The organism is Streptomyces sp. NPDC044106 (assembly GCF_056433985.1).
This window is the reverse complement of record NZ_JBWKFZ010000013.1, coordinates 55,459-282,254: the sequence shown is the minus strand read 5'-3', so window position 1 is coordinate 282,254 and position 226,796 is coordinate 55,459. Positions and strand designations below refer to the sequence as shown.

The window sequence follows — 226,796 nt, the reverse complement described above, 5'->3', positions numbered from 1 at the left end:
GAGTACACCGGCCTCGCCACCGCCTTCTGTACGTCCGAGTTCACCCTCGGCGAGCTGCGCCAGGTCTACGAGGCCGTGTGGGGCGCCGAGCTCGACCCCGCGAACTTCCGGCGCAAGGTGGTCGGCACGGCGGGCCTCGTCGAGGCGGTGCCCGGCGCCGCCCGGCTGACCGGCGGCCGCGGCAAGCCCGCCGCCCTCTTCCGGGCCGGCACCGCCACCGCCCTGCACCCGCCCCTGCTCCGCCCCGCGCCGGAAGGACAGCCCTCATGACGGCCCTCGTGAAACGCGCCGCCACCGGAGCCCTCATGGGCCTCGCTCTCGGCGACGCGCTCGGCTTCCCGACCGAGTTCAACGACGTCCCCTCGATCCTCGCCAAGTGCGGGCCCTGGCGCGGGATGGAGCTGCCGACGCCCGCGATCGTCACCGACGACACCCAGATGACGCTGGCGCTCGCCCGCGGCCTGCGCACCGCCATGGAGCGGGGGAGCCTCGGGCCGAAGCGCATGGAGCGGCCGGTGCGCGAGGAGTTCGTGGAGTGGTACCGGTCGCCGGAGAACAACCGCGCGCCCGGCAACACCTGCCTGAAGGCCTGCTACCTCCTGGGGACCGGCAAGCCGTGGGAGGAGGCCACCCAGGCGCACTCCAAGGGCTGCGGCGCCAACATGCGCGTCGCCCCCCTCGGCCTCGTGCCCGGCCTGAGCGCAGAACAGCGCGCGGGCGCCGCCCAGTTGCAGTCCGCGCTCACCCACGGCCATCCGACGGCGCTCGCCGCGTCCGACCTCACCGCGCACGCTGTGCGGCTGCTCGCCGAGGGCGCCGAGCCGACGGGGCTCGTCGGACTCCTTCGCTCCTACGCGTACGAGAACCGGGAGACCTACCACGCCCGCTGGCTCGGGGAGCTGTGGAGGAGGGGCGGGGCGCCGACGCCGCGCGTGTTCATCGCCCGCGGCTGGGACGAGTGCCTGGCCGTCCTCGAACGCCTCGATGCCGCGCTGAAGCACGCCAACGCGGAGACCGACCCCTGCCTCGCCACCGGCGAGGGCTGGATCGCCGAAGAGGCGCTCGCCACCGCGCTGCTGTGCTTCCTGCAGTTCGTCGACGAGCCCGTCACCGCGCTGCGCAGGGCGGCCTGTACGGCCGGTGACTCCGACTCGATCGCCTGCCTGGCCGGGGCCTTCGCGGGCGCCCACCTCGGCGCGGACGCCTGGCCCGCCGACTGGACCGCGCGGATCGAGTACCGGGCCGAGCTCCTGGAGTTCGGGGCGCTCTGGGACGCCTGAGGGCCTGTCTTCGCACGCGGCGGGCGGACTCAGCTCCCCGCGGCGCCCTGCCGCAGGGCCGAAGCCCGGCGCGTGCGGAACAGGAAGTCCTCGATCCGCTTCCGGTCGGGGCCGGCCGGGAGCGGGCTGCGCGGCGCCGCCTCCTCGGTCTCGGCCGCCAGGCGGTTCATCCGCGCCTCGATCTCGGGCCAGGAGACCTCGCCGCGCCTGACGGCGAGCAGCGAATCGCGATGGTCGCCGACGTCGATCGTCAGCTCGCCGGTGCGCAGCAGGTCGCGGCAGGAGATCAGCAGCCGCAGCAGGTGCATGGCGTGCTTCCAGCGCGGGGCGCCGTGGATGCGGACGTCCGACTCCAGTTTCCTGCGCTGGCCGAGGGCGTAGCGGGCGAAGGTGCCGTGGGCCTCGCGGGAGAGGAACGAGTCGCGCAGACGGAGCAGTTCGCGGCCGGTGTCCGTGAGGTGCTCCACGAGCGGTGAGTGCAGGCACTCAAGGACGTTGGGGTTGGCGCGCAGGGCGAGCTCGCAGAAGCGCTCCAGCTCCCAGCTGAACTGTTCCTCGGCGGGACCGTCCAGATGCGTCGGCGGCTTCTCGAACCGCCAGAACAGCGGGGTGGGAGCCAGGAAGACGCCCCTGCGGTCGGTGTCGCTGCCCTCCGTGGCGAGCCCGAAGGCGCGCGAGCCCATCACGCAGGAGTAGACCGTGTGGTCGCGTACGAGGGGCAGGTCCTGGGGGCGCATGGGGGCGAGCGTACGGGCCGTGACCGGCCGGGAGTGAGGGAATTTCCGGCGGCTGTGATCTTCGTCGCGGGCGGCCGTACGTCCGGGATCCGCCGTCCTCGTCTCGGCTGACGGGCGCCGCGCGCCCCCGTGCGGGCCGCTGGATAGGCTTGGGCCCCAGCAACGGCGTACGTATACGGCCAGCTGTGGCGTACGCAACCGCCGACACCGACCGGCCCCGCCCCGAGGCCCCGCATCCGCACCTCGGCGCCGCGGCCGCACTCCGCAAGGACATCGCCCAGTGAGAACCGCCCTCGTCATCGGCACCGGCCTGATCGGCACCTCCGCCGCCCTTGCCCTCGCCTCCCGCGGCGTCGCCGTCCACCTCGCCGACCACGATCCGGCGCAGGCCCGCACCGCCGCCGCGCTCGGCGCGGGCACCGACGAGGAGCCCGCGGGGCCCGTCGACCTCTGCGTCGTCTCCGTGCCGCCCTCGCACGTCGCCGCCACGCTGGCCGACGTCATGCGGCGCGGGGTGGCCCGCGGCTACCTCGACGTGGCGAGCGTCAAGGGCGGCCCGCGCCGCGAGCTGGAGGAGCTGGGCCTCGACCTGACCCCGTACATCGGCACGCACCCCATGGCGGGGCGCGAGCGCAGCGGCCCGCTGGCCGCCACCGCCGACCTCTTCGAGGGGCGGCCCTGGGTGCTGACCCCGGACCGGGACACCGACACCGAGGTGCTCAACCTCGCCCTGGAGCTGGTCGCGCTCTGCCGCGCGGTGCCCGTCGTCATGGAGGCCGACGCCCACGACCGCGCGGTCGCCCTCGTCTCGCACATGCCGCACCTGGTCTCCAGCATGGTCGCGGCCCGCCTCGAGCACGCCGAGGAGACGGCGGTACGGCTGTGCGGCCAGGGCATCCGCGACGTCACGCGGATCGCCGCGTCCGACCCGCGGATGTGGATCGACATCCTCTCGGCCAACCCGGGACCCGTCGCCGACCTGCTCGCCGCGGTTGCCTCCGACCTGGACGAGACCGTGACGGCGCTGCGCGCGCTGCAGTCGGACGACGCGTCGCGGCGCTCCGCGGGCGCGGCCGGGGTCGAGCACGTGCTCCGGCGCGGCAACGCGGGCCGGACCAGGGTGCCCGGCAAGCACGGGGCGGCCCCGGCGGCGTACGAGGTCGTCGCGGTGCTCATCGACGACAAGGCGGGCCAGCTGGCCCGGATCTTCGCCGACGCGGACCAGGCGGGCGTCAACATCGAGGACGTGCGCATCGAGCACGCCACCGGGCAGCAGGCGGGTCTGGTGCAGCTGATGGTCGAGCCGACGGCCGCGCCCGTGCTCGGCGCGGCGCTGCGGGAGCGCGGCTGGTCGATCCGCCAGTAGCCGTGTGCGGGCCTCGCGCGAGGCCTTCGGAGGCGGCCTTCGCAGGGGCTGTCGGGGCAGGGTGTGCGAGCCAGTAACCTTGTGCGGGGCGTGTTCGCGCCCCGCACCCCTGGCCCGCGTACAGCGAAAGGTGTTTTCCGCCCCGTGGAAACAGCCGAAACCGCCGCCCCGGCAGCCGTGATCGTCGCCATCGACGGTCCCTCCGGCACGGGCAAGTCGAGCACCTCGAAGGCCGTCGCCGCCCAGCTCGGCCTCAGCTACCTGGACACCGGCGCCCAGTACCGGGCGATCACCTGGTGGATGGTGCACAACGGCATCGACCTCACCGACCCGACCGCCATCGCCGCCGTCGCGGGCAAGCCCGAGATCGTCTCCGGCACCGACCCGCTCGGCCCGACCATCACGGTCGACGGCACGGACGTGGCGGGGCCGATCCGCACCGCCGAGGTCACCTCCAAGGTCAGCGCCGTCAGCGCCGTCCCCGAGGTGCGCACCCGGATCACCGAGCTGCAGCGCTGGATCGCGGATTCGGCCGAGAAGGGCATCGTCGTCGAGGGCCGTGACATCGGTACGACCGTGCTGCCCGGCGCCGACCTGAAGATCTTCCTCACCGCGTCGCCCGAGGCGCGCGCCGCCCGCCGCTCCGGCGAGCTGAAGGGCGCCGACGTCAAGGCGACCCAGGAGGCCCTGGTCAAGCGGGACGCGGCCGACTCGAGCCGCAAGACGTCCCCGCTGGCCAAGGCCGACGACGCGGTCGAGGTCGACACCACCGAACTCACGCTCCAGCAGGTCATCGAGTGCGTGGTCACCCTCGTCGAGGAGAAGCGGGCCGCGAAGTGAGCGAGGCTCCCGCCGCGCGGGGCGCCGGCGAGCGCGGGGCCGAGGTCGGCCGCCGCATCGGCGTCGGCCTCATGTACGGCCTGTTCAAGCCGCGGGTGCTCGGCTCCTGGCGGGTGCCCGCCACCGGCCCCGTGATCCTGGCCGTCAACCACTCGCACAACGTCGACGGACCGATGGTCATGGGCGTCGCGCCCCGGCCCACGCACTTCCTGATCAAGAAGGAAGCGTTCATCGGCCCGCTCGGCTCCTTCCTGCACGCGATCGGCCAGGTCGAGGTGGACCGCTCGGTCGCCGACCGGACGGCCATCACCCGGGCCCTCGGCGTCCTGGAGCAGGGCGGCGTCCTGGGGATCTTCCCCGAGGGCACCCGGGGGGAGGGCGACTTCGCGTCGCTGCGGTCCGGGCTCGCGTACTTCGCGGTGCGCTCCGGCGCCCCGATCGTCCCGGTCGCGGTGCTGGGAAGCACCGAGCGCGCCGGACGGTTGATAAAGCAGCTGCCCCCGCTGCGCAGCAGGGTCGACGTCGTCTTCGGCGACCCGTTCGAGGCGGGCGACGGCAGCGGGCGGCGTACGCGCAAGGCGCTGGACGAGGCGACCGTGCGCATCCAGGAGCGGCTCGCCGCCCACCTGGAAAACGCCAGGCGCCTGACCGGGCGCTGAGCGAGACTTATCCAGTAGTGCCCCGGTCCGACACACGGGCCGCTGCACCGATCACCACGATGAACGACGAGGTACGGACTTCATGAGCGACCAGATCCAGCCCGAGGGCGACGGTTTCGCCGACCACGACCACGGGGCGCTCGGCGACGCCGAGTACGCGCAGTTCATGGAGCTCGCCGCCGAAGAGGGCTTCGACGTCGAGGACGTCGAGGGCGCCATCGAGGAGGCGGGCCAGGGCCCGCTGCCCGTCCTCGCCGTCATCGGCCGCCCCAATGTCGGCAAGTCGACCCTGGTGAACCGCATCATCGGCCGCCGCGAGGCCGTCGTGGAGGACCGCCCCGGCGTGACCCGCGACCGCGTCACCTATGAGGCCGAGTGGGCGGGCCGCCGTTTCAAGCTCGTCGACACCGGCGGCTGGGAGCAGGACGTGCTCGGCATCGACGCCTCCGTCGCCGCCCAGGCGGAGTACGCCATCGAGGCCGCCGACGCCGTGGTCTTCGTCGTGGACGCCACCGTCGGCGCCACCGACACCGACGAGGCCGTCGTACGCCTGCTCCGCAAGGCGGGCAAGCCCGTCGTGCTCTGCGCCAACAAGGTCGACGGCCCCTCCGGCGAGGCCGACGCCACCGCGCTGTGGTCCCTCGGCCTCGGCGAGCCGCACCCCATCTCCGCGCTGCACGGCCGCGGCACCGGCGACATGCTGGACGCCGTCCTCGAGGCGCTGCCCGAGGCGCCCGCGCAGACCTTCGGCACGGCCATCGGCGGCCCCCGCCGCATCGCGCTCATCGGCCGCCCGAACGTCGGCAAGTCCTCGCTGCTCAACAAGGTGGCGAACGACGACCGCGTGGTCGTCAACGAACTGGCGGGCACCACCCGCGACCCCGTCGACGAGCTGATCGAGCTCGGCGGCGTGACGTGGAAGTTCGTCGACACGGCGGGCATCCGCAAGCGCGTCCACCTCCAGCAGGGCGCCGACTACTACGCCTCGCTGCGCACCGCCGCCGCCGTCGAGAAGGCGGAGGTCGCGGTGATCCTCATCGACGCCTCCGAGACCATCTCGGTCCAGGACCAGCGCATCGTGACGATGGCCGTCGAGGCGGGCCGCGCGATCGTCGTCGCGTACAACAAGTGGGACACCCTCGACGAGGAGCGCCGCTACTACCTGGAGCGGGAGATCGAGACCGAGCTCGCCCAGGTCGCCTGGGCGCCGCGCGTCAACGTCTCGGCGGCCACCGGACGCCACATGGAGAAGCTCGTCCCGGCGATCGAGGCGGCGCTCGACGGCTGGGAGACGCGCGTGCCGACCGGGCGTCTGAACGCCTTCCTCGGCGAGATCGTCGCCTCCCACCCGCACCCCGTGCGCGGCGGCAAGCAGCCCCGCATCCTCTTCGGCACGCAGGCGGGCACCAAGCCGCCGCGGTTCGTCTTCTTCGCCTCCGGCTTCATCGAGGCGGGCTACCGCCGCTTCCTGGAGCGCCGTCTTCGCGAGGAGTTCGGCTTCGAGGGCACGCCGATCCATATCTCGGTGCGGGTGCGCGAGAAGCGGGGCCGCAAGAAGTAGCAGGCAGCACCAGCACGGACCAATGCCCGGCCCCCTTCGTGGGAGGCCGGGCATTGGTCCGTGCGGCGTACCCGCTCAGTGCTCGCGGCGCGGGCCCGGCGGCAGGGCCGCGGGGAACTGGTGGTGGCCCGTGGGGTGGTACTCGTGCTGGCCGTAGCGGGCCACCTGGAAGTGGCCGTAGGAGCCGTAGCGCTGGTCGTGACGGGAGTCGTACCGCCCGTCGCCCCGGTGCTGGAAGCCGTACGACCCCGTACCGAAGGCGATGAACCCCATATCCTCCTCGCCGCTCCGGTCGCCCGGCAGCGCCCGGAAGGCCCTGCGGTACTCCGAGTAGAGCGTGTCGTAGATGGGGGTGGCCGAGTGGCTGTCCGTCGACTCCTGCGCCGTGCGCATGGAGGGGATGGGGCTCTGGTACGCCGGCCGGGGGCGGGAGGGGTCGTATGTGTGCACGTCTGTGCCAACGAAACCGGCGCCCCGCGGATGCGGGGGCCGCGCCGCTTTCCCGCTCCCGCACCAGTGTGACCGGCGCGTTCGGCCCCCGGCGGCCACCGTCGGCGCCGACCGACGCTCAGGTTCCGGCGAGCGGCATCGAGGCCGCGACGAGCCGGCCGTGGGTCGCCGCCCTGTCGAGCGCGTCCCGCAGCATGTCCTCGCGCGGCTGCCGGCCGATGGAGCCCGCGGGCGCCGCGAAGAGCAGCACGGTCTGCGTCTTGTTGGCCGCGGTCCGCCAGTCCTCGGTGACCTGGAGCGGGTGGTGCGCCTGCCACCAGGCGACGGGGGAGCCGCCGCCGGTACCGGGCTGGAGGATGGCGTGCAGCTGGCCCATCGCGAGCAGCACCGACCAGCCGGGCAGCGGGGGCGGTACGGAGTCGAGCGAGGCGGCCGGCATGAAGCCCTGCTCGACCAGGAGCGTCAGGAAGTCGTCCCCGCCGCCCGGCGCGGCGCCGGGGCGGGCGATGGCACCGGCCGGTTCGACGACGAGCGCGGGGCGCAGCTCGCCGTCGATCAGGACGAGACCGCTGGTCACGCCGAGCACGGCCTGGTTCGGCGCCGCGCCGCCCGGTGCCCCGCCGTCGTCGCCGGTGATCGACCGCACGGCGCCCTGCAACTGCTCCTCGGTCACCGTGACGATCTGGGAAGGCAGGCAGGTGGCGTGGGCGAAGGCGAGCACGGCCGTCTCGTCACCGACGAACAGGACCGTGCTGGTGCGCTCCTGTTCGGCGTCGCCCGGGGTGCGGCAGGACGTGCAGTCGTAGCTGCCCGGGGTGTTGTCTCCGGCGAGCAGCCGGTCGGCTTCTTCGTCGCCGATCTCGGCGCGTACGTCGTCGCTGACGTCGAGCATGCGCGGCACGGGTGGCTCCTCGGGATCGTCATCTGGGGTGCATGGGGAGGGTGTGGCGAGCCGGACCGTGCCCGGCTCATAAGGAGACAACGGTGGATCAGTGGCGCAGGTCACGCGCGAAGGGGAACGGAATCGAACCATCCGCAACGGAGGGTCAACGGAGCGGCGGAATCCGTCACTCCGCGCCAACAGGTGCCGGGGGCACGGAAGTTGGTGCGGTGACCTGAGTCACAGGGTGAGCGTCCGGCTGACGGCTAAATGACGATATTGGCCGATGAAGTGGGTGTCCGGAACTGGTTGCTACCTCGGGTAACACTCAACTGGCCTGGAACGACAAGGGCTTGGTTGATGGCGGGTCGAGAAGGCTCCTACATTCCACGGCCGTGTGCAGCGAGCACCGCTCGGGTACGCCACCGGTCGCGTCGGACGGCACCATCACCGACACCGGAGGCGGGACCGCCGGGACCCCGGACGCCGGATGCGCGAGGGGGCCCGTACGGCCAGGGGGAGCCCGGGTCCTTCGAGAGGGATATTCATGTCCGCACGTCCCAGGAACACGCGCACCATGGCAGTGATCGGAGGGGCCGCACTCCTGGCTCCGCTGGGCCTGCTTGCCGCGACCGGCCAGGCCGGTGCGGCGGACAGCGGAGTGTGGGACCGCATCGCACGGTGCGAGAGCGGCGGAAACTGGCAGATCAACACGGGCAACGGCTACTACGGCGGGCTGCAGTTCTCCGCCGGTACGTGGCGTGCGTACGGCGGCGGGGCCTACGCGCCGACCGCCGACAGAGCGTCGAAGGCGCAGCAGATCGCCGTCGCCGCCAGGGTCCAGCGCGCCCAGGGCTGGGGCGCCTGGCCCACCTGCGCGGCCCGGGCAGGCGCCTACGGCGGCGCCCCGTCCGCCGCGACGCCGGTGCCGAAGGCCGCCAAACCGGCGCCCAGGGCCGTCGGGCAGCGGCCCGGCACGGCCCCGTACCGCTCCGACCGGGGGGCCTCGCGCGGCACCCCCGGGAACTACACCGTCCGGCAGGGCGACACCCTCAGCCGCATCGCGGCCCGGCACGGAACCGGCTGGCAGCAGCTGTACGCCGCCAACCGGCAGGTCATCGGCGGCGACCCGGACGTGATTGTGCCGGGTCAGCGGCTCACGGTCTGACCTGCTGATAGTCCGACCGGGTGGGTCGGCTCCGCGGCGCGGCGCGGCACGACCGGGGCCCGTCGCGGAGCTGCCTAGCGTGACCCGATGCATCCGAAGCTGACCAAGCGTCTCCGGCCCCTGTCCCTGGTCGTCGGCGCGGCCCTGGCGGCGATGGCACTGCCGCCCGCCGCCGCGTCCGCCGCCCCACCGTCGACGCCGGGCGCCGCCTCCGCGGTGTCCGACTGCTCGGCGGACAAGGGGCCGTGGCACTGCCTCGCCGAGTGCGAGAGCAACGGCCGGTGGGACACCAACACCGGCAACGGCTACTACGGCGGGCTGCAGTTCTACCAGCCCACCTGGGAGGCGTACGGCGGGCTCAAATACGCGCCGCGCGCCGATCTCGCCACCAGGGAGGAGCAGATCAAGGTGGCCAAGAAGGTCGTGCAGGCCCAGGGCTGGGGGGCCTGGCCCGCCTGCTCCAAGAAGCTCAGGACAGAGCGGTCCGCCCGCCCCGCCCACCAGGTGAAGGCGGGCGAGACCCTGAGCTCGATCGCCCACGGGTACGCCCTGCCGGGCGGCTGGCAGACCTTGTACGAGGCCAACCGCGACGTGGTCGGGGGCCGCCCCGACCTGCTCGCCGTGGGCACCGCCCTGGTCATCCCGGGTGGTACCGCGACCGGGCGGGGCTGAGAGCCTGTCTTTGAATCCCCGTCGTCCGCGCGAAGCGCGGGCGCAGCGGTGTTCGGTGCGTGCGATCGGTGTGCGGAGTCACAGGTCATGTGGCGGAGCCACCTGTCCTGGGGCTCCGTGCGCCGAGGGCGCGTGCCGGGCGCCGCTGCGCAGGCGGGGGTTCAAAGACAGGCTCTGAGAGCCTGTGTCATGTCCCCGGCCGGGTGGGCGCCCCCTGGCACGCACTCCCCCACGCCTGAACGGCGCGGGGGGACCCCCATCGGCGTTGCCGAAAAGCCCTGGTAGCTCCGCTACGAGGACTTCCCGGCGCCTTGCGATCGCACGCACCGGACGACGCCCACTGACCCGACCGGGGACATGACACAGGCTCTGAGCTCTTCCGGCTCCCCGCTGAACACCACCGCGCCCCGCCGCAGTTCGTGCACGACTGCCGTCCGGCCCGCGCCCGCGCGAAGGGTCGGCGGCAGCCGCTGCTCGGCCAGGACCACACAGGCCGCCGAGCCCGCCAGAAGCGCGTACGTCCTGCTCGCGACGGCGGGCGACATGCCTTGCGTCGGTTCGTCGGCGAGGATCACCCCGGCGTCCGAGAGCAGGGCGCGGGACAGCGCGAGCATGCGCTGCTCACCGCCCGAGAGCGTGCCCGCACGGCGGGACAGCAGCGGGCGCAGCTCGGGATAGGCGTCCAGCGCCCGGGCGAAGCCTCCCGCCGGGCGCGCGAGTGAGAGGTTCTCGGCGACGGTGAGGGAGGCGAACACCGCCTGGCGGTCCGGCACGAAGCACAGTCCCCGCGCGGCCCGCTCGTGCGCCGCCTGGCGCGTGATGTCCCGGCCGTCGCGGAGGACCGCGCCCGCGGTCAGGGCGACCGTGCCCGCCAGGGCGCGCAGGGCCGTGGTGCGGCCGGCGCCGTTGCGGCCGAGGAGGACGGTGACGGCGCCGGCGGGGGCGGCGAGGGTGACGCCGTGCAGGGCTTCCAGGGGGCCGTAGCGGACGCGGGCGCCGCGCAGTTCGACGCCGCGCATGTCAGCGCGCCTCCTTCAGGACCCGGTCCGCCGGGCCCGAGGCGACGATGCGTCCCGCGGCCATCACGTGCACGGTGTCGGCGAGGCCCGCCACCAGGTCGAGGTCGTGCTCGACCACCAGGAGCGCCATGCCGTCGGCCGCGAGGGCCCGCAACAGGACGGCGAGCGCCCGCACCTCGGACTCGTCGAGGCCCGCGGCCGGCTCGTCGAGGAGCAGGGTGTGCGGATCGCCCGCGAGGGCCCTGGCCAGCTCGGTGCGGCGCAGGGCGCCGGTGGGGAGGCCTGCCGCCGGGTGCGCGCGCAGGCCGGTCAGGTCGAGCAGACGCAGGGCGCGGGCGGTCGAGTGCGGGGTGCGCCGGGGCGTCTGCTCCGCGCCGACCTGGACGTTCTCCGCGACCGTCAGCGAGGGGAACACGGCCAGCTGCTGAAAGGTGCGGGCCGTGCCGGTCCGGGTGCGGGCGTGCGCGGACAGCGCGGTGAGGTCGCGGGCTCCGAGGGTGATGCGGCCGGACGCGGGGCGCAGGGTGCCGGCCAGACAGTGGAAGAGAGTGCTCTTGCCCGCGCCGTTGGGGCCGACCACGGCGGTGATCCGGCCGGGCGGGACGGCGAGGGTCACGTCGTCGAGGGCGGTGAAGCCGTCGTAGGCGACGGTGAGGTGGTGGGCCGTCAGGGCGGCGCTGGGGCGGGCGTGCCCGGGTTGGGTGGGGCGGGGGGCTGGAGTGGTGCCGGGGCGGGGACGCTCCGGGTGGGCGGGGCGAGAGGGCGGCACGGTGTCCGGAGCACTGCTGTCGGGGGCGGGCGGGCATCCGCCCCCGGCAGGGGCACTCGCGAGGACCGCCCGCGCCCTCCTGCCCGCACGCGTCAGACGCGGGGTGCGGCGGAATCGCCGGGCGGCCGCACGCAGCGCCTCGTACGGGCCGCCCGGGAAGCGGCCGACGAGGACCGCGAGGAGGCCGATCAGGGCCGCCGCCACGCCGCCGCGCGTCCCCGCGTCCAGGCCGACGAGCAGGGCCGCCGCCGCCAGGGCCCCGATGAGGCTGTCCGAGCCGAGGACCACCACGGCGGCGAACCAGAGGAGTCCGCGTACCGGGTCGTACGCCCCGGCGTCGAACGCGCGCTGGCCGAGCGCGAGCATGCCGCCGCCGAGTGCCGCGAGCGCCGCCCCGGTGACGAACGCGGCGAGTTTCAGGGCCGGGACCCGCACCCCGGCGGCCGCCGCGCCCGCCTCGTGGTCCCGCATCGCTGCGAGGGCGCGCCCCGTACGGCCCCGGCGCAACGCGGAGGCCGTGAGCAACGCCCCGGCCAGCAGGACGAGTTCGAGCAGGTAGTACGCGCGGTCGTCCGCGAAGCCCGCGGGACGGCCGAGGGTCAGGCCCGACGTGGCGTACGGCTGGGTGAAGACGAAGCGGCTGACCCCCACACCGACCGCGAACGTCGCGAGGGCGAGGGCGAGGCCGTGCCTGCTGATCGCGGGCCACCCGGTGAGCAGTCCCAGAGGCGCCACCAGGAGGACCGCCACCGCCAGGGCCGGGAGGTGCGGAAGAGCGGGCAGGCCGGGGAAGCGGCCCGCCGCGAGCAGGGCGGTGAAGAGCGCCCCGAGGCCCGCGTACGCCGCCTGGCCCAGGGAGATCTGTCCTCCTCTGCCGGTGACGACCACGAGCGAGAGGAGGATCACCGCCAGCGCCGGGACCTGGACGGCGGTCGTCAGGTCCGGGCCCGCGAAGCCGAACGGGAGGAGGAAGAGCACCGCCGCCACGATCCACACGCCCGGCGGCGTCGGGACGCGGTCCTCCGCGGTGCGGGGGAGCGCGTCCTTGGCGCCGATGCCCGGCAGGGCCAACGCCGCGACCAGCAGGGCGATCACGAAGAGGTTCGCGCCCGCCGTCTGCAGGAGCTGCTCCTGAAGGCCGCCGGGGTGCAGGCGGGTCAGCTGGCTCTGCGCCACGCCGAGGCCGAGGGCGACCGCCACGGCGACGGGCAGGCTGCGCATGCCGGCCGCCACCGCGACGGCCACCACCTCCATGACGAGGAGAGGCATCCCGTACGGGTCGAGACGTACGTAGGGGGCGAGCAGGACGCCGGTGAGGCCCGCCGTGAAGGAGCCGAAGGCCCAGCCCGCCGCGGCCACCCGGTCCGCGTCGATGCCGCAGAGCACGGCGAGGCCGCGGTGGTCGACCACGGCCCGCAGTTCACCGCCGAAGCGGGTGAAGCGCGTCGCCGCCCCCACCGCCGCGGCGAGGGCGACGGCGGTGCCCAGCTGCGCCCAGGGTTCGGCGGAGAGGAGGACGGGCGCGTCGTCCCGGGCGCCGGTACCCCACAGGAGGGCCGCCGCGCCGACGAGCAGGACGAAGACGCCGATGGAGGCGACCAGCGTCCGCGCCGGGTCGCCCCCGGGGGACCCTTGCTCCTGGACCGCGAGCGGGCGGAAGACCACGCGTTCCAGGAGCAGGCCGGTCCCCGGCGCGACGAGCAGCAGTGTGCACGCGGCGGCCAGCGGGAGCGGCCAGTGCCAGCCGACGGCCAGCTGGCGCAGGACGAAGGCGCAGAGCATCGCGATCGCGCCGTGCGCGAAGTTGAGGACGCCGGTCGCGCGGTACGTGACGATCAGGCCGGTGCCGGTGAGGGCGGCGGCGCTGCCGACCGAGAGCCCGGCCAGCGTGAGGTCGTAGCTCAGGGACGCCACCGGGTCAGGGCTCCGGGGCGGGCTCGGGGGTGTCGGGCGGGGCGTGCGGCGGGGCGTCCGGTTCCGGGGGGCGCGGGGGTTCGCAGATCGGGCAGGGGGCCAGGGCGTCCGCCGCGAGGACCGTGGCGTCGGCAGGGGCCGCCGTCGGCTTCCCCGCGACCAGGGGGCAGTCCGCGCGGTGCCAGAGCGTTCCGCCGGGGACCGTGAGGAGCGTGCCGCCGGTCGCCGCGGGGGCCTTCGCCCGCTCGCCGGGGGCCGCGGGTTCCACCGTGACCAGCAGGCCGTACAACTCCTCCACGCGCGCGGCCGCCAAGACGCTCCTGCCGTGGGTGAGCAGCACCGCGCCCGCGACGATCAGCGCGGCGCCCGGCACCGTGCAGGACGCGAGGTAGGGCAACTGCCGCTCGGCGAAGCGCTCCCCGGAGACGCCGTACCAGCCGATCACGCAGAGCACCGCGCCGGTGGCGAGCGCCGCGCAGGCCGTCCACACCACGGGGTGCGCGCCGCGCGGGCGGGCCGGGCCCGGCGCACCGTCCGTCCGAGCTGTCCGAGCCGCCCGCATCGAGCCCCCCTGGGACACGTCGTCGGTCACATCAGTCACGTCGGTGGGCTGTCCATGTCAGCCGATGGCTTGCACTATGCCCTCTACAAGCCGACCCTGAAAGCTCCGGGCCGAGAAGGCCTGGACCGACACCCGGTGGTGAGCCAGATGGTTCTCGGGAGCAGCCCAAGGCAGGGGACACCCCGCGGGCGGGGGAGGGTGCGGAGCGCGGCGCTGGCTGCCGCCTCGGTCCTGCTGATCGTCCCGGCCGCCGTGGCCTGCGGTGACGACAGCGGGGGCGGCGGCGATGCCACACCACCCGAGCCGTCCGTACAGAAGTCGTCCGCGCGCAAGTCGCAGGAACCGGCCGGGGACACCGCGTCCGCGCCCGCCGATCCGAAAGCCGCCGAGGACGAGATCCGCGCGAACTGGGAGAAGTTCTTCGACCCCGAGGTGTCCATGAAGGACAAGGAGGCCGTCCTGGAGAACGGCGCCGCGATGCGCCCGGTCCTCAAGAGCTTCAGTGGCGACAAGCGGGGCGGGCAGGTCGCCGCGAAGGTGGGCAAGGTCGAGTTCGGCTCGGCCACCGAGGCGGAGGTGACGTACGCGCTGACGCTGAAGGGCGCCACCGCGCTGCCCGACGCCTCCGGCACGGCCGTCGACGAGGACGGCACCTGGAAGGTCTCCGTCAAGACCCTCTGCGCCCTGGTGAAGCTGAGCGGCAATGCGTCGCCCGCCCCGGGCTGCTGAGGCGCTGCTCGCCCTCGTACTCCTGATGGCGGGCGCGGCCTGCGGGAGCCGGCTGCCCGAGAGCGACTTCGAGGGGCGCGGCACGGTGCCCGCCCCCGCCGCCGGGGGAGCGCCGGTCAGGGTCGGCGTCATCACCAGCGCGACCAGCCCGGTCGGCGGCGCCGCGTTCACCGGGCCGCGGGACGGCGCCAAGGCCTACTTCGACCGGCTGAACGCGCGCGGCGGCCTCGCGGGCCGCCGGGTCGAGGTGCGCACCTGCGACGACGGCGGCAGCGGGGTCGGCAACAACGACTGCGTGCACCGGCTGGTCGAGGAGCAGCGGGTCGTCGCCCTGGTGGCCACGGCCTCCCTGGACTACGCGGGCGCGGCCCGGGTCTCCCGCGCGGGCGTGCCCGACATCGGCGGGCAGCCGATCGGAGCGGCGTACGAGACGTATCCGCATCTGTACGGGATCTACGGCAGCCTCGCCCCGCGCCGCGGGAAACCGGGCTGGGACGGCAGGCTGTACGGCGGGACCGAGGTCTACCGCTACTTCAAGCGCGAGCAGGGCGCCAGGACCGCCGCCGTCGTCTCCTACAACCAGGCCGCCTCCGCCGCGTACGCCCGGCTCGTCACCCGGGGCCTGAAGGCCGAGGGGTACAAGGTGGTCACGGAACAGCTCGACTTCGCGCTGCCCAACTTCCGCGCCGCCGCGGCCGACCTCAAGGAGCAGGGCGCCGACCTCGTCTTCGACGCGATGGACACGCACGGCAACGCCCGGCTGTGCGCGGCGATGGACGACGTCGGCGCGAAGGTCACCGCCAAGGTCACCAACGTGCAGAACTGGACCTCGTCCGTCGGCGACGACTACAAGGACGCGCCCCGCTGCCGCAACGCGCTGTGGGCCACCGCTTCGAGCAGGAACTACGAGGACACCGGCCACCCGGCCGTGCGCGAGTTCCGCGCGGCCACGAAGGGCCGGGCGCTCTCCCAGTGGCAGCTGGAGGGCTGGGCCGCCGCCATGTGGTTCACCGACGCCGCGCGGTCCTGCCTGAGCGCGGGCGCTGACGTGACGCGCGGGTGCGTGGACCGCTTCATGGAACGGAACGAGCCGTACTCCGCGCGGGGGCTCCTTGTGCCGGTGGTCTTCGCCCACCGATCGGAGCCGCCCAGGTCGCGTCGGACGTGCATGTCGGTGGTCCGCTGGCAAGATGGGCACGGCTGGGTCACCCAAGGCGGCGAAATGACCACCAACTGCTTTGACGTCCCCCAGCTCTCCTACCAGCCTTGATGCGTCGTTTCGCTAAAAGGTTCCCATCCCTGGCTACCGATCAGGCATCTGTTCGGGAACAGGATGGTGAGGAAACCCAACCCTTGGCCAGGAATCCCCGTCTAACCCTGTGGTAGGCGGACGAGGGGGACTGTCCGCATGGAAGCGCGGAATACGGGGACGCATGCACATCTCTTTCCTGATTCACAACGCGTACGGGATCGGAGGGACGATCCGGACGACGTACAACTTGGCGAACACGCTGGCCCAGCAGCATGACGTCGAGATCGTGTCCGTCTTCCGGCACCGCGACGTGCCCGTCTTCGCGCCTGACCAGCGCGTGCGGCTCAGCCACCTCGTCGACCTGCGCAAGGACACACCGGGCTACGAGGGCGAGGACCCCGAGCACCTGAGCCCCGCCCGGACCTTCCCCAGCGCCGAGGGCCGCTACCAGCAGTACAGCGCCCTGACCGACCGGCGGATCGCCGGCCACCTCGCGGCCCTCGACGCGGACGTCGTCGTCGGCACCCGGCCCGGCATCAACGTGCACATCGCCCGCCAGACCGCGCGCGGCCCGCTGCGGGTGGGCCAGGAGCACCTCACGCTCGACAGCCACTCCAAGGAGCTCCGCCGCCAACTGCGCAGCGTCTACCCGCGCCTGGACGTCCTGACCACGACGACCGAGGCCGACGCCCGCGCGTACACCCGCAAGATGCGGCTGCCCGGCGTGCACGTCCAGGCGGTGCCGAACCCGGTGCCCGCGCCCGGCATCGAGCCCGCCGACGGCACCCACAAGTGGGTCGTCGCGGCAGGCCGGCTCGCCCCCGTCAAGCGGTACGACCTGCTGATCAGGGCCTTCGACAAGGTGCGCCGCGAGCGCCCCGACTGGCGGCTGCGGATCTACGGCGGCGGTAAGCAGAAGGACAAGCTGCGGGCCCTGATCGACGAACTCGGCCTGTACAACCACGTGTTCCTCATGGGCCCCGCCCACCCCATAGAGCCCGAGTGGGCCAAGGGCTCCATCGCCGCGGTCACCTCCAGCCTGGAGTCCTTCGGCATGACGATCGTCGAGGCCATGCGCTGCGGTCTGCCGGTGGTCGCCACCGACTGCCCGCACGGTCCCGGCGAGATCATCGACAACGGCGTCGACGGACGGCTCGTCGAGACGGGCAACGCCGACGCCATCGCGGGCGGACTGCTCGAACTGATCAACAACGACTCGCTGCGGCGGCAGATGGCGGGCGCGGCGCTCCAGGACTCCGAGCGCTTCGACCCCCAGCGCATCGCCGACCGCTACGACGCGATGTTCTCCGGGATGCTCGCCCGCGGGGGCTCGCTCGGGGGCCGGATGCGCGGCTCCCTGCACCGTACGCGCGGCGCGCTGCTCGGGGGCGCGTACGCGGTGCGGGATCTCGGCCGGGTACAGACGAAGGGATCGACCGCATGACGGCCTTGACCGCCTCGCAGGCGGCATCGCACGCCGGGGACGACGGCCAGGCGCCCGACGCGCCGCGCGCCGACTGCATCGCCGACTCCGCAGGAGGCCTGACCTTCGACGTCACGGACCCCGGCGGGTCCGGCGCGGACGAGGCGCACCTGCTGCTCCGCCGCCGCGACGCCGACTCCGCCGAGGACTACGTGCGCCTGCCGCTCTCCCCTTCGGCCGACGGTCGGCTGCGGGCCGCGCTGCCCAGCAGCGTCGAGCTCGCCGAGGGCCGCTGGAACGCGTACGCGCAGGTCGCCGGTGGTGAGCTGCGCCGTCTGATGCCGGGCGTGAACGACCTGCGCTCGCTGGTCGACCGCGCGCCCAGCGGCAGCCGGGGCCATGTCGCGGTGCGCATCCCGTACGCGACGAAGCAGGGCAACCTCTCGGTGCGCAGCTGGCTGCGCGCGCCGCACGCCGAGGCCGGCGAGATCGAGATCTCCAGTACCGCCCTGACCGTGCACGGCCGGGTCTACGGCACCGAGCTCTCCGACACCGCGTACGTCGAGGCCGTCCGGCGCGAGCAGCCGGACACCGTCCACCGGGCCGACACCGCCACCAAGGAGGCGGAGTTCACCGTCACCCTGCCGTACGGCCCGCTCGCCGGAAGCGGATCCGGGCCCTGGGACCTGTGGCTGCTCCCGGCCGGCGAGGGCGGCCCCCGGGTGCGCCTGGCCCGGATCCTCGACGACGTCCCGGACAAGAAGGCGATCTTCACCTACCCCGTGGTGAGCGTCGCGACGGCGGACGGCGCGGTCGAGGCGGGCCCGTACTACACGACCGACAACGACCTGTCGGTACTGGTCCGCGGGGCGCGCGGCGCATCGGAGGCCGGGCCGGAGCGCTGACACCGCGGACCGGGGCTGTCCTCGGCCTGAGCCTGTGTCGTATCCCCGGCACAATCACCTCCATGTTGGAGACCTCCGCACGACTGCTCCGCCTGCTCTCCCTGCTGCAGGCGCACCGCGAATGGTCCGGCGCGGCCCTCGCCGACCGGCTCGGCGTCACCCCGCGCACGATCCGGCGTGACGTGGACCGGCTGCGTGAGCTCGGCTACCCGGTCAACGCCAGCCCCGGCACCGGCGGCGGCTACCAGCTCGGCGCGGGGGCCGAGCTGCCGCCGCTGCTCCTGGACGACGACGAGGCGGTCGCGGTCGCCGTCGGCCTGCGCACCGCCGCGGGGCAGGGCGTCGAGGGCATCGGCGAGAGTTCGGTCCGCGCGCTCTCCAAGCTCGAACAGGTGCTGCCGAACCGGCTGCGCCGCCGCGTGGGCGCCCTGAACGCGTTCACCGTGCCCATGCTGCGCGCCCCGCAGCCGCAGGGCGTCGACCCGGCGGTGCTCACCGAACTCGCCGACCTGTGCCGGGACTCGGAGCGGCTGCGCTTCGACTACCGGGACCACTCGGGCAGTGCGACGCGCAGGACCGTCGAGCCCTACCGCCTGGTGTGCACCGAGCGCCGCTGGTACCTCGTGGCCTGGGACCTGGACCGCGACGACTGGCGTACGTTCCGCGCGGACCGCATCGAACCGAGGCCGCCGCACGGGCCGCGCTTCGCCCAGCGCACCCCGCCGGCCGACGACCTCGCCGCGTACGTCGCCAAGGGCGTCTCCACGCGGGCGTACGCCGCACGGGCGGTGGTCCGCCTCCTCGTTCCGATGGAGGAGGCGGCGCAGCGGATCGGGCCGGCCGACGGCGTCCTCGAGGCCGAGACCGAGGGGAGCTGCCTGCTGCGCACGGGGGCGGCGAGCCTGGACGTGATGGTCTTCCACGTGCTGTTCATGGGCATCGAATTCGAGATCGTCGAGCCCGCGGAGCTCGCCGACCGGGTCAGGTCGTCGAGGGACCTCCTGAGCCGGGCCCTGGACCGGGGTGCTCCGTCTGCGGATCCGCGGGCACCCGGTCCACGCCCGGCGCCGCGTACGCCGCGTACTCGGGATGGTGCAGGTCGAACGCCGGGGACTCCGAGCGGATCCGGGGCAGCGTGACGAAGTTGTGGCGCGGGGGCGGGCAGGACGTCGCCCACTCGAGGGAGCGGCCGAAGCCCCACGGGTCGTCGACCTCGACCTTCCTGCCGTACTTGGCCGTCTTCCAGATGTTGTAGAGGAACGGCAGGGTGGACATGCCGAGCAGGAACGCGCCGATGGACGAGATGGTGTTGAGCACCGTGAAGCCGTCCGCCGCCAGGTAGTCGGCGTAGCGGCGCGGCATGCCCTCGGCGCCCAGCCAGTGCTGGACAAGGAACGTCGTGTGGAAGCCCACGAAGAGCGTCCAGAAGTGGATCTTCCCGAGCCGTTCGTCGAGCATCTTGCCCGTCAGCTTCGGCCACCAGAAGTAGAAGCCGCCGAAGGTGGCGAAGACGACGGTGCCGAAGACGACGTAGTGGAAGTGCGCGACGACGAAGTACGTGTCGGTGACGTGGAAGTCCAGCGGCGGCGAGGCGAGGATGACCCCGGTGAGGCCGCCGAAGAGGAAGCTCACGAGGAAGCCGACCGCCCACAGCATGGGTGTCTCGAAGGACAGCGAGCCCTTGAGCATCGTGCCCGTCCAGTTGAAGAACTTCACGCCCGTCGGGACCGCGATGAGGAAGGACACGAAGGAGAAGAAGGGCAGCAGGACCGCGCCGGTGGCGAACATGTGGTGCGCCCACACGACGACGGACAGGCCGGTGATGGCCATCGTCGCGCCGATCAGCGGCAGATAGCCGAAGATCGGCTTCCGGCTGAAGACCGGGATGATCTCGGAGATGATGCCGAAGAACGGCAGCGCGATGATGTAGACCTCGGGATGCCCGAAGAACCAGAAGAGGTGCTGCCACAGCAGCGCACCGCCGTTCTCCGGCGCGAAGACCAGCGAGTGGAAGCGCCGGTCGGCCTCCAGGACGAGCAGCGCGGCGGCGAGCACGGGGAACGCGATGAGCACCAGGATCGAGGTGAACAGCACGTTCCAGGTGAAGACGGGCATCCGGAACATCGTCATGCCCGGCGCCCGCATCCCGATGATGGTGGTCAGGAAGTTGACCGAGCCGAGGATCGTGCCGAAGCCGGAGAGCGCGAGTCCCATGATCCACAGGTCGGCGCCGATGCCCGGTGACCGCTCCAGGCTGTTGAGCGGGGCGTACGCGAACCAGCCGAACCCGGCGGGCCCGCTCGGCACGAACAGCGAGCCGATCACCATCAGGCCGCCGAAGAGGAACAGCCAGTAGGACAGCATGTTGAGCCGCGGGAAGGCGACGTCGGGCGAGCCGATCTGCAGCGGCATGATCTCGTTGGCGAACCCCGCGAACGTGGGCGTCGCGAAGAGCAGCAGCATGATCGTGCCGTGCATGGTGAAGGCCTGGTTGAACTCCTGGTTGGTCATCAGCTGCAGCCCCGGCCGGGCCAGTTCGGCCCGCATCAGCAGGGCGAGCACGCCGGCGAGCAGGAAGAAGCCGAACGAGGTGATCAGGTAGAGGTGGCCGATCTTCTTGTGGTCCGTGGTGGTCAGCCAGTCCACGATGATCCGGCCGGGACGCCGGTCCCGCACCGGTCGTTCGGTCACGCTCGCCGTCTCGGTCCCCATCGGTCGCCCCTTCGCCATCGCGTACTGGGCCTGCCCGGAGCCTCTCCGGGCCCACGCCATGATGCTCGTGTCGTCCCGGCTCCGACAGGGGGCGTACGCGCCGACTCCAGGCGCCCCGCATGCGGCCGAACAAGCCGGAATCGGGAATTCCATCACGCCTCGTCACATCCCGTACGGCGTCCGGTATTCGGAATTGCGGAGGGCCCGTAAAGGGTCCGTGGTGTTATTCGGCGAGGGTTTATCCGTAGCTGTCGAAGTCTGCTCCCGAGTGACTCGAAGACATCGCTGAATTACGCCGGTACAAGTACGGAACCGCCCATACGTGTGACGGAGTTCGACCGAAACGCGCGTGCTGATCCTGTGACAAAAGCGTGACCGGAGAGGTACCGGTGACGCATGGTGTCCGCCGCCCGGCCTTCCCCGCCGGTGCCGCGCCGCCTAACGTGGGCCGCATGGCACCTATCCCGACCCCTCCCGCAGAGCCCGAGGACAGCCCCGACCGGTACGTGGGCCTCCCGGCCGACGACGCCGAGCGCCAGGCGCGCGAGCAGGGCTGGTCCACTGTCAGATCGCTGCCGCCGGGCACGGTCATCACCATGGAGTACCTGGCGGGGCGGCTCAACTTCGAGGTCGAGGAAGGCGTCGTGACCCGCTCCTGGAAGGGCTGAGCGGGCCCGCGCGGCCCACGACGAAGGCCCCGGTTCCGATGAGGAACCGGGGCCTTCGCGGTGCGGGGGATGGGCTGTGCGTACCGCCCCCGCTGTCCGTGGGGTCAGCCGCCCGCCACCGGGCGGGCCGACGGAGTGGCGCGGGAGGCGCGGTCGGAGCCCGGCGGGCGGCGGCTGCCGGCCGGGGTGACCGGGGTCCGCTCGGAGCGGGCGGTGTGCGGGCCGGGCGCCAGATAGGCCGCGGGCCGCGCGGCGCGGGCGGCGCCGACGGGCTCACGCACGGGCGCGTCGTCGGTCCCCGTGCGCTGCGGGACCATCGCGGGGGCACCGACGGGGGTGGGCTGCGGTCCGGGCACCGTGATGACGCCGGTGCGGCGGGCGCGCCAGGCGTCGCGGAGGCTGAAGATCGTGGCCTCGACGCGGGCGATCGTGGTTTCGCACCAGGGCAGCGCGAGCAGGATGAGCAGACCGGCCGCCCAGCCGAGGAAGACATCGCTCAGCCAGTGCGTACCGAGGTAGACGGTGGTGAGGCCGACGCTCAGGGAGACCACCGCGGAGAGGGCCGACAGATAGCGGCGGGTGCGTGGGGTGGAGGCGAGGTAGGCCAGGATTCCCCAGGTCACCACGGCGTTGGCGGTGTGGCCCGAGGGGAATATATCGCCGCCGAGCCACATCTCGTTCGAGCCGATCACGGTGGCGTAGTGCGGGCCGAGGCGGCCCATGCCGAGCTTGGCGGCGCCGACGGTGACGTTGAGCAGGAGCAGTGCGGCACCGAACATCAGGAGCGGGCGCAGCGTGTGCTGCCGCCAGGAGCGCCAGCCGAGCCAGGCCGCGACCATGACGGCGGTCGGACCGCGCTGGCCGAGGACGACCCAGTAGTCGAGGAAGGCGTGGATCTCCGGCCACTGCTGGTAGGGCCGGAAGAACATGACCTGCCAGTCGAACCGCACCAGCCACGAGGTGGCGAGCACGGCGACGACGATGGCGAGGTAGAAGGCCAGGGTCGCGCTGAAGAGCACGACCCTGTGCCGGCTCATCCTCGGCACATCGAGGTGGGTCGGTCGTTCCGGCTCACGGTCAAGCCGGGCGAAGACCCGGTCAAGACGGGTGAGGTTTCGTTCGGTACGCACCCAATCGACGTTACAGCGGGTGAGTGCGGCACTAGGCCGAATCAGTGTCTTTGTGATGACGATGTGATGTGGGATTGATCTCAGGACGTGGCTTATTCCCGGGGTTTCTTTAATCCCCGCCGACGCCCTTACCCAATTCGTTGATCATTTCCGATGCTGTTTTATGGGCCTTATGAATTCGTTCACCGGGGCCTGGTGTGGAATTTCCCGTCCGATCACCGGAGGGCCGCGGAAATGATCATGACGTGATCAGGGCGGCCCCGAGCCGTGCAGCCAGAACGCCCCGTAGACCGCGCTCGCCACGGCGACGCAGCCGAGGATCAGCGCCGACCTGGACGTACGCAGCCGGGCCAGCGCCACCGCTACGGGCAGCAGCAGCGGGAAGGCGGGCATCAGGAGCCGTGGCTTCGAGCCGAAGTATCCGGCCGCGCAGAGCGCGAGCGCGACGACGGTCCCGCAGTAGACGAGCAGCGGCAGCGGCTGCTTCCCCCGCACGCCGAGGACGTAGAGCCAGACCACCAGGGCGACACCGGCGATGAGGCCGAGACCGGCGAGGGCGCCGGGGACGGAGGTGAACTTCTCCCCGATGAAGCGTGCGAAGGCGTAGCCGAAGTCGAAGCCGTTGCCCCAGCCCGCCTGGACGTCGAGGTAGCCGAACAGGCCGCCGCCGGTGCGGTGGCCGACCCACAGCACATAGGCCGCGGCGCCGAGCGGGGCCAGGACCACGCCTAGGACCAGGCGCGGACCGGCCCGCCGCTCGCGGTGGATCCGTACGGCCGCCGCCACCCAGATCGCGGCCACCACCGCGGCGCCCACCGGCCGCGTCAGACCGGCGAGGGAGGCGAGCGCACCCGCCGTCACCCACCGGTCCCTGAGCACCGCGTACAGCGACCAGGCGGCGAGGGCCGTGAACAGCGACTCGCTGTACGCCATCGACTGCACGATGCCGACCGGCAGCACCGCCCAGAGCGCGACCGCGCAGATCCCGGCCCGGCGCCCGTGGACGCGCTCGGCGACCGCGAAGATCCCCGCGGCCGCGAAGAGCGAGGCGAGCCAGCTCACCACGAGACCCGCGTCGGCGTACGACAGAGGGCCGATCGCGGAGACGAGCCGTTCGAGCCAGGGCAGCAGCGGGAAGAACGCGAGGTTCGAGTGGACGTCGCCGTTCGGCAGCGTCACCTGCCAGCCGTAGCCGTGCTCGGCGACGCGGGTGTACCAGAGCGAGTCCCAGCGGCCGGCGAGCAGCGTGTGCGGACTCCTGCCCGCCGCCGCGCCCCACACCGCGAGCACCGCGAGACCCAGCGCGCGCACCCCGGCGTACACGAGGAGCGCGGGCACCGCACGGCGCAGCACGTGGCCCGCCGGGGGCGGCGAGGGGCGTAGCTCAAGATCGGTCACGGGCTCGATTATCGGCCGTCGGGGGAGCCGGCCACTCCGGCGGGGCACGGCGGCGGGCCGCGGCGTGGCGCATGCCACAGCACATCCGTACAACCATGAGAGGTCCACCACGCGCCCCTCGCGTGGACTCGCGTACTCTGACGGCTCACTCGCCGATGTCTGCGCCGCCGGAGCAGGGAGTACGCAATCCCGCCCGCCGCCGACGCGAGGGACCACTGGGAGGTACGCACATGTCCGGGACGACCACGGCCGCGGCACCGCGGAGCCGCCGGGGACCCGGGTCCTGCGCGGGGACCAACCGCTGGGTCGTGCTCGTCGTCCTCTGCGTCAGCCTGCTGCTCGTCGCCGTCGACGCCACCGTGCTGCACGTCGCGGTGCCCGCGGTCACCGAGGACCTCAAGCCCGGCGCCATCGAACTCCTGTGGATCGTCGACATCTATCCACTGGTCTGCGCCGCGCTCCTCATCCTCTTCGGCACGCTCGGCGACCGCGTCGGCCGCAGACGCGTCCTCCTCCTCGGATACGCCCTCTTCGGCGTCGCCTCGGCGATCGCCGCCCTCGCGGACAACGCGCAGGTCCTCATCGCGGCCCGGGCGCTGCTCGGCGTCGGCGGCGCGATGATCATGCCCGCCACCCTGTCGATCCTGCGCCAGGTCTTCCCCGACCGGCGCGAGCGGGCCGTCGCCATCGGGCTCTGGAGCGCGGTGGCCGCGGTCGGCGCGGCCGTCGGCCCGCTGCTCGGCGGGTTCCTCCTCGAACACTTCTGGTGGGGCTCGGTCTTCCTCATAAACATCCCGCTGATGCTGGTCAGCCTGCCCGTCGGGCGCTGGCTGCTGCCCGAGTCGACCGGCGAAAGGAACGGGCCCTGGGACGTGGTCGGCGCGCTGATGGCCGCGGGCGGACTCTTCGGCATCGTCCTCGGCGTCAAGCGGCTCGGCGGCGGCGAGTCGCCGCTCGGCCCCACCACCCTCACTTCCCTCGCCGTGGGCGGCGCGCTCCTCGCGGGCTTCGTCCGCAGGCAGCGCAGGCGCCGGTACCCCCTGGTCGACCTGTCGATGTTCGCGCGGCCCGCGTTCAGCACGTCGGTCGGCTGCATCGTCCTCGCCATGCTCGCCCTCGTCGGCCTCGAACTGATCGCCGCGCAGTATCTGCAGCTGGTCCTCGGCCTCACCCCGCTGGAGACCGGGCTGCGTCTCCTCCCTCTCACCATCGCCGCGATGACCGCGGGCCTCGCCGGATCCAAGCTGCTCGGCGGTCTCGGCCCGCGCACGATGGTCTGCGCAGGCTTCTGCCTCACCGCCTTCGCCGTGGTGCTGCTCACCGGCATGGGCGCCCACGCCAACGACGCGCTGCTCCTCGGCGGCTTCGTGCTGCTCGGCTTCGGCCTGGAGACCACGCTCTTCGGCGCGTACGAGTCGATGCTGAGCGAGGCCCCGCAGGACCAGGCGGGCGGCGCCGCGGCGATTGGCGAGACCTCATACCAGCTCGGCGCGGGCATCGGCATCGCGCTGCTCGGCAGCGTCATGAACGCGGCGTACGCGCCGGGGCTCTCCTCGGTGAACGGGGTGCCGGCGGCGGACAGCGCCGCGGCGAGCCACTCGCTCGGCGAGGCGTACGAGGTCGCCTCGCGGCTCGGCGGCGGGGCGGGGGACGCGCTGCGGAGCGCGGCGCGGGACTCCTTCGTGCACGGGCTGCATGTGACGTTGCTGGTCAGCGCGGGGCTGTTGCTGCTCGGCGCGGTGGCGGCGCTGAGGCTGCCGCGGGGGATGGAGTGCGGGGGGCCGGCCCCTGCGGGGCGGCCTGAGCGGGGGGCGCAGCGGGGGGTGCCTTCGCCTCGTGACCCGGCGCGGGTCGGGGCGGGGTCGTCGTCTGTGGATGCGTGAACCTTTCGGCGGGGTCTTTGGGTGCGGGTGATTCGTGGCTGGGTGCGCGGTTCCTCGCGCCCCTGGGCGGGCTCGGCTTCTTTTCCGGCTGCGGGTGATTCGTGGCTGGGTGCACAGTTCCTCGCGCCCCTGGGAGCCGTCGGCGCGCCGGTCACCGCGCCCCTGACGGCGGGCCGGGAAGCTCTGGACGTGCGGGAGACTGCGTCGTAACGTCGGCGCGAGCCGTAGTTGACTATCACCGCTAGTTTTGTGTCGCCGGAGGCCCGCATGTCCGCAAGTGCCCGTGCCCGCACCCCTCTGCCGCCCCTCGACCCCGCCGACCTCCTCGGCATCGACGACCTCCTCGACCCCGAGGACCTCGCGATCCGGGACACCGTCCGGACCTGGGCGACCGACCGGGTCCTGCCGCACATCGCCGACTGGTACGAGCGGGGCGAGCTGCCCGGCATCCGGGAACTGGCGCGGGAGCTCGGCTCCATCGGGGCCCTCGGCATGTCCCTTGAGGGGTACGGCTGCGCGGGCGCCACCGCCGTGCAGTACGGGCTGGCCTGCCTGGAGCTTGAGGCCGCCGACTCCGGCATCCGCTCCCTCGTCTCCGTGCAGGGCTCCCTCGCCATGTACGCCATCCACCGCTTCGGCTCAGAGGAGCAGAAGCAGCGCTGGCTGCCGGGCATGGCCGCCGGCGAGATCATCGGCTGCTTCGGCCTGACCGAGCCGGACCACGGCTCCGACCCGGCGTCCATGCGGACGCACGCCAAGAAGGACGGGACGGACTGGATCCTCACCGGGCGCAAGATGTGGATCACCAACGGGTCGGTGGCCGGGGTCGCCGTGGTGTGGGCCCGGACCGACGACGGCATCAGGGGATTCGTCGTCCCGACCGACGTACGGGGCTTCTCGGCGCCCGAGATCAAGCACAAGTGGTCGCTGCGCGCGAGCGTCACCAGTGAGCTGGTCCTTGACGAGGTGCGGCTGCCCGCGGACGCCGTGCTGCCCGAGGTCACCGGGCTCAGGGGGCCGCTGAGCTGTCTCTCCCACGCCCGCTACGGCATCGTCTGGGGAGCCATGGGCGCGGCCCGCTCCTCCTTCGAGGCGGCCGTGGAGTACGCGAAGAGCCGCGAGCAGTTCGGCCGGCCGATCGGCGGCTTCCAGCTGACCCAGGCCAAGCTCGCCGACATGGCGGTCGAACTGCACAAGGGCATCCTGCTCGCCCACCACCTCGGGCGGCGGCTGGACGCGGGCCGGCTCCGTCCCGAACAGATCAGCTTCGGCAAGCTCAACAACGCGCGGGAGGCGATCGAGATCTGCCGCACGGCCAGGACGATCCTGGGCGCCAACGGGATCTCGCTCGAATACCCCGTCATGCGGCACGCGACGAACCTCGAGTCGGTGCTCACCTACGAGGGCACCGCCGAGATGCATCAACTGGTACTGGGCAAGGCGCTCACCGGTCTCGATGCCTTCCGGTGAGCCGGTTCGTTCCTTCGTGCCTCCGGTGAGCGGCCCTGCCTCTAGCTCTGGTTGAAGAAGCCGTCGGAGAGGCGGCTCTTGGCCTCGCCGACGATCTGCGTGTCGGCGGGGGTGAGCAGGAAGACCCGCGTCGCCACCCGCTCGATCGAACCGCGCAGGCCGAAGGTGAGGCCCGCGGCGAAGTCGACGACACGCTTGGCATCGGTGGGCTCCATGGACGTGAGGTTCATGATGACCGGGACGCCGTCCCGGAAGAGCTCGCCGATGGCGCGCGCGTCCCGGAAGCTGTCCGGCGTCACGGTCCCGATCCGGCGGTCCTCCTCAGCCGCCGCCTCGGTCGCCACCCGCGCCCGCGGGTCGGTGACCCAGGCCTCCGGCTGGTCGGGCCCCTCAGCCCGGTCGTCTTCGTAGCCGTCGTCGTAGTAACGCTCGTTGTTGTCGTCGTCGACGAGGCCAAGCCAAGCACTCGCCTTGCGCACCGATCCCATGGACGCCTCCTCTCACAGCGGTTTCCCTGGATTCCGCATCCCTATCGTCGTCCATGATGCGGATGATGCGCCAAGTGGATAGTCGCCGCGCGGGGTTTTCGTGACGGTACTGGTGCAGAGTCAACACGCCGATGTGCGGTGCGCTCCAAGGGCCGTCCTGTGTACGGCTGCTGACTGTGAGTGAAATATGATTCTTCACGGCGTATGGGTGACGGCCCGTGCGTACGGGTGAACGGGGCCGTCGCTACGATGCGCGGAGTTGATCGCTTCGGGCCACTCGGGGGAGTCGTCTTGTTCGGAATCGTCAGGCCCTGCAGCCATCGCCTCGGGGAGGGGCTCAAGACGCAGTGGATGGCGCATCTGTGCGGCCTCTGCCTCGCGCTGCGCAGCGACCACGGTCAGTTCGCCCGTGTCGTCACCAACTACGACGGCCTCATCATCTCGGTCCTGACGGAGGCTCAGGCCGAGCGGTCCACCGGGTGGCGGCGCACCGCGGGGCCCTGTCCGCTGCGGGGCATGCGGACCGCGTCCGTCGCCCGGGGCGAGGGGGCGCGGCTCGCCGCCGCCGTCTCGCTGGTGCTCGCGTCGGCGAAGGTCAGGGACCACGTCGTCGACGGGGACGGGGTCCTGGCGCGCAGGCCGGTGGCCGTCGCCGCCCGGCGGGTGGCCCGGGGCTGGGACCGCGCCGGCGCGCGGACCGGCGCCGATGTGGGGTTCGACACCGCGGTCCTGGTCGACGCCGTCGAACGGCAGGCCGGCATCGAGGCCTTGGCGGGGCCCGGCACCTCGCTGCTCACCGTCACCGAGCCGACCGAGACCGCGACCGCCGCGGCCTTCGCGCACACCGCCGTGCTCGCCGGGCGGCCCGGCAACGCGGCGCCGCTCGCCGAGGCGGGCCGGCTCTTCGGGCGCCTCGCCCACCTCCTCGACGCCGTGGAGGACAGGGAAGCTGACGCCGCGTCGGGCGCCTGGAACCCGCTCACCGCGACCGGTACGCCCCTGACCGAGGCGCGGCGCCTGGCCGACGACGCGCTGCACGGCATCCGGCTCGCACTGCGCGACGCCGAGTTCACCGACGGCAAGCTGGCGCACATGCTCCTCGCGCACGAGCTGTCCAGGTCGGTCGACCGGGCCTTCGGCACCGAAGCGTGCGGACACACACATCAGGTGACGGCGCATCAGGGGGGTGCGTACGGGTCACCGCAGCAGGGCGGCGCGTACGGGCCTCCCGCCGATGGGCCGTACGGGTCGCAGAACCCCTACGGGGGCGGCAACCCCTACGGGGACGGCAACCCTTACGGGGACGGCAACCCTTACGGGGGCGGGAACCCTTACGGGGGCGGCGCACCCGGTGGGCCCGGTGGTCCCGGGCAGGGCGGTCCTGGTGGCCCCGGTGGCCCTGGTGGCTTCGGTGGCGGGCCCGCCTTCGACCCGCAGCCGCCGAAGCCCGGCAAGCGCGGCTTCTGGGCGGGCTGCGCCGTCGCCATCGGACTCTGCTGCACCTGCAAGGTGTGCTGCGCCGACCACTACGAGGGCCCCTGGTCGCGCAAGCGGCGCGAGGGCTGCTGCAACGACTGCGACTGCAACTGCGACGGCGGTTGCTGTGAATGCTGCGAGTGCTGCTCCTGCTGCGACTGCGGACTCTGACCGGTCCCGCCTGAGCCGGGCCACGCCGACGGATGTGGAAAGGTTGACCGGCATGAGCACCGAGCACACCGGCAACGCCTTCGACGACGGGGCCGCGGCCGCCGCGCAGGAGTGGAAGCACTGGCACGAGCAGCGGACGGAGACGGTGTCGGCCCCCTACGGGCCGCTCTCCCTCACCGGCACGCACTGGCTCGCGGACCATCCCGACGGGCACCTGCCGGGCATCCCAGGGCGCTGGACCGGGACACCCGACGCCCTCGTCCTGACGGCGGGCCCCGACGCCGGCCTCACCGTCGACGGCCGGCCCCTGACCGGCGAGGTCCGGCTGGACGTCGAGAGCGGTCCGGTCCCCGGGGCCCGCGTCGCGCACGGCAGGCGCCGCCTCGTCGTCATGCGGCGCGAAGGCCTCTGGGCGGTGCGCGACTTCGACCCGGACGCCACCGCGCGCCAGGTCTTCCGGGGCATCGAGGTCACCGCGTACGACGCCCGCTGGGCGGTGCCCGGGCGCTTCACCCCGTACGGCGAGGACCGCACCGTCATGGTCGGCAACGCGGACGGCAAGGAGCGCGGCCTCGGCCTCGACGGCGAACTCTCCTTCCGCCTCGGGGGCGTCGAGCACACCCTCCAGGTGAGCGTGGAGGCCGGCGGCTCGCTCTGGGCCGTCTTCGCGGACGCCACGAGCGGAACGTCCAGCTACCGCTTCCGCTTCCTGCGGCCCGCCGCGCCCGACGCGGACGGCCGCACCACGGTCGACTTCAACCGCGCGCTGCTGCCCCCGTGCGCCTTCGCCGACCACTTCATCTGCCCCTTCCCGCCGCCGGGCAACACCCTGGTCACCGAGGTCGCGGCGGGGGAGCGGAACCTCCGCGACCGCTGAGGCGCCGGAGCTGGAGGGCGCAGCACGCAGCCGGACAAGGGCGGTGCCCCGGTGACGTACGACAGGTACGGGAGCACCGGGGCCGTTCGGCGTGTACTGATCGGTCGGCGGCCGAAAGGCGCCCTTGTGCGGGTCGTGCCCGCCGCCAATACTCCCGAGCAGCGCTTGTCAGGAGCACGGCGTATCCGGAATCCGGGCTTGCTCTTTGGCTGCGCCTCACGGGTCTTCAACCCGCAAAGACCCACTGACTTCCCTCGGGAGGAACAACGTGAGGATCAAGCGCACCACCCCCCACAGCGGCATAGCGAGACACGCCCGCCTGCTCGCCGTGGCCACCGGACTCGTGGCCGCCGGAGCGCTCGCCGTCCCCGCGGCCAACGCGCAGGACGGCACGGAGACCTTCAGCGCGTCACAGCTGGAACAGGCCAGTGACGCCGTGCTCGGCGCCGATGTCGCGGGCACCGCCTGGGGCGTCGACGCGAAGACGAAGCAGGTCGTCGTCACCGCCGACAGCACGGTCTCCCGCGCCGAGATCGCCAGGCTGAAGGCCGCGGCCGGGAGCAACGCCGGCGCCCTGAAGATCGAGCGCACCGCGGGCACGCTCCAGAAGTACATCTCCGGCGGCGACCCCATCTACGCGACCAGCTGGCGCTGCTCGCTCGGCTTCAACGTGCGCAACAGCGCGGGCGCCTACTACTTCCTGACCGCCGGGCACTGCACCGACGGCGCGACCACCTGGTGGTCGAACTCGGCGAAGACCACCGTGCTCGGCACCACGTCGGGCTCCAGCTTCCCGACCAACGACTACGGCATCGTCCGCTACACCAACAACTCGATCACCAAGTCCGGCACCGTGGGCAGCCAGGACATCACCGGCGCAGCCGACCCCACCGTCGGGCAGAACGTCACCCGGCGCGGCTCCACGACCGGCATCCACAGCGGTCGGGTCACCGCGCTGAACCAGACCGTCAACTACGGCGGCGGTGACATCGTCTACGGCCTGATCAAGACCACGGTCTGCGCCGAGCCCGGCGACAGCGGCGGTCCGCTGTACGCGGGCTCCACGGCGCTCGGTCTGACCTCCGGCGGCAGCGGCAACTGCTCCTCGGGCGGCACGACCTTCTTCCAGCCGGTCACCGAGGCGCTGCGCGCGTACAACGTCAGCGTCTACTGAGTTCCGCGGCCGTCAGTGGATGAGCCCCCGTCCGGACACCGGGCGGGGGCTCACCCCTGCCCGGCCGGAAGCCACCACCGCCTCTCACCGCCCCCTCCCTTTGTGCCCGTCGCGGGGTTACCTTCGAAGCGGACACCCAACACGCCCAATTCGGACCCTGGGAGCCGGCATGGTCGAGGAGCTGGTGGCGGTGGGAGCGGCCCTCGGGTCGGTCGGGGTGGTCTACGTGATGGCGGCGGCGCGCGTCGTCAAACAGTACGAGCGAGGCGTGGTGCTCCGCCTCGGCAAGCTCCAGCACTCCGTGCGCGGCCCGGGTCTCACCCTGGTCGTGCCTCTCGTGGACCGGCTCCGCAAGGTCAATATGCAGATCGTGACGATGCCGGTGCCCGCGCAGGACGGCATCACGCGCGACAACGTCACGGTCCGGGTGGACGCGGTCATCTACTTCAGGGTGGTCGACGCGGCCGAGGCGGTCGTGCAGGTGGAGGACTACCGCTTCGCGGTCTCGCAGATGGCGCAGACGTCGCTGCGCTCGATCATCGGCAAGAGCGATCTGGACGATCTGCTGTCCAACCGCGAGAAGCTCAACCAGGGCCTTGAGCTGATGATCGACTCCCCGGCCATCGGCTGGGGCGTGCAGATCGACCGCGTCGAGATCAAGGACGTCTCGCTGCCCGAGACGATGAAGCGCTCGATGGCCCGCCAGGCCGAGGCCGACCGCGAGCGGCGCGCCCGGGTCATCAACGCCGACGCCGAACTCCAGGCCTCCAAGAAGCTCGCCGAGGCCGCCCACGAGATGTCCGAGGAGCCGGCCGCGCTCCAACTGCGGCTGCTGCAGACCGTGGTGGCCGTCGCCGCCGAGAAGAACTCCACCCTCGTCCTGCCCTTCCCGGTGGAACTGCTCCGCTTCCTGGAGCGGGCCCAGCAGGCCCTACCGCAGCAGCAGCAGCAACCGCAACCGCAACCGCAGGCTCAGCCTCCACAGCCGCAGGCCCAGCCCCAACAGCCGCCGTACGCGGAGTCCGTGAAGCTGCCGGAATCCGGAGTGCGGGAGGCGGAAGCCGGAGAGCCGAAGCTCTCCTGAGGGGCGAGAACCGGACAGGACTAGTCCTCACAGGCTGACGACCGCTCCTCGCGCGCAGTGTTTGCAACGGGAACCGACGTGGCGGTACGACCCCGTGGGGTGGGCCGGGGGGCGTGCGGCCGTGTCGCGCGCGCGTCCTGAAGTAGACCTTGTGTGCTACCGGACGGCGTCGGGATAGTGGGCCGGGCCAGTTGACATGGACGCGGCTTCTTTGGCTCGGCAGCGCCATGTCGCACCAGCCTTCCCGACCCGTCAGGCCCCCACGCCGGGCGGGTCGTTCCCCCCACAGGAGGTCGTGAGCTTTGAAGCACCGACGCATACCCAAGCGGCGTGCCGTCGTGACAGGCGCGGGCATCGCCGCGCTGGTCGCCGCGGGCATCACCTTCCAGACTGCGAACGCGAGCGAGCACGACCCGGCCCCCACGCCGGACACCCTCTCGGTGGCGAAGGCCGGAAAGCTCGCCTCGTCCCTGGGCAAGGACCTCGGCGCGGACGCCGCGGGAACGTACTACGACGCCAAGGCCAAGGCCCTCGTCGTGAACGTACTGGACAAGAGCGCGGCGGACGCCGTCGAGTCGGCGGGCGGCAAGGCCAGAATCGTCGAGAACTCCCTGGCCGAGCTGAAGAGCGCCCGCGCGACGCTCGACGACGAGGCGGCCGTGCCCGGCACCTCCTGGGTGATGGACCCGGCGGCCAACAAGGTGGTCGTCACGGCGGACCGCACCGTCAAGGGCGCCGCGCTCGACAAGGTCGGCGCGATCGTGGAGAAGCTCGGCGGCAAGGCCGAACTCAAGCGGAGCAAGGGCGAGTACAAGGCCTTCATCGCCGGCGGCGACGCGATCTGGGGGAGCGGCGCGCGCTGCTCGCTCGGCTTCAACGTCGTCAAGGGCGGCGAGCCCTACTTCCTGACGGCGGGCCACTGCGGCAACGCGGTCAAGAGCTGGTCCGACTCGCAGGGCGGCGCGGAGATCGGTGCCACGCAGGAGTCGAGCTTCCCCGGCAACGACTACGCCCTCGTGAAGTACACGGCGGACACCCCGCACCCGAGCGAGGTGAACCTCTACGGCGGCACCCAGGCGATCAGCAAGGCCGGTGACGCCACGGTCGGCCAGAAGGTGACGCGCAGCGGCAGCACCACCCAGGTCCACGACGGCGAGGTCACCGCGCTCGACGCCACGGTGAACTACCAGGAGGGCCAGGTCGACGGGCTGATCCAGACCACCGTCTGCGCCGAGCCCGGTGACAGCGGCGGCGCGCTCTTCGCCGGTGACACCGCGCTGGGCCTCACCTCGGGCGGCAGCGGCGACTGCTCATCGGGCGGGGAGACGTTCTTCCAGCCGGTGCCGGAGGCGCTGAGCGCCTATGGAGCGGAGATCGGCTGACCTCGGCCGGAGGGCCTGAGCCCCGTTCGAGTCCCGTCCCGGAAACCGGGGCGGGACTCTTTCGCGCACCTCTTGTGAAAGTTTTCACAAGAGGGCAAGGGGTCAAAGTCCTTTGGTGTTCCCGCAGTTCACGACGGGTTCGGGCGGTCGCAGGCGATGCTCCGCAGGGACCTTGTGCCCGGCGGCCCAGGACCTTTTCGGGGCGGGGGCGGATGTCCGCGGGTGTGGAATCGGATTCGTGGAGAAGAGGCTCCACGGACTCGGAGAAGGAGTAACCGCCATGCAGGCCATGGAGATGGTGGGCGGACTGGTCGAGAGGGCGCTCACCGCGCTCGGCCGGTTCGGGACGTACGACCAGGAACAGGTCGATCACATCGTCAAGAAGGCTTCTCTCGCCGCGCTGAGCCGGCACGGGGAACTGGCGCGGCAGGCGGTCGAGGAGACCGGCCGGGGCCTCTTCGAGGACAAGGCGGTCAAGAACCTCTTCGCCTGCGAGCACGTCGTCAATTCGATGCGCGGCCTGAAGACCGCGGGCGTCGTCTCCCGCGACGAGCTGAACGGCGTCACCGAGATCGCCGAACCGGTCGGCGTCGTCTGCGCGATGACCCCGGTGACCAACCCGACTTCGACGACCGTCTTCAAGGCGCTCATCGCCCTGAAGACCCGCAACCCGATCATCTTCGCCTTCCACCCGAGCGCCCAGCGCTGCTCCGCCGAGGCCGCCCGCATCGTGCGGGACGCCGCGGTCGAGGCGGGCGCCCCCGAGGACTGCGTGCAGTGGGTCGAGGAGCCCTCGATGGAGGCCACCGGGCTGCTGATGCACCACGAGGGCGTCTCCACGATCCTCGCCACCGGCGGCAACGCGATGGTCAGGGCCGCCTGCTCCTGCGGCAAGCCCGCGCTCGGCGTCGGCGCGGGCAACGTACCCGCGTACGTCACCCGAAGCGGCAGGCCGCGGCGGGCCGTTCACGACATCGTGCTCTCCAAGGCCTTCGACCACGGCATGATCTGCGCCTCGGAGCAGGCCGTCATCCTCGACGCGGAGATCTACGCCGAGGGGCTCGCGGAGTTCGAGCGGCTCGGCGCGTACGTCGTCACGGCGGCCGAGAAGAGCAAGCTGGAGGAGTTCCTCTTCGGTACGACGGCCTACGCCGAGAACTGCTCGGGTGCGAAGCTCAACGCGGACGTCGTCGGCAGGTCCCCCCGGTGGATCGCCGAACAGGCCGGGTTCGCCGTGCCCGAGGGCACCTCCGTCATCATCGCCGAGTGCGCGGAGGTCGGCGAGGGCGAGCCGCTCACCCGCGAGAAGCTCTCCCCGGTCCTGGCCGCCCTGAAGGCCGACACCACCGAGCACGGCCTCGAACTGTCGGCTCGGATGGTCGAGTTCCACGGGCTCGGGCACAGCGCCGCCATCCACACCGAGGACGAGGAACTCGCCGAGGAGTTCGGCAAGCGCGTCAAGGCGGTCCGCGTCATCGTCAACGCGCCCTCCACCTTCGGCGGCATCGGTGACGTCTACAACTCCTTCCTGCCCTCGCTCACCCTCGGCTGCGGCAGCTACGGACACAACTCCGTGTCCGACAACGTCTCCGCGGTCAACCTGCTCAACATCAAGCGGATCGGACGGCGCAACAACAACATGCAGTGGTTCAAGGTCCCGCAGAAGATCTACTTCGAGCGCAACTCCCTGCGGTACCTCGGGGAGATGGAGGGCATCAGGCGCGTCTCGATCGTGACGGACCGGACGATGTCGGAGCTCGGCTTCGTGAGAAGTTCTTCGACATCCGCAAGCGCGCCCTCAGGTTCCCCGGTCTCGGCGCGAAGGCGCGGATGGTGGCCGTCCCGACCACCTCGGGCACGGGCAGCGAGGCCACCCCCTTCGCGGTCATCTCCGACCCGGCGGCCGCCCAGAAGTACCCCCTCGCCGACTACGCGCTTACCCCGGACGTCGCGATCGTCGACCCGGTCCTGCCGATGAGGCTCCCGCCGGACGTCACCGCCGACTCCGGCTTCGACGCGCTGACCCACGCCACCGAGGCGTACGTCTCGGTGTACGCGAACGACTACACCGACGGGCTCTGCCTCCAGGCGGTCAGGCTCATCTTCGAGAACCTGGAGCGGTGCGTCGTGAACGGGGCCGCGGACCCCGAGGCGCGCGAGAAGATGCACAACGCCTCGACGGTCGCGGGCATGGCCTTCGCCAACGCCTTCCTCGGCCTGGTGCACGCCATGGCCCACACCCTCGGCAACACCTTCCACATCCCCCACGGCCGCACCAACGCGCTGCTCCTGCCGCACGTCATCCGGCACAACGGCACGCTGTCCGGCAAGGCGACGCCGTGGCCGAAGGCGGAGGTCTACCGGGCACCGGAGCGGTTCCAGGAGATCGCCCGGATGCTGGGGCTGCCGGCGGCGTCCGGCGGAGGGGGTCCAGTCCTACGCCCGTGCGGTCGAGGAGCTGCGGGCCAGGTGCGGCATCCCCGCGTCCTTCCAGGAGGCGGGCGTCGACGAGGCCGCCTTCATCGAGGCCCTGCCGCAGCAGGCGATGAACGCGTACGCGGATCAGTGCGCGCCCGCCAACCCCCGTATGCCGATGATCGACGAGATGCGGGAGCTCATGCGGCTGGCGTACTACGGCAGCGGGGGAGGTGCCTGACCGCGGTGGGCGCCCAGGTCACCCGATGCCGCTGCCGTAGCGCGTGCCGCTGAGGTCGATCGAGCTGCTGGGGAGCTTCCGGCGGGCGGACAGGACGAGGGTGACGACGACGCCGACGACCGCCCAGGCGGAGAGGACGAGAAGTTCCCGGGTGACCGAGTTCCCCTCGAAGTACGCGATGGAGCGGGCCACCCAGGTCCCGGCCCCCGGCGGCAGCCAGGGGCCGATCGCCTGCCAGAAGGGCGGCAGCATCGGCAGCGGGAAGGCGCCGCCCGCGCTCGGGTTGCCCCCGATGACGATGAGCAGGACGGCGAGTCCGATGCCCACGATCCCGGTGAGCGCCTGCAGGGCGAGCGTGATCGCGCCGACCCCGAAGATCACCAGGGCGCCGAGGCCCCACAGCCCGAGGACGCTGCCGGGCAGGGCGCCGAGGATCGGTCCGATGATGACCGCGCCGCCGAGTCCGCCGACGACCGAGTAGAGCGCCATGGTGCCGAGCCTGATGACCGCGCGCGAGAGGTTGGCGGCCCGGGAGCCCGCGCTGATCGCGAGGATCGACGCGCACAGATAGCCGCCGACGCACCAGCCGACGACCAGGTAGAAGGACGAGAGGCCGTTGAAGTCCTGGCCCGATGCGGGGGCCACGTCGTCGGCCGTCACCGTGCGCTTCTCGGCCGCGTCGGCCTTGGTGACGATCTCGGTGAGGGTCCTGGAGAGCGCGGTGCCGCCGCCGGACGCGACCAGGAGGGTGTCCTTCGTGCTCTGCGGGTCGACGATCAGGGCACCGTCGATGTCGCGGTCCATGATCTGGCGGCGGGCCGTGGCCTCGTCCTTGAGGACGCGGGGGTCGAGGGGCTTGCCGGAGAGCTTCTTCAGCCGGTCCGCGGTCCGGTCGGCCGCGGGCCCCGGGGCGACGACTCCGAAGGAGACATCCTTGGGTTTCGGATGGTGCAGCGCCCCCACGTAGGAGGCGATGAACAGCAGCTGCAGGGCGAGTACGCCGATGACGAGCAGGGCTGCTCGCGGGGTGACGGCGCTCTTGAATTCGTCGGCGAAGCTCATGCCTCAACGCTCGGGGGCCGCGGTCGTTCTCGCAGGTGGGATGGGCCGAACGGGCGATATGGAGGCGGTGCGGGACGGCCTCGCTCGTGAATCGAACATACGTGTCGTACGTAAGTTCGAAACTGGTCTATGGTGGAGAGACGGGGATGTGAGATCGGATCGGTTCAGGGTTTCAGGAGGTGCGTGTGCCGGGGTTCACGCATCTGCACACCGTCTCCGGGTTCTCCCCGCGCTACGGCGCCTCGCACCCGGAGCGGCTCGCCGAGCGCGCCGCCGAACGGGGCATGGACGCCCTCGCCCTCACCGACCGGGACACCCTCGCGGGCGCCGTCCGCTTCGCCAAGGCCTGCGCCAGGGCGGGCGTGCGGCCGTTGTTCGGGGCCGGGCTCGCCGTGGGCACCTCCGCCCCGGACACGGGCGAGCGACGGCGGGCACCCGTGCGTGGCGGCGCCTTCATCGACGAGTCGGCCCCGCGCGTGACCTACCTCGCCAGGGACGGCGCCACCGGCTGGGCCGCGCTCTGCCGGCTGATCACCGCCGCGCACCGCTCCGGCGAAGGACCGCCCGTCCTGCCGTGGGGGGAGAATCATGGCGAGGGCCTGACCGTGCTGCTCGGCCCCGCCTCCGACGTGGGCCGCGCGCTGGCCGCCGGACGCCCCGACCGCGCCGCCCGCCTCCTCGCCCCCTGGCGCGAGCGGTACGGCGACGCGCTGCGCCTTGAGTCCGTCTGGCACGGCCGCGAGGGCACCGGGCCCGGTTCGCTGCGCCTGGCCGCGCGCACCGTCGGCTTCGCCGCGGAGCAGGGCGTACTCCCCGTCCTGAGCAACGCCGTGCGCTACGCCGACCCGGGCCAGGGGCCCGTCGCCGACGTCCTCGACGCCGCCCGCCGCCTCGTCCCCGTCGACCCGACCAAGGAACTCGACGGCGGCGAACGGTGGCTGAAGGGCGCGGACGACATGCTGCGCGTCGCCGAGCGCGTCGTCGAGGCGGCGGGGTTCCGCCGCGACACCGCCCACCGGCTGCTCGACCGGACCCGGGCGACCGCCGCCGAGTGCCTCGTCGACCCCGAGGACGACATCGGCATCGGCTCCGTGCGCTTCCCCGAGCCGGGCCTGGTCGGCGCCGGGCGCCGCACCGCGCAGCGCGTCCTCGCCTCGCGGGCGGCGGCGGGCATGGTCAGGCTCGGCCTCGACTCCCGCCGCGCGTACTGGGAGCGGATGCACCACGAGCTGGACATCATCGACCACCACGGCTACGCCTCGTACTTCCTGACCGTCGCCCAGGTCGTCGACGACGTGCGCGGCCTGGGCATCCGGGTCGCGGCGCGCGGCTCCGGCGCGGGTTCCCTGGTCAACCACCTCATCGGCATCGCGCACGCCGACCCCGTCGAGCACGGGCTGCTCATGGAGCGGTTCCTGTCCAAGCGGCGGCACGTCCTGCCGGACATCGACATCGACGTCGAGTCGGCCCGCCGCCTGGAGGTCTACCGCGCGATCATCGGCCGCTTCGGCACCGAGCGGGTCGCGACGGTCGCCATGCCCGAGACCTACCGCGTACGCCATGCCGTACGCGATGTGGGCGCCGCCCTCTCCATGGACCCGGCCGAGATCGACAGGATCGCCAAGGCCTTCCCGCACATCCGCGCGCGCGATGCCCGCGCCGCGCTGGAGGAACTGCCCGAACTGCGGAAGGTCGCCGAGGAACTGGGGGGCAGGGACCGGCTGTGGGAGCTGGTCGAGGCGCTCGACGCGCTGCCGCGCGGCGTCGCCATGCACCCGTGCGGGGTGCTGCTCTCCGACGCCTCGCTGCTCGCCCGCACCCCCGTGGTGCCGACCAGCGGTGAGAGCCTGCCCATGTCGCAGTTCGACAAGGAGGACGTCGAGGACCTCGGCCTGCTCAAGCTGGACGTGCTCGGCGTGCGGATGCAGTCGGCGATGGCGCACGCGGCGGCGGAGGTCGAGCGGGCCACCGGTGTCCCCGTGGATCTCGACGACCCGCGCCAGGTCCCGCCCGGGGACCCGGCCACGTACCGGCTCATCAAGTCCACCGAGACGCTCGGCTGCTTCCAGATCGAGTCGCCGGGCCAGCGGGACCTGGTCGGGCGCCTCCAGCCCGAGACCTTCCACGACCTGGTGGTCGACATCTCACTGTTCCGGCCAGGACCTGTCGCCGCCGACATGGTGCGGCCCTTCATCGAGGCCAGACACGGCCGCGCGCCCGTCCGCCACCCCCACCCCGACCTCACCGAACCGTTGAAGGAGACGTACGGCGTCGTCGTCTTCCACGAGCAGGTCATCGAGATCGTGAACATCATGACCGGCTGCGGACGCGACGAGGCGGACCGGGTGCGGCGCGGGCTCTCCGACCCCGAGTCGCAGGGCCGGATCCGCCTCTGGTTCGCGCAGCACGCGGCGGCGAGGGGGTACGACGCGGAGACGATCGGCCGCACCTGGGAGATCGTCGAGGCCTTCGGTTCGTACGGCTTCTGCAAGGCGCACGCGGTGGCCTTCGCCGTGCCCACCTACCAGTCGGCCTGGCTGAAGGCCCATCACCCGGCGGCGTTCTACGCGGGGTTGCTCACGCACGATCCCGGCATGTACCCGAAGCGGCTGCTGCTCGCGGACGCGCGGCGAAGAGGGGTGCCGATCCTTCCGCTGGACGTGAACCGGTCCGCGGTCGCCCACCGTATCGAACTGGTGTCCGGTTCGGAGTCGGCTCCGGACCGGTGGGGCCTGCGCCTCGCGCTCAGCGACGTCCACGGCATCAGCGAGGCCGAGGCCGCGCGGATCGCGGAGGGGCAGCCCTACGCCTCACTCGTCGACTTCTGGGAGCGGGCCAGGCCCTCGAAGCCGGTCGCGCAACGGCTCGCACAGGTCGGCGCGCTTGACGCGTTCGGCGCCAACCGTCGCGATCTGCAACTGCACCTGGCCGAGCTGCGGCGCGGCGCACGCGGTGCGGCCGGGGCCCAGCTCCCGCTGGCCGGCGGGCGGAGGACGGCGCCCGCCGGCCTGCCCGACCTGGACGACGCCGAGCGGCTCAGCGCCGAACTGGGCGTCCTCGGCATGGACTCCTCGCGCCACCTCATGACGGACCACCGCGGCTTCCTCGACGAACTCGGCGTGTACAGCGCCCGGCGCCTGCGCGAGGCCGAACACGGTGCGACCGTCCTGGTCGCGGGCGCCAAGGCCGCCACCCAGACCCCGCCGATCCGCTCCGGCAAGCGCGTCATCTTCACCACCCTCGACGACGGCACGGGCCTGGTCGACCTGGCCTTCTTCGACGACGCCCACGAGCGGTGCGCGCACACCGTCTTCCACTCCTGGCTGCTGCTCGTACGCGGCGTGGTGCAGCGCCGCGGACCGCGCAGCCTCAGTGTGGTGGGCGCCGCGGCGTGGAACCTCGCGGACCTGGTGGAGGTGCGGAAGGAGGGCGGCCTCGACGCGGTGGCCGCGCGCCTGGCGGATCCGGAGCCGGGACCCGCACCCGACGAGGGCCGGGGCCCGGCGGACGGGCGCCGCATCCGGATGGCCAACGGGTACGAGATGCACCCCTGGGCCGATCTGCGCCCGGCGGGTGAAGGCGCCGCGGGCGTCGGCAGGAAGTTGTGGCACCAGAGTCAGGGGAGCGCGGGATGAACGACGGGACCACCACCCTCTACGCACGCTTCCTGCTGCCGCCCATGTACGAGGCCGCGCTGCCTCAGCTCATCGCGCTGCTCGGCGAGTTCACCCCGCAGGTCGAGGCGCTGCCGCCGGACGCCGCGCTCGTCGACGTGCGCGGCGCGCGACGGTACTTCCGGCGGGGCGCCGTCGATCTTGCCGCGCTGATCCGGGTGCGGGCGCTCGCGCTGTACGGGGTGGAGTGCGCGATCGGCGCGGGCCCCGGGCCGATGCTGGCGCGGATGGCCGCGCGGGGCGCCGCTCCGGGGGTCACCCGCGCGGTGCCCGAAGGCGCGGACGGCGTACGGGAGTTCCTCACGGGCCGGCCGGTCGGTGAGCTGCCCGGCATCGGCCGCGCCACCGCCCGCACCCTCTGCGAGTACGGCCTCGACACCCTGGAGAAGGTCGGCGCCGCGCCCCTGTCCACCCTGCAGCGGCTCGTCGGCGCCCGCGCGGGCCGCGAGCTGCGCGAGAAGGCGCGGGGCGTCGACCGCACCCGGGTCGTGCCGAACGCCGCCGCGCGCTCGACGGCCGTCGAACGGTCCTTCCCCCGTGACGAGCTGGACCCCTTCCGGCACCGCCGTGCCCTGCTCTGTGGCGCCGAGGAACTGGGCGTCAGGATGCGCGGGGAGGCCCAGGTGTGCCGCACGCTGACCCTCACCGTGCGGTACGCGGACCGCACCGGCTACGCGACGATCACCCGGAGCCGGACCCTGCCCGAGCCGACCGCCCACTCCGCCGCGCTGACCGCGGCCGCCTACCGGATGTACGAGACGCTCGGCCTGCAGCGCGCCCGGGTGCGGGCGGTGTCCCTGCGGGCGGAGGGGATCTGCCCCGCCGAACGCGCCACCCACCAGCTGACGTTCGACCCGGCGGACGACAAGGCCCGCCGGATCGAGGAGGTGGCCGACCGGGCGCGGGAGAAGTTCGGGCCCGGCGCGATCGTGCCGGGGACGCTGGCGGCGTGAGGCGGACCGTGACCGGGCCTCAGCCCCGCGCCGGACCCGGCCGCGACACGAACGAGTGATTTCACTTCCGGAAGGGGCCACTGGCAACGCCGTTCGTCGCGCCACCACCTACTCTCGGGGGCGCCCCGGACCGGAGCCCGGCGGCCCGGTGACCGTGCCAGTGTTCACTGGAAACTTTTGCTGTCGCGCCGCTTCACTCTTCATCTACCGGCGCGTAATTTGACGTGAGCACGGCATCCTGTCGATCCGGGTCACAGGTCGTACCCCCTCGCAACTCATCCGAGCCGCAAGGAGATCACACGATGCTGCCCTGGAGACGCGCGCTGCGCGCGCTCGCCGCCGCCCTGCTCCTCACGGGCGCGGCCACCCTCACCCCCGCGGCCGCGGCGGCCGCCGACAGCGCGGCGCCGGCGGCCGTCTCGCGCGGCTGGAACGACTACGACTGCAAGCCGTCCGCCGCGCACCCCCGCCCGGTCGTCCTCGTGCACGGCACCTTCGGGAACTCCGTCGACAACTGGCTCGTCCTCGCGCCCTACCTGGTCAACCGCGGCTACTGCGTCTACTCCCTGGACTACGGCCAGCTGCGGGGCGTACCGCTCTTCAACGGGCTCGGCCCCATCGACAAGTCGGCCGAGCAGCTCGACGGCTTCGTCGACAAGGTGCTCGCCGCGACGGGCGCGAGGAAGGCGGACCTGGTCGGCCACTCGCAGGGCGGCATGATGCCCCGCTACTACCTCAAGTTCCTCGGCGGCGCCGAGAAGGTGAACGCCCTGATCGGCCTCGCCCCCGACAACCACGGCACCACCCTGCTCGGCCTCACCAAGCTGCTGCCGTACTTCCCCGGCGTCGAGGACCTGCTGACCACCAACACCCCGGCCCTCGCCGACCAGGTCGCCGGATCACCCTTCCTGACCAAGCTCAACGAGGGCGGGGACACGGTGCCCGGCGTGCGCTACACCGTCATCGCCACCAGGTACGACGAGGTGGTCACCCCGTACCGCACCCAGTTCCTGGACGGCCCCGACGTGCGCAACGTGACCCTTCAGGACCTGTGCCCCGTCGCTCTGTCGGAGCACGTGGCGATCGGCATCCTGGACCGCGTCGCCCACCACGAGGTGGCGAACGCGCTCGACCCGCAGCACGCGACGCCGAGCACCTGCCTCTCCTAGATCATTCAGCGGCCGTGCCGGCCGGCCGCGCGGCGGCGGGTCGTGGCGAACATCGCCGCGGCGCCCACGGCGAGGGCGGCGGCGCCACCGACCGCGATGTACGGGGTGGTGCTGTCGCCGCCGGTCTCGGCGAGGTTGCCGTCCGCCGCGACGGCCGGCTTGTCGGCGCCGCCGTTCACCTCGGGCCGGTTGTCGCCCGCCGCCTCGTCCGCGGCGGGAGCGGCGTCGGGCGCCCCGGTGGCCCCGGCGCCCGTGTGGGCGTCGGCGTCCCCGTGGCCGTGGCCGTGGTGCTCGACGGTGGACTTGTCGGCGCCCGCCGCGATCTCCTGCTCGGAGGGGGCGGAGGCGGCCGGGGCGGGAGCGGCGCCGGAGCCGCCGGTGCCCTTGCCGAACACGACGTCGGAGCAGGTGTAGAACGCCTCGGGGGAATCCGAGCGCTGCCAGATGGAGTAGATCAGGTGGCGGCCGGAGCGGGCGGGGACCTGGCCGTCGAAGACGTAGTCGCCGTTCTCCATCTTCGGGTCGGTGACCTTGACGAAGGGCTTCTTCTCCAGGTCCGACCACTTCAGGGGCTTGCGCGGGTCGTACGAGGCCTTCGTGACGTACAGCTCGAAGGAGCCCTTGTGCGGGGCGGTGCCCTTGTAGCGGAACGTGTGGTGGCCCGCTGCGAGCTTGCTGGCCGGCCAGTCGGCGCGCGGCAGATCGAGGCCCTTGTACTTGTCGTTGCCCGCGCTGCACAGCTTGCCGTCGGGGATGATCTGCTTCGACTTGCCGGCGGCGTTGGCGATGTTCACCGCGTTCCAGTCGTAGAACGCCTGCGCGCCACTGGCCCCGACAGCGGCCTTGCAGGCAGCCGACCTCGGGGACTCCGGACCCTCCTGGAAACACGCGGAGACCCGGCTGACCGGGTCCGTCATCGAGCCGTGCGCGGCGGCGGGCGCGACCGAGAGGGCGGTCAGGGCGAGCGGGGCGACACCGACGGCGGCGATCGCGGCGGCCTTGCGGCGGGTGGTCATGGGGTTCTCCTCGGGCAGCGGTTCAGGGGCTGGTTCTCTGCTCGCCGGGCAAGGCGGGGCGAGCAGAAAGCTAGCCCCTGAAAACCGCGAAATCCCCTGCTGGGAGCGGGGAACGGTGATCCTTATGGTGCGGTTAAGGAAGCCTTCGGACTCCGCTCAGGTCGTGCCCGAATTGCCCTCGCCCAGCCACCGGTACCGCCGCTCGGGCCGCCCCGTCCCGCCGTACCGGAGCGTCACCTCCGCGCGCCCGGTGGCCACGAAGAACTCCAGATAGCGGCGGGCGCTCACCCGGGACAACGAGCCCGCCCGCGCGCACTCCGACGCCGAGAGACCGCCCGGGTGACCGCGCAGCGTCTGCTCCACCAGTTCCGCCGTGTGCGCGGCCAGGCCCTTCGGCAGTTCGCGGGAGCCGGGCGGGCGCGTGCCGAAGAGCTGGTCGACGTCCTCCTGGCGGGCCTCCCGCAAGCCGTCGAGCCGGGCCCTGAGCGCCGCCACATGTCTCAACTGCGCATGCAGCGCCGCCTGGTTGAACGGTTTGATCAGGTAGTGCAGGGCGCCCGCCCGCAGCGCGGCCCGGACGACCCCGGCCTCCCGCGCGGCCGTGATGAACAGGGCGTCCACCGGCCTGCGCCCGGGATCGCGCTCCTCGGCGGCCCGCAGCTCGCGCAGCACGGCGATGCCGTCCATGTCAGGCAGGTACACGTCCAGGAGGACGAGGTCGGGGCGCAGGCGCGCCGCCGCGTCGACCGCCTCGGCGCCGCTGTGGGCGACGCCGGCCACGGTGAAGCCCTCCACCGACGCGACGTAGCGGCTGTGCAGCTTGGCGACCATGAAGTCGTCGTCCACGACCAGCACCCTTGTCATCGCCGCAGGCTATGGGCGCGACCACAACGACCACAACGTCCGTTGATTCCGGAAGAGAGACAGGTTGTCAACGCGCGGGCAACATGTGGGCCACCTCACACCCGACTACCGACCGACAGGTGGTGGCACACGTGCGCCTGCGCACACCCCTCGCCCTGCTCGGGGCCGCTCTCCTCGTCCTCGTGGCGCCGCCGCTGCTCACGCCGGGCAGCGGCGCGGACACCGGCACCCAGATCCCCGGCCTGCGCCTCATGGTCCCCAACACGCCCGGTGGCGGTTACGACATCACCGCCCGCACCGCGGCGAAGAACGCCGAGGACGCCGGACTCACCCACAACATCGAGGTCTTCAACCTGCCGGGCGCGGGCGGCACCGTCGGCCTGACCCGGCTCGTCGGCGAACACGGCAACGGCAAGCTCGCCATGTCCATGGGCCTCGGCGTCGTGGGCGCCGCCCGCTCCAACCACTCCCCGAAGACCCTGGCCGACACCACCCCCATCGCCCGGCTCACCGAGGAGCAGGACGTCGTCGTGGTCGCCAGAAACTCCCCGTACGAAACCATCGGCCAGCTCGTCGACGCCTGGAGGAGGAACCCGGGCAAGGTACCCGTGGGCGGCGGCTCGTCGCCCGGCGGGCCCGACCACCTCGCCCCGATGCTGATGGCGCGTGCCGCCGGGATCGAGCCGCGGAAGGTCAACTACGTTCCGTTCGACGGCGGCGGCGAACTGCTCGCCTCCATCCTCGGCAGCAAGGTCGCCTTCGGGGTCTCCGGAGTCGGCGAATACCTCGACCAGATCAAGTCGGGGGAGCTGCGGCTGCTCGCCGTCACCGGGCCGAAGCGGGTGAAGGGCCTCGACGGGCCGACGCTCAAGGAGTCCGGCTACGACGTGGACTTCACCAACTGGCGCGGCATCGTCGCCCCGCCCGGCCTCAGCGACGCCGAGCGCGAGAAGCTCACCGTGCTCGTCGAGAAGCTGCACGCCTCCAAGGAGTGGCGCGAGTCCCTGACGAAGAACGGCTGGGACGACGCCTTCCTCACCAAAGAGAAGTTCGGCGACTTCCTGGACGCCCAGGACCAGCGCGTCGTCTCGGTACTGAAGGAGCTGGGACTGTGACCACCGCCGACCTCCCCCGCGATCCGCGAAACCGCAGGGCCTGGCTGCGCGAGCACTCCGAACTCGGCGTCTGCGTCCTGCTCCTCGCCCTCGGCGCGCTCGTCCTCACCGACGCGCTCACCATGGACGTCGACATCACCCAGCGCGGCCCGATCGGCCCGAAGACCGTGCCGGTCGTCGTCGGCACCGGACTGCTCGTCGTCGCCGTCCTGCTCGCCGTCGACGTGCTGCGCGGCGGGCGCGGCGAGGCCGAGGGCGGCGAGGACATCGACCTGTCCGAACCCGCCGACCGGCGCACCGTGCTGCTGCTCGCGGGCGTCTTCCTCATGACCGCCGTCCTCATCGAACCGGCCGGCTTCCCGGTCGCCGGGGCGCTGCTCTTCTGGGGCGCCGCCCACGCGCTCGGCAGCCGCCACCTCGACCGCGACCCGCTCATCGCCGCCGCACTCTCCGTCGTCACCTACGAAGTCTTCAACAACCTGCTCGGCGTGCCTCTGCCGGGCGGCCCCCTGATGGGAGTGCTGTGACATGAACGCCTTCAACTCCCTGATGGACGGCTTCGGCACCGCTCTCACCCCCGTCAACCTCCTGTGGGCCGCGGTCGGCGTCCTGCTCGGCACGGCGATCGGCGTGCTGCCCGGCATCGGCCCCGCGATGGCGGTGGCGCTGCTGCTCCCGGTGACGTACGGCCTCGAACCGACCGGCGCCTTCATCATGTTCGCGGGCATCTACTACGGCGCGATGTTCGGCGGCTCGACGACGTCGATCCTGCTCAACACGCCGGGGGAGAGCGCGGCCGTCGTCGCCGCCATGGAGGGCCACCCGATGGCCAGGTCGGGGCGCGGTGCACAGGCCCTCGCGGCCGCCGCCATCGGGCACTTCGCGGGCGGCATGATCGGCACGACGCTCCTGGTGGTCCTCGCGCCGACGGTCGCCGACCTCGCCGTCGACATCGGCGCGCCCGACTACTTCGCCATCATGGTGCTCGCCTTCATCGCGGTCACCTCCGTGCTCGGCTCGTCCCGTATCCGCGGACTCGCCTCACTCCTGATCGGCCTGACCATCGGCCTCGTCGGCCTGGACCAGATGACGGGCCAGCAGCGGCTGACCTTCGGCTCGCTCCAACTCGCCGACGGCATCGACGTGGTGATCGTCGCGGTGGGGCTCTTCGCGATCGGCGAGGCTCTGTGGGTCGCCGCCCACCTGCGCCGCACCAGTACACAGGCGATCCCGGTGGGCCGCCCCTGGCTCGACAGGAACGACGTCGGGCGCACCTGGAAGTCATGGCTGCGCGGCCCCCTCATCGGCTTCCCGTTCGGCGCGATCCCGGCCGGCGGCGCGGAGATCCCGACCTTCCTCTCCTACGTCACCGAGAAGCGCCTTTCCAAGCACAAGGAGGAGTGGGGCAAGGGCGCCATCGAGGGCGTCGCGGGCCCCGAGTCGGCCTCGTCCGCCTCGGCCGCAGGCACCCTCGTCTCCATGCTGACGCTCGGCCTGCCCACGACCGCCGTCGCCGCCGTGATGCTCGCCGCCTTCCAGCAGTACGGCATCCAGCCCGGACCCCTCCTCTTCGAACGCGAGGCGGACCTCGTCTGGGGCCTCATCGCCTCGCTCTTCGTCGGCATGGTGCTGCTCCTCGCCCTGAACCTGCCGCTGGCGCCGCTCTGGGCGAAGCTCCTGCGCATCCCGCGCCCCTACCTCTACGCGGGCATCCTCTTCTTCGCGGCCGTGGGCGCCTACGCGGTCGGTGGCGAGCCGCTCGACCTGGTCATTCTGCTCGTCATCGGCCTGATCGGCTTCGGCATGCGACGGTACGGACTGCCGATCCTGCCCGCCGTCATCGGTGTCATCCTCGGCCCGAACGCCGAGCAACAGCTGCGCCGCGCCCTGCAGATCAGCGACGGCAGCGTGTCCGGCCTCGTCGACACACCGTTCTCCGTGACGGTCTATGGCCTCATCGTCCTGATCGTGGCATGGCCCTTGTTGCGCAAGGTGGTGGTGCGGGCGCGCCGGCGTGACGTAGACGTAGGGGCATGACCACACCGAAGGCCCCTGCGGACATCCGCCCCGCCACCGCCGCCGACGTGCCCGCCGTGCGGGCGGTCACGGACGCGGCGTACCACCGCTACATCGAACGCATCGGGCTCGTCCCCGTCCCGATGGAGGCCGACCACGCGGCCGATGTGGCGGCCGGGTTCGTGTACGTCACCGGGGACCCCGTGGTGGGTCTCCTGGTGCTCGTCCCGCGCCCGTACGAAGGGACGCTCCTGCTGGAGTCGATCGCGGTCCACCCCGATGCCGCCGGGCAGGGGGTGGGCCGTCGTCTTCTCGCCTTCGTGGACGCGCACGCGCGTGCGCTGGGACTTCCCGAGATCCGCCTCTACACCAACGCGCTGATGTGGGAGAACCAGAAGATCTATCCCCGCTACGGGTACGAGGTCGTCGAGCGGCGCGTGGACGGGCCCTACGACCGCATCCACTACCGCAAGCGGCTCGCGGACCACTGACGAGGGCTCGTCCACGGCTCAGCCGTGCTTCATCCCCGGCTCAGCCGTCCGGCCACCAGGTCCGCTGGATGTCCTTGCGGACCTCGGGCCTTTCGCGCGGCCGGATCTCCGCCTCCTGCCGCTCCCGCACCCGGCGGCTGACCGGCTTGCCCACGGGTTTGTGCGTGGTCACTCGACGCATGGCGGCCTCCCGGCATTCCGACGCCCTGCCTTACCGATGTCCATTCACGGCGCCCGGTAGACCTCTTCCGGCCCGCTTTCTGATCGAGGCCCGGTCACGAGTGCGCCGCTACGGGCCATCGACTCGAGATCGTCAAGGGCCCGGAGCGCCGCCGCGGCCGCCGCCGGGTCCGTGCCGGACAGGCCGCTCGCGGCGAACTCGTCCTCGTCCAGGCGCAGTACGTCGGAGCCGTCCGCCGAGCACCAGAGGTCCAGGTCGAGGTCCTCGACCGTGAGGACGGCGCCGTCGCGGACCGCGGGGCGAGTCACGTCGCAGTACCAGCCCTTGAGGGTGCCGTCCGCGGCGTACACCTCCTTGACCGCGTACCAGCGGTCGCGCCAGTAGTGCTCGGTGAAGACGTCGCCCGGCTCGAAGCGCACGAAGCCGAAGTCGCGGACGTGCGGGGCGGCCCAGGGCGCCCGGACGGTGATGTGGCTGCCGTCGTCGTGGAGGAGCCGTGCCGGGTAGCGGATCTTGGTCCGGCCCGCCTTCACGAGGGCGATCTCCACGGTCATCGCCGACCCGGTCGCGTCAGCCGAGGGTGCGGACATGACGTACCTCCGTGTCACAGATCTCGTAGCCGAACCACTTGTTGATCGCCAGCATCGGCTCGTTCCCGGCGTCGTTGCCCGTGAAGGCCTGTGTGCAGCCTGCCGCGCGGGCCCGGTGCAGGGAGTCGTTCTTGGCGAGCTTGGCCAGGCCGCGGCCGCGACGGTCGCGCGCGGTGCCCGTCATGCCGGAGGCGTACCGTCCCGCGCCGTCCGTACGGGCCAGCGTGAACGCCGCGGGGACACCGTCCACCAGAGCCACGGTGGTGAGCTCCTGGCTGACCAGCGGGTGGCGCCAGGTCTCGGTGAGCCAGTGCTCGTAGTCCGTGAACTCGGCTGCCACATCCGTCGGTTCGTCCGCCGCGGTCTCCGCGTCCAGCGCGAACAGCGGCCGCGCGTCGTCCGCGAACACCGATCCGCTGACCAGCTCGACCCCGGCGGGCGGCTCCTGGCGGGGCGGCAGGGCGCCGTGCGCCAGATCGAGGCGGAGGAAGTGCGCGGTGCGCCGCGCCGCATAGCCGCGGCTCGCGGCGAAGGCGAGGTTCTCGGGGCTGTCGAGCACCCACGAGTACAGGGTGTGCGCGCCGGCGTCCGCCAGATACTCCTCCGCGGTGCGCAGGAGCAGCGTCCCCGCGCCTCTGCCGAGCCGCTCCGGACGGACGTAGATGTTGGCGAAGCCCTGGCCCGGCTCGGGACTGTCGTGGGCGAGCCCCACCTGCGCCGTGCCGATGATCTCGCCGTCCACCTCGGCGACCAACTGCCGGTAGGCGGAGTCCGGGTGGGCGTGCGCGCGGTCGAAGGCGACCGAGTCGGCGGTGGCGAGCATGGCGGGTACACAGGCCCGCCGTACGGCGGCGAAACCCGCGTCGTCCGCGGCGGCGGCTGCCGCCGGGGCGTTGTGGGCGAGGGCTCGAACGATCACTGTCATGGACCGGCACGGTACGCGCGGGGCGCGCCGAGGTGCCTCCCATTTTCCGCGGGTGCGCGGTCCGGGGAGCGCGGGTGTGCCGCCGGGGCCGGGTCGTGCGGGACAATCGCCCCGTGACGTTGAAGATCGACATCGATGAGGGCGCGGGCGTCGCGCCGTACGAGCAGGTGCGGGCGGAGATCGCCGGGCAGGCGCGGTCGGGGGCGCTGCCGGTCGGCTACAAGCTGCCCACGGTGCGGGGGCTCGCCGAATCGCTCGGGCTCGCGGCCAACACGGTGGCCAAGGCCTATCGGGCACTTGAGGCCGACGGGGTCGTCGAGACGCGGGGGCGCAACGGCACGTTCGTCGCCGCGGCGGGCGACGCGGCGGCTCGGGCGGCGTCGGCCGAGGCGCAGGCGTACGCGGAGCGGGTGCGGCGGCTCGGACTCTCGGAGGAGGACGCGGCGGCGGCTGTGCGGGACGCGTTGCGCGCGGCGTACGGGGACGTCGGCTAGGGCGTCCGCCTGTGCCTGTGCCTGTGCCTGTGCCCGGGGCCGGGGGCCCGGGTCCGGGACGGTGCCGAACGATTCTCCCTGAACGCGCCCCTACAGGTACAACCCCGCGTCCGCGCCCTCCCGTTGGCCCGGGACCGACGTCGGCGTCGTGCCACGGCGCAGGGCGAAGAGTTCCGCCAGGGTCGCGCCCTCGCGGCTCACGCCGTCCTCCGTGCCGAGCCACTCCACGGCCTCGCGGCGGGTCAGCGCGCCGACCTCGATGCGGGCCAGGCAGCGGCCGGGGCGGACCACCGCGGGGTGCAGGCGCTCCAGGTCCTCGTTGGTCGTGACGCCCACCAGGACGTTCCTGCCCTGGCCGAGCAGGCCGTCGGTGAGGTTGAGCAGGCGCGAGAGCGCCTGGCCCGCCGTGTGCTTCGCCTCGCCGCGGATCAGCTCGTCGCAGTCCTCCAGGAGCAGCAGCCGCCAGCGGCCCTTGGCCGTGCCGTCGTCCTCGCCGATCGCGATGTCCATGAGGTAGCCGACGTCGCTGAACAGCCGCTCCGGGTCGAGGACGCAGTCCACCTGGCACCAGTCGCGCCAGGAGCGGGCCAGCGTCCGCAGCGCCGACGTCTTGCCCGTGCCCGGCGGGCCGTGCAGCAGCAGGAGCCGTCCCGAGATGTCCTCGGGCGTGGTCTTCATCAGCGAGTCCATGGCGCCGGCGACCGGCGCCGTGTAGTTGGACCGCACCTCCTCCCACGTACCGGCCGAGATCTGCCGGGTGGTGCGGTGCGGGCCGCGCCGCGGGGAGACGTACCAGAAGCCCATGGTCACGTTCTCCGGCTGGGGCTCCGGCTCGTCCTGCGCGTCGTCCGTGGCCTGCTTCAGGACCTTCTCGGCGAGCTCGGCGGTGGTCGCCGTCACTGTGACGTCGGCGCCGCGGTTCCAGCGGGAGACGAGTACCGTCCATCCCTCGCCCTCGGCGAGCGTCGCGCTGCGGTCGTCGTCGCGGGCCGCGCGCAGCACCGTCGCGCCGGGCGGCACCAGGGTGGAACCGGACTTGACGCGGTCGATGTTGGCGCTGTGCGAGAAGGGCTGCTCGCCCGTCGCGAAACGGCCGAGGAAGAGCGCGTCCACGACATCCGCCGGGGAGTCGCTGTCGTCGACGTTGAGCCGCATCGGCAGGGCGTCCTGTGGGTTCGCAGACATGCCGACATGATCCGGCACGTACACGCCGTTGTGCATCAGGTTTCCGCAGTGCGTCCCTTGTGTCCCGTTCCGGGAGGGGGTGCGGGTGTTCCCCGTCGCTGCCCGTTGTTCCCCTGTTGGTTCCCGCCGTCCCCGTCGGCTTGGCGAACTTCCAGAACGGGCAAGGGAATTGTTGAGGAACTCATTGTCATGAACACTATCGGCGGCCGGGGGTGCGTGCTACCACGGTCGAGGCAGAAATCCTGCTAAGGGAGGTTCCATGAAATTGTCCGGAATCACGGCATACATGTCCTCGCTCCTCCTCGCGGCCGCCTTCGCCCTCACCGGCGCGGCAGCGGCCCACGCGGACCAGTCGGCCGACTCGCGGGCCGCTGCCGGCGGTTATGTGGCCCTCGGGGACTCCTACTCCTCGGGCGTCGGGGCCGGCAACTACGACGGCGCCAGCGGGGACTGCAAGCGCAGCACCCGCGCCTACCCCGCCCTGTGGGCCGCCGCCCATTCACCCGCAAGCTTTAATTTCGTCGCCTGCTCGGGCGCTCGTACGGGTGATGTTCTCTCGGGCCAGCTGGGTCCCCTGGGCAGCGGCACGGGTCTCGTCTCGATCTCCATCGGCGGCAACGACGCCGGGTTCGCCGACGTCATGACGACCTGTGTGCTGCAGTCCGAGAGCACCTGCCTGGCACGCATCGACACCGCCCGCAAGTACGTCGACTCCACGCTCCCCGGCAACCTCGACAGGGTCTACGACGCGATCCGGGCGAAGGCCCCCGCCGCCCACGTCGTCGTCCTCGGCTACCCCCGCTTCTACAAGCTGGGCGGCAGCTGCCTCGCGGGCCTCTCCGAGCGCGAGCGGACCGCCATCAACTCCGCGTCCGACTACCTCAACGCGGCCACCGAGAAGCGCGCCGCCGACCACGGCTTCACGTTCGGCAGCGTCACGTCCGCCTTCACCGGGCACGAGATCTGTTCGTCGAGCTCCTGGCTGCACAGCGTGAACTGGCTCAACATCGGCGAGTCCTACCACCCCACCGCCGCCGGACAGTCCGGTGGCTACCTCCCCGTGTTCACCGCGGCGGCCTGACCCCACAAGGCCCGTCACGGCGTGTAGGAGGCCTCGCCCGTCGGGGTCTCCTGCACGCAGGTCACCTTGTACGCGACGGAGTTCGAGGCCGTCGTCACCGGCGCACGCACCTGGACGCCGACCGCGTTCTCGTACGTCCCGCCGCCCGGGTCGTACGCGGTCTCGACGTGACTGGCCTGCCGGACCTTGCCACCGCCCGAAGCGAACGACAGCGTCTTCCAGCCGGGATCGCCCGACGTGCCGGACCTCGTGACCCAGCGGTACTCGACGGTGGCGGGGACGCGCCCCACCGTGAACGTCGCGGTGAACGACGGCGCCCGGCCGGCCGCGGGCGGACACGCTCCCTCGTACTGCGTGCGGCTGCCGGAGACGTACACCTTCACGCTCTGGACGGGCGTCGGGGCGGTACCGCCGTGGCCGCCGCTCCCGCCACTGCCTCCGTTCGTGCCGCCACCGCCGGTCGTGGTGCCGCCACCGTCGCCGTTCCCGTCCGCCGAGCCGGTCGTCCCGCCTCCGCCGGAGCCCCCGTCCGAGCCGTTCGCCCCGTTCGAGGCGCCGCTGTCGCCGCCCTGGCCGTCGGCGGTCCCGGCACTGCCGTCGGCGCCCGCCGAACTCCCGCCGTCCCCGTCGCCGTTGTCGCGGTTGATCAGGGCGTACGCGATGCCGCCGATCGCGAGCGCCAGGACGACGAGCCCCGCCACCAAGGCTGCTACCGCGCGCCGGGACCGGCCCTGCTGCCCGGTCGCCGTGGTGTCCGTGGTCGTGGTGGACGGCGGCGGGGGGAGGGGGAGCGGCACCGGCGGGGCCGGACCGTACTGCTGCCGCTCGGTGGTGGCCGTCGGCTGGTGGGAGAGCGAGGTCTCCGCGTGCGGGGTGCCGCCCGCGGCCACGGTCCGCAGGTCGCGCTCGGCGTCGGCGGCGGACATCCGTTCGTCCGGGTCCTTGCGCAGCAGCCCCTCGATCACCGGGGCGAGCGGCCCTGCCCCGCGTGCGGGCGGCAGCGGCTCGTCGACGACCGCGCGCAGCGTGCTCAGCGGGGTGTCCTGGCGGAACGGCGAGCTGCCCTCCACCGCCGCGTACAGCAGGACGCCGAGCGACCACAGGTCGGAAGCGGGCCCGGGACGCTGCCCCAACGCCCGCTCCGGGGCGAGGAATTCGGGCGAACCGATGACCTCGCCGGTCATCGTCAGCGCCGAGCTGCCCTCGACCAGGGCGATGCCGAAGTCGGTGAGGACGACGCGGCCGTCGTTGGCGATCAGGACGTTGCCCGGCTTGACGTCGCGGTGCAGGACCCCGGCGCCGTGGGCGGCGCGCAGCGCGGCGAGGACCTCTGCGCCGATGTGGGCGGCCCGCCGCGGGGGCAGCGCTCCCTCGGCGTCGAGCACGTCGGACAGGGAGAGGCCGCGCACCATCTCCATGACGATCCACGGACGGCCGCCCTCGCTCGCCACGTCGTAGACCGTGACCACGTTCCGGTGCGGGATGCGGGCGGCGGCCCAGGCCTCGCGTTCGAGGCGGGCGTACAGCCGGTCGACCTCGACGGCGGGGAGCCCGGCGGGGGCGCGCACTTCCTTGACGGCCACCTCGCGCCCGAGCACCTCGTCGCGGGCCTGCCACACGGTGCCCATGCCGCCTTCGCCCAAGGGGGCGAGGAGACGGTAGCGCCCGGCGATCACGCGCTCTGGCCGACTCACGGGTGCCCCCATTCGCAGCAGTGCGATGCTCCCCAAAAGTAGCTCAAGCGAGCGCTGTTGCGGCCCCTTCCACACCAATCCGCCCGCGACGCACGTCAGTTCTGGGTGAGGGCCCTGACCACGGCGCCGACGACGCGGGCGGTGCGCTCCTCGGTCCAGTGCGCGGGATCCTCCACGCTGGAGACGAAGTAGCCGCGGGTCAGCAGGGAGAGGATGTCGGCGGCGAGCGGGGCGTCGGGCGCGCCGGCCGCGGCGGCGGCCTCGGCGAACTCCTGGCGGGACTCACGCGTCTCCGTGAGGTCGACGCCGTTCGGGTCGGTGCCCGCGGACGTCAGCATCTCCAGCCAGAGCGACCGCAGCAGCAGGTCGTCCGCGTCGGTGCTGAGGTTCCACTCGACCACGGCGCGCAGGCGTTCGGGGCCGGTCAGCTCCCCGGTGCGGGCCGCCAGTTCGGAGCGCCAGCGCGACTCGGCGGCGCGGACGGCGTTGGTGATCAGGGCGGTGCGGGTGGGCACGTAGTTCGTGACCATGGCCGTGGAGCCGCCGAGCTCCTTCGCGACGGCGCGAATGGTGATCGCCCGCGCCCCGTCGCGAGCGGCCACGGCGAGCGTGGCCTCCGCGATCTCCTTGCGGCGCTGGACTTCGTCGACGTCGATCGGCATGGAGGAAACCTAGCTCAGAGAGGGGGGTGACGGTGTCGGCAGTTAAATGCAACGTTGTTATATCACATTGTTTTTCTCAATGTTTCCTCTGCGTGGAGGGCCGTCATGAGCCTTGCCTTCGAGCGTGTCACGCCCCAGCCCCTGTCCGACCGGGCCCGCCAGCACCACGTGCGCACGCGCGACGGGATCCTGCTGGCGACCGATGTGTACGGCGCTGGCGAGGAACCGGCCCCCGCCGTGCTCGTCCGGCTGCCCTACGACAAGAACAGCCGGTACGTCTTCTTCGAGAAGGTCGCCGAGCGGTTCACCGCACGCGGATACGACCGCCTCGCGCTGTGGGCGCACCCCAAGGAGAAGGCGGTCGCCTTCGCCGACGGCGGCTGGAGCGCCGAGGCGATCGGCGAGGAGTGGCACCGTGGCGTCGGCGCCGAGCCCGAGACGTACGGCATCCCCGCACCCCGGACACCGGAGGCCTGACATGAACGCCCCGGCCATCGACGTCGCCGCGCTGACCGCCATCGACGTCCACACCCACGCCGAGATCTCCAAGGACGGCCACGGAGCCCTGAGCCCCGAGCTGTTCGGCGCCTCCGAGAAGTACTTCAAGGCCCACGGGCACCGGCAGCCGACCATCGACGAGACGGCCGCGTACTACCGGGAGCTGCACCGGCGCGTGCTGCGCCTGGCCCACGGGCTGCGCTCCCTCGGCACCGGCCGCGGCGACCGGGTCGCCCACCTCGGCCCCAACCACCCGTCCTTCGTCGAGGCCCTGTTCGCGGCCGGCGTGCTCGGCGCCGTCTTCGTACACCTCAACACCCGGCTGACCGCAGCGGAGTTGGCGTACAACCTCTCCGACGCGGGCGCCACCGTCCTCGTGCACGGGACCGAGCAGGGCGCCACGGCCGCCGAGGCCGCCACAGAGGCCGGCGTACGCCACCGCGTCGCCCTCGGCGCGTCCGGTGCGTCCGGTACGTCCGGTGCGTCCGGTACGGCCGCCGTCGGCTACGACGAGCTGCTCGACGGCGCCGCGACCGAGCCCCTGGACGAGGCCGTCGCCCCCGACGACCCCTGCATGATCATGTACACCTCGAGGACGACAGGCCGTCCCAAGGGCGCCGTCCTCTCGCACGCCAACGTCACCTGGAACAGCGTCAACGTCCTGGTCGACAGCGATCTCGCGGGCGACGAGGTCACCCTGGCCGTCGCCCCGCTGTTCCACACCGCCGCCCTCAACATGACGTGTCTGCCGACCCTCCTCAAGGGCGGTCGCGTGGTGCTGCTCGGCTCCTTCGACGCCGACACCGTCATCGACGCCATCGAACACCACCGCGTGACCACCATGTTCGGCGCTCCCACGATGTACGACGCGATGGTCGCCCGGCCCCGGTGGGCGAGCGCGGACCTGTCGAGCCTGCGCACCCTCAACTGCGGCGGGGCGCCGGTGCCCGCCCGCACCATCGAGACCTACCTCGCGCGCGGACTGGCGTTCGGCCAGGGCTACGGCATGACCGAGGCGTCCCCCGGCATCCTCCTGCTGGACCGGGAGCAGAGTGCGGCGAAGGCGGGTTCCGCGGGCCTGCCGCACTTCTTCACCGACACCCGCGTGGTCCTGCCGGACGGCGGCGAGGCGCCGCCGGGCCGAAGCGGCGAGATCCACGTCAGCGGCCCGAACGTCATGACCGGCTACTGGGGCCGCCCCGCGGACACGGCGGCCGCGCTCACCGACGACGGCTGGCTGCGCACCGGTGACATCGCCCGGACGGATGACGGCGGATACGCCTACATCGTCGACCGGGTGAAGGACATGTACGTCTCCGGCGGCGAGAACGTCTACCCGGCCGAGGTCGAGCGGGCGCTGCTCGCGCACCCCGCCGTCCGCGAGTGCGCCGTCGTCGGCGTGCCCGACGACACCTGGGGCGAGAGCGGCCACGCCGTCGTCGTCCTCGAAACCGGCGCCCGTACGAGCGCTGCCGAACTCCTCGCCCACCTGCGGGACCGCCTCGCCAAGTACAAGGTGCCCCGATCCGTCGCCTTCGCCGGGAGCCTGCCGCGCACGGCCTCCGGAAAGGTCGTCAAGGCCGCGGTGCGCGCGTCCCACCCGAATGTGTAGGCCCCCGTCACCGTGACCGGCGCCCGTCCGGTCGCCCTCCTCGAAAGGCACTCCCATGCCCGCTGTCGCCCATGGCCTCGCCGGCCTCACGGCCCTCGCCGGTACGGATCTCGGCCGCACCGACTGGCTGGAGATCACCCAGGACCGCGTCGACACCTTCGCGACCGCCACCGACGACCACCAGTGGATCCACACCGACCCGGAGCGGGCGAAGGACGGCCCCTTCGGCGGCCCCATCGCCCACGGCTACCTCACCCTCTCCCTGATCATCCCTCTCTTCGGTGAACTCCTCGAACTCACCGGGGTGTCCATGAGCGTCAACTACGGCCTGGACAAGGTCCGTTTTCCCCGCCCGGTACCGGTCGGCGCGAAGATCCGCCTGCACGGCGCCGTCGACTCCGTGACGGCGGTCAAGGGAGACGGCGTGCAGCTGGAACTGATGTTCACCGTGGAGGTCGAGGGCGGCGGGAAGCCCGCGTGCGTCGCCCGTGCCGTCTACCGGTACTACGCCTGACCACCGCACCGGTTCCCGGCGACGGCACGTGAGATACCCCACGTCACATCCGCTCGGCGCCAGGGGGCGCGCGTCTGCCGTGAGCGCCGCGGGGCCCGGCGGAGGCGCTTCCCGCCCCGACGTGGGGGCGTATGTCCAACTCGCCCTGGAATCACTCGGATTCGGAGAGTAATCGTCAACCTCCTTGCAGGGTAGGTGAATCCTGTGACCGGGATACACGAGTGTCGTGGCAGGGCGATAGGGTTAACCTGCCCTGGGCCGGGTGCCCTCGTACGGGTGGGGAGTGACATGGAACAGATAACGGTGCGCAGCAGGGCGCGTGTCCCTGCGATCACCTGTGGCAGCAGCGCGAGCAGTTCGCGTCTCGATCGTCATCTCTCGGTGCTGGGCGGCCCCGCCGTCCCGCAGCGCGAGTCGTACGAGGCGACGCTGCTGATGCGTGAGCTGACCTCACGTGACGCCGCGCACGCCCGGAGCAGCAGGGGTGCCCGAGTGAGGCGAGTCTCGCTCTTCGCGCCACTGCGCAGGCTGCGGCGCTCGCTGTTCGGCGGACGCTGACCGCGGGTGGTCCCGGGACGGAACCGCCGCTCCGCGGCGGATCTTTCCCACCCACCCCGCTCACCCCGTCACCTGTCACCACCTGTCCCGGCCGCCCCGTGCCCCGAGCCCGTCTCCGAGCACCTTCCGCGGCCGTCGAATCCCAGCCGGGCCGTCAACGACCGCCGGGCCGCCACGCCCCAACTCCCCGGGTGGCGGCCCAGTGGCTGTTCCAGGCCTGCGCCGGACGTTCCTAGCGTCCTTCGCCGCGCGCGTACCGGCGTACGGCGAGCGGCGCGCACAGCGCGAGCAGCACCAGCGACCACAGCACCGAGCCCGCCACGGGGTGCGCCACCGGCCAGGCCGCGCCCGCCGGGACGGGGGCGTTGCCGAACAGGTCGCGTACCGCCGTCGCCACCGCGCTGATCGGATTCCACTCGGCGACCAGGCGCAGCCAGGAGGGCAGCCCGTCGGCCGGGATGTACGCGTTCGACAGCAGCGGCAGCATGAACGTGGCGCTGCCAAGCTGCCCCGCCGCCTCCTCGCTCCGCGAGGCGAGTCCGAGCAGGATCCCGACCCAGGTGGTCGCGAACCGGAAGAGCAGCAGCAGCCCGAACGCGCCGACCGCCGCGAGCGGCCCGCCCTCGATCCGCCACGCCATGGCGAGCCCGACGAGCGACAGCGGCATCGCCGACGCGGACGGCCTCGACGCGGTGTCCATGCGGCGCGTGGCGGGTGAGCTGGGCTGCGGCACCATGTCGCTGTACAACTACGTGCCGCGCAAGGAGGACCTCTACGAGCTCATGATCGACGCGGCCGGCGGCGAGTACGAGCTGTCCGAGGACGCCGTGGGCGGCGACTGGTACGCGGGCATGCTCGCCATCGGACGGCAGACCCGGACGATCCTGCACCGGCACCCGTGGATGGTGCGCGTCATGTCCGTGCCCGCGACGGGGTACGGCTTCAGCCCGAACGTGCTGCGGTACCTGGAGCACTGCCTCGGCATCCTGGAGGGACTGGACGCGCCGCACGGCACCAAGATGGAGCTCATCGCCATGGTCAACGGCACAGTGCTGACGTCCGTGGCCAACGAGATCGCCGTCGCCGAGCGCGCCAGGAGCCTGCCGTGGTCGCCGGAGCAGGAGCAGGAGGTGCGTTCCGCCTACCTCGCCGCGCAGCTGGCGGCCGGAGCCTACCCGCGGCTCGCGGCGGTGCTGGCGCAGGCACCGGCCCCCGGCGACGCCGAAGAGAGCTTCGAGCGTGCGCTTCGGCGGCTTCTCGACTCGTTCCGGTCCCGTTCGGACGTGCCGGGAGCGGGGTAGCCGACGCTCAGAGCCTGTGTCATATCAGGGCGAACTGCCCGTCGGGGCCCTCTTCGCGGTGGTCGAGGACCGAAGCGGGGCGCCGCGCCGTGTCGGGGACGGGCAGGACGCCCGCCCGGCGCAGCTCGCTCTCGGTGAGCGGTGTGCCGAGCGTGGCCGTCAAATCCTCCTGGCGCGGGGCCAGTTCCGCGGTCAGCGCGAGTACCGTGATCAGTTCGAGGAGCTCGGACGTCCAGGGCTGGGGCCAGGCCGCGGGCCGGATCGCCTCCAGCGTCCCCGCCTCCGCGTCCTGCGTACGCACCGCGAACCACCGCTCGACGACCCGCACACCGCTCACCTCGTACTCCCAAGCCTCCCGCGGCACCGGCGAGACGACGCCCTCCTCGCCGATCCGCAGGACCTCCTGCTCGGCGTCGTAGGACAGGGCGCGGGGCCACGCGGGCAGTGGCGCCCTGACGTACGGCCTGCGACCGCCGGGCAGCTTCGGGCGCTCGCCGTCGCCCCGCATCCGCAACCGGAGCAGGCGCTGTCCGAGCTCCACGCCCCGCGCCCAGACGTCGGCGTCGCGGGTGAGAGGGACCCGGCAGCCCGCCGGTGACGCGGTGCCCGCCGCGAGCACCCAGGCGAGCAGGGCGCGCGCCGTGACGTCCTGGCCGAGCACGCCCGAGAGCTCGGCGAGCAGTCCCGGCGCCACATTGGGCTCCAGGCCCCCGGGGCGGCGGAACAGCGGCCTGATGCGGCCCGGACGCCCGGCCGGCGAGCGCCCGTCCGGCAGCACCGCCGAGGCGAGGACGGCGGGCCCGGGGGCGCCGGGGACGTATCCCTGCTCGACGGCGAAGAGCTGCCCCTCGCCCGCGACCCGCCACAGCTCGGGGCGGGCGACGTCGAGGAGGCGGTGGTCGGGGATCAGCCACTGCTCGTCGAAGGGGCCGTGCAGGACGCGCACGGGCTCGGGGCAGGGACCGCTCTCCCTGGCGATGCGGCCCGTGCCCGCGGGGTGGCCGGGCAGCTGCGCCACCGCGGTGTGCGGGGTGCGGGCGCGCGTGGGGCAGAAGAGTGCCTCGCGCTCGGGGCCCTCGGCGCGGACGAGGGCCGCCCAACGGGCTTTGAGGGATGCGGCGTCCGGGCCCATCGGCCACCCGCGGCCCGGCCGGAGCGGTGCGACGGACCACGGCATGAGGTCCGCGAGCAGCGGCGCTTCGTCGTGCGTCACGCCGGGCATCGTACGACGTGCCCGCCCGCGCCCGTCACGTCGCGTCGAGCGTGACCGAGAAGGAGAAGCGGTCGCCCCGGTAGTGGATGCGGGCGACGTCGAGGGTCCGCCCCTCCTCGTCGTAGGTGACGCCCGTGTAGTGCAGGATCGGGCTGAGCAGCGGCACTTCGAGGAGCCGGGCGGTCTCCGGGTCGGCGAGCGTGGCCTCGACGGTGTCGGTGATGCGGCTGATGCGGATGCCCACCACGTCGCGCAGGACCTTCGTCATGGGCCAGCGCACCAGATCGTCCGGCTCGATGCGGGCGGCCAGTTCGGGGCGTACGTAGTTGCGGGCGTGGTTGGTCGGCTCGCCGGTCTTCTCGTCGCAGCGCAGCCGGTGGTACGCCGCCACCTCGGCCGAGCCCGGGAAGTACCCGGCCAGTTCGGCGGGGAGCGGGACCGTGCCGTGGTCGAGGAGCCGGGTCCTCATGCCCGACTGCTGGGCCACGATCGCGTCGACCGAGCCGAGCAGCCGGACGGGGGAGCCGCGCTGCGCGCTCGGCTCGATGAAGGTGCCGCGCCGCCGGTGGCGGGTGATCAGCCCCTCGTCCTCCAGCTCCTTGAGCGCCTGCCGCATGGTCAGCACGCTCACCCCGTAGTGCCCCGCCAGCTGCTCCTCGGTGGGCAGCCGGAGCGGGGCGTCGGGGGAGCGGCCCAGTATCGAGGCGCGCAGGGACTGCGACACCTGGTACCAGAGCGGCAATTTCCGATTCAGGACGATCGAGTCCGGGGCGAAAGCGGTCACGGTCTCTCCGAATCAGAGGTGGTTTTGCGTCAGTTGCGGAAGTGGCGCTCCAGACCCTGCCATACGTCGTCGTAACCGCGCTGCAGGTGGGACGCGGTCGCCGCCTGCTCCGTCGCCGTCACGGGCCAGCGCGTCTCGAACATGAAGGCGAGGCCGTCGTCGATCTTCTGCGGCTTCAGTTCGGCCGCCGACGCCTTCTCGAAGGTCTCCCGGTCGGGGCCGTGCGCGGACATCATGTTGTGCAGCGAGCCGCCGCCCGGCACGAATCCCCCTTCTCCGGCAGCCTTCGCGTCGTACGCGCCCTCGATCAGGCCCATGTACTCGCTCATCACGTTCCGGTGGAAGTACGGCGGCCGGAAGGTGTCCTCGCCCACCAGCCAGCGCGGCGCGAACACCACGAAGTCGACGCCCGCGAGGCCCGGGGTGTCGGACGGCGAGGTCAGCACGGTGAAGATCGACGGGTCCGGGTGGTCGTAGCTGATCGAGCCGAGCACATTGAAGCGGTGCAGGTCGTAGACGTACGGGACGTGGTTGCCGTGCCAGGCGACGACATCGAGCGGCGAGTGGTCGTACGTCGCACGCCACAGATTGCCGCAGAACTTGTTGATCACCTCCACCGGCCCCTCGACGTCCTCGTACGCCGCGACGGGCGCCCGGAAGTCCCGGGCGTTGGCCAGCCCGTTGGCACCGATGGGCCCGAGGTCGGGGAGCTGGAAGGGCGCGCCGTAGTTCTCGCACACGTACCCGCGGGCGCTCGCGTCGAGGAGCTCCACGCGAAAGCGCACCCCGCGCGGGATCAGCGCGACCTCGCCGGGCTCGGCGTGCAGCAGCCCGAACTCGGTGCGAAGGAGCAGCCCGCCGTGTTCCGGCACGATGAGCAGCTCGCCGTCCGCGTCGCTGAACACCCGGTCCCGCATCGAGGTGTCGGCGTGGTAGAGGTGGATGCCCATGCCGGTGCGCTGCGTCGCGTCGCCGTTGCCGCCGAGCGTCCACAGGCCCGCGAGGAAGTCGGTGCCGGGGGCGGGCTCGGGCAGGGGGTTCCAGCGCAGCCGGTTCGGGTCGGGCACCGAATCGGCGAAGGGGGCCGTGCGCAGCGCGCCGTTGTCGGCGCGCGTGAACCGCGGGTGCGCGGCCGAGGGGCGGATGCGGTACAGCCACGAACGGCGGTTGTGCGCCCGGGGCTCGGTGAACGCGCTGCCGCTCAGTTGCTCGGCGTAGAGGCCGAGGGGCGCGCGCTGGGGGGAGTTGCGGCCGTGCGGCAGGGCGCCCGGCACCGCCTCGGAGCTGTGTTCGTTGCCGAAGCCGGAGAGGTAGGCCAGCCCTTCGGCGGCCTTCCGTGCGTCGTGCGCGCCCGCCCGGTCCGCGCCCGTCCGGTTCACGTTGCCTGCCTGGTGCCCGCTCATCACCGCTCCCTCGTCAATGATTCCTATGGGACACCGTAGGATTCACGTTTTCCTTCCGCAAGGGGGAGCGGGGAATGTGAGCGATGCTCTACTCTCCCGGAATGCCCCACCCGAACCGGCCGGAAGAACCGCGCCCCCCGGCCTCCATGCGCCGCGTACCCGTCCAGGAGCGCAGCGCCGAACGGCTGACCCGGATCCTGGACGCCTGCGCCGCCGTCCTCGACGAGGCAGGCTACGAGGGCCTCACGACCCGCGCCGTCGCCCAGCGCGCCGGCGTCCCGATCGGCTCGGTCTACCGCTTCTTCGGCAACAAGCGGGCCCTCGCCGACGCCCTCGCCCACCGCAACCTCGACGCGTACGCCCGGCGCGTGGCCGAGCGCGTCACCGGCGTCGGGCGCGGCGACTGGCGCGGCGCCGTCGACGCGGCCTTCGACGAGTACCTGGCGATGATGCGCACGGTCCCCGGCTTCGGCCTCGTCGACTTCGGTGTCCCCTCCGCGCCCGACGCGATGCCCGACGCCAACCTCCGGGTCGCCGAGCGGGTGGCCGCCCTGCTCGCGGACCACCTGGGCCGCCCGCTCGACGCCGTCCTGCGCCGCACGACGCTGGTCGGTGTCGAGGCCGTCGACGCGGTCCTCCAGCTGGCGTTCCGGGCCGATCCGGAAGGGGACGCGGAGCTGATCGAGGAGGCCCGCACCTTGCTGCACGCCTACTTCGCACGGTCGCTGGGCTGAGCGGCGGATCCCCGGATTCTGCTGCAACAGCGCCCGGAATGCGGCCCGTTGCTAAGGTGATCGCACGCGGTGACGGGCCGAGGGGGAACATGGCACGGGTGGTGTGCGTCCACGGGATCGGACAACAGCACGTGGGCGAGGCCCAGTTGCACGCCACCTGGCACCCGGCGCTCGCCGACGGCCTGCTCCGCGCCGCCACCGGGCCGCTCGCTGCGTCGGACGTGGCCTGCGTCTTCTACGGCAACCTGTTCCGGCCCGCGGGCCGCACCCTGTCCGTGCAGGACCCGCCGCTCGACGCCGCCGACGTCGCCGACGAGCTGGAGAGCGAACTGCTCCAGCGATGGTGGGAGGAGGCGGCCCGCACCGATCCCGCCGTCGTCCCGCCCGACGCCCGCACCCTCGCCCGTACCCCGCACACCGTGCAGCGCGCCCTCAACGCGCTGAGCCGCTCCCGGTTCTTCGCCGGCGTGGCGCTGCGCTCCCTGGTCCTCGACCTCAAGCAGGTCGCCGCCTACCTCACCGACCCCGACATCAGCGCCGAGGTGCAGCGCCGGGTCGCGGCTGCCGTCACCGACGACACCCGTGTCGTCGTGGGCCACTCCCTGGGCGGCGTCGTCGCCTACGAAGCCCTCTGCGCACACCCCGAATGGCCCGTACGGTCGCTGCTGACGCTCGGCTCCCCGCTGGGCATCCGCCACCTCGTCTTCGACCGCCTGCGGACCGGCGACCACGGCAGTCCTGGCCAGTGGCCGGGCTCCGTACGGCACTGGACCAACATCGCCGACGAAGGCGACGTGGTCGCCCTCGTCAAGGACCTGCGTCCGCTGTTCGGCGAGCGGGTGCGCTGCCACCTCGTGCACAACGGCGCACAGGCGCACGACGTGACCCGCTACCTGTGCACCGGGGAGGCGGGCAGAGCGGTGGGCGAGGGCCTCGGTGCCGGCTGACGCCCCCGCCGCCCCGCCCGCGCCGCGGCGCCACTTCCTGCTGTCGACCGCGGTCGCGCACGTGCACGCGCACCCCGAGGCCGCGCTGCCCGAACTCGCCGACGACGTGGCCCGCATCGACCGGCTCTTCCTCGGCGAACTCGGCTACCACCGCGGCGCCGACCTGGGCCTCGACCCGACCCGCGAACAACTCACCAAAGCCCTGCGGAAGTTCGCCACCGACCCGGACCGCGGACCCGCCGACCACGTGGCCCTCTACCTCGCCTGCCACGGCGTCACCGCCGAACGCAGCGGCCGCCACTACCTCCTCCTCGCCGACAGCGACGCGGCCGACCTGCGGGGGACCGCCCTGCCCACCGAGGACCTCGTGGCCCTGCTGTGGGAGGACACCCCCGTCGAACGGCTCCTCGTCCTGCTCGACGCCTGCTACGCCGAGGAAGGCACCGACCGCGCGCTGCGCGCCGCCCTCGAAGCGCGCAGGTTCCAGACCTCCCTCACCGACCACGACAGCACGGGACTGGTGCTCGTCGCCGCGTCCCGGCGCAAGGAGGAGGCCAGGGCCGGAGCCCTCTCGGCGGCCTTCGACCGGGCCGTGCGCAGCCGGGCCACCGCCGGGAACGCCCCCGCCCACATCGGCATCGGCCAGGTCATGCGCGCCGTCAAGGCCGACCCGCAAGTGCCGCGCACCCAGCGCACCAGCTGGTCCCTGACCCACGCCGTCGCCGACATCCCCGACTTCCTCCCCAACCCCCGCCACGTCCCGGGCGCCTCGGGTCTCAAGCTGGAGGAGATCGACCGCATCGTCGAGCTTGCCGGACGTGAACGCCGCGCGAGGCAGGCCGAGTTGACCGGGTTCTTCCTGCCCAGGGCGCGCGGCACCGACGTACCCACCGAAGAGGTCTGGGACTTCACCGGCCGGCACACCGCGCTGACCGACGTCACCGGCTGGCTCGCGCCGCGGCGCGCCGCCGACCGGCTCTGCGTGGTCACCGGCGGCCCCGGCTCCGGCAAGTCCTCGCTGCTCGGCATGGTCGCCGTGCTCACCGACGCGGCCCACGGCGCGGCGGTGCCCCGCGCGGGGCTGCCCGCCACGCTCCCGGGGCCCGGCGACGTGGACGCGGCCGTCAACGCGGGCCACAAGACGAAGCAGCAGCTCCTCGACGCGCTCTCCGCGGCCGCCGGCTGCGCCGCCACCTCCCTCGGTGCGCTGGCGGCCCACCTCCAGGCCAGGACCGACCCGCTCGTCGTCCTCATCGACTCCCTCGACGAGGCGCTCGATCCGCAGGTGGCCGTCGAGGAACTCATCGCCCCGCTCACCGACCCGAGGCGCCGGCTCCCCGTGCGCCTCCTCATCGGCGCCCGCCCCCACATCGCCCGGCTGCTGCCCGCCGCCGCGAGCCGCGTCGACCTCGACGACGAGCGCTACGGCGACCCGGAGGCCGTCTGCGCCTACGCCCGCAAACTCCTCACCCCGCCGGGCTCCGTGCTGTGCACCGCACCACCCGCCCAGGTGGACGCCATCGCCCGGGCCATCGCCGATGCGGCCGGACGCTCCTTCCTGGTCGCCCGGATCACCGCGCGCACCACGGCCCGCGAGACCCACGCCGCCGACCCGTACGACCAGCGCTGGCGCGACGAGCTGCCCCGCCTGCCCGGCGAGGCCATGGAGCGGGACCTGGAGCAGCGCCTCGGCCCGCTCGCCGACCGCGCCCGCGACCTGCTGCGCCCGCTGGCCTTCGCCCAGGGCGCCGGGCTGCCCTGGGCCGGGATGTGGCCGCGCCTGGCGGCGGCGCTCAGCGGCGGTTCCTACGGCGACGAGGACATCGTCTGGCTGCGGGGGGCCGCCGGTTCGTACGTCGTCGAGGACGTCGAGGACGGCGACTCCGTCTACCGCGTCTACCACCTCGCCCTCATCGAGTACCTGAGAGAGGGCCAGGACACCGAACGGGTGCAGCGGGTGGTCACGCGCGTGCTCGGCGGCGTCGACCACCCCTATGTACGCAAGTACCTGGCGCTGCACGCGGCGGCGGGTGGGGTCCTCGACCCACTGGTGGCGGACGCGGACTTCGTGCTCACCGCCGACCCCGACCAGCTGCTCGCCGTGCTGCCCCGGCTGCGTACGGCCGAGGGGCGGCGGACCGGGCGTGCCGTGCGGGACGTGGAGGAGCTGCTGCGTGGCCGCCGGGCGCGCGTCGCCGACCCGGAGAGCCGGGCGCGGCTGCGGCTCGCCGCGGTCTGCCGCAAGGCGACCGGACTCGCCGCGTCGTGCGACCGGGGGGACCTGCCGTGGCGGGCCCGGTGGGCCGCCTGGAACCCGCACGGCGGCGCGCGCCGCTACGAGGGCATGGACGCCCTGCTCGCGAGCGGCATCGTGGTGCCGACGGAAACCGGGGCGTACTTCATCGAGCAGCGGCGCTCCGCGTCCGGGGCCGCGCTGTGGGACCTGGACACCGGGGATCGCGTGGAGCTGCCGGGCACCGACGAGCCGCTGTACGCGGGCAGCTGGACCGTGACGCCCCGACTGCCGGGCTGCGCCGCGGCGTTGTCGCACTTCACCGGCGTGCGATGGGTGCAGGGGGAGACGCGCTACGAGGTGTGGCGGCTGCTGCACGTCTTCGACGCCTCCCGGCGGCGCTACACCTGCTGGCGGCTGCCGCCGCACCCGGTGGCCGACGCCGGACACCAGCGTCACGGACTGCGCGCGGCGCAGCAGGTGCAGGTCTGGGGCGGATCGGACGGCCTGGGCCCCACCGGGGCGGTGCTCCGCTTCGCCGACGGCTCCTGCCTGGAGTACACGTTGTCCACGAAGCGCCCGGCGACGCGCCCGTCCCGGCGTGAACGGCGCGCACTGGCCACCTACACGAGCGGGGACCGGCAGCGGCTGGAGCGGCATCTCACGGCGGTCCCCGTACGCCATGTCACGCGGGATGGTGAGCGGCCGGGGACGGCGGGGCGGATCACCGCCCTGGCGGCGCTGCCCGCCGAGTACGGCCGTCGCGTGCTCGCGGGGTACTCCGACGCCACCGTGCGCGTCACCGACCTCGACAAGCCCGGCGAGGCCGTGCCCACCGGGCACGACGGCGCGGTGCTCGACCTCGTGTACGTGGCCGGTCACGCGCGGGGCGAACTCGTCGTCACGGCGGGCGCGGACGGCACGGTCCGGCTGACCTCGCTGACCGACCGGGCGCCCGTGCGCACGCTCCTTGAGGACGCCGTGCCGCCCCGGGCGCTCGCCGTGCACCGGCTGGGCCGGCAGTGGGTCGTGGCCGTCGCCACCAGGGACGGGCAACTGCACCGCGTCGACCTGGACAGCGGTCGCCCGGTCGGTCTGCCGCTGCGCACCGGACGGGGGGCCCGGGTGCGCCTCGCGACGTTCCGGCTGGGCTCCGCGGAGTGCGTGAGCGTGCAGGCGGACGGGCGTGGACTGCAGCTGTACGACCTGGTCACCGGCGACCGCGTCGGTGGACAGGTGGGATGGAACGATGCCTCGGCGCTCTGCGCGGCGGGTGCCACCACGGTGATCGGCAGCCGCGACGGAGTGATCCGGCTCTGGGCGGGCCCGCACGCCGCCGACTCGACGCAGATCACCGCTCACGAGGCGCCGGTGATCGCGGTGGGCCCGGTGGGCGCCGTGCGCGGCGCCGGACCCGCCGTCGTGAGCGTCGGACAGGACTACCTCATCCGCTGCTGGGACGTCGAAGGGCACCGGGAGCTGTGGCGGCGGGCGCTGCCGGGCACGGGTTCGTGGACGAGACCGCTGGTCTCCTGCGCCGCCGTGGGCGCCACCCTCAAGGGTGAGGGCCTGGTGGCGGCGGGGGAGGTCGGCGGCCGGGTGACGGTCCTGACGCTGCCCGCCCAAGTGCCCCTGAGGGAGGAGCGGTTCACCGTCCCCGGCATCGTCACCGCGCTGGTGACGGGCCGGGTGCGGGGCCGTGACGTCGTCGTGGCCGCCACCGACAGCGGGCGCGTCGCCTGCTGGGACGTCACGAACGGCCGCTGGTACGCGCTCGGCCCCGTGCCCGGACCCCCGGCCTGGACCACGGCGCTGGCCCTCGACCCCGACGGCTCGGGACGGCTGCTCGTGGGCGCCGACGACGGCACCGTCCGCGCCTGGGACCTGCCCGCCTGCCGGCCCATCGGCCCGCCGCGCCGGGTGCACGGCGCGCCCGTGCACGCCCTCGCCTTCGCGCGGGGGAGCGCGCCGGGCGTACGGGCCTTCAGCGCGGGCGGCGACCGCCGTCTCGTCGCGCTGTCCGTCGGGGACTGGGAACGCCGGCTCCCGCTGCCGGTGAGGGCGTTGGCCGAGGCGGACGGGGGTGGCCTGCTGTGCGCCGACGAGCGGGGAACGGTCTGGCACCTGGCGGAGGGCGCGGGCGGCTGGGAGGTGACGGAGGCTCTCGACGCCGTGCCCGGTGCCACGGCTGTCGCGGTGTTCACCGCGGACGGTGCCACCGCCGTGGCGGTCGGCGGGTCCGACGGCACGGTCCAGGTGCGGGACGGGGCCGACGGCGCGCTGCGCCACCAGCTGCGGCCGGTGTGCGAGAGCGGTGTCGCGGAACTCCTCGCGGCCCCCTGCCCCCGGCCCTCCGGCCCGCCCCGGCCCGCGCTGTTCGCACGCAGCGAGCTCGGGGTGGTGGAGTACTGGGACCTCGACCTCACGGTGTCCGGGCGCCCGGCGAGGACGGTGCTGCGCGACGTCGTCCTGCCCACGTCCGCGCCGGACTCCAGCCTTGCCGGGGTACCCGACGGGGCGCTGGCGCTGAGCCTCGGCCCGTTCGGCCCCGACAGCTCGTACGGCTCGGTGTACGCCATCGGCCGCGGACCGCTCCACGAGGGCGCGGTCCTCCACGGCCGCTCGGAGCTCACGCCCGGCGGCGCGACCGTGCTGCGCTGCGCCGACCGGCTGCTGCTCGGCGTGCCGATGACCCGCGGCCTGTACGTGATCGACCTCGCCACCGGGCACCGCACCCGGCTGCCCCACCTGACATCGGTGCGGGCCCTGGCCGTCGTCCCGGCCCGGCCGGGCTCCGAGCCCGCGGGCCCGCAGCTGGTGGTCGTCGGCGCCCGCGTCACCCGGACGCTGCCCCTCGCCCCCGTCGTCGCGGACCTTCGCGCCGGGGCCGGGAGGGCCACGTATGCCGAGGTGAGCCCGGCGCGCAGGCACCCGACGCCGCTGGACGGGGCCCGCTACGCCGTGATCCTGCCCGGGGCCGAGGAGTACGCGGTGGCGGGCCGCCGGACGCTGCTGGTCGCCGGGGTCCGGGACGGGGCCGTACGACGGGGCGTCGAGCTCCCTTCGGTGTGCACGGGACTGGCGGCCGGGCCCGGTGGCGAGCTGGCCGTGGCCACCCGCAACGGCGTGATCCTGCTGGACACACCTGCCGTGAGTGCGCCCGAGACGCGGCCGTGACCAGGAGTTTTGCGCTTATTGCTCGCGGGTCAACATCTTGTTAACGCTTCATGGCGGGTCCTAACGTCATCCGGACCGCCAGACCTGGTGGGAGTTCGATGGTGAACGTGAGGTAGCCCCCCCATGCTGACAATCCTCGGATTCGTCATGATCGCCACCTTCCTGGTGCTGATCATGATGAAGAAGATGTCGCCGATCGCGGCGCTGGTGCTGATCCCCGCGCTGTTCTGCGTGTTCGTCGGGAAGGCCGCCCACCTCGGGGACTACGTCCTCGACGGCGTCGGCAACCTCGCGCCCACGGCGGCCATGCTCATGTTCGCCATCGTGTACTTCGGCGTCATGATCGACGTCGGCCTCTTCGACCCGGTCGTCCGGGGCATCCTGCGCTTCTGCAAGGCCGACCCGGTGCGCATCGTCATCGGCACCGCCGTGCTCGCGGCGATCGTCTCGCTCGACGGCGACGGCTCGACCACCTTCATGATCACGGTCTCGGCGATGTATCCGCTGTACAAGCGCCTCAAGATGAGCCTTGTCGTGATGACCGGCGTGGCCGCCACCGCCAACGGCGTGATGAACACACTGCCCTGGGGCGGTCCGACGGCCCGCGCCGCGACCGCGCTGAAGGTCGATGCCAGCGACATCTTCGTGCCCATGATCCCGGCGCTCGCCGTGGGCCTGGTCGCCGTCTTCCTCCTCTCGTACGCCCTGGGCCTGCGCGAGCGCAAGCGGCTCGGCGTGCTCTCGCTCGACGAGGTCCTGGTCAAGGAGACGGCCGGCGGGACCGTCCTGGTGGGCGCGGGCGGCGGTGACGGCGACGCCTCGCTCACGAAGAACACGACGGCGCCCGCGAAGAAGAGCACCGGCGCCGACACCGCCGCGGCGGACACCGGTGCCGGGTCGGGAACCGAGTCCGACGACGACGGGTTCCAGGGACTCGACCCGCACCGCGCCACCCTGCGCCCCAAGCTCTACTGGTTCAACGCGGCCCTCACCGTCCTGCTGCTCACCGCCATGATCATGGAGTGGCTGCCGATCCCGGTCCTCTTCCTGCTCGGCGCCGCGCTCGCCCTCACCGTCAACTTCCCGCACATGCCCGATCAGAAGGCCCGTATCGCCGCCCACGCGGAGAACGTCCTCAACGTCGCGGGCATGGTCTTCGCCGCCGCCGTCTTCACCGGCGTCCTCACCGGCACCGGCATGGTCGACCACATGGCCGACTGGCTCGTCGACGCCATCCCCGAGGGCATGGGTCCGCACATGGGCCTGGTGACCGGCCTGCTCTCCCTCCCGCTCACCTACTTCATGTCCAACGACGGCTTCTACTTCGGCGTCCTGCCGGTCCTCGCCGAGGCGGGCCAGGCGCACGGCGTCTCCACCCTGGAGATCGCCCGCGCCTCCATCGCGGGCCAGGCGCTGCACATGTCGAGCCCGCTGGTGCCCGCCGTGTACGTCCTCGTCGGCATGGCCAAGGTCGAGTTCGGCGACCACACCAAGTTCACCGTCAAGTGGGCCGTGCTCACCTCGCTGGTGGTGCTCGGCGCCGGAATCCTCTTCGGCATCATCTGATGCCTGACCGACCTGTGCCCGGCGGATCGTCCGGGCCCGGTGGGCGGGGTTGGCTGCTGCGTCTCGTCATCGCCTTCGGCTTCGCGCAGGGGGCGGTGTCGATGGCGCGGCCCGCCGTCTCCTACCGGGCCCTCGCGCTGGGTGCCGACGAGCGGGCCGTCGGCGTCATCGCGGGCGTCTACGCCCTGCTGCCGCTCTTCGCCGCCGTCCCCCTCGGACGCAGGACGGACCACGGCAGGTGCGCGCCCCTGCTGCCCCTCGGCGTCGTCCTGATCGCCGGGGGCTGCGCGCTGAGCGGCACGGCGGACTCGCTCGCCGCGATGGCCACCTGGAGCGGCGTGATGGGGCTCGGCCACCTCTGCTTCGTGATCGGCGCCCAGTCGATCGTCGCCCGGCAGTCCGCGCCCGCCGAACAGGACCGCAACTTCGGCCACTTCACCATCGGTGCCTCGCTCGGCCAGCTGGCGGGGCCGCTCGCGGCGGGTGCCCTGATCGGCGCCGACATCGACCGCACCAGCACGCTCGCCCTGCTCGTCTCGGCGGCGGTCGCCGCCCTCTCGCTGACCTCGCTGTGGCGCATCGAGCACGTCCGTGCCGCGGCCGGACCCGCGAGGCGGACCGCGAAGGTGCCGGTCACCACGATCCTGCGCAGCCGGGGCGTGCCCGCCGGCATCTTCATCAGCCTCGCCGTGCTCTCCGCGACGGACGTCCTCACCGCCTACCTGCCGGTGGTCGGCGAACACCGGGGCATCGCGCCCGCCACGGTCGGGCTGCTCCTCTCGCTGCGCGCCGCGGCGACCATCGCCTGCCGCCTGGTGATGACACCGCTGATCGGCCTGCTCGGCCGCGCGGCCCTGACCGTCCTCACCTGCGCGCTCGGCGCGCTGCTCTGCGCGGGGATCGCGCTGCCCGTGCCGGTGTGGGGTCTCGGGGCGATGCTGGTCCTGCTCGGCTTCTGTCTGGGCGTCGGCCAGCCGCTCTCGATGACGACGGTCGTCCAGGCGGCCCCGGACGGCGCCCGCTCGACGGCGCTCGCGCTGCGCCTGACCGGCAACCGCCTCGGCCAGGTCGCCGCGCCCGCCTCCGCGGGCCTGATCGCCGGAGTGGCGGGGGTGGCCGCGCCGTTCGTGATGCTGGGCGGGCTGCTGCTCGTCGCGGCGGGGCTCGGCGTACGAAGGCGCCCCGCAGGCGCGGACGGCCTGCGGGACGCGACAGCGCGTACGCGGCGGGGAGCTGCGCCGCGATGAGGTGAGCGGTGATGAGTCAGGCCTTGCCAATCGGGCAACTCTCTTTGCCGTTACAGCTTCGGAAAGCGCAGGCTGTGTCCGGAAGGCGGATCAGAGGGAAGCGGAGAAAACCTGATGACGCAGCAGCTGGACTGTCGCCGACATGTCGTGATCATTCCGATCGAGATCGACGAGGACAAGGAAGGCGCGTATCTGGAAGCCTGGGAGGGCGCCGCGGAAGTGATGGCCGCTCAACCCGGCTTCATCAGGACGTACATGTTCCGCACGATCGTTGCGGGGAGCACCTTCTCTCTCGTCAACGTGGCGGAATGGGAGTCCACCGCCCACTGGGAAGCGGCCATGAACGTCTGCCCCATGATGGGGCAACAGATCGCCGTCGCCCATGCCTCGAACTACGAGGTGATCCGGACGGTCCTGCCCGCCCCGGACCGGAACCCGGGCCCCGGCGACGCGTACGCACCCGTCGCCGGGTACGCCACCCCCGAGAAGGGGACGTGAGGCGACCCGCCACGGCACGACGGCGGCTCGGACCGGTGCGGCGCGTGGCCCGGTCCCCGCTGCCCCTGGTGCCAGAAAACTATCAGCGCTAGTTTGGGGCGCGGACGACAACCTGGAGGAATGCGATGAAGGCCCATGACGGGATGTACATCGACGGCGACTGGCGCCCGGCTGCGGGCACCGACACCATCACGGTCCTGAACCCGGCCGACGAGCAGCCCATCGGCGAGGTCCCCGCGGGCACCGCGCAGGACATCGACGCCGCGGTGCGCGCGGCCCGTGCCGCCCTGCCCGGCTGGGCCGCCACCCCGCCCGCCGGGCGCGCCGCAGTGATCGGCGCCCTCCGCGACCGCCTCGTCGCCCGCAAGGACGAGGTCGCCGCGACCGTCACCGCCGAGCTTGGCTCGCCGCTGCCGTTCTCGCAGGCCGTGCACGCCGGAGTGCCGATCCTGGTGGCCGGTTCGTACGCCGAGCTCGCCGCGACGCACCCCTTCGAGGAGCGGGTGGGCAACTCCACCGTCTATCTGGAGCCGGTCGGCGTGGTCGGCGCCATCACGCCCTGGAACTACCCGCTCCACCAGATCGTCAACAAGGTGGCGCCCGCGCTCGCCGCGGGCTGCACGGTCGTGCTCAAGCCCGCCGAGGACACCCCGCTCACCGCCCAGCTCTTCGCCGAGGCCGCGCACGAGGCGGGCGTACCCGCGGGCGTGTTCAACCTGGTCACAGGGCTCGGCCCGGTCGCGGGCCAGGCGCTCGCCGAGCACGAGGACGTCGACCTCGTCTCCTTCACGGGATCGACCGCGGTCGGCAGGCGGATCGGCGCCACCGCGGGCGCGGCCGTCAAGCGCGTCGCCCTGGAGCTCGGCGGCAAGTCCGCCAACGTCATCCTGCCGGGCGCCGACCTCACCAAGGCCGTCAACGTCGGCGTCGCCAACGTCATGTCCAACTCCGGCCAGACGTGCAGCGCCTGGACCCGCATGCTGGTGCACACCGACCACTACGACGAGGCGGTGGAGCTCGCCGCGGCCGCGGCCGCCAAGTACGGGCCGCGCATCGGCCCCGTCGTCAACGCCAAGCAGCAGGCGCGCGTGCGCGACTACATCGAGAAGGGCGTCGAGGAAGGCGCCCGCATCGTGGCGGGCGGCCCCGAATCGCCCCAGGACAAGGGCTACTTCGTCCAGCCGACCGTCTTCGCCGACGTCACGCCCGAGATGACCATCGCCCAGGAGGAGATCTTCGGACCGGTGGTCTCGATCATCCGGTACGAGGACGAGGACGACGCCCTGCGCATCGCCAACGGCACCGTGTACGGGCTGGCGGGCGCGGTGTGGGCCGCCGACGACGCGCAGGCGACGGCGTTCGCCCGCCGCATGGAGACCGGACAGGTCGACATCAACGGCGGCAGCTTCAACCCCCTCGCCCCGTTCGGTGGTTACAAGCAGTCGGGCGTCGGCCGCGAGCTGGGCGCGCACGGCCTGACCGAGTACCTCCAGACCAAGTCCCTGCAGTTCTGACCCTTCTGACCCTTCTGGGCTTCTGACCCTTCCGATCCCGAGGAGTACGTGAACGTGGTCCGCGCCGCCATCCTGCCCGCCGTCGGCTCTCCGCTGGAGATCGCCGAGATCGACCTGCCGGAGCCGGGCCCCGGCCAGGTCCGGGTGCGCCTCGCCGCAGCGGGGGTCTGTCACTCCGACCTGTCCCTGACCAACGGCACGATGCGGGTCCCCGTGCCCGCCGTGCTCGGCCACGAGGGCGCGGGCACCGTGGTGTCCGTGGGGGAGGGCGTCACCCACCTCGCTCCCGGTGACGGCGTCGTCCTGAACTGGGCGCCGTCCTGCGGGACGTGCCACGCCTGCTCGCTCGGCGAGGTGTGGCTCTGCGGCAACGCCCTCGCGGGCGCCGCGGACGTCTACGCGAAGCGACCGGACGGGACGGAGCTCCACCCGGGCCTGAACGTCGCCGCGTTCGCCGAGGAGACGGTGGTCGCCGCGGGCTGCGTCCTGCCGGCGCCGGACGGCGTGCCGCTCACCGACGCGGCGCTGCTCGGCTGCGCCGTCCTGACCGGGTACGGGGCCGTGCACCACTCGGCGCGGGTCCGCGAGGGCGAGAGCGTCGCGGTGTTCGGCGTCGGCGGGGTGGGCCTCGCCACGCTGCAGGCGGCCAGGATCGCGGGCGCGGGACGGATCGTCGCGGTCGACGTGTCCCCGGCGAAGGAGGAGCTGGCCCGCTCGGCCGGTGCCACGGACTACGTGGTGGCCTCGGAGACGACGGCCAAGGACATCCGCGGGCTCACCGGCGGCCAAGGCGTCGACGTGGCCGTGGAGTGCGTGGGCCGCGCCGTGACGATCCGCACGGCCTGGGAGTCGACGCGGCGTGGCGGGCGCACCACGGTGGTCGGCATTGGCGGCAAGGACCAGCAGGTGACCTTCAACGCCCTGGAACTCTTCCACTGGGGCAGGACGCTCTCCGGCTGCGTCTACGGCAACTGCGACCCGGCCGTCGACCTGCCGGTCCTGGCCGGTCACATCCGCGCGGGCCGCCTCGACCTGGGCGCCCTGGTGACCGACCGGATCGGGCTCGACGGCATCCCGGCGGCCTTCGAGAACATGATGGCGGGCAGGGGCGGCCGGGCGCTGGTCGTCTTCTGACCGGTCCCCGGCGGCGCGGCGGTCAGCTCTTCGCCGCCGGGGCCGTGAGCCTGGGGAAGGACGTGGCCGCCGCCAGGAACACGAACGTCGTCAGGACGAACGGCCACGTGAACGCGTGCCCGCCGGACGGCGCGGCGAGTGCCGCCACCGCCGGGCCGAGCGCCGTGGCGGTGGCGGCGCCCACGAGTGCGTACGCGAGGGTCGCGCCCCGCGCGGGCAGGAAGACGCCGCACAGGGCGAGGGAGACGAGGACCGCGTTGTACCCGCTCGTGCCGTCGGCGATCCGCGCGGCGGGAGCGCCCAGCGCCCAGGCGGTGGCGATGCCGGTGGCGCTGCCCAGGCACGCCACGCCCGCCGCGCGGGGACCGGCGACGAGGAAGCCGAGCAGCAGCAGGGCGCCCACGTACCACTGGGGCATGAAGAAGATCTGGCCGAAACCGGCGAAGAACCCCCGGGCGAGGTCGACGGGTCGGAGCGCGGTCGGGCCGGTCGCGGACGCGGTGAGCGCCGCGAGGCCCTCGCCGTGGTGCCAGACGTGCCGGAAGCCGGGTGCCGCGACGGTCGTCGCGGAGGCGACCAGGCAGAACGGCAGGGTCAGCGTGGGCAGCCCCCAGGCGCCGGCCAGCCTGACCACGGCCGCCGTCACGACCGTGACGACCACGCTGCCCGCGACGGCGACCAGCGCGGTCGACAGGTGCTCCGTGCCGAGGAAGACCGCACAACCCAGCGCCGTCAGGCAGGCGTTGAAGCCTTCGAGCCCGACCGACACGCGGTCGTCGGCCACGCCGAGGAGTCGGGCCGTGGCCGTGCCGACCGCGGTGCCCGCCAGGCCGTAGAGCCCGTACTCCCACCCCGCCGCGAAGAGCGCGGCGCAGAAGAGGACGCCCGCGGCGGCGCTTGGCATGAAGGTGACCTGCGCGTGCCCGCGCAGCACCTGCGCGGCGAAGACGCGGGCGCGCGGCGACCCGATCGCCCGCCTTGTCCCCCCGGTCGAGCCACCGGCGTCCAGCGCGTCCCTCGCGTACCCCACGGCCACTCCCCGCCTCATGCCCCTGTTGCGTCCGACAGAACGGATGCAGAGTACATCTACCCGGCCGGAGTGGGGGCTTCCGGTGCGGCGGCCGCTTCGAACCACGTCATCAGGACGTCGTTGGCGAAGGTCTCCCGCGCGGCCACCCGGAACCGCGTCGGGTCGAACTCCCCGGCGAAGACGGGGACCCCGGCCCCCGCGACCACCGGGTAGCTCTTGACGATCAGCTCATCGAGCTCCGGCAGCAGCGCCGCCGCGACGCGTCCGCCCCCGCACAGCCAGATGTCCTTCCCCTGCTGCCGCTTGAGGACGCGGACCAGGGTGAGCGGGTCGTCCGCGGTCACGGTCACGGCCGGATCGGGCGCGGCGCCCAGGGTGCTCGACAGGACGTACTGGCGCAGGTGCGCGTACGGGCTCGGGGTGCCGTGGGCCAGTGCCTGGCGGTAGGTTCCGTGGCCCATCACCACCGTGTCGAAGCGCAGGTCGGGGGCGTCCGCGAGGCCGACGAGCGGGCGCAAGGCGGTCGGGACCGTCTCGGGGTAGCGGGCGTTGACCGACGCGGCGTAGGCGGCGGTCTGCTCCTCGTCGCCCGTGGGGTAGAAGTCGACCTCGCCGCCGGGGCCCGCGATGTACCCGTCGATGGAGGCGCCGATGTAGTAGACGAGCTTGCGCATGCGATGACTCCCCCTGTAGTACTCTCTCTGTAGTGGTGAAAACGTAGTACTGTGAATGGAGTGGTGTCAATGGTGCGCAGGAACGACGGGCGGCGAGCGGCCCTGGTCGACGCCGCCATCGAGGTCCTTGCCAGGGAAGGAGCCCGCGGGCTGACCTTCCGGGCGGTGGACACCGAGGCGGCCGTGCCGACCGGCACCGCGTCCAACTACTTCAGCAACCGCGACGACCTGCTGACCCAGGCGGGTGCCCGGGTCTACGAACGGCTCACGCCCGACGAGGCGGTCATCGAGCGGCAGCGGACGGCCGAGCGGGACAAGGGGACCTACGTCGAGCTGATGCGCGAGGTCGTCGGCCGGGTCAGCGGCTTCCGTACGGGCTACCTCGCCCTGCTCGAACTGCGCCTGGAGGCGACCCGGCGCCCCGAACTGCGCGCGGTCCTCACCGAGCGGGTCAAGACCGACCTCGAAGCCAACCTCTCCTACCACGAGGCCTCCGGACTGCCCGGCGACGCGACGGCGGTCAAGCTGCTCTATCTGGCGCTCAACTGGCTCATCCTCGAACAGCTCACGCTGCCGGACGTCCTCACGGAGGCCGAGCGCGACGAGCTGGTCGCGGCGGCGGTGGAGCGCGTCATCACGGGCTGAGCGGGCTGAGCGGATGGGGGCCTGCTGAGCGGACGGGGCGGGCCGGTCGGTGACTGCCTACAGGCCCTCGATGCCGAGGTGCGTGGCGAACGCCCGCGCCCCGGCCGCCGTCACCCGCACGGCGCGCTCCGTACCGATCCGCTCGCACCAGCCCGCGGCCAGCGCGTGGCCGCACAGCGCCGCCCCCGCGACCCCGGCGAGGTGCGGCTTGCGCTCCGTCCAGTCCAGGCAGGACCGGGCCAGCGGCCGCCGCCCCGGCCGGGCCAGCCCGATCCCCAACTCCCCGAACCACTCCACCCCTTGGTCGGTCAGGGCGAACCCGGTGTCCTGCCGCAGCAGCCCCCGCTCCGTCATCGCCCCGGTGATCGTGATGCCGAGCCGCCCCGCCAGATGGTCGTAACACGTACGGCCGCGCGCCATCGCCCCCGCGGCACCCGCCTCCCGCAGCGACCGGGGCCTCGCCCGCGCCCCGGGCGCCGCGTGGGCGGCGAGATCCTCGACGAGCTGGGCGGCCCGCGCGTCGGCGAGCCGCACGTAGCGGTGCCTGCCCTGCCGGTACTCGGTGAGCAGGCCGCCCGCGACCAGCCGCCCCAGGTGCTCGCTGAGCGTCGACGCCGCGACTCCGGCGTGCCGGGCCAGCTCGCCGGCCGTCCACGCCCGCCCGTCGAGCAGCGCGAGCAGGCAGACCGCCCGCGTCTCGTCCGCGAAGAGTGCGGCGAGCGAGGCGAGGGCGGGGGCGGTCGCGGCGATGGTGTTCGGGTGGCCCGGCTTCATGCGTCCAGGATGCGGCAGGAACCCTTCGGCCTGCGCCGAACCGTGCACCGAGCCGTGCGCCGAGCCGTGCACCGAACGGTGCACCGAGCCGTGCACCGAACCGTGTGCGGAGCGCGTCGCGTCAGGCGCGCGCCGCCACCTGCTCGTACTGCAGCGCGAGCCCGTCGAGGAGCGCCTGGAGGCCCGCCTCGAAGGCCCGCTCGTCGATGACCTGCTGCCGCTCCGCGAGCAGATGGGCCTGGCCCAGGTGCGGATAGTCGGCCGGGTCGTACGCCGCCTCGTCGTCCACGAAGCCCCCGGCGAACGAGCCGAGCGCGGAGCCCATGATGAAGTACCGCATCAGCGCGCCGATGGACGTGGCCTGCGCGGCCGGCCAACCCGCGTCGACCATCGCGCCGAACACCGCGTCGGCGAGCCGCAGTCCGGCCGGGCGGCGGCCGGGACCGCTCGCCAGGACCGGGACGATGTTCGGGTGCAGCGTGAGGGCGGCCCGGTAGGAGACCGCCCAGTCGTGCAGCGCCGTGCGCCAGTCCCGCGCGTCGGCCGCGTCGAACATCGACAGGTCGACCTGCGCGCTCACCGAGTCCGCGACCGCCTCGAGGATCTGGTCCTTGGTGCGGAAGTGGTTGTAGAGGGATGGGCCGCTGACGCCGAGTTCGGCGGCGAGGCGGCGCGTGGAGACGGCCGCGAGTCCCTCGGAGTCCACGAGCGCACGCGCCGTCTCGACGATGCGTTCTCGGCTGAGCAGGGGCTTGCGCGGTCGGGCCATGCGGCACATAGTAGGGCTGCCACAACAAACTAGCAGTGCTAATTTAAAACGCGACGTAGTCCGGGCGGCCGGTTCGTGGCCCGGCGTGAAGAGACGTGACGAGACATGAAGAGGTGTCCATGAACCTGGAGCTCAGCGACGAGCAGGCAGCCGTCCAGCGACTGGCCAAGGACTTCGTCGCGCGTGAGATCGCCCCGCACGTCGTCGAGTGGGACCGCGCCGAGAGCGTCGACCGGAATCTCGTGAAGAAGCTCGGCGAGGTCGGCTTCCTGGGGCTCACCATCGACGAGGAGTACGGCGGCTCGGGCGGTGACCACCTCGCGTACTGCCTGGTGACCGAGGAGCTGGGGCGCGGGGACTCCTCCGTGCGCGGCATCGTCTCGGTCTCGCTCGGCCTGGTCGCCAAGACCATCGCGTACTGGGGCAGCGAGGAGCAGAAGCGGCAGTGGCTGCCGGGGCTCACCTCCGGGGAGTACGTCGGGTGCTTCGGGCTCACCGAGCCGGGCACCGGGTCCGACGCGGGCAGCCTGACGACCAGCGCCGTGCGCGACGGTGACGCGTACGTCGTCAACGGCACCAAGATGTTCATCACCAACGGCACCTGGGCCGACGTCGTGCTCCTCTTCGCCCGCACCGGCGACGCCCCCGGGCACAAGGGCGTCTCCGCCTTCCTGGTCCCTGCGGACACCCCGGGCCTGACCCGCCGCACCCTGCACGGCAAGCTCGGCCTGCGCGGCCAGGCCACCGCCGAACTCGTCCTCGAGGACGTCCGCGTCCCTGCGTCGGCCATGCTGGCGCCCGAGGGCAAGGGGTTCTCCGTCGCCATGTCGGCCCTCGCCAAGGGGCGCATGTCGGTGGCCGCGGGCTGCGTCGGCATCGCGCAGGCCGCCCTCGACGCCGCGGTGCGCTACGCCGGCGAGCGCGAGCAGTTCGGCAGGAGCATCGCCCACCATCAGCTGGTGCAGGAGCTGATCAGCGACATCGCCGTGGACGTGGACGCCGCGCGCCTGCTGACCTGGCGGGTCGCCGACCTGATCGACCGCGGACAGCCCTTCGCCACGGAGTCCTCCAAGGCCAAGCTGTTCGCCTCGGAGGCCGCCGTGCGCGCCGCCAACAACGCCCTCCAGGTCTTCGGCGGTTACGGCTACATCGACGAGTACCCGGCGGGCAAACTGCTGCGCGACGCCCGCGTGATGACCCTCTACGAGGGCACGAGCCAGATCCAGAAACTCGTCATCGGCCGTGCTCTCACCGGCGTTTCGGCGTTCTGAGTACGCGCCTGAGTATCCGCACGGATGTGACGCCCGTGGCGCCTCGCCGATGCTGTTCGCATGACTGAGCCGCCCGTGAGACAACAGACCACCAACGCCTTCTACGGCCAGGCCGTGGCCTCCTTCGCCGTGTCCATCGCGGCCGTCGCCGTCGGCATCGGCTACCTCGACGCCTCGGCCTGGGTGCGGGGCTTCCTCGCCATCGCGGTGCTCTACCTGACGACGTCCGCGTTCACCCTCGCCAAGGTGATCAGGGACCGGCAGGAAGTGGTGCAGATCGTCAGCAGGGTCGACCAGGCCCGCGTCGACAAGCTGCTCGCCGAGCACGACCCGTTCGGCACATCCTGACCGGGACCTGATCCCGGTTCCCGGGCCCAGGACAGGGTCTAAGCGCTTGCTCACCGTCAGAGGTATGGTGTCCCTCCCGAAAGCTGAAGGAGTGGGCGATGAGCGCGGCGGAGGAGATCGGCGGCGAGGAGCAGCCGTGGGGCGAGGTGAGCCCCGACGCGGCCAGGCGGCTACTGATCGCCGCCGTCGAGGCCTTCGCCGAGCGCGGCTACCACGCGACGACCACCCGGGACATCGCGGGCCGCGCCGGGATGAGCCCCGCCGCGCTCTACATCCACTACAAGACGAAGGAAGAGCTGCTCCACCGCATCAGCCGGATCGGCCACGACAAGGCGCTCGCCATCCTGCGCACCGCGGCGGACGGCGAGGGCGGCGCCGCGGAACGGCTCGCGGCGGCCGTGCGCTCCTTCGTCGGCTGGCACGCCGCCCACCACATGACCGCGCGCGTCGTGCAGTACGAGCTCGACGCGCTCGGCGAGGAGCACCGCACGGAGATCGTCGCGCTGCGCCGCAGGTCGGACGAGGCGGTGCGGGACATCATCAACGACGGCGTGCGGGCGGGGGAGTTCGACGTCCCCGACGTGCCGGGCACCACGCTCGCCGTGCTCTCGCTCTGCATCGACGTCGCCCGCTGGTTCAACGTGGCGGGGCACCGGACGCCCGACGAGGTCGGCGCGCTCTACGCCGACCTCGTGCTGCGGATGGTGGGAGCGGCGGGCGCCAGGCCCGGGGAACCTCAGAAGTAGTAGCGCGACACCGTCTCCGCCACGCACGCGGGCTTGTCGCCACCCTCGCGCTCCACGGTGACCTTCGCCGTCACCTGCACGCCGCCGTCCTTCGTCGGCGTGACGTCGGTGAGCTCGGCGGTGGCGCGCAGCCGGGAGCCGACCGGTACGGGGGAGGGGAAACGGACCTTGCCGGTGCCGTAGTTGATGCCCATCCTCATGTTCTCGACGCGCATGATCTGCGGCACCAGGCTCGGCAGCAGCGACAGGGTCAGGTAGCCGTGCGCGATGGTCGTGCCGAAGGGCCCCTGCGCCGCCTTCTCCGCGTCCACGTGGATCCACTGGTGATCGCCCGTGGCCTCGGCGAAGAGGTCGATCCGCTTCTGGTCGATCTCCAGCCAGTCGCTGTACCCGAGCTGTCCGCCGACTCCGGCGCGCAGTTCCTCGGCCGACGTGAAGATCTTCGGCTCCGCCATGTCCCTGGCCTCCTAGACGTATGCAGAAACGCACGCAGAAGCGTACGCAGACTAAGCGCTTGCTCAGCATGCGGTGTGCGCCGACGCGTGTCAACGGAGGTGCCAGTAGGGTTCGAGGGGTGCCCCAGATCCCAGAGAAGGTCAACGAACTCACGGTCGGCCAGCTCGCCGACCGCGGCGGCGTCGCCGTCTCCGCCCTGCACTTCTACGAGTCCAAGGGCCTCATCACCAGCCGCCGCACATCGGGCAACCAGCGCCGCTACCACCGGGACACGCTGCGCCGCGTCGCCTTCATCCGCGCCTCCCAGCGCGTCGGCATCCCGCTCTCCACGATCCGGGAGGCGCTCGACTCGCTGCCCGAGGAGCGCACGCCCAACCGCGAGGACTGGGCGCGCCTCTCGGAGGGCTGGCGCTCGGAACTGGACGAGCGCATCAAACAGCTGGGGCGGCTGCGCGACCACCTCACGGACTGCATCGGCTGCGGCTGCCTGTCCCTGGACACCTGCGTGCTCTCCAACCCCGACGACGTCTTCGGCGAGCGGCACAGCGGCTCCCGGCTCCTGGTGGACCGCAGGTCCCGCAGGACGTGACCCGCCGGATCCGACCCGTCGGCCGTGTCACCGGGTGACCACCGGAAATTCCCTGTGCGACCCCTAGCCGCGAACGCGCCCCCGGCAGCACCGTGTTGGTACGCAAAGGAGCCGCGCACCGTACGTCGGCTTGCGCGCGGCACGTCGACGCCGACCGGGGGAGAGGCCGATGTCCGTTGTCATCTGCTCACTGCTGTGGGACACCGCGCGGCACGGACGGCAGTCCGTCAAGTACGACAGTGACGGCTACCACCTGGTGCGCTTCCCGTACGGCGCGGGCGACGAGTCGTACGACCCGTGGCACATGCACGACCCCGCGAAGGGCGGCGGGAGACCCTCGAAGTTCCCGGACGCCCGCTCGGGGCTGATATGGCCCAGCCACGAGGGCTGGGGAATGCTCTCCGCGATGGTCTTCTGGGAGGCGGACGCGAGGGCGACCGAGTTCCGCTCGCGCTACGTCAGGGACCCGCTGAGCCTGACCACCGGGTACGACTCGACCGCCACGACCGACATCACCCCGACCCGGGGCGGGCAGTACAGGACCTACCTCTGGCAGCTGTTCGTGCACCCGGACACCCCCCTGGGCCTGAAGATCTCGGCACGCGGCGTGGGAGACGTGAAGCGTCCCACGCCGCTCATACACGCCCAGTTCAAGCTGGCCATCCACACGGACGTGAAGACGCCCTGACCGGCCCGCACCTCACGCCGGCACGAGGGGACGCAGCTGCCGCGCCTGCGCCCGCTCCACCGCGTCCGGCGTGAGGACGGGTGCGGGCACGACGATGCCGCAGCCCGTGCAGACCACTCCCGACGACGGCTCGTGCGCAAGCCCGTGCCGCCAGACGAGGTCGGTGTCCGCACAGACCGGGCAGGCCGCGCCCGGCTCCCTCTCCAGCGCCGCGATGAGCCGGCGCAGAACTTCGGCGAGGGGGGCGTGCGGGTGGATGTCCGGGTCGTCGCACCAGGCGATACCGCACCCTCCCCAGGTGCAGCGGTGCCAGTCGTCGACGCTCCCGGGGCGCCTGAGCCCGTCGTGCTTCTCCTTGCGGCGGCGCTCCGCGAAGCCCGCCTCGTAGGCGAGCCAGACCGCCCTCGCCGCCTCCAGCTCGTTCAGCGCCGCCACCAGCCGCGCCGGGTCGGGCGACCTGTCCTCCGGCCCCAGGCCGGCCCGGGAGCACAGATGGTCCCAGGTCGCCCGGTGTCCGTACGGCGCGAACCTCTCCAGGCACTTGCGCAGCGAGTACCGCCGCAGTGCCAGATCGCTCTGCGGATCACGCACCTGTCTCGCGAGACTCCGGAATCCGGCCATCGCCCTGCACCTCCGTCACACGTACTTCCGTACTGGTACCCGTGTTCCGTTTTCGCCGGCGCCGCTGTCGAGACGGGGCCCGTCACGGCCATCGATTCGAAACGACGTCGCCGAGTAGACGTATCGACTCGCGATTCGGCTCCCTCATCGCGCGACGTGTTTCGCCTGCCCGACCCGGCTGGGGTGATGCCTGCACAAGGGGGGCGCGTTGTGGTGATTCGGAAAAGGCGACGTATGTTCATCTTTCGAGTTCGTCAACTCGCCAGTAGCCTCCGGCGCATCGGTCTTCCGCAGGATCCGGAGGAGCACCCATGCGACGACGCGACGGCAGGCTCAGAACACTCACGGCGGGAGCGGCGCTCGCGCTCGGCGCCGCCCTCCTGGCGCCACTGCCCGGGGCCGCGGCCGATCCGGGCCATCCGGCGGCGAAGGGGCGGGCCGCAGGGGACGACGACTACTGCGGCAGCCAGTGCGCGGACATCCTGCCGCCCGGCGCGAACGGCAACGCGACCCTCGCCGAGATCCTCGCCCACCGGCTGCTTGGCACCCAACCCCCGCACGCGGACGACCAGTTGGGCCCCTACGACGCGCTCTCCTCCGGCTACACCTCGCTCACCGACGACCGCCTCACGGAGTTCTTCAACGATGCGTCCTTCGGGGTGCCCGACGGCCAGGCAGCCTCGGTCACCCGGCCGCGCGACGACGTGACGATCACCCGGGACAAGAAGTACGGCATCCCGCACATCAAGGGCACCACCCGCTACGGCACCGAGTTCGGCGCCGGGTTCGCCGCGGGCCAGGACCGGCTCTGGCTCATCGACCTCTTCCGGCACATCGGGCGCGGGCAGCTGACGTCGTTCGCGGGCGGCGCGCTCGCCAACCAGGGCCTGGAGCAGCAGTTCTGGCCGCAGGCCCCGTACACCGAGAAGGACCTGGAGAAGCAGGTCGAGTACATCAGGACGACGCAGGGCGAGCGCGGCAAACAGGCCATGGAGGACGCGCAGGCCTACATCGACGGGCTCAACGCCTACCGCACGAAGTCGAAGGACGGCCGCTACTTCCCCGGCGAGTACGTCCTGACCGGCAAGATCGACGCGGTCACCAACGCCGGTGAGATAGCACCCTTCAAGATCACGGACATGATCGCGCTCGCCTCCGTGGTCGGCGGGCTCTTCGGCAACGGCGGCGGCGGAGAGGTCGAGTCCGCGCTGTCCCTCATGAAGTCCCAGGAGAAGTACGGCGTCGAGAAGGGCACCGAGGTCTGGGAGTCCTTCCGCGCCCGCAACGACCCCGAGGCAGTGCAGACCATCCACGACGGCACGAGCTTCCCGTACGCGGGCAAGCCGGCGAAGGCGCGCGGCACCGCCATGCCCGACCGGGGATCGGTCGAGCGCGAGCAGCTCGTGTACGACCGGACGGGTGGCGCGAGGACCGGCGCGAAGGACCCGGTGAAGGCGCCGAAGAAGCTCAAGCCGCTCCAGGGCATCTACGACAAGGGTGTCCTGCCCCCGGACCTGTTCCGGGCCGACGGCCACAAGAAGGGCATGTCGAACGCGCTGCTCGTCTCCGGCGCGCACACCGCGAGCGGCCACCCCGTCGCCGTCTTCGGCCCGCAGACCGGCTACTTCGCGCCCCAGCTCCTCATGCAGCAGGAGCTCCAGGGTCCTGGCATCAGCGCCCGCGGCGTCTCCTTCGCGGGCGTCGGCATGTACGTCCAGCTGGGACGCGGCCAGGACTACGCCTGGTCGGCCACCTCCGCCGGACAGGACATCACCGACACGTACGCCGTCGAGCTGTGCGAGCCGGGCGGCGGCGCCCCCACCAAGCAGTCGGCCGGCTACCTCTACCGGGGCACCTGCACGCCCATGGAGAAGCTGGAGCAGAAGAACGCCTGGAAGCCCACCCTCGCCGACTCCACGGCCGCGGGCTCCTACCGCATGCAGGTCTTCCGCACGAAGTACGGCGTCGTCACGCACCGCGCGAGCGTCGAGGGCAAGCCCGTCGCGTACGTCTCGCTGCGCTCCACCTACCGCCACGAGGCCGACTCCATCATCGGCTTCCAGATGCTGAACGACCCCTCGTACGTCAACAACGCCACGACGTTCAAGAAGGCCGCCCAGCACATCAGCTACGCCTTCAACTGGTTCTACGCCGACTCGCGCGACATCGCGTACTACAACAGCGGCGCCAACCCCGAGCGCGCCGACAGCGTCGACCCCGCCCTGCCGGTCAAGGCCGGACAGGCCTACGAATGGCGGGACTTCGACCCGCAGGACAACACCTCGGCGCAGACCCCGCCCGCCGAGCATCCGCAGTCCGTCAACCAGGACTACTACATCTCCTGGAACAACAAGCAGGCCAAGGACTTCAGCACCGCGGGCTTCGGCATCAGCGCCGTGCACCGCGGCGACCTGCTCGACGGGCGCGTCAAGAAGCTCACGGAGGAGGGCGGGATCACCCGCGCCTCACTCACCCGCGCCATGTCGGAGGCGGCCGTCACCGACCTGCGCGGCGAACAGGTGCTGCCCGAACTCCTCAAGGTGGTCACAAGCAAGCCGGTCACCGACCCGCAACTGGCCAAGGCCGTGCAGCAGTTGGACGCCTGGCGCAAGGCGGGCGCGCAACGCAACCAGACGGCGCCGGGATCGAAGACGTACGCCCACCCCGACGCCGTACGGATCATGGACGCCTGGTGGCCGCTCCTCGTCGAGGCCGAGTTCAAGCCCGGTATGGGCAAGGAGTTGTACGAGGCCCTGACCGCCCAGCTCGCCACCGACGAGGCACCATCGGCGGGCCACGGACCCACCGGGGCGCACGCCGGATCGGCCTTCCAGTACGGCTGGTGGGGCTATGCCGACAAGGACCTGCGCACGGTCCTCGGGGAGCCGGTGAAGGGCGGGCTCGCCCAGACCTACTGCGGCGGCGGCGCGCTCGACGCCTGCCGCGACAGCCTGCTCACCACCCTCGCCCGCGCCGTCGCCGAGCCCGCCACCGAGGTCTACCCCGGTGACGAGGCGTGCAAGGCGGGCGAGCAGTGGTGCGCGGACTCCGTCATCCACCGGGCGCTCGGCGGCATCACGCACAAGCCGATCCAGTGGCAGAACCGCCCGACCTACCAGCAGGTCGTCGAATTCCCCCGGCACCGTCCGTAGCCGGACCCGCCATCAGCGCAGGGCGATCCGCCCGGCGGCGAACACGACACGCGCCAGTTCCTCGTGGCAGATGTCGCTGTGCGCGCCGGCGGGCGGGCCGCCCCGCCGCACCACCGACGACGTGTCGATGCTCACGCACCCCTCGGTGGGCACCCTTTCGCCCAGCTTGATGCGCCGGGTGCCGTCCACGGCCCGGATGCCGTTGTACCCGACGGCCCCCCACCGCTCCCACAGGTTGAGGAAGCTCGTGTCGTCGCCCGCCAGCTTCGACGCGAGCGGATACAGCCGCCCCAGGGCGTCGTCGAAGTGCGAGTAGCAGGCGACCAGCGGGCCGTCGATGCGGTGCTGCATGCCGTGCAGGGCGCCGCCGCGGAACCTGTCGTGCGGCAGCCGCTCGGCGAACGTGTAGTGCGAGAAGGCGCCCTCGAGCAGCGTCACCGACTTCACCGCGCGCACGTCCGCAGGCATCCCGCGCAGCGCGTACGAGACGAGCCGGGCACCGAAGCTGTGCCCGAGGAGGTGCACCCGGATCGTCGGTACGTCCGCGGCGAGCAGGCCGATCGCCGGGCCGAGGCCCAGCTGGCCCACCGCGCCGGCCCGGCGCTTCATCGCGTAGTACGTGCCCTGCCGCAGCAGTTCGTGCGCGCCGTCCCACAGCCGCTCGCGCAGCTCACCGAGGAGCGCGGGCTCCCCGGTGTCCGAGCGCGCGGCGGCGAACACCTCGCACACCTGGACCGCGTCGTCGGTGAGCATGGCGGGCTCGCCCGCGCCGGTGTCCTGGCCGAAGTGGCGCGCCGGATGCGTCTCGCGCAGGGAGACCAGCTCGCGCACGCGCCGCCCGAACTCGTACATGCGGGACGGCACCCGGGAGCGCTCCGCGAGCAGTTCGGCGATCCGGTCCAGGGTCGCGCCGTGGTCGGGGAAGGCGCGGTCGAGCGCCCGCCGGGTGGCCGGGTCGAGCTCGGGGCGGCCGGGCGGGGTCGCGGGGACGGTGGGCGCGGCCGAGGGGTCGAAGTCGGGGATCGGTTCGTCGGGGAAGCGGATGGCGGGCCAGAGCACCCCGACGTAGCCGAGGCGCACCTCGGCCCCGCACAGGTCCTGGCAGGGGGTGAGGAAGCGCCGGTACAGCTTCCTGGCGTCCTCCTGATCGTTGTTCCAGCCGTGCGCGAAGACCAGCAGATCGGTGACGCGTTCACGTTCCGCGCCGGACAGCAGCTGGGCGCGCTGCGCCGTGTCGACGTCGCCGTCGGCGTCGAAGGTCAATTCCCAGTAGGGCTCCACGCCGGTATGGTCCTGCCGCCCGGCCCGGCTGGCCAGATGCCGCGCACGATCTGCGGGGGCGCGCTCTCAGAGCCTGTGTCATATCCCCGGCCGGGTGGGCGTCGTCTGGCACGCACGCTCGCCGCGTTGCCGAAAAGCCCTAGTAGCTCCTCCCCCAGGCCTGAACGGCCCGGGGGGACCCCCACCGAGGACTTCCCGGCGCCTTGCGATCGCACGCACCAGACGACGCCCACTGATCCGACCGGGGATATGACACAGGCTCTCAGGCGAGTTCCCGCTCCCGGGTCTCGGGCAGCGCGAGGACGCAGAGCAGCGAGACGACGGCCATCGCGCTCACGTACCAGCCCACCGACGAGGAGCCGAACGCCGCCTGCAGTCGGGTGGCCACCAGCGGCGAGACCGCGCCGCCGAGCACCCCGCCGAGGTTGTAGGCGAGCGAGGCGCCGGAGTAGCGGACGTTCGTGCCGAACAGCTCGGGCAGGTAGGCGCCCATCGGGCCGTAGACGACGCCCATGCAGAACAGCGCGCCGCCGAGGGCGAGGGCGATGAGCGCGGGCTGCCCGGTGTCGAGGAGCGGGAAGAGCACGAGCCCCCACACCACCGCGAGCGCCGCGCCCGCGAGGACCAGCCTGCGCCGCCCCGCACCGTCGGAGCGCGTCGCGGCGAGCCAGGTGCCTGCCGCGAGGAAGAGGCAGGCCACCAGGGAGAGGCCGAGCATCGTGTTGCGGGAGATGTGCAGGGTGCCGGTGGCGTACGAGAGGCAGTAGGTCGTGGCGGTGTAGAAGAGGCCGTACGCGACGACCATGCCGCCTGCGCCGAGCAGCAGTTCGCGCGGGTGGCGGCGGAGCACGTCGAGGGCGGGGACCTTGCTCGCCTCCTGCGCCGCCATGACCTTGGCGAAGACCGGCGTCTCACTGATCCGCAGCCGCACGAACAGGCCGACGCCGACCAGGACGAAGGAGAGCAGGAACGGCACGCGCCAGCCCCACGAGCGGAACGCGTCGTCGGAGAGTGTGGCCGAGAGCAGCCAGAAGACGGCGGTGGCCGCAAAGAAGCCGACGGACGGGCCGAGTTGGGGGAAGGCCGCGTACAGGCCGCGCTTCTTCCTCGGCGCGTGCTCCACCGCGAGCAGCGCCGCCCCGCCCCACTCGCCGCCGAGCCCGACGCCCTGGAGGAAGCGGAGCAGGATCAGCAGCACCGGGGCCCAGACGCCCCACGTGCCGTAGCCGGGCAGAAGACCCACGAGGGCGGTGGAGAGCCCCATCAGGAGCAGCGAGGCCACCAGGACCGACTTGCGCCCGACCCGGTCGCCGAAGTGCCCGAAGACCACCGAGCCGATGGGCCGGGCGGCGAACGCCACCGCGTACGTGGAGAACGACGCGAGGGTGGCGTTGACCGGGTCGAGGTTCGGGAAGAAGGCCTCGTTCAGGACGAGGGCGGCCGCCGTGCCGTAGATGTAGAAGTCGTAGAACTCGATGGCCGTCCCGATGAAAGAGGCCACGGCGACTCTGCGCAGGCTCTCGGGGCTCGCTTCCGCGTCCTGGACCTGCTGTTTCTCTGCTGCTGTCGCTTCGCTGTGCACGAGCGGCACTCTCATGGCGGATGCAGGGAGCAGTCAATACCCGGGACGGCTCGTCTCGGCTTCTGAGACCGCGTCACCCGGCGGGCTGCCGGTGGGCCGCCGTGACCTCGTGCAGATGGATCAGGATGTCGTGCGAGGGCGCGAGGCGGATCTTGTACGGTCCGTCGGGCCACCCCGAGCCGATGCTGCGGGTCACGCGCGCCGTGCCGAGCCACTTCCTGGTGGCGGCGGGCAGCGTCCGCAGGTCCACGAAGTAGTCGTCGAGGCGCACCTTGTCGAGGGTGTGCTCGTTCATGCCGCGCGTGGCGGGGCCCACGGAGTGCGACTTCCACCGTCCGTTGTCCGCGCCCTGCGCCATGAACGAGCCCCGGTCGAAGGTGAATCCGATGCTCGCGTACCGCTTGCCGAGGCGGTCGCGGAGGAAGGCGCCCTGCATCTTCGGATAGCGCGGGTCGTAGGACTCGTACGAGACATGGGCGTTGTGGGCCGACAGGAACACCTTGCCGCCCGTGTACCGCTGCCACCACGCGGTGTTCTGAGCCATCAGCCGGTCGCGGTACAGCATGGCGTCCTTCTTGCCCTCGTCCGTGTCGAGCGGAAAGGCGTACATGTCGGCGGTCTGTGCGACGGACCGGGCGTGGTGCAACGCGAGGCCGAGCGACGGGCTCTCCGCGCCCTTCTGACGGGACCTCAGCAACCGGTACGCCGTGCCTGCCTTCTTCGCCAGCGCCTTGCGTTCCGCGAGCGGCCGCCCCATGTAGGTGTCGCCGTCCGTCAGGCGGCGCAGCGGCGCGTACAGCCCGTCGATCCGCGGGAGCAGATCCGGCTCGTGCGCGCGCACGTAGTCCCGCACCCCGTCGAAGAGCTCCACGCCCTGCTCCGGGTAGTTGAGGTCGTTGCCCATGAAGCGCAGCTCGCGCTCCGGATGCCGTTCGTTGTACGCGCGCATCCAGCGCAGCAGATGCACGTACTCGTCCGTGTCCCACGGCGTCTTCGCCAGCTCCCGGTGGACCAGTTCGCGCGCATCGCCCGCGCCGCCCCGCACATAGGCGTCGAAGCGCAGCCCCGTCGTCCAGCTGACCTCCTGGGCGAAGGTGGTGAACCCCTTCTCGGCCACGAGGTGGCGGAAGACCCGCTCCTTCATGGTGAAGAACTCGTGGGATCCGTGCGTCGCCTCGCCGAGACCCACCACGGAGGCGTCGCCCACCATCCGCCCCAGCGGCCGCAGGTCCTTGGCGGCGCCGCCCGGGACGGTCGAGCGCAGCGGGTGGGCCGCACGCTCGATCGCCGCGACCGGGCCGGCGGGACGCTGCGTGGCCACCGCGGCCCCGGGAGCGAGCAGCGCGCCCGCCCCGGCCGCCGCCACCAGCAGGAGCGGAACCCCGCGCCGCGTCACCCGTGTTGTCATGCCTGCCTCCCCGACGTGCCGGAATCCCCGGTGGATTCCGCGTGGAGGATCACGGTCCCGCGCGGGTGGACACGGCACCATCCGGCAGGCACCCGCAGGCCCGGTGGGGTCTGCCCCACCGCGGCCGCGGCGTGTACGTTCGACGGCATGGCTGAATTCATCCTCGTGGCAGGCGCATGGCTCGGCTCGTGGGCATGGGAGGACGTGGCGCAGGAGCTGCGGGCGGCCGGGCACGGCGCCCACCCCCTGACGCTCTCCGGACTCGCGGACAAGCAGCACGTGCCGGCCGGACAACAGACCCATGTACAGGACATCCTCGACGAGGCCGAGCGCCTCGGCCCGCGGGACGTCGTCCTCGTCGGGCACAGCTACGCGGGCATCCCCGTCGGCCAGGCCGCGGAGCGGATAGGCGACCGGCTGGCCCGTGTCGTGTTCGTCGACTCCAACGTCCCCGTCGACGGGGAGTCGTTCGCCTCCCTGTGGTGGCAGGGCGAGCCGGCCTTCGAGGCCCTGCTCGCGAAGGGCGACGGCTCCTGGTCGCCGAGCGCGGGCGACTTCGACGGACAGGGTCTGGACAGCGAGCAGGTCGCCCGGATCGCGAGCGGCGCGACACCGCACCCGGGCGCCACCCTGACCGAGCCCGCCGTGCTCGAACGCTCGCTGGACGAACTGCCCGCGACGTACGTCAAGTGCCTGCTCGACGGGGAAGAGCCGCTGGAGGAGGTCGCCGACCTGCTCAAGAGCGAGCACTGGCGGCTCGTCGAGATGGACACCGGGCACTGGCCGATGTTCTCCCAGCCGCGCGAGCTGGCCCGGATCCTGCACGCGAGCGTACGCGCCTGAGCGGTCCGGGCACCGCCCCTCCACCCACGCCGCCCCTCTTTCCCCGCGACATACCGACTGGTTAGTCTGCCGGGGAAGCCGAGCCGCGGGTGAAGGAGAACGAGCGTGGAGACCTTGCAGGACAAGGGAGTCGTCGTCACCGGCGGGGGAGGCGGGATCGGAGCCGCGCTGGCCCGCCGCTTCGCCGCCGAGGGGGCCCGCGTCGTCGTCAACGACCTGGACGGCGACAAGGCGCGGGCGGTCGCCGACGAGGTGGGCGGCATCGCCGTGCCGGGCGACGCCTCCGTGATCGTGCCGGAGGCCAGGGAGGCGCTCGGCGGCACGGTCGACGTGTACTGCGCCAACGCCGGGCTCGGCTCCGGCGGCAGCGAGGCCGCGCCCGAGGAGGTCTGGGCCACGGCCTGGGACGTCAACGTCATGGCGCACGTACGGGCGGCGAACGCGCTGCTGCCGCAGTGGCTGGAGCGCGGCAGCGGCCGCTTCGTCTCCACGGTCTCCGCGGCGGGACTGCTCACCATGATCGGCGCCGCGCCCTACAGTGTCACCAAGCACGGGGCGTACGCCTTCGCCGAGTGGCTCTCGCTCACGTACCGCCACCGCGGCGTCAAGGTCCACGCGATCTGCCCGCAGGGCGTGCGCACCGACATGCTCACCGCGAGCGGCACCGCGGGCGACCTCGTGCTCACCCCCACCGCGATCGAGCCCGCGGATGTCGCCGCCGCGCTCTTCGCGGGCATGGCCGAGGACCGCTTCCTGATCCTGCCCCACCCCGAGGTCGCCGCGTACTACCGGGCCCGCGCAAAGACCCCCGACAAGTGGCTGGCCGGCATGAACCACATCCAGCAGAAGTGGGAGGCGACGCAGCGGTGAACGACCCCCACCCCGCCGGTTCCGGTTACGCGGCCAAGCCCTGGCTCGCCCGCCTCAACGACGCCCAGCGCGGCCCCGTCCACCCCGCAGCCTCCCTGCCGCACGCCTTCCGGGACGCCGTCGCCAGGGCTCCCGGGCACACCGCCCTCGCCTACTTCGACGGACGCCTGACCTACCGCGAGACGGATGCCCTCTCCGACTCCGTCGCCGGGCACCTGGCCGCGCGCGGCGTCGAACGCGGCGACCGCGTCGCCATCCTCCTGCAGAACACCCCGCATTTCGTGCTCGCGCTCCTCGGCGCGTGGAAGGCGGGCGCGACCGTCGTCCCCGTCAACCCCATGTACAAGTCCGCCGAGGTCGGCCACGTCCTCGCGGACGCCGGGGTGAGCGTGCTGATCTGCTCGGACCGCGCCTGGGAGACGTATCTGCGCGACACGGCGGCAGGATCGCCGGTGCGCGTCGTCCTCACCGCCTGCCAGCTCGACCTGCAGACCCGCAACGACACCCGCGTCCTGGACTTCGAGCGCCTGCCGGTGCCCGCCGACGCCGACGACCTGGTGGCGGTCGCGCGCCAGGGGCACGAGGCCCCCGCCGACCGCGAGCCTCACCCGTCCGACGTGGCGCTGATCAGCTACACCTCGGGCACCAGCGGCGCCCCCAAGGGCGCCATGAACACCCACGGCAACATCACCTACAACGCCGAACGCCAGCGCACAGGATCCGGGATACCGGAAGGCTCCTGCTACTTCGCGATGGCGCCGCTCTTCCACATCACCGGCATGGTCGCGCAGGTCGCGGCCTGTATCGCCAACGCGGGCACGCTCGCCCTCGCCTACCGCTTCGAGGCCGGCGTGGTCCTCGACGCCTTCGCCGAGCACCGCCCCGCGTACACCGTCGGCCCCTCCACCGCCTTCATGGCGCTGGCCGCCCACCCCTCGGCGACCCGCGCGCACTTCGACTCCTTCGTGCTGATCTCCTCGGGCGGCGCGCCGCTGCCGCCCGCCCTGGTCGAGAAGTTCCGCGCCTCCTTCGGCCCCTACCTGCACAACGGCTACGGCCTCACCGAGTGCACCGCGCCCTGCGCCTCCGTGCCGCCGGGCCGGGAGGCCCCGGTCGACCCCGTCTCCGGCACCCTCGCCGTCGGCGTCCCGGGTCCCGAGACGGTCGTACGCATCCTGGACGACCACGGCCGCGAGGTGCCGTTCGGGGAGCAGGGCGAGATCGCCGTACGCGGACCGCAGGTGGTGCCCGGCTACTGGCGGCGCCCCGACGCCACCGCGGAGTCCTTCCCCGACGGCGAACTGCGCACCGGCGACATCGGGTTCATGGACCCGCGGGGCTGGCTCTACGTCGTCGACCGGAAGAAGGACATGATCAACGCGTCCGGCTTCAAGGTCTGGCCGCGCGAGGTCGAGGACGTCCTGTACGCCCACCCCGCCGTGCGCGAGGCGGCCGTCGTCGGAATCCCCGACAGCTACCGGGGCGAGACCGTCAAGGCGTACGTCAGCCTGCGTCCGGGCGACGGAACAGGACCCGACGAGCTGGCCGCGTACTGCAAGGAGCGGCTCGCCGCGTACAAATACCCGCGCGAGGTCGAGGTCCTGACGGAGCTGCCGAAGACGACAAGTGGGAAGATCCTCCGGCGGGAACTGCGTTCCCGCACCCGGCAGGACAAGTGACGCGAAAGGCAGGTGGCGACAGTGGCCCGAACGACGGACGGTGAAAGCACACCCGTCCCACAGCGCCTGCTGGCCGCCGCCACCAGGCTCTTCGCCGACCACGGCTACGACCGTACGTCGGTGCAGGAGATCGTGGAGGCGGCCGGCGTCACCAAGGGCGCGCTCTACCACTACTTCGGCTCCAAGGACGACCTCCTGCACGAGGTCTACGCCCGCATGCTCCGCGTCCAGCAGGAGCGCCTCGACACCATCGCCGACGCCGACGCCCCGGTCGAGCGGCGGGTGCGGGACGCCGCCGCGGACGTCGTGGTCACCACCATCGACAACCTCGACGACGCGTCGATCTTCTTCCGCTCCATGCACCACCTCAGCCCGGAGAAGAACAAGCAGGTCCGCGCCGAACGGCGCCGCTACCACGAGCGGTTCCGTGCGCTGATCGAGGAGGGCCAGGAGTCGGGCGTCTTCTCCACGGCGACCCCGGCCGACCTGGTCGTGGACTACCACTTCGGCTCCGTCCACCACCTGTCCACCTGGTACCGGCCCGAGGGACCGCTCACCCCGCAACAGGTCGCCGACCACCTCGCGGACCTGCTGCTGAGGGCGCTGCGGCCATGAGGTGACCGGGCGGCCGGTCGCCCGGTCACCCGCGGGAGCAGGCCTCAGACGCCGTCCTTGTGGCCGTTCGCGACGAGCAGCTGCTCCATGCTCTCGTGGGCGCGGGCGGCCTCGGTGTTGCTCTCGTCGTGGAACGTCCTGAGGTACTGGAAGAGGACGCTCACGCAGGCGTCCCGCCCCTCGTACTGGGCGTCGTCCACGAGCCGGCAGTCCTTCGAGATCTCCCTCAGCCGCCCGTCGGGAGTGGTGTACACCGGGTGCCAGACCAGCTTCACGTCCGGGTTCAGCCGCTGGACCAGCCGCAGCTGCGGGATTTCCTGCGAGATGAGGACGCTCTCGGGGGCGTAGGCCCGCATGAAGATGTGCACGGGTCCGGTCGCACGCGCCACGAAGGCCTTGGACAGCACGTTCCACATCGGCGTCTTCAGCTTCCAGTCCGAGTGCACCTCAAGGACGTTGAGCACGCCGCCGATCCGGGTCCGCTCCAGCGGGGTGTGGCCTTTCCCGTACGCGTAGTCGCTGGCCGCGATCCCGCCCGACCACAGGGCCATGGTGGGCGTCCTGATCTCCAGGTGCTCCGTCATGAGCCTGACGAACTCCTGGTACCACGTGTTCGACGCGCGCAGTTCGCGCCGCTCCTGGTGGTCGGCCGTCCTCGCCCTGGCCTCGTCGTTCAGCGCGCCCTGCGAGTCGACCCCGCCGAGCAGCAGCTGCCACGCGTCGTCCGCGGCGGCCTGGGGGATGCCCGCGGCCCTCGTCAGCTCCTGGTACGGCCCCCACTCGGGGTGCTCGGTGGGCCGCGTGGCGTAGTGCTCGCCCGTGCCCCCCGTCTGACGCTGCACCCAGAGCGAGACGGCCGCGTTCCCCGCGCGCCGCTGCAACGCGGCCAGGCCCGTGGGGGGCGCCGCACGCCCGGCGGCGGCCCGCGCCGTCGCCTGCCGCTGCGAAGCTGTCGTCCGGGTCTCGCGCACGCTCATCCGCCCCTCCGGTTGCTTCCGCCGATCCTAGACGCGGCGGGAGCAAGCGGAAGAGTGCGAAAGGGCAAGCAGGAGGGCATGCGCGACCCCCGCGCCGCCTACAGGTACTTCTTCAGCTCCCGCCGGGCGAGCGAGCGCTGGTGCACCTCGTCGGGACCGTCCGCGAGCCGCAAGGTCCGGGCCGCCGCCCAGAGTTCGGCCAGCGGGAAGTCCTGGCTGACGCCGCCCGCGCCGTGCAGCTGCACCGCCCGGTCCAGGATGTCGACCACCGCGCGGGGCGTCGCGATCTTGATGGCCTGGATCTCCGTGTGCGCGCCCTTGTTGCCGACGGTGTCCATCAGCCAGGCCGTCTTGAGGACGAGCAGCCGCAGCTGCTCGACCGCGACCCGCGCGTCCGCGATCCACTCCTGCACGACGCCCTGCTGGGCCAGCGGCTTGCCGAAGGCGGTGCGGGCCACCGCCCGTTCGCACATCAGCTGAATGGCCCGCTCCGCCATGCCGATCAGCCGCATGCAGTGGTGGATGCGCCCCGGACCGAGCCGCGCCTGCGCGATGGCGAAGCCGCCGCCCTCCTCGCCGACGAGGTTGTCGACGGGCACCCGGACACGGTCTAGGACGACCTCCGCGTGGCCTCCGTGGTAGTGGTCCTCGTACCCGTACACCCGCATGGCGCGCCGCACTTCGAGACCGGGGGTGCTGCGCGGGACGAGCACCATGGACTGCTGCCGGCGGATGTCCGCGCCGTCCGGGTCGGTCTTGCCCATCACGATGAAGACGCCGCAGTCGGGGTTCATCGCGCCGGAGATGTACCACTTGCGGCCCGTGATGACGTAACTGTCGCCGTCGCGCTCGATGAGCGTGGTGATGTTCGTGGCGTCGGAGGAGGCCACCTCCGGCTCGGTCATCGCGAAGGCCGAACGGGTCTCACCGGCGAGCAGCGGCTCCAGCCAGCGCTTCTTCTGCTCGTCGGTGCCGAACTGCGCGAGCAGCTCCATGTTGCCGGTGTCGGGCGCCGCGCAGTTCAGCGCGGTGGGCGCCAACTGCGGTGAGCGGCCGGTGATTTCCGCGAGCGGCGCGTACTGGAGGTTGGTCAGTCCCGCGCCGTGCTCGGCGTCGGGCAGGAACAGATTCCACAGGCCCTGCCTGCGGGCCTCGGCCTTCAGCTCCTCGACGACGGCGGGCGTGTCCCACGGCGAGGCCAGTGCGGCGCGCTGCTCGTCGGCGACCGCCTCCGCCGGGTACACGTGCTCGTCCATGAAGGTGAGCAGCCTGGCGCGCAGCTCTTCGGTGCGGGCGTCGTATGCGAAGTCCATGGCGTGCGTCTCAGCCTTCCTGTCGTCCCCGGAGCGTGGCGCGGCCGTGCTCGATGAACACGGGCACCAGCTCGCCGATCCGGTCGAAGCCCGCGCCGACCGTCTGCCCCAGCGTGTAGCGGTAGTGAATGCCTTCAAGGATCACGGCGAGCTTGAACCACGCGAACGCCGTGTACCAGGAGACGGCCGACACGTCGCGGCCCGAGCGGGCGGCGTACCGCTCGATCAGCTCGGCCGGGTCGGGGTGTCCCGGCGCGCCCGCCGTGGTGCTGACGGGGGAGTCGGGCACCTCCAGCTTCGCGCTGTACATCACGAGCAGGCCGAGGTCGGTGAGCGGGTCGCCGAGCGTGGACATCTCCCAGTCGAGGATGGCCTTGATCCGGTCGTCGTCGCCGATCAGGACGTTGTCCAGGCGGTAGTCACCGTGCACGACCGTGGGCGCGGGGGAGTCGGGCAGTGCGCGGCCGAGCGCGGCGTGCAGCTCGTCGATGCCGGCGAGCTCGCGGTTGCGGGAGGCGTCCAGCTGCTTGCCCCAGCGGCGCAGCTGCCGGTCGAGGAAGCCCTCGGGCCGGCCGAAGTCGCCGAGCCCCACCGAGGCGGGGGCCACCGCGTGCAGGTCCACGAGGGTGTCGACGAGGCCGAGGACGGCGGCGCGGGTGCGCTCGGGGCCGAGCGGCGCGAGCTCCTGGGCGGTGCGGTACGGCGTCCCGTCCACGTACTCCATGACGTAGAAGGGCGCCCCGATCACGGCGTCGTCCTCGCACAGCAGGACCGGCGCGGGCACCGGCACGTCCGTCGGGTGCAGGGCCGCTATGACCCGGTGCTCGCGCTTCATGTCGTGCGCGGTGGCGAGGACATGGCCGAGCGGGGGGCGGCGGACGACCCAGCGCGAGGCGCCGTCCGTCACCGCGTACGTGAGGTTCGACCGGCCGCCCTCGATGAGCCGGGCGGTGAGCGGCCCGCCGGCCAGACCTGGCCGCTCGCGGTCGAGGTGGCCGCGCAACTGGTCGAGGTCGAGGCCCGGCGGGTGGTCTGAGCTCATTTTCTGCTCCTGGTCGGCGTGGTGGCTGCTGCCACCCCATGATGCCGACCAGTCGGTATGCCGTCCAGAGGCTACCGGGCGGTCAACTCAGTGGTCGTCCCAGTGCCCGTCGTGCGCCGCGTGCCGGTGCCCGTCGTGAAGGTAGTCGACGTGGTCGCCGTGGGTCACGGAGTCGTGGCCGCAGCCGTCCCCGTGCCGGTGGTCGTGGCCCTGGTGCGCGGTGTGCCCGGTCGGCTCGCACTCGTCGTAGTGGTCGGAGTGCAGGCGGTGCATGTGGCCGTCGTGCGCGTAGTCGACGTGGTCGCCGTGCGGCACCTCGGGGTGGCCGCAGGCCGGGCCGTGGACGTGGTCGTGGACCGGGTGTTCATGGTGGAGCGTGGTCATGACGCACACCTTCTGTGACGTGGGGAGAGGGGTGCCGCCCGGGGAGGGGTGACCCTCTCAGGCTAGCCCCTGATGCCCTATTAATTCCGTTGTGCGACCCTTGTTGATGTTTCGATGACCTCCGCGAAGGCGACCCTGTGAGGGCACTGGCATGAAGGCGATCAGCTACCGCAGCTACGGCGGACCCGAAGTCCTCGAGTACGGGGAGGTCCGCGACCCCAAGGTCGGCCCGGACTCCGTCCTGGTGAAGGTACGCGCAGCGGCCGTGAACCCCGTCGACTACAAGTGCCGTGAGGGGCACCTCGACGGGCTCATCGACCCGGTCTTCCCCGTGATCCCCGGCTGGGACGTCTCGGGAGTGGTGGTCCAACCGGGCGCCGCCGCACCGGAGTTCGCCGTCGGCGACGAGGTCATCGGCTATGTGCGCGAGGACTTCCTCTCCCGCGGCACCTTCGCCGAGTACGTCGCTGCGCCCGTACGCACCCTCGCCCGCAAACCGCGCAACCTCACCTTCCCGGAGGCGGCGGGCCTGCCGCTCGCCGGGCTCACCGCCTACCAGGTCCTCAACGGGGCCCTTGAGGTGACCGAGGGGGACGTCGTCCTCGTACACGCGGCGGCCGGTGGTGTCGGCTCGATCGCGGTGCAGCTCGCGCGGCACGCGGGCGCCCGCGTCATCGGCACCGCGAGCGAACGCAACCACGACTACCTGCGGGAGCTCGGCGCCGAGCCGGTCACCTACGGGGACGGGCTCGTGGACCGGGTCCGGGCGCTCGCCCCCGAAGGCGTCGACGCCGCCTTCGACACGGTGGGCGGCGACACGCTCAAGGCCTCCGCCGAACTCCTCGCCCCCGGCGGCCGGCTCGCGTCGATCGCGGACGGCGGGGTGATCGGCCTCGGCGGCCACTACTGCTTCGTCCGCCCCGACGCGGCCGACCTGCGGCGCCTGACCGAACTCGTGGAGCAGGACGTGGTGACCGTGCACGTCGACGAGACGTTCCCGCTGGAGCGGGCGGCCGACGCACACCGGCGCAGCGAGGAGGGCCGCACCCGGGGCAAGGTGGTCGTGACGGTCGACTGGGACGACTGACCCGCCCCTGCGGTACGCCGCGCGCCTCACACCACCATCGTCGCCGCGCACACCGCAAGGGCGAGGGTGCACAGCGCCGCCGTCCGCGCGGCCCGGAGCGTCATCGTCCGGGGCGCGCGCGCCGTCAGCGCGACCATCCTGCGGTGCGCGACCGCCAGGAAGCCGAGCCAAAGGAGCAGGCACAGCGCGCAGGACAGCAGGCCCGGCGCGGTGGGCCCGGCGTGCAGCACCGCGCGGGCGGCGAGCACCGCGGCGACCGTGGCCGACAGCGTCGTACGCCGCCAGGCCAGACGCGTGCGCTCCGGCTGCAGCCCCGGGTCACGGACCTGCCGCCCACCGTCCCGGCTCACCCCTCCCACCCGAAGAGCACGACGATCACCATGGCGAGCGCGACCACCGCGACCGCAAGGCTCAGCACGGTCGGGAACCGGCTGGTCGGCAGGTCCTCGCTGCGCCGCATCGCACGCTCGCACCGCACCCAGTGGTTGACCGCGCGCAGTGAGCACAGGACACCCGCGGCGAGCAGTGCCAGGGCGAGACCGATCCGCCAGCCCCAGCGCAGGTCCGGCAGGAACTGGTCCACGGCGAAGCCGCCGCCGATCAGCGCGAGGGCGGTGCGCAGCCAGGCCAGGAAGGTGCGCTCGTTGGCGAGCGAGAAGCGGTAGTCGGGGGTGTCGCCCTCCTCGCGGATGCGCTCGGGGGCGAACCACAGCCGCAGACTCTGTACGAAATTGCTCACCGCCGCACCATAAGCCGTGCTGATCACGGGGCGGGGCAGCCCCTCAGGCGCCCGCGCGGAAGGCCTTCAGACGCCGGTACGCGTCCAGCCCGTCCGGCACCCACTCCCACTCCCCGAGCCGCCGCTCCAACTCCTCCTCGGTGAGGAAGGTGTGCCAGGCGACTTCCTCGGCCTGGGGGTGCACCGGCACCTCGCAGCGCACCTCGTAGAGGTACGACCACCAGGTACGGCCCGCCCCGCCGTCGTACAGGAACTTGAACAGCGGTACGGGGCGCGGCAGGCCGCGCACGCCGAGCTCCTCCTCGGCCTCGCGCAGGGCGGCGTCGTCGTAGGACTCACCGGCCCCGACCACGCCGCCCACGAACATGTCGTACAGCGAGGGAAAGACCAGCTTGGCCGGGGTGCGGCGGTGGACGAAGACGCGGTCGTCGGCGTCCCGCGCGAGGACGAATGTGCAGCGGTGGCGCAGGCCCCGCGCGTACGCCTCGCCGCGCGGGGCCTCGCCGACCACCTCGTCGTGCTCGTCGACGATGGTGATGATCTCTTCGCTGGGGTCGGGCACGGGCCGGCTGTCGCTCCTCATACCGGCCATCCAACCTCACTGGCCCATGACGTACTTCACGGTCGGTCCTGCCGTCCAGCCGCCGTCGACGGCGAGTTCGGCGCCCGTCACGTAGGACGCGGCGTCCGAGAGCAGGAAGACCATGGCGCCCGCGATCTCGTGCGGCTCGCCGACCCGGCCCATCGGGGTGTTGGGGTACTTGCCCTCGCCCTGCTCGATGCCGACCTGGGCGGTCATCGGGGTGTACGTCATGCCCGGGTGGACGGAGTTGACGCGGATGCGGGCGGTGCCGAGCTCGACCGCGCCGATCTTGGTGAGGCCGCGTACGCCCCACTTCGACGCGCCGTACCCGGCGGTGAGCGCGAGACCCATCAGGCCGGCCGCGGAGGAGACGTTGACGATCGAGCCGCCCCCGGCCTCCTTCATGGCGGGCACGACGGTCTTCATGCCGATGAAGACGCCGGTGAGGTTGATGTCGAGGACTCTGCGGAAGTGCTCGACGGACTCCGACTCCAGGAACTGGCCGGTGGATATCCCGGCGTTGTTCACCAGGCCGTGCAGAGCGCCGAACTCGGCGACCGCGAGGTCGGCGACACGCCGCCAGTCCTCCTCGGACGTCACGTCGTGGCGTGCGAAGCGGGCACGCTCCCCAAGGTCCGCGGCGGTGGCCGCGCCCTCCTCGGCCAGGACGTCGGTGAGGACGACGTTCGCTCCGGCGGCGACCGCCTGGCGGGCGGCCTCGGCGCCCAGGCCGCGGGCGGCACCGGTGATGACGATCGTCCTGCCGGTGAGGTCGTACTGGGTCATGAGCTGGCTCCAAGGGTGGGTCGCGGGGCCCGCAGCAGGGCCGCGGTGGTCTGGACGAGGTCCGCGAGGAACACGTCCTCGCCGGTCAGGGGGGTGCTGCCCGCCAGGTACTGGCGGGCGCGGTCGCTCATCGCGGCGCCGATCAGGGTGAGTGCGAGGTCGAGCCGTTCCAGGCGGACCGGCTCGGGCAGCTCGGCGGCGAGGCAGTCCTCGAGCCGCCCGATCAGCGACCAGTAGACGGTGCCGTCGAGGGTGGGGTGCGGGGTGCGGGTGCGGACGCCGCTCTCGTGGCTCAGCTGGGCGGAGACGCGCAGGCAGCGGCGCCCGCGCTCGGTGCGCAGCTCGGTGGCCTCGGCGCTCACCAGAGCGGTGAGCAGCCCGCACAGCCCGGCGGCGTCCGCACCGGCGCGTTCCAGTTCGGCGGTGAGCACCTGCTCCGTACGGCGCTGGCGCTCCGCCATCACCGCGTCGAGCAGACCGCCGCGCGAGCCGAAGTGGTACTGCACCGCCGAGGGGTTGCTCTGCCCGGCGAGCCGGACGATGTCGCGCAGCTGGGCACCGTCGACGCCTTGGGCGGCGAAGACTTCCTCGGCGGCACGGATGAGCTTCTCGCGGGTCTCGGGACCTGAGGTTCGGGCCATGCGACAACTCTAATGCTGGCCATTATTAAAAGCGAGGGCAATGCAGCCCGTCCGGCGTTCGAGGACGAACCCGGCGAAGCCGGTGATGAACCGGCAACACCTCATCGCCGGTCCACATACCCCCGCACAGGCCCCCGGCCAGACCCCGGCATCGCGGGATGCAGACCCAACAGCACCACCCCCGCCACGATCGCCGCCAGCCCCGCCGCCTGCCAGGCCAACGCCCCCGTGTCGGTCCGCAGCCGGTCCCCGAGGAACCCGACGCCGCACGCGATCCCGGCCAGCGGCTGCGCGGCGGTCAGCGCGGGCAGCGACATCCGCAGCGGCGCCGTCTCGAAGGCACTCTGCACGAGGATCAGCCCCGTGACGCCGAGCACCGCCACCCCGTACGGCTGCCAGCCGGTGAGCACCTCGGAGACCCCGCCGTCGGCGAACCGGTCCCCGGTGATGCGTGTCAGCGCGTCCTGCACCCCGAAGAGGAGTCCCGCGGCCAGCGCGAGCAGCACCGGGCCCACGCCGAACTCGGTCCTCTTGGCGAACGCCGTCAGGAGCAGCGCCGCGCCCACCATCACACCGAAGATCAGCCAGTGCCGCAGCGGACTCGTCACCGCGTCGCCGCCGCGCGGCTGGCCCGCCACGATGAACGCGGTCACCCCGCCCGCGAGCAGGATGAGTCCGGCCCAGCCCTGGCGGCCCAGCGACTGGCCGGTCTGGTGCCGGGAGAGCGCGAGGGCGAAGAGCAGTTGGGTGGTGAGCAGCGGCTCGACGAACGAGATCTCCCCGCGGCCGAGCGCCAGCGCGCCGAGCACCATGCCGCACACCATCAGGCCGATGCCGGCCAGCCACCGGGGCTCCCGCATCAGGTCGAGGAGCAGCCGGGGTGAGAGGAAGTCGCTCAGCGGCGCGTTCTGCGCCACGTTCTGCTGCAGGACGAAGCCCAGCCCGAGGCAGCAGGCGGCCCCGAGGGAGAGGGCGAGGATCAGTACCGACACGTCACATACCTCGGGGGGTCGGGGGCCAGGCCGGGGCGCGCGAAATGGGGACTTCGCCGACCATAGTGGCCCATCGATCGCGCCACGCCCGGGAGCCAAGGCCATTCCCCGGCCCTGTTTCGGTTGACGTCGGCCATCGGGCTACCGAGGATCTGACCCACCGGTAACCACGCGGAACCACGCGGGACCCTGTCGAGGAGGACGACCCCTATGGCGTACGACGCAGATGTGATCGTGATCGGGGCGGGACTCGCGGGTCTCGCGGCGACCGCGGAGCTCGTCGACGCGGGGCGCCGGGTCATCCTCCTCGACCAGGAGCCCGAGCAGTCGCTCGGCGGCCAGGCGCACTGGTCCTTCGGCGGTCTCTTCTTCGTGGACTCGCCCGAGCAGCGGCGGCTGCGGATCAAGGACTCCCACGCGCTGGCGCTCCAGGACTGGATGGGCACGGCCGGCTTCGACCGTCCGGAGGACCACTGGCCGCGCAAGTGGGCCGAGGCGTACGTCGACTTCGCGGCCGGTGAGAAGCGGCCCTGGCTGCACGGGCAGGGCGTGCGGTTCTTCCCGGTGGTCGGCTGGGCCGAGCGCGGCGGCTACGACGCGCAGGGCCACGGGAACTCGGTGCCGCGCTTCCACATCACCTGGGGGACGGGCCCGGGGCTGCTCGCGCCGTTCGTGCGGCGGGTGCGCGCGGGGGCCGCGCGCGGCCTCGTCGACCTCAAGTTCCGGCACCGCGTCACGGGGCTCTCGCGCAGCGCGGGCAGCGTCGACACGGTGACAGGCGAGATCCTCCAACCGTCGTCCGTCGAGCGGGGCAGGGCCAGCGGCCGCGAGGTGACCGGAAGCTTCGAACTCCGCGCCCAGGCCGTCATCGTCACCTCGGGCGGCATCGGCGGCAACCACGACCTCGTACGCGCCCAGTGGCCCGAGCGGCTCGGCACACCGCCCAAGAAGATGATCTCGGGGGTCCCCGCGCACGTGGACGGCAGGATGCTCGGCATCGCCGAGGAGGCCGGGGCGCACCTCATCAACCGCGACCGGATGTGGCACTACACCGAGGGCATCGAGAACTGGAACCCCATCTGGGACCGGCACGGCATCCGCATCCTGCCGGGCCCCTCGTCCCTCTGGCTCGACGCACGCGGCGACCGCCTGCCCGTGCCGCTCTTCCCCGGTTTCGACACGCTCGGCACCCTCGAGCACATCATGAGGACCGGCTACGACTACACGTGGTTCGTGCTCAACCAGCGCATCATCGGCAAGGAGTTCACCCTGAGCGGGTCCGAACAGAATCCGGACCTGACCGGGAAATCCGTGCGCGGTGTCATCGACCGGGCGCGCGCCGACGTGCCGGGGCCCGTCAAGGCGTTCATGGACAACGGCGTCGACTTCGTCGTCGAGAAGGAGCTCGGCGCCCTGGTGCGCGGCATGAACGCGCTGGCGGCGGAGTCGGCGGGCCCCCTCATCGACGAGGCCGCCCTGCGCAGGACCCTCGCCGCGCGCGACCGCGAGATCGCCAACCCGTTCACCAAGGACCTCCAGGTGACAGCGGTCCGCGGCGCCCGCAAGTTCCTCGGCGACCGGCTCATCAGGGCCGTCCCCCCGCACCGCGTCCTCGACCCCGCGGCGGGCCCCCTCATCGCCGTACGCCTCAACATCCTCACCCGCAAGACCCTCGGCGGCCTGGAAACCGACCTCTCCTCGCGGGTCCTGACCCAGGGCGGGCAGTCGCTGCCCGGTGTGTACGCGGCCGGGGAGGCCGCCGGGTTCGGCGGCGGCGGAGTGCACGGCTACCGCTCCCTGGAGGGCACCTTCCTCGGCGGTTGCCTCTTCTCGGGGCGCACGGCGGGCCGCGCCGCCGCCCGAGCGGTGAACTGAGGCCGCAAGGGGCTGGCGCAGGTGGCGGGTGAAGTCTGGTGATTTCGAGATGACTTGGTGAAGAACGGGGACACTGCCGGGCCTTGACGTGGAGTGGTGCCTACCGCTTTGCTGTGCGTGATCATCCGTACGCAAGCCGCGCCGGGGAGGACGTCCCGCGGTGTCACCACCCCCACCCCCACTGGGCCGTTCCCGCAAGAAGGCCTCCGCGCACGCCTTCGACGCCGCACTCGACGACGCCGAACTCGTCGCCGCGCGGGCCGCGTTGGCGCAGGGCCGCTGGACCGAGGTCCGTGCGCTGCTCGCCGCGACCGGCGACGACTGGGACCGCAGGGGACACCGCTTCGACGTCCTCGGACAGGTGCCCACCACCACCGCGTGGGCCCGCGACTGGCGCCTCGCCGAACCCGAGAGCCACGACGCCGAGCTGCTCCTCGCCTTCGCCGCCGTGCACAAGGCGCTGCGCGGCAAGGCCCGTTCGGACACCGTCCGCGACCGGTGCCGCGAGGCCGCCGCGCGCGTCCCCCACGATCCGACGCCCTTGCTCGCGCTGCTCCTGCTCGAACGCTCACTGGGCCGCGAGGAGGATGTCGTACGCCTCTTCGACGAGGTCCGCCACCGCCATCCGGAGCACCACCACGCCCACCACCTGATGGTGGCCCGGCTCGCCGAACGGCGCCCCGGCGCGGGCCAGGACCCCCTGCACGAGGTGTACGACTTCGCGGCCTGGGCCGCCGAACAGGCGCCCGCAGACTCGCCGCTGGCCGTCCTGCCCGTCGTCGCGCACGCCGAGCGCTACCGCGTACTCGCCACCGCGGGCCTGGAGTCGCCCGACCCTCTCGTCTCCGGGCACTGGACCGGGCGGCGCGCCCGCGGCGTCATGAAGGCCGCCCTCGACTGGTGGCTCGCGTGGGAGAGGGCCCACCGGCCCGGCCACCCGCGCTGCCTCATCGACCTCAACTTCCTCGCCCACGCGAAGACCTGCGAGGGCAGGGCGGCCGAAGCCGCCGCGCTCTTCCACCGCATCGGACGGCACGCGACCCCGGCCCCCTGGTCGTACCCGGACCGGGACCCGTACCCGGCGTTCACCGCCGCCCGGACCACCGCGTTCGGCCCGTCCTGACCGGCTCGGCCCGACCGCCCCGGCTCGACCCACCGCAACCGTCCCCCGATCCGTACCCCCGAAAGGACAACCGCGCCATGGCGACGGGAAGTTCGAGCCCGAGCGGCATCAGAGCATCCGGCGAACCGGCGGGCGACGCCGGGATCAGCACGTACAAGGGACAGGAGCGGGCGCTGCGAGCGGGCCGGCTCGGCACGGCAGGGCTGCTGCTGTCCGTGCTCGCCGCGACCGGGCCCCTGATGGTCGTCGCCGGCGTCATGCCCACCACCTACGGCGTGATGGGCATCGTCGGCCAGCCGCTGCTCTTCCTCATCCTCGGCGTCGTCCTCGCGCTCTTCAGCCTCGGCTACGCCGAGATGAGCCGGCACGTGCACAACGCCGGAGCGTTCTACGCGTACATATCCCGTGGCCTCGGCGGCACTGCCGGCGCGGGCGCCGCGCTGGTCGCGCTCGTCGCCTACAGCGCCCTCCAGGCGGGCCTGTACGGCCTTCTCGGCTTCGAGGTGTCCGGGCTCCTGGACACGTACGTCGACATCGAGGTCGCCTGGTGGATCCCGGCGCTCGTCACCGTGGCCGTGGTCGCCGTCCTCGCCTGGCTGAAGATCGACCTCAACGCGCGGGTGCTCGGTGTCCTGCTCCTCATCGAGGTGGCGCTCGTCGCCGTCTTCGACATCGCGGCCCTCGCCGACCCGGGCAAGGAGGGCCTGTCGCTGCACGCCTTCAACCCGGACACCCTCAGCGGCGCGGGCGTCGCCACGTCCCTGTGCTTCTGCATCGCGGCGTTCACCGGCTTCGAGCAGGCCCCCGTGTACGCCGAGGAGACCAGCCGCCCGCAGGTCGTGGTCGCCCGCGTGATGTTCTTCGCGGTGGGCTTCGTCGCCGTCTTCTTCGCGGTGAGCTCCTGGGCGCTGACGGTCGCGGCGGGCCCCTCCGGCATCGTCCCCGCGGCGCGGGAGCAGAGCGCGGGGCTGCTCTTCGGCCTCACCGAGTCCCGGCTCGGCGCCACCTTCACCGACGTGCTCCACGTCCTCTTCGTGACCGGCATGTTCGCGGCGATCCTCAGCTTCCACAACGTCGTCGCGCGCTACGCGTTCGCGATGGGGCGCGAGAAGCTGCTGCCCGCGGCGTTCGCCCGCACCAACACCTCAACGGGTGCGCCCGGCACCGGTTCGCTGCTCCAGACCGTCATCTCGGTGGTGGTCGTCGTGGCCTTCGCCGTCGCGGACGACGGGGCGGCGGGCGATCCCACCGCGCCGGTCCTGCACCTGTTCACGTGGGGCGGCAACATCGGGGCGCTCGGCGTGATCCTCCTGATGGCCACCGCGTCCGTCGCCGTGATCGTCTTCTTCGCCCGCCGAGGCGCCGCGCGCGCCCAGGCCTGGCGCATCACCGCGTCCGCGCTCGCCACGGTCGGCCTGCTCGTCATCGCCGGCTACACCGTCAAGGACTTCGACGTCCTGGTAGGCGCGGGCGAGGGCTCCACGCTCAGCTGGGCGCTGCCCGGCGTCATCCTCGCCGCCGCGGTGACCGGCGTGGCCTACGGGGCGTTCCTGCGCTCCACGAACCCGCAGGCGCACGCGCGGATCGGACTCGGCAACGAGGCGTTCCAGCTGGAGAAGGCGTCGTCGTCGCCGGGGGGAAATCCCAGCCCCTCCGGCGACTGAGGAGCGGGGTCCGGGGGCGCCCCGAGCCGGGTCGCCCCCGAGCCTCAGATGATCAGCGACAGCAGGAGGACCAGTCCCCCCGCCACCACAGAGATGATCGTCTCCATCACCGACCACGTCTTCACCGTCTGGCCGACGTCCAGGCCGAAGTACTCCTTCACCAGCCAGAACCCCGCGTCATTGACGTGCGAGAAGAACAACGACCCCGCACCGATGGCGAGCACGAGCAACGCCGTGTGCGCCGTCGACATGTCCGCGGCGAGCGGCGCCGCGAGCCCGGCCGCCGAGATCGTCGCGACCGTCGCGGAACCCGTCGCGAGCCGGATGGCCACCGCGATCAGCCAGGCGAGCAGCAGCGCGGGGATCGACCAGTCCTTGGAGAGGTCCAGGATCATCTGGCCCACGCCGATGTCGATGAGCGTCTGCTTGAAACCGCCGCCCGCGCCCACGATCATCAGCACGCCGGCGATCGGGGCGAGCGACTTCTCGACGGTGGTGGACAGCCGGTCCTTGGTGAACCCGGCCGCGCGGCCCAGCGTGAACATCCCGACGATCACCGCCGCGAGCAGGGCGATCAGCGGCGAGCCGACGACGTCGAAGACCCGCTGCACCGTGGTGCCGGGATCGTCGACCACGATGTCCACCAGCGCCTTGGCCAGCATCAGCACGACCGGCAGCAGCACGGTGGCGACCGTGACACCGAACCCGGGGCGCTTGTCCAGCTCCTCCGAGGGCCGCTGCGGGATCATCTTCTCGGGCGCGGGTACGTCCACCCACCGCGCCGCCACCCTGGAGAACAGCGGTCCCGCGATGATCACCGTCGGGATCGCGACGAGGACGCCGAGCGCCAGCGTGACGCCCAGGTTGGCCTTGACCGCGTCGATCGCGACGAGCGGTCCCGGGTGCGGCGGGATCAGCCCGTGCATCACGGAGAGACCGGCGAGCGCCGGGATGCCGATGCGCATCAGCGAGTAGTTGCCGCGCTTGGCGACCATCAGGACGACCGGGATCAGCAGCACGATGCCGACCTCGAAGAAGAGCGGCAGCCCGATCACCGAGGCGATGAGGACCATCGCCCAGGGCATCGCGCGCCCGCCCGCCCTGGCGAGGATCGTGTCGACGATCTGGTCGGCGCCGCCGGAGTCGGCGAGCAGTTTGCCGAGGATCGCGCCGAGCGCGATGAGGACACCGACGCCCGCGACGGTCGAGCCGAGCCCGCCCGTGAAGCTGGCGATGGCCTTGTCGAGCGGCGCGCCCGCGAAGGCCCCGAGCGCGAGCGAACCGACGGTCAGCGCGAGGAACGCGTGCAGCTTGAACTTGGTGATGAGCAGGACGATGACGGCGATGCCCGCGAGAACGGCGATCCCCAGCTGGGCGTGGCCCGCCGAGGTGATCGGCTCGACGGAATCCGCTGCCAGCATCTCGACGCTGAGATGGGTCACGGTGCTTTCCTTGTACGTGAGTGAGTCGTGCCCCGACAGGGGCGCGGGGAACTGCGCGACCAGCCACATGCGGCCCGCAGCAGAAGAACCTCCGGCGGGAGCACTCAGCCGAGTCGACCGAGCGCCTCGACCGCCCGGTCGGCAATCTCCTCCGGGGACCCGGCGACGTCGACGTCGACGCCCACCTCATCCGCCCCGAGAGGCTCCAACGTGGCGAACTGCGAATCGAGCAGCGCGGTCGGCATGAAGTGCCCCTGCCGCTGCCCCATCCGCTCCTCGATGAGGGCCCGGTCACCGGTCAGGTGGACGAAGACGACGCCGGGAGCCGCGGCCCGCAGCCGGTCCCGATAGCTCCGCTTCAGCGCCGAGCTGCTGACCACCCCGCCCCGGCCGGCGCGCCCGTGCGCCCACGCGCCGATCGCGTCGAGCCAGGGCCACCGGTCGTCGTCGGTGAGCGGCGTGCCGGAGGTCATCTTCTGGATGTTCTCCGGCGGGTGGAAGTCGTCGCCCTCGGCGTACGGGACGCCGAGCCGGTCCGCGAGCAGGGGCCCGATCGTGGTCTTGCCGGTCCCTGCCACGCCCATGACTACGACGACGTGGGGGGTGCGCCGTTCCTGCATCGCGTCCTGCCTCGCTGTCTTCATCGACATCGGTCGGTTGTTCACGTCACTGAAACCCATTAGGTCTGACGAATTCAAGAGCGTGTGACATAAAAGTCTGACTTATTGTTCCGGGTGTGCCCCTCGTAGGCTTCCGTCATGACCGCACAGGCCCGAGGGCTGCACTCCCGCGTACTGGAAAGCCTCGGGCCCGCCATCACCGCCGGCGAGTACCCGCCGGGCAGCGTGCTGCGCACGGACGAGCTGGCCCAGCGCCTGGAGGTGTCCCGCTCCGTGATGCGCGAGGCGGTCCGGGTCCTTGAGTCCATGCACCTGGTCGCCTCCCGCCGCCGCGTGGGCGTGACCGTACTGCCCACCGAGGAGTGGAACGTCTACGACCCGCAGGTCATCCGGTGGCGCCTGGCCGGCGCCGACCGGGCACGGCAGCTCCGCTCGCTGACCGTCCTGCGCTCCGCCGTCGAGCCGGTCGCCGCGGGGCTCGCCGCCCGGCACGCCACGGCCGCACAGTGCGCCGAGCTCACCGAGTGCGCCCTCGGCATGGTCGCCCACTCCCGGGGCCACCAGCTGGAGGGCTACCTCCGGCACGACGTCGCCTTCCACCGGGTCATCCTCAACGCCTCCGGCAACGAGATGTTCGCCCGGCTCGGCGATGTCGTCGCCGAGGTCCTGACCGGACGTACCGCACACCAGGTGATGTTCGAGGACCCGGACCCGCCCGCCGTCACCCTGCACGTCAAGGTCGCCGAGGCGGTCAGGGAGGGCGACGCGGCCCGCGCGGAGGCCCTGACCCGGGAGATCGCCCTCGGCGCCCTGGACGAACTGGACATCCTCGCCCCCTGACACCGGGCGCGGCACGCGGCACGCGGTTGGCGGTACCTGAACCCCGCGCGCGAACCCCGCGCGCGGCAGCCCGCGCCGGTCGGCCACAATGGACGGCATGTCCCGACGCGCCGCCCGCCCCACCGCCACCCCCTGCCCCTGCGGGCACCCCGAGCCGTACGAGCGGTGCTGCGGCAGGCTGCACCGGGGCGAGGCCGCCGCGAGGACCCCCGAAGAGCTGATGCGCTCCCGCTACAGCGCCTTCGCCGTGCGGGACGAGAGCTACCTGCTGCGCACCTGGCACCCGCGCACCCGGCCGCCGCGCGTGGAGTTCGACCCGGCGCTGCGCTGGACCGGCCTGGAGATCGGCGCGACCTCCGAGGGCACCGCCTTCCACACCACCGGCACGGTCACCTTCCGGGCCCGCTACACCGACGGCGGCCGCCCCGACTCCCTGCACGAGAAGAGCCGCTTCGAGCGGCTCGACGGCGCGTGGGTCTACGTGGACGGCACCTTCATCGAATAGGCGCCGGCCCGGCACCGCCACCCGTCGGGACCCGGCCACCGCGCGGACCGCGCGCGTGGGACTGCTGGGGAGCGTGAACTCACACGGGGTGTGAAAGGCGGTCCGGCGCACGTACACCGCACTCGGTTGACAGCCGCCCACGGGCCCAAACGCTCTGCCCCGCCCGCCTGTTCGACACCGGGCCGCGGTCGCGTACATAGGCGGGAACCGCCGCTGCGGCCCACCGGCGCTGCCAGTAGCGTCTGCCTGCCCCCCTGTGCCGTACGCAGCCCCGCACGCAGCCGTGTGAAGGAAGAGGCGCCCGATGGCCGACACCGGACAGCAGCAGAGTTACGAGCGCTACATGGGCGGGAGTCCGCAAGCCGAGCGCCGGCTGTTCCAGCGCCTGGCGCGGGAAGTGATGAAGGTCCAGGAGAAGAACCGGCGCGCGGCCAGGTCCGCGGGCCTGGAACGCACCCTGCACGCCAAGGCCGCCCTCGGCGTGGAGAACGCCCGCCTGCGCTTCCACGACGACCTCCCCGACGCCCTGCGCCGCGGCTTCGCACAGCCCGGCGCGGTCTACCCGGCGACCGTGCGGCTCTCCAACGCCAGCGGCATCCGGCAGGCCGACGGCGCGCCCGACCTGCGCGGCCTCGCCGTGCGCGTGACGGTGTCCGCCGAGGAGAACCACGACCTGCTGGCCACCAACCACCCGGTGTCGCACGCCCGCGACGCCCGCGAGTTCGTCGCCTTCGCCCGCGCCATGGCGGGCGCGACCACCCGGACGAAGAAGGCGCTGGCCCTGTTCGTCAAGCTCCCGCTCGCCGTCGGCCCCACCACCGCCACCCGCATGCGGCGCAACGTCAGGGCGGCCTCCCGGCATCCCGTCAGGAGCCTCGCGGCGGAGACGTACTGGAGCCGCAGCGCCATCCTCTGGGGCCGGGCCGGGCCCGTCCGCTATCTGCTGCGCCCGGTGCCGGGCGGCCCCGCCCCCGGCTCCGGCGGCGAGCGGCGCGACCCGCAGTACCTGCGCCGCGAGCTTGAGACGCGCCTGGTCCGGCACGACATCGCCTTCGACCTGTGCGTCCAGCGGTACGTCGACGAGCGGCGCACCCCCGTGGAGGACGGCTCCGTCGAGTGGCCGGAGTCCGTCGCGCCCGCGGTGGCCGTCGCCACGCTCACCATCCCCAGCCAGGACCTCGACACCGCTCAGGCGCGGGCCGCGGGCGGTCGCGTGGAGGTCATCGGCTTCAACCCCTGGTACACCACCGACGACTTCCGTCCGCTCGGCAATCTCAGCCGCGCCCGCAAGTCCGCCTACGAGGCCAGCGCGGCACACCGCCACGGACTGCGCTTCGTCACGGAGGAGCCCCTGCGCAACAAGGCGCTCGGCGCGCCGGTCGGCGCCGCGCTCCGCCTCCTCAACCGCTATGTGCCCTGGCACCGGCTGCCGCTGCAGGCGAGCCTGCTCAACCTCGTCTTCCTGCGCAAGGCACTGCGCCGCTTCAACCTCATCGACACCGACGTGTACGAGGCGCCGCCCGAGGCCGGGCCCGTGCCCGCCCCGTTCGACGAGCAGCTGCGCACCGTCCGGTCCTACGACGGGACCTACAACGACCTCTCCCGGCCCGCCATGGGCGCGGTCGGCGCGGTCTTCGGCCGCAACATCGAGCCGGTCTACCGCCCCGACCTCTTCGACGTCCCGAACCCGGTCACGGTCAGCCGCCAGCTCCTGTACCGGGACACGTTCCTGCCCGCGACCTCGCTGAACGTACTGGCCGCCGCCTGGATACAGTTCCAGGTCCACGACTGGGTCAACCACCGCCGCCACAAGCCGGGCGGCAAGTCCGTCGAGGTGCCGCTGCCGCCCGGCACGACCTGGCACAACACCCCGGGCGGCCCCGCCGAGAAGGTGATGCGCTTCGCCGAGAACGAGGGGCTCGAACTCCCCGGCGACCGGCCGCCGATCCTCTTCGACAACCTCGCGTCCCACTGGTGGGACGGCTCCGAGGTGTACGGCGAGAACGAGCGGACCGCCAAGTTCCTGCGGGAGCCCGACGGGGGAGCCAAACTCCGCCTGGACGACGGCCACCTGCCGATCGGCCCGAACGGTATCCCGCTGACCGGCTTCGCCGAGAGCTGGTGGATGGGCCTCAGCGCCATGCACACCCTCTTCGCCCGCGAGCACAACGCGGTCTGCGACGCGCTGCGGCACACGTACCCCTCGATGAGCGAGGAGAGCGTCTACCACACGGCACGCCTGGTCGTCTCCGCCCTCATCGCCAAGATCCACACGGTGGAGTGGACCCCGGCGATCCTCGCCACCGAGACCATCGACCTGGGCCTGCACACCAACTGGGACGGGCCGCCGGACCGCTGGCTGCAGAAGCTCGGCCTGTGGCTGTTCGAATCCCACTCGCTGACGGGAATCCCGAGGACGCTGCCCGACCACCACGGCACGCCGTACTCCCTGACGGAGGAGTTCGTCACCGTCTACCGCATGCACCCGCTGATCCCCGACGACTTCGAGATGCGCGAGCACCACTTCGGGCAGCGCCTCGAGACCCTCGGCTTCCGCGACATCCAGGGCGGCGCCGCCGAGGCCGCCATCCGCAAGACCGGCCTCGCCGACACGCTGTACTCCTTCGGCATCTCCCACCCGGGCGCGATCACGCTGCACAACTTCCCGCGCGCGCTCCAGCGGTTCGAGCGCGACGGCGAGATCATCGACCTGTCCGTCGTCGACCTGGTTCGCACCCGCAGGCGCGGCGTGCCCCGCTACAACGACTTCGTCGAGGGCCTGCACAAGCCGCGCATCCGCCGGTTCGAGGACCTCTCGCAGGACCCCGAGACCGTCGCCCGCCTCAAAGACGTCTACCGCTCCGTCGACGAGATCGACACCGTGGTCGGCCTGTTCGCCGAGAACCCGCCGCACGGCTTCGGCTTCAGCGACACCGCCTTCCGCGTCTTCATCCTGATGGCCACCCGACGGCTGCAGAGCGACCGCTTCCTGACCGTCGACTTCCGCCCCGAGATCTACACCCCGCTCGGCATCGACTGGGTGCAGAAGGGCGGCATGAACTCCGTCCTGCTGCGGCACTGCCCGGAGCTCGCGGGCCTGCTGCCGCGCGGCGCGAGCGCGTTCGCGCCATGGCGGCAGGTGCAGCCGGTGAGCGACGGCGGACCACGCGCCGGCGGCTGACGGCGGCCCCGGCATACCCGGGGCTCGCGGACCCGGCCGGAGATTTCGGGAAGGAGCCGGGCCGGGGACATGACACAGGCCCTCAACCCAGCGCCGGCACCGCACAGTCGACGAGGAACGGCCCCGGCTCCGCGAGCCCCCGCTTCAGCGCCACGGCGAACTCCTCCGCCGTCGTGGCCCGTTCGGCCGGCACCCCCATCCCGCGCGCCAGCGCGACGAAGTCGAGGGACGGCCCCGACAGATCCAGGAGCCGCCGCGCCCGCGCACCGCCCGCCGCCCCCACCGCCCCGAGCTCCAGATTCAGGATCGCGTACGACCCGTTGTCGAAGACGACCGTCGTGACGTCGAGCCCCTCCCGGGCCTGGGTCCACAGCGCCTGCAGCGTGTACATCGAGGCCCCGTCCCCGACCAGCGCCACCACGGGCCGGCCGGGGCAGGCCACCCCCGCCCCCACCGCGAGCGGCAGCCCCTGCCCCATCGCCCCGCCGGTCAGCGTCAGCCAGTCGTGCGGCGGCGCACCCGCGGTCGCCCCGGACAGCCAGAGACCCGAGGTGTTGGCCTCGTCGACGACCACGGCGTCCGCCGGGAGCAGCGCCCCGATCACGGCGGCCGCCGACTCGGCGGTCAGCTCACCGGTGGGCATCCCGGGCCGGACCGCCTCCTGGCGTACGGGCCTCGCGCACGGACCGACCACTTCGGCGAGCCCTTCGAGCGCCGCCGTCACATCCTCCGCGCCTGCCGCGAGCGTGTGCACCGTGCACCCGTCGGGAACCAAGGTGCCGCTCTGCCCCGGATGGGCGAAGAAGGAGACCGGCGACGCGGCTCCGGCCAGCACCAGGTGCCGTACGCCCGCGAGTTGGCGCACCGCGCCCGCGGCGAGGTAGCCGAGCCGCTCGACGGCGGGACGCCCCGCGCCCCGCTCCAGACGGGCCGGGAAGGTCTCGCACAGCAGCCGCGCCCCGCTCGCCCCGGCGATCCGCCCCGCGGCGGCGAGCCCGGCGCCGCGCGCGGCCGCCCCGCCGAGCAGCAGCGCGACCTCGTCACCCGACCGCAGCGCCGCGGCCGCGCCCGTCACGGCGTCCACGGAGACGAGGCCGCGCCGGGCGGGCGCGGGGCGCGGGGCGGCGGGCGGTCCGTCGGCCTGCGACCAGGACACGTCGGCGGGCACGACGAGCGTCGCGACGGCGCCGGGCGGTCCGGCCGCCGCGGCGACGGCGGCCGCGACATCACCGGCGAGCTCCGAGGCGTAGTACGTACGCCGCGTCCAGGCCGACACCGTGCGGGCCAGCGCCCCGATGTCGGACTCCAGGGGCGCGTCGAGCCGCTTGTGGTGCAGGGCGTGGTCGCCGACGACGTTGACCAGGGGCGTCGCGGCCCGCCGGGCGTTGTGCAGGTTCGCGAGGCCGCCCGCGAGGCCGGGGCCGAGGTGCAGCAGCGTGCAGGCGGCGCGGCCGGTCATCCGCCCGTATCCGTCCGCGGCACCCGTCGCCACGCCCTCGAAGAGGCAGAGGACGGGCCGCAGGCCGGGCGTCTTGTCGAGCGCGGCCACGAAGTGCATCTCGGAGGTGCCCGGGTTGGCGAAACACGCTCGGACACCCCCGGCCACGAGGCCGTCGACCAGGATCTGCGCTCCGTTCGGCATGGCGGTCCGCCTCTGCTCGGTGGCAATGGGGTGGGCGCGCGGTGGGGCGGCGGCCCCCGGTGCGTGGGAGAGGCCCAGTCTTCACGGAGTCCGGGGCGTGACGGCAGCCGGGATCCGGCCAGCCGCCGCGGGCACACCGGGGCCGAACCTGCGCCGGTAGTCCGACGGGCTGAGCCCCGTCTCGCGGCGCAGCCTGGCCCGCAGGTTGGCGGCGGTGCCCAGGCCGCTGCGGTGCGCGACCACGTCGATCCGCTCCTCGCCGCGCTCGATGAGTCGGCAGGCCAGGGCCACGCGTTCGCCGGTGAGCCAGGCCAGCGGAGTGGTGCCGAGCTGGGCCTGGAACCGGCGGTGCAGGGTCGCGGGGCTGACCCCGGCGCGGGCCGCGAGACCGGCCACGGTGAGCGGCTCGGCGAGACGCTCCTGCGCCCAGGCGAGCAGCGGCGCGAGGGACTCGTCCCGCACCTGCGGAACCGGCCGCTCCACGAACTGCCGCTGTCCGCCGTCCCGGTGGGCGGCGAAGACGAGGCGCCTGCTCACGGAGTTGGCGACCTCCGCGCCGAAGTCGCCGCGCACCACGTACAGGCTCAGATCGAGGGCGGCGGCGCTGCCCGCGGCGGTGAGGATGTCGCCGTCGTCCACGAAGAGCACGTCCGGTTCGAGCCGCACGGCCGGAAATCGCTCACGAAAGGGGCGCGCCCACTGCCAGTGGGTGGCGGCCCGGCGTCCGTCGAGGATGCCGGACTCGGCGAGCGCGAAGGCGCCGGTGCAGAAGCTCATGATCCTGGCGCCCCGCGCGTGGGCGCGCCGGACGGCGTCGAGCACGGCCGGGGCGCGCGGCACGGTGTGGTCGGGGCGGCCCGGCATGATCAAGGTGTCCGCCGTGTCGGCGGCGTCGAGTCCCGGTACGCCGGTCAGGCTGAAGAACCCGTGGTTCATCCGCACCTCGGGCCCGGTGGCGCACAGCACGATCTCGTACAGGGCGCCGGGCAGGCCGAGTTCGGGGCGCGGCAGCCCGAACACCTCGGTGGCGACGCCGACTTCGAAGGGGTTGGTCCCCTCGTCGATGACGACCACGACGCGGTGCGGGGGCGCCTGCGTCCGCGCCCGCATCCGCGCCTGTGGCGGCGTCGGCGGTTGCGAGGATTCTTGCGGCATGCGCGATTTCTAGCACTCGTGGTGGCGGCGCGTCACGCCGGAAGATCGATGTCATGAACCCGGAACCACACCTCAAGAACAGCGAACCTCTCTCCCTGGACCAGGCGCTCGCCTCCTTCGACGACCTGTGGAGCCCGCGCATCGTCACCTCCGTCAACGACTACGACGTCCGCGTCGCCAAGGTCGAGGGCGAGCACGTCTGGCACGTCCACGACGACACCGACGAGTTCTTCCTCGTACTCGGCGGCGAGCTCCACATCGATCTGCGCGAGCCCGTGGGGGAGCGCCGCGTCACGCTGGAGCAGGGCTCGGTCTTCACCGTCCCGCGCGGCACCGAGCACCGGCCGTACGCCCCCGACGGCGCCCGCATCCTGCTCTTCGAACCCACCGGCACCCTGACCGTCGGCGACCGCCACGAGGAGATCCCGGACCACGTGGACGCGACCGCGGGACACCCGCTCAGCTAGCGCCCCGACGCGTAACCCCACAGGTCAGAGCCCTCACGCCCGCTCATACGGGCAGAGATCGTAAGAGACCCGTCAAGAGGCCCGCCGGCGCCGTATGGAGGGCGTCAACGCAGGACGGAACGGCTCGAACGGACGCTTTCCTCTAATCGTCCGTTCGAGCAGTTCCCCCATCTCTTCCGTCAGGAGCTCACGATGGCCGACCTGGCCTTCGTCGTCACCACGATCGCGGTCTTCGCGCTGGTGGCAGCCGTCGCCAAGGGGGTGACCAAGCTGTGACCGCCGAGAACGTCGTCGGCCTCGTCGTGGCCGTCGCCCTCCTTGGCTATCTCGTCCTCGCCCTCGTCTTTCCGGAGAGGTTCTGAGTACGGATATGAGCCCCGTCCTTGCCGGTGTGCTCCAGCTGCTCGCCCTGGTGGCGGCGCTCGCACTCGCATACCGCCCGCTCGGCGACCACATGGCCCGCGTCTACAACTCGAAGGAGCACCTTCGCGTCGAGAAGTGGATCTACCGGGCCATCGGCGCCGACCCCGACACGGAGATGCGGTGGCCCGCGTACCTGCGCGGCGTCCTCGCCTTCTCCGCCATCGGCGTCCTCTTCCTCTACCTGCTCCAGCGGCTCCAGGGCTCGCTGCCAGGATCACTCGGCTTCCGCTCCATCGACCCGGACCAGGCCTTCAACACCGCCGCCTCGTTCGTGGCGAACACCAACTGGCAGTCGTACGCCGGTGAACAGGCCATGGGCCACGTCGTGCAGACCGGCGGCCTCGCCGTGCAGAACTTCGTCTCCGCGGCCGTGGGCATCGCGGTCGCGGTGGCCCTGGTACGCGGCTTCGCCCGCTCCCGCACGGGTGAACTGGGCAACTTCTGGGCCGACCTGGTGCGCGGCACCGTCCGCGTCCTGCTCCCGATCTCCGTCGTCGGCGCGCTCGTCCTCGTAGCCTGCGGCGCCCTGCAGAACTTCTCCGGCATCCATGAGGTCGGGCAGTTCATGGGCGGCAAGCAGCAGTGGAACGGCGGCGCCATCGCCTCGCAGGAGGTCATCAAGGAGCTGGGCACGAACGGGGGCGGCTACTTCAACGCCAACTCCGCGCACCCCTTCGAGAACCCCAGCCCGTTCTCGAACCTCTTCGAGATCTTCCTGATCCTTCTCATCCCGTTCGCGCTGACGCGGACCTTCGGCAAGATGGTCGGCTCGGTCAGGCAGGGCTACGCCATCCTCGCCACGATGGCGACAATCTGGCTCGCCTTCACCGCGCTGATGATGTGGACCGAGTTCCACCACGGCGGCCCGGCCCACGACCTGGCGGGCGGGGCCATGGAGGGCAAGGAGACCCGCTTCGGGATCGGCGGGTCGTCGATCTTCGCGGTGGCCACCACCCTCACCTCCACCGGCGCCGTGAACTCCTTCCACTCCTCCTACACCGGCTTCGGCGGCGGCATCGAGATGCTCGGCATGCAACTCGGCGAGATCGCGCCGGGCGGCGTCGGCTCCGGCCTCTACGGCATGCTCGTCATGGCGGTCATCGCGGTCTTCATCGCGGGCCTGATGGTCGGCAGGACGCCGGAGTACCTGGGCAAGAAGATCGGCACCCGCGAGATCAAGCTGGCGGCCTGCTACATCCTGATCACCCCGGCGCTCGTCCTCGGCTTCACGGCCGTCGCGACGGCCCTGCCCACGCCGGGGAACTCGATGACCAACTCCGGCGCGCACGGCTTCTCCGAGATCCTCTACGCCTACACCTCCGGGGCCAACAACAACGGCTCGGCCTTCGCGGGCCTGAACGCCGACACCCAGTGGTTCAACAGCACGATCGGCATCGCGATGCTGCTCGGCCGCTTCCTGCCGATGGTGTTCGTGCTGGCCCTCGCGGGCTCGCTGGCGCAGCAACGGCCGGTCCCGGCGACCACGGGAACCCTGCGCACCGAGAAACCGCTCTTCACCGGCTTGCTGGTCGGCGCAATCATGATCATCACCGGTCTGACCTATTTCCCCGCGCTCGCGCTGGGACCGCTTGCCGAGGGGCTTGCGTCATGAGCACACACCTGCACGAGAACGAGCCCGGCGACCGGAGCGGCGGTTCCGTCGCCACCGCGGACCGCGCCCCCCACCAGGACCTTCCCACCGGTCACACCGCCACCCACGACACCCGGGTCGGCGCAGGCCTCTTCGACCCGGCCCAACTCCTGACGTCGCTGCCGGACGCCTTCCGCAAACTTTCGCCGCGTGTGATGGTCAAGTCCCCGGTCATGTTCGTCGTCCTGATCGGCTCGGTGGTCACCACCGTCCTCGCGATCCTGGACCCGGGGGACTGGTTCGGCTGGGCGATCACCGCCTGGCTCTGGCTGACCACGATCTTCGCCAACCTCGCGGAGGCCGTCGCCGAGGGCCGCGGCAAGGCGCAGGCGGACACGCTGCGCAAGGCCAAGACCGACACGGTGGCGCGCCGCCTGACCGGCGGAGGCGAGGAGTCGGTGCCCGGCACCGACCTGCGCGTCGGCGACCTGGTCGTCTGCGAGGCGGGCGACATCATCCCCGGCGACGGAGACGTCGTCGAGGGCGTGGCCTCCGTCGACGAGTCCGCCATCACCGGCGAATCGGCCCCCGTCATCCGCGAGTCCGGCGGCGACAGGTCCGCCGTCACGGGCGGTACGAGGGTGCTCTCCGACCGCGTCGTCATCAAGATCACGACGAAGCCCGGCGAGACGTTCATCGACCGCATGATCAACCTGGTGGAGGGCGCGGCCCGGCAGCGCACACCCAACGAGATCGCGCTGAACATCCTCCTCGCCTCCCTCACCATCGTCTTCCTGCTCGCCGTCGTCACCCTCAAGCCCTTCGCGATCTACGCCGGGGCCGACGACCAGACCTCGCTGATCGTCCTGACGGCGCTGCTCGTCTGCCTGATCCCGACGACCATCGGCGCCCTGCTCTCCGCGATCGGCATCGCCGGCATGGACCGCCTGGTCCAGCGCAACGTCCTCGCCATGTCGGGCCGTGCGGTGGAAGCGGCGGGCGACGTGTCGACGCTGCTCCTGGACAAGACCGGCACCATCACCCTCGGCAACCGCCAGGCCGCCGAGTTCGTCCCGGTCCGCGGCACCACCGAGGCCGAGGTCGCCGACGCCGCCCAGCTCTCCTCACTGGCCGACGAGACGCCCGAGGGCCGCTCCATCGTCGTACTCGCCAAGGAGAAGTACGGCCTGCGCGAACGCCACCAGGGCGAGCTGACCGGCGCCGAATGGGTCCCCTTCACCGCGCAGACCCGGATGTCCGGCGTGGACATCGAAGGCCGCAAGGTCCGCAAGGGCGCGACCGGCTCGGTCATCGCCTGGGTCGAGGAGCGCGGCGGCGAGGTCGCCCCCGACGCGCGGACCCTGCACGACTCGATCTCCCAGGCCGGCGGCACCCCGCTGCTCGTCGCCCTGGAGGACGAGAACGGCGCCCGGGTCCTCGGGGTGATCCACCTCAAGGACGTCGTCAAGGAGGGCATGCGCGAGCGGTTCGACGAACTGCGCCGCATGGGCATCAAGACCGTCATGATCACGGGCGACAACCCGCTGACCGCCAAGGCCATCGCGGACGAGGCGGGCGTGGACGACTTCCTCGCCGAGGCCACCCCCGAGGACAAGATGGCGCTGATCAAGCGCGAGCAGGCCGGCGGCAAGCTGGTCGCGATGACCGGCGACGGCACGAACGACGCTCCCGCGCTCGCGCAGGCGGACGTCGGCGTGGCCATGAACACGGGGACGTCGGCCGCCAAGGAGGCCGGAAACATGGTCGACCTCGACTCCAACCCCACCAAGCTCATCGAGATCGTCGAGATCGGCAAGCAACTCCTCATCACCCGGGGCGCCCTGACGACCTTCTCGATCGCCAACGACGTCGCGAAGTACTTCGCGATCATCCCGGCCATGTTCGCCGTCGCGTACCCGAGCCTCGACAAGCTCAACATCATGAACCTGTCGTCGCCGGAGTCCGCGATCCTCTCGGCGGTCGTCTTCAACGCGCTGATCATCGTGGCCCTCGTGCCGCTGGCCCTGAAAGGCGTGCGGTACCGGCCGATGACGGCCGACCGGATGCTGCGGCGCAACCTCGGCGTCTACGGTCTCGGCGGCCTCATTGCCCCGTTCATCGGCATCAAGATCATCGACGTACTCCTCTCCCTCCTCCCCGGCATTGGGTGACGCGGTCATGAACAACAACTCCGTACGGAACTCCGCCCGGCTGCTGGGGGCGGGCCTGCGCGCCCTGCTCGTCCTGACCGCGCTCTGCGGCGTCCTCTACCCGCTGGCGGTGACCGGCGTCGCCCAGGCCCTCTTCCACGACAAGGCCAACGGCTCCGAGGTGAGCGCGCACGGCAGGACCGTCGGCTCCGAACTCATCGGCCAGCGCTACGACCTGCCGCTGAAGAAGGGCCAGAAGACACCCGAGCCGGACCTCAGGTGGTTCCAGCCGCGCCCCTCCAACGGCCTCGGCGAGAACAGCGTCAACACCCGTTACGAACTGCTCGTCTCCGGCGCCACCAACCTCTCCGGCGACAACAAGGAGCTGATCGACCAGGTGAAGGCCGCGAAGGCAGCCGTGATCAGGGACAACTCGACCCCGACCCACAGGCTCACCCCCGCCGACGTCCCGCCCGACGCGGTCACGTCCTCCGGCTCCGGCCTGGACCCCCACATCTCCCCGGCCTACGCCAGCCTCCAGACCCACCGCGTGGCCGCCCGCAACCACCTATCCGTACGCCAGGTACAGCACCTGATATCCGCCAACACCGACGCCCGAACCCTCGGCTTCATGGGCGAACCGAGGGTCAACGTCCTCCGACTCAACATCGCGCTGAGCGAGCTGACGGGGAGGAACTGAGTCGGAGTCGTGCTGCCTGTGCGGGGCTCCGGCCGCGTGGCGGGGCCCCGCCGATGACGGACCGGCCGAGCTGGATGTTGGATACGTAGACGTGTGGACGCGGAGGTCTTGGTGTCTCGGTAGAGATCACCGATGCTCTGTTGCAGGCGTGCCGGAGACCGGTCCGCTGAAGTCGCTTGGTCAACCCAGCGGCGCGGCTGCCGGGCTGGGGCGGCGACCTGTCCCAGAGACCGCAGATGAACCAGGGATTCCTAGGTGATGGGTCGATGAAGTACCCATGCCGACCGAGCCGAAGGTGGATATCCGTCTGACCTGACGGACGAGCAGTGGGCACTGAAGGGCCCTTGCTCCCTCAGACCAGGGTGGGCCCCAAGGGCGAGCGGCGGGAGAAGTGTCCGTGACGGCGGGGCGTGGACGCGATCTTCTATGTGGTGCGGGCAGGGTGTGGTCCGTCAGCCTCCCAAACCTGACCGCGCAGGATGCGGAGAACGTCCAGGACCGCGATGGCACGAAGGGCCCCCTGCCGTGGCCCGGCTTGACCACCCGGGCGTCCGGAAGGTCTGGGCAGACCAGGGCTTCGCCGGCCGCCTCGTTGATTGGACCTCCACCATTCTCGGCCGCGATTTGGTGATCGTCCGCAAGGCCCCCGACCAGAAGGGCTCCAAGGTCCTGCTCCCCGAACCGCACCGGACCTCGGACGCTGCCGGACAGGCAGCGGACGGGACGGCCGGACAGCGGGGGCGTCTGGACCCCACTGTCACGTGGTTGGTCATGCCGCAGCCCCGGAAAAGCAAAAAACCCCTGATCAACAGGGGTCTCAGCTGGTGTCCGAGGGGGGACTTGACCTCTCCCTTCGGGCATCAGCCCATTGGTTAGCTGACCTGCGGGAATGTCCGCGGCACGCTGATGAGTTGACGGCTGGCGTTGGTCGTGCATTCCCCCCGTTTCCGCCCGTTCCGGACCGCTGTTGGTCATGCGTTGGTCACGTGACCAACCACTGTCCACCCCAGCTCAGAGCCCCCGTCGCCCTGACTCGCACCCGCCAAGTTATGCGAGAACGTGACTAAAGTGCGGGCCTACCTTGTGTCGTGGGAATGACCGTCCGTAGCTTGCTGAGCACACAGACCGGAGGGGGTCTCAGTGGACGAACTACGCATGATCGCGGGCGGACCGTGCCGGAGCGATGACGACGACAAGTGCGGCAACGGTGACTGCCCGACTGTGTACGAGACGGCAGATCCCGCGATGTTGGCGATACAGGGGTACGACGTGGACCGCTGGACGCCCGAAGGCGAGTCCGTTGTCCTGATCCCCGAGGAGACCCTGAAGGAGGCCGCACGTGCCCGTGGATGGCTCTAGCCCAACCTTCCTGGACGGCGAGGAGTGGCAGGCGTACTTCCGGGACTTCAAGCGCTCCGCGTTCCGCTTGGAGGTCCACCAGACGTACACCATGCCTGCCGAGGCGGAGACGGTCCGTTCATTCCTCGCTGGGGAGCCGCTGCCGGAAGGCTTCAATGCTCCGTGGCGCGACCTGATCCGGGATCACGCTGTGGCCGGGCGCAGGATGACGCGGGCGAAGATCGTGCGACGGCCGCTGACCGACTACAGCCGCTATCTGTTTGAGTGGTGCATTCCCGGCAACGTCGCGGCCGGGGAGAACTATCAGATAGTTGACCTGACGGACGCCCCGATTCCGGGACTTCCGGAACAAGACTTCTGGCTGTTCGACGAAAGCACGGTGGTTCACCTGAACTACCGTGCTGACGGAACGCAGATCAACCGTGAACTGATTCACGATCCTGACATTAGTAAGTACCTCGCATGGCGGGATCTAGCACTCGAAAGCGCAGTTCCATTCAGTGCCTATCGAACCTGAGACGCAGGCGCAGGAGCGCAAGGATTTGGCGGGGGCTCTACGGAGCCTCCGCCGTGCTTCTGGGCTGAGCGGCGAACGCCTCGCTGTTCGCTGCAACATGAGTCAGACAAAGATCAGCCGCATTGAGACCGGTCGAGCACTTCCGACGGTTATGGATGTTGAGCGCATCCTGAAAGCTCTTGCGGTTCCGACCCAAGTGGCTGACGAAATACTTCGGCTTGCTCGCAGGGCTAACGTCGACTATGCGTCATGGCGTGCCTATGCCCGTGTAGGCATGCACCAGAAGCAAGCCGAGTTGAAGGCGCTGGAGTCCTCCTCGCACGTGATGAGGCACTTCCTCCCCGCCATCCCGACCGGCCTCTTGCACGTCCGGGCCTACGCGACCGCCACCCTGTCACCCACGGTCGAGGGTGATCCGGCACGGGATGTGACCAGGGCTGTAGACGCCCGCATGGAGCGACAGAGGGTCCTGGACGACACCTCCCGCTCGTTCTCCTTCCTGATGACGGAGCAAGCCGTCAAATGGCGCCGAGCGGCACCGGAGGTCATGGCGGCCCAGTGCGCCCACATGGCCGAGGTCAACGAGAAGCCGAACGTGCGCCTGGGGGTCATTCCGCAGATAGCGGAGGTTCCTGGAACCCCCATGAACATTTTTGTTGTCTATGACGATCGGCTCGTGACGGTCGAAATGTTCTCCGGGGAAGTCGTTCTGCGTGACCCTCGCGACATAGCCCAGCACCTGAATCTGTTTGAGATGTTCTGGTCCTATGCCCTGACGGATGAAGCCGCTTCCGCCTTTCTTGCTGAAGTATCAGAAGGATTTATGCGTCAACGTAACTAGTGCTTCCCTCGGCCCCGTTGGCTCCCGATGATGGATGCATGGCGAGCAACGAGGAACCGCAGCAGCATGGTTGGAGACTCGATCCGATTCCCAGCCGGAAGGCGTACCGAGACGGCGACGGAAACATTCGCGTCCCCATGTGGATTGCCAGGGATGGCAAGCACGTGGCAGACACAGAAATGGTTCTGCTGCCGTCGGAGGCGGAATTGCTGAGCGAGCGTCTGACAGATGCGGTCGGCGGTTCGCGCTCGATCATGCAGGAGCTGTTTCACCGTCATGCCATTGCCGAAGGACCGGGCGTGACGCTTGTTTCCAAGCTCCCCTTTCCCGCCTGAGACGGTACTCAGGATCCCCATGGATTCCGCCCTGCCACGGGCGGTAGACGGCCCTGCTCTGGGCTGTTCAAACGATTCAGGAAGGCACAGCGATGACCGACCTGTACGACCTCCCCCTGCCCGAGACCGCCGCGTTCAAGAAGGCGTGCGGAGGTAACACGGACCCTGATGGCGAGTCCTGCGCGACCCTCGCGAAGATCGGCCCCGACGCGTGGGCGCTGGGTGACAGCAAGCGTCCCGAGATGACGCCGCTGCGGTTCACCACGGCCGAGCTGGACGCGGCCGGTATCGCCCCGGCTCGCTTCGGCCTGTCGGCCTAACGGCCCCCTGCCTCCGACCGGCCTCCGCCCCCCTCCGTAAGGCGGAGACCGGTCGGACTCCATTCCTCCGTACTCCCCCGAAGGGGACGACAGTTGCACCACCATGGGTATCTGTGGACTGGACCGAAGCAACGGTTCGATGACGAGGCGCTGAGGCGGCCTCCCCACCCTGACCCGCCTCCGGCAGACGGTAAGCCGGAACTGATTCAGCGACACAGGGAAGTAAAGGCGGAGTTCCCCATGGTGGACCTCCCGCCACTCGAAACGTCGTACTGGCTCATCAAGCCCAGGAAGCTCGTGCGCGGCACCTGGGCTGAGCCGAAGGAAGCGGCGGAATGGCTCGGGGAACGGCTTACCGAGTACGCGCCTAGGTTCGCCTCCGAGTCGGGCCGCGACAGTACGCGGCTGGTGGTACTGGTCAACTCGGCAGTCGAAACGCTCGGTTGGGGCGGCGACGTGTCCCACGGCTTCTACCTCGAACGGCCCTCGTATCTGTCCCTGGCCCTGGTGTGCTGTTCACCGAATCGGGCCATGCCGGAACTGGAGTGCCCGTTGCGGTAGGCCCTCTCTCAACAACAAAGCCCCGGTCCGAAATGGGCCGGGGCTTGCTTGTGTTGGTTTGGTTGGAGGAGTGCTCGGAAGGTGTTGGCGTCGAGCGGTTCCGGGCGCTTCGGTTCCGGCACGGGGACCGGGGCGGGGTGGGCGTGGCCCGGTAGGCGTCCATGCGGAGAACCGTGGCGCCATTCCGTGCAGGTGCGGCCGGCCGGGATCCGGGGAGCGGTTCCGGCTCCCGTTCCGGTGACAGTGCAGCGGCCGGCCGCTGGGTCGGCAGGGTCTCGCCGAGGATGCGCGCGTACCGGCGGACGATCCGCCACAGCGGCCGGGCGTCCTCGGAGAGCGTGATCACGCGGGGCCGGGCGGTGGCCCACCCATAAGCGTCGGACAGTTCCGAGCCGTCGACCTTCGGCAGGCTTAAGAACGGAGCCCAGAAGCTCGCCGCCTCCGGAGCGAACAGGCTCGGCCTGTCATCCCTGGTCTGACCTGGGGAATCTCTGGGCCGTTGGTCACGTGGTTGGTCACGCCACTGCCCTGAAATGCAGAAAACCCCACATGAAGTGGGGTCTCAGCTGGTGTCCGAGGGGGGACTTGAACCCCCACGCCCGTTAAAGGGCACTAGCACCTCAAGCTAGCGCGTCTGCCATTCCGCCACCCGGACAAGGTGTCTGTCTTCGCGGGGCGTTCCCCGCGGCGACACAGAGAACATTACCAGGCCTCCAGGGGTGCCCGATCACCCCCGCCACCCGCTGTGAACTGCTGATGACGACACCCGCCCGCCCTTGGGCGTGGAGCCGCGGAGAGAGAGGATGAGGGGGACCACCAGCAGCGAATGCGGGAGGAACCAGCGTGAGCGGGTCCAGCACGGGCAAGGCCGTCACCGGTGAGGACGAGGTCGTCGACCTCTGTCGCGAACTGATCCAGATCGATACGAGCAACTACGGCGACCACTCGGGCCCGGGGGAGCGCAAGGCCGCCGAGTACGTCGCGGAGAAACTCGCCGAGGTGGGTCTCGAACCGAAGATCTTCGAGTCCCACCCCGGCAGGGCCTCCACGGTCGCCAGGATCGAGGGCGAGGACCCGTCGCGGCCCGCGCTGCTCATCCACGGCCACACGGACGTCGTGCCCGCCAACGCCGTGGACTGGACGCACCATCCCTTCTCCGGGGAGGTCGCGGACGGCTGCGTCTGGGGCCGGGGCGCCGTCGACATGAAGGACATGGACGCGATGACCCTCGCTGTTGTCCGCGAGCGGATGCGCAGCGGCCGCAAGCCGCCGCGGGACATCGTCCTCGCCTTCCTCGCGGACGAGGAGGCGGGCGGCACGTACGGTGCGCGCTACCTCGTCGACAACCACCCCGGTCTCTTCGAGGGGTGCACGGAGGCGATCAGCGAGGTCGGCGGCTTCTCCTTCACGGTCAACGAGAACCTGCGGCTCTACCTCGTCGAGACGGCCCAGAAGGGCATGCACTGGATGAAGCTGACCGTGGACGGCACCGCGGGACACGGCTCGATGATCCACAAGGACAACGCGATCACCGAGCTGTCCGAGGCCGTCGGCAGGCTCGGACGGCACAAGTTCCCGGTACGGGTCACCAAGACGCTGCGGCACTTCCTCGACGAGCTCGGCGACGCGCTCGGCACCGAGCTCGACCCGGAGAACATGGACGAGACGCTCGCCAAGCTCGGCGGCATCGCCAAGCTCATCGGCGCCTCCCTGCAGAACACCGCCAACCCGACGCAGCTCGGCGCAGGCTACAAGGTGAACGTGATCCCCGGGCAGGCCACCGCGCACGTCGACGGCCGCTACCTGCCGGGTTACGAGGAGGAGTTCCTGGCCGACCTCGACCGGCTGCTCGGCCCCCGGGTCAAGCGCGAGGACGTCCATGCCGACAAGGCTCTGGAGACCACCTTCGACGGCGCGCTCGTCGACGCCATGCAGACCGCCCTGCGGGCCGAGGACCCGATCGCCCGTGCCGTGCCGTACATGCTCTCGGCCGGCACGGACGCCAAGTCCTTCGACGACCTCGGCATCCGCGGCTTCGGCTTCGCGCCGCTGAAGCTGCCGCCGGAGCTGGACTTCGCGGGCATGTTCCACGGCGTCGACGAGCGGGTGCCGGTCGACGGCCTGAAGTTCGGCGTCCGGGTGCTCGACCGGTTCATCGACGCTTCCTGACCGAGTCCGACCGGGAAGCGTCCGGGAATCGTTCGGAAAGCGGCTTCTTACGTGCTGAAACGACTCTCCAATAATCGTCAGCGCGTGCGTACTTGCCTGAGAAGAGTGAAAGGAACCATAGGCTCGTAGCCCCACTACCTCCTTCTCGTTACAGGTGATGCAGTCCGCGGCTGGGACTGCATTGCCAACAAGGAGGAATAATGATCAAGAAGATCGTCGCCGCTGTGGCAGCCACGGGTGGCCTCGTGCTCGCGGGCGCGGGTTTCGCCACCGCTGACGCCGGCGCCCAGGGTGCCGCCGTGAACTCCCCCGGCGTGCTTTCGGGCAACGTTGTCCAGGCTCCCATCCACGTGCCGGTGAACGTCTGCGGCAACACGGTCTCCGTGATCGGGCTGCTGAACCCCGCCTTCGGCAACGTCTGCGTCAACAAGTGACGGTGTTGCGTCTCGCCCCATGAGGGTCTGAGTCCGTCGGCCCCGGAGTGCGTGCCATGCACTCCGGGGCCGACGGGCATTCCACGTCCGGGCGAATACGTCCGGGCGTCTTCCGGTAGGCAAAAGGCAGGAAACAGCTATGCGACAGGTCACGCGCAAAGGCCTGATGACTGTGGCGGCCGCGACCGGCGTTCTCGCCGCGACCGGCGGTTACGCACACGCGGATTCAGGAGCCGTCGGCAGCAGTTCGGATTCGCCCGGCGTGGTGTCGGGCAACTCCGTCCAGCTCCCCGTCGACGTCCCGGTCAACGTGTGCGGCAACACCGTGAACGTGGTCGGCGTCCTCAACCCGGCGGCGGGCAACCACTGCGCCAACCCCTCCCGAGGGGGCGGCGGACCGCACAAGTCGGGCGGCGGAGCGTCGGCGCACGGGAGCAGCAGCAACTCACCCGGCGTCGGCTCCGGCAACAACGTGCAGCTGCCGATCGACGTCCCCGTGAACGTCTGCGGCAACAGCGTCACCATCGGCGGCCTCGGCAACACAGCCATGGGCAACGAATGCGCCAACGAACCCGGCACGTCGGTGACGCCGCCGGGCCACGGAAAGCCCCCGACGCACCCCGGTCACCCGGGCGAGCCCGAGCACCCGGGGAAGCCCGGTCACCCGGGGAAGCCCGAGCACCCGGGTAAGCCCGAGCACCCGGGCAAGCCCGGAGGCCCGGACGACCACGGCAAGCCCGGGAAGCCGCACGCTCCCCGGCCGCCGGGCAGCGCCGAGGACCACGTCGTCCCGAACCACCCGGGCGCGCAGAACCTCACGCCGCCCAAGGGAACCTCGCAGCTCGTACCGCCGGAGGGAACCTCGCGACTGGTTCCGCCGGAGGGGCTCGCGCAGCTCGCGTCGACCGGCAGCGAGCTGCCGCTCGGCCTCGCGCTGCCGCTCGGCGCGGGGGCGCTGCTCGCGGGCACCGTGCTCTACCGGCGGGCCCGGGCCACCGGCTGAGCCGCCGCCCACGGGCAGGCGAACGGAGCGGGTCCCGCGACGGCGGGAGCCGCTCCGTTCCGCGTCCAGGCCCGGCGCACGGCTCTCACCAGGTAGCCCTCACCTGGCGGATGATCCGTCGCTTCAGCCGCACTCTGCGGCTGCCGTCGGGGTGCAGTCTCAGGCGGTCCAACTCCCAGTGTCCGTACTCCGCGTGGTCCGTCAGCAGGCGTGTGGCTTCCTTGCGGGTGACCCCGCGCGGTACATACACGTCGACAAATTCGTATTCCGGCATCGCATCTATTGTGCGGGCATGGGCCCGGTACGGATAGCGTCTGCACTATGTCTGATGCTGCGCAGCCCACCGCTGCCGAGGTACGCGCCGCCGCCGAGGCGGTCAAGACCGCGCTCGACCGCCACCTGGCCGCGGTCGAACGCAGGTCGGGCGAGGACGATCCGGCCGTCTACGAAGCGTTCAACGCACTCGCCTCCGCGGCCGAGGAGTACGACGAACTCCTCTACGACCGCTACGACGAGGTCACGCCCTTCGAGATCCCCGGCACGGAGGACGCGCTCCCGCCGTACCAGGGCCCGGAGGAGGCGAACGCGCTGAGCGTGCTGATCCGCCGCGACTACACCGTGGCGGAGCCGCAGCGGCTGCTCGCCCAGGCCCAGCGGGTCGCCGACCTCGACGCGGGCGTGGGACGGGGCGCCGGCTCGGCCGACACCGTGCACAGTGCGCTCGGCGTCCTCTTCGGCGAGTTCGAACCGGACGAGATCTCCTCACGGCACAAGGAGTTCGGCCTGGAGGAGGGCGACTCCACGCTCTGGGTCACCGCGGTGGACACCCCCGCCGAGCCGGGGGAGTGGCTCGACGCCCCCTTCGACCAGGCGGACCCGCACCGCGTCGTGTGCCGGTTCGACGTCAGCGTGGTCTTCGACGACGAACTGGACGACGAGGGGCTCGGGCTCGACGGCCTCGACACGGACGTCGACATCGACATCGACCCGGATGTGGCCGTCCCCATCGATGAGATTGATGAGATCGACGAGATCGACGCCGACGGCGATGAGGACGCCGGTGACGAGGGTGAGGCGGACGAGGAAGGGCGGGACGTCCACAGGGCCGGCCGCTGACGGCCCTCCCGGCGTATCGCTTCTGCGCCCGCCGCCGCTGACTCGGGGCGGCGGGCGCACTCACCGCGGAAGCGGCCCGCTCAGGCCGTCGCCGCAGGCACCTGCGGGCGCAGCAGCGTCTGCAGGCGCGTCGTACGGTCCTTCCAGAGGCGCTCCGCCACCGCGCGCGGCAGCGCCTGCTCCACGCCCTGCACCACCGACAGGTGCCGCTCACCGCGGGTGAACGCCGTGTACACCCACGGCCGGGTCAGTACCTGTGCCGCGTCGCCCGGCAGCACCACGACCACCGCGGGCCAGCGCAGCCCGGCCGCCTGGTGCGCGGTGAGCGCCCACGCGTGCCGCACCTCCCGCTCCACCCGCTCCTTGGGGACGACCACGGGGGCGCCGTCGCACTCCAGGTGCAGCCCCTCCGCGTCGGCCCGCACCACACGGCCGAGCACGGTACGGCCGGCCGCCGGGACGTGCGCGACGCGGTCGGCGGGGTCGAAGCCGCCGAAGCGGCCGGGGCCCGGATTCAGCCGTTCTTTCAGCGCGGTGTTGAGCGCCCGGGTGCCCGCGGCGCCGCCGTGTCCCGGCGTGATGACCTGCGTCTGCTCGGCGGGCACCCCGATCGCCCTCGGCACCGAGTCCGCGACGAGCTGCACGGTGCGGTGGATCGCCTCCGCGGCGTCGCGCACCGGGACGAGGACGACCTCCTTGCCGGGCGCGTCGACCTGGTTCAGCTCGCCGATGCCGATGCCGGACGTCAGCTCGCCGATGGGCCCCGGGTCCGGGGTGCGCGAGACGACCTGCGGGCAGCAACGCGCGGCGACGAGGTCGGCGAAGACGCGGCCGGGGCCCGCGGACCACAGCACCCCGGGATCGCCGCTGAGCACCAGGCGGGCGCCGTCCGGCAGGGACTCGACGAGCATCGCCGCGCTCTCCACTTCCAGCTGCGGCGCGTCCAGGACGACCAGGAGGTCGAGGGCGAGCGCGCCGTCCGCGTCGCGGCCGGGACCCTCGGCGCCGGAGAGCAGCCCCGCCACGGTCACCGCGGCCCCCTCCGCGCCGCTCGCCCGTGCGAGGCGGGCGCGTCCGTCGGCGCTGTGGGCGGCGGCGCACACCCGCAGGCCCATGGCCGACGCCGCGGCCACCAGCGTGGCGGGCTCGGCGCGCGCCTCCTCGCCGCCGGAGTGCAGCACGAGGCCGTGCCCGGCGACGGCGCGGATCAGCTCGGCCGCGGACCCCGACGCCCCGGCCGCGGCGCTCTCCCAGTCGGCGGCGGGGCCCGGTCCTTCCTCCTTGGGCAGCGCGTTGATCACCCGGGCGAGGCCGTCGGCGAGGCTCTCCTCCGCGAGCGCGTACCGCTCAAGTCCGATCAGGATCCGGACCGGGCGCTCGGGCTCGCCGTCCGCGTCCTCCGCACCCTCATGGGCGCCCTCGTCGGAGCGCTGGACGGGCACATCGGCGCCTTCCAGGGCGTCCTGGAAGACCAGGGCGTCGCCCTCGGCGACGGCACTCTGCACGGCCGCGTCCGGATCAGGCACCGCACGCTGCCCGAGGGCGGCGATCAGCGCGGCGGAGTCGAGCGCCGTGTGCCCCGCGACGGCGGCCTGCTCCAGGAGCCATACGGTGATCGCGCGGCCCCTGCGCTCGTCACCGGGCCCGCACTCCGGGCCGAGCAGGGCCCTGGCGAACCCGTCGGCCTGCTCGGGCCGCACCCCAAAGACCCGCAGCAACTGCCAGGGGTCCGCGCGCAGTCGTTCCCCGGCGCCCTCGCCGAGCGCGGCCGCCGCCTGCTCCGCGAGAGCGGCGGGCGCGCCACCCTCGGCGAGCACGGCACGGATCTCCTGCACGGTCTCCTCGGCGGGCTGCGCCGACGCGGTCTGCCGCGGACGCACGGGCTCGGGAGCGTGGGACGGGGCGGGCCTGCGGGGTGCGGGCTCCGGATCGCGGAAGGCGCTCGCGACGGGCTTCTCGCCGCTCTCCACGGCGCGCACGGCGGCGAGCAGGTCGGCGGCGGTGCCGCTCAGCTTCGTGCCCGCCTCGATCGGGCCCTCCTTCGACGCCTTCCGCTGCTCGATGCGCTCCCGCAGCTCCCGCTGTGCGGCGATCTCGGCCTCGGTCTCGGACAGCTCGGTGCTCTCGCCCTTGGCCTCGCCCGCGTCCGTGCCCTCGCTGGTGCCCGCGTCCGGGGCGTCGGCGGAGGCGCCGCCCTCCGGTGCCTCCGGCGCGGCGTCCTGCGCGCCCGGCGACTCCGTCTGCTCCGCGGCAGCGGCCCCCGGGTCCTCTGCGGCGGCGGGTTCCGTACTCACAGCGTGCTCCAGTCGTGATCGGGATAGCGGTGCACGGGCGCCGACACGTCGTCGAGCGCCTGGCAGATCTCGTAAGGAAGACTAAGGGTCTCCACTGACAATGCCGCCGTGAGCTGCTGCGCGTTGCGCGCGCCGACGATCGGGGCCGTCACGCCGGGGCGGTCGCGCACCCAGGCGAGGGCGACCTGGAGCGGGGAGGCGGCGAGCCCGTCGGCGGCCGTCGCGACCGCGTCGACGATGCGGCCCGCCGCGTCGTCCAGGTAGGGCGCGACGAAGGGTGCCAGCTGGTCGGAGCCGCCGCGCGAGTCGGCGGGCGTCGCGCGGCGGTACTTGCCGGTGAGGACGCCGCGGCCGAGCGGTGACGAGGGCAGCAGACCCACTCCCAGGTCGACGGCGGCGGGCAGCACCTCCCGCTCCACGCCGCGTTGCAGCAGGGAGTACTCCATCTGCGTGCTGGCGAGCCGGGTGCGGGTGCCCGGCAGGGCGAGCTGCCAGGTCGCGGCCTTGGCGAGCTGCCAGCCGCAGAAGTTGGAGACCCCCGCATAGCGGGCCCGTCCGCTGCTGACCGCTATGTCGAGGGCCTGCAAGGTCTCGTCCAGGGGTGTCGCCGGGTCGAAGGCGTGCACCTGCCACAGGTCCACGTAGTCCGTGCCGAGCCGGATGAGTGAGGCGTCGAGCGCGTCGAGCAGATGGCCGCGCGAACCGTCGAAGCGCCGCTCGGGGTCCGGCACGCTGCCCGCCTTGGTCGCGATGACCAGGTCGCGCCGGGGCACGAGCCGCTCGATCAGGCGCCCGAGCAGATACTCGGCCTCCCCGTCGCCGTACACATCGGCCGTGTCGACGAGGGTGCCGCCCGCCTCCCAGAACACCTTCAACAGGTCGGCGGCGTCGTTCTCCTCGGTGTGACCCCAGGTGAGGGTGCCGAGTCCGATGCGGGACACGCGAAGGCCGGTGCGGCCGAGATGCCTCTGCTCCATGGGCGCTGAGATTACTGGCCGGATCCCGGCGAGGGGCGGGCCTGTGGACAAACCAGCGATTGTGGAGAACCGCACCACCCTTCCCGGCGCTCCTGACGGATCACGCACCGCGCGCTACAGTCCCCGCACAGGCACGTTACTCATGAGTACAGCGGTAAGGGGATCGGTCATGCAGCTCGGGATCAACCTCGGCTACTGGGGCGCCGGGATGGACGCGGACAATCTCGCCGTCGCCAGGGAGGCCGACAATCTGGGCTACGCGGTCTGCTGGGCCGCCGAGGCGTACGGCTCGGACGCCGCGACGGTGCTGTCCTGGGTGGCGGCGCAGACCGAACGCATCGACATCGGATCCGCGATCTTCCAGATCCCGGCCAGGCAGCCCGCGATGACCGCGATGACGGCCGCCACCCTCGACTCGCTCTCCGGCGGCCGCTTCCGCCTCGGCCTCGGGGTCTCCGGGCCGCAGGTCTCCGAGGGCTGGTACGGCGTGAAGTTCGACAAACCGCTGGCCCGCACGCGTGAGTACGTCGAGATCGTCCGCAAGGCCATGACCCGCGAGCGCCTCTCCTACGAGGGCGAGCACTGGACGCTGCCGCTGCCCGGCGGCCCCGGCAAGCCCATCAAGCTGACCGTCCACCCGCAGCGCGAGCACATCCCGCTGTACGTCGCCGCGATCGGCCCCAAGAACCTGGAGCAGACCGGCGAGATCGCCGACGGCGCCCTGCTGATCTTCCCGGCCGCCGAGCACCTCGAGGACACCGCGATCCGGCACCTGCGCGCCGGGCGTGAGAAGGCCGGCAAGACGATGGAGGGCTTCGACGTCGTCCCGACGCTGCCGCTGGCCGTCGGCGAGGACTCACAGGTCGACGCGCTCGCCGACATGTTCCGGCCGTACACGGCGCTGTACGTAGGCGGCATGGGCAGCCGCAAGCAGAACTTCTACAACCAGCTGGCGCGGCGCATGGGATACGAGAAGGAGGCCGCCGAGATCCAGGACAAGTACCTGGACGGCGACAAGGACGGCGCTGCCGCCGCCGTGCCGCGGCAGCTGATCGACTCGACCACGCTGCTCGGTTCCGTGGACCGGATCGCCGACCGGATGCGGGCCTACGCCGCTGCCGGCGTCACCACGCTCACCCTGGCCCCCGCGGGCTTCACGCTGGAGGAGCGGCTCACCGCGCTGCGCGCAGGCACCGAGGCACTGGAGCGCGCCGACCTCACGTGAGGGGCGAGCGCAAGGCAACGTAAGGGAAGAGGCGAGCGGGGAAGTCCGCGGCCGTGGTGGGGGCTCGGGGGGTCTTCCCCGCCACGGCCGTCACGGAGAACAACGCACCACGGGGGCCCGCGGTTACGGCCTGGCGGCGGCGGGGTGTCCTTCGTTCGGCGGAGCGGACCCGTACACCTGTTGCCCGGCGGGGAACCTCGCACTTGAGTGGCCTGAGGGGAGGTTCACGCACAGGGCATGGAGGTGTCGGCTGATGCTGTCGGCCAAGGCTGTCTTCGGGGAGATCCTCGACCACGACGAGTCGTTCCGGCTCTTCTGCTCCATCGCCGCGAGCGGCGAGGCCCAGGGCGGCTGGGAGAACGGCCGCATCGCCGCCCTCGTCCCGGAGAGCGAACGCGCGCTCGCCCCCAAGATCGCCCGGCACGGCGCCGACGAGGACAAGCACGGCAGGATCTTCCACGCGCTGCTCAAGAAGCGCGGCCTGCGGCCGGCCGATGTCCCGCACGAGACCGACTACACGATGCTCCTCGAGCGGCACGGCATCGGCCTCGCCCACGACCGGCTGAGGACCGACAGGCCGCTCACCGTGCGGGACCTCGTCACGTACCTCGCGCACAGCAGGGTCACCGAGCAGCGCGCGTCCGAGCAGATGCGGCTGCTGCTCAGGTACTTCGCCGACCACCCGGACATTGGCCGGGCGGTACGGATGATCTCCCACGACGAGGACAACCACCTGGCGTACTGCCACGAGGAGTTGCTGCGGTTCGCGTCCGTCGGGCACGGCCGCGCCATCCAGCGCATCCTGCGCGAGTGCGCGCTCACCGAGATCCGCGTCCACCGCGATGTGAGCCTCGCCGTGCTGGACCGCATGGGACGCATCCTCCACTGGCCGCACGCCAAGCGCCAGCTGCTCACCGCGGGGGTGCACGCCATGTACGGCTTCGAGCGGTCCTGCGGCTGGCGGCGGATGGTCTGTCTGAAGACGCCCACGCGGCGCGACGCCCTGGGCGGCCCCGCGACACCGGCCCCCGAGTTCACCTGACCCCGGGGGCGGGGCCGGGGCCGGGGCCCGGCCGCGCAGGCGTAACCGGCGACAGCGGACCAGGCCGTGCGTCACACCGGGCCTACAGCAGCGCGAAGGAGGCGGAGGAAGGAGGTCCGGCATGAGCGTCGCCACCACCGAGCACAGCGGTCCGTGGACCGTCGCCGACGTCCTCGCACTTCCCGAAGACCGGCGGTATCGCTATGAGCTCTACGGGGAATCGCTGATCATGTGGCCCGCCCCCGGCGCCCGCCGGCAGCGCGCATCGTTCCGGCTGCACGTCGCCATCGACCCCGCCGCCCTCAACCGCCGCTAGCGACACCACCTCGGTCCCGGCCGCAGCGCTGTCAGTCGCGGCGGAGGGCTCGCAAGGCGGAGCCGAGAGCTCGCAGTGCGGGTGTCGCGGCGGCGAGGGCGGCACGGTCATCGGCGGGCAGCGCGGCCAGGGCATCGGCGAACAGGGCGGCCCAGGCATTCTCGATCCGAGCCATTCCGTGCTGGGCGTCCAGCGTCGGAAACAGCTGAACGGCTCGACGGTCGTGAGGATCGGTCTCGCGTCGAATCAACCCCGTCCTGACCGACCGCCTCTACCTCGGCCACACACTTGCCTTCTGCTTCGCCAGTGCCACCCTGTTCTGCTACATCGCCGCTTCCCCCTTCCTGCTGCAGAACGTTCTGGGCTTCAGCGTCGGCGACGCGTCCATGGCCTTCTCCGTCGGCGCCCTCACCGCGACCGCCTCCAGCGCCGCCGCGACCCGCCTCGTGAGCCGCTATGGCTCCCGGCTCCTGTTGCACACCGGCCTTGCCGTGCTCCTGATGTCGAGCGCCCTCGCCCTACTCGTCCCCGCCACAGGAAATCTCAACCGGGTGTGGGCCCTCGGCCTGGTCGGCATCGGCTTCCTCGGCCTCGGGCGGGTCTTCGCCACCGCCCCCGCACTCGCCCTCACACGCGTACCACACGCGGCCGGCACCGGTTCGGCAGTGCTCGGCACACTGCAAAGCATCCTCGGAGCGGCCGTCGCTCCCCTGATGGGCGTGGCAGGCGGACATACCGTCGTGCCGCTGTTCCTCGGCATGACCGGCTGCGCCCTGATGGCCACGCTCGCACTGTGCTTGACCGGACGGGACCGGCCGCCGGCCGATCGGGTCTCATGAGACACCGCGCACTCCGCAGAAGGACGGATCCCGGGCGCTCCCGGCCCCCTACAGCCAGCCGCGGCGCTTGAACATCCGGTACAGGACGACTTCCATGCCGGCCATCAGGAGGATCACGGCCGGGTAGGTCCACACCCAGTGCAGCTCGGGCATGTGGTCGAAGTTCATCCCGTAGATGCCCGCGATCATCGTGGGGACCGCGGCCATGGCGGCCCACGCCGAGATCTTCCGCATGTCGTCGTTCTGCCGCACGCTCATCTGCGCCAGATGCGCGTTCAGAATGTCCGACACCAGCCGGTCAAGGCCCTCCACGGACTCGTTGACGCGCGTCAGATGGTCGTTGACGTCACGGAAGAAGGGCTGCGCCGTCTCGTCCACGAAGGGCACCGAGGGGCCGAAAGGGCCCGCTCCGGAGAGGCGCGCCACCGGCAGCGCCAACGGTCCGGTCGCCCTGCGGAACTCCAGGATCTGCCGCTTGAAGGTGTAGATCCGCGACGCCGTGTTCCGTGAGGAACTGCCGCCGTCCGGCGAGAACACCTCCGCCTCGAGGACCTCGAGGTCGGCCTGAAGCTCGTCGGCGACCTCCAGATAGTGGTCCACGGAGGCGTCGGCGATCGAGTACAGGACAGCTGTGGGCCCGTGCCTGAGGACGTCAGGATCGGCCTCCAGGCGATGGCGTACGGCTCCCAGTGGCGCGCCCTCGCCGTGCCGGACGGTCACCACGAACGAGTCGCCCATGAAGATCATGACCTCGCCGGAGGAGACGGTGTCGCTGTCCTGCTCGTACACGACCGGCTTGAGCACCATGAACAGCGAGTCGTCGTAGACCTCGAGCTTGGGCCGCTGGTGGGCCTTGAGGGCGTCCTCCACGGCCAGCGCGTGCAGCCCGAACTCCTGGCTGACCTTGTCGAACTCGTCCTCCGTCGGTTCGTGCAGACCGATCCACACGAACGCGTCCCGCGAGGCTCTCGCCTCGTCGAGGGCAGCGGAGAAGTCCTCGGGGCCCTGGGTGCGGCGTCCCTCTCGGTAAATGGCGCAGTCGACGATCACACCGCGCATTCTTCCCGGCCATCCGGGTTTCGCACCCCCTGAGCCGCTTAGGCTGAACCGCATGCCCACGCTGATCCTCGTCCGGCACGGACGCTCCACCGCCAACACCGCCGGTCTGCTCGCCGGGTGGACCCCCGGTGTGGCCCTCGACGAGCGGGGCGCCGCGCAGGCCGCCGCGCTGCCCGGACGGCTCGCCGCGCTGCCCCTCGCCGAGGTCGTCACGAGCCCCCTGCAGCGCTGTCGGGAGACCGTGGCGCCGCTGCTCGCCGCCCGCCCCGGCCTCCAGGAGCACACGGAGGACCGCATCGGGGAGTGCGACTACGGCGACTGGTCGGGCCGCAAGCTCGCCGAACTCTCCGACGAGCCGCTGATGGAGGTCGTCCAGCGCCACCCGTCCGCCGCTGCGTTCCCCGGCGGCGAGTCCATGCGGGCCATGCAGACGCGGGCCGCCGAGGCGGTACGCGAGTGGAACGCGCGCGTGGAGCGCGACCACGGCGAGGACGCCGTCTACCTGATGTGTTCGCACGGCGACATCATCAAGTCCCTCGTCGCCGAGGCCCTCGGCCTCCACCTCGACCTGTTCCAGCGCATCTCAGTGGAGCCCTGTTCCGTCACCGCCATCCGCTACACCCGGCTACGGCCCTTCCTGGTACGCCTCGGGGACACCGGCGACTTCGCCTCGCTGGCCCCGCGAGAGGACGCGACGGGCGCCGACGCCACGGTGGGAGGCGGTGCGGGCGCACCGTGATCGTCGCCCGCAGTAGGGTGAGGCGGGCCGGAGCTGCCCCCGCAGCCCGTCCGCAGCCGTTCAGCCGTCGCGGCGAAGCCGTCGCGACACCCCGTACTTTGCAGTCGATCAATGGAGACAGGACGTGTCCCGTCAGGTGTTCCTCTACGACCCGCCGGAGCGTTTCGTCGCGGGAACGGTCGGGCTGCCCGGACGGCGTACCTTCTTCCTGCAGGCCTCCGCGGGCGTCCGGGTGACCAGCGTCGCCCTGGAGAAGACCCAGGTGGCCGCGCTCGCCGAGCGCATGGAGGAACTCCTCGACGAGGTCGTACGCCGCAGCGGGGGCAGCGCCGCGGTGCCGGCCGTCGCCCCCTCCGAGGTCACCGACAGCGCGCCGCTCGACTCGCCCGTCGAGGAGGAGTTCCGCGTCGGCACGATGGCGCTCGCCTGGGACGGCGAGGAGGAGCGGATGATCGTCGAGGCGCAGGCCCTCGTCGAGCTGGACGCCGAGACCGACGACGATCTGGCGGCGGCCGAGGAGAAGCTCCTGCAGGACGAGGAGAACGGCCCGCCGATGCTCCGCGTCCGGCTCACCGGGGCGCAGGCCCGCGCCTTCACCAAGCGGGCCCTCGACGTGGTGAACGCGGGACGCCCGCCGTGCCCGCTGTGCAGCCTCCCGCTCGACCCGGAAGGACATGTATGCCCGCGCCAGAACGGATACCGGCGGGGAGCGTGAGCACCGACCACGTCGCGCTCCTCACCCGCGGGGAGCTGACCGTGCGCGGACGCATCCGCGAGGCCTCGAACGCGGTGCTGTACTGCACGGTCGCGTACGAGGGCCGGGAAGCCGCCTGCGTCTACAAGCCCGTCGCCGGCGAGCGCCCCCTGTGGGACTTCCCCGACGGCACGCTCGCGCAGCGCGAGGTCGCCGCGTACGAGGTGTCGCTGGCCACCGGCTGGGACCTGGTGCCGCCGACCGTGCTGCGCCAGGGACCGCACGGCGAGGGCATGTGCCAGCTGTGGATCGAGGGCTCGGACGACACGGAGCTGCTCGCCCTCGTCGACGGCGAGGAACCGGGCGAGGGCTGGAAAGCGGTCGGTTTCGCGCGCGTCGACGAGGAGCGGACGGCGCTCCTCGTGCACGCCGACGACGTACGGCTGCGCCGCCTCGCCGTCCTCGACGCGGTGATCAACAACAGCGACCGCAAGGGCGGCCATCTGCTGGCCGCCGACGGCCGCCTCTACGGCATCGACCACGGCGTCACCTTCCACGCCGAGAACAAACTGCGCACGCTGCTGTGGGGGTGGGCGGGGGAGCCCCTGACGGACGAGGCCGTCGAGGTACTGGGGACCCTGCGGGACGGGCTCAAGGAGGGCGGCGCGCTGGCCGAGCGGCTGGCCGGGCTGATCACCCCCGCGGAGACCGAGGCGCTGCGGGGCCGGGTGGCGGCCCTGCTGCGGTCGGGGCGCCATCCGGAGCCGGCGGGGGACTGGCCGCCGATTCCCTGGCCGCCCGTCTAGCCCGAGCAGCAGGGCCCGGCCCGGTGCCGACGGGCACCGCACATCACGCCGGAACTGGCTAGAGTGCGGAACCGGACACCGGTTCGTTGATCCCCACTCGTATGCGGACGCCCCGTCCGGTTAGGCTCAGGGCATGCATGCCTGGCCCGCTTCTGAGGTCCCCGCCCTTCCTGGCAAGGGCCGCGACCTCCGGATCCACGACACCGCGACCGGTGGACTCGTCACCCTCGACCCCGGTCCCGTCGCCCGTATCTACGTCTGCGGCATCACCCCGTACGACGCGACCCATATGGGTCACGCGGCGACCTACAACGCGTTCGACCTGGTGCAACGCGTGTGGCTCGATACCAAGCGGCAGGTTCACTACGTCCAGAACGTGACCGACGTGGACGACCCGCTCCTGGAACGCGCCAACCGCGACGGCAAGGACTGGGTCGAACTCGCCGAGGGCGAGACCGCGCTGTTCCGCGAGGACATGACCGCGCTGCGGCTCCTGCCGCCGCAGCACTACATCGGAGCCGTCGAGGCGATACCCGGCATCGTGCCGCTCGTCGAACGGCTCCGCGACATGGGAGCCGCCTACGAGCTCGATGGCGACGTCTACTTCTCCGTCGAGTCGGACCCGCACTTCGGGGAGGTGTCCGGGCTCGACGCCGCCGCCATGAAGCTGCTCTCCGCCGAGCGCGGCGGCGACCCGGACCGTCCGGGCAAGAAGGACCCGCTGGACCCGATGCTCTGGATGGCCGCCCGGGAGGGCGAGCCGAGCTGGGACGGGGCCTCGCTGGGCCGCGGCAGGCCCGGCTGGCACATCGAGTGCGTCGCCATCGCCCTGGACCACCTGGGCATGGGCTTCGACGTGCAGGGCGGCGGATCGGACCTCGCCTTCCCGCACCACGAGATGGGCGCGTCCCACGCCCAGGCGCTGACCGGTGAGTTCCCCTTCGCCAAGGCGTACGTCCACGCCGGCATGGTCGCCCTGGACGGCGCGAAGATGTCCAAGTCCAAGGGCAACCTCGTCTTCGTCTCCAAGCTGCGGCGCGACGGGGTCGACCCGGCCGCCATCCGCCTCAGCCTCCTCGCGCACCACTACCGCGCGGACTGGGAGTGGACCGACGCGGTTCTGGCGGAGGCCGTCGAGCGGCTCGGCCGGTGGCGTGCGGCCGTCTCCCGTCCCGACGGGCCTTCCGCCGAGGCGCTCGTCGAGGAGATCCGCGAGGCCCTCGCCGATGACCTGGACGCGCCGAAGGCGCTCGCCGCGGTCGACGCCTGGGCCGCCCGTCAGGACGCCGACGGCGGTTCGGACGAGGGCGCGCCCGGCGTCGTATCCCGTGCCGTGGACGCGCTGCTCGGCGTGGCCTTGTAGCTGTCGTCCTCGCTGAGGTCGATCGCCCTGCGGGCTCGCCCTCAATGGCCGGACGGGCTGGAATCTTCCGCCCGTCCGGCTTTTCGTGTGCGGGTCCGCCCGGTAGGGCGCGGGTGCGCCGCCGGAAGTCCACGAGCAGGGCAGCAAAGTCCATGGCCCCGGGGCCGGTCGAAGCGCTAGACCTCCGCCATGAGATCTTCCACGCGCTGCAGATCGGCGGCCGCTGCCGCCCTCCTGGGCCTTCTCGTGGCGTTCGCGGGGCCCGGCGGCGGCTCCGCGCGGGCCGCCGACGAGCCCGCGACCACCGTCGGTGACGTCACCGGGTTCGCTCACGAAGGACCCGTCTACCGGCTGACCGCGGGCCGGGCCGAGGCCCGCGTCAGCTTCGTGTCGGCCGGGACCTTCCGGCTCGAACTCGCGCCCGACGGGACGTTCACCGACCCGGCGGGCAAGGACATCGTCCTGCCGCAGGGCAAGGCGCCGCGCACCTCGTGGGCGGACAAGGGCGACCGCTACGAGCTGAGCACCTCCGAGGTGACGCTGCGCGCCTACAAGTCGCCGCTGCGTTTCGCCCTGTACCGGGCCGACGGCAGCCGCGTCTGGGCCGAGTCCAAGGGGCTCTCCTGGACCAAGGACGCCACCACGCAGAGCCTGGCGCGCGGGGCGGACGAGCAGTTCTACGGGGCCGGGATGCAGAACGGCCGCGGCAACACCTCGCACCGCGGCAAGAAGGTCGAGGTCGGCGTCGACTACGACTGGGACGACGGCGGGCACCCCAACTCCGTGCCCTTCTACCTGTCTTCGGCCGGGTACGGCGTCTTCCGGAACACCTACGCCCCCAACACGTACGACTTCGCCGAGCCCGTGACCGCCACCGCCGCGGAACAGCGCTTCGACGCCTACTACTTCGCGGGGCGCGGCGACGACGCGGCCAAGGACGTCATCGGGCAGTACACGAAGCTCACCGGCAAGCCCTTCATGCCGCCCGTCTACGGCATGGAGATCGGCGACGCCGACTGCTACCTCCACAACGCCAACCGCGGTGAGCGCCACACCCTGGATGCCCTGAAGGTCGCCGACGGCTATGTCGAGCACGACATGCCCAACGGCTGGATGCTCGTCAACGACGGCTACGGCTGCGGTTACGAGAATCTCGCCGAGGTCTCCAAGGGCCTGGCGGAGCGCAGGATGAAGATGGGGCTGTGGACCGAGGACGGCCTCGACAAGATCGCCGAGCAGGTCAGGGCGGGCCAGCGCGTCGCCAAGCTCGACGTCGCCTGGGTGGGCGACGGCTACAAGAAGGCACTCGACGGCTGCAAGGACGCCTACCGCGGCATCGAGGACAACAGCGACGCCCGCGGCTTCACCTGGGCCCCCGAGAGCTGGTCCGGCGCGCAGCGCTGCGGCGTGCAGTGGTCCGGCGACCAGAGCGGCAGCTGGGAGTACATCCGCTGGCAGATCCCGACGTACGCCGGGTCGACCATGTCCGGTCTCGCCTACACCACCGGTGACGTCGACGGCATCTTCGGCGGCAGCCCCAAGACGTACGTTCGCGATCTGCAGTGGAAGATGTTCCTGCCGGTCACGATGACGATGGACGGCTGGGCCGCGAGCGACAAGCAGCCCTTCCGACAGGGCGAGCCCTACACCTCCATCAACCGCAAGTACCTGAAGCTGCACGAGTCGCTGCTGCCCTACCTCTACTCGTACGCCCACGAGGCGACGAGGACCGGTGTGGGCGCGGTGCGGCCGCTGGCCCTGGAGTACCCCCATGACCCCAGGGCCGCGACCGACGCCGCCAAGTACGAGTTCCTGACCGGTGAGGACTTCCTCGTCGCGCCCGTCTACCGGGACACCGCCACCCGCGACGGCATCTACCTGCCCAAGGGCACCTGGACCGACTACTGGACCGGGCGGACCTACCAGGGGCCCACCACGATCGACGGATACAGCGCCCCCCTCGACACACTGCCCCTCTTCGTCAAGGGCGGCGCGAGCGTGCCGATGTGGCCGGGCGGCATACGGTCCTACCAGGACCGCAAGGCGGACTCCCCGCTCGCCTGGGACATCTACCCGCAGGGCCGGTCGTCCTTCGAGCTGTACGAGGACGACGGCGTGACCCGGCAGCACCGCGCCGGAAAGTACGCCACGCAGCGTGCGGACGTGCGGGCGCCGCGCTCCGGGGCGGGCGACGTGAGCGTGCGGATCGGCGCCGGCAAGGGCGAGTTCGATGGCAAGCAGCGCAGCAGGCCCTACGCGTTCACGCTGCACACCGGGGACGCACCGAGCCGGGTCGCGCTCGACGGGCACCGGCTGCCGCGGTTCACGTCGAGGAGCGCGTACGACAGCGCCCGGCAGGGCTGGTTCTACGACCGGGACGACCGGGGCGGGGTCGTGCGGGTGAAGACGGCCTCGCGGCGCACCGACCGCTCCTTCGGGCTGACGCTCGACGACACCAGCGCCGTCGGCGGCGCCGTGCCCGGCGCGACCGCCGCGGTGAACGTACCGGCTGGTCAGGAGCTCGGCGCGGGCACCCCCGGCAAGGTAGCCGTCGACGTCACGGCGGGCACGAGGGCCGCCACCGGCGTCGATGTCACCCTCGACGCGCCCAAGGGGTGGACCGTCACCGCCGCGCAGGCCGGCCGGATCCCCGCCGGGACCACGCGCCGTGTCGAGCTCGCCGTCACCCCGGCCAAGGACGCGGAACCGGGCGAGTTGCCGCTCACCGCGAGCGCCCGCTACCGCTCGGCGGGCCAGGAACGCACCGCCACCGCACGGTTCGCGCTCGCAGTGGTGCCCGAAGCGCCCGGCAAGGACACCTGGGCGAGCGACATGGCATGGCTGACGTCCACCAACGGCTACGGTCCCGCCGAACGAGACCGCAGCAACGGCGAGTCGGGGGCGGGCGACGGCCGGACACTGACCCTCGCGGGCAAGACGTACGAGAAGGGGATCGGCACGCACGCCGACTCCGTCATCGAGGTCTACCCGGGCGGCCGCTGCTCGAAGTTCACCGCGGACGCGGGCATCGACGACGAGATCGACGGCTATGGAGAGGTCGCCTTCTCGGTCGAGGCCGACGGCAGGGCGCTGTGGACGTCACCGAAGGTGACGGGTGCGTCGGCGACCGTCCCGGTCGACGTCGACGTGCGCGGCGCCCGGCACGTCCGGCTGAAGGTGACGGACACCAACAACTCCAGGAGCGGGGACCACGCGGACTGGGCCGCGGCCAAGTTCACCTGCGCGTAGAGCGGTTGGGCGGCGCCGGACGGGACGTACCCCGCCCGGCGCCGCCCCACGGACGGTGCGTACGCCGAGACGGTCCTCAGTCGTCCGGGGAATCGGACGTGCCGGACGGGCCGGAATCGTCGCCGTCGCTCTCGCCCTCCGCGCCCTGGCCGGGCCGCTGCGTGGGCTTCGGCTTCGGGGGCCGGGTGCGGTCGCTGGGCGCGTCCCGCAGATACGCCCCTCCATCACCGCCGTCCCTGCGCCGCAGATACCGCTCGAACTCGCGGGCGATGGCCTCACCGGAGGCCTCGGGGAGCTCCGCGGTGTCCCGCGCCTCCTCAAGCGACTGGACGTACTCCGCGACCTCGCTGTCCTCGGCCGCCAGCTGGTCCACGCCCACCTGCCAGGCGCGCGCGTCCTCGGCCAGTTCGCCCAGCGGGATGCGCAGGCCGATCAGGTCCTCCAGGCGGTTGAGGAGCGCCAGGGTGGCCTTGGGGTTGGGCGGCTGCGACACGTAGTGCGGGACGGCCGCCCACAGGCTCACGGCGGGAACGCCCGCGTGGGTGCACGCCTCCTGGAGGATGCCGACGATGCCCGTCGGACCCTCGTACTTCGTCTCCTCCAGGTCCATGGTGCGCGCCAGGTCCGGGTCGGACGTCACGCCGCTGACCGGGACGGGGCGCGTGTGCGGGGTGTCGCCGAGCAGCGCCCCCATGATCACCACGAGCTCCACGCCCAGCTCGTGCGCGAAGCCCAGGATTTCGTTGCAGAACGACCGCCAGCGCATGGACGGCTCGATGCCCCGCACCAGGACCAGGTCGCGGGGCTTGTCGCCGCCGACGCGGACCACCGAGAGACGCGTCGTCGGCCAGGTGATCTTGCGCACCCCGCCGTCGAGCCAGACCGTCGGCCGGTTGACCTGGAAGTCGTAGTAGTCCTCGGCGTCCAGCGCCGCGAACACCTCGCCCTTCCACTCCTTGTCGAGATGCGCGACCGCGGCGGAGGCGGCGTCACCGGCGTCGTTCCAGCCCTCGAACGCGGCCACCATGACCGGGTCGACCAGCTCGGGTACCCCCTCGAGCTCGATCACCCAGGCCTCCTTCCGACGTTCCCTTGCGTACCCCCCAACCTTACGGCGTCCACGGGGTCCCTCCGCAGCCCCCTTGCGTGGGGGAGTGCGTGATCACTGCCCACGTCCGGGCCCGGGAAACGGCGGTTTCACGCAGGGCAGCGGGGCGGTGTCACAGCGTGGAGCGCAGCCATTGCTCGACGCTCGCGATGTGCACCGTCGCCCACGACCTGGCCGCCTCCGCGTCGCGGTCCCGCAGCGCGGCGAGGATCGCCCGGTGCTCGTGCAGCGTGCGGCTGACGGCGTCCTAAACTCAGCGCCTCCAGGAGGAGTTGGGGGTCCAGGCTGGTGACGTACGTGCCGTCGCGCCAGGCGCTTATGGACCGCGGCGCGGTCGCCTCGTACGGGAGACGGGGGAGCGGGTCAGCCGAAGCGCTCGATCCGGATCCGGTCCACCGGCTGGCCGCCCTCCACAAGGAGGCGCGAGGCGTGCTCGGCAAACCCGTTGGAGCCGCAGATGTACGCCTCCCAGCCGCCCTCGGGCCGTCCTGCCGCGTCCAGGTGGGGCGCCAAGTGGCCGGCGTCCAGGCGGCCTTCGGACCGGGTCAGGACCACGGTGGTCTCGTCGGCGTACTCGTCCGCGTAGATCAGGTCCTCGGGCGTGCGCGCCGACACGATCAGGCGCACCGGCACGGCGAGCCCGGCGAGCCGGTGGTGGCGGACCATCGACATCAGCGGCACCACGCCGGAGCCGGCCCCGAGCAGCAGCGCGGGACGGTCGCCCGGCCAGGCGAAGAAGCCGGACAGCGGCCCGCGCACCTCGACGGTGTCGCCGACGTGCGCCACGGTGTGCAGGTGCCCCGACACCTCGCCGCCCGGCACGTGGTCGAGGGTCAGCTCGATCTCGCCGCTCTCGTCGGGCGCGGAGGCGATCGAGTAGTGGCGCTGGGCGACGTAGCCGTCCTCGGCGGTGAGCCGCAGCATCAGGTGCTGGCCCGGCAGATGCCCCTGCCAGTCGGGCACCTTCAGTCGGAACGTCGACACGAGCGGCGTCTCGCGGCGGATCTCCACGACCGTCGCCCGCTGCCACACGGCCGCGGAACGGTTGCTCACCGCGATGCGGCCGGGCACGGCGAACGCCGTCGGCGGCACGAAACGCTCATCGGGTCCGGGATTCGTGAGGTCAGTCACCGGCGTAACGCTCCTCGGCCCACGGGTCGCCCCGGTGGTGGTATCCGTTCTGCTCCCAGAAGCCGGGCTCGTCGCGGTCGAGGAGCCGCAGCCCCGCCACCCACTTGGCGCTCTTCCAGAAGTACAGGTGGGGGACGATCAGCCGGGCCGGGCCGCCGTGCTCGGCGGGCAGCGGCCCGTCGCCGTACTCCCAGACGATCCACGCCTTGCCGTCCGTCACGTCGGACAGCGGGAGGTTCGTGGTGTAGCCGGTGTGCGAGTACGCGACGACGTGCGTCGCCGTGGGGAGCGGGCGGGCCGCGGCCAGGAACGTGTCCAGGCTCACCCCGCCGAACCGCACCCCGAACTTGGACCAGCTCGTCACGCAGTGGATGTCGCCCCGGTACTCGGACGCGGGCAGTGCGTGCGCCTCGTCCCAGCTCCAGGTGTGCGGGGCCGCGACGAGACCGTCGACGCGGAACGTCCAGTCGGCGGCGGCGAGCCGCGGGGTGACCTCGGCGGACAGGACGGGCCAGCCGTCGGCCGCGTCGTACTGCCCCGGGGGCAGCCGCGGGTCGCGGTCGGCGGCTCGGGCGCGGCCGGTGAAGCCGCGGGTGGGTTCGAACGTCATGCGGTGGGTGCCACTTCGGGAGCTCTCGGGGGTTGCTGTCACTTCGGTCCGGGGCTGCGGGTCAGGAGACCGGTGCCGCCTCGGAGGTGGTCGCCGCGTCCTGGAGGGCCCGCAGGACGGCCTGCTCGTCGAGGGTGAGCAGGGTTCGGTCGCGCATCAGGACACGGCCGTCCACCACAGTGTCCCGGACATCGGCGGCCGACGCCGCATACGCCAGCGTGGACCACGGGTCGTGCCGGGGCGCGAGGTGCGGCCGGTCCAGGTCGAGGACGATCAGGTCGGCCTGCTTGCCCGCCTCCAGCGAACCGAGGCGGTCACCGAGCCCGAGCGCACGCGCCGACTCGACGGTCGCCATCCGGACGGCCTGCTCGGCGCCGACCGCGGTGGGGTCGCCGCCCGCCTTGTGCACCAGCGCCGCGACCCTCACAGCGCCCAGCAGGTCGAGCGTGTTGGAGGACACCGCGCCGTCGGTGCCGAGGCCGACCGTGACGCCCGCGCCGAGCAGGTCGGGCACGCGCGCGATGCCGCAGCCCAGCTTGAGGTTGGACACCGGGCAGTGCGCCACCGCCGTGCCGGTGCGGGCCAGTGTCGCGATCTCGGCGTCCGTGAGGTCCACGGCGTGCGCGAGCAGCGTGTCGGGCCCGAGCACGCCGAGTGAGTCGAGCAGCTCCACGGGGCGCATGCCGTGCTGCTCGACGACGGTCGCCACCTCCGCCGCGTTCTCCGACGCGTGGATGTGCAGCAGCGCGCCGTGCTCCCGGGCGAGCGCGGTGATCCCGGTGAGCTGCGCGGGGTCCAGCGTGTACGCGGAGTGCGCGCAGACGACGGGACGGGTGCCCGGCGCCGGAACGTACGCCTTCAGGTGCGCGGTCGCCCAGCCGAGCCGCTCCTCGTAGGGCCTGCCGTCCGGCGGGCCGGGCACGTCCATGAACGTCGGCCCGGTCAGCAGCCGCCACCCGGCGTCGCGGGCCGCCTCCTCGGCCGCCTCGTGGAACCAGTACATGTCGAGCGCGGTCGTCACCCCGCCCCGTACGGACTCCGCGACGGCGGCCCGCATCGCGGTGGCCACCGTGTCCGGCGAGAGGATCGCGGCCTCGCGCGGGACGACCCGGGCCAGGAAGCCCTGGAGCGTGACGTCGTCGGCGATGCCGCGCATCAGGTTCATCGCGAGGTGCGTGTGCGTGTTGATCAGGCCGGGCAGGACGAGGCAGCCGCGCGCGTCGATCTCCTCGGCCGCCTCGTACACCGCACGCAGCCGCTCCGCGGGCCCCACCTCGACGACGCGGCCCCCGCGCACGGCGACCGCCCCGTCCCTCACGACGGTGCCCGCCGCGTCGACGGTCAGCACGTCGCCGCCGTGCACCAGCAGGTCTATGGAGCCGCCGCGGTCCTGGGCCGGCAGGTCAGTGGGGTGCATCGTTCCGTTCTCCCTGGTCGCCTCGGTCGGGGCTGATCGCTACGGTCGTTCAGCGCTCGGTGGAGGCCAGCAGGCGCAGCGCGTCCAAGGTTATCCGGGCACCCCGGTCGACCCCGGCGGCGACCACCTCGCGGTGCGGGTCGTACCCGCCGGTGGCGTCCTTGTCGACGAGCTCGTCGGCGTTCGCGCCGTCCACGACCAGGGCGCCGCCCGCGGTCAGACCGTGCGTCGACGCGAAGACGTACAGCGCCGAGAGCTCCATCTCGATCGCGGCGATCCCGGCGGCCGCGTACGCCTCGCCGGGCAGCGGCAGGAAACCCGGCTGGAACGCGGCCCGCGTCCACACCACCCCGCGGTGGTACGGGGCTCCGGCGGCCCGCGCCGCGCGCTCCAGGGCGAGCACCGCCTCCGGCGCCGAGAACGCCGGGTACTCGGCGGGGATCAGCTGCTGCGTCACGCCGTCGTCGCGCACCGCCGCGTCCGCGATGACCAGGTCGCCGTCGCGGATGCCGGGGCGGATCGCACCCGCCGTGCCGAGCCGCAGGATCGTCGTGACGCCTGCCTCGGCGAGTTCCTGGAAGAGGAGGATCGCGCCGGGCGCGCCCACGCCGTGCGAGGCGACGACGACGGGCGTGCCCTGCCAGGTGCCGGCGAAGACGCGGTACTCACGGTGGTACGACACCTCCTTCGCGTCGGCCAGGAGATCGGCCACGGCGGCCGCACGGCCCGGGTCGCCGACGACGACCGCGTGCGCGGGCAGGCCGACGCGGGGGACACGGGTGATGGGCAGCGCGTCGGTGAGCGACGTCATGTGGAGGCTCCTAGGAGGGACTCGGGTTGCTTGCGGCGCCTGCGGCGCGCCGTGGAAAGGAAGAGGGCGACCAGGGTCACCACGTAGGGGGCGGCGTCGGTGGCCTGCGGCGGAAGACCGTTGCCCTGCAACCGGAACCCGACCGCCTCCGCGACCCCGAAGAGCAGCCCGGCGAGCAGCACCCCCAGGGGCAGCGCCCGGCCCAGCAGCACCGCGACCACGGCGATCCAGCCGCGCCCCGCCGTCATGTTCTCCGAGAACAACGTGACGTTGCCGAGGGCGAGTTGAGCCCCGGCGAGGCCGCAGAGCAGCCCGCCGGTGAGGACGGCCGCGTACTGATACTTCACCGGGCTCACCCCGAGCGTCGCCGCCGCGTCCGGCGCCTCGCCGACCCCGCGGAGCCGCAGCCCCCACGGGTGACGTGAGAGGAACACGGCGGCGACGGCGACCGCCGCCCACGACACGTACACGAGCGGCGAGTGCCCGGACAGCACGGGCCCGAGGAAGGCCAGGTCGACGGTCCCGAGCCCCGCCAGGTCCGGGTCGGAGAACGTGCCCTGCACGCCGAAGACCGTACGCAGCAGGAACCCCGTGAGCCCGACGGCGAGGAGGTTGAGCGCGACACCGAGGACGACGGCGTCGCCCCGCAGACTGATGGTCCCCACGGCGAGGATCATCGCGTACGCGGCGGACGACAGGGCCGCGAACAGGACACCCAGCCACGCGCTGCCGGTGAACCAGCTGCCCGCGACCGCGCTGAAGCAGCCGACGAGCATCATCCCTTCGAGGCCGATGTTGAACACGCCGGCCCGCTCGCACACCGCGCCGCCGAGCGCGGCGAGCAGGATCGGGGTGAGGGCGAGGAGCGCCGAGTGGAACAGCGCGGAGTCGACGGACATCAGAGGTCCCCCTCAGGAGCGGTGGGAGCCACGGGGGCCGTAGCGGCCATGGGAGCCTTCGGAGGTACGGCCTTCCTGGCCGCGCGCCGCCAGGTGAAGCGCAGGCGCGCGGCCAGGAAGACGATGACGACGGCCTGCAACACCTGCGTCAGCTCGCGCGGCACCTCCGTGGCGCGCTCCATCGCGAGCCCGCCCACGTCGAGCGCGGCGAAGAACAGCGCGGCGAGCGCGGTGCCGAGCGGCGCGGCCGAGGCGAGGAGCGCGGCCGTCAGACCGGTCCAGGTGTGCCCGGCGGCCGTCAGCGAACCGTCGATGAAGCGGTACGGGAAGCTGAGCACGCCGATCGCGCCGACGAGCCCGGCGACGGCGCCGGACACCGCCATGAGGCGCAGCGTGAGCCGGGGCGCGTCCACGCCCGCGTACGCCGCGAAGCGCGGGTTGAGCCCCGTCATGCGGATCTCGTAGCCGGTGGCGGTCCTGGCGTCGGCGAAGACGAAGACGCCCGCGGCGATCACCACGAGCCCGAGCCCGACCGTGACCGTCGACGACCCGAAGGCGGGCAGCTCCACGCCGGCCGGGAGCCGCCGGGTCTGCGGGAGGCTCGACCCCTCCTCCTTGAGCGGGAACCGTGCGAGGTACGACGCGAAGGACATCGCCGGGTAGCTCAGCAGCAGACTGCTCACCAGCAGCGGTACGCCGAACCGGTTCTGGCAGGCCGCGGCGAGCGCCGCGTACAGGGCGCCCGCCAGCATCCCGGCGAGCAGCGCGGCGACCACGGCGAGCGGCGCGGGCACCGGAACGTACAGACCCGTGGCCGCGGCGGCGATCCCGCCGAGCACGAGCTGCCCGTCGCCGCCCAGGTTCAACAGGCCCGCCCGCATCGGGATCGCGAGCGCGACGGCGAGACCCAGGATGCTCGTCCCGGTGGTCAGCGTCGACCCGATCCCGTCGGGCCCGAGCGAGCCGCTGACGACGGACCCGTACGCGCCGAGCGGCTCGGCGCCCGTGCCGACGAGGAACAGCGCCCCGACGAGGACGGCGGCGACGACGGAGTGCAGGGCGGACGACGTGAGGGCCCGCCGGACGGGGGAGTGCTCCCCGTACAGGCGGGAGAGGCTCTCGACGGCCATGTCAGGGGGCCTCCTTCAAAGGGGCGGACGGGACGGGCGCCGTGGCGGGGGATGTGGCGGACCCGTCGGGTGCTCCGCCCGCCATCGCGAGGCCCAGCGTCCGCTCGTCCGCCTCCGCGCGGGTGAACTCCGCCGCGATCCCGCCCTCGTACATCACGAGGACCCGGTCCGAGAGGCCGCGGATCTCGCTGAGTTCGGCGGAGACGAGCAGGATCGCGTGGCCCGCGTCGCGGTGCGCGACCAGGTGGTCGTGGATCGTCTGGACGGCGCCGATGTCGACGCCCCGGGTGGGCTGCTCGACGATCAGCAGGGGCGCTTCGTGGGCCAGTTCGCGGCCGATCACGACTTTCTGGAGGTTGCCGCCGGAGAGCGAACCCGCGGGCTGTCCCGTCGACGCGGCCTTGATGCCGAAGCGTTCGACGAGCACGCGCGCGTGCTCGCGGAACCATCCGGGGCGCAGCAGGCCGTGCCCCCGGTGGTGGCCCATGGCGAGGTTCTCCGCGACCGTCGCGGCCGGCGCCGTGCCGACCGCCGTGCGGTCCTCGGGGACGTACGCGAGCCCCGCCGCACGCCGCTCCGCGGCCGACGCGCCGGTGACGTCCTGCCCGGCGAGCGTGACCCGGCCCGCGACGGCGGGCCGCAGCCCCGCGACGGCCTCGACCAGTTCGGACTGGCCGTTGCCCGCGACCCCCGCGACGCCGACGATCTCCCCGGCGCGGACGGTGAGCGACACGTCCCGCACCCCGTCCGCCGCCAGGGACTCGACCGTCAGGACGACGCCGCCGGGGGAGCCGTCCTGATGCACCCGGTCCAGCTCCACCGCGCGCCCTGTCATGGCCGCCGCGATGGCGTCGGCGCTCGTGTCGGCGGTCCGCATGCGCGCCGCGACCCGCCCGTCCCGCAGTACGGTCACCGTGTCGCTGCCCTCCATGACCTCGCGCAGCTTGTGCGTGACCAGAAGGACGGTGCGGCCGTCGTCGGCCAGGGAGCGGAGCACCCCGAAGAGCGCGTCCGCCTCCGCCGGCGTCAGCACGGCCGTCGGCTCGTCCAGGATGAGCGTCCGTGCGCCCCGGTACAGGAGTTTGAGGATCTCCACCCGCTGGCGCACCCCCACTGGCAGGTCACCGACCTTCGCCGACGGATCGACGGCGAGCCCGTGCTCCTCGGCGAGCGCCGCGACCCGCCGCACCGCCTCCGCCCGGTCCGTGAGACCGAACCGGCGCGGCTCGGCCGCGTACACGACGTTCTCGGCGACCGTGAAGGACGGGAACAGCTTGAAGCTCTGGTGCACCATCCCGAGGCCCGCGGCGATCGCCTCGCTCGGGCTCGTGAAGGACACCTCGCGCCCGTCGAGCAGGATCTGCCCGGCGTCCGGGCGCAGCAGTCCGTACAGGACGGACATCAGCGTCGACTTGCCCGCGCCGTTCTCACCCATCAGGGCGTGAATCTCACCGCGCCGGACAGTCAGGTCGACGCGGTCATTGGCGAGGGTGCCGGGGAACTCCTTGGTGATGCCCCGCAGTTCGACGGCGTGGGGGGCGCCGTCCGGCTCAGGCCGCGGGGTCATCGACGGTCAGCTTTCCGGCCGCGATGTCGTCGCGCAGCTTCTTGACGCGCGCCAGCACGTCGGCGTTGGCGGGCTTTGCGATCAGGCACTCGGAGTCCTTGAGCCCCGGCTCCAGGCCGGTCAGCGACATGCCGCCCTCCTTGAGGCCGTACGACACGGTGGTGCCGCCCTTGCCGTCGAGGATCTGCCCGATGCCCTTCTCCACGGCCACGTCGGTCTTCTTCAAGACGTTGTCGACGACTTCGCCGGGGCTGGTCAGGCACTGGTTGGCGTCCACGCCGTACGCCGTGAAGCCCTTGCCGCCCTTCGCCCGCGCGGCCTTCGCGGCCTGGAAGACACCCGTGTTGCCCGCGGCCGCGGCCGCCATCACCTGGTCGACGCCGCCCGACGCGAGCGTCGACGCCTGGTCCTTGGCGCGCGCCGCGTCGTTGAACGGCGACTGCCCGCCGACGAACAGCGTCCGGGACCGCACGCCCGGCTTCACCTTCTTCGCGCCCGCCGCGAAGGGCTCGCTGTACCGCCGGAACTGCGGGGTGTCGAGCACGTCGACGGCGCCGACCTTCTTGCTCCTCGTGAGCAGTCCTGCCTCGGCGCCTGCGAGGAAGACGGCCTCGTGCTCGCGGAAGACGGCACAGGTGACGTTCTCGTACGTCTTCTTCGTGCACGCGTCGACGAGCAGGAACTGCTGCTTCGGGTGGGCCTCGGCCTGCTGCGCCACGATGTCCGCGAACTCGAAGCCGACGAGCGCGATGACGTCGGGCGCGGAGTCGACGGCCGAGGCGACGTTCTGCTGCCGGGAGTCGGTGTCGCTGCTCTGGAACACCTTCTGCGAGCCGTCGTGCGCCTTCGCGGCCGCCTTCACCCCGGACACGGCGAGCTTGAGGAACTCGTTCTGGGCGACGGGGTCGGGGGTGACGAGCGTGAACGCCTTGCCGCTTCCCTCACCGCCCGAAGCGCCGTCCTTCGCCGCCGCGTTGCAGCCGGTGGCGAGCAGGACGGCGCCGACGGTCGCGGCGGTGAGTCTCAGGGGCGTGCGCGTACGCGGAGACAGCAGGGGCATGGCATCGCCTTCGTGGAGGTGCCCGGGGCACGGGCGGTGACAGGAGAGTCGTACGTGGTGACAGGAGAGTCGTACGTGCTGGAACGGTGTCGCTCAGCGGAAACAGCGGCGACAGCGGCACATTCGGCGGCCACAGGACGCGGCGGGGCAGCACATCGCGCCGGATTTCGTGGCCATGGCTGTCCTCCTCGCACCGTCGATCGGATCGATCTGTCCTGGGTGGCGGCGAGGGTAGCACCGGAATTCGGACGGCCGTGCGGTCGTCTCGACATGTGGTTCGAGCACGTCGGGTACGGTGACGGCACCCCTCCTCCCATGGCCGGAAACGCCCCCCTCGCACTCGGAGTTGACCCCCATGAACAGCCAGGAACTGCGCGCCGTGACCTGGGCGGCGGCCGCGGAGGGCGGCGTGCCGTCCCTCTCCCTCATCGACCAGACGGCGCTCCCGCACTCCCTGGAACGCCTCGACGTCACGACCGTCGACGGCGTGGTCGACGCGATCGTCCGCCTCGTCGTGCGCGGCGCCCCCGCCATCGGCGCGGCCGGAGCCTACGGCGTCGCCGTCGCCATGGCCCAGGCCGCACGCGAGGGCTGGGACCGGACCCGCCTGGATGCCGAGATCACCCGCGTCCGCGAGGCCAGGCCCACCGCGGTGAACCTCATGGTGTGCGTCGACCGCGTGCGGCCCCACGTCGACCGGGGCATCGACGCGGTCCTCGCCGAGGCCGACGCGATCGTCCGCGAGGACCTCGCGGCCAACCACGCCATGGGCGCGTACGGCGCCGACTGGCTCCTCGACCGCGTCGCGCCCGGCACGGACCGCCCGCTGCGCATCCTCACCCACTGCAACACCGGCGCCCTCGCCACGGCGGGCTGGGGAACGGCGCTCGGCGTCATCCGGGAACTTCACGCCAGGGGACGTCTGGAGACGGTGTACGCCGACGAGACGCGCCCCCTCCTCCAGGGCGCCCGCCTGACCGCCTGGGAACTCGCCCAGGAAGGCATCCCGCACCACGTCCAGGCGGACGGCGCGGCGGCCGGCACGATCCTGCGCGGCGAGGTCGACGCGGCCATCGTCGGCGCGGACCGCATCGCTGCCAACGGCGACACCGCCAACAAGGTCGGCACGGTCGGCGTCGCCCTGGCCTGCGCGCACGCGGGCATCCCGTTCATGGTGGCGGCACCGACCACCACGGTGGACCTGGCGACGGCCACGGGCGACGGCATCCACATCGAACTCCGCCCGGAGAACGAGGTGTTGGAGTGGGCAGGCATCCGCACCACCCCGGCGGACTCCCGAGGCCACAACCCCGCCTTCGACGTCACCCCCGGCTCCCTGGTGACGGCACTGGTGACGGAGCGGGGCGTACGGGAGATATCGAAGGGAGAGCTGCCGGAGGGAATGCCCGGCGTCTGAGGGCGAGCGCAGAGAGCCGATCACAGCCCGTCCGGCGTTTGAGGACGAACCCGGCGGAGCCGGTGAAGAACCGAGCCCCGCCCGGCGGAGCCGGAACATTCGGGAAGGGGCGGGATCGGGGAAAGAACCGCCGGAGGCAAAACCTCAGCCCCGCCCCCGCTCCAGCTCCAACTCAAGCAGCCACTCCACGACTTCGGCCCGATGCCGCGCCTCGCGAGGATCCGCACCCCACACATAGATCCCGTGCCCGGCCACCACCACCGCCGGCATCCCCGGCCGCAGCGCCGCCTCAAGCCGATCCCCGAGCACCCCCATGTCCTGGCTGTTCTCGATCACCGGCAGCGTCACCGCCACCTCGTGCGTCGGATGCCCGAGCCCCTTCAGCATCTCCAGGTTCTCGAAGGGGATCCCGTCGGGGGAGCGCTGCCCCATGACGACCGACGCCACCGTGTGGACGTGCACCACCGCGCCCGCACCGGTGAGCCGCACGACGCGCGCGTGCAGCGCCGCCTCGGCCGAGGGGCGCCCCGGCCCGGCCGCCGCCCCCTGCCCGTCCGTCAGCACCACGTCCGACGCCGTCAGTTCGCCCTTGTCGCGGCCGCTGGCCGTGACGGCGAGCCGGAGCGGATCCCGCGAGAGGACCAGGGAGAGGTTCCCGGACGTCCCGCGCATCCACCCGAACGAAGCGAACCGCGCGGCCTCCGCGGCGAGCACGGCGCCCGCCTCCGCCAGATCCATGGCCGCGGTGGTGGTCTCGGTCATGAACTGCTCCCGGTGGCAAGGGTGATCCCGGAGAAGGCCGAGACCTGCGGGTGGTCGCCGAAGTCGGCGTCGGCATAGGGCTCCCCGGCCCGGCGCACCCCGACCACCCGCCAGCCCGCGGCCCGCGCCGCGTCCAGCTCGCCGGGCCGGTCGGAGAGGAAGAGCAGCCGCCCGGGGGTGACCCCGGTGGACGAGGCGATGGCCCGGTAGGACGCCGCCTCCTGCTTGGGGCCCGCGTTCTGTGTGTCGTACAGACCGCTGACGAGATCCAGCAGATCGCCTTCCGCGGAGTGCGCGAACCATGCCCGCTGCGCGGCCACGGACCCGGAGGAGTACACGTACAGCCGTACTCCGTCCGCGTGCCAGCGCCGGAGGACCGGGATGACGTCCGGGTAGAAGTGCGAGACGAGTTCGCCACGCGCGAAACCCTCCGCCCACAGGATGCCCTGGAGCGTCTTCAGGGGCGTCGCCTTGCGGTCGGCGTCGGCCCACTCGCCGAGGACCTTCTCCACCCGCGCCGCGTCCGCGTCCGGCTCGCCGATCTCCGCCCGCACCTGCGCGACGGCCCGCGCCACCTCCGGCTCGGCGCCCCGCGAGGCGAGCAGCTCACCGAACCGCTCGCGGGCGTACGGGTACAGCACGTCCACCACGAACCCCGTGGCGCTCGTGGTGCCCTCGATGTCGAGCACCACGGCGTCCACGGCGCCCGGATTGTGCTCCGTCACGCGGCGTACCCCGCGTGGATCTCGTCGAAGTCGGGGAAGCGGTCCGCGATCGGGCTGCCCGTGAACGTGCCGATCCAGCCGTCCTCCTCGTGGAAGAAGCGAATCGCCGTGAACGCGGGGGACGTCCCCATGTCGAACCAGTGCGTCGTGCCGCGCGGCACGCCGAGCAGGTCGCCCTTCTCGCAGTACACGGCATGAACCTCGCCGCCCACGTGGAGGTAGAAGATCCCGGCGCCCGCGACGAAGAACCGCACCTCGTCATCGTCGTCGTGCGTGTGCTCGGCGAGGAACTTCTGCCGGGCGGCCTTCGCCTTCCCGGCCCACTCGGGGTCGTCGCCGGCCGGCGGGTGCAGCGCCACCACGTCCACGGTCCTGAAGCCCTCTTCGGCGTTGAGCCTGTCGATCTCCGTGCGGTACGCGGCGAACACGGTGTCGCTGTCGGCGTCGGCCGGCACGTCCTCGCGCACCGGCCACTGCTCGTACCGCACCCCCACCGGAGCGAGCGCGGCCGCGATCTCAGCCGGGTCCGAGGTACGGCGCACGACGGTCTCGGGGCCGGTCTCCGGCCAGGTCGTGAGGAGAGTCATGAGTCACTCCAGGGCAGGTCAGGGCTGATCTTCGGATCGTAGTCCGCACCGTCGGCGCAGCACAGGGCGTCCCACAGCGTGGACGGTCCGGCCCAGTACACGCGTAAGGGGCGGTCGCCATGGCGACCGCCCCTTACCGACCCTCCAACGGTCCTCTACGGCTCCTCTACGGAGGAGTCCGTCAGGTGCGGAGGAATCCGTCAGGCCTTCTTGCCCAGCAGGTCCTCGACCTTGCCGCGCACCTCGTCCGTGGCCAGGCCCCGGATCGTCAGCGTCGTGCGGCGGCGCAGCACGTCGTCCGCCGTCTCGGCCCACTCGTTGTCGCGGGCGTAGACGACCTGGGCCCAGATCTCCGGGGCGTCCGGGTGGACGCGCTCGGCGAGCTCGGGGTTCTCATTCGCCAGGCGGGCGATGTCGAAGGAGAGCGAGCCGTAGTGCGTCGCCAGGTGCTTGGCGGTGTCGGCGGCCATGCGCGGGCCGGGCGCGGGGCCGTCCACCAGGAGCCGGTGCGCGACCGCGCGCGGGTTGGCGATACCGGGCAGCGGCAGCTTCTTCGGCAGCTCGGAGATCGGCTCGTAGTCGTCGCCGAGCGGGTGCCCCGGGAGGGACTCCAGCTTCTTCATCACCGTACGCCCGATGTGGCGGAACGTCGTCCACTTGCCGCCCGCCACCGACAGCATGCCGCCGGCGCCTTCGGTGACGACCGTCTCGCGCTTGGCCTTCGAGGTGTCGCCGGGACCGCCGGGCAGCACCCGCAGACCCGCGAAGGAGTACGTGATCAGATCGCGGGACAGCTGCTGGTCGCGGATGGAGAACGCGGCCTCGTCCAGGATCTGGGCGGTGTCGGACTCGGTGACCCGCACGTCTGCCGGGTCGCCCTCGAACTCCTCGTCCGTGGTGCCGAGGAGCAGCATGTCCTCCCACGGCAGGGCGAAGGTGATGCGGTACTTGTCGATCGGCGTGGCCAGCGCGGCCTTCCAGGGGGCGGTGCGCTTGAGGACCAGGTGCGCGCCCTTGGAGAGGCGGATGGAGGGTGCCGCGTTCGGGTTCTCCAGCTTGCGCAGGTGGTCGACCCACGGCCCGGTGGCGTTCAGGACCAGGCGGGCGTTGACGCCGAACTCGTCACCGCTCATGCGGTCCTTGAGCTCCGCGCCGGTGACCCGGCCCTTGGTGAAGCGCAGCCCGGTGACCTCGGCGTGGTTGAGGACGACGGCGCCGGCCTCGACGGCCGCACGGACCGTCATCAGGGCCATGCGGGCGTCGTTCATCTGGTCGTCGCCGTAGACGGCGACGGCCTTCAGGTTGTCCGTGCGCAGCTCCGGCACGTCCTGCGCGGCCTTGGAGGGCGAGAGCAGGTGGCCGACGCCGTCACCGAACGCGGACAGCGCGCTGTACGCGAACACGCCCGCGCCCAGCTTGGCCGCGCCGTGCGGGCCGCCCTTGTAGACGGGCAGGTAGAAGGTGAGCGGGTTCGCCAGGTGGGGGGCCACCTGGCGGGAGACCGCGCGACGCTCGAAGTGGTTCTCCGCGACCAGCTTCACCGCGCCGGTCTGCAGGTAGCGCAGACCGCCGTGGAGGAGCTTGGAGGAGGCGGAGGAGGTGGCACCGGCGAAGTCGGCGGCGTCCACCAGGGCCACCCGCAGCCCCGACTGCGCGGCATGCCAGGCGGTGGAGATGCCCAGGATTCCGCCGCCGATCACCAGGAGGTCGTACGTCGCCTTGGAAAGCTGCTCCCGGGTCTCGGCGCGGCTCTGGTGGGAACCGGCGGCCGGATGCGTCCCGAGGGCGGGGACGCTCTGCAGGGTGGTCATGGTTCTTACTCCTCGGCAGCGTTCTCGTCGAGCCAGCCCATGGAACGTTCCACGGCCTTGAGCCAGCTCTTGTACTCACGGTCGCGGGTGCCCGCGTCCATGTGGGGGGTCCATTCGGCGGCCCGGCGCCAGTTGGCGCGCAGCTCGTCGGTCGAGGACCAGAAGCCGACGGCGAGACCGGCGGCGTAGGCGGCGCCGAGGCAGGTCGTCTCGGCCACCATCGGGCGCACCACGGGTGCGTCGAGGAAGTCGGAGATGGTCTGCATCAGCAGGTTGTTGGAGGTCATGCCGCCGTCGACCTTGAGGGCCGCGAGCTCGACGCCGGAGTCCTTCGTCATGGCGTCGGTGATCTCGCGGGTCTGCCAGGCCGTGGCCTCCAGGACGGCGCGCGCGATGTGCGCCTTGGTGACGTACCGGGTCAGGCCGGCGATCACACCGCGGGCGTCGGAGCGCCAGTACGGGGCGAAGAGGCCCGAGAAGGCCGGTACGAAGTAGGCGCCGCCGTTGTCCTCGACCGACGACGCGAGCGTCTCGATCTCGGCGGCGGAGTTGATCAGGCCCATCTGGTCGCGCATCCACTGCACCAGCGAACCGGTGACGGCGATGGAGCCCTCCAGGGCGTAGACCGGCTTCTGGTCGCCGATCTGGTAGCCGACGGTGGTCAGCAGGCCCGAGTAGGAGTTGATGGCCTTGTCACCGGTGTTCAGGAGCATGAAGGTGCCGGTGCCGTACGTGGACTTCGCCTCGCCCTCGTCGAAGCAGGTCTGGCCGAACAGGGCCGCCTGCTGGTCGCCGAGCGCGGAGGCGACGGGGATGCCGCCCAGCAGATCGCCGAGCTTTCCGCCGGTGACCTCGCCGTAGACCTCGGCGGAGGAGCGGATCTCGGGGAGCATCTGCGTGGGGACGCCGATGGACTCGCAGATCCGCTCGTCCCACCGCATCTTGTGCAGGTTCATCAGCATGGTGCGGGAGGCGTTGGTGACGTCGGTGACGTGCTTGCCGCCGTTGACACCGCCGGTCAGGTTCCAGATGACCCAGGAGTCCATGGTGCCGAAGAGGATGTCGCCCGCCTCGGCGCGCTCGCGCAGGCCCTCGACGTTGTCGAGCAGCCAGCGGGCCTTGGGCCCCGCGAAGTAGGAGGCCAGCGGGAGGCCGGTCTCGCGGCGGAAGCGGTCCTGGCCGACGTTGCGCCCGAGCTCCTTGCAGAGCGCGTCGGTGCGGGTGTCCTGCCAGACGATGGCGTTGTGCACCGGCTCGCCGGTGTTCTTGTCCCACAGCAGCGTGGTCTCACGCTGGTTGGTGATGCCGATCGCCTTGATGTCGTCTCTGGTGATGCCGGCCTTGGAGACGGCTCCGGCGACGACCTCCTGGACGTTGGTCCAGATCTCGGCGGCGTCGTGCTCGACCCAGCCCGGCCTCGGGAAGATCTGCTCGTGCTCCTTCTGGTCGACGGAGACGATCCGGCCGTCCTTGTCGAAGACGATGCAGCGGCTCGAGGTGGTGCCCTGGTCGATGGCCGCGATGAAGGGGCCTGCGGTGTGTGCGTCGGTCACGGTGTGCTCCAGTAGTTCTTTGCTGACGGCTCTCAAGCGTCTGTGGCGGTCATCGGTCGCTTACGTGGGTCTACTTGAACGCCACGTTGTAGAGACCGCCGGCGATGGCGCCGCCGATCAGCGGGCCGACGATCGGCACCCAGGCGTACGACCAGTCCGAGCTGCCCTTGTTCGGCAGCGGGAGCACGGAGTGGATGATGCGCGGACCGAGGTCACGGACGGGGTTGATCGCGTAGCCCGTGGGGCCACCGAGCGAGAGGCCGATGCTCACCACGACGAGCGCGGTGATCAGGGCGCCGAGGGTGCCGAGGCCGTTGCCGCCGTCGTTGAGGCCCTGCGTGAGGATGGCGAGGACCAGGACGACCGTGGCGATGATCTCCGTGAGCACGTTCTGGACGTAGTTGCGGATCTCGGGCCCCGTCGAGAAGACGCCGAGCACCGGTCCTGCCGCGGGGGCGGCCTTCTGGTCGACCATGCCTTCTTCGGCGGGCTGCGCCGCGAGGATCTCGGGGTCGGTCAGGTGGGCCTTGAACTGGCCCATGTACGTGACCCACACCAGAACGGCGCCGATCATCGCGCCCAGCAGCTGCGAGCCCAGGTAGAGCGGTACGTCGCTCCACTTGGTGCCGCCCTCGATGGCGAGGCCGAGCGTGACCGCCGGGTTGAGGTGGGCGCCGGAGACGCCCCCCGCGAGGTAGGCGCCGGTCAGTACGGCGAAGCCCCACCCGAAGGTGATCGCGAGCCAGCCGGCGTCCTTGGCCTTTGAGCGCTTGAGCGTGACGGCGGCGCACACGCCACCGCCGAGCAGGATGAGCACGGCGGTACCGATGGTCTCGCCGATGAAGATGTCGGAGCTGGACACCCGCGACTCCTTTGTCCTTCGTCCAGGGGAAGGCGAACCCCGGGTCCCTCCGGTGGTCCGCGACCTCAGGTGAGGTCGTTGTGCCGGCCCTTGGCCTTGTCACACTCTAGCGCGTAATGCCGGTAGGTGTTCGACAATGCCGACCGATGGACGCGAGTCTCACCCCGGGGTTACTCAGTCGTCAAGAGTTCTGTTATTGAAAACACGATCGTTATTGATCGTTCCGCCTTATCGGCCTCCGCCTGCGGATTTCCGGCCCGCGCGGGTGCGTCGGTCGCCGGCCGGGAGCGTGCCGCCTGCGCGCCGAGGCGCCCGGGGGGCGGGGTGGCGTGAGCGGGTGGCGCGGGCGGGGGCGTACGCGGGTGGCGCAGGCGGAGTGGCGTACGCGGCAGCGTGGGACTCGGGGAAAGCCCCGGTCAGAAGCGGCCGGCGCCCAGATCGCGGGAGACGGCGCGCGCGCAGTCCCGCACCGCGGCGATCAGCTCGGGCCGCAGCTCGCCGTCCCGGCAGACGCGCTCGACGGCGCCGGTGACGCCGACCGCGCCCACCGGCATGCGCCGCCGGTCGTGGATGGGGGCGGCGACGGAGGCGATGCCCTCCCAGGTCTCCTCGACGTCCGCCGCGTACCCGCGCGCGCGGGTCAGGTCGAGGACGCTCTCGAAGTCGTCCGGGTCGGTCACCGTGTGCGCGGTGAAGCGCTTGCTCTCCACCTCGACGGCTTCGTTGTGCGCGACCGGGTCGAACGCGGAGAGGACCTTGCCGAGCGCCGTGGAGTGCAGCGGCTGCATGGCCCCCACCTCCAGGACCTGGCGGCTGTCGTCGGGCCTGAAGACGTGGTGGACGATGAGCACGCCCTGCTGGTGCAGGACGCCGAGGTGGACGCTCTCGCCGCTGGAACGGGCCAGGTCGTCGGTCCACACCAGGGCGCGGGCCCGCAGCTCGTGCACGTCCAGGTAGCTGTTGCCCAGGCGCAGCAGCTCGGCGCCCAGCTGGTAGCGGCCGGACGCGGAGTCCTGCTCCACGAAGCCCTCCGCCTGGAGGGTGCGCAGGATGCCGTGCGCCGTGCCCTTGGCGAGGTCGAGGGCGGAGGCGATCTCCGAGAGGCCGAGCCGTCGCTCCCCGCCCGCGAGCAGTCGCAGCATCGCCGCGGCCCGTTCGAGCGACTGGATGTTGCGTGCCATCGCAGCCCCTGCCTCCGTTCCCCTCGCGTGATGTCGCCGCACCTGAGTCGACGTTCGACAATGCTGAACACTATCGGTCGTTGTCGACCTCCCGCTAATGCGCGGACAGCAGGTGTTCCCCCACACTCCTCCCTCCGGGCGCCGCCCCCGCACTGTCAAGTACCGGAACCGGCCGGGACCCACCCCGCGAGTCCGCCTCGTGGACTCCTCCACCACGGCACGGCCGGTCCCCGCTACCCTGACCGAGTGCGCCCTCCAGCCAGAAGGCGCAAAGCCGACAGCCGTCGCACTCCAGGGAGCTCTTTCATGGCCTCGTCGCCAACCCCGTCGTCGCAGTCCACGCCCGTGTCGTCCGAGAGCAGGACCCGAGCCGACGCCCTCCGCGAGGCCCTGGCCACCCGCGTGGTGGTGGCCGACGGCGCGATGGGCACCATGCTCCAGGCCCAGGACCCCACGATGGAGGACTTCCAGCAGCTCGAAGGCTGCAACGAGGTCCTGAACGTCACCCGCCCCGACATCGTGCGCTCCGTCCACCAGGAGTACTTCGCCGTCGGCGTCGACTGCGTGGAGACCAACACCTTCGGCGCGAACTACGCGGCCCTGAAGGAGTACGACATCCCGGAGCGCAACTTCGAGCTCTCCGAGGCCGGTGCCCGCATCGCCCGCGAGGTAGCCGACGAGTTCACCCGCGACACCGGCCGGCAGCGGTGGGTCCTCGGATCGATGGGCCCCGGCACCAAACTCCCGACCCTCGGCCACGCCCCGTACGCCGTCCTGCGCGACGCCTACCAGACCAACGCCGAAGGCATGATCGCCGGCGGCGCCGACGCGCTCCTGGTGGAGACCACCCAGGACCTCCTGCAGACCAAGGCCGCCATCCTCGGCGCCCGCCGCGCCCTGGACGCCACCGGCGCCAGCCTCCCGGTGATCTGCTCGGTCACCGTCGAGACGACCGGCACCATGCTCCTCGGCTCCGAGATCGGCGCCGCCCTCACCGCCCTGGAGCCGCTGGGCATCGACATGATCGGCCTGAACTGTGCCACGGGCCCGGCCGAGATGAGCGAGCACCTGCGCTACCTCGCCCGCCACTCGCGCGTCCCGATCTCCTGCATGCCCAACGCGGGCCTGCCCGTCCTCGGCAAGGACGGCGCCCACTACCCGCTGACCGCCCCCGAACTGGCCGACGCCCAGGAGAACTTCGTCCGCGAATACGGCCTCTCCCTGGTCGGCGGCTGCTGCGGCACCACCCCCGAGCACCTGCGCCAGGTCGTCGAGCGGGTGCGCGGCCAGGAGCTCACCCCCCGCGAGCCGCGCCCCGAGCCGGGCGCCGCCTCGCTGTACCAGTCGGTGCCGTTCCGCCAGGACACCGCGTACATGGCGATCGGCGAGCGGACGAACGCCAACGGCAGCAAGAAGTTCCGCGAGGCCATGCTGGAGGGCCGCTGGGACGACTGCGTGGAGATGGCCCGCGACCAGATCCGCGAGGGCGCGCACATGCTCGACCTGTGCGTGGACTACGTGGGCCGCGACGGCGTCGCCGACATGGCCGAGCTGGCCGGCCGCTTCGCGACCGCCTCCACCCTGCCGATCGTCCTCGACTCCACCGAACTCCCCGTCCTGCGGGCCGGATTGGAGAAGCTGGGCGGCCGCGCGGTCATCAACTCCGTCAACTACGAGGACGGCGACGGACCCGAGTCCCGCTTCACGAAGGTCACCGAGCTCGCCAAGGAGCACGGCGCCGCCCTGATCGCGCTGACCATCGACGAGGAGGGCCAGGCCCGCACCGTCGAACACAAGGTCGCCATCGCCGAACGGCTCATCGACGACCTCACCGGCAACTGGGGCATCCACGAGTCGGACATCCTCATCGACACCCTCACCTTCACCATCTGCACCGGCCAGGAGGAGTCCCGCAAGGACGGCATCGCCACCATCGAGGCGATCAGGGAGCTGAAGAAGCGCCACCCGGCCGTACAGACCACGCTGGGCCTCTCCAACATCTCCTTCGGCCTGAACCCGGCCGCCCGCGTCCTGCTCAACTCCGTCTTCCTCGACGAATGCGTCAAGGCCGGACTGGACTCGGCGATCGTGCACGCCTCGAAAATCCTGCCGATCGCCCGCTTCGACGACGAGCAGGTCACCACCGCCCTCGACCTCATCTACGACCGCCGCGCCGAGGGCTACGACCCGCTGCAGAAGCTCATGGAGCTCTTCGAGGGCGTCTCCACCAAGTCGATGAAGGCGGGCAAGGCCGAGGAGCTCCTCGCCCTGCCCCTCGACGAGCGCCTGCAGCGCCGCATCATCGACGGCGAGAAGAACGGCCTGGAAGCCGACCTGGACGAGGCCCTCCAGGACACCCCCGCCCTCGACATCGTCAACAACACCCTCCTGGAGGGCATGAAGGTCGTCGGCGAGCTCTTCGGCTCAGGCCAGATGCAGCTGCCCTTCGTGCTGCAGTCCGCCGAGGTGATGAAGACCGCCGTCGCCCACCTCGAACCCCACATGGAGAAGACCGACGACGAGGGCAAGGGCACCATCGTCCTGGCCACGGTCCGCGGCGACGTGCACGACATCGGCAAGAACCTCGTCGACATCATCCTCTCCAACAACGGCTACAACGTCGTCAACCTCGGCATCAAACAGCCCGTCGCCGCGATCCTGGACGCCGCCGCCGAGCACCGGGCCGACGTCATCGGCATGTCCGGCCTCCTGGTGAAATCCACGGTGATCATGAAGGAGAACCTGGAGGAGCTCAACCAGCGCAAGATGGCGGCCGACTTCCCCGTCATCCTCGGCGGCGCCGCCCTGACCCGCGCCTACGTCGAGCAGGACCTCCACGAGATCTACGAGGGCGAAGTCCGCTACGCCCGCGACGCGTTCGAGGGCCTGCGCCTCATGGACGCCCTCATCGCCGTCAAGCGCGGCGTGCCCGGCGCCACCCTCCCCGAACTCAAGCAGCGCCGCGTACCGACCAAGGCGACGGCGGCCGTCCTGGAGAGCGACGAGGACGACCAGCCCGCCCGCTCCGACGTCGCCACCGACAACCCCGTCCCCACCCCGCCGTTCTGGGGCACCCGCGTCGTCAAGGGCATCCAGCTCAAGGAGTACGCGAGCTGGCTGGACGAGGGCGCGCTCTTCAAGGGCCAGTGGGGCCTCAAGCAGGCCCGCACCGGCGACGGCCCCTCCTACGAGGAACTCGTCGAGAGCGAGGGACGCCCGCGCCTGCGCGGCTGGCTGGACGAGCTGCACACCAAGAACATGCTGGAGGCGGCCGTCGTCCACGGCTACTTCCCGTGCGTCTCCAAGGGCGACGACCTGATCATCCTGGGAGAGGACGGCTCGGAGCGCACCCGCTTCACCTTCCCCCGCCAGCGCCGCGGCCGACGGCTCTGCCTCGCGGACTTCTTCCGCCCCGAGGAATCCGGCGAGACCGACGTCGTCGGACTGCAGGTCGTCACCGTCGGCTCCCGGATCGGCGAGGCCACCGCCGAACTCTTCGCCGCCGACTCCTACCGCGACTACCTCGAACTGCACGGCCTCTCCGTCCAGTTGGCCGAGGCCCTCGCCGAGTACTGGCACGCCCGCGTCCGCTCCGAACTGGGCTTCGCAGGCGAGGACCCGGCCGACGTCGAGGACATGTTCGCCCTGAAGTACCGCGGCGCCCGCTTCTCCCTCGGCTACGGCGCCTGCCCCGACCTGGAGGACCGCGCCAAGATCGCCGAGCTGCTCCAGCCCGAGCGGATCGGCGTCCAGCTCTCCGAGGAGTTCCAGCTCCACCCGGAGCAGTCCACCGACGCCATCGTCATCCACCACCCCGAGGCGAAATATTTCAACGCGCGCTGATCCGGCGCAGTCGTACACTGGTCGGTCCAGTGCAGGCCGGTTGCCTTCCCGCAATAGGAGGCAGCCGGCCTTCTCGTCCCTTACGGAAGGTGTGGTCGCATGACCAGTACGGTTCCCGCGCTCGGCACCCCAATGGCCGAAGCCTCCGCGCTGCAGGGTGTGCTCCTCGACATGGACGGCACCCTCGTGGACACCGAGGGCTTCTGGTGGGACGCCGAGGTCGAGGCGTTCGCCTCCCTCGGCCACGCGCTCGACGAGGCCTGGCGCGACGTCGTCGTCGGCGGCCCCATGACGCGCAGCGCCGGCTTCCTCATCGAAGCCACCGGCGCGGACATCACGGTCCCCGAGCTCACCGTGCTGCTCAACGACCGCTTCGAGGACCGCATCAGCCGCTCCCTGCCACTGATGCCGGGCGCCGCGCGCCTGCTCACCGAACTCGCCGCGCACGAGGTGCCCACCGCCCTGGTCTCCGCGTCGCACCGCCGCATCATCGACCGCGTCCTGGACTCCATCGGCGCCCACCACTTCGCGCTCACCGTCGCGGGCGACGAGGTGGCCCGCACCAAGCCCCACCCCGACCCCTACCTCCTGGCCGCCCGCGGCCTCGGCGCCGACCCCACCCGGTGCGCCGTCGTCGAGGACACCGCGACCGGCGTCGCCTCGGCGGAGGCCGCGGGCTGCCGCGTGGTGGCCGTGCCGTCCGTCGCACCCATCCCCGCCGTCGCGGGCCGCACCGTCGTCCCCTCCCTCGAAGCCGTCAACCTGCCTTTCCTGCAAGGCCTGATGACCCTCTGACAGCTCTGCCCGCGACCCCATTGGACGTGTGACGTTTCCCACTCCAATGAGGGTCGACAGGGGTGATCGGCTGTGCACGGAGCCCCTGCCGGGGCCCGAGTGGTGTGGCGTTGTGTCCCGATTGGTGGGAGCGTGCACGAAACCTTCCGGTGTCGGGTTATCGGTGCGTCCACGCCCGGTTTCACAGCGTGATTGATTAAGGTCTTACGCCCCCTCCGGCGCCCACCTGGTGCGGACTAATCTCGTCGCGAGAACATCGCCCCACCCCCGTGCCCCACCAACCCTCACCCCGCGTTGCGGGATTCACGGGATTCAACAGCTCTGGAGAACGTCGAGCATGAACCGCAAGACTTTGGTGCTGCCGGCAGTCATAGGTCTGCTCGCCCCCGCGCTCGCCGCGTGCGGCGGCTCGGACGGCTCGGACGGCGACAAGCCGGTCGCGGTCGGCACCACGGACGCGTTCGCCATCTCCAAGGAGGTCCCGGCGCCCTTCGACCCGGCGTACGCCTACGACGCCGGCTCCTGGAACCTCCTGCGTCAGACCGTCCAGACGCTGATGGCCATGCCGCGCGGCGGCGGCGACCCGCAGCCCGAGGCCGCCGAACAGTGCGGCTTCACCGACACCGGCAACGAGCGCTACGCCTGCAAGCTGCGCAAGGGCATGACGTTCTCCGACGGCAAGCCGCTGACCGCCGCCGACGTGAAGTTCTCCATCGAGCGGGTCCGCGACATCAAGATCAAGAACCCCAGCGGTTCGGACGGCCTGGTCTCGAACGTCGACGAGATCGAGGTCCAGGGCGACCGCGACATCGTCTTCCACCTCAAGAAGCCGGACGCCACCTTCCCCTTCAAGCTGGCCACCCCCACCGCGGGCATCGTCAGCAAGGAGCACTACAGCAAGACCAAGCTGCGCGACGGCTTCGACATCTCCGGCTCGGGCCCCTACACCGCGGAGCCGGAGATCAAGGACAACCGCCTGGTCAAGACGGTGTTCACCAAGAACCCCTCGTACAAGGGCGGGTTCAAGGTGCAGAGCGACAAGGTCGAGCTGCGCAACTTCGCGGACACCGACGCCATGGGCAAGGCGCTCGAGGACGGCGACATCGACCTGATGACCCGCACCATGTCGCCCGAGCAGGTCCGCGAGCTCGACGCGGGATCGAGCAAGAAGATCGACCTGGTCGAGATGCAGGGCCTGGAGATCCGCTACCTCGCCTTCAACACCGACGCGCCCACGGCCAAGAACAAGGCCGTCCGCCAGGCCATGGCCCAGCTCGTCGACCGCGGCGCGCTGGCCTCCTCGGTGTACGGCTCGACGGCCGACCCGCTCTACTCCCTGGTGCCCTCCACCATCACCGGCCACGCCAACTCGTTCTTCAACAAGTACGGCAACCCCAGTACGGCCAAGGCGCGCACCCTCCTTCAGAAGGCGAACATCTCCACCCCGGTGAAGATGACGCTGCACTACACCACGGACCACTACGGCCCCGGCACCAAGAAGGAGTTCGAGCTGCTGCGCAAGCAGCTGAACGCGTCCGGCCTGTTCGACGTGACCATCAAGGGCGTCCCGTGGAACACCTTCCGCGCGGCCGAGCGCGACGGCAAGTACGCGGCCTACGGCATGGGCTGGTTCCCCGACTTCCCCGACGCCGACAACTTCCTCGCGCCCTTCCTCGACAAGGACAACTTCCTCGGCTCGCCGTACGTGAACGACACGATCAACGACCAGCTGATCCCGACGTCGCGACGCGAGGCCGACCGGCTCGCCGCCTCCAAGAGCATCCGCAGGATCCAGGACATCGTCGCCGAGGACGTACCGGTGCTCCCGCTCTGGCAGGGCAAGCAGTTCATCGCGGCACGCGACGACATCACGGGCGTCGCATGGGCCCTCAACTCGTCGTCCAACCTCCAGCTGTGGGAGCTCAGCCGCGGCGTCAGCGGCTGACGCCGACGCCCGAAGGCCGCCCCGGCCCCCTCAAGTTCAGCGCAACGTACACAACACCGAAGGCACGTAAGTGAATCGTCGTAACCAGTGGCTGGCCCTTCCCCTCACGGGAGGGCTCACCGCCGCCCTGCTGACCGGCTGCGGCACGGAATCGGGCGGTGCGGGGGACACGGGCGACGCGGTCGTGATGGGGATGTCCGACGACGTCCTCGCCACCGACCCGGCATCCGGCTACGACCCCGGTTCCTGGCTCCTGTTCAACAACGTCTTCCAGTCGCTCCTGAGCTTCCCCAAGGGCGCCACCGAGCCCGAGCCGGAGGCCGCCAAGGAGTGCGGCTTCACGGACACGAAGGCGAAGGTCTTCAAGTGCGAGCTGCGTGACGGACTCAAGTTCAGCAACGGCAACGCGCTGACTTCGAAGGACGTCAAGTTCTCCTTCGACCGCATGCGGAAGATCAAGGACGACGCCGGACCGGCGATCATGTTCCCCATGCTCGACCGGGTCGTCGCCCCGGACGCCAAGACGGTCGTCTTCAAGCTGAAGTACTCCGACGCGACCTTCCCCAGCAAGATCGCCTCGGGCGCGGGCTCCATCGTGGACCACCGCGAGTACGACATGAACGCCCTGCGCACGGACGGCGAGGCGGTCGGATCGGGACCGTACAAGCTCGACTCGTTCACCAAGGAGCAGGCGACCTTCTCCGTCAACTCCGACTACCGGGGCACCGCCAAGACCAAGAACGACGGCGTGGCCATCAAGTTCTTCCACGGCGATCAGAAGGGCCTGAAGAAGGCGCTCCTGGGCGGTGACATCGACCTGGCCTACCGAGGCCTCGCCCCCGCGGACATCGCGGACATCGAGCGGGACACCTCCAAGGAGGGCCAGGACGTCAACATCGTGGAGGGCACGAGCGCCGAGGTCCAGCACCTGGTCTTCAACATGAAGGACCCGGTGGCGGGCAAGCTCGGCGTACGCAAGGCCATCGCCTACCTCCTGGACCGCGACGCCCTGGTCAAGGAGGTCTACCAGGACACCGCGACGCCGCTCTACTCCATCGTCCCGGCGGGCATCGGCGGCCACAGCACCGCCTTCTTCGACACCTACGGCGCCCGCCCGCAGCGCGCGAAGGCCGCCGCCGCACTGCACGGCGACGGCATCAACGGCAAGGTCAAGCTCACCCTCTGGTCGACCCCCTCGCGCTACGGCCCGGCGACGGACCAGGAGCTGAAGGCCGTGGCCAAGCAGCTCAACGCCTCCGGCCTCTTCGACGCCGACGTCAAGTCCGTCGGCTTCGAGCAGTACGAGAAGGACATCGAGGCCGGCAAGTACGGCGTCTACGTCAAGGGCTGGGTGCCCGACTACCCGGACCCCGACAACTTCACCCAGCCGTTCTTCGGCAAGGGCAACGTCCTGGACAACAACTTCCAGAACAGCGCCATCACCCGGAAGATCATCCCGGCCACCGCCACGGAGAGCGACCGCAGCAAGACCGACAAGCAGTACGACGAACTGCAGGACATCGTGGCCGACCAGCTGCCCGTCCTGCCGGTCTGGCAGGCCAAGCAGTACGCCGTCGTCCGCGACAGCGTCTACGGCCTGGAATCCTGCCTCGACGCGTCCACCGTCTTCCGCTTCTGGGAGATCAGCAAGGGCTGACGCACGACTCCGCGTACGTACCGACGAAGGTGGCCGCCCCCCCCGCGAGGGGACGGCCACCTTCGTCGTACCGCACACACCTGCCGGGCCGGGCGCCCCTACTGCGCGCCCGGCCGCACCAGACCGCTCTCGTACGCGTACACCGCCGCCTGCACCCGGTCGCGCAGCCCCAGCTTCGTGAGCACATGGCCCACATGCGTCTTCACCGTCGTCTCGCTCACGAAGAGATCCGCCGCGATCTCCGCGTTCGACAGGCCCCGCGCCACCAGCTTCAGAACCTCGACCTCCCGGTCGGTGAGCGTGTGCAGGGTGTCCGGCACCGGCTCGTCACCGGACGGCAGATGCGCGGAGTACTTGTCGAGAAGCCGGCGGGTGATGCTCGGCGCCAGCATCGCCTCGCCCGCGGCGACCACCCGGATCGCCTGCACCAGCTCAATGGCCGGGGCATCCTTCAGGAGGAAACCGCTGGCACCCGCCCGCAGCGCCTCCACCACATACTCATCCAGATCGAAGGTCGTAAGCACCAGGACCTTCGCCGGTCCGTCCCGGCCGGGCCCGGTGATCTGCCGGGTCGCCTCGACCCCGTCCATCCGCGGCATACGGATGTCCATCAACACCACATCGGGCTGCAACGCCCGCACCTGGTCGAGAGCCTGCAGGCCGTCTCCGGCCTCACCGACGACCGCGATGTCCTGCTCGGCCTCCAGAATCATCCGGAAACCGGTGCGCAACAGCGGCTGGTCATCGACCAGTAGGACGCGGATGGCCACGAGTCACTCCTTAGCTAGGGCCTGTCTTTCGGATCAGGCCGGACTTGGGTGGCTTTGCCTTTGGTGGGGCTTGAGCGGGGCCTGGTGCGTGCAACTGCAAGGCGGAGGAGGGCGGCAATGCGGAGCATTGACAACCGACGACAACGCCGCAGATGTGCGTGCCAGCCCCCGCGACCCCGGACAGATCCGAAAGACAGGCCCTAGAGCCTGTCTTTGAACCCCCGTCTGCGCCCCGGCGCCCGGCACGCACGCTCGGCGCACGGAGTTCCAGGACAGGTGGCTCCGCCACATGACCTGGGACTCCGCACTCCGATCGCACGCTTCCCCAAGCTCTCGGCTCCGCTCGAGCAGGGGAGGCCCCAATCCGCCGCTGCGCCCGCGCTTCGCGCGGACGACGGGGGTTCAAAGACAGGCTCTAGCCCGCGCCCATTCTGCCCTGCTCGCTGTCCACCGACTCGGGCACCCGCACAGGAAGCGGATACGGCGGGGGAGTCCCCCCGAATTCAGGACACACGGCCCGGTGATCGCACCAACCGCACAATTTGGTCGGACGCGGCCGCCAGTTCCCCGTCTCCGTCGCCAGCTCGATCGCCTCCCACAGCGCGAGCAGCTTCCGCTCCACCCGCTCCAGATCGGCCACCACCGGGTCATACGTGACGACATCACCACTGCCCAGATAGACGAGCTGCAGGCGGCGCGGCACCACACCCTTCAGCCGCCACACCACCAGCGCGTAGAACTTCATCTGGAACAGCGCGCCCTCCGCATACTCCGGACGCGGGGCCTTGCCCGTCTTGTAGTCGACGATGCGGACCTCACCCGAAGGGGCCACGTCCACCCGGTCGATGATGCCGCGCAGCTTCAACCCCGAATCCAGCTCGGCCTGCACGAACAGCTCCCGCTCGGCCGGCTCCAGACGGGTCGGGTCCTCCAGAGTGAACCAGCGCTCCACGAGCCGCTCCGCATCCGACAGCCAGCGCGCCATGCGCTCGCCCTCCGGATCGTCCGCGAACAACTCCGTCAGCTCGGGCCTCGCCTCCCGCAGCCGGTCCCACTGACCCGGAATGAGCGACTTGGCACGCGGCGCGGTCCGCTCGCTCGCCGGCGCGTCGAAGAGCCGCTCAAGGACCGCGTGCACCAGCGTGCCCCGGGTCGCCGCCTCACTCGGCTTCTCGGGCAGCTTGTCGATCACCCGGAACCGGTACAGCAGGGGGCACTGCATGAAATCGCCCGCGCGCGAGGGCGACAGAGACGCCGGGCGCACGGCCGCCACGGCGTCGTCGGTGCTGGTTTCCATGACAACAGACCCTACGACCCGCCACTGACAACAGCCGCATACCATCGACGACAAACCCTCTCGCCCTGCATGATCGTGCGGGTGACCGCGCCGGACCGGGGCGAGGGACGCTTCGAACGAGGGGACATCGTGGACGAAAGCGGCGGGAGCGGCAGGCCGCAGTCCGACGGCGCCGAAGGCCTGCGGCCGCGCGACACGGACGGCTCCACGGAGTCGACGGACGGCTCCCCGGAGCCGACCCGTCCGGTCGGCACGGCCGACGGACCGGTGCGCCCGGCCGACGAACCGGCCCGTGCGGTGGGCCGCCCGGCCCAGGAGGCGGCGCGTGGCGCGGACGCGCCGGACGTGCCGGACGTGCCACAGCATCCGGCTCACCCGGCTCACCCGGTCCACCCGGCTGACACCGACGCACCGGCACAGCCGGGGCACGACGGCACGGACGCCTCCCCGGCCGAGGCCCGGCACGACACCTCGGACGTGCCTCCGGCCGAGCCGCGGCACGACGGCACGGAACCTTCGGCCGCGCCACGTCACGACACCTCGGACGTGCCTCCGGTCGAGCCGCGCCACGACAGCTCGGACGCACCCCCGGCCGCCCCGCCAAGAGAGCCGCACCCCCACACCGGCGCACCACAGCCGCCCGCGCACAGCCCGCGCGCCTCGCTCACCGAAGCGCCACCGCAGGAGCAGCCCGACGGACGCCGCCGGGCCACCCGCGAGGCGCCCGCCGGCAAGAGCGCCCCCGTGCCGCCCAAGGCCCAGAAGGGACCGGGCGGCGGCCTGCTCATGGGCAGGCCCTTCGGCGTACCCGTCTACGTCGCACCCAGCTGGTTCCTCGTCGCCGCCCTCATCACCTGGGTCTTCGGCGACCAGCTCGACCGCGTCCTGCCCGAGCTCGGCAACGCCCGCTACCTCGTCTCCCTCTTCTTCGCGGTCGCCTTCTACGCCTCCGTACTCGTCCACGAACTCGCCCACACCGTCGCCGCCCTCCGCTTCAAACTGCCGGTGCGCCGCATCCAGCTGCAGTTCTTCGGCGGCGTCTCCGAGATCGAGAAGGAATCCGAGACCCCGGGACGCGAATTCGTCCTCGCCTTCGTCGGCCCCCTGCTCTCCCTCGTACTCGCCGGCGTCTTCTACGCCGGAATGCGCATCGTCGAACCCGGCACCGTCCCCGGCGTCCTGCTCGCCGGCCTCATGATCTCCAACCTCATCGTCGCCGCCTTCAACCTCCTGCCCGGCCTCCCCCTGGACGGCGGCCGCATGCTGCGCGCCGTCGTCTGGAAGATCACCGGAAAACCCATGAGCGGCACCGTCGCCGCCGCCTGGGTGGGCCGCGCCCTCGCCATCTCCGTCCTCATCGGACTGCCCCTGCTCAACCAGTCCGGCGCCCTCGGAGGCGACACCCAGGACATCGGCGGCATGGACACCGTCACCGACGCCCTGCTCGCCGCGATCCTCGCCGCCATCATCTGGACCGGCGCGGGAAACAGCCTGCGCATGGCCCGCCTGCGCGAACACCTGCCCGAACTGCGCGCCCGCACCCTGACCCGCCGCGCCGTCCCCGTCGAGGGCGACACCCCGCTCTCCGAAGCACTGCGCAGGGCCAACGACGCCGGCGCCCGCGCCCTCGTCGTCGTCGACGCCGACGGCGACCCCATGGCCGTCGTCCGGGAGGCCGCCATCGTCTCCGTCCCCCAGCACCGCCGCCCCTGGGTCGGCGTCGGCGGCCTCGCCCAGGACATCACCGAAGGCATGCGGATCTCCGCCGAGCTCGCCGGCGAAGAACTCCTCGACACCCTCCGGGCCACCCCCGCCACCGAATACCTCGTCGTCGAGGAGTCCGGCGAAATCTACGGAGTACTCTCCGCCGCCGACGTGGAACGCGCCTTCGTCAAGGCCATGGCCCGCCCCTCCTGACGCCCCTCCTCATAAAGAGGGAAAGGCCGCCGACACCGTGGTCGGCGGCCCGCGCGAGGGCCGGTAGGCTGGTCACATGTCCGAACCGACCGGTGCCGCCCGCCGTCGCGGGCCCTTCAAGGTCGGGGACCAGGTCCAGCTCACCGACCCCAAGGGACGCCACTACACGTTCACGCTCGAAGCCGGGAAGAATTTCCACACCCACAAGGGTTCCTTCCCCCACGACGAGCTGATCGGCGCTCCCGAGGGCAGTGTTGTCCGAACCACAGGGAACGTCGCCTACCTGGCGCTGCGCCCCCTGCTCCCCGACTACGTCCTGTCCATGCCCCGCGGCGCCGCCGTGGTCTACCCCAAGGACGCGGGGCAGATCCTGGCCTTCGCCGACATCTTCCCCGGCGCCCGCGTCGTGGAGGCAGGCGTCGGCTCGGGCTCGCTCAGCAGCTTCCTGCTGCGCGCCATCGGCGACCAGGGGATGCTGCACTCCTACGAGCGCCGCGAGGACTTCGCCGACATCGCCCGGCAGAACGTGGAACGCTACTTCGGCGGCCCCCACCCCGCCTGGCAGCTCACCGTCGGCGACCTCCAGGACAACCTCAGCGACACCGAGGTCGACCGCGTCATCCTCGACATGCTCGCCCCCTGGGAATGCCTGGAGGCCGTCTCCAAGGCCCTCGTCCCCGGCGGCATCATGTGCTGCTACGTGGCCACCACCACCCAGCTCGCACGGACCGTCGAGTCCATCCGCGAGATCGGCGGATTCAACGAACCGACCGCCTGGGAATCGATGATCCGCAACTGGCACATCGAAGGCCTCGCCGTACGCCCCGACCACCGCATGATCGGCCACACCGGATTCCTGCTCACCGCCCGCCGCCTCGCGGACGGCGTGGAGCCCCCCATGCGCCGCCGCCGCCCCGCCAAGGGCGCGTACGGCGAGGACTACTCCGGACCCAACGCCGACGGCGGCTCCCCGCGCTGAACCGCGCGGAACCCCGCCCAATGAGCAGGCGCCGCCGCCGAGTTCCCTGACCGACCAGGGAACTCGGCGGCGGCGCCGTTTCGTTGACAGGACACCAGCCGCGTACCGCAAGAAACAGAAGACCCACCGCCGACCCCGGTGTTCCACCTCACTGTGACGTATGGCACGATGCTGGCCACCTCCCCACCGGCACGCCCTCACAGGAGACACTTCCTCGTGCAGCACCCCGCGGTCCCGGAACTGGCGCACACCACCGCCCGCCCCATCCACTGGCTGGCCACCGCGGCCGCACTGGCCGCCGTCGTCGCGGGCTCCGCGTTCCTCAAACCCGACGACGCGACCGCCGCCCAGACGGCCCCCCAGCCGCACTCCAGAGCCGCCGCGGCAGCACCGGCCCCGGCCCCCGCACCCGACCCCGCCGCCGTCGACTTCCCCCTCGACTGCGGCCCCGTGAAGAGCGCGGTCAAGAAGAAGGCCACCGGCGACCTCGACGGCGACGGCAGCCCCGAGACCGTCGCCGTCGTGCACTGCGAAGCCGGATCGGGCACACCGCCCGACGGGATCTACGTCATCACCAGGGCAGGCACGGCCAAGCCGCGCGTCGTCGCCACCCTCCTCGACCCCAAGGACCGGCAGAATGTGCGCGACTTCGCCGTACGCGACGGCGCCGTCACCGCCACCCTGCTCGGCTACTCCTCGCCCGACATACCCCGCTGCTGCCCCGACCAGCAGGACAGAGCCAAGTGGCAGTGGAAGGACGGCACGTTCGAACGGGGCACCCCCGACCGGGCCCGCAGCGTCTGACACCCCCCCGAAGGGCGCGCGATCACGCCGCGTCGGGACCGTACACCTCGACCCGGTCCGAGACCCGACGCACATGGATGCAGTCGCCAGGACACTCCTTGGCCGAATCCACCACATCGGTGAGGAGCGTCAGCGGCACCGGCGTTGTCGCCCCAGGAGCCTGCAGCAACTCGTCGTCACCACTCTTCACATACGCCAGACCATCGATGTCCAGCTCGAAGACCTCAGGGGCGTACTGCGCGCAGATACCGTCCCCGGTACAGAGGTCCTGGTCGATCCAGACCTCCAGATCGTGGCCCTCACTGCCGATCTCGGCCTCGTGCCGCACGGTCATCTCTCCTGCCGGTCGCTGCGCCGGTCCGCCCGACAATGCAGCAAGTCGGGCCAGCCCTGACGGGTGTTGAACGCTTCGACGATACAACCGTCCGCTTTCCGATGTTGTTGGGTGGGTATTCACCTCGTGTGAGGGAGAGCGCAAGGGTGAAGATCGGACACACCCCCATCGTCTTTGTGATCTAGGGGTTTCAATCGACACCCACCCAGGTAGGGTCTGGAAGCGTCCAGCTCCCCTTGGAGGAGGTGAGGACCGTGGCAGCCCACGACGACGACATCAACCGCGGCATCCGGCCGGGACGAGGGTCCGAAGACCCCGCCGGTCAGGTTGCCTATCTCGAGCAGGAAATCGCCGTCCTGCGACGCAAGCTCGCCGACTCTCCGCGTCATACGAGGATTCTCGAAGAGCGGATCGTCGAGCTGCAGACCAACCTGGCCGGCGTGTCCGCACAGAACGAGCGGCTCGCCAACACGCTCCGTGAGGCCCGCGACCAGATCGTGGCCCTCAAGGAGGAAGTCGACCGGCTCGCACAGCCACCGGCCGGCTTCGGAGTCTTCCTCGTGGCGAACGAGGACGGCACGGCGGACATCTTCACCGGGGGCCGCAAGCTCCGGGTGAACGTCAGCCCGAGCGTGGAGCTCGAAGAGCTCAGGCGCGGCCAGGAAGTCATGCTCAACGAAGCGCTCAACGTGGTCGAGGCCATGGAGTACGAGAGCGTCGGAGACATCGTCACCCTCAAGGAAATCCTCGAGGACGGCGAGCGCGCCCTGGTGATCGGACACACCGACGAAGAAAGAGTGGTCCGGCTCGCCGAACCACTCCTCGACGTCACCATCAGGGCAGGCGACGCACTCCTGCTCGAACCACGCTCCGGCTACGTCTACGAAGTGGTCCCCAAGAGCGAGGTCGAAGAACTCGTCCTCGAAGAAGTCCCGGACATCGACTACGACAAGATCGGCGGCCTGGGCAACCAGATCGAACTGATCCGCGACGCGGTCGAACTGCCCTACCTCTACCCCGACCTCTTCAAAGAGCACGAACTACGGCCCCCCAAGGGCGTCCTGCTCTACGGCCCACCCGGCTGCGGCAAGACGCTGATCGCGAAGGCCGTCGCCAACTCCCTCGCCAAAAAGGTCGCCGAGGTGACCGGACAGCCCGCGGGAAAGAGCTACTTCCTCAACATCAAGGGCCCCGAACTCCTCAACAAGTACGTCGGCGAGACCGAGCGCCACATCCGCCTGGTCTTCCAGCGTGCCCGCGAGAAGGCGAGCGAAGGCACCCCCGTCATCGTCTTCTTCGACGAGATGGAATCCCTCTTCCGCACCCGCGGATCCGGAGTCAGCTCGGACGTGGAGAACACCATCGTCCCCCAGCTGCTCGCCGAGATCGACGGCGTGGAAGGCCTGGAGAACGTCATCGTCATCGGCGCCTCCAACCGCGAAGACATGATCGACCCCGCCATCCTGCGCCCCGGCCGACTCGACGTGAAGATCAAGATCGAGCGCCCGGACGCCGAGGCGGCCAAGGACATCTTCGCCAAGTACCTCACCGAACGGCTCCCGCTCCACTCGGACGACCTCGCCGAACACAGCGCCGACCGGCGCGCCACGGTGCACGGCATGATCCAGTCCGTGGTCGAGCAGATGTACGCGGAGTCCGAGGAGAACCGCTTCCTCGAGGTGACGTACGCGAACGGAGACAAGGAAGTCCTGTACTTCAAGGACTTCAATTCCGGCGCCATGATCGAGAACATCGTGGGCCGCGCCAAGAAGATGGCCATCAAGGCCTTCCTCGAAGCCAACCAGAAGGGCCTACGGGTCGCTCACCTCCTCCAGGCTTGCATCGACGAGTTCAAGGAGAACGAGGACCTGCCCAACACCACCAACCCGGACGACTGGGCCAGGATCTCCGGAAAGAAGGGTGAACGGATCGTCTACATCCGCACCCTCGTCACCGGAAAGCAGGGCGCGGACACCGGACGCTCCATCGACACGGTGGCCAACACCGGTCAATACCTCTAGAACACAGGGCGGCTGCGGGTGTCCTTCACGGGTACCCGCAGCCGTCTGCTTTTCAATGAAGGCAATGATCTCCCCACCAGCGCAAAGGCGTTCTAGGCTCTTCGGTACCGCCGAGTCGCGCAGTGCGGGGACGGGCACCGCACACGCACCGGAGAACCAGCGGTACTTGAGCGCCGTTCCCGAAGGGGAGCGCCGCCGGGCAAGGAGGGCCGCATGACCGTACGGCGAGTAATGGGCATCGAGACGGAGTACGGCATCTCCGTCCCCGGCCATCCCAACGCCAATGCCATGCTCACCTCGTCCCAGATCGTCAACGCCTATGCCGCGGCGATGCACCGGGCGCGACGCGCCCGCTGGGACTTCGAGGAGGAGAACCCGCTGCGGGACGCGCGGGGTTTCGACCTCGCCCGCGAGGCCGCCGACTCCAGCCAGCTGACCGACGAGGACATCGGCCTCGCCAACGTCATCCTCACCAACGGCGCACGCCTGTACGTCGACCACGCACACCCCGAATACAGCTCACCGGAGATCACCAACCCCCGGGACGCCGTCCTGTGGGACAAGGCCGGCGAACGCATCATGGCCGAGGCCGCCGACCGCGCGGCCCAGCTCCCCGGCGCCCAACCGATCCACCTCTACAAGAACAACACCGACAACAAGGGCGCCTCCTACGGCACGCACGAGAACTACCTGATGAGGCGGGACACCCCCTTCTCCGACATCGTGCGGCACCTGACACCGTTCTTCATCTCCCGCCAGGTCGTCACCGGCGCCGGACGCGTCGGCATCGGCCAGGACGGCCACGAGCACGGCTTCCAGCTCAGCCAGCGCGCCGACTACTTCGAGGTCGAAGTGGGCCTGGAGACGACCCTCAAGCGGCCCATCATCAACACCCGGGACGAGCCGCACTCCGACGCCGAGAAATACCGCAGGCTCCACGTCATCATCGGCGACGCGAACCTCTCGGAGATCTCCACCTACCTCAAGCTCGGCACCACCTCGCTCGTCCTCGCCATGATCGAGGACGGCTTCATCGCGGTCGACCTCGCCGTGGACCAGCCCGTGCGCACCCTCCACCAGGTGTCGCACGACGCGACGCTCAAGCATCTCGTGACGCTCCGTAGCGGCCGTTCGCTCACCGCCGTACAGCTCCAGATGGAGTACTTCGAGCTGGCCCGCAAATACGTCGAGGAGCGGTACGGCTCCGACGTCGACGAGCAGACCAAGGACGTCCTGGCCCGCTGGGAGGACGTACTCGGCCGCCTCGAAAGCGATCCTATGAGCCTCTCCGGAGAGCTCGACTGGGTCGCCAAACGGGAGCTCATGGAGGGCTACCGCCGCCGTGACAGCCTCGACTGGGACGCCGCGCGGCTCCATCTGGTCGACCTCCAGTACGCCGACGTACGGGCCGAGAAGGGCCTGTACAACCGCCTGGTGGCCCGGGGCAAGATGAAGCGGCTCCTCGACGAGGCGGACGTCGAACGGGCCATCGGCAAGCCGCCCGAGGACACCCGCGCGTACTTCCGCGGCCGCTGCCTCGAGCAGTACGCGGACGACGTGGCCGCGGCGTCCTGGGACTCCGTCATCTTCGACCTCCCGGGCCGTGACTCTCTGCAACGGGTCCCCACGCTGGAGCCCCTGCGCGGCACGCGGAACCACGTCAAGGAACTGCTGGACCGCTGCCGCACGGCAGAGGATCTGGTTCGGGTGCTCTCCGGCGGCTGAAAGGTCATCGCCGGGGGAATCACACAGGTGGGTCCCGCAGGTTGAGCCAACAGCGGGGCCGATGTCGGACCCGAAGCGTAGGGTCTGATCAAGAACGTCTAACCGAGCGAGCGGGGTGAGGTAGATGGCGACCAAGGACACCGGCGGCGGACAGCAGAAGGCGACGCGTTCCACCGAGGAGACCGAGGAGCAGACGCAGGACGCGCAGGCCTCCGAGGATCTCAAGGAACGCCAGGAGAAGCTGAGCGACGACGTGGACTCGGTTCTTGACGAGATTGATGACGTCTTGGAGGAAAATGCCGAGGATTTTGTACGGAGTTTCGTGCAAAAGGGTGGACAGTGACGAATGTCCGAATCGGGCATTGGGAAGAAGTGCTCTACTTGTCAGCAGACTCTTCCTGTCGGCGCGTTCGCGGCGAACAGGTCGCGGCCTGATGGCTTGCAGACCAGTTGCCGCGAATGCGCGGCTGAGTACTACAAGCGTCGCCAAGAAGCTCGCGGCAAGTCGGTTCGCGAGAAGGTAGCCGTTCCCGAGGGACACAAGCTCTGCCGCACCTGCGACCAGATCAAGCCGCATGCTGAGTGGCACTGCAATGGAACCGCCTCGGATGGACTGTCGACGCGCTGCAAGGCGTGCCGGGCCATCCAGGGGCGGGAGGGTCACCTGAAGCGCCAGTACGGCATGACCGAAGCCGATCGCGACGAGATGATCGCCTCGCAAATGGGGCTCTGCGTGATCTGTCTCAGTGCCCCAGCAGCCCATGTGGATCATTGCCACGAGACGGGTAAAGTCCGTGGCGTACTGTGCTTCAACTGCAATTCGGCCATCGGCAAGTTGGGAGACGATCCCGACATTGTTCGTCGGGCTGCCGCCTACCTGGAAGGATCCTCGTGGAAGCCAACACTCGTAGCACCGGGCGTCTACCGGCTGCCTTCCTGACGCCCGGTTCGTCGTCCTTCATGGACTTCCTGTCCGAGCATCAGCCCGAGATCCTGCCCGGTAATCGTCAACTGCCGCCCACGCAGGGTGTCATCGAGGCGCCGCACGGCACGACCATCGTGGCCGTGACGTTCCCCGGGGGAGTGGTCCTCGCCGGTGACCGGCGGGCGACCATGGGCAATGTGATCGCACAGCGCGACATCGAGAAGGTCTTCCCGGCCGACGAGTACTCGGCGGTGGGCATCGCCGGCACGGCGGGTCTGGCCGTGGAGATGGTCAAGCTGTTCCAGCTGGAGCTGGAGCACTTCGAGAAGGTGGAGGGCGCGACGCTCTCGCTGGAGGGCAAGGCGAACCGCCTGTCCACGATGATCCGGGGCAACCTCGGCATGGCCATGCAGGGTCTCGCCGTGGTGCCGCTCTTCGCGGGGTACGACGTGGACCGGGAGAAGGGCCGCATCTTCTCGTACGACGTGACGGGTGGCCGTTCGGAGGAGCACGGTTTCGCGGCGACCGGTTCGGGTTCGGTCTTCGCGCGCGGTGCGATGAAGAAGCTGTACCACGCGGGTCTGACGGAGGAGCAGGCGACGACCCTGGTCATCCAGGCGTTGTACGACGCGGCCGATGACGACTCGGCGACCGGTGGCCCGGATGTGGCGCGCCGGATCTACCCCATCGTCACGGTGATCACTGATGAGGGGTTCCGGCGGCTGACGGAGGAGGAGTCCTCCGCGATCGCGCGTTCGATCCTGGAGAAGCGGCTTGAGCAGCCGGACGGCCCGCGGGCCGCGTTGCTCTGATCGCTCCGTTTTCGCCACTGACTGAAGTTTTGACAGAAAGGGACGGATCCGGTGTCGACGCCGTTCTATGTCTCACCCCAGCAGGCCATGGCCGACCGGGCGGAATACGCCCGGAAGGGTATCGCCCGCGGTCGCAGCCTTGTCGTGTTGCAGTTTGCCGATGGCATCGTGTTCGTCGGTGAGAACCCGTCCCGTGCGCTGCACAAGTTCAGCGAGATCTATGACCGGATCGGCTTCGCGGCCGCCGGTAAGTACAACGAGTACGAGAATTTGCGGATCGGCGGGGTCCGCTATGCCGATCTTCGTGGTTACACCTATGACCGTGCCGATGTGACGGCTCGTGGGTTGGCCAACGTCTACGCGCAGACTCTGGGCACGATCTTCTCCAGCAATGCGGAGAAGCCGTACGAGGTGGAGCTGGTCGTCGCGGAGGTCGGCACGACGCCGGACGGTGATCAGATCTACCGTCTGCCGCATGACGGTTCGATCGTGGATGAGCACGGTTCGGTCGCGGTGGGTGGTAACGCGGAGCAGATCAGTAGCTATCTGGATCAGCGCCATCAGGACGGGATGACGCTCGCCGAGGCGTTGAAGCTCGCGGTGCAGGCGCTGTCCCGTGACACCAACGGCAGTGAGCGGGAGATTCCCGCGGAGCGGCTGGAGGTGGCGGTCCTGGACCGTACGCGGCCTCAGCAGCGGAAGTTCAAGCGGATCGTGGGGCGTCAGCTCTCGCGTCTGCTCGATGAGGGCGGTGCGACGGACGCGGACTCCGACACCGAGACGGACACGGACTCGGGCTCGGGCGAGGGTCCCGTGCAGACGTCCGGCGGCGACGTCGAGTAGTCCTTCGGCGCGGTGTGCCCCGTGTTCCGGTCCGACGGCCGGAGCGCGGGGCGCTTTTGTATGCCCGGGGGGGGGCGGAGGCCGGGGCCGGGGTCAGTGGGCGGGACCGGTGGAGCCGCGCACGATGAGGTGGACGGGGAGCGGTGTGGCGTCGGGGGTGCGGCCTTCCAGGACGGCGACGAGGGATTCCATGCCGCGTTCTCCGAAGCGTTCGGCGGGGAGGCGGACGGTGGTGAGTTCGGGTTCGACGGCGGTTGCCAGGGTGAGGTCGTCGAAGCCGGTGACGGAGATGTCCTCGGGGATGCGCAGGCCGAGTCGGCGGGCGGCTTTGCAGGCGCCCGCGGAGAGGAAGTCGTCGTCGCAGATGATGGCGGTGGGCCGGGGGCCGGGGGCGGAGAGGGCGGCTTCGGCGGCGGCGCGGGCGCCTTCGACGTTGAGGGGTGCGGTCATGCGGCGTACGGCGGTGTGGGTGCCGCGCAGGGTGCGGGCGAGCGCTTCGGCGCGTACGTCGAAGGTCCAGGAGTCGACGTCGGCCGCGAGGTGCAGGAAGTCGCGGTGGCCGAGGGTGAGGAGGTGTTCGGTGGCCTGGCGCATGCCGTCGGCGAGGTCGAGGTTGACGGTGGCGGCGCCGTGGCTGCCTGCGGGGTCGCTGTCGAGCATGACGAGGGGGAGGTCGTCGCCGCGGATGGTGGCGAGGGTGTCGGAGGCCATGGAGGAGGCGAGTACGCCGTCCAGTGAGGCGCGTGCGGAGGCGAAGGGGTCGCGGGCGGGGCCGATGCCGTCGGGGGAGGGGTAGAGCACGACGCCGAAGTCGTGGCGGGCGGCGATGCGGGCGACGCCGGTGTAGACGTGTGCGAAGAATTCGTTGGTGAGTTCGGGGACGACGAGGAGGGCTGTTCTGGTTCTGCCGAGGCGCAGGTTGCGGGCGGCGAGGTTGGGGCGGTAGCCGAGGTCTCGTGCGGCGGTGCGTACGCGTTCGGCGGTGGGTTCGGCGACGCGGCCGCGCCATTTGTCGCCGAGTACGAGGGAGACGGTGGCCTGGGAGACTCCGGCGGCGCGTGCGACGTCGCGGCTCGTGGGGCGGGGCCCCGCGGTTTCCTGCTGTGGCCCGGCCACTCTTACCTCCCGGATCGTGTCCGCGGTGGGACGCGCGTGCGTGTGCGTGTGCGGGCGCGTGTGGGCGTGTGGAAACGCTGTGGACCCGCGGACAGCGTTCATGGTACGTATGACGCTCGACGTTATACGTAAAACCTTGGGCGGTGTCGCCCGGCGAAGGGACGGGCCATGGCAGCCGGATACGCGCAGATCCTGCGGACCAGATACGCGATGCGGCTGCTGGCCGGGACGCTGGTGGGCCGGCTCCCGAACGCCACGGCGGCCATCGCCATCGTGCTGTTCATCCGCGCCGAGGGCGGCACGTACAGCCTGGCGGGCGCGCTCGCCGCGGTGTACGGCGTCGCCAACGCCGTCGGCCAGCCGCTCCTCGGCCGCCTCGTCGACCTGCACGGCCAGCCGCGTGTCCAGCTTCCCGCCGCGCTCCTGTCCGCCGTGGGCATGGCGGCGTTCGCCTTCACGGGTCCCGACCGGCTGGCGCTCGCGTACGTCTCGGTGGGCGCGGCGGGCCTCTTCACGCCGCCCCTGGAGGGGGGTTTGCGCGCCCTGTGGCCGAGCGTCCTCGGCAAGGAGGAGCAGGTGCACACGGCGTACGCCATGGACGCCATCGCGCAGGAAGTCATGTTCACCGTCGGACCGTTGCTCGTGACGGCCTGCGTGGCCCTCTGGTCGGAGCAGGCGGCGCTGCTCGTGGTCAACGCCGTCGGTGTGCTGGGGGCGCTCTCCGTGGTGATGTCGCGGCCCTCGCGCGCCTGGCGCTCGGCGCCCCGGGAGGCGCATTGGCTCGGGGCCCTGCGCTCGCCCGGACTTCTCGCGCTCCTCGGGGCGTTCCTCTTCATCGGCATGGCGCTGGGTTCCATCACGGTTGCCGGGGTGTCGTACGCGGACGGCCACGGCGGTGACGCGGTCTACGGCTGGATGATGGCGGCGCTCGGTCTCGGCGCGCTGCTCGGCGGCTCCGTGTACGGGGCGCGGCGGTGGAGCGGGGTGCCGGAGCGGCGGCTCACCGTGCTCGTGGCGCTGCTGGCCGTCTGCTACGTGCCATTGACGCTGACGCCGGGGGCGCTCGCGATGACGGGGCTCACCGCGGTCGCCGGTGTGTTCCTGGCGCCGGCGCTCGCGTGCGCGTTCATCATCGTCGACCGGCACGCGCCGCGCGGCACGGTCACGGAGGCGTTCTCGTGGCTGGTGACGACGTTCACCGTGGGTGCCTCGCTCGGGACGGCCGCCGCGGGGCCGGTCGTTGAATGGGGAGGTACGGAGTGGGGCTTCGCGGTGCCGGGGCTCGCAGGTGGGGGCGCGCTTCTGGTTTTGCTGGCCACCGCGCGGGTACTGGTGGCCGGCGACGATTGCGGGGTCGTTGCGGGTTCATCGGAAAATGATCGAAACGGTGCCGTCGAACCCGGTTTCAGTGCCGGGCATCAGGCGTAATGTTCAGTCATGGACCGCCGCATTTTCGGGCTGGAGAACGAGTACGGCGTCACGTGCACGTTCAGGGGACAGCGCCGCCTGTCGCCTGACGAGGTGGCGCGCTACCTCTTCCGCCGTGTCGTGTCATGGGGCCGCAGCAGCAACGTCTTCCTGCGGAACGGCGCCCGCCTCTATCTTGACGTGGGATCACATCCGGAATATGCAACGCCCGAATGTGACAACGTGACCGAGTTGGTCACCCACGACAAAGCGGGCGAGCGCATTCTGGAAGGCCTGCTCGTCGACGCCGAACGCCGTCTGCATGAGGAGGGAATCGCGGGCGACGTCTATCTCTTCAAGAACAACACCGATTCGGCGGGAAACTCCTACGGTTGTCACGAGAACTATCTGGTGGCCCGTCACGGAGAGTTCTCGCGACTCGCGGACATTCTCATTCCGTTCCTCGTCACCCGTCAGCTGCTCTGCGGGGCGGGCAAGGTGCTGCAGACTCCGCGCGGCGCCGTGTACTGCGTCAGCCAGCGTGCCGAGCACATCTGGGAGGGCGTGTCGTCCGCGACCACCCGCTCCCGGCCGATCATCAACACCCGCGACGAGCCGCACGCGGATGCCGAGCGGTACCGCAGGCTCCACGTCATCGTCGGCGACTCGAACATGTCCGAGACGACCATGCTCCTGAAGGTCGGCGCCACCGATCTCGTGCTGCGCATGATCGAGGCGGGCACGGTGATGCGCGACCTCACCCTGGAGAATCCGATCAGGGCCATCCGCGAGGTCAGCCACGACATCACGGGCCGCCGCAAGGTGCGTCTGGCCAGCGGTCGTGAGGCCTCGGCCCTCGAAGTGCAGCGCGAGTACTACGAGAAGGCGGTGGACTTCGTCGACCGCCGCGGTATCCGCACCGGCACCGTCGAGCAGGTCCTCGAGCTGTGGGGCCGCACGCTGGACGCGATCGAGACCGAGGACCTCGACCGCATCGGTACCGAGATCGACTGGGTCATGAAGTACAAGCTCATCGAGCGGTACCGGGCCAAGAACAACATGACCATGTCGCACCCGCGGGTCGCGCAGATAGACCTCGCGTACCACGACATCCACCGTCGGCGGGGGCTCTACTACCTCCTGGAGAAGAAGGGGCAAGCCGCCCGTATCTGCAACGACTTGAAGATCTTCGAGGGCAAGTCGGTGCCGCCGCAGACCACCCGGGCGCGGCTGCGCGGCGACTTCATCCGGCGGGCCCAGGAGCAGCGCAGGGACTTCACGGTCGACTGGGTCCACCTCAAGCTCAACGACCAGGCACAGCGCACCGTGTTGTGCAAGGACCCGTTCCGTTCCGTGGACGACCGGGTGGAGAAGCTCATCGCCGGCATGTGAGCCAAGTGGGCCGAGTGGGCCGGGTGAATGGAGTGACGTTGCTGGAACGCAACGCGGGCGCCGCACGTTCCTCGTGCGGCGCCCTTCTCACGCCGTAGAGTTGCGCGCACTCCAACCACAAGATCGACCGATACGAGGCCCCCACCGTGCGCCGACGCTCACTCCTCCTTGCTGTCCCGGCCGGCCTGCTCACGCTGGCAGGCTGTGGTGACGACAAGGCCGACAAGGCCAAGACCAAGCCCAGCGACAGCCCGACCAACTCCGCGTCGGCGCCGCCGACCGCGAAGATCGTGGACGGTCCGCTGCCCGAGATCACGAAGGGCACGAAGTTCGGTGAGAAGCCGACCGTGGCCAAGGGCAAGGGCAAGGCGTCCTCCGACCTGGCGGTCAAGACCCTGATCGAGGGCAAGGGCAAGGAGGTCGTCAAGGGCGACTATCTGCAGGCCAACTACCTCGGCCAGATCTGGGCGACGGGCAAGGTCTTCGACAACTCCTACGACCGCGGCAATCCCACGGTCTTCCCGATCGGCGTCGGCCAGGTCATTCCCGGCTGGGACCAGGCGCTGGTCGGCAAGAAGCTCGACAGCCGCGTGGAGCTCGCCATCCCCCCGAAGATGGGTTACGGCGAGCAGGGCAACAAGGACGCGGGCATCAAGGGCTCGGACACCCTCGTGTTCGTCGTCGACCTGGTCGGCACCTTCACCGCCAAGAGCTCGGCGAAGGGCAAGGAGGTGGCGCAGTCCAACAAGGACCTGCCCAAGGTCGGGACGAACACCGACGGCAAGGCCCCCTCCATCGACATCCCGAAGGCGAAGGCCCCCGAGAAGCTCGTCGCGTCGTACATCATCGAGGGCGACGGTGACGAGGTGAAGGAGACCGACAGCCTCCTGTGCCAGTACGAGGGCGTGCTGTGGGCGGACGGCAAGGAGTTCGACTCCTCGTACAAGCGCAAGCAGCTGGCCTCGTTCCAGCTCGCGCAGGTCGTCAAGGGCTGGGCGCAGGGTCTGACCGGCAAGAAGGTCGGCAGCCGCGTCCTGGTCGTCATCCCGCCGGAGCTGGGATACGGCGAGAAGCCCCCGCAGGGCACCCCCATCAAGAAGGACTCCACGCTGGTCTTCTGCGTGGACATCCTCGCGAAGATGTGACCCTCGGGGGATGCAAGACTGTCCGCGCTGACCTTTCGTATCAAAGCAGGAGCATTTTCGTGAGCATCGACAAGCCCGAGGTCGACTTCCCCGTCGGCGAGCCGCCGGCCGATCTGCAGATCAAGGACATCTGGGAGGGTGACGGGGCGGTCGCCAAGGCGGGCGACTTCGTCAAGGTCCACTACGTGGGCGTCGCCTTCAGCACCGGCGAGGAGTTCGACGCCAGCTGGAACCGCGGCAACCCGCTGGAGTTCCAGCTGGGCGCCGGCCAGGTCATCTCCGGCTGGGACCAGGGCGTGCAGGGCATGAAGGTCGGTGGGCGGCGCGAGCTGACCATCCCGGCCCACCTCGCGTACGGCGACCGCGGCGCCGGTGGCGGCCGCATCGCGCCGGGCGAGACGCTGATCTTCGTCTGCGACCTCGTCTCCGTCTGAGGACGACGTCCGTGACCTGAGCGGTCCACCGAGGGCCCATGTCCGTCCGGCATGGGCCCTCGGCCGTGTCCGGGCACGGGCCCTCGGCTTTTGCCCGGACACCCCGGGGCGGTACGGTCATCGGTCGGAAGCATTGTGTGTTGTATGGCCGAGAAAGGGCGTCGATGGCCATTGCCAAGGCCGAGCGGCTGATGAATCTGGCGCTGTGCCTGCTCGGGACCCGGCGGCCGCTCAGCAAGCGTGAGCTGCGCGACTCCATCGAGGCATACGTCGAGGCCTTCGGGCCGGGGGGTCGGGCGGCCGCGTCCGACGACTCCTTCAACCGGATGTTCGAGCGCGACAAGGACGATCTGCGCGAGCTCGGTCTGGTCATCGAGACCGTGGAGAACCTCGACGGCGAGGTCGGCTACCTCGCCCGCCGTGACAGCAACCGCCTGCCGCCCATCACGATAGACGCCGAGGAGGCCGCGGCCCTCGGCCTGGCCGCCAAGGTCTGGCAGCAGGCCCGGCTCGCCGGGGCCGCCAGCGGCGCCCTGCAGAAGCTGCGCGCCGCCGGGCTGCCCGAGGACGCCGACCCGTACGGGGCGCACAGCGCCCTGGAGCCGCGGATCCCCGCGCACGAGGCGTCCTTCGAGCCGCTGATGCTCGCCCTGCGCGACCGCCGCCCCATCGTCTTCGACTACCGCAAGGCCACCGCGGCCCGCCCCGAGCAGCGCCACGTCGAGCCCTGGGCGCTGGAGTGCTGGCGCGGCCACTGGTACCTCGCCGGATGGGACCGCGACCGGGGCGCCGAGCGTGTCTTCCGGCTTTCGCGGATCACCGGCAAGGTGCGCGCCCGCGCCGGAAAGTACACGGCCGACGTCCCGGACGTCGTCACGGTCCGCGAGACCGTCGCGGGCTGGGCGGGGGAGATCGCCGACCGCACCGCCCTGATCCGGCTGCGCACGGGGTCCGGGTACCCGCTGCGGGCCAAGGCCGTCGCGATGCGAGAACTGGGCGACGGGTGGGACGAGTTGGAGATTCCGTACGGCCACGGGCTCGATGCCTGGCTGGTGGAGTTCGGGCCCGACGTGGTGGTCCTGGAGCCCGCCGAGCTGCGGGCCGACGTCGTGGACCGGCTGCGCGCCGTGGCCAAGGGCTGAGGGGGAGCGGAAGAGCAATGGCCTCGAACGCCATCGACCAGACGCGGCGGATGCTGTCGCTGGTGACCTATCTGCGCGAGCGCCCCGGCGCCCACGTCGAGGACGTCGCCCGCGCCTTCGGTATCACTCCCGACGAGCTGATCTCCGACCTCGACGTGCTGCCGATGTGCGGGACCAGCTTCCGCGGCGGCGACCTCCTGGACATCGACACCGACGGCGACCGCATCTGGTGGCACAACCCCGACGACGTGGCGGCCCCGCTGCGCCTCGCCGCCGACGAGGCGACCGCGCTGCTCGTGGCCGCCCGCGCGGTGGCGACCCTGCCCGGCCTGCGCGAGAGCGACCGGCTCGCGCTCCTGCGCGCCACCGCGAAGCTGGAGACGGCGGCCGGTGAGGCCGCGGGCGCCAGCTCCCGACTTTCGGTGACCTTCGAGTCGGAGGGCGGCGTCTTCGCCGACGTCGACCGGGCCATCTCCGAGCGGCGCCGGCTCTGGATCCGCTACTACTCGCCCGCCCGCGACGAGGTCACCGAGCGCGAGATCGACCCCATCCGGCTGGTGAGCGTCGGCCACACCTATGTGGAGGCGTGGTGCCGCCGCTCCGAGGCGCGGCGCACCTTCCGCCTCGACCGGGTCGCCGAGATCAAGATCCTCGACGAGCCGTCCGCGCCGCCCGAGGTCGAGCTGCGCGACCTCTCCGAAGGCCTCGTGCAGCCCGCCGCCGAGGACCCCGAGGTCGTCGTCGAGGTCGGCCCCGGCGGCCGCTGGGTCGCCGAGTACTACCCCCACGACAGTGCCGAGGAGCTGCCCGACGGCGGCCTGCGGATCACGCTGCGCACCCCCGACCCCGCATCGCTGCGCCGTCTCGCGCTGCGTCTCGGCAGGGACGGGCGGATCGTCTCCCCGGCGCAGCTCGCGGACAGCGCGCGGCAGGCGGCACGCGAGGCACTCCAGGCGTACGAGAGGGATGACGAGAGGCAGGAGCAAGGGCGTTGAGCACACCGACCATGTCCGGATTGCCGGGAGTCCCGGCGCAGCCGCGGAACACCCCGGTCCTCTTCACCGCCGCCTGCCCCGACTGCCGCGCCCGCTTCGAGCTGTCCGCGGGGGCGCTGCGTCTCGCGATCGGCGCCAGCAGCCGCACCACCTTCTACTCCTTCACCTGCCCCGAGTGCGGGGCCGCGGTGCGCAAGCCCGCGGGTGAGCGCATCGTCGAACTCCTCACCGGCGGCGGGGTGCGGACGCTGCGTCTGCACTCGACCGTCTAGGCTCGGCGCATGTTCTGGGCGATGCTCGCGATCGCGGCGGGCTTCTTGGGCCTCGCCGTCCTCGGTGTAATGGCGGTCAAGGTCTTCGTGGAGGCGCAGCGTCTCGCGCGTCAAGTGACCGAGACCACACGGCGGATCAACCGGGCGGCGGAGGACCTGGAGAGGGCCGCGGCCGATGTTGCCCGTGCGGGACAAGGGGCTCTTTAGCGTCCGCGACCTGTCAACTCCCCACGGTGGACCGGTACGCTGCGAATACGGCCCGGGATCGAGGCGGGGGGCCGCACTCGGAGTACGCGCGGGGATTGCCGAGCGTTTACCCCGGGGGGTTACGATCGCTGCAAGCGCGGGAGATCGGATAAATGTCCGGTCTGCCGAGCACCAGACTCCTGTCGCCTCGGTGAAGAAGGTATACAGCTATGGGTAGGCTCGGCCCCACCGAGATCATTCTCATCCTCGTCGTCATCGTCCTGCTGTTCGGCGCCAAGAAGCTGCCCGACATGGCGCGCTCCCTCGGCAAGTCGGCCCGCATCCTCAAGAGCGAGGCCAAGGCCATGAAGTCCGAGAGCAAGGACGACGCCGCCGCTCCGGCCGACCCGCCGAGCGAGCCGGTCGTCCAGCCGCGCACGATCAAGGCTGCCCCCGGCGACGTGACCAGCTCGCGCCCGGTCACCGAACCGACCGACCGTACGACGCAGCGCTGATCCAAGGCCGGCGCCGGCCGGCCTGCCGCACGAGATGAGGACGTGGGTTGCTCAAGTCTGCCCGCAAGAAGGAGAAGGACCCCGAGGGGCGGATGCCCCTCGCGGAGCACCTTCGCGAGCTCCGCAACCGGCTCGCCAAGGGGCTCCTCGCGATCACGGTCGTATCGATCGTGGCCGCGTTCTACAGCCAGGAGCTGATGGAGTTCCTGGCTGATCCCGTGCCGCGCTGCGAGCCCGGCATGAAGCAGACCGGCGGCCACTGCGCGACGGTGACCTTCAACGACCTGCTTTCGCCCTTCACCACCACGGTGAAGGTCAGCCTCATGGTCGGCATCATCGTGTCCAGCCCGGTCTGGCTCTACCAGCTGTGGGCGTTCGTCGCACCGGGCCTGCACAAGCACGAGCGGAAGTACACCTACTGGTTCGTCTCGGCCGCCGTGCCCCTCTTCTTCGCCGGCGCCTGGCTCGCGTACACGATCCTTCCCGTCAGCATGCGCGTCCTGCTCGGCATCACGCCGGACGGGGCCCAGAACCTCCTGCCGATGGACAAGATCCTCGACTTCACCGTCAGGATGGTCCTCGTCTTCGGCGCCTCGTTCGAGCTCCCACTGCTGCTGGTGATGCTCAACGCGACGGGCATAGTGACCGGCCGCCGCATGCTGACCTGGTGGCGCGGCGTGGTCATGGGCGTCTTCATCTTCGGCGCGGTGGCGACCCCGACCACCGACCCGGTCGGCATGATCGCCCTCGCCGGACCGATCGTCGTCCTCTACTTCATCGCCGTCGGCTTCTCCCTCCTCAACGACAGGCGCCGCCGTCGCAACGACCCCGACGCCGAGCTCGACGACGACGAGGCGTCCGACATCGACCTCACGCCCGAGGCCGTCGACGACGTCGAATCGGTGCGGCCGCCCAGGGCGCTGCCCGAGCAGGCGGGCACCGGCCGGGCCGATCACCGGGTGAACGGTTTCGACGATGTGACGTGACCTTGTAGGGTCCCGTCGTGACAAGCGAGATCACCCTCTTCGTCAACCCCACCGCGGGCCGCGGCCGGGGCGCCCGCGCGGCACAGCCGGCCGCTTCGGCGTTGCGGGCCCGCGGCTTCCGCGTACGGACGGTCATCGGTGAGGACGCCCCCGACGCGCTGCGGCGGGCCCGTGCGGCCGTCGGCGCGGGCACCGGGGCGCTGATAGCCGTCGGCGGTGACGGCATGGCGAGCCTCGCGCTGCGGGCCGTCGCGGGGACGCGGACCCCGCTCGGCGTGATCGCCGTGGGGACCGGCAACGACTTCGCGCGCGCCCTCGGCCTGCCGGTGCGCGAGCCGGCGGCCGCGGGGGAGATCGTGGCCGAGGCGCTCAAGGGGGCCAGGACGCGCGACGTCGACCTGGGCGAGGTGGGCGGCACCTGGTTCGCGACCGTGCTCGCGTCGGGCTTCGACTCGCGGGTCAACGACCGGGGCAACCGGATGCGGTGGCCCACGGGACGCTTCAAGTACGACCTCGCGATGATCGTGGAGCTGGCGGCGCTCAAGCCGATCCCCTACCGCATCACGCTGGACGGCGGCGCCGTCCACGAGGTCGAGGCCACCCTCGTCGCGGTCGGCAACGGGACCTCGTACGGCGGCGGCATGCGGATCTGCGCCGGGGCCGACATGGGCGACGGGCTCTTCGACGTCACGGTGGTGGGGGAGTGCAGCCGGACGACGCTGCTCAAGGTCTTCCCGCGGGTCTACAAGGGCACGCACCTCGACCATCCGCTGGTCACCGTGCACCGCGCCGCGACGGTGGAGCTCGCCGCGCCCGGCATCACCGGATACGCCGACGGGGAGCCGCTGGGCGCGCTGCCGCTGACCGCGCGGTGCGTACCGGGGGCGGTGCGGGTGCTCGTGCCCTGAGCGCCTGTCTTTCGACCCCCGCCTGCGCCCGTTCGGATAATGATCGTCCGTTGTCAGTGGTGGCCGGTAGTCTCGAAAGCACGATGACAGAGGACCTCTCACCGGCCGAGCGGTATGCGGCGGCGCGCAAGCGCGCTGTCGAGCAGGCCACCGCACTCGCGTCCTTCCGCGAGATGTACGAATTCGGCCTCGACCCCTTCCAGATCGAGGCCTGCAAGGCCCTCGAGGCGGGCAAGGGCGTGCTCGTGGCCGCCCCCACGGGCTCGGGCAAGACGATCGTCGGCGAGTTCGCCGTGCACCTGGCGCTCGGCCAGGGCAAGAAGTGTTTCTACACCACGCCCATCAAGGCGCTCTCCAATCAGAAGTACGCCGACCTCGCCAAGCGGTACGGCGCGGACAAGGTCGGCCTGCTCACCGGCGACAACAGCGTCAACAGCGATGCCCCGGTGGTCGTCATGACCACCGAGGTCCTGCGGAACATGCTGTATTCGGGCTCGCAGTCGTTGCTCAACCTCGGCTATGTGGTCATGGACGAGGTGCACTACCTCTCCGACCGCTTCCGGGGCGCCGTCTGGGAGGAAGTGATCATCCATCTGCAGGAGTCGGTCACGCTGGTCTCCCTCTCGGCCACGGTGTCGAACGCGGAGGAGTTCGGCGACTGGCTCGACACCGTGCGCGGCGACACCGAGGTGATCGTCTCCGAGCACCGGCCCGTGCCGCTCTTCCAGCACGTCCTCGCCGGGCGCCGGATGTACGACCTCTTCGAGGAGGGCGAGGGCCAGCGCAGGGCGGTCAACCCCGACCTCACGCGGATGGCGCGGATGGAGGCCAGCCGCTCGTACAACCCGCGCGAGCGCCGCAAGGGCAAGATGATCCGCGAGGCCGACCGGGAGCGCGAGCGCCGTCAGCGTTCGCGGATCTGGACGCCGGGCCGCCCCGAGGTCATCGAGCGGCTCGACGCCGAAGGGCTGCTGCCCGCCATCACCTTCATCTTCAGCCGCGCGGCCTGCGAGGCCGCCGTGCAGCAGTGCATGTACGCGGGGCTCAGGCTGAACGACGACGAGGCGCGGATGACGGTCCGCGGGATCGTCGAGGAGCGCACGGCCTCGATCCCCAACGAGGACCTGCACGTCCTTGGCTACTACGAATGGCTGGAGGGTCTCGAACGCGGCATCGCGGCGCACCACGCGGGCATGCTGCCGACCTTCAAGGAGGTCGTCGAGGAGCTGTTCGTGCGCGGCCTGGTCAAGGCCGTCTTCGCCACCGAGACGCTCGCCCTCGGCATCAACATGCCCGCGCGCAGTGTGGTGCTCGAGAAGCTCGTCAAGTGGAACGGCGAGCAGCACGCAGACATCACCCCGGGCGAGTACACGCAGCTGACCGGCCGTGCGGGCCGTCGCGGCATCGATGTCGAGGGCCATGCGGTGGTCCTCTGGCAGCGCGCCATGAGCCCCGAGCATCTGGCAGGGCTGGCGGGCACGCGTACGTACCCGCTGCGCTCCAGCTTCAAGCCGTCGTACAACATGGCGGTGAACCTGGTCGAGCAGTTCGGCAGGCACCGCTCGCGCGAGCTCCTCGAAACCTCCTTCGCGCAGTTCCAGGCCGACAAGTCGGTCGTCGGGATCTCCCGGCAGGTGCAGAAGAACGAGGAGGGCCTGGAGGGCTACAAGGCCTCCATGACCTGCCACCTGGGCGACTTCGAGGAGTATGCGCGGCTGCGTCGCGAGCTCAAGGACCGCGAGACCGAGCTGGCCAAGCAGGGCGCGGCCCAGCGCTGGGCCGCCGCTGCCGCCGCCCTGGAGAAGCTGAAGCCGGGCGACGTCATCCACGTGCCCACCGGGAAGTACGCGGGGCTGGCGCTCGTCCTGGACCCGGGCCTTCCGGCCGGCCGGGCCAACGGCCACCGGGACTTCGATCACGTGGACGGCCCCCGTCCGCTCGTCCTCACCGCCGAGCGGCAGGTCAAGCGGCTCGCGTCGATGGACTTCCCGGTGCCGGTCGAGGCCGTGGAGCGGATGCGCATCCCGAAGTCGTTCAACGCGCGCTCGCCGCAGTCCCGCCGTGACCTGGCGTCCGCGCTGCGCACCAAGGCCGGGCACCTCGTGCCCGACCGGCACCGCAAGGGGCGCGCGACGGCCGCCGACGACCAGGAGATCGCGAGGCTGCGCGCGGAGCTGCGCGCGCACCCCTGCCACGGCTGCGACGAGCGGGAGGACCACGCGCGCTGGGCCGAGCGGTACTACCGCCTCAAGCGCGACACCTCGCAGCTGGAGCGCCGCATCGAGGGGCGTACGAACACGATCGCCCGTACCTTCGACCGGATCGTCGCCCTCCTCAGCGAGCTGGACTACCTGCGCGGCGACGAGGTCACCGAGCACGGCAAGCGGCTCGCCCGGTTGTACGGGGAGCTGGACCTGCTGGCCAGCGAATGCCTGCGCGCCGGGGTGTGGGAAGGGCTGAGTCCGGCCGAACTGGCCGCGTGCGTCTCGGCGTTGGTGTACGAGGCGCGGGTCGGTGACGACGCCCTCGCGCCCAAGCTGCCGTCCGGGGCGGCGAAGGCGGCGCTGGGCGAGATGGTGCGGATCTGGGGCAGCCTCGACGGCCTGGAGGAAGAGTTCAGGATCAGTCAGACGGAGGGCGTCGGCCAGCGCGAGCCCGACCTCGGCTTCGCCTGGGCGGCGTACATGTGGGCCTCCGGCAAGGGCCTCGACGAGGTGCTGCGCGAGGCGGAGATGCCGGCCGGTGACTTCGTGCGCTGGTGCAAGCAGGTCATCGACGTGCTCGGGCAGATCGCCGCGGCGGCCCCGGGCGGGGGCGGCACGGTGGCGAAGAACGCCCGCAAGGCGGTCGACCTGCTGCTGCGGGGTGTGGTGGCGTACAGCTCGGTGGGCTGAGCGGGACCTCTGCGGCGCGCACGGGCGCGTCCCTCGACCAACTCGGTCGCGGGGCGCGCCCGTTCGACGTTTTTCCGAGCGTTCGAGATGTCACGCCATGTGTTCGAATGGTCGCCGGGTGTGCAAAAGGGCAGAGTGTATGCCCGTCGGCGAGGCCTCTGCAGAGGGTTGCCGAATATGACACGGCGCCGAATCCGGCGCACTAAGCTCGCCCGGAGCGCGGCGAGTTGAACGAGTTGCGACAGATTCGCGCGCTTGTTCCCAAATCTTCCGTTCGTTCGGTTTGTCATCCTCCACATATGTTCTGGCATCCCCCAAAGACGTCATTCCCCCCAAGACGAGTGTTCAGAGGGCATACATGGTGAGTGTTCAATCGCCTCCCGGTGGCCGAGAAGTCCCTTACGCGCGCGTGCTGTTGCTGCCCGCCATGCTGATGGCGGCGGCGACCGGAGCCGCCGTCGCCACGGTGACGGAACCGGCCCGCCCCGCCGTCGGCTGGTGCGGCGCCGTCGCGACCCTCATGGTCATCGCGGTCGGCGCCGAAGCGGTGCGACGCGGCCGGACCATCCGGGGGCAGCGCACGCAGTACGCACAGCGCCTCGCCTTCCTCGAGCGGCGCATCGCCTCCCACGACGACGAGACCGTGCGCCTGGGCCGGGAGATCCTGCCCGACGCGCTCTGGCGGCTGCGCCAGAACGAGACCCCCGTCGACGTGATCCGCAACGTCGTGGACAAGGACGAGGCCTACCGCGACCTCCCCGACGCGCAGCGCGACCTGCTCCGCTCCATCCTGGAGATCCTGGACCACGAGGAAGCGATGCGCGAGTCCGCGCAGCGCGCCTTCGTCAACATCGCCCGGCGCGTCCAGTCGATCGTCCACCAGCAGGCCGCTGAACTGCGCGAGATGGAGGAGTTCCACGGGCGCAACCCCGAGGTCTTCGACGACCTGCTGCGCATCGACCACGGCACCGCGCTGATCGGCCGGCTCGCCGACTCCATCGCGGTGCTCGGCGGCGCCCGCCCCGGCCGACAGTGGCCCAAGCCCGTACCGCTGTTCAGCGTGCTGCGCGGCGCGATGTCCCGGATCCTGGACTACCCGCGCGTCGAACTGCACTCGATCGCCAACGTCGCGATCCACGGCACCTCCGTCGAACCGCTCATCCACGCCTGCGCCGAACTTCTCGACAACGCCACCCGCTACTCGCCGCCGCAGACCAAGGTGCACGTCACCGCCGTCGAGGTGCAGACCGGCATCGCCGTCGAGATCGAGGACGGCGGTGTCAGCCTCAGCGAGGAGGCGCGGGCCCGCGCCGAGCACATGCTGGAGCAGGCGCAGGCCGGCATCGACCTCAACGACCTCGGTGAGACGCCCCGCCTCGGCATGGCCGTCGTCGGCCGCCTCTCGCAGATGTACAACCTCCAGGTCTCCCTGCGCCAGTCCGCCTACGGCGGGGTCCGCGCGGTCCTCATCGTGCCGCACGAGATGATCACCACCGGGCCCGCGCCCGGCCTCGCCCACGGCATCGGCGCCTCCGCCGTGCCCCGCGTGGACAACGCGGGACGCACCATCGAGGAGCCCGCCCGCAACATCCGCCGCAAGAAGCCCCGCGTCGTCACCGCGGGCCCACCGCTGCGCTCCCCGCTCACCGCGAACATGGCGGACGACATCCCCGAGGTCACCGAGTGGACGGAGGGCGGCCTGCCGCAGCGCCGCAGCCGGGTCAAGATCTCCCTCAGCGAGCGGTACGCCCAGGAAGCCGAGGCCCAGCGCATCGCCGAGGCGCACGCCGCCGCGACCGCGCCGCCCCCGCCCGCCCCGAAGCGCGAGGAACCCGAACCGGGCCTGTGGATCGAGGCCTTCATGAAGGGCGTCAAGGGCGAGGGCCCGGGCAACCCCGACGGGGTGCCCCCGCAGAACAACCACGGCAGCGCCGACGAGAGGGACTGGCAGTGATCCAGCAACGCGCCAACTTCGACTGGATGCTGAAGGAGCTCGCCGACGGGGTACCCCAGACCCGGCAGATCGTGGTGCTCTCCGCCGACGGCCTGCGCATCGCGCGCTACGGCGGCGATCCGGACGCGGCCGACCGCATCGCCGCGGCCTGCGCGGGACTGCAGAGCCTGGCCGCCGCCGTGGCCACCGAGATCCCGCACAGCGACGGCGGCATGAAGATGGTCATCATCGAGATCAACGGCGGCTACTTCTACCTGATGGCCGCGGGCACGGGCGCCTACCTCGCCGTGCTCGCGGACGAGACCGTCGACGCGGGCCTCATCGGCACCCGCATGCGCGACCTGGTCGTACGCATCGGGGCGCACCTGACGAGCCCGCCCAGGCGCGACGGGCAGGCCGTATGACTCCTCCGCGAGACGCCCCCCGCGGCTCCCGACCGGACGACGTCCCGCCGCAGGGCCCCGCACCGCCCCAGCGGGAGCGCCGCAGCCCCGAGAACCCGGAGCGGCTGTACATCCTCACCGGCGAGGGCTCCGAGCGGGCACCGCTCGACCTCGTCACCCTGATCGTGGCGCAGGGAGAGGCGTCCCCCACGGCTCAGCCGGAGCACTCCGCGGTCCTGCGGCTGTGCCCGACACCGCTCTCCGTCGCCGAGCTCTCGGCGTACCTGGCACTGCCGTTCAGCGTCGTGACCGTCGTCCTGACGGAGCTGCTCGCGACCGAGCTCGTCCAGGCGCGCGCTCCCATCGTCCGCTCCGCGCTCCCCGACCGATCCCTTCTCGAAGCGGTGATGCATGGACTTCAAAAGCTCTGACACGATCACGGGACCACGCAGCGAGGACGTCCTGCCGCACACGGCCGCGGCCGCCGTGAAGGTCGTGATCGTGGGCGGCTTCGGGGTCGGCAAGACGACGATGGTCGGCTCGGTCAGCGAGATCCGCCCGCTGACCACCGAGGAGACGATGACCCAGGCGGGCATCGGGGTCGACGACAACTACGGCTCCGAGTCCAAGACGGCCACCACCGTGGCGATGGACTTCGGACGGATCAGCATCTCCGAGGAGCTCGTCCTCTACCTCTTCGGCACCCCCGGCCAGGAGCGCTTCTGGTTCCTGTGGAACGGCCTCTTCGAGGGCGCGCTCGGCGCGGTCGTCCTCATCGACACCCGCAGGCTCGAAGTCAGCTTCGACGTGATCGGCCGCCTGGAGGAGCGCGGTGTGCCGTTCGTCGTCGCCGTCAACGACTTCCCCGACGCGCCCCACCACCCGACCGAGACCCTGCGCAGGGCCCTCGACCTGGAACCGGTGGTGCCGATCATGGCGTGCGACGCGCGCCGCAGGGAGTCCAGCCGCGATGTCCTGATGACCCTCATGCGCTACCTGCACTCCCTGACGGTGGCGCGCGTCTGACCGCGCCCGCGCCCCGTATCCAGCAACCCGGAACCCCCTCAGCGAATCCCGGAGCGACGACCGTGACGACTCCTCCCACCCCTTCCTGGCCCGGCACCGAGGCCCCCGCCGCCGCGCCCCCCGGCTGCCCGGCCCACGGCCTGGGCCCCGGCGGCCTGCGCCGTCTCTACGGCCCCGAGGCGGAAGCCGACCTGGCGGGCCTGTACGAGAAGCTGCGCGCCGAGCACGGCCCGGTCGCGCCCGTACTGATCCACAACGACGTGCCGATCTGGGCTGTGCTCGGCCACAGCGAGAACCTGCACATGCTCCGCACCCCCTCGCAGTACACCCGCGACTCACGCCGCTGGCGGGCCGTGCAGGACGGCAGCGCGGGCCCCGACCACCCGCTCGCACCCGTCTTCACCTGGCAGCCGATGTGCAGCTTCGTCGAGGGCGACGAGCACCAGCGGCTGCGCGGCGCGGTCACCGGCGCCATGTCGGGCATCGACCACCGCGGCATCCGCCGCCACATCAACCGCTATACGAACCTCCTCATCAACGACTTCTGCCAGGACGGCCACGCCGACCTGGTCAGCCGGTTCGCCGAGCACCTGCCGATGATGGTGATGTGCCACGTCCTCGGCATGCCGGAGGAGTACAACGAACGCATGGTCCAGTCCGCCCGCGACATGATCAAGGGCACCGAGACCGCCATCGCCAGCAACGCGTACGTGATGGAGGTCCTGATGGGCCTCGTGGCGCGGCGGCGTGCCCATTCCGAGGAGGACTTCACCAGCAGCCTCATCGCCCACCCGGCGCGGCTCACCGACGACGAGGTGGCCGCGCATCTGCGCCTTGTCCTCATCGCCGCGTACGAGGCCACCGCCAACCTCATCGCCAACGTGCTGCGCATGGTCCTCACCGACCCGCGCTTCCGTGCTCAGCTCAGCGGCGGTCAGATGACGGTGCCCGAGGCGGTCGAGCAGTCCCTGTGGGACGAGCCGCCGTTCAGTGCGATGGTCGGCTACTTCGCCAAGCAGGACACCCAGCTCGGCGGCCAGCGGATCAGGGCGGGCGACGGACTGATCCTGGGCATCGCGCCCGGCAACGTCGACCCGGTGGTACGGCCCGACCTCGCCGCCAACATGCAGGGCAACCGCTCGCACCTCGCGTTCAGCGGCGGCCCGCACGAGTGTCCGGGCCAGGACATCGGCCGCGCCATCGCCGACACCGGCGTCGACGCGCTCCTGATGCGACTTCCGGACGTCGAACTGTCCGTGGACGAGCGGGAGTTGCGGTGGACCTCGTCGATCCTCTCGCGGCACCTGGTGGAGCTGCCGGTCCAGTTCGAGCCGCGCCCGCCGCAGGACGTCATGGCCCGCCCCTCGGCGCAGGTGCCGACACCGCGCAGGGACTGGCAGGTCTCGTCCCCGCCCCCGCGCCGGCCGGAACCCGCGGCCCCGGCCGCGGCCCCGGCCGCCGCCCCCGCGGCGCCCGAGGCCGCGCCCCGGCCCAGGGGGGCGTGGCAGCGCTTCCTCCTCTGGTGGCGCGGCTACTGACGGCTACGGCCGCGGCTGCCGCGCCCAGGCGTCGTACGCCGTCCAGGCCTCCAGCGTCCGCCCGCTGACGAAGCGGTGGGCGACGCCCGTGACCGGATCCGTGAACTCCAGGGCCCGCGCCAGGAGTTGCAGGGGCCGCCGGAAGTCGTCCGGCGCCGCGGGTCCGGTCACCACCGGATACACCGGATCGCCGAGGATCGGCAGCCCCGACGCGTTCATGTGGACGCGCAGCTGGTGGGTCCGGCCGGTGTGCGGGGTGAGGCGGTAGCGGCCGAGACCGGCGCGGTGCTCGACGAGTTCGATCCGGCTCTCGCTGTTCGGCTCCGCGCCCTCGACCTCGTACGCCGCGATGACCCCGCGGTCCTTGCGGATGTGGCTGCGCACGGTCCGTGGAAGCGGTACGCCGGGGTCGTACGGCGCCACCGCCTCGTACTCCTTGCGCACGAGGCGGTCGCGGAACAGCGTCTGGTACGCGCCGCGCTCCTCGGGCCGCACGGTGAACAGGAGCAGCCCGGCGGTGAGGCGGTCCAGGCGGTGCGCGGCGCCGAGCGCCGGGATGCCGAGCTCGCCGCGCAGCCGGGCGAGCGCGGTCTGGGTGACGTGGCTGCCGCGCGGCATGGTCGCGAGGAAGTGCGGCTTGTCCACGACGACGATGTGCTCGTCGCGGTGGACGACGTCGAGGGCGAAGGGGACGGTGACCTCGGCCGGCGGGTCGCGGTGGAACCAGACGTGGGCGCCCGGGACGTAGCGGGTGTCGGGCGCCACCGGCGTCCCGTCCTCGCCGACGATCCTGCCGTCCCGCACCATCGCGTCGATGACCCCGGGCCCGGCCGCGAGCCGCTCCACCAGGTGGTCGCGCACGGTCGGCCATGTTCCGTCGTGCGGCAGCCTGACCCGCACGGGGTCGACGCCGTCGCGCTGGGGGAGGGGGGACGGCGGAACGCGGGGCTTTCGTCTCATCAGGAGGCCAGCGTACGGGGGCGCTCGGGGGCGGGGCTCGACGGCTTGTGTGCGCCCCGGAAAACCACTGCCGCCGGGCGGGGCGCCGCTGGCACGATGCGGCCATGCCTTTCAAGATCTCCGATATCGTCCCGGCCGGCACGCTGGCCCGCCGGGAGCAGCCGGCGCTCCCCGTCCCCGGCGGCCTGGTCCTGCGCCCCTGGACACCCGCCGACGCGCCCGCCGTCCACGAGGCGTTCCAGGACCCCGTGATCCAGCGCTGGCACGCGCGCGTGTCCGCGTCCGAGAGCGAGTCCCGCGGCTGGATCGAGGGCTGGCGCGAGGCCTGGGGCGAGGAGCACGACGCGTACTGGGCGATCGCCGACGCAGGCAGTGACGAGGTGGTCGGGCGCGTCGCCCTGCGGTGCATCGTGCTCGCCGACGGGCAGGCCGAGATGGCGTACTGGACCATGCCGTCGGCGCGCGGCCGGGGCGTGGCCTCGCGCGCGGTCGTGGCGCTCACGGAGTGGGCCTTCGACGAGGTGGGCCTGCACCGCCTGGAGCTGACGCACTCGACGGCCAACGAGGCGTCCTGCCGCGTCGCCCTGAAGACCGGCTTCACCGCGGAGGGCACCAAGCGCAGCGCGCTGCTGCACGAGGACGGCTGGCACGACATGCATCTGCACGCGCGGATCAGGGGGGAGGGGGCGGGCGTGCCGGTGTGATGCGCCGGAGTTCGGGGCGGGGGTGCGTGCGCGGGCGCGGCGGGGGCGGCGGGGTCGACCGCGTCGGCTTGCTTTCGGGGCCGCAGGGGTGCGTACACAAGCGGGAGGCGGTCGCCCCTCAAGGGCTGTCGCCTCCCGCTTCTGTGTCGGCTGTCCGCGGTGGTGCGTTACGCCGCCTTCTCCTGCTCCGCCTCCACCTGCGCGTTCCACTCCCGCTTGGAGGCCTGCCAGCCGTCCTCGTTGTGGCCCAGGCGCCAGTAGCCGGAGATGGAGAGGCGCTCGCGGGGGATCTCGCGCTCGACGCGCAGGTAGCGGCGCAGCTCCTTCACGAAGCCCGCCTCGCCGTGGACGAAGACGTGCGGGTCGCCCGCGGGGAACTCCAGGGCGCGCACGGTCTCGACCAGGAGCTCGCCGACCGGGCGGTCGCCGCGGTGCAGCCAGACGACCTTCGCGTCCGTGGCGATCTTCTGCTCCTCCTCGGGGCCCTCGACCTCGACGAAGATGTGCGCGACGGCCCCCGCGGGGAGCGCCTCGGCCGCGGCGGCGATGGCCGGCAGGGCGCTCTCGTCGCCGGCGAGGAGGTGCCAGTCGGCGTCCGGGTCGGGGGCGTACCCGCCGCCGGGGCCCTGGAAGCGCACCCTGGCGCCCGCTTCGACGGTCCGCGCCCACGGACCGGCCAGGCCCTCGTCGCCGTGGATCACGAAGTCGAGGGCCAGCTCGCGGGTCTCGGCGTCCCACCAGCGCACGGTGTACGTCCGCGTCACGGGCCACTGCTCGCGCGGGAACTCCTCGCGGATCCGCTGGATGTCGAAGGGCTCCGGGTAGGTGACGCCCTCGGCGTCGAAGAGCAGCTTCACGTAGTGATCGGTGCACGTGCCCGCGGTGAACTCGGCGAGGCCTTCCCCGCCGAGGACCACGCGCTGCATGTGCGGGGTCAGCCGTTCCGTGCGCACGACGCGTGCGACATGGGCCTTCGGTGCTTTGCGTGCCGGACGTTCTGCCATGGCGACGGCCTCCCCTGATCCACAAACTACTTAGGTTTACCTAAGCTAACACCTCACGCGTGGAGGATGGAGGCCAGTCGCTGCAGCGAGCCGCCGAGGCCCCACCGGGACGCCAGCTCGTCGAGAGCGGCGGGATCGCGCGGTGCGCGCGGCAGTGCGACGTCGACGTCGGGCAGGGGTACGTCGCCCGCCACCCGTACGACCTTCGGTGCGACCGCCACGTACGCGCGGGACTCGTCGAGCCTCCTGCGCTGGGACGGGGTGAGCTTCGACTTCGGGTCGTCGACGGCGGCCATGATCCCGGCGAGGTCGCCGAAGGCGTCCAGGAGCTTGGCGGCCGTCTTCTCGCCGATGCCGGGCACGCCGGGCAGGCCGTCGCTCGGGTCCCCGCGCAGCAGGGCCAGGTCCACATAGCCCGGCCCGTCCACGCCGTACTTCTCGCGCAACCACGCCTCGTCCGTCATCTGGAGGGAGCCGACGCCCTTGAGGGGGTAGAGGACGCGGATGCCGCGCGCGTCGTCCACCAGCTGGTAGAGGTCGCGGTCGCCGGTGACGATGTCGACCGGGCCCGTGGCGCGGGCCGCGAAGGTGCCGATCACGTCGTCGGCCTCGTACGCCTCGACGCCGACGCGGGCGATGCCGAGCGCGTCGAGGACGGCCGCGATGATCGGCACCTGCGGGGACAGCGTGTCCGGGATCTCCTCGGCGTCCGGGCCCTTCGGGGTCTCCTCGGCGACGCGGTGCGCCTTGTAGGAGGGGATGAGCTCGACGCGCCACTGGGGGCGCCAGTCCGCGTCCATGCAGGCGACCAGGTCGTCCGGGCGGTGGTCGAGGACGAGGCGGGTGATGAAGTCGAGCAGTCCGCGCACGGCGTTGACCGGGGTGCCGTCCGGGGCCTTCATGGACTCCGGGACTCCGAAGTAGGCCCTGAAGTAGAGGGAGGCCGTGTCGAGAAGCATGAGCCGTCGTGTTCGCTGAGTCACATCGCGCATCATGCCGCACGGCACTGACAGTGCGAACGCGCTGCGCACAGTGGTGCCGGTGGTGCGGGCGGGGCGGCGGGGACGTTGCGTATGGCGACGTCCCGTGTCGGGACGCGCAACGGGTGTGAGCTGGGTCACTTCTTGGTTTGGTCCGGACAAGTGAGGGCAGGGGCGCATCCGGAGCGCACCCGGTCGGGATTTCAACATTTCGAGTCGGCAAACGGGCAGACCCCGTACCGCTCCACGGCCCGCCGGCGGGGGAGGCGGGCCGTCTTGGTTCAACCCGAGAGGTGTATGTGTCCAGGCTGCAGGCCGAGCACTTGTACAAAGTGTTCGGCAGACGACCCGATGACGCGGTGGAGAAACTCCGCCACGGAGCCGATCGAGAGGAGCTGCGCGCCGACGGCACCACCGCTGCCGTGATCGACGCGTCCTTCGAGGTCGAGCCGGGCCAGATCTTCGTCGTCATGGGTCTCTCCGGATCCGGCAAGTCCACGTTGCTGCGCATGCTCAACGGACTGTCGGAGCCGACGGCCGGTCACGTGCGCTTCGACGGTCAGGACCTGACCGAGCTGAGCGCCAAGGAGATGCGGGCGGTGCGCTCCAGGAAGATCAGCATGGTCTTCCAGCACTTCGCGCTCTTCCCGCACCGCAGCGTCCTCGAGAACGCCGGGTACGGCCTGGAGGTGCAGGGCGTGCCGCGCGCCGAGCGCGAGAGGCGCGCCACCGAGGCGCTGGAGCTGGCGGGCCTGAAGGGCTGGGAGAAGTCCTGGCCCGACGAGCTGTCCGGCGGCATGCAGCAGCGGGTGGGCCTGGCCCGCGCGCTGGCCACCGACGCCGACCTGCTCCTCATGGACGAGTCGTTCAGCGCGCTCGACCCGCTGATCCGGCGCGACATGCAGGACCAGCTCCTGGTGCTCCAGAAGCGGCTGAAGAAGACCATCGTCTTCATCACCCACGACCTGAACGAGGCCATGCGCCTGGGCGACCAGATCGCCGTCATGCGCGACGGCCGCATCGTCCAGATCGGTTCCTCGCAGGACATCCTGGTCACCCCGGCCAACGACTACGTCGCCTCGTTCACGCAGGACGTCGACCGTTCCCGGGTGCTCACGGCGGGCGCGATCATGGCCGACCCCGACAAGGACTTCGTGCGGGCCGACGCCCCCGCGACGGTCACCGAGGACACCCCCATCATCGAGCTGTTCACCCCCTGCTCCACGAGCGAGGTGCCGGTCGCCGTGACCGACGGCGACGGCGCGCTCGTCGGCGTCGTGCGGCGGGCCAGTCTGCTCGCCGTGCTCGGCGAGCCGATGGAGACGGACGCGGCGGCGCAGCCGCAGGACACGGTCCCCGCCTCCATACCCGGGCAGGGCAAGGACGGCAAGAACGCGGGCAAGGTGAGCAGCGGTGCCTAGGATTCCCTTCGGCGACTGGGTCAATGACGCGGTCGAATGGTCCAGAACTCATATGGACTGGCTGTTCTCGTTCGTCAAGACGCTCTTCCAGAACATGTGGGACGGCGTCTACGACGTCCTCTCCGGGCCCGAGCCGCTGCTGATGGCGGGCATCCTCGCCGTCATCGCGTTCTGGCTGCGCGGCCTGCTCGGCGGTGTGCTCGCCTTCGTGGGCTTCGCGTTCATCGTGTCCCTGGAGCTGTGGGACAACGCGATGATGACGCTGTCCCTGGTCCTCGTCTCGACCTTCGTGGCGCTGGTGATCGCCGTGCCCGTGGGCATCTGGGCGGCGCGCTCCAAGACGGTCAGCGGCGTGGTCAGGCCCGTCCTCGACTTCATGCAGACGCTGCCCGCGATGATCTACCTCATCCCGGCGCTGCTGTTCTTCCGGATGGGCGCCCCCGCGGGCATCGTCGCCACGATCGTCTTCGCGCTCGCCCCCGGCGTGCGCATGACCGAGCTCGGCATCCGCCAGGTCGACAAGGAACTGGTCGAGGCCGCCGACGCGTTCGGCACCACGCCCCGCAACACCCTCTTCCGCGTCCAGCTGCCCCTCGCGCTGCCGACGATCATGGCCGGTGTCAACCAGGTCATCATGCTCGGCCTCTCCATGGCGGCGCTGACCGGCATGGTCGGTACGCCGGGTCTCGGCGCCGACGTCAACGCGGCCATCGGCCAGCTCGACGTGGGTCTGGGCGCGGAGGCGGGCGTCTCCATCGTCATCCTCGCCATCTACCTGGACCGCGTCACCAGCGGCCTGGGCAGCCAGGTATCGCCGCTCGGCCGCCGCGCGCTCGCCAAGCTGCGGGCCGCGCAGGGCCTGAACCTGTGGAACTACCGCCCCCGCCCGGTCGTCGCGATGGTCGGCGTCGTCGTCCTCGCGCTCGTCGCGGGCGGCATGGGCATCTTCGGCGGCACCAAGTCCGAGCCGGTGGCCGACAGTGAGAACGTCGGCAAGGGCAAGCAGATCAACATCGGCTACATCAACTGGGACGAGGGCATCGCATCCACCTTCCTCTGGAAGGAGATCCTGGAGCAGCGCGGCTTCAAGGTGAACGCCAGCCTGCTCGACGCGGGCCCGCTGTACACCTCGGTCGCCCAGGGCGACGTCGACTTCCAGACCGACGCCTGGCTGCCGACGACGCACGCCACGTACTGGAAGAAGTACGGCGACAAGCTGGAGGACCTCGGCGCCTGGTACGACCGGACGTCGCTGGAGCTGACCGTCCCCTCATACATGAAGGACGTCGACTCGCTCGCGGACCTCAAGGGCAAGGGCGGCGAGTTCGGCGGCAGGATCGTCGGCATCGAGCCGAGCGCCGGTGAGATGCAGCTGCTCAAGAGCAAGGTGCTGGGGGAGTACGGCCTCGACAAGGAGTACAAGGTCGTCGACGGCTCCACCACGGCGATGCTCTCCGAGCTGAAGGCCGCGTACGCCAAGAAGGAGCCGATCGTCGTTCCGCTCTGGTCGCCGCACTGGGCGTACAACGACTTCGACCTGAAGAAGCTCAAGGACCCGAAGGGCGCCTGGGGCAAGGGCGACGGCGTGCACACGCTGGCGCGCAAGGGCTTCTCGAAGGAGAACCCCGAGGTCGGCAAGTGGCTCAAGAACTTCTCGATGGACGAGAAGCAGCTCACCAGCCTTGAGGCGGAGGTCAACAAGGCGGGCAAGGGCAAGCAGCAGGACGCCGTGCGCGCCTGGCTGAAGAAGAACCCCGGCGTCGTCGACAAGCTGGCGCCGCTGCCGGAGAACTCGGGCAGTGACGAGAACAAGCGCCCGCTGAAGGCCGCGTACTTCGCCTGGGACGAGAACGTCGCCGTCACCAACCTGTGGAAGCGCGTCCTGGAGAAGCGCGGCTACAAGATGGAGCTGACGCCGGCCGACGTGGGCCCGGTCTACACCGGTCTGGCCCAGGGCGACATCGACCTCGACCTGGACGCGTGGCTGCCCACGGCCCAGAAGACGTACTGGGACAAGAACAAGGCGAACCTGAAGGACATCGGGTCCTGGTACAGCCCGACCTCCCTGGAGGTCGCCGTCCCGTCCTACGTGAAGGGCGTGAAGTCGCTCGCCGACCTCAAGGGCAAGGGCGACCGGTTCAACGGCAAGATCATCGGGATCGAGCCGGGCACGGGCGTCATGACGGCGCTCAAGGAGAAGGTGCTGCCCCAGTACGGCCTCGACAAGGAGTACGAGATCGCCGCGGGCTCGACCCCGGCGATGCTCTCCGAGCTGAAGGCCGCGTACGCCAAGAAGGAGCCGGTCGCGGTGCTGCTCTGGTCGCCGCACTGGGCGTACAACGAGTACGAGCTCACCAAGCTGAAGGACCCCAAGGGCGGCTTCGGCAAGGGTGACACGATCCGCACGATCTCCAGCAAGGACTTCCCCGAGCAGTACCCGCAGCTCACGAAGTGGCTCAAGAACTTCCACATGAGCGAGCAGCAGCTGGCCGGCCTGGAGAACGAGATCAACAAGGCGGGCAAGAACAACGAGCCCAAGGCCGTCGACGCCTGGTTGAAGAAGAACCCGGGCTTCGAGGAGAAGATGACGGCCGCGAAGTAGGCCGGAACTCCTCACCGTCCCCCCGAGGGGTGGGCCTCGCCACAGGCGAAGTCCACCCCTCGGGGCGTTCCGGTGGGCCGTCCCGGCTCCCGGCCGAGGGGCCCGCCCCCGGGAAAAGAGGCGCGCGGCGTGCTTCCTTGGAAGGGTGAGGGCGGGAGACGGACGCAAGTCTGGGCAACGGGGCAAAACCGTTTGGCGAACATGCGTAGGGTGCAGAGAACCCCTCGGAACCCCTCGGGACCCCTCGGGGCGAGAGCGGGCCGATGCGCTGAAGGGAGTCGAGGCGATGGACGAGCGCAAGGAGACCCTCAGGGTGGGCTCGGCCGTGCGGCGGCGCCGCAGGCAGCTGGAGCTCACCCTCGCCGTCGTCGCCCGGCGCAGCGGTCTCTCCGTGCCGTTCCTCAGCCAGATCGAGAACGAACGCGCCCGGCCCAGCACGCGCTCCCTGCAGCGGGTCGCCGACGCCCTGTGCACCACCGATGTGGAACTCCTCGCCGCCGCCGACCCGGCCCGCACCGTCGAGGTGGTGCGCGCCGACGACGACACGGACCTGGACGGCTCGACTCCGGAGGCGCGCGTACGCGAGCTGGCGCGCGGCCACCACCAGCTGCACGCCCTGGAGTTCATCGGGGACCACGACGAGGGACGCGAGTTCCAGCACCGCAACGACGAGTTGATGTACGTCGTCGAGGGTGCCGTGGAGATGGAGGCCGAGGGCCGGGCCTACCGCCTCGGGCGCGGCGACACCCTGTTCCTCACGGGCGGTGTGCGCCACCGCTGGCGGGCCACGGTGCCGGACACCCGGGTGCTGGTGGTCGCGGTGGGGGACCACATCGAAGCGGTGGACGACAGGGGGCGCTGAGGTGGCGCGCGCACGCGGCCCGCTGCGGGTCGTCTCGCTGGTGCCCTCGCTGACCGAGGCGGTCGCCGCCACCGTGCCGGGCGCGCTGGTCGGCGCGACCGACTGGTGCAGCCATCCGGCGGACCTCGACGTGACCCGGGTGGGCGGTACGAAGAACCCGGCCGTGTCCCGCATCGTCGCCCTCGCCCCCGACCTGGTCGTCGCCAACGAGGAGGAGAACCGCGCGCCCGACGTGGCGGCGCTGCGCGCGGCCGGCATCGAGGTCCTGGTGACCGAGGTGCGGACGCTGCCGCAGGCCTTCCGCGAACTGACGCGGGTCCTCGCGGCCTGCGGTGCGGAGCGCCCCGACTGGCTGGCGCGGGCCGAGGCGGCGTGGCGGGAGCTGCCCCGGCCCGGTGTCCGGCTGCGGGCGGCGGTCCCGATCTGGCGCAGGCCGTGGATGGTGCTCGGCCACGACACGTTCGCGGGCGACCTCCTCGCCCGCCTGGGCGTCGACAACGCGTACGCGGGCCATCGCGAGCGGTACCCGCGGGTGCCGCTCGACGCACTGCGCGCGGCCGGCCACGACCTGGTGGTGCTGCCCGACGAGCCGTACCGCTTCACGGCCGACGACGGCCCCGAGGCGTTCCCGGCGGGCACCCCGGTCGCGCTGGTCAGCGGCCGCCACCTGACCTGGTACGGGCCGTCGTTGGCGCAGGCGCCCGCGGTGCTCGGCGCGGCGTTGCGGGCGGCGCGTCCCGGGGCGTAGCCCAGGCTCTCAGCGCAGGGCGATCAGTCCGGCGCCCGTCGGCCGGAAGCCGCAGGCGTCGAAGTAGAAGGGGCGCAGCTGCGCCTCGAAGTCGACGTGGAGCCACTCGCACCGCGCCGCGCGGGCGCCGCGGACCGCGCAGGCCACGAGCTCGGCGCCGACGCCGCTTCCGCGCACGTCCTCGGCGACCATCGTGTCCAGGACGAAGGCGTGGGCCCCGCCGTCCCAGGCGACGTTGACGAACCCGACCAGCCTGCCCTCCTCGCGGGCCACGACCCAGCCGAGGCTGTGCCGGTGCACCTGGGCGCGCCAGCCGGTGGGCGAAGGGGCGTGCTCGAACGCCTCCGCGTGCAGCGCCTCGACCGCCGCGTCGGCGAACTCCCCGCGCCACTCGTATGTGATCGTCACGGCTGCATGGTAGGCCGGGCCGGCGCGCGGCTCAGCGGGTTTTGTGCGGGCGCCGCAAGCAGCCGCCCGCTGACCGCGCCGCGCAGCGTGTACGCAAGGGCCACGGCCCAGGCGGTCAGGAGGAAGGCGAACAGGCCCGTCGCGAGCCAGTCGAAGACCGCGAGCCCGGTGTGCTTGCCCAGACCCTCGGCGCCCGTGACGCAGGTGCCGACGGGGAAGGTGAACGCCCACCAGGTCATCGCGAAGCCCATGCCGCGGCGCCGGGCGCGTACCACCATGGCGCCGGCGAGCGCCAGCCACATCAGGGCGAAGCCCGTCACGGGGACGCCGAAGAGCACCGCGAAGGCGAGGAAGCCCCGGTCGAGCGGGGCGGGGACGACGCCGGGCGCGAAGTCGGCGAACTTGTTGGTGGCCGTCGTCGACTGGCCGAGCGGTCCGAGGACCAGGAAGAGCGTGGGGGTGAGCGCCAGGGGCAGCGGGCCCGCGGTCACCAGGCGGGCGAAGATCACCGGCAGCATCACCAGGGTGGTGAGCAGGCTCATGCCGAACATCGCGAAGCAGCCGTAGAGCATCGTCTGCTGCGCCTGGCCCGCGGGCAGGTGGGGGATGAGCAGCGGGCCGACGGCTGCCGCCACCATGGGGGCCACCACGGGCAGCAGCCACACGGGCGAGGCCTGGTCGGCGGTGATGCGGTGGCGGACGACCATCAGGCAGGGGATGGCGACGGCGGCGGCGAGCCCGATGGCGGCGCCGAGCGTGTACAGCACGGTGTCGAGCGCGACGGCGGGCCCCGTGCCGATCCAGTCCTTGCCGACGATCAGGGCGCCGCCGCCGACCGCGAGCAGCGCCATCGACAGACAGCCGTAGAACGGCGCCATGGCCGGGTCGAGCAGGTGGGCACGGGCCTGGTCGCGGTGGTGGATCCAGTGCGCGGCGCGGGCGGCGAGCAGGACGACGAGCAGGACGAGGGAGAGCGCCCAGACGGCGGCGCAGGCCGCTTGCGATCCGGCGAACCGGTACGGCAGGGTCGCGCCCGCGTTGGCGACGATGGCGGTGCCCATGACGGCGGCGTACCAGTTCGGTCCGAGGTGACGGACCGCGGGAAGGCGGAGGCCGGGAGCAGCCGGGGAGGTGCCCGCGGAGGCGGCGGGCCGAGCGGTGGTGACCATAGGTACACGGTCGTACGGGGAGGGGGCCCGCCGCCAGGGAGCACACTTCTATGGGGGCATAAGCTGACTTTATGAGTACGTCCCCTGTGTCCCCTTCGTCCCCCGAGCCTCCCGCGCGCCCCTCGCCCCACGAGCCCTCCGCCGCCCCGGGCGCCCCCGGCGCGTCGCTCGCCCACCGGGTGCCGGACCTCGGCGCGCTCCAGCTGCTCCTCGCCGTGGCCCGGCTCGGCAGTCTCGGGCGGGCCGCGCGGGAGCTCGGCATCTCCCAGCCCGCGGCGAGCAGCCGGGTGCGCGCCATGGAGCGGCAGCTCGGTGTCGCGCTCGTCGACCGGTCGCCCCGCGGCTCCCGCCTCACCGACGCGGGCGCCCTGGTCACCGACTGGGCGGGCCGGATCGTGGAGGCGGCGGAGGCGTTCGACGCGGGGGCGCAGGCGCTGCGCGGCCGGCGCGACTCGCGGCTGCGGGTCGCGGCCAGCATGACCATCGCCGAGTATCTGCTGCCGGGCTGGCTGATCGCCCTGCGGACCCAGCGCCCCGACACGGCGGTGTCGCTGCTCGCGGGCAACTCCGCGGCCGTCGCGGCCCGGCTCCTCGCGGGCGAGGCGGACCTCGGCTTCGTCGAGGGGCTCACCGTGCCGGGCGGGCTCGACGAGGTGGTCGTCGCGCGCGACCGGCTCGTCGTCGTGGCGGCCCCCAGTCACCCGTGGGCGCGGCGCGGAAAGCCTTTGGCCGGTGCCGAGTTGGCGGCGACGCCGCTGATCCTGCGCGAGGAGGGCTCGGGCACCCGGCAGGTCCTCGAAGCGGCGCTCGGCGGTGTCGCCCGCCCTCTCATCGAGCTGTCGTCCACGACGGCAGTCAAGGCCTCGGCGGTCAGTGGCGCGGGCCCCTCGGTCCTGAGCGAACTCGCGGTGGGCGAGGAGCTGGCGGCGCGCCGCCTGGTGGAGATCCCCCTCGCGGACGTACGGCTGCGCAGGGAGCTGCGGGCCGTCTGGCCGACGGGGCACCGGCCGGCCGGGCCGGGCCGGGACCTGCTTGCGCTGACGCGACGGACGTGAGGGGATCAAGCGGTGGCCGGGCGAAAATGCCTGGCGTCTCCCCGGACCGCCGCCCACCATGAGTGGATGAACGTGACCGCGCCCCCGGCAACCGGCGTCCGCACCCCCTGGCAGCAGCTCCCCGCGCACGTACGCGCGGAGCTGGAGGACGCCCTCGGCGCGGCCGTCGTCGACGCGGTGACGCAGCACGGCGGCTTCTCGCCCGGCGTCGCGGCGCGGGTGCGGCTCGCCGACGGGCGGCGGGCTTTCGTCAAGGCCGTCAGCGCCGAGGCCAACCCCGGCAGCCCCCGCATGCACCGCGCCGAGGCCCGCAACACCGCGGCCCTGCCGGACTCCGTGCCCGCGCCCCGGCTCCTCGCCTCCTGCGACGACGGGACCTGGGTCGCCCTCGCCTTCGAGGACGTCGACGGGCGGCAGCCTGAAGTGCCGTGGCGTTCCGGGGAGTTCGGGCGCGTACTGGACGCGGTGGACGCCCTCGCGCGGGTCCCGGTGCCCGCGTCGATGGACGTTCCTTCGGTCGTCGAAGCGATGTCGGGCAACTTCCGGGGGTGGGAGCGCCTCGTCGAGCAGGGCGCCGGGGACGACGTCAGACTCGACCCGTGGGTCCGCCGCAACCTGTCCGCCCTCGCCGAACTCGCCGCGCCCTGGGGAGACTTCGCGGTGGGCGACATCCTCGCCCACGGTGACCTGCGCGCCGACAACATGCTGCTGACGGCGGACGAGGGCCGGGTCGTCCTCGTCGACTGGCCGCACGCCCTGCGCGCCGCGCCCTGGTTCGATTTGCTGCTCATGCTGCCGTGCGTGCGGGCGCAGGGCGGCCCCGACCCGGAGGACGTGTTCACCGCGCAGCGGGTGGGCCGGGCGGCGGATCCGCGGGGCGTGACCGCGGCGCTGGCGGGACTCGCCGGGTACTTCGTGGGGCAGTCCCTCCAGCCGGCGCCGCCCGGCCTGCCGACCCTGCGCGCCTTCCAGGGCGCCCAGGGCGCGGCGGCCGTGGAGTGGCTCAGGAGGCGGCTCGCGACGCGGCGCGGACCAGCGCTGCCATGACCCGGGCGTCCTCGCCCATCTCCGGATGCCACTGCACGCCGAGCGCCCAGGGGTGGCCGGGCAGTTCGACGGCCTCGACGGTGCCGTCCTCCGCGTACGCCGACGCCACCAGGTTATCGCCGAGGCGCTCCACCGCCTGGTGGTGGTAGGTCGGCACGTCGGTGGACGCGTCCGGCACGACCGACTCGTAGAGCGTGCCGGGGACCGGCTTCACCGTATGCGTGCCGAACACGCCCACCCGCTCCCTGTGCCCCTCCATGTGCTGGACCAGCGTCCCGCCGAGCGCCACGTTGAGCAGCTGCATGCCTCGGCAGATGCCGAGCAGCGGTGTCCCGGACTCCAGCGCCGCCTCGATCAGGGCGAGTTCCCAGGCGTCCCGCTCCCGCGCGGGCGGCCCGGTGCGCTCCTCGGGCTCCGCGCCGTACCGTGCGGGCTCGACGTCCGGGCCGCCCGCGACGACCACGCCGTCGAGCCGGGCGACGACCGAGCGCGCGAACCCCGGATCGTCCGGCGGCAGCATCGTGGCGAGACCGCCCGCCGCCTGTACGAGCCGGGGGTAGCCGGCCGGCAGGAGCGCCGCGGGCAGTCGCCACACGCCCCAGGCCACCGTGGACTCCAGATAGGTGCTGACGCCGATCAGCGGCCTGTCGTTCACTGCCACCGCGTTCTCCCTCACCGTTCTCCTCCCGAACGCACCGCTGTCCTCCCGAGGCTCTTTGCCACCCGGCGATCAGTCGCGTGCCAACTCTGCCTCGGCGGCCGCCAGCGCCGCGAACTCCTCCTCCGGCGCGCGCGCCACCAGATGCTTGCGGCTGTACATCCCGAAGTACGCGATGGCGACCACGTACACGGCGAGCGCGATGAGCGCGGCCGTCACATCGACCAGGAACGTCGCGACGAGCGCCGCGCAGGCGAGGACCAGCGCCACGGACGAGGTCAGGACGCCGCCGGGCGTGCGGTAGGGCCGTTCCAGGCCGGGCTCGCGGCGGCGCAGCACGATGTGCGAGAGCGACATCAGGGCGTACGAGATGGTCGCGCCGAACACCGCGACGTTCAGCATGCGGGCGCCGTCACCGGTCGCCGCCGCCAGGCCGAAGCCGATCGCGCCCGGGACGAGCAGGCCCAGGTAGGGGGCCTTGCGGCTGCTGGTGAGGGAGAGGAAGCGGGGGAGGTAGCCGGCCCGGGAGAGCGCGAAGAGCTGGCGCGATCCGGCGTAGATGAGGGAGAAGAAGGAGGCCACCAGGCCCGCGAGGCCCGCGTAGTTGATGACGCGGCTCAGGGCGGTCGCGTCGCCGTCCGGCTGCAGCGCCTCGACCAGCGGGTTGCCCGCGTCCTGCAGCGCGTGCGCGCCGCGGGCGCCGGTCGACGCGAAGAAGGTGAGGAGTGCGAGGGCGACGAGGACGGCCATCGACCAGCGGATCGCGCGCGGCAGCGTGCGGGCCGGTTCCTTCGTCTCCTCGGCGGCCAGTGGCACGCCCTCGACCCCGAGGAAGAACCACATGCCGAAGGGGAACGCCGCCCAGATGCCCAGCAGGCCCATCGGCAGCCAGGAGTTGGCGCCGAAGGCACCGGTGTCCACCGGGATGTCGTCCAGCCTCGACGCGTCGAAGTCCAGGAACGCGCCGACCGCGAAGATCAGCAGCGCCACCACCGCGATGCCCGTCACGACGAAGCTGAAGCGCAGCGCCTCGCCGACGCCCCAGAGGTGGATGCCGATGAAGACGACGAAGCAGGCCAGGTAGACCGGCCAGCCCGAGGTGAGGCCGAAGAGGCCGAGCGACTCGACGTAGTCGCCGATGAAGATGGAGATGGCGGCCGGCGCGAGGATGTACTCGATGAGGATCGCCGTACCGGTCAGGAAGCCGCCCCAGGGCCCGAGCGCCCGGCGCGCGAAGCCGTAGCCGCCGCCCGCCGTGGGCAGTACGGACGAGAGCTCGGCCAGCGAGAAGACCATGCACGCGTACATCACGCCCATGAGCGCCATGGCGATCGCGAGGCCGCCGAAGCCGCCCTCCGCGAGGCCGAAGTTCCAGCCGGAGAAGTCGCCGGACACGACATAGGCGACGCCGAGCCCGGTGAGCAGCAGCCAGCCCGCGCTGCCCCTGCGGAGCGTTCTGCGCTCCAGGTAGTCGTCCGCCGGTTGGGCGGGGATGGGCTTGGTGGACTCCACGGTCATGGCACGGCTCCTATGTGGCGGCACATGGATCTGCTCGGCTGCTGCAGGACACTCAATGGAACGGATCCATACCTTTGCCGTGCCGGGCGGGAGAAATCAAGCCCCGTGCGTTACGCCGCGGTCAATTGCGTCTCACGTCAGGAAGCCGCGCAGCAGCGCCGCCGTGCCCGCGCAGTGCTCGCGCATCATCTCCCTCGCGCCGTCCGCGTCCCCGTCGAGCACCGCCTCGACCAGCGCGGTGTGCTGGCGCTGTGAGTGCTCCAAATTCCTCACCAGGAGCGGGATGCAGTCCAGGAGGTCGTTGACGGTCGCGCGGACGGCCGCGTACTGCGCGGTGAGCGTCGGCGACCCGCACAGCTCGGCGAGGGTCAGGTGCAGCAGCGTGTCCAGCCTGCGGTACTCCGAAAGGGGCGCGTCATGGGTCCGGTCGAGCGCCGTGCGCAGGCGCTGCGCCTGCTCGCCGGTCAGGCCGTGCGCCGCGCAGAGACCGGCCGCGCCCACCTCGAGCACCTCGCGGAAGCGCAGCGCGTCCTCCACGTCGACGTCCTTGATGCGGCGCCGCAGCTCGTCCTCGCCGGGCGCCTCGGGGCGCGGCCGCACGAACGTGCCGCCGTACCGCCCGCGCCGCGACTCGACGAGGCCCTGGTCCTGCAGCACCTTCAGGACCTCCCGCAGCGTGACCCGGCTGATGCCCAGGCGGTCGGCGAGCTCCCGCTCCGACGGCAGGCGTTCGCCGCCCGGCACCAGGCCGAGGCGGACCACCTGGAGGATCTGCTCAAGGGCCTCCTCGAAGCCGTTGCCCGCTCGCACCGTGCGCAGGACCGGTGTCAGCCGGTCGTCGTCCGGCCCGGGCGGGGCACCCCCCTCGGTGCCCTCTTCCGTGTGCGACATGCCCGTACCCCCTTCCCAAGCAAAGGTTCTCCGCAATACCTTATGGCTCCCGGCTGACCCAAGGAGGCCTTTCCCGTGGCAGACCGCACACCCCCGCTCTCCGTCGAGGAGCTGAAGGCCCTCGTCGCGAGCGGTGAGATCGACACTGTCGTCCTGGCCTTCCCCGACATGCAAGGGCGGCTCCAGGGCAAGCGGTTCGCCGCCCGCTTCTTCCTCGACGAGGTCCTCGAACACGGCACGGAGGGCTGCAACTACCTCCTCGCCGTCGACCCGGAGATGAACACCGTCGACGGATACGCGATGTCCTCCTGGGACCGCGGCTACGGCGACTTCGCCATGCGCGCCGACCTCTCCACGCTGCGCCGGGTCCCCTGGAACGAGGGCACCGCGATGCTGATCGCGGACCTCGTTTGGAACGACTCCTCACCCGTCGTCGCGGCTCCCCGCCAGATCCTGCGCCGCCAGCTGGAGCGCCTGGCCGAACTCGGCCTCACCGCGCACGTCGGCACGGAGCTGGAGTTCATCGTCTTCAAGGACACCTACGAACAGGCCTGGGACGCCGGGTACAAGGACCTCACGCCGGCCAACCAGTACAACATCGACTACTCGGTCCTCGGCACCGGCCGCATAGAGCCGCTGCTGCGCCGCATCCGCAACGACATGGCCGCCGCCGGACTCGTCGTCGAGTCCGCCAAGGGCGAGTGCAACCCGGGCCAGCACGAGATCGTGTTCCGCTACGACGAGGCCCTCGTCACCTGCGACCAGCACGCCATCTACAAGACCGGCGCCAAGGAGATCGCGGCCCAGGAGGGCGTCTCGCTCACCTTCATGGCCAAGTTCAACGAGCGCGAGGGCAACTCCTGCCACATCCACCTCTCGCTCCAGGACGCCGACGGCACCAACGTCATGGCGGGCTCCCCGGACGACCCGGGCGGCATGTCACCCCTCATGCGGCACTTCCTCGCCGGCCAGCTCGCGGCGCTGCGCGACTTCTCCCTCCTCTACGCGCCCCACATCAACTCCTACAAACGGTTCCGGCCAGGATCCTTCGCGCCGACCGCCGCCGCCTGGGGCTACGACAACCGCACCTGCGCGCTCCGCGTCGTCGGCCACGGCCGCTCGCTCCGCTTCGAGAACCGCCTCCCCGGCGGCGACGTCAACCCGCACCTCGCGGTCGCTGGACTGGTCGCCGCGGGCCTGCACGGCATCGAGCAGGAGCTCGAACTGCCCGCGGAGTGCACCGGAAACGCCTACAGCGGCGACTACGCCCACGTCCCCACCACCCTGCGCGAGGCCGCGGAACTCTGGGAGAACAGCCCGATCGCCAAGGCCGCCTTCGGCGACGAGGTGGTCGCGCACTACCGCAACATGGCGCGGGTCGAGCTGGACGCCTTCGACTCCGCGGTGACCGACTGGGAGCTGCGCCGCTCCTTCGAACGGATGTGAGGAACCACGTGCTCGAGGTAGTGAACCCCGCCACGGAGGAGGTCATCGCGACCGTCCCCGCGGCCACCGCGGCCGATGTGGACCGGGCGGCCGGGCGAGCCGTCGCCGCCCAGCAGGCCTGGGGCACCACGGCCCCCGCCGACCGGGCCCGCCTGCTCCGCCGCTTCGCCGACACCGTCGACTCCCACCTCGACGAGCTGGCCCTGCTCGAAGTCCGCGAGGCCGGCCACCTGGTGGGCAACGCCCGCTGGGAGGCGGGCAACGTACGCGATCTGCTCCTGTACGCGGCCGGGGGCGCCGAACGCCTCAACGGCGCGCAGATCCCGGTGCCCGGCGGCTGGAACGTCACCTTCCACGAGCCGCTCGGCGTGGTGGGCGTCATCGCCCCCTGGAACTTCCCGATGCCCATCGCCGCCTGGGGCTTCGCGCCCGCACTCGCCGCGGGCAACGCCGTGCTGCTCAAACCGGCCGAGACGACGCCGCTCACCGCGCTCCGCCTCGCCGAACTCGCCCTGGAGGCGGGCCTGCCCGAGGGCCTCTTCCAGGTCCTTCCCGGGCACGGCCACACCGCGGGCCGCGCCCTCGTCGACCACCCGGACGTCCACAAGATCGTCTTCACCGGCTCCACCCGGACCGGCCGCGAGGTCATGGAGCGCTGCGCCGCGCGCACCAAGCGCCTCACCCTCGAACTCGGCGGCAAGAGCCCCAACATCGTGTTCGCCGACGCCGACGTGGAGGCCGCGGCCCTGGCCACCCCCATGTCGTACCTCGACAACTCCGGCCAGGACTGCTGCGCCCGCACCCGCGTCCTCGTGCAGCGCTCGGTCCACGACCGCTTCCTGGAGTACGTGACGCCCGCGATCGAGTCGGTCGTCGTCGGCGACCCGTCCGACGAGAAGACCGGGATGGGCCCGCTGATCTCCCGGGCGCAGCTGGAGCGCGTCCGCGCCTACGTGCCGTCCGGCCCCGCGATCCGCGGATCCGTTCCCGAGGGCCCCGGCTTCTGGTTCCCGCCGACCCTGCTCACCGATGTCGACCCGGACGCGCCCGTCGCCGTCGAGGAGGTCTTCGGGCCGGTCGCCGTCGTCATCCCCTTCGACGACGAGGCCGACGCGATCCGGCTCGCCAACGCCACCGACTACGGCCTGTCCGGCTCCATCTGGACCCGCGACGTCGGTCGGGCCCTGCGCGTCTCCGGAGCCGTCCGGGCGGGCAACCTGTCCGTCAACTCGCACTCCAGCGTGCGCTATTGGACCCCGTTCGGGGGTTACAAGCAGTCCGGGCTCGGCCGTGAGCTCGGCCCGGACGCGCTCGCCGCATTCACGGAAACCAAGAACGTCTTCATCAGCACGGAGGCCTGACCCATGCCGGACACGACCGAGAACATCTGCCGCCGCCTCGTCGGCCGCACCGCCGTCATCACCGGCGCGGGCAGCGGCATCGGCCTCGCCACCGCGCGCCGCCTCGCCTCCGAGGGCGCGCACGTCGTCTGCGGCGACATCGACGAGCAGGCGGGCAAGGCCGCGGCCGACGACGTCGGCGGGACCTTCGTCAAGGTCGACGTCACCGACGCCGAGCAGGTCGAGGCGCTCTTCAGGACCGCGTACGACACCTACGGCTCGGTCGACATCGCCTTCAACAACGCCGGCATCTCCCCGCCCGACGACGACTCCATCCTGGACACCGGCCTCGAAGCCTGGAAGCGCGTCCAGGAGGTCAACCTCACCTCCGTGTACCTGTGCTGCAAGGCCGCCATCCCCTACATGCGGCGGCAGGGCAAGGGCTCCATCATCAACACCGCCTCGTTCGTGGCGAGGATGGGCGCGGCGACGTCGCAGATCTCGTACACCGCGTCCAAGGGCGGCGTCCTCGCCATGTCCCGCGAGCTCGGCGTGCAGTTCGCCCGCGAGGGCATCCGCGTCAACGCGCTCTGCCCGGGCCCGGTCAACACCCCGCTCCTCCAGGAGCTGTTCGCCAAGGACCCCGAGCGGGCCGCGCGCCGCCTCGTGCACATCCCCGTGGGCCGCTTCGCCGAGGCCGACGAGATGGCCGCCGCGGTGGCGTTCCTGGCCAGCGACGACTCCTCGTTCGTGAACGCCACGGACTTCCTCGTCGACGGCGGCCTCACCGGCGCGTACGTCACGCCCCTGTAGTTCACTCGCCGGCCACCACCCCGTCAGCCGGGCGTCGCACGACGCCCGGCTGACCTGCGTAGACACGGGAGTGTGTACATGAACCTCAAGCGCCGCTGCGCCGCCGCAGCCGCCGTGCTCACCGTCGCGGGGACCGGCCTCCTCGGCGTCCAGGCCACCGCCGAAGCGACGCAGGCCCCCCGCCCGAAGGCCGCGAAGTGCCCCGCGCTGACCGTCTCCGAAGGCTGGTACGGCGCGAACAAGGCTAGACTCCAGCACATGGTGGACCGGTACGGCCGCTGCGGCGGGAGCCGCGGCGCCAAGCCCGTCGCCACCTTCGACTGGGACAACACCGTCATCAAGAACGACATCGGTGACGCCACCATGTACTGGCTGCTGCGCCACGGCAGGATACGCACGCCCGCCAAGGGCGACTGGCACACCACCAGCCGCTACCTGACCGGCCCGGCGGCCAAGGCCCTCACCAAGGCCTGCCCGGCCACCGCCACCACCCTGCCCACGCACCGCGACACCGCCTGCGCCGACGAGATCCTCTCCGTCTACGGCGAAGGCACCACCACCGGCGGCGCCCCCGCCTTCACCGGCTTCGACCACCGCCGCATGGAACCCCAGTACGCCTGGCTCGCCCAGCTCACCCGCGGCTGGACCACCCGGCAGGTCAAGCACTTCGCCGCCGCGGCCCGCGAGGAGAACCTCGCCGCGCCCGTCGGTGCCGAGCAGCGCGTCGGCACCAAGAAGGTCACCGGCTGGGTCCGCTACTACGACCAGCAGCGCGATCTGATCCGCACCCTCAAGAAGGCCGGCTTCGAGGTCCACGTCGTCTCCGCGTCGCCCGAGCCCGTCGCCGAGGTGTGGGCGAAGGCCGTCGGCGTCGACGCCCGGCACACCCTCGGCATCCGCAACGTCACGGCGCACGGCAGGCAGACCGCGCACCTCAAGGGCTGCGGCACCGTCCGCGACGGCGACGACTCGATGATCACGTACATCGACGGCAAGCGCTGCTGGATCAACCAGGAGATCTACGGGGTGCGGGGCGCCGCCGCCGAGAAGGTCCAACCGGCCGCGAGGCGCCCGGTGTTCGCGGCCGGGGACTCCGACACCGACGTCTCCTTCCTGCGCGACGCCACCGGCCTGCGGCTCGTCCTGAACCGCAACAAGAACGAACTGATGTGCCGCGCCTACGAGAACGGCGACGGCCGCTGGCTGGTGAACCCCATGTTCATCCAGCCCAAGGGCCAGAAGGCCGACCCCTACCCGTGCGCCACCACCGGCTACACCCGGCCCGACGGCAGCGCGGGCCCGGTGCGCCGTACGGACGGCTCGGTGATCCCCGATCAGCGGGACACGGTGTACGGGGCGTCGGCACCATCGTCAGCCTCGTAGGACTGATGTACGGTCCACTGACATGCGTAACCGACACATTCTGGCGCTGACCCTGGCCACGGCCGCCGCCCTGGCGGCCGTACCGGCAGCTCTCCCCGCGGCCGCCGCCACGCCC

The 226,796-nt window shown here is 71.7% G+C and carries 205 protein-coding genes, 1 tRNA gene and 5 pseudogenes (2 of these 211 only partly in view); 130 read left to right on the top strand and 81 right to left on the bottom strand.

The features are described from left to right. Positions 1 to 270, top strand: partial view of an NUDIX hydrolase gene (locus tag AC07DI_RS25150; RefSeq protein WP_478906186.1) — the final stretch only. Its footprint begins 456 nt before the window's first position; only the last 270 of its 726 coding nucleotides appear in the window; its start codon lies off the left edge, out of view; its stop codon occupies positions 268 to 270. Beyond that, positions 267 to 1,280: an ADP-ribosylglycohydrolase family protein gene (locus AC07DI_RS25145; RefSeq protein ID WP_478906185.1), complete on the top strand. Its 1,014-nt coding sequence runs from the start codon at positions 267 to 269 to the stop codon at positions 1,278 to 1,280. The genes AC07DI_RS25150 and AC07DI_RS25145 overlap by 4 nt, the downstream gene beginning before the upstream one ends. A gap of 29 nt (positions 1,281 to 1,309) precedes the next feature. Here AC07DI_RS25145 and AC07DI_RS25140 read toward each other — a convergent pair whose 3' ends face one another. Continuing rightward, a complete protein-coding gene (locus tag AC07DI_RS25140; protein ID WP_478906184.1) occupies positions 1,310 to 2,017 on the bottom strand; it encodes a nucleotidyltransferase domain-containing protein in 708 nt (235 codons plus the stop codon). A gap of 200 nt (positions 2,018 to 2,217) precedes the next feature. On the opposite strand from AC07DI_RS25140, the pseudogene AC07DI_RS25135 reads away from it, so the two are divergent. From AC07DI_RS25135 to der, 5 genes and pseudogenes are all read left to right on the top strand, one after another. Then, positions 2,218 to 2,301, top strand: a pseudogene (locus AC07DI_RS25135) (chorismate mutase); the annotation flags it as partial. Further along, positions 2,298 to 3,383 carry a prephenate dehydrogenase gene (locus AC07DI_RS25130; protein ID WP_384251304.1) on the top strand — a complete coding sequence of 362 codons (1,086 nt, stop codon included), beginning with the start codon at positions 2,298 to 2,300 and terminating at the stop codon, positions 3,381 to 3,383. The pseudogene AC07DI_RS25135 and the gene AC07DI_RS25130, both read left to right, overlap by 4 nt. A 144-nt stretch (positions 3,384 to 3,527) precedes the next feature. After that, positions 3,528 to 4,223 (top strand): (d)CMP kinase, encoded by a 696-nt coding sequence (gene cmk, locus AC07DI_RS25125; RefSeq protein ID WP_384251307.1) that lies wholly within the window; start codon positions 3,528 to 3,530, stop codon positions 4,221 to 4,223. After that, complete coding sequence (locus AC07DI_RS25120) at positions 4,181 to 4,882, top strand: lysophospholipid acyltransferase family protein (RefSeq protein ID WP_384251310.1); 702 nt, start codon at positions 4,181 to 4,183, stop codon at positions 4,880 to 4,882. The genes cmk and AC07DI_RS25120 overlap by 43 nt, the downstream gene beginning before the upstream one ends. A gap of 82 nt (positions 4,883 to 4,964) precedes the next feature. After that, positions 4,965 to 6,443: a ribosome biogenesis GTPase Der gene (gene der, locus AC07DI_RS25115; protein WP_478906183.1), complete on the top strand. Its 1,479-nt coding sequence runs from the start codon at positions 4,965 to 4,967 to the stop codon at positions 6,441 to 6,443. A gap of 75 nt (positions 6,444 to 6,518) precedes the next feature. Here the strand turns inward: der and AC07DI_RS25110 are convergent, their stop codons facing one another. Together AC07DI_RS25110 and AC07DI_RS25105 are read right to left on the bottom strand one after the other, a co-directional pair. Continuing rightward, positions 6,519 to 6,836: a hypothetical protein gene (locus AC07DI_RS25110; protein ID WP_478906182.1), complete on the bottom strand. Its 318-nt coding sequence runs from the start codon at positions 6,834 to 6,836 to the stop codon at positions 6,519 to 6,521. Between the two features lie 175 nt (positions 6,837 to 7,011). After that, entirely contained in the window at positions 7,012 to 7,794 is a 783-nt protein-coding gene (locus AC07DI_RS25105) for a hypothetical protein (protein WP_384251317.1), read from the bottom strand. A gap of 526 nt (positions 7,795 to 8,320) precedes the next feature. On the opposite strand from AC07DI_RS25105, the gene AC07DI_RS25100 reads away from it, so the two are divergent. After that, positions 8,321 to 8,941: a LysM peptidoglycan-binding domain-containing protein gene (locus AC07DI_RS25100; RefSeq protein ID WP_478906181.1), complete on the top strand. Its 621-nt coding sequence runs from the start codon at positions 8,321 to 8,323 to the stop codon at positions 8,939 to 8,941. 87 nt (positions 8,942 to 9,028) lie between these two features. Beyond that, the gene (locus tag AC07DI_RS25095) at positions 9,029 to 9,613 is read left to right on the top strand and encodes a transglycosylase family protein (protein ID WP_478906180.1); all 585 of its coding nucleotides are present in this window, start codon (positions 9,029 to 9,031) and stop codon (positions 9,611 to 9,613) included. Between the two features lie 290 nt (positions 9,614 to 9,903). Here the strand turns inward: AC07DI_RS25095 and AC07DI_RS25090 are convergent, their stop codons facing one another. From AC07DI_RS25090 to AC07DI_RS25080, 3 genes are read right to left on the bottom strand one after another with little or no spacing between them, the layout of a single operon-like run. Continuing rightward, positions 9,904 to 10,632 carry an ATP-binding cassette domain-containing protein gene (locus AC07DI_RS25090; RefSeq protein ID WP_478906179.1) on the bottom strand — a complete coding sequence of 243 codons (729 nt, stop codon included), beginning with the start codon at positions 10,630 to 10,632 and terminating at the stop codon, positions 9,904 to 9,906. A gap of 1 nt (position 10,633) precedes the next feature. Further along, on the bottom strand, positions 10,634 to 13,315 hold the full coding sequence (locus AC07DI_RS25085; RefSeq protein ID WP_478906178.1) for an ABC transporter permease subunit: 2,682 nt from the start codon (positions 13,313 to 13,315) through the stop codon (positions 10,634 to 10,636). Between the two features lie 4 nt (positions 13,316 to 13,319). Further along, positions 13,320 to 13,877 (bottom strand): hypothetical protein, encoded by a 558-nt coding sequence (locus tag AC07DI_RS25080; RefSeq protein WP_478906208.1) that lies wholly within the window; start codon positions 13,875 to 13,877, stop codon positions 13,320 to 13,322. 147 nt (positions 13,878 to 14,024) lie between these two features. Between AC07DI_RS25080 and AC07DI_RS25075 the strand changes: the two genes are divergently transcribed. The 5 genes from AC07DI_RS25075 to AC07DI_RS25055 all read left to right on the top strand — a co-directional run bounded on the left by AC07DI_RS25075 (position 14,025) and on the right by AC07DI_RS25055 (position 19,325). After that, entirely contained in the window at positions 14,025 to 14,606 is a 582-nt protein-coding gene (locus AC07DI_RS25075; RefSeq protein WP_478906177.1) for an MTB12 C-terminal domain-containing protein, read from the top strand. Continuing rightward, positions 14,581 to 15,876: an ABC transporter substrate-binding protein gene (locus AC07DI_RS25070; protein ID WP_478906176.1), complete on the top strand. Its 1,296-nt coding sequence runs from the start codon at positions 14,581 to 14,583 to the stop codon at positions 15,874 to 15,876. Before AC07DI_RS25075 ends, AC07DI_RS25070 begins: the two co-directional genes overlap by 26 nt. Positions 15,877 to 16,039: 163 nt before the next feature. Beyond that, positions 16,040 to 17,302, top strand: a complete 1,263-nt coding sequence (locus AC07DI_RS25065; protein WP_478906175.1) for a glycosyltransferase family 4 protein — start codon at positions 16,040 to 16,042, stop codon at positions 17,300 to 17,302. Next, the gene (locus AC07DI_RS25060) at positions 17,299 to 18,186 is read left to right on the top strand and encodes a hypothetical protein (RefSeq protein ID WP_384251339.1); all 888 of its coding nucleotides are present in this window, start codon (positions 17,299 to 17,301) and stop codon (positions 18,184 to 18,186) included. Before AC07DI_RS25065 ends, AC07DI_RS25060 begins: the two co-directional genes overlap by 4 nt. A 62-nt stretch (positions 18,187 to 18,248) precedes the next feature. After that, complete coding sequence (locus AC07DI_RS25055) at positions 18,249 to 19,325, top strand: helix-turn-helix transcriptional regulator (protein WP_478906174.1); 1,077 nt, start codon at positions 18,249 to 18,251, stop codon at positions 19,323 to 19,325. A 1-nt stretch (position 19,326) separates the two neighbouring features. Here AC07DI_RS25055 and ctaD read toward each other — a convergent pair. Continuing rightward, positions 19,327 to 20,898 (bottom strand): annotated as a pseudogene (gene ctaD, locus AC07DI_RS25050) (aa3-type cytochrome oxidase subunit I); the annotation flags it as partial. 452 nt (positions 20,899 to 21,350) lie between these two features. Here ctaD and AC07DI_RS25045 point away from each other — a divergent pair. Beyond that, positions 21,351 to 21,566, top strand: coding sequence for an I78 family peptidase inhibitor (locus tag AC07DI_RS25045; protein WP_478906173.1), 216 nt, complete (start codon positions 21,351 to 21,353; stop codon positions 21,564 to 21,566). Between the two features lie 104 nt (positions 21,567 to 21,670). Here the strand turns inward: AC07DI_RS25045 and AC07DI_RS25040 are convergent, their stop codons facing one another. Together AC07DI_RS25040 and AC07DI_RS25035 are read right to left on the bottom strand one after the other, a co-directional pair. Beyond that, positions 21,671 to 22,696: a phosphatase PAP2 family protein gene (locus AC07DI_RS25040; protein WP_478906172.1), complete on the bottom strand. Its 1,026-nt coding sequence runs from the start codon at positions 22,694 to 22,696 to the stop codon at positions 21,671 to 21,673. A gap of 249 nt (positions 22,697 to 22,945) precedes the next feature. Beyond that, positions 22,946 to 24,094 carry a glycosyltransferase family 39 protein gene (locus tag AC07DI_RS25035; protein ID WP_478906171.1) on the bottom strand — a complete coding sequence of 383 codons (1,149 nt, stop codon included), beginning with the start codon at positions 24,092 to 24,094 and terminating at the stop codon, positions 22,946 to 22,948. Between the two features lie 230 nt (positions 24,095 to 24,324). Here AC07DI_RS25035 and AC07DI_RS25030 point away from each other — a divergent pair, with 230 nt between their 5' ends. Together AC07DI_RS25030 and AC07DI_RS25025 are read left to right on the top strand one after the other, a co-directional pair. Continuing rightward, on the top strand, positions 24,325 to 25,977 hold the full coding sequence (locus AC07DI_RS25030) for an MFS transporter (protein WP_478906170.1): 1,653 nt from the start codon (positions 24,325 to 24,327) through the stop codon (positions 25,975 to 25,977). 267 nt (positions 25,978 to 26,244) lie between these two features. After that, entirely contained in the window at positions 26,245 to 27,447 is a 1,203-nt protein-coding gene (locus AC07DI_RS25025; protein ID WP_478906169.1) for an acyl-CoA dehydrogenase family protein, read from the top strand. 41 nt (positions 27,448 to 27,488) lie between these two features. Here AC07DI_RS25025 and AC07DI_RS25020 read toward each other — a convergent pair whose 3' ends face one another. Continuing rightward, positions 27,489 to 27,935 carry a cell division protein SepF gene (locus tag AC07DI_RS25020; RefSeq protein WP_384251357.1) on the bottom strand — a complete coding sequence of 149 codons (447 nt, stop codon included), beginning with the start codon at positions 27,933 to 27,935 and terminating at the stop codon, positions 27,489 to 27,491. A 291-nt stretch (positions 27,936 to 28,226) separates the two neighbouring features. Here AC07DI_RS25020 and AC07DI_RS25015 point away from each other — a divergent pair, with 291 nt between their 5' ends. The 6 genes and pseudogenes from AC07DI_RS25015 (at position 28,227) to AC07DI_RS24990 (ending at position 36,755) form a co-directional block, all read left to right on the top strand. Continuing rightward, the gene (locus tag AC07DI_RS25015) at positions 28,227 to 29,582 is read left to right on the top strand and encodes a DUF5685 family protein (RefSeq protein ID WP_478906168.1); all 1,356 of its coding nucleotides are present in this window, start codon (positions 28,227 to 28,229) and stop codon (positions 29,580 to 29,582) included. A 52-nt stretch (positions 29,583 to 29,634) separates the two neighbouring features. Next, positions 29,635 to 30,459 carry a DUF1684 domain-containing protein gene (locus AC07DI_RS25010; protein WP_384251361.1) on the top strand — a complete coding sequence of 275 codons (825 nt, stop codon included), beginning with the start codon at positions 29,635 to 29,637 and terminating at the stop codon, positions 30,457 to 30,459. Between the two features lie 268 nt (positions 30,460 to 30,727). Further along, on the top strand, positions 30,728 to 31,633 hold the full coding sequence (locus AC07DI_RS25005; protein ID WP_384251364.1) for a S1 family peptidase: 906 nt from the start codon (positions 30,728 to 30,730) through the stop codon (positions 31,631 to 31,633). 169 nt (positions 31,634 to 31,802) lie between these two features. Then, entirely contained in the window at positions 31,803 to 32,717 is a 915-nt protein-coding gene (locus AC07DI_RS25000) for a slipin family protein (protein WP_478906167.1), read from the top strand. Positions 32,718 to 33,019: 302 nt separating this feature from the next. Continuing rightward, positions 33,020 to 34,099 carry a S1 family peptidase gene (locus AC07DI_RS24995; protein ID WP_384251369.1) on the top strand — a complete coding sequence of 360 codons (1,080 nt, stop codon included), beginning with the start codon at positions 33,020 to 33,022 and terminating at the stop codon, positions 34,097 to 34,099. 280 nt (positions 34,100 to 34,379) lie between these two features. Continuing rightward, positions 34,380 to 36,755, top strand: a pseudogene (locus tag AC07DI_RS24990) (bifunctional acetaldehyde-CoA/alcohol dehydrogenase). A gap of 18 nt (positions 36,756 to 36,773) precedes the next feature. On the opposite strand, the gene AC07DI_RS24985 reads toward AC07DI_RS24990, so the two are convergent. After that, positions 36,774 to 37,817: a DUF3533 domain-containing protein gene (locus AC07DI_RS24985; RefSeq protein WP_478906166.1), complete on the bottom strand. Its 1,044-nt coding sequence runs from the start codon at positions 37,815 to 37,817 to the stop codon at positions 36,774 to 36,776. A 185-nt stretch (positions 37,818 to 38,002) separates the two neighbouring features. Here AC07DI_RS24985 and AC07DI_RS24980 point away from each other — a divergent pair, with 185 nt between their 5' ends. The 3 genes from AC07DI_RS24980 (at position 38,003) to AC07DI_RS24970 (ending at position 43,613) form a co-directional block, all read left to right on the top strand. Continuing rightward, a complete protein-coding gene (locus AC07DI_RS24980; RefSeq protein WP_478906165.1) occupies positions 38,003 to 41,452 on the top strand; it encodes a DNA polymerase III subunit alpha in 3,450 nt (1,149 codons plus the stop codon). Continuing rightward, complete coding sequence (locus AC07DI_RS24975) at positions 41,449 to 42,444, top strand: DNA polymerase Y family protein (protein WP_478906164.1); 996 nt, start codon at positions 41,449 to 41,451, stop codon at positions 42,442 to 42,444. Before AC07DI_RS24980 ends, AC07DI_RS24975 begins: the two co-directional genes overlap by 4 nt. A 302-nt stretch (positions 42,445 to 42,746) precedes the next feature. Then, positions 42,747 to 43,613: an esterase/lipase family protein gene (locus AC07DI_RS24970; protein ID WP_384251384.1), complete on the top strand. Its 867-nt coding sequence runs from the start codon at positions 42,747 to 42,749 to the stop codon at positions 43,611 to 43,613. Positions 43,614 to 43,618: 5 nt separating this feature from the next. Here AC07DI_RS24970 and AC07DI_RS24965 read toward each other — a convergent pair whose 3' ends face one another. Continuing rightward, positions 43,619 to 44,629, bottom strand: a complete 1,011-nt coding sequence (locus AC07DI_RS24965) for a lytic polysaccharide monooxygenase auxiliary activity family 9 protein (protein WP_478906163.1) — start codon at positions 44,627 to 44,629, stop codon at positions 43,619 to 43,621. A 156-nt stretch (positions 44,630 to 44,785) separates the two neighbouring features. Beyond that, positions 44,786 to 45,493: a response regulator gene (locus tag AC07DI_RS24960; protein WP_478906162.1), complete on the bottom strand. Its 708-nt coding sequence runs from the start codon at positions 45,491 to 45,493 to the stop codon at positions 44,786 to 44,788. Between the two features lie 131 nt (positions 45,494 to 45,624). Between AC07DI_RS24960 and AC07DI_RS24955 the strand changes: the two genes are divergently transcribed. Genes AC07DI_RS24955 through AC07DI_RS24940 form a run of 4 tightly spaced genes read left to right on the top strand, consistent with a single transcriptional unit; the run spans position 45,625 to position 49,115 of the window. Further along, a complete protein-coding gene (locus tag AC07DI_RS24955) occupies positions 45,625 to 46,608 on the top strand; it encodes a Bug family tripartite tricarboxylate transporter substrate binding protein (RefSeq protein WP_478906207.1) in 984 nt (327 codons plus the stop codon). Then, the gene (locus tag AC07DI_RS24950) at positions 46,605 to 47,135 is read left to right on the top strand and encodes a tripartite tricarboxylate transporter TctB family protein (protein ID WP_478906161.1); all 531 of its coding nucleotides are present in this window, start codon (positions 46,605 to 46,607) and stop codon (positions 47,133 to 47,135) included. The genes AC07DI_RS24955 and AC07DI_RS24950 overlap by 4 nt, the downstream gene beginning before the upstream one ends. Before the next feature lies 1 nt (position 47,136). Next, positions 47,137 to 48,645: a tripartite tricarboxylate transporter permease gene (locus AC07DI_RS24945; RefSeq protein ID WP_478906160.1), complete on the top strand. Its 1,509-nt coding sequence runs from the start codon at positions 47,137 to 47,139 to the stop codon at positions 48,643 to 48,645. Further along, positions 48,642 to 49,115 (top strand): GNAT family N-acetyltransferase, encoded by a 474-nt coding sequence (locus AC07DI_RS24940; protein ID WP_384251397.1) that lies wholly within the window; start codon positions 48,642 to 48,644, stop codon positions 49,113 to 49,115. Before AC07DI_RS24945 ends, AC07DI_RS24940 begins: the two co-directional genes overlap by 4 nt. Positions 49,116 to 49,155: 40 nt before the next feature. On the opposite strand, the gene AC07DI_RS24935 is transcribed toward AC07DI_RS24940, so the two are convergent. From AC07DI_RS24935 to AC07DI_RS24925, 3 genes are read right to left on the bottom strand one after another with little or no spacing between them, the layout of a single operon-like run. Further along, positions 49,156 to 49,296, bottom strand: a complete 141-nt coding sequence (locus AC07DI_RS24935) for a hypothetical protein (RefSeq protein ID WP_478906159.1) — start codon at positions 49,294 to 49,296, stop codon at positions 49,156 to 49,158. A 44-nt stretch (positions 49,297 to 49,340) separates the two neighbouring features. Next, positions 49,341 to 49,886: a ribonuclease FAU-1 family protein gene (locus AC07DI_RS24930; protein ID WP_478906158.1), complete on the bottom strand. Its 546-nt coding sequence runs from the start codon at positions 49,884 to 49,886 to the stop codon at positions 49,341 to 49,343. Continuing rightward, positions 49,867 to 50,811, bottom strand: coding sequence for an N-acetyltransferase family protein (locus AC07DI_RS24925; protein WP_478906157.1), 945 nt, complete (start codon positions 50,809 to 50,811; stop codon positions 49,867 to 49,869). Before AC07DI_RS24925 ends, AC07DI_RS24930 begins: the two co-directional genes overlap by 20 nt. A gap of 113 nt (positions 50,812 to 50,924) precedes the next feature. Between AC07DI_RS24925 and AC07DI_RS24920 the strand changes: the two genes are divergently transcribed. Beyond that, on the top strand, positions 50,925 to 51,305 hold the full coding sequence (locus AC07DI_RS24920; RefSeq protein WP_384251409.1) for a GntR family transcriptional regulator: 381 nt from the start codon (positions 50,925 to 50,927) through the stop codon (positions 51,303 to 51,305). Between the two features lie 90 nt (positions 51,306 to 51,395). On the opposite strand, the gene AC07DI_RS24915 is transcribed toward AC07DI_RS24920, so the two are convergent. Beyond that, positions 51,396 to 52,490, bottom strand: a complete 1,095-nt coding sequence (locus AC07DI_RS24915) for a DUF5925 domain-containing protein (protein ID WP_384251411.1) — start codon at positions 52,488 to 52,490, stop codon at positions 51,396 to 51,398. Between the two features lie 259 nt (positions 52,491 to 52,749). On the opposite strand from AC07DI_RS24915, the gene AC07DI_RS24910 reads away from it, so the two are divergent. Then, the gene (locus AC07DI_RS24910; protein ID WP_478906156.1) at positions 52,750 to 53,571 is read left to right on the top strand and encodes an SGNH/GDSL hydrolase family protein; all 822 of its coding nucleotides are present in this window, start codon (positions 52,750 to 52,752) and stop codon (positions 53,569 to 53,571) included. 14 nt (positions 53,572 to 53,585) lie between these two features. Here AC07DI_RS24910 and AC07DI_RS24905 read toward each other — a convergent pair whose 3' ends face one another. Both AC07DI_RS24905 and AC07DI_RS24900 read right to left on the bottom strand, forming a co-directional pair. Beyond that, entirely contained in the window at positions 53,586 to 55,277 is a 1,692-nt protein-coding gene (locus AC07DI_RS24905; RefSeq protein WP_478906155.1) for a serine/threonine-protein kinase, read from the bottom strand. Positions 55,278 to 55,360: 83 nt separating this feature from the next. Then, a complete protein-coding gene (locus AC07DI_RS24900; RefSeq protein ID WP_478906154.1) occupies positions 55,361 to 55,927 on the bottom strand; it encodes a TetR/AcrR family transcriptional regulator in 567 nt (188 codons plus the stop codon). 105 nt (positions 55,928 to 56,032) lie between these two features. Here AC07DI_RS24900 and AC07DI_RS24895 point away from each other — a divergent pair, with 105 nt between their 5' ends. From AC07DI_RS24895 to AC07DI_RS24880, 4 genes are all read left to right on the top strand, one after another. Continuing rightward, positions 56,033 to 56,404, top strand: coding sequence for a hypothetical protein (locus tag AC07DI_RS24895; protein ID WP_478906153.1), 372 nt, complete (start codon positions 56,033 to 56,035; stop codon positions 56,402 to 56,404). 1 nt (position 56,405) lies between these two features. Then, entirely contained in the window at positions 56,406 to 58,037 is a 1,632-nt protein-coding gene (locus tag AC07DI_RS24890; protein ID WP_478906152.1) for an acyl-CoA synthetase, read from the top strand. A gap of 55 nt (positions 58,038 to 58,092) precedes the next feature. Beyond that, complete coding sequence (locus AC07DI_RS24885) at positions 58,093 to 58,551, top strand: MaoC family dehydratase (RefSeq protein WP_478906151.1); 459 nt, start codon at positions 58,093 to 58,095, stop codon at positions 58,549 to 58,551. A 288-nt stretch (positions 58,552 to 58,839) separates the two neighbouring features. Next, the gene (locus tag AC07DI_RS24880; RefSeq protein ID WP_384251454.1) at positions 58,840 to 59,109 is read left to right on the top strand and encodes a hypothetical protein; all 270 of its coding nucleotides are present in this window, start codon (positions 58,840 to 58,842) and stop codon (positions 59,107 to 59,109) included. 232 nt (positions 59,110 to 59,341) lie between these two features. Here AC07DI_RS24880 and AC07DI_RS24875 read toward each other — a convergent pair. After that, a pseudogene (locus AC07DI_RS24875) lies at positions 59,342 to 59,776 on the bottom strand (ABC transporter permease); the annotation flags it as partial. On the opposite strand from AC07DI_RS24875, the gene AC07DI_RS24870 reads away from it, so the two are divergent. Continuing rightward, complete coding sequence (locus AC07DI_RS24870; protein WP_478906150.1) at positions 59,748 to 60,410, top strand: TetR/AcrR family transcriptional regulator; 663 nt, start codon at positions 59,748 to 59,750, stop codon at positions 60,408 to 60,410. The pseudogene AC07DI_RS24875 and the gene AC07DI_RS24870 sit on opposite strands and share 29 nt — an antisense overlap. A 19-nt stretch (positions 60,411 to 60,429) precedes the next feature. Here the strand turns inward: AC07DI_RS24870 and AC07DI_RS24865 are convergent, their stop codons facing one another. The 3 genes from AC07DI_RS24865 to hmgA are packed head-to-tail and all read right to left on the bottom strand — an operon-like array spanning position 60,430 to position 63,810. Then, positions 60,430 to 61,632, bottom strand: coding sequence for a type ISP restriction/modification enzyme (locus AC07DI_RS24865; RefSeq protein ID WP_478906149.1), 1,203 nt, complete (start codon positions 61,630 to 61,632; stop codon positions 60,430 to 60,432). Positions 61,633 to 61,657: 25 nt separating this feature from the next. Further along, the gene (locus tag AC07DI_RS24860; protein WP_478906148.1) at positions 61,658 to 62,407 is read right to left on the bottom strand and encodes a GntR family transcriptional regulator; all 750 of its coding nucleotides are present in this window, start codon (positions 62,405 to 62,407) and stop codon (positions 61,658 to 61,660) included. Positions 62,408 to 62,436: 29 nt separating this feature from the next. Further along, positions 62,437 to 63,810 carry a homogentisate 1,2-dioxygenase gene (hmgA, locus tag AC07DI_RS24855; RefSeq protein WP_478906147.1) on the bottom strand — a complete coding sequence of 458 codons (1,374 nt, stop codon included), beginning with the start codon at positions 63,808 to 63,810 and terminating at the stop codon, positions 62,437 to 62,439. Positions 63,811 to 63,911: 101 nt separating this feature from the next. On the opposite strand from hmgA, the gene AC07DI_RS24850 reads away from it, so the two are divergent. From AC07DI_RS24850 to AC07DI_RS24815, 8 genes are all read left to right on the top strand, one after another. Next, positions 63,912 to 64,544 carry a TetR/AcrR family transcriptional regulator gene (locus AC07DI_RS24850; RefSeq protein ID WP_478906146.1) on the top strand — a complete coding sequence of 211 codons (633 nt, stop codon included), beginning with the start codon at positions 63,912 to 63,914 and terminating at the stop codon, positions 64,542 to 64,544. Positions 64,545 to 64,633: 89 nt separating this feature from the next. Beyond that, positions 64,634 to 65,491 carry a PGAP1-like alpha/beta domain-containing protein gene (locus AC07DI_RS24845; protein ID WP_478906145.1) on the top strand — a complete coding sequence of 286 codons (858 nt, stop codon included), beginning with the start codon at positions 64,634 to 64,636 and terminating at the stop codon, positions 65,489 to 65,491. Beyond that, positions 65,481 to 70,901: a caspase family protein gene (locus tag AC07DI_RS24840; RefSeq protein ID WP_478906144.1), complete on the top strand. Its 5,421-nt coding sequence runs from the start codon at positions 65,481 to 65,483 to the stop codon at positions 70,899 to 70,901. The genes AC07DI_RS24845 and AC07DI_RS24840 overlap by 11 nt, the downstream gene beginning before the upstream one ends. 123 nt (positions 70,902 to 71,024) lie before the next feature. After that, a complete protein-coding gene (locus AC07DI_RS24835; RefSeq protein WP_478906143.1) occupies positions 71,025 to 72,467 on the top strand; it encodes a CitMHS family transporter in 1,443 nt (480 codons plus the stop codon). Then, entirely contained in the window at positions 72,467 to 73,714 is a 1,248-nt protein-coding gene (locus AC07DI_RS24830; RefSeq protein WP_478906142.1) for an MFS transporter, read from the top strand. The genes AC07DI_RS24835 and AC07DI_RS24830 overlap by 1 nt, the downstream gene beginning before the upstream one ends. A 114-nt stretch (positions 73,715 to 73,828) precedes the next feature. Beyond that, positions 73,829 to 74,212 carry an antibiotic biosynthesis monooxygenase family protein gene (locus tag AC07DI_RS24825; protein WP_478906141.1) on the top strand — a complete coding sequence of 128 codons (384 nt, stop codon included), beginning with the start codon at positions 73,829 to 73,831 and terminating at the stop codon, positions 74,210 to 74,212. Positions 74,213 to 74,337: 125 nt separating this feature from the next. Then, positions 74,338 to 75,726: an aldehyde dehydrogenase family protein gene (locus AC07DI_RS24820; RefSeq protein ID WP_478906140.1), complete on the top strand. Its 1,389-nt coding sequence runs from the start codon at positions 74,338 to 74,340 to the stop codon at positions 75,724 to 75,726. A gap of 54 nt (positions 75,727 to 75,780) precedes the next feature. Continuing rightward, complete coding sequence (locus AC07DI_RS24815) at positions 75,781 to 76,860, top strand: Zn-dependent alcohol dehydrogenase (RefSeq protein ID WP_478906206.1); 1,080 nt, start codon at positions 75,781 to 75,783, stop codon at positions 76,858 to 76,860. Between the two features lie 22 nt (positions 76,861 to 76,882). Here the strand turns inward: AC07DI_RS24815 and AC07DI_RS24810 are convergent, their stop codons facing one another. Both AC07DI_RS24810 and AC07DI_RS24805 read right to left on the bottom strand, forming a co-directional pair. Further along, positions 76,883 to 77,890: an urea transporter gene (locus AC07DI_RS24810; RefSeq protein ID WP_478906139.1), complete on the bottom strand. Its 1,008-nt coding sequence runs from the start codon at positions 77,888 to 77,890 to the stop codon at positions 76,883 to 76,885. A gap of 56 nt (positions 77,891 to 77,946) precedes the next feature. After that, positions 77,947 to 78,564 (bottom strand): dihydrofolate reductase family protein, encoded by a 618-nt coding sequence (locus AC07DI_RS24805; RefSeq protein ID WP_478906138.1) that lies wholly within the window; start codon positions 78,562 to 78,564, stop codon positions 77,947 to 77,949. Positions 78,565 to 78,633: 69 nt separating this feature from the next. Between AC07DI_RS24805 and AC07DI_RS24800 the strand changes: the two genes are divergently transcribed. Beyond that, positions 78,634 to 79,209, top strand: coding sequence for a TetR/AcrR family transcriptional regulator (locus AC07DI_RS24800; RefSeq protein WP_478906137.1), 576 nt, complete (start codon positions 78,634 to 78,636; stop codon positions 79,207 to 79,209). Positions 79,210 to 79,266: 57 nt separating this feature from the next. Here the strand turns inward: AC07DI_RS24800 and AC07DI_RS24795 are convergent, their stop codons facing one another. Together AC07DI_RS24795 and AC07DI_RS24790 are read right to left on the bottom strand one after the other, a co-directional pair. Continuing rightward, on the bottom strand, positions 79,267 to 79,983 hold the full coding sequence (locus tag AC07DI_RS24795) for an ArsR/SmtB family transcription factor (RefSeq protein WP_478906136.1): 717 nt from the start codon (positions 79,981 to 79,983) through the stop codon (positions 79,267 to 79,269). Between the two features lie 121 nt (positions 79,984 to 80,104). Continuing rightward, complete coding sequence (locus AC07DI_RS24790; RefSeq protein ID WP_384251490.1) at positions 80,105 to 80,752, bottom strand: TetR/AcrR family transcriptional regulator; 648 nt, start codon at positions 80,750 to 80,752, stop codon at positions 80,105 to 80,107. A 119-nt stretch (positions 80,753 to 80,871) separates the two neighbouring features. Between AC07DI_RS24790 and AC07DI_RS24785 the strand changes: the two genes are divergently transcribed. From AC07DI_RS24785 to AC07DI_RS24775, 3 genes are all read left to right on the top strand, one after another. Then, on the top strand, positions 80,872 to 82,023 hold the full coding sequence (locus AC07DI_RS24785) for an acyl-CoA dehydrogenase family protein (protein WP_384251722.1): 1,152 nt from the start codon (positions 80,872 to 80,874) through the stop codon (positions 82,021 to 82,023). A gap of 60 nt (positions 82,024 to 82,083) precedes the next feature. Further along, a complete protein-coding gene (locus AC07DI_RS24780; RefSeq protein WP_384251493.1) occupies positions 82,084 to 82,371 on the top strand; it encodes a YiaA/YiaB family inner membrane protein in 288 nt (95 codons plus the stop codon). Between the two features lie 98 nt (positions 82,372 to 82,469). Further along, the gene (locus AC07DI_RS24775; protein ID WP_478906135.1) at positions 82,470 to 83,117 is read left to right on the top strand and encodes a TetR/AcrR family transcriptional regulator; all 648 of its coding nucleotides are present in this window, start codon (positions 82,470 to 82,472) and stop codon (positions 83,115 to 83,117) included. Here AC07DI_RS24775 and AC07DI_RS24770 read toward each other — a convergent pair. Next, positions 83,108 to 83,572 carry a MaoC family dehydratase gene (locus tag AC07DI_RS24770; protein WP_384251497.1) on the bottom strand — a complete coding sequence of 155 codons (465 nt, stop codon included), beginning with the start codon at positions 83,570 to 83,572 and terminating at the stop codon, positions 83,108 to 83,110. The two genes, AC07DI_RS24775 and AC07DI_RS24770, sit on opposite strands and share 10 nt — an antisense overlap. A 119-nt stretch (positions 83,573 to 83,691) precedes the next feature. Between AC07DI_RS24770 and soxR the strand changes: the two genes are divergently transcribed. Both soxR and AC07DI_RS24760 read left to right on the top strand, forming a co-directional pair. Beyond that, a complete protein-coding gene (gene soxR / locus AC07DI_RS24765) occupies positions 83,692 to 84,162 on the top strand; it encodes a redox-sensitive transcriptional activator SoxR (RefSeq protein ID WP_384251500.1) in 471 nt (156 codons plus the stop codon). Between the two features lie 169 nt (positions 84,163 to 84,331). Beyond that, positions 84,332 to 84,850, top strand: a complete 519-nt coding sequence (locus AC07DI_RS24760; RefSeq protein ID WP_384251501.1) for a hypothetical protein — start codon at positions 84,332 to 84,334, stop codon at positions 84,848 to 84,850. A 12-nt stretch (positions 84,851 to 84,862) separates the two neighbouring features. On the opposite strand, the gene AC07DI_RS24755 is transcribed toward AC07DI_RS24760, so the two are convergent. Next, positions 84,863 to 85,471, bottom strand: a complete 609-nt coding sequence (locus AC07DI_RS24755) for a hypothetical protein (protein WP_384251504.1) — start codon at positions 85,469 to 85,471, stop codon at positions 84,863 to 84,865. 311 nt (positions 85,472 to 85,782) lie between these two features. On the opposite strand from AC07DI_RS24755, the gene AC07DI_RS24750 reads away from it, so the two are divergent. Next, complete coding sequence (locus tag AC07DI_RS24750) at positions 85,783 to 88,623, top strand: penicillin acylase family protein (protein WP_478906134.1); 2,841 nt, start codon at positions 85,783 to 85,785, stop codon at positions 88,621 to 88,623. A 12-nt stretch (positions 88,624 to 88,635) separates the two neighbouring features. Here the strand turns inward: AC07DI_RS24750 and AC07DI_RS24745 are convergent, their stop codons facing one another. The 3 genes from AC07DI_RS24745 to AC07DI_RS24735 all read right to left on the bottom strand — a co-directional run bounded on the left by AC07DI_RS24745 (position 88,636) and on the right by AC07DI_RS24735 (position 92,894). After that, the gene (locus AC07DI_RS24745) at positions 88,636 to 89,904 is read right to left on the bottom strand and encodes a serine-threonine protein kinase (protein ID WP_384251509.1); all 1,269 of its coding nucleotides are present in this window, start codon (positions 89,902 to 89,904) and stop codon (positions 88,636 to 88,638) included. Positions 89,905 to 90,166: 262 nt separating this feature from the next. Further along, the gene (locus AC07DI_RS24740) at positions 90,167 to 91,501 is read right to left on the bottom strand and encodes an MFS transporter (protein ID WP_384251511.1); all 1,335 of its coding nucleotides are present in this window, start codon (positions 91,499 to 91,501) and stop codon (positions 90,167 to 90,169) included. Positions 91,502 to 91,559: 58 nt separating this feature from the next. Beyond that, complete coding sequence (locus tag AC07DI_RS24735; protein WP_478906133.1) at positions 91,560 to 92,894, bottom strand: erythromycin esterase family protein; 1,335 nt, start codon at positions 92,892 to 92,894, stop codon at positions 91,560 to 91,562. 147 nt (positions 92,895 to 93,041) lie between these two features. Between AC07DI_RS24735 and AC07DI_RS24730 the strand changes: the two genes are divergently transcribed. The 4 genes from AC07DI_RS24730 to AC07DI_RS24715 all read left to right on the top strand — a co-directional run bounded on the left by AC07DI_RS24730 (position 93,042) and on the right by AC07DI_RS24715 (position 96,901). After that, on the top strand, positions 93,042 to 93,737 hold the full coding sequence (locus AC07DI_RS24730; protein WP_384251516.1) for an alpha/beta fold hydrolase: 696 nt from the start codon (positions 93,042 to 93,044) through the stop codon (positions 93,735 to 93,737). A 105-nt stretch (positions 93,738 to 93,842) separates the two neighbouring features. Beyond that, positions 93,843 to 94,607 carry an SDR family oxidoreductase gene (locus tag AC07DI_RS24725; protein ID WP_478906132.1) on the top strand — a complete coding sequence of 255 codons (765 nt, stop codon included), beginning with the start codon at positions 93,843 to 93,845 and terminating at the stop codon, positions 94,605 to 94,607. Further along, complete coding sequence (locus tag AC07DI_RS24720; protein ID WP_478906131.1) at positions 94,604 to 96,286, top strand: class I adenylate-forming enzyme family protein; 1,683 nt, start codon at positions 94,604 to 94,606, stop codon at positions 96,284 to 96,286. The genes AC07DI_RS24725 and AC07DI_RS24720 overlap by 4 nt, the downstream gene beginning before the upstream one ends. A gap of 21 nt (positions 96,287 to 96,307) precedes the next feature. Further along, positions 96,308 to 96,901 carry a TetR/AcrR family transcriptional regulator gene (locus tag AC07DI_RS24715; RefSeq protein WP_384251522.1) on the top strand — a complete coding sequence of 198 codons (594 nt, stop codon included), beginning with the start codon at positions 96,308 to 96,310 and terminating at the stop codon, positions 96,899 to 96,901. Between the two features lie 44 nt (positions 96,902 to 96,945). Here the strand turns inward: AC07DI_RS24715 and AC07DI_RS24710 are convergent, their stop codons facing one another. The 4 genes from AC07DI_RS24710 to AC07DI_RS24695 all read right to left on the bottom strand — a co-directional run bounded on the left by AC07DI_RS24710 (position 96,946) and on the right by AC07DI_RS24695 (position 100,617). Then, positions 96,946 to 97,878 carry a hypothetical protein gene (locus tag AC07DI_RS24710; protein ID WP_478906130.1) on the bottom strand — a complete coding sequence of 311 codons (933 nt, stop codon included), beginning with the start codon at positions 97,876 to 97,878 and terminating at the stop codon, positions 96,946 to 96,948. A 98-nt stretch (positions 97,879 to 97,976) separates the two neighbouring features. Next, a complete protein-coding gene (locus AC07DI_RS24705; protein WP_478906129.1) occupies positions 97,977 to 99,191 on the bottom strand; it encodes an acyl-CoA dehydrogenase family protein in 1,215 nt (404 codons plus the stop codon). A gap of 10 nt (positions 99,192 to 99,201) precedes the next feature. Further along, positions 99,202 to 100,233, bottom strand: a complete 1,032-nt coding sequence (locus tag AC07DI_RS24700; protein WP_478906128.1) for a phosphotransferase family protein — start codon at positions 100,231 to 100,233, stop codon at positions 99,202 to 99,204. 87 nt (positions 100,234 to 100,320) lie between these two features. Beyond that, entirely contained in the window at positions 100,321 to 100,617 is a 297-nt protein-coding gene (locus tag AC07DI_RS24695; RefSeq protein ID WP_478906127.1) for a hypothetical protein, read from the bottom strand. Positions 100,618 to 100,768: 151 nt separating this feature from the next. On the opposite strand from AC07DI_RS24695, the gene AC07DI_RS24690 reads away from it, so the two are divergent. Further along, positions 100,769 to 101,704 carry an NADP-dependent oxidoreductase gene (locus AC07DI_RS24690; protein ID WP_384251533.1) on the top strand — a complete coding sequence of 312 codons (936 nt, stop codon included), beginning with the start codon at positions 100,769 to 100,771 and terminating at the stop codon, positions 101,702 to 101,704. A gap of 26 nt (positions 101,705 to 101,730) precedes the next feature. On the opposite strand, the gene AC07DI_RS24685 is transcribed toward AC07DI_RS24690, so the two are convergent. The 6 genes from AC07DI_RS24685 to AC07DI_RS24660 form a co-directional block, all read right to left on the bottom strand. Beyond that, entirely contained in the window at positions 101,731 to 102,054 is a 324-nt protein-coding gene (locus AC07DI_RS24685; RefSeq protein ID WP_384251535.1) for a DUF202 domain-containing protein, read from the bottom strand. After that, positions 102,051 to 102,443 carry a YidH family protein gene (locus AC07DI_RS24680; RefSeq protein ID WP_384251538.1) on the bottom strand — a complete coding sequence of 131 codons (393 nt, stop codon included), beginning with the start codon at positions 102,441 to 102,443 and terminating at the stop codon, positions 102,051 to 102,053. The genes AC07DI_RS24685 and AC07DI_RS24680 overlap by 4 nt, the downstream gene beginning before the upstream one ends. Before the next feature lie 43 nt (positions 102,444 to 102,486). Then, a complete protein-coding gene (locus AC07DI_RS24675; protein WP_478906126.1) occupies positions 102,487 to 103,026 on the bottom strand; it encodes an NUDIX hydrolase in 540 nt (179 codons plus the stop codon). Between the two features lie 15 nt (positions 103,027 to 103,041). Then, positions 103,042 to 103,812, bottom strand: coding sequence for a glucose 1-dehydrogenase (locus AC07DI_RS24670; RefSeq protein ID WP_478906125.1), 771 nt, complete (start codon positions 103,810 to 103,812; stop codon positions 103,042 to 103,044). Then, entirely contained in the window at positions 103,809 to 104,453 is a 645-nt protein-coding gene (locus AC07DI_RS24665; RefSeq protein WP_478906124.1) for a TetR/AcrR family transcriptional regulator, read from the bottom strand. The genes AC07DI_RS24670 and AC07DI_RS24665 overlap by 4 nt, the downstream gene beginning before the upstream one ends. 101 nt (positions 104,454 to 104,554) lie before the next feature. Next, on the bottom strand, positions 104,555 to 105,445 hold the full coding sequence (locus AC07DI_RS24660) for a DMT family transporter (protein ID WP_384251547.1): 891 nt from the start codon (positions 105,443 to 105,445) through the stop codon (positions 104,555 to 104,557). Positions 105,446 to 105,655: 210 nt separating this feature from the next. Between AC07DI_RS24660 and AC07DI_RS24655 the strand changes: the two genes are divergently transcribed. The 3 genes from AC07DI_RS24655 to AC07DI_RS24645 all read left to right on the top strand — a co-directional run bounded on the left by AC07DI_RS24655 (position 105,656) and on the right by AC07DI_RS24645 (position 110,107). Next, positions 105,656 to 107,320, top strand: coding sequence for an FAD-binding dehydrogenase (locus AC07DI_RS24655; protein ID WP_478906123.1), 1,665 nt, complete (start codon positions 105,656 to 105,658; stop codon positions 107,318 to 107,320). A gap of 160 nt (positions 107,321 to 107,480) precedes the next feature. After that, positions 107,481 to 108,443, top strand: a complete 963-nt coding sequence (locus tag AC07DI_RS24650) for a hypothetical protein (RefSeq protein WP_478906122.1) — start codon at positions 107,481 to 107,483, stop codon at positions 108,441 to 108,443. 77 nt (positions 108,444 to 108,520) lie between these two features. Further along, positions 108,521 to 110,107, top strand: coding sequence for an APC family permease (locus AC07DI_RS24645; protein WP_384251556.1), 1,587 nt, complete (start codon positions 108,521 to 108,523; stop codon positions 110,105 to 110,107). A gap of 44 nt (positions 110,108 to 110,151) precedes the next feature. Here AC07DI_RS24645 and AC07DI_RS24640 read toward each other — a convergent pair whose 3' ends face one another. Continuing rightward, positions 110,152 to 111,549: a GntT/GntP/DsdX family permease gene (locus tag AC07DI_RS24640; RefSeq protein ID WP_384251559.1), complete on the bottom strand. Its 1,398-nt coding sequence runs from the start codon at positions 111,547 to 111,549 to the stop codon at positions 110,152 to 110,154. Between the two features lie 104 nt (positions 111,550 to 111,653). Then, positions 111,654 to 112,169, bottom strand: a complete 516-nt coding sequence (locus AC07DI_RS24635; protein ID WP_478906205.1) for a gluconokinase — start codon at positions 112,167 to 112,169, stop codon at positions 111,654 to 111,656. Positions 112,170 to 112,307: 138 nt separating this feature from the next. Between AC07DI_RS24635 and AC07DI_RS24630 the strand changes: the two genes are divergently transcribed. The 3 genes from AC07DI_RS24630 to AC07DI_RS24620 all read left to right on the top strand — a co-directional run bounded on the left by AC07DI_RS24630 (position 112,308) and on the right by AC07DI_RS24620 (position 116,695). Further along, entirely contained in the window at positions 112,308 to 113,009 is a 702-nt protein-coding gene (locus tag AC07DI_RS24630; protein ID WP_384251562.1) for a FadR/GntR family transcriptional regulator, read from the top strand. Positions 113,010 to 113,106: 97 nt separating this feature from the next. Next, a complete protein-coding gene (locus tag AC07DI_RS24625) occupies positions 113,107 to 113,514 on the top strand; it encodes a YchJ family protein (protein WP_478906121.1) in 408 nt (135 codons plus the stop codon). Between the two features lie 304 nt (positions 113,515 to 113,818). After that, positions 113,819 to 116,695: a peroxidase family protein gene (locus AC07DI_RS24620; RefSeq protein WP_478906120.1), complete on the top strand. Its 2,877-nt coding sequence runs from the start codon at positions 113,819 to 113,821 to the stop codon at positions 116,693 to 116,695. A gap of 82 nt (positions 116,696 to 116,777) precedes the next feature. Here the strand turns inward: AC07DI_RS24620 and AC07DI_RS24615 are convergent, their stop codons facing one another. Together AC07DI_RS24615 and AC07DI_RS24610 are read right to left on the bottom strand one after the other, a co-directional pair. Beyond that, entirely contained in the window at positions 116,778 to 118,337 is a 1,560-nt protein-coding gene (locus tag AC07DI_RS24615) for an acetolactate synthase large subunit (RefSeq protein WP_478906119.1), read from the bottom strand. 81 nt (positions 118,338 to 118,418) lie between these two features. Next, positions 118,419 to 119,447 carry a GlxA family transcriptional regulator gene (locus AC07DI_RS24610; protein WP_384251727.1) on the bottom strand — a complete coding sequence of 343 codons (1,029 nt, stop codon included), beginning with the start codon at positions 119,445 to 119,447 and terminating at the stop codon, positions 118,419 to 118,421. Between the two features lie 98 nt (positions 119,448 to 119,545). On the opposite strand from AC07DI_RS24610, the gene AC07DI_RS24605 reads away from it, so the two are divergent. From AC07DI_RS24605 to AC07DI_RS24555, 11 genes are all read left to right on the top strand, one after another. Continuing rightward, positions 119,546 to 119,959: a cupin domain-containing protein gene (locus tag AC07DI_RS24605; RefSeq protein WP_478906118.1), complete on the top strand. Its 414-nt coding sequence runs from the start codon at positions 119,546 to 119,548 to the stop codon at positions 119,957 to 119,959. Between the two features lie 272 nt (positions 119,960 to 120,231). After that, positions 120,232 to 120,321: a K(+)-transporting ATPase subunit F gene (gene kdpF, locus AC07DI_RS24600; protein ID WP_037802756.1), complete on the top strand. Its 90-nt coding sequence runs from the start codon at positions 120,232 to 120,234 to the stop codon at positions 120,319 to 120,321. Between the two features lie 8 nt (positions 120,322 to 120,329). Then, positions 120,330 to 121,994, top strand: coding sequence for a potassium-transporting ATPase subunit KdpA (gene kdpA / locus AC07DI_RS24595; RefSeq protein ID WP_478906117.1), 1,665 nt, complete (start codon positions 120,330 to 120,332; stop codon positions 121,992 to 121,994). After that, entirely contained in the window at positions 121,991 to 124,144 is a 2,154-nt protein-coding gene (kdpB, locus tag AC07DI_RS24590; protein WP_384251580.1) for a potassium-transporting ATPase subunit KdpB, read from the top strand. Before kdpA ends, kdpB begins: the two co-directional genes overlap by 4 nt. A 7-nt stretch (positions 124,145 to 124,151) precedes the next feature. Then, a complete protein-coding gene (locus tag AC07DI_RS24585) occupies positions 124,152 to 124,823 on the top strand; it encodes a potassium-transporting ATPase subunit C (protein WP_384251583.1) in 672 nt (223 codons plus the stop codon). Between the two features lie 1,140 nt (positions 124,824 to 125,963). Further along, positions 125,964 to 126,182, top strand: coding sequence for a hypothetical protein (locus tag AC07DI_RS24580; RefSeq protein WP_478906116.1), 219 nt, complete (start codon positions 125,964 to 125,966; stop codon positions 126,180 to 126,182). Continuing rightward, positions 126,163 to 126,699, top strand: a complete 537-nt coding sequence (locus tag AC07DI_RS24575) for a DUF6879 family protein (protein ID WP_478906115.1) — start codon at positions 126,163 to 126,165, stop codon at positions 126,697 to 126,699. The genes AC07DI_RS24580 and AC07DI_RS24575 overlap by 20 nt, the downstream gene beginning before the upstream one ends. Continuing rightward, positions 126,683 to 127,540, top strand: a complete 858-nt coding sequence (locus AC07DI_RS24570; RefSeq protein WP_478906114.1) for a helix-turn-helix domain-containing protein — start codon at positions 126,683 to 126,685, stop codon at positions 127,538 to 127,540. The genes AC07DI_RS24575 and AC07DI_RS24570 overlap by 17 nt, the downstream gene beginning before the upstream one ends. Positions 127,541 to 127,578: 38 nt before the next feature. Continuing rightward, positions 127,579 to 127,875, top strand: coding sequence for a hypothetical protein (locus AC07DI_RS24565; RefSeq protein ID WP_478906113.1), 297 nt, complete (start codon positions 127,579 to 127,581; stop codon positions 127,873 to 127,875). Between the two features lie 92 nt (positions 127,876 to 127,967). Further along, positions 127,968 to 128,195, top strand: a complete 228-nt coding sequence (locus AC07DI_RS24560) for a DUF397 domain-containing protein (RefSeq protein ID WP_478906112.1) — start codon at positions 127,968 to 127,970, stop codon at positions 128,193 to 128,195. Between the two features lie 93 nt (positions 128,196 to 128,288). Further along, the gene (locus tag AC07DI_RS24555; protein ID WP_478906111.1) at positions 128,289 to 128,756 is read left to right on the top strand and encodes a hypothetical protein; all 468 of its coding nucleotides are present in this window, start codon (positions 128,289 to 128,291) and stop codon (positions 128,754 to 128,756) included. Between the two features lie 567 nt (positions 128,757 to 129,323). Here the strand turns inward: AC07DI_RS24555 and AC07DI_RS24550 are convergent. Beyond that, positions 129,324 to 129,411 (bottom strand) — tRNA-Leu (locus AC07DI_RS24550). A gap of 188 nt (positions 129,412 to 129,599) precedes the next feature. Between AC07DI_RS24550 and AC07DI_RS24545 the strand changes: the two genes are divergently transcribed. From AC07DI_RS24545 to AC07DI_RS24535, 3 genes are all read left to right on the top strand, one after another. Further along, a complete protein-coding gene (locus AC07DI_RS24545; RefSeq protein WP_478906110.1) occupies positions 129,600 to 130,925 on the top strand; it encodes a M20/M25/M40 family metallo-hydrolase in 1,326 nt (441 codons plus the stop codon). Positions 130,926 to 131,125: 200 nt separating this feature from the next. Further along, positions 131,126 to 131,359, top strand: coding sequence for a chaplin ChpH (chpH, locus tag AC07DI_RS24540; protein WP_384251605.1), 234 nt, complete (start codon positions 131,126 to 131,128; stop codon positions 131,357 to 131,359). A 139-nt stretch (positions 131,360 to 131,498) separates the two neighbouring features. Next, on the top strand, positions 131,499 to 132,362 hold the full coding sequence (locus AC07DI_RS24535) for a chaplin (protein WP_478906109.1): 864 nt from the start codon (positions 131,499 to 131,501) through the stop codon (positions 132,360 to 132,362). Positions 132,363 to 132,447: 85 nt separating this feature from the next. On the opposite strand, the gene AC07DI_RS24530 is transcribed toward AC07DI_RS24535, so the two are convergent. Further along, on the bottom strand, positions 132,448 to 132,636 hold the full coding sequence (locus tag AC07DI_RS24530) for a DUF5703 family protein (protein WP_355810220.1): 189 nt from the start codon (positions 132,634 to 132,636) through the stop codon (positions 132,448 to 132,450). A gap of 47 nt (positions 132,637 to 132,683) precedes the next feature. On the opposite strand from AC07DI_RS24530, the gene AC07DI_RS24525 reads away from it, so the two are divergent. Next, positions 132,684 to 133,478 (top strand): hypothetical protein, encoded by a 795-nt coding sequence (locus AC07DI_RS24525; protein ID WP_478906108.1) that lies wholly within the window; start codon positions 132,684 to 132,686, stop codon positions 133,476 to 133,478. Between the two features lie 80 nt (positions 133,479 to 133,558). On the opposite strand, the gene AC07DI_RS24520 is transcribed toward AC07DI_RS24525, so the two are convergent. Together AC07DI_RS24520 and AC07DI_RS24515 are read right to left on the bottom strand one after the other, a co-directional pair. Further along, positions 133,559 to 135,772, bottom strand: coding sequence for a helix-hairpin-helix domain-containing protein (locus tag AC07DI_RS24520; RefSeq protein ID WP_478906107.1), 2,214 nt, complete (start codon positions 135,770 to 135,772; stop codon positions 133,559 to 133,561). Next, the gene (locus tag AC07DI_RS24515) at positions 135,769 to 136,749 is read right to left on the bottom strand and encodes an aldo/keto reductase (protein ID WP_478906106.1); all 981 of its coding nucleotides are present in this window, start codon (positions 136,747 to 136,749) and stop codon (positions 135,769 to 135,771) included. The genes AC07DI_RS24520 and AC07DI_RS24515 overlap by 4 nt, the downstream gene beginning before the upstream one ends. A gap of 169 nt (positions 136,750 to 136,918) precedes the next feature. Here AC07DI_RS24515 and AC07DI_RS24510 point away from each other — a divergent pair, with 169 nt between their 5' ends. From AC07DI_RS24510 to AC07DI_RS24500, 3 genes are all read left to right on the top strand, one after another. Further along, positions 136,919 to 137,974, top strand: a complete 1,056-nt coding sequence (locus AC07DI_RS24510; protein ID WP_478906105.1) for an LLM class F420-dependent oxidoreductase — start codon at positions 136,919 to 136,921, stop codon at positions 137,972 to 137,974. 253 nt (positions 137,975 to 138,227) lie between these two features. Then, a complete protein-coding gene (locus AC07DI_RS24505) occupies positions 138,228 to 139,016 on the top strand; it encodes a ferritin-like domain-containing protein (RefSeq protein ID WP_478906104.1) in 789 nt (262 codons plus the stop codon). Between the two features lie 121 nt (positions 139,017 to 139,137). Then, entirely contained in the window at positions 139,138 to 139,332 is a 195-nt protein-coding gene (locus tag AC07DI_RS24500; RefSeq protein ID WP_478906103.1) for a hypothetical protein, read from the top strand. 31 nt (positions 139,333 to 139,363) lie between these two features. On the opposite strand, the gene AC07DI_RS24495 is transcribed toward AC07DI_RS24500, so the two are convergent. Beyond that, positions 139,364 to 139,507 carry a hypothetical protein gene (locus AC07DI_RS24495; RefSeq protein ID WP_478906102.1) on the bottom strand — a complete coding sequence of 48 codons (144 nt, stop codon included), beginning with the start codon at positions 139,505 to 139,507 and terminating at the stop codon, positions 139,364 to 139,366. Positions 139,508 to 139,577: 70 nt separating this feature from the next. Here AC07DI_RS24495 and AC07DI_RS24490 point away from each other — a divergent pair, with 70 nt between their 5' ends. Next, a complete protein-coding gene (locus tag AC07DI_RS24490) occupies positions 139,578 to 140,171 on the top strand; it encodes an MFS transporter (protein WP_478906204.1) in 594 nt (197 codons plus the stop codon). 48 nt (positions 140,172 to 140,219) lie between these two features. Here the strand turns inward: AC07DI_RS24490 and corA are convergent, their stop codons facing one another. Beyond that, on the bottom strand, positions 140,220 to 141,221 hold the full coding sequence (gene corA / locus AC07DI_RS24485) for a magnesium/cobalt transporter CorA (RefSeq protein ID WP_478906101.1): 1,002 nt from the start codon (positions 141,219 to 141,221) through the stop codon (positions 140,220 to 140,222). Between the two features lie 61 nt (positions 141,222 to 141,282). Between corA and AC07DI_RS24480 the strand changes: the two genes are divergently transcribed. The 5 genes from AC07DI_RS24480 to AC07DI_RS24460 all read left to right on the top strand — a co-directional run bounded on the left by AC07DI_RS24480 (position 141,283) and on the right by AC07DI_RS24460 (position 148,081). Next, positions 141,283 to 141,969 (top strand): histidine phosphatase family protein, encoded by a 687-nt coding sequence (locus AC07DI_RS24480; RefSeq protein WP_384251634.1) that lies wholly within the window; start codon positions 141,283 to 141,285, stop codon positions 141,967 to 141,969. Between the two features lie 124 nt (positions 141,970 to 142,093). Beyond that, a complete protein-coding gene (locus AC07DI_RS24475; RefSeq protein ID WP_384251636.1) occupies positions 142,094 to 142,684 on the top strand; it encodes a DUF3090 domain-containing protein in 591 nt (196 codons plus the stop codon). After that, positions 142,648 to 143,469 (top strand): SCO1664 family protein, encoded by an 822-nt coding sequence (locus AC07DI_RS24470; RefSeq protein WP_478906100.1) that lies wholly within the window; start codon positions 142,648 to 142,650, stop codon positions 143,467 to 143,469. The genes AC07DI_RS24475 and AC07DI_RS24470 overlap by 37 nt, the downstream gene beginning before the upstream one ends. Before the next feature lie 133 nt (positions 143,470 to 143,602). Beyond that, entirely contained in the window at positions 143,603 to 144,832 is a 1,230-nt protein-coding gene (gene mshC, locus AC07DI_RS24465) for a cysteine--1-D-myo-inosityl 2-amino-2-deoxy-alpha-D-glucopyranoside ligase (protein WP_384251642.1), read from the top strand. Positions 144,833 to 145,021: 189 nt separating this feature from the next. Next, positions 145,022 to 148,081, top strand: coding sequence for an NPCBM/NEW2 domain-containing protein (locus AC07DI_RS24460; RefSeq protein WP_478906099.1), 3,060 nt, complete (start codon positions 145,022 to 145,024; stop codon positions 148,079 to 148,081). A 76-nt stretch (positions 148,082 to 148,157) separates the two neighbouring features. On the opposite strand, the gene AC07DI_RS24455 is transcribed toward AC07DI_RS24460, so the two are convergent. From AC07DI_RS24455 to AC07DI_RS24410, 10 genes and pseudogenes are all read right to left on the bottom strand, one after another. Next, a complete protein-coding gene (locus tag AC07DI_RS24455) occupies positions 148,158 to 149,150 on the bottom strand; it encodes a PAC2 family protein (RefSeq protein ID WP_384251648.1) in 993 nt (330 codons plus the stop codon). 151 nt (positions 149,151 to 149,301) lie between these two features. Further along, positions 149,302 to 149,436 (bottom strand): annotated as a pseudogene (locus tag AC07DI_RS24450) (FCD domain-containing protein); the annotation flags it as partial. Between the two features lie 116 nt (positions 149,437 to 149,552). Beyond that, positions 149,553 to 150,320 carry a ferredoxin reductase gene (locus AC07DI_RS24445; RefSeq protein WP_478906098.1) on the bottom strand — a complete coding sequence of 256 codons (768 nt, stop codon included), beginning with the start codon at positions 150,318 to 150,320 and terminating at the stop codon, positions 149,553 to 149,555. Further along, entirely contained in the window at positions 150,313 to 150,930 is a 618-nt protein-coding gene (locus tag AC07DI_RS24440) for a sulfite oxidase-like oxidoreductase (protein WP_478906097.1), read from the bottom strand. The genes AC07DI_RS24445 and AC07DI_RS24440 overlap by 8 nt, the downstream gene beginning before the upstream one ends. Positions 150,931 to 150,991: 61 nt before the next feature. Further along, on the bottom strand, positions 150,992 to 152,347 hold the full coding sequence (locus AC07DI_RS24435; protein ID WP_478906096.1) for an amidohydrolase: 1,356 nt from the start codon (positions 152,345 to 152,347) through the stop codon (positions 150,992 to 150,994). A gap of 49 nt (positions 152,348 to 152,396) precedes the next feature. After that, complete coding sequence (locus AC07DI_RS24430) at positions 152,397 to 153,158, bottom strand: phosphorylase family protein (protein ID WP_478906095.1); 762 nt, start codon at positions 153,156 to 153,158, stop codon at positions 152,397 to 152,399. Then, positions 153,155 to 154,057, bottom strand: a complete 903-nt coding sequence (locus AC07DI_RS24425) for an ABC transporter permease (RefSeq protein WP_478906094.1) — start codon at positions 154,055 to 154,057, stop codon at positions 153,155 to 153,157. Before AC07DI_RS24425 ends, AC07DI_RS24430 begins: the two co-directional genes overlap by 4 nt. Continuing rightward, positions 154,057 to 155,187, bottom strand: coding sequence for an ABC transporter permease (locus AC07DI_RS24420; protein WP_478906093.1), 1,131 nt, complete (start codon positions 155,185 to 155,187; stop codon positions 154,057 to 154,059). The genes AC07DI_RS24425 and AC07DI_RS24420 overlap by 1 nt, the downstream gene beginning before the upstream one ends. Position 155,188: 1 nt before the next feature. Then, complete coding sequence (locus AC07DI_RS24415; RefSeq protein WP_478906092.1) at positions 155,189 to 156,754, bottom strand: ABC transporter ATP-binding protein; 1,566 nt, start codon at positions 156,752 to 156,754, stop codon at positions 155,189 to 155,191. Next, complete coding sequence (locus AC07DI_RS24410; protein WP_478906203.1) at positions 156,738 to 157,805, bottom strand: BMP family ABC transporter substrate-binding protein; 1,068 nt, start codon at positions 157,803 to 157,805, stop codon at positions 156,738 to 156,740. The genes AC07DI_RS24415 and AC07DI_RS24410 overlap by 17 nt, the downstream gene beginning before the upstream one ends. A gap of 364 nt (positions 157,806 to 158,169) precedes the next feature. Between AC07DI_RS24410 and mtnA the strand changes: the two genes are divergently transcribed. Continuing rightward, positions 158,170 to 159,231, top strand: coding sequence for an S-methyl-5-thioribose-1-phosphate isomerase (gene mtnA, locus AC07DI_RS24405; protein ID WP_478906091.1), 1,062 nt, complete (start codon positions 158,170 to 158,172; stop codon positions 159,229 to 159,231). Between the two features lie 144 nt (positions 159,232 to 159,375). Here the strand turns inward: mtnA and mtnB are convergent, their stop codons facing one another. The 7 genes from mtnB to AC07DI_RS24370 form a co-directional block, all read right to left on the bottom strand. Continuing rightward, positions 159,376 to 159,993 (bottom strand): methylthioribulose 1-phosphate dehydratase, encoded by a 618-nt coding sequence (mtnB, locus tag AC07DI_RS24400; protein WP_478906090.1) that lies wholly within the window; start codon positions 159,991 to 159,993, stop codon positions 159,376 to 159,378. Further along, positions 159,990 to 160,718: an acireductone synthase gene (gene mtnC, locus AC07DI_RS24395; protein ID WP_478906089.1), complete on the bottom strand. Its 729-nt coding sequence runs from the start codon at positions 160,716 to 160,718 to the stop codon at positions 159,990 to 159,992. Before mtnC ends, mtnB begins: the two co-directional genes overlap by 4 nt. Further along, the gene (locus AC07DI_RS24390; RefSeq protein WP_384251678.1) at positions 160,715 to 161,305 is read right to left on the bottom strand and encodes a 1,2-dihydroxy-3-keto-5-methylthiopentene dioxygenase; all 591 of its coding nucleotides are present in this window, start codon (positions 161,303 to 161,305) and stop codon (positions 160,715 to 160,717) included. Before AC07DI_RS24390 ends, mtnC begins: the two co-directional genes overlap by 4 nt. A 200-nt stretch (positions 161,306 to 161,505) precedes the next feature. Further along, positions 161,506 to 163,116, bottom strand: coding sequence for a glycerol-3-phosphate dehydrogenase/oxidase (locus tag AC07DI_RS24385; protein WP_384251681.1), 1,611 nt, complete (start codon positions 163,114 to 163,116; stop codon positions 161,506 to 161,508). A gap of 5 nt (positions 163,117 to 163,121) precedes the next feature. Then, a complete protein-coding gene (gene glpK / locus AC07DI_RS24380) occupies positions 163,122 to 164,669 on the bottom strand; it encodes a glycerol kinase GlpK (RefSeq protein WP_384251683.1) in 1,548 nt (515 codons plus the stop codon). Between the two features lie 70 nt (positions 164,670 to 164,739). Next, on the bottom strand, positions 164,740 to 165,531 hold the full coding sequence (locus AC07DI_RS24375; RefSeq protein ID WP_384251685.1) for an MIP/aquaporin family protein: 792 nt from the start codon (positions 165,529 to 165,531) through the stop codon (positions 164,740 to 164,742). 416 nt (positions 165,532 to 165,947) lie between these two features. Continuing rightward, a complete protein-coding gene (locus AC07DI_RS24370; protein ID WP_384251690.1) occupies positions 165,948 to 166,712 on the bottom strand; it encodes an IclR family transcriptional regulator in 765 nt (254 codons plus the stop codon). 306 nt (positions 166,713 to 167,018) lie between these two features. Here AC07DI_RS24370 and metH point away from each other — a divergent pair, with 306 nt between their 5' ends. From metH to AC07DI_RS24350, 4 genes are all read left to right on the top strand, one after another. Next, positions 167,019 to 170,555: a methionine synthase gene (gene metH / locus AC07DI_RS24365; RefSeq protein WP_384251693.1), complete on the top strand. Its 3,537-nt coding sequence runs from the start codon at positions 167,019 to 167,021 to the stop codon at positions 170,553 to 170,555. Positions 170,556 to 170,654: 99 nt separating this feature from the next. Beyond that, positions 170,655 to 171,350, top strand: coding sequence for an HAD family hydrolase (locus tag AC07DI_RS24360; protein ID WP_478906088.1), 696 nt, complete (start codon positions 170,655 to 170,657; stop codon positions 171,348 to 171,350). A 337-nt stretch (positions 171,351 to 171,687) separates the two neighbouring features. Next, positions 171,688 to 173,295, top strand: a complete 1,608-nt coding sequence (locus tag AC07DI_RS24355) for an ABC transporter substrate-binding protein (RefSeq protein ID WP_384251699.1) — start codon at positions 171,688 to 171,690, stop codon at positions 173,293 to 173,295. A gap of 70 nt (positions 173,296 to 173,365) precedes the next feature. After that, on the top strand, positions 173,366 to 174,952 hold the full coding sequence (locus tag AC07DI_RS24350; RefSeq protein WP_478906087.1) for an ABC transporter substrate-binding protein: 1,587 nt from the start codon (positions 173,366 to 173,368) through the stop codon (positions 174,950 to 174,952). Between the two features lie 98 nt (positions 174,953 to 175,050). Here AC07DI_RS24350 and AC07DI_RS24345 read toward each other — a convergent pair whose 3' ends face one another. Both AC07DI_RS24345 and AC07DI_RS24340 read right to left on the bottom strand, forming a co-directional pair. After that, positions 175,051 to 175,722, bottom strand: coding sequence for a response regulator (locus AC07DI_RS24345; protein WP_384258255.1), 672 nt, complete (start codon positions 175,720 to 175,722; stop codon positions 175,051 to 175,053). Between the two features lie 415 nt (positions 175,723 to 176,137). Next, positions 176,138 to 177,019, bottom strand: a complete 882-nt coding sequence (locus tag AC07DI_RS24340) for a RecB family exonuclease (protein WP_384258252.1) — start codon at positions 177,017 to 177,019, stop codon at positions 176,138 to 176,140. Between the two features lie 267 nt (positions 177,020 to 177,286). Between AC07DI_RS24340 and AC07DI_RS24335 the strand changes: the two genes are divergently transcribed. From AC07DI_RS24335 to AC07DI_RS24325, 3 genes are all read left to right on the top strand, one after another. Next, positions 177,287 to 178,936 (top strand): site-2 protease family protein, encoded by a 1,650-nt coding sequence (locus AC07DI_RS24335; RefSeq protein ID WP_478906202.1) that lies wholly within the window; start codon positions 177,287 to 177,289, stop codon positions 178,934 to 178,936. A gap of 76 nt (positions 178,937 to 179,012) precedes the next feature. Continuing rightward, positions 179,013 to 179,915, top strand: a complete 903-nt coding sequence (locus tag AC07DI_RS24330) for a tRNA (adenine-N1)-methyltransferase (RefSeq protein WP_384258250.1) — start codon at positions 179,013 to 179,015, stop codon at positions 179,913 to 179,915. A gap of 216 nt (positions 179,916 to 180,131) precedes the next feature. Continuing rightward, the gene (locus tag AC07DI_RS24325; RefSeq protein ID WP_478906086.1) at positions 180,132 to 180,719 is read left to right on the top strand and encodes a hypothetical protein; all 588 of its coding nucleotides are present in this window, start codon (positions 180,132 to 180,134) and stop codon (positions 180,717 to 180,719) included. A 22-nt stretch (positions 180,720 to 180,741) separates the two neighbouring features. On the opposite strand, the gene AC07DI_RS24320 is transcribed toward AC07DI_RS24325, so the two are convergent. Beyond that, complete coding sequence (locus tag AC07DI_RS24320; protein ID WP_478906085.1) at positions 180,742 to 181,053, bottom strand: ferredoxin; 312 nt, start codon at positions 181,051 to 181,053, stop codon at positions 180,742 to 180,744. A gap of 254 nt (positions 181,054 to 181,307) precedes the next feature. On the opposite strand from AC07DI_RS24320, the gene arc reads away from it, so the two are divergent. The 6 genes from arc to prcA all read left to right on the top strand — a co-directional run bounded on the left by arc (position 181,308) and on the right by prcA (position 187,379). Next, entirely contained in the window at positions 181,308 to 183,074 is a 1,767-nt protein-coding gene (arc, locus tag AC07DI_RS24315; protein WP_384258242.1) for a proteasome ATPase, read from the top strand. 213 nt (positions 183,075 to 183,287) lie between these two features. After that, entirely contained in the window at positions 183,288 to 184,799 is a 1,512-nt protein-coding gene (gene dop, locus AC07DI_RS24310) for a depupylase/deamidase Dop (protein WP_384258240.1), read from the top strand. 124 nt (positions 184,800 to 184,923) lie between these two features. Beyond that, a complete protein-coding gene (locus tag AC07DI_RS24305) occupies positions 184,924 to 185,142 on the top strand; it encodes a ubiquitin-like protein Pup (RefSeq protein WP_127911314.1) in 219 nt (72 codons plus the stop codon). A gap of 3 nt (positions 185,143 to 185,145) precedes the next feature. Continuing rightward, a complete protein-coding gene (locus AC07DI_RS24300; protein ID WP_478906084.1) occupies positions 185,146 to 185,739 on the top strand; it encodes an endonuclease VII domain-containing protein in 594 nt (197 codons plus the stop codon). Beyond that, positions 185,691 to 186,536 carry a proteasome subunit beta gene (prcB, locus tag AC07DI_RS24295; protein WP_478906083.1) on the top strand — a complete coding sequence of 282 codons (846 nt, stop codon included), beginning with the start codon at positions 185,691 to 185,693 and terminating at the stop codon, positions 186,534 to 186,536. Before AC07DI_RS24300 ends, prcB begins: the two co-directional genes overlap by 49 nt. Before the next feature lie 51 nt (positions 186,537 to 186,587). After that, on the top strand, positions 186,588 to 187,379 hold the full coding sequence (prcA, locus tag AC07DI_RS24290) for a proteasome subunit alpha (protein ID WP_478906082.1): 792 nt from the start codon (positions 186,588 to 186,590) through the stop codon (positions 187,377 to 187,379). Between the two features lie 93 nt (positions 187,380 to 187,472). On the opposite strand, the gene AC07DI_RS24285 is transcribed toward prcA, so the two are convergent. Next, entirely contained in the window at positions 187,473 to 188,495 is a 1,023-nt protein-coding gene (locus tag AC07DI_RS24285; RefSeq protein WP_478906081.1) for a LacI family DNA-binding transcriptional regulator, read from the bottom strand. 168 nt (positions 188,496 to 188,663) lie between these two features. Here AC07DI_RS24285 and AC07DI_RS24280 point away from each other — a divergent pair, with 168 nt between their 5' ends. The 17 genes from AC07DI_RS24280 to AC07DI_RS24200 all read left to right on the top strand — a co-directional run bounded on the left by AC07DI_RS24280 (position 188,664) and on the right by AC07DI_RS24200 (position 205,672). Further along, positions 188,664 to 189,923, top strand: coding sequence for an MFS transporter (locus AC07DI_RS24280; protein WP_478906080.1), 1,260 nt, complete (start codon positions 188,664 to 188,666; stop codon positions 189,921 to 189,923). Between the two features lie 9 nt (positions 189,924 to 189,932). Beyond that, on the top strand, positions 189,933 to 191,294 hold the full coding sequence (pafA, locus tag AC07DI_RS24275; RefSeq protein ID WP_355810318.1) for a Pup--protein ligase: 1,362 nt from the start codon (positions 189,933 to 189,935) through the stop codon (positions 191,292 to 191,294). A 146-nt stretch (positions 191,295 to 191,440) separates the two neighbouring features. Beyond that, positions 191,441 to 192,439, top strand: coding sequence for an FKBP-type peptidyl-prolyl cis-trans isomerase (locus tag AC07DI_RS24270; RefSeq protein ID WP_384258226.1), 999 nt, complete (start codon positions 191,441 to 191,443; stop codon positions 192,437 to 192,439). Between the two features lie 59 nt (positions 192,440 to 192,498). Next, complete coding sequence (locus tag AC07DI_RS24265) at positions 192,499 to 192,873, top strand: FKBP-type peptidyl-prolyl cis-trans isomerase (protein ID WP_055567247.1); 375 nt, start codon at positions 192,499 to 192,501, stop codon at positions 192,871 to 192,873. A gap of 164 nt (positions 192,874 to 193,037) precedes the next feature. Next, positions 193,038 to 194,015 (top strand): helix-turn-helix transcriptional regulator, encoded by a 978-nt coding sequence (locus AC07DI_RS24260; RefSeq protein ID WP_478906079.1) that lies wholly within the window; start codon positions 193,038 to 193,040, stop codon positions 194,013 to 194,015. Positions 194,016 to 194,032: 17 nt separating this feature from the next. Beyond that, positions 194,033 to 195,010 carry a helix-turn-helix transcriptional regulator gene (locus AC07DI_RS24255; RefSeq protein ID WP_384258221.1) on the top strand — a complete coding sequence of 326 codons (978 nt, stop codon included), beginning with the start codon at positions 194,033 to 194,035 and terminating at the stop codon, positions 195,008 to 195,010. 11 nt (positions 195,011 to 195,021) lie between these two features. Next, positions 195,022 to 195,282 carry a hypothetical protein gene (locus AC07DI_RS24250; protein ID WP_478906201.1) on the top strand — a complete coding sequence of 87 codons (261 nt, stop codon included), beginning with the start codon at positions 195,022 to 195,024 and terminating at the stop codon, positions 195,280 to 195,282. Positions 195,283 to 195,291: 9 nt separating this feature from the next. Beyond that, the gene (locus AC07DI_RS24245; protein ID WP_384258216.1) at positions 195,292 to 195,489 is read left to right on the top strand and encodes a hypothetical protein; all 198 of its coding nucleotides are present in this window, start codon (positions 195,292 to 195,294) and stop codon (positions 195,487 to 195,489) included. A 209-nt stretch (positions 195,490 to 195,698) separates the two neighbouring features. Further along, entirely contained in the window at positions 195,699 to 195,983 is a 285-nt protein-coding gene (gene tatA, locus AC07DI_RS24240) for a Sec-independent protein translocase subunit TatA (RefSeq protein WP_384258214.1), read from the top strand. Positions 195,984 to 196,075: 92 nt separating this feature from the next. Next, positions 196,076 to 196,969: a twin-arginine translocase subunit TatC gene (gene tatC, locus AC07DI_RS24235; RefSeq protein ID WP_478906200.1), complete on the top strand. Its 894-nt coding sequence runs from the start codon at positions 196,076 to 196,078 to the stop codon at positions 196,967 to 196,969. Between the two features lie 17 nt (positions 196,970 to 196,986). Then, the gene (locus AC07DI_RS24230) at positions 196,987 to 197,877 is read left to right on the top strand and encodes a diacylglycerol kinase (protein ID WP_478906078.1); all 891 of its coding nucleotides are present in this window, start codon (positions 196,987 to 196,989) and stop codon (positions 197,875 to 197,877) included. 83 nt (positions 197,878 to 197,960) lie between these two features. After that, a complete protein-coding gene (locus tag AC07DI_RS24225; protein WP_478906077.1) occupies positions 197,961 to 200,771 on the top strand; it encodes a DEAD/DEAH box helicase in 2,811 nt (936 codons plus the stop codon). 358 nt (positions 200,772 to 201,129) lie between these two features. Beyond that, on the top strand, positions 201,130 to 202,725 hold the full coding sequence (locus AC07DI_RS24220) for an ATP-binding protein (RefSeq protein WP_478906076.1): 1,596 nt from the start codon (positions 201,130 to 201,132) through the stop codon (positions 202,723 to 202,725). After that, on the top strand, positions 202,722 to 203,129 hold the full coding sequence (locus AC07DI_RS24215; RefSeq protein ID WP_361732951.1) for a roadblock/LC7 domain-containing protein: 408 nt from the start codon (positions 202,722 to 202,724) through the stop codon (positions 203,127 to 203,129). The genes AC07DI_RS24220 and AC07DI_RS24215 overlap by 4 nt, the downstream gene beginning before the upstream one ends. Beyond that, complete coding sequence (locus tag AC07DI_RS24210; protein ID WP_478906075.1) at positions 203,126 to 203,539, top strand: DUF742 domain-containing protein; 414 nt, start codon at positions 203,126 to 203,128, stop codon at positions 203,537 to 203,539. Before AC07DI_RS24215 ends, AC07DI_RS24210 begins: the two co-directional genes overlap by 4 nt. After that, entirely contained in the window at positions 203,520 to 204,134 is a 615-nt protein-coding gene (locus AC07DI_RS24205) for a GTP-binding protein (protein ID WP_384258201.1), read from the top strand. The genes AC07DI_RS24210 and AC07DI_RS24205 overlap by 20 nt, the downstream gene beginning before the upstream one ends. Positions 204,135 to 204,196: 62 nt before the next feature. Further along, a complete protein-coding gene (locus AC07DI_RS24200) occupies positions 204,197 to 205,672 on the top strand; it encodes a cytochrome P450 (RefSeq protein WP_478906074.1) in 1,476 nt (491 codons plus the stop codon). 3 nt (positions 205,673 to 205,675) lie between these two features. Here AC07DI_RS24200 and AC07DI_RS24195 read toward each other — a convergent pair whose 3' ends face one another. Then, positions 205,676 to 206,632 (bottom strand): RluA family pseudouridine synthase, encoded by a 957-nt coding sequence (locus AC07DI_RS24195; RefSeq protein ID WP_478906073.1) that lies wholly within the window; start codon positions 206,630 to 206,632, stop codon positions 205,676 to 205,678. 104 nt (positions 206,633 to 206,736) lie between these two features. Here AC07DI_RS24195 and AC07DI_RS24190 point away from each other — a divergent pair, with 104 nt between their 5' ends. Further along, the gene (locus AC07DI_RS24190) at positions 206,737 to 207,336 is read left to right on the top strand and encodes a GNAT family N-acetyltransferase (RefSeq protein WP_478906072.1); all 600 of its coding nucleotides are present in this window, start codon (positions 206,737 to 206,739) and stop codon (positions 207,334 to 207,336) included. A 167-nt stretch (positions 207,337 to 207,503) separates the two neighbouring features. On the opposite strand, the gene AC07DI_RS24185 is transcribed toward AC07DI_RS24190, so the two are convergent. Continuing rightward, a complete protein-coding gene (locus AC07DI_RS24185; protein WP_478906071.1) occupies positions 207,504 to 208,340 on the bottom strand; it encodes a siderophore-interacting protein in 837 nt (278 codons plus the stop codon). Between the two features lie 53 nt (positions 208,341 to 208,393). Then, entirely contained in the window at positions 208,394 to 209,299 is a 906-nt protein-coding gene (locus AC07DI_RS24180; protein WP_478906070.1) for a 5'-3' exonuclease, read from the bottom strand. Between the two features lie 320 nt (positions 209,300 to 209,619). On the opposite strand from AC07DI_RS24180, the gene AC07DI_RS24175 reads away from it, so the two are divergent. The 4 genes from AC07DI_RS24175 (at position 209,620) to AC07DI_RS24160 (ending at position 214,953) form a co-directional block, all read left to right on the top strand. Further along, entirely contained in the window at positions 209,620 to 210,741 is a 1,122-nt protein-coding gene (locus tag AC07DI_RS24175) for a quaternary amine ABC transporter ATP-binding protein (RefSeq protein WP_384258189.1), read from the top strand. Beyond that, positions 210,734 to 213,343: an ABC transporter permease/substrate binding protein gene (locus AC07DI_RS24170; protein ID WP_478906069.1), complete on the top strand. Its 2,610-nt coding sequence runs from the start codon at positions 210,734 to 210,736 to the stop codon at positions 213,341 to 213,343. The genes AC07DI_RS24175 and AC07DI_RS24170 overlap by 8 nt, the downstream gene beginning before the upstream one ends. 286 nt (positions 213,344 to 213,629) lie before the next feature. Next, a complete protein-coding gene (locus tag AC07DI_RS24165) occupies positions 213,630 to 214,205 on the top strand; it encodes a helix-turn-helix domain-containing protein (RefSeq protein ID WP_384258184.1) in 576 nt (191 codons plus the stop codon). Positions 214,206 to 214,227: 22 nt separating this feature from the next. Continuing rightward, entirely contained in the window at positions 214,228 to 214,953 is a 726-nt protein-coding gene (locus AC07DI_RS24160) for a helical backbone metal receptor (protein ID WP_384258268.1), read from the top strand. Between the two features lie 9 nt (positions 214,954 to 214,962). Here AC07DI_RS24160 and AC07DI_RS24155 read toward each other — a convergent pair whose 3' ends face one another. Continuing rightward, positions 214,963 to 215,361 carry a GNAT family N-acetyltransferase gene (locus AC07DI_RS24155; protein ID WP_478906068.1) on the bottom strand — a complete coding sequence of 133 codons (399 nt, stop codon included), beginning with the start codon at positions 215,359 to 215,361 and terminating at the stop codon, positions 214,963 to 214,965. After that, positions 215,358 to 216,530: a TDT family transporter gene (locus tag AC07DI_RS24150; protein WP_478906067.1), complete on the bottom strand. Its 1,173-nt coding sequence runs from the start codon at positions 216,528 to 216,530 to the stop codon at positions 215,358 to 215,360. The genes AC07DI_RS24155 and AC07DI_RS24150 overlap by 4 nt, the downstream gene beginning before the upstream one ends. A gap of 71 nt (positions 216,531 to 216,601) precedes the next feature. On the opposite strand from AC07DI_RS24150, the gene AC07DI_RS24145 reads away from it, so the two are divergent. Together AC07DI_RS24145 and AC07DI_RS24140 are read left to right on the top strand one after the other, a co-directional pair. Further along, complete coding sequence (locus AC07DI_RS24145; RefSeq protein WP_478906066.1) at positions 216,602 to 217,585, top strand: LysR family transcriptional regulator; 984 nt, start codon at positions 216,602 to 216,604, stop codon at positions 217,583 to 217,585. 66 nt (positions 217,586 to 217,651) lie between these two features. Continuing rightward, complete coding sequence (locus tag AC07DI_RS24140; protein ID WP_478906065.1) at positions 217,652 to 218,632, top strand: phosphotransferase family protein; 981 nt, start codon at positions 217,652 to 217,654, stop codon at positions 218,630 to 218,632. Here the strand turns inward: AC07DI_RS24140 and AC07DI_RS24135 are convergent. From AC07DI_RS24135 to AC07DI_RS24125, 3 genes are all read right to left on the bottom strand, one after another. Then, complete coding sequence (locus AC07DI_RS24135) at positions 218,589 to 219,287, bottom strand: gamma-glutamyl-gamma-aminobutyrate hydrolase family protein (protein WP_478906199.1); 699 nt, start codon at positions 219,285 to 219,287, stop codon at positions 218,589 to 218,591. The two genes, AC07DI_RS24140 and AC07DI_RS24135, sit on opposite strands and share 44 nt — an antisense overlap. Positions 219,288 to 219,362: 75 nt before the next feature. Then, complete coding sequence (eat, locus tag AC07DI_RS24130) at positions 219,363 to 220,808, bottom strand: ethanolamine permease (RefSeq protein ID WP_478906064.1); 1,446 nt, start codon at positions 220,806 to 220,808, stop codon at positions 219,363 to 219,365. A 132-nt stretch (positions 220,809 to 220,940) separates the two neighbouring features. After that, positions 220,941 to 221,699: a FadR/GntR family transcriptional regulator gene (locus AC07DI_RS24125; RefSeq protein ID WP_384258173.1), complete on the bottom strand. Its 759-nt coding sequence runs from the start codon at positions 221,697 to 221,699 to the stop codon at positions 220,941 to 220,943. A 75-nt stretch (positions 221,700 to 221,774) separates the two neighbouring features. Here AC07DI_RS24125 and AC07DI_RS24120 point away from each other — a divergent pair, with 75 nt between their 5' ends. The 5 genes from AC07DI_RS24120 to AC07DI_RS24100 form a co-directional block, all read left to right on the top strand. Further along, the gene (locus AC07DI_RS24120; protein WP_478906063.1) at positions 221,775 to 223,145 is read left to right on the top strand and encodes a glutamine synthetase family protein; all 1,371 of its coding nucleotides are present in this window, start codon (positions 221,775 to 221,777) and stop codon (positions 223,143 to 223,145) included. An 8-nt stretch (positions 223,146 to 223,153) separates the two neighbouring features. Continuing rightward, complete coding sequence (locus AC07DI_RS24115; protein ID WP_478906062.1) at positions 223,154 to 224,506, top strand: aldehyde dehydrogenase family protein; 1,353 nt, start codon at positions 223,154 to 223,156, stop codon at positions 224,504 to 224,506. A 3-nt stretch (positions 224,507 to 224,509) separates the two neighbouring features. Continuing rightward, on the top strand, positions 224,510 to 225,298 hold the full coding sequence (locus AC07DI_RS24110; protein ID WP_384258166.1) for a 3-oxoacyl-ACP reductase: 789 nt from the start codon (positions 224,510 to 224,512) through the stop codon (positions 225,296 to 225,298). A 78-nt stretch (positions 225,299 to 225,376) separates the two neighbouring features. After that, a complete protein-coding gene (locus tag AC07DI_RS24105; protein WP_384258163.1) occupies positions 225,377 to 226,681 on the top strand; it encodes a haloacid dehalogenase-like hydrolase in 1,305 nt (434 codons plus the stop codon). Between the two features lie 22 nt (positions 226,682 to 226,703). Then, positions 226,704 to 226,796: the start of an HAD family hydrolase gene (locus AC07DI_RS24100; RefSeq protein ID WP_478906061.1), read on the top strand. 1,206 nt of this gene lie beyond the right edge of the window; only the first 93 of its 1,299 coding nucleotides appear in the window; its start codon is at positions 226,704 to 226,706; its stop codon lies beyond the right edge, outside the window.

What these genes read in the sequence shown, in the direction of transcription:
- eat (WP_478906064.1), bottom strand. Translation starts at nt 220,808, where the DNA reads ATGACCGTGGAGTCCACCAAGCCCATCCCCGCCCAACCGGCGGACGAC.
- AC07DI_RS25000 (WP_478906167.1), top strand. Translation starts at nt 31,803, where the DNA reads ATGGTCGAGGAGCTGGTGGCGGTGGGAGCGGCCCTCGGGTCGGTCGGG.
- AC07DI_RS24645 (WP_384251556.1), top strand. Translation starts at nt 108,521, where the DNA reads ATGGCGACGGGAAGTTCGAGCCCGAGCGGCATCAGAGCATCCGGCGAA.
- AC07DI_RS24110 (WP_384258166.1), top strand. Translation starts at nt 224,510, where the DNA reads ATGCCGGACACGACCGAGAACATCTGCCGCCGCCTCGTCGGCCGCACC.
- AC07DI_RS24770 (WP_384251497.1), bottom strand. Translation starts at nt 83,572, where the DNA reads ATGGCGGAGCCGAAGATCTTCACGTCGGCCGAGGAACTGCGCGCCGGA.
- AC07DI_RS24210 (WP_478906075.1), top strand. Translation starts at nt 203,126, where the DNA reads ATGACTCCTCCGCGAGACGCCCCCCGCGGCTCCCGACCGGACGACGTC.
- AC07DI_RS24705 (WP_478906129.1), bottom strand. Translation starts at nt 99,191, where the DNA reads ATGGACTTCGCATACGACGCCCGCACCGAAGAGCTGCGCGCCAGGCTG.
- AC07DI_RS24910 (WP_478906156.1), top strand. Translation starts at nt 52,750, where the DNA reads ATGAAATTGTCCGGAATCACGGCATACATGTCCTCGCTCCTCCTCGCG.
- AC07DI_RS24700 (WP_478906128.1), bottom strand. Translation starts at nt 100,233, where the DNA reads ATGAGCTCAGACCACCCGCCGGGCCTCGACCTCGACCAGTTGCGCGGC.
- AC07DI_RS24885 (WP_478906151.1), top strand. Translation starts at nt 58,093, where the DNA reads ATGCCCGCTGTCGCCCATGGCCTCGCCGGCCTCACGGCCCTCGCCGGT.
- AC07DI_RS24735 (WP_478906133.1), bottom strand. Translation starts at nt 92,894, where the DNA reads ATGACAACACGGGTGACGCGGCGCGGGGTTCCGCTCCTGCTGGTGGCG.
- AC07DI_RS24470 (WP_478906100.1), top strand. Translation starts at nt 142,648, where the DNA reads ATGCCCGCGCCAGAACGGATACCGGCGGGGAGCGTGAGCACCGACCAC.
- AC07DI_RS24605 (WP_478906118.1), top strand. Translation starts at nt 119,546, where the DNA reads ATGAACCCGGAACCACACCTCAAGAACAGCGAACCTCTCTCCCTGGAC.
- AC07DI_RS24585 (WP_384251583.1), top strand. Translation starts at nt 124,152, where the DNA reads ATGAACAACAACTCCGTACGGAACTCCGCCCGGCTGCTGGGGGCGGGC.
- AC07DI_RS24800 (WP_478906137.1), top strand. Translation starts at nt 78,634, where the DNA reads ATGGTGCGCAGGAACGACGGGCGGCGAGCGGCCCTGGTCGACGCCGCC.
- mtnA (WP_478906091.1), top strand. Translation starts at nt 158,170, where the DNA reads ATGAACAGCCAGGAACTGCGCGCCGTGACCTGGGCGGCGGCCGCGGAG.
- AC07DI_RS24150 (WP_478906067.1), bottom strand. Translation starts at nt 216,530, where the DNA reads ATGGTCACCACCGCTCGGCCCGCCGCCTCCGCGGGCACCTCCCCGGCT.
- AC07DI_RS24250 (WP_478906201.1), top strand. Translation starts at nt 195,022, where the DNA reads ATGTCCGGATTGCCGGGAGTCCCGGCGCAGCCGCGGAACACCCCGGTC.
- AC07DI_RS24930 (WP_478906158.1), bottom strand. Translation starts at nt 49,886, where the DNA reads ATGTCCGCACCCTCGGCTGACGCGACCGGGTCGGCGATGACCGTGGAG.
- AC07DI_RS24560 (WP_478906112.1), top strand. Translation starts at nt 127,968, where the DNA reads ATGACCGACCTGTACGACCTCCCCCTGCCCGAGACCGCCGCGTTCAAG.
- mtnB (WP_478906090.1), bottom strand. Translation starts at nt 159,993, where the DNA reads ATGACCGAGACCACCACCGCGGCCATGGATCTGGCGGAGGCGGGCGCC.
- AC07DI_RS25145 (WP_478906185.1), top strand. Translation starts at nt 267, where the DNA reads ATGACGGCCCTCGTGAAACGCGCCGCCACCGGAGCCCTCATGGGCCTC.
- AC07DI_RS24905 (WP_478906155.1), bottom strand. Translation starts at nt 55,277, where the DNA reads ATGGGGGCACCCGTGAGTCGGCCAGAGCGCGTGATCGCCGGGCGCTAC.
- AC07DI_RS24625 (WP_478906121.1), top strand. Translation starts at nt 113,107, where the DNA reads ATGTCCCGACGCGCCGCCCGCCCCACCGCCACCCCCTGCCCCTGCGGG.
- AC07DI_RS25070 (WP_478906176.1), top strand. Translation starts at nt 14,581, where the DNA reads ATGCGTCGCCCGCCCCGGGCTGCTGAGGCGCTGCTCGCCCTCGTACTC.
- AC07DI_RS24675 (WP_478906126.1), bottom strand. Translation starts at nt 103,026, where the DNA reads ATGAGGAGCGACAGCCGGCCCGTGCCCGACCCCAGCGAAGAGATCATC.
- AC07DI_RS24165 (WP_384258184.1), top strand. Translation starts at nt 213,630, where the DNA reads ATGGACGAGCGCAAGGAGACCCTCAGGGTGGGCTCGGCCGTGCGGCGG.
- AC07DI_RS24565 (WP_478906113.1), top strand. Translation starts at nt 127,579, where the DNA reads ATGGCGAGCAACGAGGAACCGCAGCAGCATGGTTGGAGACTCGATCCG.
- AC07DI_RS24505 (WP_478906104.1), top strand. Translation starts at nt 138,228, where the DNA reads ATGCTGTCGGCCAAGGCTGTCTTCGGGGAGATCCTCGACCACGACGAG.
- AC07DI_RS25055 (WP_478906174.1), top strand. Translation starts at nt 18,249, where the DNA reads ATGTTGGAGACCTCCGCACGACTGCTCCGCCTGCTCTCCCTGCTGCAG.
- AC07DI_RS24190 (WP_478906072.1), top strand. Translation starts at nt 206,737, where the DNA reads ATGCCTTTCAAGATCTCCGATATCGTCCCGGCCGGCACGCTGGCCCGC.
- AC07DI_RS24340 (WP_384258252.1), bottom strand. Translation starts at nt 177,019, where the DNA reads ATGGAAACCAGCACCGACGACGCCGTGGCGGCCGTGCGCCCGGCGTCT.
- AC07DI_RS24610 (WP_384251727.1), bottom strand. Translation starts at nt 119,447, where the DNA reads ATGCGGGCGCGGACGCAGGCGCCCCCGCACCGCGTCGTGGTCGTCATC.
- AC07DI_RS24850 (WP_478906146.1), top strand. Translation starts at nt 63,912, where the DNA reads ATGCCCCACCCGAACCGGCCGGAAGAACCGCGCCCCCCGGCCTCCATG.
- AC07DI_RS24300 (WP_478906084.1), top strand. Translation starts at nt 185,146, where the DNA reads ATGTCCGAATCGGGCATTGGGAAGAAGTGCTCTACTTGTCAGCAGACT.
- AC07DI_RS24225 (WP_478906077.1), top strand. Translation starts at nt 197,961, where the DNA reads ATGACAGAGGACCTCTCACCGGCCGAGCGGTATGCGGCGGCGCGCAAG.
- AC07DI_RS24970 (WP_384251384.1), top strand. Translation starts at nt 42,747, where the DNA reads ATGCTGCCCTGGAGACGCGCGCTGCGCGCGCTCGCCGCCGCCCTGCTC.
- AC07DI_RS24670 (WP_478906125.1), bottom strand. Translation starts at nt 103,812, where the DNA reads ATGACCCAGTACGACCTCACCGGCAGGACGATCGTCATCACCGGTGCC.
- AC07DI_RS24820 (WP_478906140.1), top strand. Translation starts at nt 74,338, where the DNA reads ATGAAGGCCCATGACGGGATGTACATCGACGGCGACTGGCGCCCGGCT.
- AC07DI_RS24985 (WP_478906166.1), bottom strand. Translation starts at nt 37,817, where the DNA reads ATGAGCTTCGCCGACGAATTCAAGAGCGCCGTCACCCCGCGAGCAGCC.
- AC07DI_RS25090 (WP_478906179.1), bottom strand. Translation starts at nt 10,632, where the DNA reads ATGCGCGGCGTCGAACTGCGCGGCGCCCGCGTCCGCTACGGCCCCCTG.
- AC07DI_RS24890 (WP_478906152.1), top strand. Translation starts at nt 56,406, where the DNA reads ATGAACGCCCCGGCCATCGACGTCGCCGCGCTGACCGCCATCGACGTC.
- AC07DI_RS24440 (WP_478906097.1), bottom strand. Translation starts at nt 150,930, where the DNA reads ATGACGTTCGAACCCACCCGCGGCTTCACCGGCCGCGCCCGAGCCGCC.
- AC07DI_RS25045 (WP_478906173.1), top strand. Translation starts at nt 21,351, where the DNA reads ATGGCACCTATCCCGACCCCTCCCGCAGAGCCCGAGGACAGCCCCGAC.
- AC07DI_RS24790 (WP_384251490.1), bottom strand. Translation starts at nt 80,752, where the DNA reads ATGGCCCGACCGCGCAAGCCCCTGCTCAGCCGAGAACGCATCGTCGAG.
- metH (WP_384251693.1), top strand. Translation starts at nt 167,019, where the DNA reads ATGGCCTCGTCGCCAACCCCGTCGTCGCAGTCCACGCCCGTGTCGTCC.
- AC07DI_RS24515 (WP_478906106.1), bottom strand. Translation starts at nt 136,749, where the DNA reads ATGGAGCAGAGGCATCTCGGCCGCACCGGCCTTCGCGTGTCCCGCATC.
- AC07DI_RS24435 (WP_478906096.1), bottom strand. Translation starts at nt 152,347, where the DNA reads ATGCACCCCACTGACCTGCCGGCCCAGGACCGCGGCGGCTCCATAGAC.
- AC07DI_RS24830 (WP_478906142.1), top strand. Translation starts at nt 72,467, where the DNA reads ATGCCTGACCGACCTGTGCCCGGCGGATCGTCCGGGCCCGGTGGGCGG.
- AC07DI_RS24390 (WP_384251678.1), bottom strand. Translation starts at nt 161,305, where the DNA reads ATGACTCTCCTCACGACCTGGCCGGAGACCGGCCCCGAGACCGTCGTG.
- AC07DI_RS24805 (WP_478906138.1), bottom strand. Translation starts at nt 78,564, where the DNA reads ATGCGCAAGCTCGTCTACTACATCGGCGCCTCCATCGACGGGTACATC.
- AC07DI_RS25010 (WP_384251361.1), top strand. Translation starts at nt 29,635, where the DNA reads ATGAGCACCGAGCACACCGGCAACGCCTTCGACGACGGGGCCGCGGCC.
- AC07DI_RS24895 (WP_478906153.1), top strand. Translation starts at nt 56,033, where the DNA reads ATGAGCCTTGCCTTCGAGCGTGTCACGCCCCAGCCCCTGTCCGACCGG.
- AC07DI_RS24780 (WP_384251493.1), top strand. Translation starts at nt 82,084, where the DNA reads ATGACTGAGCCGCCCGTGAGACAACAGACCACCAACGCCTTCTACGGC.
- AC07DI_RS24420 (WP_478906093.1), bottom strand. Translation starts at nt 155,187, where the DNA reads ATGGCCGTCGAGAGCCTCTCCCGCCTGTACGGGGAGCACTCCCCCGTC.
- tatA (WP_384258214.1), top strand. Translation starts at nt 195,699, where the DNA reads ATGGGTAGGCTCGGCCCCACCGAGATCATTCTCATCCTCGTCGTCATC.
- hmgA (WP_478906147.1), bottom strand. Translation starts at nt 63,810, where the DNA reads ATGAGCGGGCACCAGGCAGGCAACGTGAACCGGACGGGCGCGGACCGG.
- AC07DI_RS24525 (WP_478906108.1), top strand. Translation starts at nt 132,684, where the DNA reads ATGTCTGATGCTGCGCAGCCCACCGCTGCCGAGGTACGCGCCGCCGCC.
- AC07DI_RS24730 (WP_384251516.1), top strand. Translation starts at nt 93,042, where the DNA reads ATGGCTGAATTCATCCTCGTGGCAGGCGCATGGCTCGGCTCGTGGGCA.
- AC07DI_RS24870 (WP_478906150.1), top strand. Translation starts at nt 59,748, where the DNA reads ATGGCGAGCCCGACGAGCGACAGCGGCATCGCCGACGCGGACGGCCTC.
- mshC (WP_384251642.1), top strand. Translation starts at nt 143,603, where the DNA reads ATGCATGCCTGGCCCGCTTCTGAGGTCCCCGCCCTTCCTGGCAAGGGC.
- AC07DI_RS24740 (WP_384251511.1), bottom strand. Translation starts at nt 91,501, where the DNA reads ATGAGAGTGCCGCTCGTGCACAGCGAAGCGACAGCAGCAGAGAAACAG.
- AC07DI_RS24430 (WP_478906095.1), bottom strand. Translation starts at nt 153,158, where the DNA reads ATGACGTCGCTCACCGACGCGCTGCCCATCACCCGTGTCCCCCGCGTC.
- AC07DI_RS25100 (WP_478906181.1), top strand. Translation starts at nt 8,321, where the DNA reads ATGTCCGCACGTCCCAGGAACACGCGCACCATGGCAGTGATCGGAGGG.
- AC07DI_RS24330 (WP_384258250.1), top strand. Translation starts at nt 179,013, where the DNA reads ATGTCCGAACCGACCGGTGCCGCCCGCCGTCGCGGGCCCTTCAAGGTC.
- AC07DI_RS24915 (WP_384251411.1), bottom strand. Translation starts at nt 52,490, where the DNA reads ATGTCTGCGAACCCACAGGACGCCCTGCCGATGCGGCTCAACGTCGAC.
- AC07DI_RS24760 (WP_384251501.1), top strand. Translation starts at nt 84,332, where the DNA reads ATGTCCGTTGTCATCTGCTCACTGCTGTGGGACACCGCGCGGCACGGA.
- AC07DI_RS24630 (WP_384251562.1), top strand. Translation starts at nt 112,308, where the DNA reads ATGACCGCACAGGCCCGAGGGCTGCACTCCCGCGTACTGGAAAGCCTC.
- AC07DI_RS24255 (WP_384258221.1), top strand. Translation starts at nt 194,033, where the DNA reads ATGGCCTCGAACGCCATCGACCAGACGCGGCGGATGCTGTCGCTGGTG.
- AC07DI_RS24530 (WP_355810220.1), bottom strand. Translation starts at nt 132,636, where the DNA reads ATGCCGGAATACGAATTTGTCGACGTGTATGTACCGCGCGGGGTCACC.
- AC07DI_RS25140 (WP_478906184.1), bottom strand. Translation starts at nt 2,017, where the DNA reads ATGCGCCCCCAGGACCTGCCCCTCGTACGCGACCACACGGTCTACTCC.
- der (WP_478906183.1), top strand. Translation starts at nt 4,965, where the DNA reads ATGAGCGACCAGATCCAGCCCGAGGGCGACGGTTTCGCCGACCACGAC.
- AC07DI_RS24360 (WP_478906088.1), top strand. Translation starts at nt 170,655, where the DNA reads ATGACCAGTACGGTTCCCGCGCTCGGCACCCCAATGGCCGAAGCCTCC.
- AC07DI_RS24880 (WP_384251454.1), top strand. Translation starts at nt 58,840, where the DNA reads ATGGAACAGATAACGGTGCGCAGCAGGGCGCGTGTCCCTGCGATCACC.
- AC07DI_RS24460 (WP_478906099.1), top strand. Translation starts at nt 145,022, where the DNA reads ATGAGATCTTCCACGCGCTGCAGATCGGCGGCCGCTGCCGCCCTCCTG.
- AC07DI_RS24940 (WP_384251397.1), top strand. Translation starts at nt 48,642, where the DNA reads ATGACCACACCGAAGGCCCCTGCGGACATCCGCCCCGCCACCGCCGCC.
- AC07DI_RS25060 (WP_384251339.1), top strand. Translation starts at nt 17,299, where the DNA reads ATGACGGCCTTGACCGCCTCGCAGGCGGCATCGCACGCCGGGGACGAC.
- AC07DI_RS24775 (WP_478906135.1), top strand. Translation starts at nt 82,470, where the DNA reads ATGAGCGCGGCGGAGGAGATCGGCGGCGAGGAGCAGCCGTGGGGCGAG.
- AC07DI_RS24945 (WP_478906160.1), top strand. Translation starts at nt 47,137, where the DNA reads ATGAACGCCTTCAACTCCCTGATGGACGGCTTCGGCACCGCTCTCACC.
- pafA (WP_355810318.1), top strand. Translation starts at nt 189,933, where the DNA reads ATGGACCGCCGCATTTTCGGGCTGGAGAACGAGTACGGCGTCACGTGC.
- AC07DI_RS24835 (WP_478906143.1), top strand. Translation starts at nt 71,025, where the DNA reads ATGCTGACAATCCTCGGATTCGTCATGATCGCCACCTTCCTGGTGCTG.
- AC07DI_RS25030 (WP_478906170.1), top strand. Translation starts at nt 24,325, where the DNA reads ATGTCCGGGACGACCACGGCCGCGGCACCGCGGAGCCGCCGGGGACCC.
- AC07DI_RS24750 (WP_478906134.1), top strand. Translation starts at nt 85,783, where the DNA reads ATGCGACGACGCGACGGCAGGCTCAGAACACTCACGGCGGGAGCGGCG.
- AC07DI_RS24635 (WP_478906205.1), bottom strand. Translation starts at nt 112,169, where the DNA reads ATGCAGGAACGGCGCACCCCCCACGTCGTCGTAGTCATGGGCGTGGCA.
- AC07DI_RS24185 (WP_478906071.1), bottom strand. Translation starts at nt 208,340, where the DNA reads ATGGCAGAACGTCCGGCACGCAAAGCACCGAAGGCCCATGTCGCACGC.
- AC07DI_RS24960 (WP_478906162.1), bottom strand. Translation starts at nt 45,493, where the DNA reads ATGACAAGGGTGCTGGTCGTGGACGACGACTTCATGGTCGCCAAGCTG.
- AC07DI_RS24495 (WP_478906102.1), bottom strand. Translation starts at nt 139,507, where the DNA reads ATGGCTCGGATCGAGAATGCCTGGGCCGCCCTGTTCGCCGATGCCCTG.
- AC07DI_RS25025 (WP_478906169.1), top strand. Translation starts at nt 26,245, where the DNA reads ATGTCCGCAAGTGCCCGTGCCCGCACCCCTCTGCCGCCCCTCGACCCC.
- AC07DI_RS24975 (WP_478906164.1), top strand. Translation starts at nt 41,449, where the DNA reads ATGAACGACGGGACCACCACCCTCTACGCACGCTTCCTGCTGCCGCCC.
- AC07DI_RS24795 (WP_478906136.1), bottom strand. Translation starts at nt 79,983, where the DNA reads ATGAAGCCGGGCCACCCGAACACCATCGCCGCGACCGCCCCCGCCCTC.
- AC07DI_RS25065 (WP_478906175.1), top strand. Translation starts at nt 16,040, where the DNA reads ATGCACATCTCTTTCCTGATTCACAACGCGTACGGGATCGGAGGGACG.
- AC07DI_RS24710 (WP_478906130.1), bottom strand. Translation starts at nt 97,878, where the DNA reads ATGAGCGTGCGCGAGACCCGGACGACAGCTTCGCAGCGGCAGGCGACG.
- AC07DI_RS24180 (WP_478906070.1), bottom strand. Translation starts at nt 209,299, where the DNA reads ATGCTTCTCGACACGGCCTCCCTCTACTTCAGGGCCTACTTCGGAGTC.
- AC07DI_RS25020 (WP_384251357.1), bottom strand. Translation starts at nt 27,935, where the DNA reads ATGGGATCGGTGCGCAAGGCGAGTGCTTGGCTTGGCCTCGTCGACGAC.
- AC07DI_RS24145 (WP_478906066.1), top strand. Translation starts at nt 216,602, where the DNA reads ATGAGTACGTCCCCTGTGTCCCCTTCGTCCCCCGAGCCTCCCGCGCGC.
- AC07DI_RS24655 (WP_478906123.1), top strand. Translation starts at nt 105,656, where the DNA reads ATGGCGTACGACGCAGATGTGATCGTGATCGGGGCGGGACTCGCGGGT.
- AC07DI_RS24125 (WP_384258173.1), bottom strand. Translation starts at nt 221,699, where the DNA reads ATGTCGCACACGGAAGAGGGCACCGAGGGGGGTGCCCCGCCCGGGCCG.
- AC07DI_RS24280 (WP_478906080.1), top strand. Translation starts at nt 188,664, where the DNA reads ATGGCAGCCGGATACGCGCAGATCCTGCGGACCAGATACGCGATGCGG.
- AC07DI_RS24320 (WP_478906085.1), bottom strand. Translation starts at nt 181,053, where the DNA reads ATGACCGTGCGGCACGAGGCCGAGATCGGCAGTGAGGGCCACGATCTG.
- AC07DI_RS24615 (WP_478906119.1), bottom strand. Translation starts at nt 118,337, where the DNA reads ATGCCGAACGGAGCGCAGATCCTGGTCGACGGCCTCGTGGCCGGGGGT.
- AC07DI_RS24900 (WP_478906154.1), bottom strand. Translation starts at nt 55,927, where the DNA reads ATGCCGATCGACGTCGACGAAGTCCAGCGCCGCAAGGAGATCGCGGAG.
- AC07DI_RS24245 (WP_384258216.1), top strand. Translation starts at nt 195,292, where the DNA reads ATGTTCTGGGCGATGCTCGCGATCGCGGCGGGCTTCTTGGGCCTCGCC.
- AC07DI_RS24935 (WP_478906159.1), bottom strand. Translation starts at nt 49,296, where the DNA reads ATGCGTCGAGTGACCACGCACAAACCCGTGGGCAAGCCGGTCAGCCGC.
- AC07DI_RS24195 (WP_478906073.1), bottom strand. Translation starts at nt 206,632, where the DNA reads ATGAGACGAAAGCCCCGCGTTCCGCCGTCCCCCCTCCCCCAGCGCGAC.
- AC07DI_RS24865 (WP_478906149.1), bottom strand. Translation starts at nt 61,632, where the DNA reads ATGCCCGGCGTGACGCACGACGAAGCGCCGCTGCTCGCGGACCTCATG.
- AC07DI_RS24105 (WP_384258163.1), top strand. Translation starts at nt 225,377, where the DNA reads ATGAACCTCAAGCGCCGCTGCGCCGCCGCAGCCGCCGTGCTCACCGTC.
- AC07DI_RS24415 (WP_478906092.1), bottom strand. Translation starts at nt 156,754, where the DNA reads ATGACCCCGCGGCCTGAGCCGGACGGCGCCCCCCACGCCGTCGAACTG.
- chpH (WP_384251605.1), top strand. Translation starts at nt 131,126, where the DNA reads ATGATCAAGAAGATCGTCGCCGCTGTGGCAGCCACGGGTGGCCTCGTG.
- kdpB (WP_384251580.1), top strand. Translation starts at nt 121,991, where the DNA reads ATGAGCACACACCTGCACGAGAACGAGCCCGGCGACCGGAGCGGCGGT.
- AC07DI_RS24965 (WP_478906163.1), bottom strand. Translation starts at nt 44,629, where the DNA reads ATGACCACCCGCCGCAAGGCCGCCGCGATCGCCGCCGTCGGTGTCGCC.
- AC07DI_RS24755 (WP_384251504.1), bottom strand. Translation starts at nt 85,471, where the DNA reads ATGGCCGGATTCCGGAGTCTCGCGAGACAGGTGCGTGATCCGCAGAGC.
- AC07DI_RS24665 (WP_478906124.1), bottom strand. Translation starts at nt 104,453, where the DNA reads ATGGCCCGAACCTCAGGTCCCGAGACCCGCGAGAAGCTCATCCGTGCC.
- AC07DI_RS24305 (WP_127911314.1), top strand. Translation starts at nt 184,924, where the DNA reads ATGGCGACCAAGGACACCGGCGGCGGACAGCAGAAGGCGACGCGTTCC.
- tatC (WP_478906200.1), top strand. Translation starts at nt 196,076, where the DNA reads ATGCCCCTCGCGGAGCACCTTCGCGAGCTCCGCAACCGGCTCGCCAAG.
- AC07DI_RS24370 (WP_384251690.1), bottom strand. Translation starts at nt 166,712, where the DNA reads ATGGCACGCAACATCCAGTCGCTCGAACGGGCCGCGGCGATGCTGCGA.
- AC07DI_RS24690 (WP_384251533.1), top strand. Translation starts at nt 100,769, where the DNA reads ATGAAGGCGATCAGCTACCGCAGCTACGGCGGACCCGAAGTCCTCGAG.
- AC07DI_RS25075 (WP_478906177.1), top strand. Translation starts at nt 14,025, where the DNA reads ATGGTTCTCGGGAGCAGCCCAAGGCAGGGGACACCCCGCGGGCGGGGG.
- kdpA (WP_478906117.1), top strand. Translation starts at nt 120,330, where the DNA reads ATGAGCCCCGTCCTTGCCGGTGTGCTCCAGCTGCTCGCCCTGGTGGCG.
- AC07DI_RS24510 (WP_478906105.1), top strand. Translation starts at nt 136,919, where the DNA reads ATGCAGCTCGGGATCAACCTCGGCTACTGGGGCGCCGGGATGGACGCG.
- AC07DI_RS25110 (WP_478906182.1), bottom strand. Translation starts at nt 6,836, where the DNA reads ATGCGCACGGCGCAGGAGTCGACGGACAGCCACTCGGCCACCCCCATC.
- AC07DI_RS24385 (WP_384251681.1), bottom strand. Translation starts at nt 163,116, where the DNA reads ATGACCACCCTGCAGAGCGTCCCCGCCCTCGGGACGCATCCGGCCGCC.
- AC07DI_RS24825 (WP_478906141.1), top strand. Translation starts at nt 73,829, where the DNA reads ATGACGCAGCAGCTGGACTGTCGCCGACATGTCGTGATCATTCCGATC.
- AC07DI_RS24695 (WP_478906127.1), bottom strand. Translation starts at nt 100,617, where the DNA reads ATGACCACGCTCCACCATGAACACCCGGTCCACGACCACGTCCACGGC.
- AC07DI_RS24220 (WP_478906076.1), top strand. Translation starts at nt 201,130, where the DNA reads ATGGTGAGTGTTCAATCGCCTCCCGGTGGCCGAGAAGTCCCTTACGCG.
- AC07DI_RS24500 (WP_478906103.1), top strand. Translation starts at nt 139,138, where the DNA reads ATGAGCGTCGCCACCACCGAGCACAGCGGTCCGTGGACCGTCGCCGAC.
- AC07DI_RS24205 (WP_384258201.1), top strand. Translation starts at nt 203,520, where the DNA reads ATGGACTTCAAAAGCTCTGACACGATCACGGGACCACGCAGCGAGGAC.
- AC07DI_RS24425 (WP_478906094.1), bottom strand. Translation starts at nt 154,057, where the DNA reads ATGTCCGTCGACTCCGCGCTGTTCCACTCGGCGCTCCTCGCCCTCACC.
- AC07DI_RS24845 (WP_478906145.1), top strand. Translation starts at nt 64,634, where the DNA reads ATGGCACGGGTGGTGTGCGTCCACGGGATCGGACAACAGCACGTGGGC.
- AC07DI_RS24480 (WP_384251634.1), top strand. Translation starts at nt 141,283, where the DNA reads ATGCCCACGCTGATCCTCGTCCGGCACGGACGCTCCACCGCCAACACC.
- AC07DI_RS24620 (WP_478906120.1), top strand. Translation starts at nt 113,819, where the DNA reads ATGGCCGACACCGGACAGCAGCAGAGTTACGAGCGCTACATGGGCGGG.
- AC07DI_RS24140 (WP_478906065.1), top strand. Translation starts at nt 217,652, where the DNA reads ATGAACGTGACCGCGCCCCCGGCAACCGGCGTCCGCACCCCCTGGCAG.
- AC07DI_RS25095 (WP_478906180.1), top strand. Translation starts at nt 9,029, where the DNA reads ATGCATCCGAAGCTGACCAAGCGTCTCCGGCCCCTGTCCCTGGTCGTC.
- AC07DI_RS25080 (WP_478906208.1), bottom strand. Translation starts at nt 13,877, where the DNA reads ATGCGGGCGGCTCGGACAGCTCGGACGGACGGTGCGCCGGGCCCGGCC.
- AC07DI_RS24260 (WP_478906079.1), top strand. Translation starts at nt 193,038, where the DNA reads ATGGCCATTGCCAAGGCCGAGCGGCTGATGAATCTGGCGCTGTGCCTG.
- dop (WP_384258240.1), top strand. Translation starts at nt 183,288, where the DNA reads ATGACCGTACGGCGAGTAATGGGCATCGAGACGGAGTACGGCATCTCC.
- AC07DI_RS24355 (WP_384251699.1), top strand. Translation starts at nt 171,688, where the DNA reads ATGAACCGCAAGACTTTGGTGCTGCCGGCAGTCATAGGTCTGCTCGCC.
- AC07DI_RS24535 (WP_478906109.1), top strand. Translation starts at nt 131,499, where the DNA reads ATGCGACAGGTCACGCGCAAAGGCCTGATGACTGTGGCGGCCGCGACC.
- AC07DI_RS24925 (WP_478906157.1), bottom strand. Translation starts at nt 50,811, where the DNA reads ATGACAGTGATCGTTCGAGCCCTCGCCCACAACGCCCCGGCGGCAGCC.
- AC07DI_RS24785 (WP_384251722.1), top strand. Translation starts at nt 80,872, where the DNA reads ATGAACCTGGAGCTCAGCGACGAGCAGGCAGCCGTCCAGCGACTGGCC.